This window comes from Nonomuraea sp. NPDC059007, assembly GCF_042740555.1.
Classification (GTDB): Bacteria; Actinomycetota; Actinomycetes; order Streptosporangiales; family Streptosporangiaceae; genus Nonomuraea.
The window spans coordinates 1-207,577 of the sequence record NZ_JBHYJD010000018.1 but is presented as its reverse complement, the minus strand read 5'-3'; the positions used below and the strand labels follow the sequence as shown (position 1 = coordinate 207,577).

The following is a 207,577-nucleotide window of genomic DNA, read 5'->3' as shown; positions in this document are numbered from 1 at the left end:
CCTGAGGGCCCGCGCCGCGCCTGCGTTTCACGTGATGGTCTGGGGGTTTTTCGGGGAGTTCGTCAGTCGCGCACGGCTACCGAGGCGCCGCACCTCTCGCCCTCGCACGTGCCCGGCCAGCGCGTGGCCACCTTGCCGTTGCCGAGTTCGCCGCGCTTGACCTGGACGCGCACGCGGATCTCGCGGGTGGCTCCGGGTTCGAGCGTGCCCTTCCAGGTGAGGGCGGAGCGCGTACGGGAGTCGGGACGAGGGTTGATCGCCCGCACCTTCGCGTCGTCGAGCACGTCGTCCAGGCGCATCGACAGGTGGTAGGGAAGGGCCGTCTGGCCGCTGTTGTGGATGCGCGTGGTGAACGTCAGGCGCTCTCCCTTGCCGACGCGGTTGGGGGCCGTGTGGGAGACGCGTACCTGTCCGGGGGTCAGGAGGTCGATGCGGTGGTCCTCCACCTCACCGGTGGCCGCCCAGCCGGTGGGCACGCTCACCTCGGCGGCCGCCTCGGCCAGGCGCAGGCGCAGCCACGACGGGCCCGGCTTGGCGTCGTGCGGCGGCGCCCAGGTCAGGACCGCGCGCGCGGAGCCGGCCGGCAGCACGGCCGAGGCCCGCTCGGACGGCTGGAAGCGGCCGTCGCGGTCGAAGTCCACCCATCCGGAAAGCACGCCCGACGACGCGGTCCGCACGGGCACCGTGAGCTGGAGGCGGCTGTCCTGCCTGGCCTCCAGGCGTCCTGCCGAGGCGTCGTCCTGGTCCTCGTCGAGCCGGCGCGGCGTGAAGCTCACCGTGCCCGGCCGGTCGGACGTGGCAGAGGCGCCGATCGACTGGTCGGAGATGGAGTGGGAGGCGGCGCCGTACGAGGGAGGGGCGTCGGAGTCGTCCTGCTCGAAGGTGACGCGGAAGACTCCCCACATGAACGGGTCGCCGGCGGGCAGCGTCCGGCGGACGTTACGCGCGCGCACGTCGACGGTGAACGAGGAGACCATGCCGTTGACCTGCGCGGTGCCGCACATGTAGACGACGCCGCAGGTGGTCTCGCGCTGGCGGCCGCCGGCGTTCGGCACGATGGCCTGCTGGTCGACCTCGAAGCCGGGGAAGCCCGCGATCTTGCTGAACGTCGGCCGGGACGGGGTGCCGCCCGACAGGCGCAGCCCGGTCCAGTACTCCTCCCGGTTGCCCGCGGAATCCACCGTCGCGCCGCCGGTGCCCGCGACGTGCAGGCGCGGGTTGCGCACCGGGCTGGAGAACCTGAACGTCAGGGTGACGACGTCACTCCAGCCGTTCGGCCGGACCGCGAACCCCTCGTAGAGGTCGCTGATTCCGGCGGCGGCCTTGGCGTTGACCGGGTCCAGGTACTCGTCGGGCGGGGCGCCCGGGTCGGCGCGCAGGGTCTCGGCCTTGGCCACCCGCGTGCCGTACGCCATCTTCTTCTCGACCGTCATGATGATGCCCGACGGTGCGACGCCGCGGGCGCTCCCGGCCGTGTTCGCCATCGTCCAGGTGTTGCGCTTGCCCTTCGACGCAACCCCTGTCCCGTGGCTCGTCGAGGGTCTTTCCTGATCTACGGCAAGTGCCCCCGGGGAGCCCAGCGTGCTGATTAGCATCGCCGCCATGACGTTGACCACCGCGACACGCCGCAATCCACCCCATACGGAAACCACACTTATTACCCTTCCGTCCTCGACGCAGGTTCTGTACTTTCGCGCGCTCTTGCGGAGGCAGACCAAGGAGGCACTACTGCGGATCAGCAGAGAAAGTGAGCTCCGATATCAGCTGGCCTCGCTGAGGCGCGATCAGCGCCGCCAGTACGGCGGATCGCCCTGACGAATCCTGCCAGCGCGGAACACGTGGAGAACCGGCCGAAAGCATATCCAGATCAAAAACATCTTCAGTTCCCGGCGATGCGCCACACATATCCAGAAATGCCCACATATCGACGGCAGCGGGTGACGGCGGTGCTCTGCCCCCGTACATGAGCCTTTACACCGGGCTCGGGCGGGCACCGCGGGCCGCTTTTCAGACCGGCCAAGCTATCGAGCCGGTCGCGCCCATTCCACTACGCTTGGTTGCCGTGTCGGGGTATTACCAACCCTTGAAGGCCGTGGTCTATTGCCGTGGGGCCGCCATGAGAAATCCCAGGAATCGCCCCGCCATTCACCGGCCCCCTTCCCCGCCGCTGTCCTAACCCCGCTCTCTCCCCATAGCCGCGCGCCCCCGCCCAGGCACCCCCTCCATGCGGGCTCCGCCTCGTGATTGATCGCGTGGAGCCGGGCTCGCCGCGTGACCCTGCCGGGTACTCCGCCGCATGCCTTGCGAGTCCCCCGGCGTGTGCGGGCGGCCAGGTGGTGCGGGTGGCCGGGCGGCCCATCCGGCGGGGTTGGGTTCTGGGGGTTCAGGGGGTGGGGGCTGGGGGTTGTCTGGTGGCGTAGTCGTGGCGCCATTGTTCGGCGGCTTCGATCATGGCCTCGCCCACGTGGCCGAAGAACTGGCCGATGTCCTGGAGGCGGGTGCCGGCCGGGGTGGTGTCGCCCAGGACCTGGGCGCCGTCCCGGGCGAAGTCGGCCAGCAGGATGTTCTGGCGGGCGCTGGCCGTCCAGCCGCGGAACCAGGCGTCGGCGTCGATGACGTAGCGGTCGCGCCGCCGGCGGGGGTCGCGTTCGCGGCGGATGAGCTCCTGCTGCTCCAGTTCGCCCACGGCCTTGGAGATGGACGCGGGGCTCACCTGGAGACGCTGGACCAGTTCCGCGGCGGTCAGGCTGCCGCTGTCGGTGACGTACAGGCACGTGAGGACCCTGGCGGTCATCCGGGGCAGGCCCGTGGCGACCATGATGCCGGTGAACCGCTCCTCCAGGTCGTGCACGGCCTGGGGGTCACGGCCGGGGGTGGCCCTGTCCGCCACGCGCGCGGGAGGGGGCGGGGTGGGCTTGCTGCGGCGGGCGCGGCCCTGGGTGGCGCGCTGGGCCTGGGCCGCTCGGTAGCCGGACGGGCCGCCGTTGCGGGCCACCTCCCTGGTGACGGTGGAGATGGGGCGGTCCAGCAGGCCCGCGATCTCCGTGTACGTGTGTCCCTTCGCCAGGCCGTCGGCGATCGTCTGCCGGTCCTCCTGGGTCAGCCTGCCTCCGGGCATCGGTCCCGCCTTTCGTGTCCTGTCCGCCTGCCGTCCCCCATTCTTGCGTTCGACTTCACTCCATTGCAAGCCAGTCGCACCCGTTCTTGCATTTAGCTTCAGTCTCATTGCAAGATACTTCACCATCTAGCTGTATAGTCTCCGGATCTAACAGTTCTTGTGTTGACGAAACATCAAACGCAAGATAGCTTTCAGTTATTCGCAAAATGGTGAACGGAGCCCCTCATGACTTCCTTCCTCGCCCCCGTGCGCACCTGGCACCGTCCGTTGCTGGTGTGCGCGGCGCTCATGCTCGGCCTGATGCTGGTCGCCGGCGTGGGGCTCGTGGTGGACGACCGGACCCTGCTGAACGAGTCGGTGTGGATCAAGCCGCTCAAGTTCGGCTTCGCCTTCGCCCTGTACGCCCTCACGCTGGCCTGGCTGTCCACCAAGCTGACCAGGGGCAGGCGGCTCGGCCGGTGGGTGGGCACCGTGTTCGCGGTGACCTCGGTCGTGGAGGTCGGCGCGATCACGGTCCAGGCGGCACGCGGCACCTTCAGCCACTTCAACGCCGACCTGACCGATCCGGTCACCGCGGCGCTGGTGCCGATCCTCACCTACGGCGTCATGATCATTCTGATCGCGCAGCTGGTCCTCGGGGTCGTCGTGCTGATCCAGCGCACCGGCGGCGCGGCACTGAACCGGGCCATCCGCACCGGGCTGGCGCTGGCCACCTTCGGCATGGTCCTGCCCATCTACTGGCTCGTCGCCCAGGTCACCCCCCGTACGGTCACCGACGCCAACGGCAGGCAGGTGCCCATGTACCAGGGCCACGGCATCGGCGACCCCGACGGCAACGGCATGTTCCTCACCGGCTGGAGCGTGACCGGCGGCGACTTCCGGGTGCCCCACTTCTTCGCGCTGCACGGCATCCAGGTGCTCCTCCTGCTCGCCGCGGCGCTGGCCGCGCTGGCCGCCAAGCGGGCCTGGCTGCGCCCCGAGAAGGTCCGCGCCCGGCTCGTCGGCAGCGCCGCCCTCGGCTACACGGGGCTGGTCGCGGTGGTGACCTGGCAGGCGGTACGCGGCCAGTCCCTGATCCACCCGGACGCCTCCACCCTCCTCGCCCTGGCCGCGGTGCTGCTGATCGCCGCGCTGGCCGCCGCGGGGTCGGTCGTGGCCGGCCGGCGGGCGTTCAGCTGACCCGCTGCCCGTCTCTGGGCACGGCGAACGCCCCCACCAGAGCGACCACCGCCGCACCCGCCCCGAGCACGAAGGCCAGGCCGAAGCCCGCCTCGGCGGGTATGCCGGTGGCGGGGTCGAGGCGGGCGGCCAGGATCGACAGCCCGGCCTGACTGCCCAGCGTCTCCCCCAGGGTCCTGGCCAGAGTGCTGATGCCCGTGGACACCCCGGTCTCGCCCGGGGCGACCGCCCGGACGATCAGGCTGGTCATGGCGGTGAACGCGAGCCCGTACCCGACTCCCATGACGGCACTGGCGGCCATGAGCTGCCAGGGCTCGCGGTGCCACAGGGCCAGCGCGGCGACGGACAGCGCCATGACGAGAGCGCCGCCGATGATCACGGCACGGGGCGGCAGGACCCGCTCCAGTGCCCCGGCGGCCGGGCCGGCGACGAGGAAGGCCAGCGCGGTGGGCAGCAGGTACAGGCCGGCCTGGGCGGTGGTGCCGCCGAAGCCGTACCCCGTCTCGACGGGCAGCGTCACCAGTTGGGGAACCACGACGAAGACCACCACGCTGGAGAAGCCGACCGCCAGGGCGATCAGCGACGGCGCCAGCACCACCCGGCGGCGCAGCAGCGCCATGTCGACGAACGGCCGCGGGTGGCGGGACTCGTACCGGATCCATCCGGCGGCGCCGGCCACGGCGAACGCGAGCAGCGGTGTGACGCGCCAGGACAGCCAGCCGTCGTCGGCGGCGTAGGTGACCGACAGCAGCAGGGCCACGACCGAGGCGGCGAACAGCAGGACCCCGACGACGTCGAGCGCGCCGCCGAGGCGGAGGTCGGAGCCGGGGATGACCAGCCGCGCGGCCACCGTGGCGACGAGCATCGCCGCCCCGGCGCCGAGCAGCCAGCGGTGCGAGAAGGCGTCGGCCAGGCCGCCGCCGACCAGGTAGCCGATGAGCCCGCCCGCGGTGGCCACGCCGCCGATCGTGCCGATGGCGACACCGACGGAGCGCGCCGGCAGAACCTCGCGGGCCAAGCCGTACGCCAGCGGGTAGATCCCGGCTCCCACACCGAGCAGGAGCTGACCGGCGATCATCACCGGCAGGCCCGGGGCCAGGCCGGACACAAGGGCGCCGGCGGCCATGACGGCGAAGGTCCAGGTGACCACGCGCCGCTTGCCGTACATGTCGCCCAGCCGCCCGGCGACCGGGGTCGCGATCGAGGCGGCGAGGAGGAAGCCGGTGAACAGCCACGCGGCGGCGGACGGCGAGGCGCCGAGATCGGCCTGGAAGCGGACGAGGCCGGGCACGATGGCCGAGCCGAGCGTCGTGTAGATCAGTACCCCGGCCAGCAGAACGAGTAGCGTCGGCATACGAAGGCCTCCTGTATGAACGTTTATGCACTACGATGAAGAGGTCACCCAGGAATCTGAGGAGAGTCCGTGCCGCCTCGCTCGCGCGCCACCGTCGCGACGCCCGCCAAGAAGCCGCCCGCGGAGCGCATCCTGGCCGCCGCGGAGGAGCTGTTCTTCACCCAGGGCTTCAAGGGCACGAGCGTCAGGGACATCACGGCGGCCAGCGGCCTGACGCCCGCCGCGCTCTACAACCACTTCCCCTCCAAGGAAGAGGTCCTGTTCACGCTGGTCAGCCGGGCGACGGACGAGGGTGAGCGGATGCTCAACGACGCGGTCGCCGCCGCGGCGGCCGATCCGGAGAGCCAGCTGAGGGCGCTGGCGTACGCCTCGGCCCTCTTTCACGCCCGCCACCGCGCCTCGGCCATGATCGCCACGTTCGAGTACGTCCATCTGCCCGAGGCCCAGCGGGCGGTCATCGTCGAGCGCCGCCGCGGCCTGCGGACCCGGCTGGAGCGCACGCTGGAGCACGGCGTTCGCTCGGGGGTCTTCGAGCTGCCCGCCATGCGCGGTGACGCGACCAAGCTCACCGCCACGGCGATCGTCAACCTGGTCCTGCGGGCGACCGAGTTCTTCGGCCCGTTCCCGGCGGTCAAGGACGAGGAGCTGGCCGGGCTCCACGCCGACCTGGCCTGCCGGATGGTGCTGGCGCGCTAGGCGCGTACCCAGCCGCCGTCGACGAAGAGGGCCTGGCCCGTCACGTAACGGGCCTCGTCCGAGGCCAGCCAGCAGACCGCGTTCGCGATCTCCTCCGGCCGGCCCATCCTGGCGATCGGCTGGGTGGCCGTCTGTTTGGCGGCGATCTCCCGCAGGTTGCCGTGGTCGGCCATCTCGGTGTCGACGAAGCCGGGGCAGACGGCGTTCGCGCGGATGCCGCTGCGGCCGAGTTCGACGGCGAGCGCCCTGGTCAGCGAGAGCAGGCCACCCTTGGAGGCGTCGTAGGCGATCTGCCCGAAGAAGCCGATCACGGCCACGGAGCAGATGTTGACGATCGCGCCCGTGCCCGAGCGCGCGAGGTGGTCGAGCGCCGCCTGGCTGAGCACAAACGGGGCGCGCAGGTTGACCGCGAGCACCCGGTCCCAGTCCTCCAGCGTGTAGTCGCGGATCTTGGCGCGCGCGCCGGTGGCCGCGTTGTTGACCAGGATGTCGAGGCCGCCGAGGCGTTCGGCCGCCTGCGCGACGACGGCCCTGGCCGCGCCGGCGTCGGAGACGTCGGCCTCCTGGACGATCCCCTTCCCGCCGTCGCGCTCGATCCGCGCGAGCGTCGCCCGCGCGCCCTCGGCGTCGAGGTCGCACAGGGCGACCCGCGCGCCTTCCGCCGCCATCCGGGTGGCGATGGCGGCGCCGATGCCGCGCGCCGCTCCCGTGACCAATGCGGTACGGCCGGCCAGAGTCATGCCCCGCCTCCTTCCATGATCGGCTCCTCCTGGTGGCGCAATCGCCATTCGCTGCGCCCGCGGCGCCGGTAGTCGGTGGTGAACCAGCGCGGCACGTTGTGGGTGGCGCCGCCGTCCACGAGCTGCGCGGTCCCGGTGACGAAGGAGCTGTCGTCCCCGGCGAGGAACGCGACCGCGGCGGCCACGTCCTCGGGGCGCCCGACCCGGCCGAGCGGCGTCTGCGACTCGATGAGCCGGTCCATGCCCTGGTCCAGCAGGTTCTTGGTCATCGCGGTGGCCGTGACCCCCGGCATCACCGCGTTGACCCGCACACCGTGGGCGCCGAGCTCGCCGGCCATGACCTGGACCAGCATGTTGAGCGCGGCCTTGGTGGCGCAGTAGGCGGAGAACAGGGCGGCGGGGGCGACCGCGCCGTTGGAGGAGTTGACGATGATCGATCCGCCGCGGCCTCCCTCGGCCATGTGCCTGGCGGCGGTCTGGCACACCAGGAAGGTGCCGGTCAGGTTGACGGCGACGTGCCGGTTCCAGGTGTCCAGGGGCAGGTCGATGAAGGCGTCGACGCGGCCCCAGCCGGCGTTGGCGAAGCAGACGTCGAGTCTGCCGTGCGCTTCCACCGTCTCGGCGAAGACCCGCTCGACCTGCTCGGGGTCGGTCTGGTCCATCGTGGCCGCCCGCACGCCGAGTCCTTCGCCGCGCAGGCCCGCGGCCACGCGTTCCGCCGCCGCGCCGTCCCGGTCGGCGACGACGACCGCGGCTCCTTGCCCGGCGAGCTTGCGCGCGGTGGCGGCGCCGATCCCGCCGGCGCCGCCGGTGATCAGCGCGACCCGGTCGCGCAGTGGGGTGTGCATAAGCGTCTCCATGAATAATCGTTCATACTTGCTTGAGGCGGGTGCGGCGGACTTTGAGCCCGGCGGCCTCGCGGTCCCAGGTGTCGGGCGTGACGCCCTCGCGGCGCAGGCGCCGCTTCTCGATCTTGCTGGTGGGGGTCTTGGGCAGCTCGCCCAGCACGCGCACGTACCGGGGCACCATGAAGTGCGGAAGCCGTTCCAGGAGAAACTCCAGGAGGTCGCGCGGGTCGAGACGCGCGCCGTCGACGGGCGCCACGGCGGCGAGCACGTCGTCCTCCCCGTCACCGCTCGGCACCGCGACGGCCGCGGCCTCCCGGACCGCCGGATGGCGCAGGATCTCCGCCTCGACCTCGCTGGAGGAGATGTTCTCCCCGCGCCGCCTGATCGCGTCCTTGATCCGGTCGACGAAGAAGTAGTCGCCGTGTTCGTCCCTGCGGAAGGCGTCGCCGGTGTGGAACCAGCCGTTGCGCCAGGCCGCCGCCGTCGCCTCGGGGGCGCCGAGGTAGCCGCTGGTCATCGCCCAGGGCAGGTCGGTGCGGATGACGAGCTCGCCGATCTCCCCCTGGGGGACCTCCTGGTCGTGGTCGTCGACCACGCGTACCTGGACGCCCGGCCGGGGCCGGCCGCAGCTGCCCGGGGTGGCCGGGTTGAGCTCGGAGACGAGCGGCACGCTCACCTCGGTCATGTTGAACACCGTGAGGATGTCGCAGCCGAAGCGGCGGGCGAACTCCCCCGCGTTGTCCGTGAGCGGAACCAGGTAGACCAGCCGGAGCGTGGTGTCGCGCTCGCCCGGCCGGGGCGGTTGCTTGAGCAGGAACGTCGCCATGACGCCGAGGAGCGTGCAGCAGGTGGCGCCGGTGCGCTCGATGACGTCCCAGAACGCGCTCGTGTCGAAGGACTCGATCAGCACCACGGACGCGCCCACGATCAGCGCGCCCGCGATGTCCTGCAGCCCGCCGCCGTGGAAGATCGGCAGGCTGGTGAGGCAGCGGTCGTCGGCCGACAGGTGTTCCTCGACGGCGGTGACGGTGGCCCACAGGTGCACGTAGGAGGAGATCACGCCCTTGGAGGGGCCGGTGGTGCCCGAGGTGAAGATCACCGCGTATGGGTCCCACGGCTGGGCCGGGCACTCCTCGGGCTCGTCAAGCTCCTCGGGATGCAGTACGGCGACGCCGTGCGCACCAACCCCTGGCAGCGGCGCGCACGGGCCGCCGGCCACGACGACGTGCTCCACCCCGGGCAGGTCGAGGCCGGCCAGCCGGTCGGCCAGGTCCGCGTGCACGACGACGACCTTCGGCCGGACGAGCGTGAGCACGTGCGCCAGGATGTCGCCTCGGTAGGCGGTGTTGACGGGGACGAACACGGCGCCGAGCTGGTTGGCGCCGAACCACACGCGCAGGATCTCCGGCCCGTTGGGCAGCCACACGAGCACGTGGTCGCCCGCGGTCACCCCCAGGGAGCGCAGGCCGCTCGCGGCGGAGAGCGTCTCGTCCCAGGCGTCGCCGTACGTCCACGCCGTCCCGTCGGCGAAGGCGACGAAGGGCCGGTCGGGTTCCTGGCGTGCCCGATCCCGCAGAAGCAGCGGAAGCACGCACTGTTCGCGGGGTGGGAGCTTCGCTGTCATCGCTCTCCCTGAACGGTGGCAAATGTATGAACGTTTGTATAGCATGCTGCCATTCAGACAGACAATACCTGGCCAAATAACCCTCAGTTAGTCATGTACGATCGTTCATATTGAGGAGTCCCGGATGATCGAGAAGACCGCTGACGCCGTCGTGGTCGGCGGCGGCCTGTCCGGCCTCACCGCCGCCTACCGGCTGGCCTCCGGCGGCGTGGACACGGTCGTCCTGGAGGCGGGCGAGCGCGTCGGCGGCCGTGTGTGGAACATCCCCCTCGCCGGTGACAAGGCCACCGAGGCCGGCGCCATGTACGTGTGCGCGAGCCAGCGGGAGATCCTCACCCTCGCGGCCGAGCTGGGCGTCGAGCTCTTCCCCTCCTTCAAGGACGGCATCGGCGTCGCCCACCTCGGGGGCCGCCGCTTCGAGTACGCGAACGGCCTGCCCGACCTGCCCCAGGACGCGGTCCGCGAGTACGCCGGCGCGCTCAAGGCCATGGAGCGCATCGATCACGACGACCCGCGCCTCGATGCCATCGACCTCGCCGCCTGGCGGGACGAGCGGATCCACGACCCGCTGGCCAGGCAGTTGTTCGACTGCTCGGTCTCCGCGTGGTTCGCCGCGCCGCCGGACGAGATCTCCTTCGCCTACGCGCTGCACGCCACCGCCACCTGCGGGGGGATCCGGCCGATGCTGCGCGACCAGGACTCCGTGCTGAGGTTCGCCGCCGGGTCGCAGGCGCTGCCTGACGCGCTGGCGGCGTACCTGGGCGAGCGGGTGTGTCTCGGCGAGCCGGTCCGCGAGGTCGAGCGGGACGGGAGCGGCGTCGTGGTCGGCACGCCCGGCCTGCGCGTGCGGGCCCGCCGGGTGATCATGGCGATCGGGCCGGCCGCGACCGGGCCCGTCTCCTTCCGTCCCGGGCTGCCGCCCGCGCGTACGGCGCTGGCCGAAGGCTGGGTGCGGGGGCCGCTGATCAAGACCAACGTGGTCTACGACGAGCCGTTCTGGCGGAAGCACGGGCTCTCGGGCTCCGGGTTCACCGATCTGGGCGCGGCGCCCGGCTTCCTGGACGCCTCGCCGCCGGACGGCTCACCCGGGGTGCTCGCGCTCACCGCCTTCACCTTCTCCGAGCGGCATTTCCGCGGCAACCCGCCGGCCTTCTCCACCGACCATCAGGTACGGCGCGCCGCCACCCTGGAAGCCCTGGCCGCCTGCCTGGGTCCCGAGGCGGCCCGGCCGGTGGCGTACCTGGAGACCGACTGGCGGCGGCAGCCGTACGTCTTCGGCTGTCAGGGCGGGTTGCGGCCCGGCGCGCTCACCGCGGCGGGACCCGCGCCGCACGCGCCCGCCGGCGGCCTGCACTGGGCCGGGACGGAGAGCGCCGACCGGTGGACGGGCTGGATGAACGGCGCGGTCCAGGCGGGCGAGCGCTGCGCCCGCGAGGTCCTCGACCGGCTCTGAGGAGAGATCATGACCGAGATCCAGCCGTTCGGCGACGACCCGTCGGGCTACCGCGAGGTGCCCTTCGCCAGGAACCTCGCGGTGTCCTTCCCCATCGACACCGCGGGTTTCCTGCGCTTTTCCGAGGACGGGCAGTTGCTCGACTGGACGCTCACCTACGACGAGACGTTGTATGTCATCGAGGGCGAGCTGACCGTGACCGAGGGCGGGCGGGCCGTGCGGGTCGCCGCGGGGTCCGCGTGCTTCATCGGCGCGGGCGCGACGGTCGGCTATCAGGCGACCGCGGGCACCCGCGCCTTCTTCGTGATCCGTCCGCGAGTCATCCGTCCGCGGCCGTGAGACGCTCGCGCCTGACCCGGATGCCGGCCGCCTCGCGATCCCAGGTGTCCGCGGTGACCCCGGCGGCGCGCAACACGTGCTTGCGCACCTTGTTCGTCGGCGTCTTGGGCAGCTCGGCCACCACGCGGACATAGCGCGGCACCATGTAGTGCGGCATGTGCTCCACGCAGAAGGCCACGAACCCGGCGGGATCGACCGTCTGGCCGGGGACCGGCGCCACGACCACGAGCACCTCGTCCTCGCCGTGCTCGCTCGGCACCGCGACGGCGGCCACCTCCCTGACTCCGGGGTACGCGGCGGCGCCGGTCTCCAGCTCGAAGGAGGAGATGTTCTCGCCCCGGCGGCGGATGGCGTCCTTGACCCGGTCGACGAAGAAGTACTCGCCGTCCGGCTCACGGCGGAAGGCGTCGCCGGTGTGGAACCAGCCGTTGCGCCAGGCCGCCGCGCTCGCATCGGGCATCGCGTGGTAGCCGTGGTTCATGGCCCAGGGCGCGGCCGTCCTGACGATCATCTCGCCGGTCTCGCCGTCGGGCACCTCCCGGTCGTGGGCGTCCACCAGCCGCACCTCCACGCCGGCGCGCACCCGGCCGCAGGCCCCCGCCCTGTCCGGGTTGCGCTCCGACAGCAGCGGCGTGCTGACCTCGGTCATGTTGAACAGCGTGTAGACGTCGACGCCGAAACGCCGGGCGAAGGCTTGGGCGTTCTCCCCGAGCGGCACCATGCAGACGGTACGCAGCGGGTGGTCCCGGTCGTCCGGTCCCGGCTCGCGTGCGGCCAGGAACGAGGTCATGGCGCCCAGCAGCGTGCAGGCGGTGGTGCCGGTACGCCGGACCAGCTCCCAGAACGAGGGGGTGTCGAAGCCGTCCACCACCGCCACCGAGGCGCCGACGTACAGAGCCAGGGCGACGCCGATCGTGCCGCCGCCGTGGAAGAGCGGCAACTGGACCAGGTACCGGTCCCCCGCGCCGATGACGCCGGCCGAGGCGGCCACCGCCGTCGTCCACAGGTGCGCGTACGAGCACAGCACGCCCTTGCTCGCCCCGGTCGTGCCGGAGGTGTAGAGCACGCCGTAGGTGTCCCAGGGCCGCGGCGTGTACGTCGAGACCCGGCGCGGGGCGGCGGGGAGGTCACCGACCGGCACCGTGTCGAGGCCGGTGACCTCGGGCGCGGCGTGACCGGGGACCAGCACGGTACGCAGCGCCGCCGTCTCCACCGAGGCCAGCCTGGGCGCCAGGGTGGGATGGACGACCGCGAGCCGGGCGCCGGAGTTGGCCAGCACGTGCTCCAGGAACCTGCCGCGCAGGGCGGTGTTGACCGGCACGTACACGGCGCCGAGCTCGTTGAGCCCGAACCAGGTGCGCAGGGCGTCCGGCCCGTTGGGCAGCCAGGAGACGACGAGGTCGCCGGGCCGTACGCCGTGCTCGTGCAGGACCTCGGCCATGGCCAGGGTCTCGTGGAGCACCCGCGCGCCCGTCCACTCCTCGCCGTCCTGGAAGACGGCGAAGACCTCGCCGGGACGCTCCTCGGCGCGGCGGCGCAGCACCAAAGGCACCACGCACTCCGCGGCCTCCGGGGTGGTGGTGAAGGCGGTGCTCATGCCGCCGCCCCCAGCACGCGGGTGGCGTTGGTGTAAAGCCAGCGGCGCACGGTGCCCTCGTCGAGCGGCAGCGCGCGTACCTCGTCGGCCAGTTCGCCCGCGGACATCTCGTGCACCCAGCCGACGCTGCCGAACAGGACCTTGTTCCTGATCGTGGCCCGGCCGTGGGCCAGCAGCGGCTCCCAGCCGGAGCCCGGGGCCGCCATGTGCAGCGGCCGGTGGGTGGAGAACTCCAGGTAGACGTTGGGATGGCGCTGGCAGAGCGCGACCATCTCCATCATCCAGGGCCAGCCGCCGTGACCGGCGACGATCACCAGGTCCGGATGGGCCCGCGCGATCGCGTCCAGTTGCCGCCACGCGCAGTGGTCCACGGGCACCCGGGGCGAGAGGTTGTGCCCGGCGTGGATCCAGACCGGCACGCCCAGGCGCTCGGCCTCGGCGTAGACCGCCCGGCTGGCGGCCGAGAGCGGGTCGGCGACGTCGGTGAAGTGCGTCACCGACACCCCGCCCATGCCGAGGTCGCCGACGCACCGGCGCATCTCCTTGAGCGCCGCCTGCTCGTCGCGCAGGCTCAGCCCCGCCCAGGCGCGCAGCCGGTCCGGGTGGCGGCGGGCGAAGGCGGCCGCCCGGTCGTTGAGCAGCCCGCCCGAACGCAGCGGCGTCATGCCGCCGTGGATCACCTGCAGCGCCACCCCACCGGCGGCCAGGTCCTCCACGTACCGGTCGATGTCCACGTCCAGCCGGCCCGTGGACAGCAGCAGCCGCACCACCTCGTCCGGTCCGCGCCCCAGCGCCTTCTGGTACGCCGCGTGCTCGACCCCCGCCAGCCCGCAGAACCGCCGCCCGAACAGCCGCAGGTAGTTCGGGCAGTCGGCGGCGAACCAGCTCAGGTACGACTCCCACGACTCGGCGTCGAGCACGACCCCGGCCATGTCGATGACCGCGTTGTCACTCACTGGGCAGGCCCCTCAAGGATGGTGATGAGGCAGACGCATTCGCCGGGATCGCCGCCGATGTTCTGGGTGAGCGCGAGCCTGCGCCCGTTGTCGATCTGCCGTTCCCCGGCTTCGCCACGCAGCTGCAGCCAGCTCTCGAAGATCATCCTGATGCCGGAGGCGCCGAGCGGGTGCCCGAACGCCTTCAGCCCGCCGTCCGGGTTGACCGGCAGCGCGCCGTCGCGGTCGAAGACCCCGCCCACCATGTCCTTCCAGGCGGTGCCGCGGGCGGAGAAGCCCAGGTCCTCCATCAGGACGATCTCGGTGATGGTGAAGCAGTCGTGCACCTCGGCGAAGGACAGCTCCGCCCGCGGGTCACGGATGCCCGCCTGCGCGTACGCGCTGCGCGCGGCGGCCACCGCCTCGGGGAAGGAGGAGAAGTCGTGGCCGGGGTCCATGGCGCCGGTACCCTGGCCGGCCGCCAGGGCCAGCGCCTTCACCAGGACGGGCTTGTCGGTGTAGCGGCGCGCGTCCTCGGTTCTGGTGATCACGACGGCGGCGGCGCCGTCGGCCAGCCCGCCGCAGTCGAGCAGGCTCAGCTTCCCGGCCAGCAGCGGCTGCCGGTCGATCACCTCCTTGGGGATCTCCCGCTGGAAGTAGGCGCGGGGGTTGAGCGCGCCGTTGCGGTGGTTCTTCCACGCGACGTGGGTCATGGCCGCGCGCAGGTCGGCGTCGGCCACGCCGTGGCGCTGCGCGTAGCCGGTGGCCAGGTAGCCGAAGGTGCCGGGGGGCGTGTGCGGCACCGCCGTACCGTCGTCGAAGAACTCGAAGAACGGGATGCCGGCCTGTCCCGAGTCCATGACCTTCTCCACGCCGATCGCCATGACCACGTCGTACGCGCCGGCGGCCACGGCGTAGCAGGCGTTGCGGAAGGCGTCGGCGCCGGTGGCGCAGAAGTTCTCGACCCGGGTGACGGGCTTGTTGTCCAGCTTGAGCGGCTTGGACAGCGCGGTGCCCGCGTGCCCGGAGCCGAACGTGCCCAGCCAGAACGCGTCCACGTCGGCCAGGTCGATGCCCGCCGACGCGGCGGCCTCGTTGGCGGCGGCGATGAGCAGGTCGTCGGCCCCGGCGTCGCGGCGCTCGCCGAAACGTGTGCATCCGGCACCCACCACGGCCACTCTGCCGGTGATTCCTCTGTCGGCCATCAGTACTGCTCCCCTCGTTCCGGGCGGGCCTTCCAGTAGTAGTTGTGCACGCCGTCGCGGCTGTGTGTCCTGCGTACGGCCATGCGCACCCGCAGCCCGGTCCGCGCGCTGTCCGGCACCGTGTCGGTGAACTCGCACTGCAGCCGGCCGCCGCCGTCGAAGTCGACGGTTCCGTAGACCAGCGGCGGGTTCGGCGACCAGGCCAGCCGGTCCACGGTGGCGATCGAGACGGTGGCGGGCATGCCGGCCACCGGGTCGGGCCGCATCTGGTCGAGCGCGCGGCAGGAGCCGCACACGCGCTGGGGCGGCAGGTGGCGGGTGTCGCAGGCGAGGCAGCGCGAGCCGACGAGGCCGAGCTTCCACGCGCCGATCCGCCGGGCGGCGGGGGCGGCGAGCTGGGGCGGCAGCGGGCGGCGCATGGGCTCGCGCGGCAGGAATCCGCGCCAGGTGGCGTAGGTGGCGTAGCTCAGGTCGTCGCTGGAGTGCTCGATCTGGGCGGCCGTCGGCCAGGCGCTGCGCCGCCGGGCGAGCAGGTCGGTGGTGCGGAACAGGAGCGCGTCGGCGCCTTCCGTCAGGACCACGAGCGCGATCACCTCGCCCGGTCCGGCCCGGTCCAGGATCGCGGCCAGGCGCAGCGCGAGGTGGGCGGTGCCGGTCTCACCGACCGAGTCGAGCAGGTCGTCGGCCGCCGCCCGCTCCTCGACGCCGGCGGCGGCGCGGACCGCGGCGGCGATCCGCCTGCTCGCACCGGTGACGACGAGGTGGTCGACGTCGGCCGCGGTCAAGCCGGCGGACTTCAGCGCCTCCTCCAGCACCAGCCGCCCGGCGGGCACGTGGACCTCCTCGACGAAGCGGTCCTCCCAGTGGCGGGAGTGCCGCTCGCCGGGCTCGCGCCAGCGGCTCAGGAACTCCTCGGTCCTGGCCGCGTCGCCGATCCACTCCGCCACGACCTCGCCATCTGTACCCACGACGAGCGCCGCGGCGCCGTCGCCGCCGTCGCGTTCGTCGGCGCCGCCGGGCAGGCCGGCGCGGATGTCGGACAGGACGACGAGCGTGGGCGGGCCCGCGTGCAGTCCGGCCCGCAGGGCGCCGACGCCGGAGCGCACCGCGCCGCACATGTCGACCGCGGGCACGGCGGAATCGAGCGACAGCACCGCGTGTACGGCGGCGGCGTTGGACCTGTCCAGATACACCGGGTCCGCGGTGGCGAAGTAGAGACCCCGCACCGCCTCCGGCCCCGGCAGGCCGTGCAACGCCACCCTGGCCGCCTCCGCGCCCATGGTGGTGGTGTCCTCGTCGTAGGAGGCGACCGTCCTGGAGCCGGTCGCCGGCCTGGTGCCGAGCGCCTCCCCGATGCGCGAGCGGCGGATCCGGTGCGCAGGGAGGTAGCCCCCGTACGCCATGATTCCAGCCAAGATTGAACTCCTTGCTCTATGAACGTTCATTCATATTAAGCATTTGGAGCCGGGTTGGCCAGGGGCAGGCCCAGAAGAGCCGCCGCGTTGTCGTGCAGCCAGGCCCGCTCGTGCCGCTCCTCCAGGCCCAGCCCGCGCACGGCGGCGATCGAGCGCTCCTGGGTGGAGGCGTGGGTCCAGGCCGCGCTGCCGAACACCACCCGGCGGCGCAGCGCCCCCCGCAGATGGAACAGCAGCGGCTCCCACCCGGAGCCGGGGACCGCCATCGCCCGCGGGTCGTGCCCCGAGGTGTCGAGATAGACGTTGGGCTGGCGCATCATCACCGCCACCAGCTCTCCCACGTACGGCCAGCCGCCGTGCCCGGCCACGACCGGCATCTCCGGGTAGCGCCCGGCGACCAGGTCCAGCTCGGCCGGGGTGGTCATCGGGCTGGTGCGCGACAGGTTCAGCCCGCAGTGCAGCCACAGCGGCAGCCCCAGGCCGGCGACGTGCCGGTAGACCAGGTGACTCGCGGGGTCGTCGGCGGGCACGCCCGCGGCGAAGGGCAGCATGACCACCCCGCGCATGCCGAGCGCCACGCACCGGTCGATCTCGGCGACCGCCGCGGCGGGGTCACGCGCGTCGACGCCGCACCAGCCGCTCAGCAGGTCCGGATGCCGGGCGGCGCGCTCGGCCACCCGGTCGTTCACGCTCTCGCCGCCGGGCAGGCGGTAGGGGGAGCCGTGCAGAACCTGGTGGCGGACGCCGGCGGCGCGCAGCCGTTCCACGTGGGCGCCGGGGTCGACGGCCAGCCCGTCCGCCAGCGCGGCGAGGGCCGGCCCGGGGTCGCGGGCGAGCTGTTCGCGGGTGCGCGCGGGGTCGAGGCCGGCCACCACGCTCATGGCGCCCGCCAGGAACTCCAGGAAGTGCGGCGCGTCCGCCGACAGCCCGCGCAGCAGCGCCAGCCATGAGCCGGAGTCGTGGACGCCGTCACAGATGTCGATGACCGGCTGCTCTGTATGAACACTCATTTATATGATGGTGGCAGAAAGGGGCCGACATGGACAGACGGATCTCGGGACGGCTCGTGCACGCCTGCCTCGCCGGCGCCCGCCGCCGCGGCCTCGACGTCGGCCGGGCGCTCGCCCGCTCGGACATCGAGCCGGAGGCCCGCACGGTCACCACGCGGCAGTACGCCCGCCTGGTCCGGCACCTCTGGACCGCCCTCGACGACGAGTTGCTCGGGTTCGGCCCGGCCCCGAGCCGGCTCGGCACCTTCGCGACCATGGCGGCGCTCGCCGTGCACGGCCACGACCTGCGCACCGCGCTGCTGCGCGGGGCCGCCTTCTACGACCTGTTCGCCATCGGGGTGACGATCAGGCTGGTGGAGAGCGGGCCGGAGGCGCGGCTGGAGTTCACGCTGACCGGGTTCCCCCAGCCCGCCGATCACCTGGTCGAGCTCGTGCTGGGGGCGTGGCATCGGTTCGCGAGCTGGCTGGTAGGGGGCGGGCTGGAGCTGCGGCGGGCGGAGTTTCCGCATGGGCGGCCGCCGTACGTGCTGGAGTACGACGCCTTCTACGGGTGCGGGTGCCTGTTCGGGCGGGCGCGGCCCGCGATCGGGTTCGACCGGGCGGCGCTCGACCGGCCGGTGCTGCGCGACGAGGCGGCGCTGACGCCGTTCCTGCGGCGCTACCCGGCCGAGCTGGTCGAGCGCGGGGACTACTCGGGCGACGTCGCCGGGCAGGTCAGGAGGGTGCTCGCCGAGGGCGGTCCTGACCTGGCCTCGACCGCCGCCCGGCTGGCCGTCAGCCCCGCCGGCCTACGGCACCGCCTGCGCGCCGAAGGCACCTCCTACCAGCGCGTACGCGACCGGTTCAGGCGGGACGCCGCGGTGTCCGCGCTGGCCCGCGGCGACCTGTCCATCGAGGAGCTGAGCAGGCGGCTCGGGTTCTCGGAGCCGAGCGCGTTCCACCGCGCGTTCAAACGCTGGACCGGCACCACCCCGCGCGCCTACCGGCCATAAGACCGCTGGGACACCAGGGTCAGGGATCGCGGACGGCAGGGTCATTGGCCGGATCCGCCGCCGTTCCTAGCGTCGGGACCGTGGAAGCCCTCATCTTCGACGCCGTGCGCACGCCGCGCGGCCTCAGCAAACGCGGCGCGCTGCGCGGCATCCGCCCCGTCGACCTCGCCGCGCAGGTCCTGCGCGCCCTGGCCGACCGCAACCACCTGGACGGCCCGCAGGTCGACGACGTCATCCTCGGCTGTGTCAGCCCCGTCGGCGAGCAGGGCAGCGACATCGCCCGCATCGCCGCCCTCGTGGCCGGGCTCGACCTCGACACCCCCGGCGTACAGATCGACCGGTTCTGCGGATCGGGCCTGGAGGCGGTGAACCTGGCGGCCATGAAGGTCCGGTCGGGGTTCGAGGACCTGGTGGTGGCGGGCGGCGTGGAGTCGATGTCCCGCGTGCCCATGGGCTCGACCGGCGGCGCCTGGATGGACGATCCCGAGACGGCGCTGCGTACCGGGTACGTGCCGCAGGGCGTGGCCATCGACCTGCTGGCGACGCTGGAGGGCTACACCCGCGAGGAGGTGGACGCCTACGCGCTGTTGTCACAGCGCCGTGCCACGCGGGCCAGGGACAAGGGGTACTTCGACCGCTCGCTCGTCGCGGTGACCGGTGCCGACGGCCTCGCCGTACTGGATCATGACGATGCGATCAGGCCCCGGACCACGATGGAGGGGCTGGCCGGGTTGTCGCCGAGCTTCGCCCAGGCGGGCGAGACGTTCGACGCGGTCGCCATCGGCCGCTACCCCCAGGTCGAGCGGGTCGAGCACATCCACACCGCGGGAAACTCCTCCCAGATCGTGGACGGCGCCGCCGCCATGCTGATCGGCGGCGCGGCCGCGGGCGAACGGCTGGGCCTCACGCCACGCGCCAGGATCGTCGCGACCGCCGTGGTCGGCACCGAGCCGACGCTGATGTTCACCGGCCCGGTCCCCGCCACCCAAAAGGCGCTGGCCAGGGCCGGTCTCACGCTCGACGACATCGACCTCTTCGAGGTCAACGAGGCGTTCGCGGCCGTGGTGCTCAAGTACGCCCGCGACCTGGACCTCTCCCCCGACCGGATCAACGTCAACGGCGGCGCGATCGCGCTCGGGCACCCGCTCGGCGCCACCGGCTGCATCATCCTCGGCACCCTGCTGGACGAGCTGGAGCGCCGGAACCTGAGGCGCGGCCTGGCCACCCTGTGCGTGGGCGCCGGCATGGGCATCGCCACGATCATCGAGAGGGACGTGTGATGGCGATCGGCTACCACCGCGACGACGACGGCATCGTCACGCTCACGCTCGACCGGCACGACCGCCCGGTCAACACGCTCGACGCCGCCTTCGGCACCGCCCTGGCCGCCGCGCTCGACCGCCTGGAGTCGGAGCGCGAGCACGTCACCGGCGTCATCGTCGCCTCGGCGAAGTCCACCTTCGCCGTCGGCGCCGACCTCGACCAGGTCCACGCCCTCACCCCCGCGGACGCGGCCGGGTTCGCCGGGCAGCTCGACCGGACCAAGGACGCCTTCCGCAGGCTGGAGCGCCTCGGCCGGCCCGTGGTGGCCGCGATCGGCGGCACCGCGCTCGGCGGCGGGCTGGAACTGGCCCTCGCCTGCCACCACCGCCTCTGCGCCGACGACCCGGCGATCCGCCTCGGCCTGCCCGAGGTCACGTTCGGGCTGCTGCCCGGCGGTGGCGGGGTGGTGCGGGCCGTCCGGCTGCTGGGCCCCGCCGCCGCCCTGCCCCTGCTCATGGAGGGAGAACGGCTGCCGCCCCACCGGGCGCTCGACGCCGGGCTCGTGGACCGGCTCGTCCCGGCCCGCGAACTGATCGGGGAGGCCCGCTCGTGGATCGCCGCCCACCCCGAAGCCACGCAGCCGTGGGACGACCCCGCGCACGCGGCCCCCGCCGCTCCCCCGCGCTTCTTCGAGACCGCCGCCGCCCGCCTGTACGCCAGGACCCACGGCACCCTGCCCGCCCAGGAGCGGATCCTGGCCTGCGTGGCGGAGGCCGTCCGGGTGGACGTCGACACCGCCCTGCGTACCGAGACCCGGCACCTGGTCGCGCTCGCCACCGGCCAGGTGGCCAAGAACCTGATCGGCTGCCACTGGTACGCCCGCAACGAGGTCACCAGGCGGGCCCGGTCCACCGGCGGGGTCCGGCGGCTCGGCGTGATCGGCGCCGGGATGATGGGCGCCGGGATCGCGGCGGTCGCCGCCGCCGCGGGCATCGAGGTGGTGCTCACCGACGTGAGCGCGGAGGCGACCGAGCGCGGGCACGACGAGGTCGTACGCCGGCTGCGGCGGCAGGTCGCCCAGGGCAGGATGAGCGCCGCCGCCTGCGGCACGGCCGTCGACCACCTCGCCGGGCCCGGCACCGAGATCGCCGGGTGCGACCTCGTGGTCGAGGCCGTCTTCGAGGACCGCGCGCTCAAACGCCGCGTGCTGGCCGGAGCCGAGGACGGCACCGCGGTGCTCGCCTCGAACACCTCCACGCTGCCGATCACCGGGCTGGCCGAGGGCCTGCGGGCCCCCGGTGACCTGGTGGGCCTGCACTTCATCTCGCCGGTGGAGCGCGTACCCCTGCTGGAGGTCGTGCGCGGCGAGCGGACCGGGGACGCCGCGCTCGCGCTGGCCTTCGCCTTCGCCCGGCAGATCGGCAAGACGCCGATCCTCGTCAACGACGGTCCCGGTTTCTACACTTCGCGGGTGTTCGTCTCCTACACCGCCGAGGGCGCGGCCATGCTCGCGGAGGGCGTTCCGGCGGCGCTCGTGGAGAACGCCGCCCGCCGGGCGGGCATGGCCGTGGGCCCGCTGGCCGTCAGCGACGAGGTCGCCCTGGCCACCATGCTCAGGGTGCGCCGCCAGAACGAGGCGGACGCGGCGGCCGACGGCCGCGAGCTGGGCCACGCGACCGCCTACGGCGTCTTCACCTGGATGGTCGAGGAGATGAACCGGCCTGGCCGGGCCGGGGGCGGCGGCTTCTACGACTACCCCGATCGGGCGCGCAAGCGCCTGTGGCCGGGGCTGGCCGAGCGCTTCGGCGGCGACCGGCCGATCCCCGAGCGGGATGTGCGCGAGCGGCTGCTGTTCGCGCAGGCGCTGGAGAGCGTGCGCGCCCTGGAGGACGGAATCCTGACCTCCACCGCCGACGCGAACGTCGGCAGCGTGCTCGGCCTCGCCTTCGCGCCGTGGTCGGGCGGCACACTCCAGTTCGTCAACCAGTACGGCCCGCGCGCCTTCACCGAACGCGCCGACCGGCTGGCCGACGCCTATGGCGAGCACCTGCGCCCGCCGTCCCTGCTACGGGGTCGGACCGAGCCCTTCTGACAGGACGGGCAGCTCCAGCCGCGACGGATACAGCACGCTGTGGTGCACGGTCTGGTGGGCGACCACCCCGGCGGCGTCGGAGCCGACCGGCTCGCCGGTGTTCATGTTGCGGTCGTAGGCGGGGAAGTCGCTGCTGGTGATCTCCAGGCGGACGCGGTGCCCGGCCGGGAATCGCCACGCGGTGTGGCCGAGGCCGATGGTGTACTCCTCGACCGTTCCCGGCTCCAGGAGTTGCTCGATGTCCGGTCCGTGCCGGTGGCGGGCGCGTTGCACGCCACCGGCCGCGGCCAGCGCGCGGCCGTCGGGGAAGACGTCGACGAGCTTGGCGGTGAAGTCGGTGTCGCGGGCCGACGACGCCGCGAACAGCCGTACCGACACCTGGCCCGCCACGTCGAGCGGTTCGTCCAGGACGGGCGAGGTGTAGCACAGCACGTCGGGGCGCTCCTCCAGCCGGGAGCGGTCGAGCGGGCCCGGCACCAGCCGGCCCAGGTTGACGACCCGGCCGCCGCGGGTGGGGACGGGGTCGTCCGGGTCGTAGGCGTAGTGGTCGGGGTGCTCGTCCGCCGGAGGCTGGGCGCCCAGGCGGCCGTCGTCCGCCAGGTACAGCGTCCTGAGCTCGCCCGGCGGCGGCCACCGGTCCGCGTCGCGCCACTCGTCGGCGCCCATGAGGAAGTACCGCACGGCGGGCGCCGCGGACGGGGCGCCCCGCACGTGTTCGTCGAAGAAGGCCAGGTGCTGGGCGGACAGGCCGAGCACCGTGGCGTCGCCGCGGGCGGAGAAGCTGACCTCGCCCTGGCAGTAGCCGAGCCGGCCGTCGTGCGACCAGGGGCCCACGATGAGCCGGTGCCGGTCGCCGTGGATCGCGCGCAGGCGCAGGAAGCTCTCGATGGTGGAGTCGCAGTGGTTGTCGAACCAGCCGGTGACGCTCAGGGCGGGCACCTCGACGGCCTCGTAGGCGAACGACTCGGCGATGCCCGGCGTGCCGTACGCCAGCATCTTCCCCACGTCGAGCGGGAAGCCCGGCACCGCGGCGAACTGCGGCAGGTCCTTCAGCGGCAGCGTGCGCAGGGCGGCGGCCGGGTCGGTGGCGAACTCCCACAGCTCGTAGGCGGCGCCGGGGTCGGCGGGACGCCCGGCGGCCCGCTCGCGCTCCAGCCAGTCCATGGCCATGAACGCCAGCCACGCCATGACCTCGTTGACCCGCATGACGCCGCCGGCGGCGCGGTCGAGTTCGGCACTGCTGGTCATCCCGGGCGCGATCGCGCGCAGGTGCGGCGGGCGTTCGGCGGCGCCGAGCAGTTGCACGATCCCGAGGTAGGAGGCCCCGGCCATGACGACGTTGCCGTCGCACCACGGCTGCGCCGCGGCCCATTCGACGCTGTCGTGGGTGTCGCGGGCCTCCTGCTCGGCCATGAAGATCGTCCACTCGCCGTCGGAGCCCGCCCGGCCGCGCGTGTCCTGCACGACGCAGGCGTAGTCGCCCTGCACGCACTCCAGCGGGCGCAGGAAGTCGTTGTTGGTCCCCGTCCGTCCGTACGGCGTGCGGATCAGCACGGCGGGGCGGCGGCGCCCGTCGTCCGGCATCCAGACGTCGCCGCGCAGCACGACGCCGTCGCGCATGGGCATCTCCGCATCGCGCACGATGGTGATCGGGGCCTTCACAGCACGGCCTTGTAGACGGCCTCGACCAGCGACTTGACCCGGAAGTCGCCGCCTTCCAGCAGCTCGGAGCCGCGGTTGGGCACGTAGCCGAACCCCAGCCCGCGCTCGGGATCGGCGAAGGCGAACGAGCCGGTGGCGCCGCTGCCGCCGAACAGGCCCTTGAGGTGCTCGGGCGCGGGCCAGAAGGGCCCGCCGGGAACGAGGAAGCCGAGCCCCCAGGCGGTGCGGACCTTGAGCAGCTCGTCGATGCCGTCCGACTCCGGGGTACGGATCTTGTCGAGCAGCCAGGGCGAGAAGAGCCGGACGCCGTCGACCTCGCCGATCATGGCGGCGAAGTAGCGGGCCAGGGAGTGGGCGGAGGCGACGCCGTCCATGGAGGGGCTCTCCACCTGGTAGGTGCGGGGGTTGTTGGAGTCGTCCCACTCCTGGGTGACGCTGCCGTAGAAGGCACGGAAGCTCAGGGTGTCCGGGTCGCCGAGCGCCTGGACGAAGTCCGCCATCTCCGGCACCTGCATGCCGAGCTGGACGGACTGCTCGTCCGGCAGGACCATCTTGGCCAGCCGGGGCAGCGCGGCGTCGGGCACGCGGACGTAGCAGTCGAGGCCGAGCGGGCCGGTGATCTCCGCTTCGAGGAACGCGCTCAGCGTCATCCCGGACACGCGGCGGACGATCTCCCCTGCGAGGTGGCCGATGGTGACGCCGTGGTAGCCGTGCCGGGTGCCGGGCGGCCATTCCGGGGCGGCCGCGGCGAGGGTCTCGGTGATCGGGGTCCAGTCGCGCAGGTCCTCCCAGGTGACCGGGCGCATGTGCATGCTGGGCAGGCCGGCGCGGTGGGCGAGCAGGGTGCGGACGGTGATGCCGCTCTTGCCGTTCTGGGCGAACTCGGGCCAGTAGCGGGTCACCGGCGCCTCCAGGTCCACCTCCCCACGTTCGACCAGCCGCAGCAGCGCGCCCGACGCGAACGTCTTGCAGGTGGAGGCGATGGCGGCCAGCGTGTCCCGTTCCCAGGGGCGGTGGGTGGCGGGGTCGGCCTCGCCGCCCCACAGGTCGACGACGGGGCGGCCGTGCCGGTAGACGGCGAGCCCGGCGCCGACCTCGCCGCTGTCGGTGAAGTTGCGCTCGAACGCCTCGCGGACGGCCTCGAAACCGGGGGCGGCGGTGCCTTGGACATGGGTCATGGCGGATTCCTTCCACGTCTCTACCGACCGGTCGGTCGATACAACGACAATATCGACCGACCGGTCGGGCGGCAACTGTCGGGGTCGCCGGGCGGCCTGCCTACCCAGCGCGTTCGAGCAGGGCCCGCACCTCGTCCGCCTCGGGCACGCCGAGCTCGCCGTACAGGTCAAGGGCCAGCCGCCCGTGCTCGCGGGCCTGGCCGGAGTGCCCCAGCGTGAGGTGGGCGCGGGCCAGGCCGTCGTGCGCGCGGGCCTGCTCAGGCCGGTTGCGGGAGGCGTCGGCCAGCGCGAGCGCCGCCGCGTGCTCCTCGACCGCCCGTGCGGGATCGTCGGCCGCCTCGGCCAGCCCGTTGAGCGCGGTCGCCTCGTCGGTGATGTTGCCCAGCTTGCGGTAGAGCGCGGCGGCCTCCTGGTGCCGGGTGCGCGCCTGGTCGAGCAGGCCCTGGTGGCGCGCGACGACGCCGAGGTGGTTGAGCACCAGCGCCTCGCCGCCCGGGTTGCCGATCTTGCGGTGCAGCGCCAGCGCCACGTCGAGGTGCCTGCGGGCCTCCTCCTGGCGCCCGGCCCGGTCGAGGACGAGGGCGAGGTAGCCGAGGACGTGGGCCTCTCCCCACGTGTCCGCGCCGATGCGGGTCAGGTCAAGCGCCCGCTTGAGGTACTGCTCCGCCTGCTCGTCCTGGCGCCTGCGCTGGGCGACGTTGCCCAGGGTCAGCAGGGCCCGCGCCTCCTCGTGCGGCTGCTCGCACGCCTCCAGCGCCTGGTTCGCGTGCGCCTCCGCCTGCTCGTAGCGGCCGAGGCGCCAGTACGTCCAGGACAGGTCGGTCAGCGCCTGCGCCTCGAAGCCGTGGCTGCCGAGCTTGCGACTGCGCCGCAGGACCAGGTCGTGCAGGGTCAGGGCGTCGTCGTGGTGCGCCTGCCGGTCGAGGTACGGCCGCAGCGCCAGGCCCATGAACCCGAGGCAGACCTCCGGGCCGTGCAACGCGGTCACGATGATGTTGGAGCGCTCGGCGTCGAGCCAGGTGAGCGCCTCATCGGCGTCGCGGATGGGCGGAATCGGGGACTGCGGCTGCGGGATGCCCTCGCGCTGCACGATGCTGTCGGGGAAGAGCCGGTCCATCGCCGCCCGCGAGCGGTGCAGGTAGTAGACGAGCAATTGCAGGATCGCGCCGTCGTCGGCGCCGAGCGAGCGGGCGTGCTCGCGCAGCAGGTCGTGGAAGGTGTACCTGCCGGGTTCGAGCTGCAGGAGCATGTGGGCGTCCAGCAGGCTTTCGAGCAGTTCCTCCGCCTCGTCCTCGGGAATCCCGGCCAGGGCGGCGGCGCCGTTCGGGTCGATGTCGCGGCCGGGGACCAGCCCGAGCAGGCGGAACATCCGCTGCTCGTCCTCGTGGAGCTGCTCGTAGGAGATGCTGAACGCGGCCGACACCCCGTCCAGCAGCCGTCGCTGGTCGCGCAGTTTGCCGGCCAGGTAGGCGACCGTCCAGCGCTGGCGGTGCTGCAGGCGGGCCGCCGAGATCCGGATGGCGAGCGGCAGGTATCCGCACAGCTCCAGCACCTCGCGGACCGCGTCGGGTTCGTCCCGCGCGCGGTCGCCGACGATCCGGCCGAACAGCTCGACGGCGTCGCGCTCGCCCAGGACCTCGACGGACAGGGCGCGGGCGCCGTCCAGGCCGACCAGTCGCCGCCTGCTGGTGACCAGGACGAGGGTGTCTGAGCCGCCGGGCAGCAGGGGGCGTACCTGGTCGGCGTCGAGGGCGTTGTCCAGGACGACGAGCACCCGGCGGCCGGCCAGCTCGGCCCGCCACAGGGCGCTGCGCTCGGCCGGGGTCGCCGGGATCTGGTCGACGGGCACGCCAAGCTGGCGCAGCAGGGCCTCCAGCGCGGCGGCGGAGTCGACCGGCGTACTGCCGGCCGTGTGGGCCTGCAGATCGAGGAAGAGCTGGCCGTCCGGGTAGCGGCCGGTCAGCTGGTGCGCCACGTGTACGGCGAGCGCGGTCTTGCCGATCCCGGCCATGCCGTCGATCGTGACGAGCGCCGCCTCCTGCTCGTCGGCGAGCCGTTCCAGCTCAGCGGTACGTCCGGAGAAATCCGGAATGTCGTAAGGCAGGAAGGTCCGCCGCGGCGGCGCGGCCGGTGCCGGCGGCTGGACGGGTTCGGCGGCCTCGGCCAGGCGCAGCGAAGGATCGTCGTTCAGCACCGCCCGCTCCAGCTCGGCGAACGCGTGCCCGGGGTCCAGCCCCTGCTCGTCGGCCAGCGCCGTACGGTAGGCGCGCGCCGCGGCCAGGGCGTCGGCCTGCCGGCCCGAGCGGTGCAGGGCCAGGACCAGGTGGCCGTTCAGCTTCTCCCTGATCGGGTTGGCGGTGACCTGGGCGGCCAGGTCGTCGAGCAGTTCCGCGTGGCGACCGGCGGCCAGTTCGGTCTCGGCCAGGCGTTCGTAGGCGGTCAATCGCCGGTCGTTCCAGAGGTCGCGGGCTCCGGCGACATAGTGCGCGTGCACGTCCTCCAGGGCTTCGCCGTTCCACAGCTTCAGCGCCCCGCGCAGGTCGCCGAGCGTCACCAGTTCGGTGAACTCCTGCGCGTCCACCTGGCCCTGCGCCGGGTTCACGACGTAGCCGCCGGCGCGGGTCTCCAGCAGGTCGCCGTCGCCCGCGCCGCGCAGCGCCTTGCGGATCGCGGTGATCGAGGCGTGGACCTGTGAGCGGGCGGTGTCGGGCTGGTCGTAGCCCCACATCGCCTCGATCAGCCGGTCGATGCTGATGACCCGTCCGGCATTCAGCAGAAGGTAGGCCAGCACCGCGCGATGACGCGGGGCGATGCCCGCGAGCGGACCCCCGTCGACGATCACCTGGACCGGCCCGAGAAGCGTAAACCGCACCATTGTCACCCCATCGTCGACGCATAGCGAATGTATCAACTCGGGCGACCAATCTGTTCTCACAGCAACAACGACGAAAGAGGACAAAATGGAAGCCCGGATGAAGAACCCCGCGACGATCATTCCCGCCGCGATGAAGCCGATCATGGAGCTGATGAAGGCCGCGCAGTCGCAGGGCCTGCCCCAGGAACTGCTGGAGATGATCCACCTGCGCGTCAGCCAGGTCAACGGGTGCAGCTTCTGCGTCGACGCCGGCCTCAAGAACCTGCGCAAGCTCGGCGAGAGCGACGACCGCATCGGCCTGGTCGCCGCCTGGCGCGAGGCCCCGTACTACACCGACTCCGAGCGCGCCGCGCTGGCGCTGGCCGAGGCCGCCACCCGGCTGGCCGACCGCCCCGATTCCGTCTCCGACGAGATCTGGAACGACGCCGCCGACCACTTCGACGAGCAGCAGCTCGCCGCGATCCTGCTCATGATCGCCACGACGAACCTCTTCAACCGCCTCAACGCCCCGATCCGCCAGGTCGCCGGCACCTGGTAAAACCCCGTTCGGAGCTCACCATGGACGTCGCCGCGGTCATCGGCACCGGCCACGCCTGCGGGCGCCTGGCGCTCAAGGTCCTCTGACTCACGCCATGGCCGAGAGGTACCCGCTCGACTTGCGGATCCACCAGGAGTACAGGACGCTCATCGGCCCGCCGGGCATCTTCCTGCCCGGCCGGTTGGCGATCTCGTCACCGGCCAGCCTGGCGGGCAGGCGCAGTTGCCTGGACCGGGTCCGCTCGTAGCCCCGCAGGTCACCGAGCGAGCGGGTCAGCAGCCAGGCGTCTTCGATCGCCTGGTTCGTGCCCTGGGCGAGGCTGGGGGGCATCGTGTGGGCCGAGTCGCCCAGAAGCGTGGTGGGCCCGCGCCCCCAGACCGCCGGCACCTTGTGCCGCCAGTGCGGGAACGCCTCCATCTCGGTCACCGACGACAGCACCTCGGGGACCAGGCCCTTCCACTCGCCGAAGACCTCCTTGAGCCGGCCGATCGGGTCGACCTCGTCCAGCCAGAGCGGACGGCCGGGCCCTGTGCGCAGCTCGAACCAGTTCAGCACCCTGCCGGGTCCCGCCGGGGTCAGGCCCATCATGCCCTCCTTGCCGGTGATGACCAGGGAGCGCCCGGTGTCGACCAGTTCCAGGGGTACGTCGGCGAAGGTCTGCCAGGTGACCCATTCGGTACGCCGGGCCGGATCCTCCTTCCCCAGCGCGCGCCGTACCGCGGAGTTGCGGCCGTCGGCGCCGATCAGGACGTCGCCGCGGACCGTGCTCCCGTCGGCCAGCGTGACCTCGGCCCGGTCGGGGTCGACCCCCACGACCTCGCTTCCGTAGCGGACCGGCACCCCTTCGACCAGGCGTTCGACCAGGTCCCGGCGGGCGATGTGCACGCTGGGAGCGCCGTAATCGCGTTCGGGACGCAAGAGGTCGATCTTCATCAGCGGTACGCCCTCCGGCGACCATCCCTCCAGCACCGTCAGCCGGCTGCCCAGGTCGGTCGGGTCCGCCCCGAGCTCGCGCAGGATACGGATCGAACCCGGCCACAACGTGACGGAGCCGCCCTTCGTCCGCAGCTCCGGCGCCCGCTCAAGGATCTCCACGTCGTGTCCGGCGGCCGCGAGCGAGCGCGCCGCGACCAATCCACCCGGTCCCGCGCCTATGATGATGATTCTGATACGCATAGTATCTGATACTAGGAGTCTCACTTATGGCGCGCAAGCCCGATCCGGAAGTCGACGTCCGCATCAAGCAGGCGGCGACCACTCTGATCTTCACGAAGGGCCTGGACTTCACCATGGACGAGGTGGCCGAGGCCGCCTCCGTGGGCAGGGCGAGCGTGTTCCGCCGCTACGCCACCAAACGGGACCTTCTGCTGGCCGCGCTCGGCTCGGCCATGGACGCCAAGGTGGCGATGCCCGACACCGGATCGTTCGCCGGTGACCTGCGCGTGGTCGTCACCGAGACGATGGAGGCCTGGAAGGCCATGGGCCACACCGCCAGGCAGATGTACGGCGAGGCCGGCCGCGACCCCGCCGTGGCCGAGATCCTGCGCGAGGCGATGCGGTCGAGGATGGCCCGCTCATGGGAGATCTACGACAACGCCCTCGCCCGCGGCGAGGTTCGCGAGGACGCCGACCTGTGGCTGCTGAGCGACATGTTCGTCGGCGTGGTCGTCTACCGGGGCCTGCTGGAGAAGGAGCTGCCCACCGTGGAGGCCGTCGTCGAGGCCCTGCTGCACGGCTTCGCCCCCCGCTGACCCGCTCAGCAGACTCCGGGCAGCGAGCAGACCTTTGCGGCCATCTTCCTGGCGTCCTTGGTCAGCCCGCCCGGGTTGTAGGAGCCGTCGGAGGTCGTGTAGATCATCAGGGCGCTGCCCCTGCGCGCGACGACGCCGGTGATCGTCTCGTTCACGCTGCCGTCCTGCCAGGTCTGGTAGCCCATTCCGATCGACTCGTCGCCCGCCTTGGCCGGGCTCGTCCGCCACCGGATCCTGAGAGCGGGGGAGGCCGGGTCCCCCTTGCGCGCGCACCGCTTGACCTCGGCGCGCAGCTGGGCGAACGCGGCGTGGGCGGCGCGCGAGCTCTTGTACAGGACGAGTTGTTCTGACGCGCCGCTCGGGGCGCTGGTCCAGAGCGTGATCGTGCGGGCCGCCAGGCGGCCGCGGTCGGCGGCGCGCCGGTGGACGCACGGGTTCAGCTCCAGCGGCCTGGTGAGCTTGTCGCTGATCTTGTAGCCCTGCTCGTAGGCCTCTTCCGGAGTCTGGGTCTTGCGCGCGGCGGGCTCGCTGAGCAGGAAGTTCCTCGGGATCTCGGTCGCCGGTGAAAGGGCCAGCACCAAGGAGAGCGTCACAGTGATCATGCGGGGTTGGACTCCGCCGTGAAGCCTTTGGTTCGCCTCACCGCTTGGCGCACAGGGTGTTCTCGACCAGCCGGTCCATGGCCTTCAGCCGTCCGGAGGGGGTGATCACCTCGCTGAGCACCCTTGTCTCCATCCCATACCGTGGGAGGAATGCGCGGAAAGATCGAAGCAGCACTGGAAAAGACGTACGGCACGGCCCAGCCGTGGGAAGAGCTGGCCGGAGGCGCCATCCGCGGGTACGCGGTCGACCTCCCGCGCCCCCACTGGCACCTGATCACCATCGGGACGGGCCGGCACGGCTACGAGCTCAGCCTCCGCGTGGCCCGCGGCCCGGCGGACGCCGCCCCGCCCGACTGGTGCGTCAGCATCCTGCTCGACCTGCGCGAACAGCCTCTGGCCCCCGGCCACCTCACGCGCATGAACCCGAGAGGATCACTGACGGCGCTGGCCCTGACCGTGGACCCCGAGTTCGACGTCCTGGACACGCTCACGTTCCTGCAGGTCGCCGCGCTCACCGAGGCCGAGTACGAGCGGGCGCGGACAGGTCACGTCATCCCGACCCTGTGGCGGATCGGCCAGGACGTGCCCCTGCACATCATCGACCCCGCTCAGCGATGACTCAGCACGTTGATCACCCGGCCGTTGGGGTCACGCACGAAGAACCGCCGCACGCCCCAGTCCTCGTCCCGCAGGTCGTGCACGATCTCGGCGCCACTCGCCCGCACGGCCGCGTACGCCGCGTCGACGTCGTCCACCTCGACGCTCACCTCCGGCGTGACCGGGGCGGTCTTGTCACTGGTCATGAAGCTGATCTGCGCCGCCGGGGCGGACGGCGAGGCCAGCGTCACGATCCACCCGTGGTCCATGACCTCCTCGAACCCCAACAGCCCGTAGAACTCCCGGCTCTCCCGCACGGCCTCCGACTGGATGACGGGCATGACGCGGCGAACGGACATCGAAACTCCAAATCTGTAGGGAAGGTCTTCCCCGAAGGGCGGTGCCCCGGCCGGAGGACCCCCAACCGCTCCCCGGCGATCAACTGACGCGCGGCCCCAGGTGTATGCCGCCGCTGGCGTCCACCACCTGGCCGGTCACCCAGCGCGCCGCGTCGGAGGCGAGGAATCCCACCACGTCGGCCACGTCCTCGGCCCTGCCCACCCGGTCCAGCGCCGTGTGGCTCGCGAAGTAGGCCGACGCCTCCGGGGTGAAGAGCGAGGCGTTGGCGCTGGTCCGGGTGGCGCCCGGGGCGACGACGTTCACCGTGATGCCGCGGCTGCCGAGCGCCTGGGCCAGGGAGAGGCTCATGGTCTCCAGCGCGCCCTTGGTCATGGCGAAGGAGGTCTGCGTGGGATAGGCCATGCGGGTGGCGACGGTCGAGATGCCGATGATCCGCCCGCCGTTCCGCATGAGGGGCAGGAGCCGCTGGATGAGGAAGTACGGGGCTTTGACGTTGACCGCGAACAACCGGTCGAACTGCTCGGGGGTGTCCGTCTCGATCGGCCCGGCGGGCGGCGCGGCGGCGTTGTTGACCAGGATGTCCAGCTCGCGCTCCGCCAGCGCGTCGGCCAGTTCGCCCACCCCGGCCATGGTGGCGAGGTCGGCCCGCACCGCGAAGGCACGCTCGCCGATCCCGTCGACGGTCTCGGCCACCTCGGCCTCACTGGTGCTGTAGTGCACGGCGACGCGGGCGCCGTCGGCGGCGAGCCGTTCGGCGATGGCCCGGCCGATGCCGCGCGAGGCTCCGGTCACCAGCGCGGTCTTGCCGATCAGTCGTGTCATCGGATCCTCCGGAAATGTTAGTGACTACCACTTTGGTACTGTCTACCACATGACAAGCCTGCGCGACCGGCGCCGTATCGAGACGAGACAGGCGATCCAGGCGCACGCCATCCGCCTCTTCCTCGACCAGGGCTACGACGCGACGACCGTGACCGGTGTGGCCGAGGCGGCGGGCGTCTCCGCGATGACCGTGTACCGGCACTTCGCCACCAAAGAGGACCTGGTGCTGTACGACGACTACGACCAGGTGACCGCCGCGACCGTCGCCGCCCGGCCGGAGACCGAGTCGCTCCACGAGCGGATCGGCCTGGCCCTCGTCGAGATGGCCGCCACTGCGATCGCGGCCGAGAAGGCCATGCTGCTGGCCCGGCTGAGCCTGATGATCTCCGTCCCGGCGCTGCGCGCCCACCACCTGGACAGTCAGTACGCCACCCAGTCCGCGATCGTCACCGCGCTCTGCGGCCCGTCTCCGGACCCCGCCGAGGAGTTCCGCGTACGCGCCACCGCCGGGGCCTGCCTGGGCGCCACCCACGTGGCCCTGGTGCGCTGGGCCGAGAGCGACGGCCACGCCGACCTGCCCGGACTGATGCGCCAGGCCCTGGGTTTCGCCTTCGAAAGGTGAGGTAAAGTGCGAGTACCGAGGACAAATCGAGCGTCGGCACTCAGGTCGGCGTCGCCCCCGGCGATTCGCCACCGGCCCGTTTGCGCGGGCCCGGACAGGTCAGGCGACGAACATGACGCCGACACCACAACCGCTCCACCCCGTCCTGCGGCTCAGCCTCGACCCCGCGCCCGGCCGAAGAGCCGTCGTGGACGGAGCCTGGTGGCCGCGCTCCCGCGACGCCGCCGTGGAGTTGCCCGGCCTCATCACCGCCGTCGACCAACGGCTGGGGCGCACGACGTTGCTGGTCGGCCTGTACCCGGGCGCGTGGAGGCAGATCCCGGACCGGATCCCGGCACCCGGGCGGCACGTCCGCGTCGGCCGCTTCCGCGACGCGGACCCACACGTGGTCGTGCTGTTCTTCGCCGCCGTCGAACCGGTGGCCCTGCTGCTCATCCCGCCGGACACCGCCGCCGGGCCCGCCGAGAGCGCCCTGATGCGCGCCGCCCGGCACACCGCCGACCTGACCGCCGACGATCTCCTCGCCCTCACGTGCCTGCCGACCGCGGTGTGATCCCGCATCGGCTTCTCCGAAAGGAGACCCTTCATGGCCGTCATGTCCGGTATCGCCGTTCCGCCGGCACCGACCCGTTCTGCGACGCCTCCGGCCTGGCCGTCCTGGTCGGGATCCAGCACCGCGCCAGGCCGCTGGGCATCACGGTGGCGCTGACCGCGCCCCGTCCGTTCATGTCCCGGCTCCTGCGCATGACCGGCCTGGACCGTAGCCTGCCGGTCATGACCTGACCCGGGTACGGCTCAGCAGGGCGTGAAGAAGACCCGCAGCGTGCCGTTCAGGGTTCCCCACTGACCCGCGGGCTGGTTGCAGCCGAACCAGCGCTGCCCGATGACCTGTTCCCCGCTGTAGTAGGTGAAGACGATGAGGTTGTCGCCCCCCGGCGGAGGAGGAGGAATGGCGTGCGCCGGGGTCGAGCCGAGCGCGAGCACGCCGGCGGCCAATACCGCCGCTAAAACCCCTCGCCTGATCTTCATGAAGTTCCTCCCGGGCTTTCCCTGTGGATGATCCGACATCAAGGTAACCCGGCCGGTGGCATTTTCAGCGGGTCCATTCGGTGCGGAATTCAGTTTCCGGCGGCGGCGGGCTCGTCCGGACGCGCTTCATTCCGGTTCCTTCAGCGGGAAGTTCGACCGTCAGATGGATGACGGTGCCTTCATCGCCGGTGGTGATGTCGACGCTGCTGACCAGATGATGGATCAGCCACAGTCCGCGGCCGCCCAGCGCGTCGGGACTGATCCGGGAGACGTTCAGCCCGTCGAGCGGAATGCCGGGGCCGCGGTCGGAAATCGTGCAGTGCACGTGACCGTCGCTGCGCCACAACTGGATCTCGCCGTGATTGCCGGCGTGCTTCACCACGTTGGCGACGCTCTCGTGTACGGCCAGCACGAACTCGAGCAACCGGGCGCCGTTGAGGCCGAGGGATTCGGCGTGCTCGGCCGTCGCGTGCCGGATCATGTGCAAGGAGGAGCCGGCGAAACGATCCGCCAGCAGGAATGGCTTGCCGTGCTCGGGGAGCGGCGATTTCGCTGCGGTCATCACAGACCCTCACCGTTTCACCAAGTGATGAGACAGTTCGCCCGCCGGGGTCTGGGGCGGTTCACATTCTCTCCGCCATAGTGGCGGTCTTACAGTCGCTCGCAGGTGAATTATCCGGCCTGACTGACCGACGGTCAAGGTCGCGATTACCGGATGGGTCCGCTTGCCGCCAAGAGGTGTAATCTACTTGGAGACTCGAAGTAAGATCTCTTCTTTTCTGATCTTCCGTGTCGTCTGGACCTCGCGCACGTCGGATGCCGGTCGGGGCGACCGGCTCCGCGTTGCCGCCTGGGATAGTGGAAGATCATTCATGGACGCACTGACGCTGACGACCCGAGAGCGGGACGGCACGGCCACGGTCAGCGTGGCCGGCGAAATCGACATCGCCACCATCGGGCAGTTGCGCCGGTACGTGCTGGAGATCGTGGCCCGGGGCGTGCGCCGGGTGGTGCTGGACATGACGAAGGTGTCGTTCATCGACGCGGCCGGACTGGGCGCGATGGTGGGGCTGGCGACCGTGGCCGCGCAGGGAGGCGTGTCGCTGGGGCTGGGCGAGGTCTCCGCGGCGGTGACACGGCTCGTGGAGCTGACCGGCCTTGGCGACCGCTTCGCCGTACGGGCTGGGTGACCGTCCTGGACGCGGCGGGCGCACTGCCCGACCAGCGCGGGGCGCTGTCCGACGTGTCTTTCGTCGTACGGCGGGCGGCCGCGCACCGGCCCGGCCGCCCGAAGCGGAGCCGCCGGTCGTCCGGGGCGCTCATGCGGGTTCCTTCGGCGATGACTACGACGTCATCGCCTTCGTGGGGCCCTGGCGGAACGGGGGGCTTCACCCGCTGACGACGTCCACGACCCAGGTGACGCCGAACCGGTCCGTCAGCATCCCGTAGAGGGGCGCCCACTGCGCGGGGCCGAGCGGCTGCTGGACGGTCGCGCCGTCGGAGAGCTTCTCCCAGTACGCGGCGACCTCCTCGGCGGTGTCACCGCGGAGCGAGACGAAGAACGCGTTCTCCCCCTGGTTCCAGGGCAGGCGCGACGGGACGTCGTATGCCATGACGCGAAAGCCGCTGTCGGCGGCCACCTGGCCCCACATCACCTGGTCGGCCTCGGCGGGGTTCTGGACGTTTCCCGCGTCCTTGTACGTGATCGCCACCATCTGGCCGCCGAAGACGGACTGGTAGAAGGTGAGCGCCGCCTGGGCGTCGCCGCGGAAGTTCAGGTGGGTCACAGAATTGACGGACATGATCGGCTCCTTGCTTGTCGGTTCCTTGGTGCGACCCACTCTCGCAAGGGAAGCGGCCAGGATGTGGCCGCTTCTTGGGCCGGTTCTCGGGCCGCTTCTCAGGCCGATCCGAAAGGTGCGCCGGGGGCGAAGGCCGCGCGGGTGAAGTTCTCGCCGATTCTGCGGTGCCCTGCCGGGTCGGGGTGGACCTCGTCGGGCAGCGGGAGTTCGGCGTAGTCCTTCTCGCCGTAGAGGTCGCGGCCGTCGAGGTAGTGCAGGTTCGGGTCGTCGGCCGCCCGCCGTTCGATGATCTGGGCGAGTACGTCGCGGATGACGTTGAGCGTCAGCCGCCCGGCGGCGCGGTCGGCCGGATCGCCCGTGGCCCTGAAGCGCAACGTCCCCGTGGAGAAGTCGGGCGCCAGCGGGCCGGGGGTGTCTTCCTGGACCGGGCACAGGATCGCGGACACGACCAGCAGCGGCGTGGCCGGATGCCCCTCGCGGATGGTGTCGAGGAAGCCGTGGACCGCCGGGATGAAGGCGCGCAGGCGCATGGCGTCGGTGTTGACGAGGTTGATGCCGATCTTGACGCTGACCAGGTCCGCCGGGGTGTCCCGCATCGTGCGGGCGGTGAACGGGTCCAGCAGCGCGCTGCCGCCGAACCCCAGGTTGACCAGGTCCACCCCACCCTGGGCGGCGGCCAGGGCGGGCCAGATGCCGGTCGGGTGGGCGGCGTTCGAGCCGTGGCTGATGGAACTGCCGTGGTGCAGCCACACCCTGCGACCGCTGGCGGGCGCCGGCTCGACCGGGGCGTCGGTGCGCAGGGCGATCAGCTCGGTGGGCTCCGTGTGCGGAAGCCAGATTTCGACGCTCTTGTCGCCCGCGGGCAGTTCGGGGAACCGGGCGGTGCCGGGTGGGCCCTGGTGTAGCTCGGCGGTGCCGGTGGCCATGTCGATCATGCGGACGTTGCCGCCGGTCACCGTGGCCTGGGCGGTGAGGTGGCCGTCGACGAGCAGGTCGTAGACGCCGTCGGCCGGGGCCGGCAAGCCGCGGTAGGCCCGCTTGGTGGGGAGTGTGTCCAGTTCGACGGTGGTGGCGCGGGTGCGGAAGGCCAGCCGTACGCCGGATGGCTGGGCTTCGGCGACGGCGAGCTGGTCGTCGGGGATCTGCCGGCGTGCCCAGGCGGGCAGGCGGTGCGGCAGCAGTCCGTGCGCGGTGCGTTCGACGTCGATCGCGCCGCGCAGGAGGTCCGCGGTGATGGGTGTGCTGATCATGACTCCACCTGTGGATCAGGTTGCGAGGGTCCAAGCTAGGACTATTATGCATCTACCTAGTCATCCTAGGCAACCGGATGTGAGCAGGGGCAGTGAGGTGCAATTCCGGTTGCCTTTACTTGTCAATACTCGGCGGAGCCAGAAACGGGCGACAAGAAAGGCCGTAACGGATTACGGGCACGCCGCACCAAGCGGAAAGTGCCTGTTCAGCGAGCTTTGGGCGCTTTTGGACCGATACAGCATCTGTTGTCGATGAATTTCCAAGTATTTCCGCACATATTGACGCCCTTTTAGATCTCACGTCAGATGCAGGAAGCTCCGTCTTCCTCCCTTCCTGATCGATCACCGCGGAGCGACGCCAGAGATCTCTGGGGAGATCTCGCACACCCCCCGGCGGCCGACGTACCCCCAGCCGCGGCCGCTCACCCAGAAGGAGCACCGCGTGAAACGCAAACTCGCGTTAGCGCTCGTCGCGAGCACCACCAGCCTGCTCGTGGCGATGTCGGCCTCGATCGCCTCGGGCCAGACCGCCCTGGCGGCAGAGACCGCCGCACCTCCGGACCCGGCCACCGCGGCCGTCCAGGCGGCCGACCGCCTGGTGGAGTCCGAGCCCGGCGTTCTGCGCGCCTCACCCAAGGACGCCTTCGTGCGCCAGGGCGTGACCGCCGGTCAGAACGGACTCAACTACGTCTCCTACGCCCGTACCCACGCCGGTCTGCCGGTGCGCGGCGGTGACTTCGTCGTCGTGACCGACTCCACGGGCGGCGTGCTGAGCACGTCCATCGCGCAGACCCAGCCGCTGGAGGTCGCCACCAAGCCGGCCATCGGCGCCGACCGGGCGGCCGACGTCGCGCGCGCCCTGGTTCCCGAGGTCGCCTCGGTCTCCGCGCCGCAGCTCAGCGTCTTCGCCGAGGGTGCGGGACGCCTGGCGTACGAGGTGCGGGTCGACGGCACCGACAAGGGACGCGAGACGAAGCTGCACGTGTTCGTCGACGCCGTGAACGGCCAGGTCATCGAGAAGTCCGACCTGGTCATGGACGGCACCGGCAACAGCTACTACAACGGCAACCCGGTCACCATCGGCACCTCCGGCTCGGGCTCCAGCTTCTCGATGACGGACCCGGTCCGTACGGGCATCAGGTGCGGCGGCCAGGACGGCGCGGCGTACACCGGGACCGACGACAACTGGGGCAACGGCTCCGGCACGAACCTGGAGACCGCCTGCGTGGACGTGCTGTTCGGGGCGGGCAAGGAATGGGACATGCTCAGCCAGTGGCTGGGCCGTAACGGCATCAACGGCACCGGCGGCGGCTTCCCCGCACGCGTCGGGCTCAACGCCGTCAACGCCTTCTGGAACGGCAGCTACACGAGCTTCGGCCGCTCCCAGGACAGCCAGCGCCAGGTCACCCCGATGGACGTCGTCGCGCACGAGTACGGCCACGCCATCTTCCAGAACACCCCCGGCGGCTCGACCGGCAGCAACGAGAAGGGCGGCCTCAACGAGTCGACCGGTGACATCTTCGGCGCGCTGACCGAGGCGTTCGCCAACCTGCCCGCCAACCTCGACCCGCCCGACTACAGCGTGGGCGAAGAGGTCAACCTGACCGGCAGCGGCCCGATCCGCTACATGCACCAGCCGTCGCTGATCTCCGGCCACCCCAACTGCTACTCCTCCTCGGTGCCGAACCTGCCGGTGCACACGGCCGCCGGCGTCCAGAACCACTGGTTCTACCTGCTGGCCGAGGGCACCAACCCGACCAACGGCCAGCCGCAGAGCCCGACCTGCAACTCCACCACCCTGACCGGGATAGGCCCGCGCAAGGCCGGCCAGATCTTCATGGCCACGCTGCTGCGCAAGACCGCGACGTGGACCCACTCGCTGGCCCGCAAGGCCTCGCTGGAAGCCGCGATCCAGTCGTTCCCCGGCTCCTGCGCCGAGTTCGACGCCACCAAGGCCGCGTGGCTGGCCGTGAGCGTACCGGCCGCGGCGGGTGAGCCGGCCTCGTGCCAGGGCGGCGGCCCCGGCTTCTCGATGGAGCTGAATCCGACGTCGGCCACCGTACAACCTGGTCAGACGACCACTACGACCGTGAGCACGACGACCACCACGCCACCCGCGCAGACGGTCACCTTCTCGGTCTCCGGACTGCCCGCCGGCGTGACGGCGACGTTCAGCCCGTCGAGCGTGACCTCGGGCGGCTCATCGACGATGACGATCAACGTGGCGACGGGCACCCCGAGCGCCACCCACAACCTCATCGTCACCGGTGACGGCACCTCGATGGACCGCACCGCCCCGTTCACCCTGAACGTGGGCACGGTCAGCAACGTGGTCTTCAACGACACGTTCGAGACCTCGCTCGGCTGGACCACGAACGCCTCCGGCACCGACACCGCCACGTCCGGCGCCTGGGAGCGGGGTGACCCGGCGGCCACGAGCTCCGGCGTCACACTGCAGCTCGGCACCACCGTCAGCGGCGTCAACGACCTGGTGACCGGCCGCCTGGCCGGCAGCGGGGCGGGTACGCACGACGTCGACGGCGGGGCCACGAGCATCCGCTCGCCGGAGATCGCGCTGCCGTCCGGGACGCTCACGATGACGCTGTCGTGGTACCTGGCGCATCTCAGCAACGCGAGCAGCGCCGACTACTTCCGCGTCCGCGTGGTGTCCGGCTCGACGAACACCGTCGTGCTGCAGCAGCTCGGCTCGGCCGCCAACCGGGCCGGCGCCTGGCAGTCCGCGACGATCAACCTGTCCTCGTTCGCGGGGCAGACCGTCCGGCTGCTGGTCGAGACGGCCGACGCGGGTACGGCCAGCCTGATCGAGGCGGGCGTGGACGACGTGAAGATCACACGTTCCTGACCGCCATCCCGTAAGGGGGTCCCGGCGCCCAGCGGGCGCCGGGACCTCTAGCCTCGTGCGGGAAGGGCCGTGGCGATGAAGTCGAGGACGCGCTGGAGCCCGTCCCTGAACTGGTCGTCACGGCTCAGGTGCGGGTGCCGCGCCTCCATCACGATCTTGGTGAAGATCGGGTACTCCCCGCTCTTCACCAGCCCTTCGATGTACGGGTAGTTCCGCGTCATCCACTCCGACTCGCTGAGCCCGCTGCGGCGGACCTCCTTGGCCGAGCTGATCTCCTCGCGGACCGTGCCCTCGATGTAGCTGTTCAGCATGGCCATGAGGCCGAGGTTCTCGTCGATGGAGACGAAGGGGTCGAGCACTCCCATCATCCGTTCGATCAGGAGCAACTGGTTGGGGCCGAAGCTGGGAAGTGACCGCTGCACGGCGCCGATCCAGGGGTGCCTCAGCCACATGGCCCGCAGCCCGTCGGCGTAGCGGGTCAGGTCGGCCCGCCAGTCGCCCGAAGGCATGCCCGTGACGTCGACCTCGCCCTGCATCCGGTCGGCCATGAGCTCGACCAGGTTGTCGCGGCTCGGGACGTACCGGTAGAGCGACATCGCGCCGGCGCCGATCTCGGCGGCGATCCGCCGCATGGTGGCGGCCTCCAGCCCCTCGGTGTCGGCGACCCGGATGGCCGCGTCGGTGATCTGCGCGCGGCTGTAGCCCGGCTTCGGCCCGCGGGCCGGGCGCTCGGGCAGCATCCAGATGTTCACGTACTCGGCGTCGGTCACCGCTCCACCCTTCCCTACTTGCGTACATGGTACCCAGTAATTTACTCTGGCCGCCATAACCGCGTACAACGTACCCAGTGGAGGGGTCATGGCTGATCCGATCGTGGTCGCCGAAGGGCTGCACAAGTCCTTCGGCGACACCCATGCGCTGCGGGGGCTGGACCTGAGCGTCCCGAAAGGAACGGTCTGCGGCGTGCTCGGCCCCAACGGCGCCGGGAAGACAACCGCGGTACGCATCCTGGCGACCCTGTCCGACCCCGACGCCGGCCACGCCCGCATCGCCGGATACGACGTCGTCCGCGAGGCCGGCAGGGTACGCGCCAAGATCGGGCTCGCGGGCCAGTACGCCGCCGTGGACGAGAAGCTCACCGGCCGCGGCAACCTGCGCATGTTCGGCCGCCTCTCCCACCTGTCCCGGGCCGAGGCGCACCGGCGGGCCGACGAGCTGCTCGACCGCTTCGGCCTGATGGACGCCGCCGACCGGCAGGTCACCGGCTACTCCGGCGGCATGCGCCGCCGCCTCGACCTGATCACCAGCCTTATCCTGCGTCCCGAGGTGCTCTTCCTGGACGAGCCGACCACCGGCCTCGACCCGCGCAGCCGCGGCGAGATCTGGGAGAGCATCCGCGAGCTGGTGGCGGACGGCACGACGGTGCTGCTCACCACCCAGTACCTGGACGAGGCCGACCAGCTTGCCGACGACATCGCCGTCGTCGACCACGGAAAGGTGATCGCCACCGGCACGCCCGACGAGCTGAAGGCCACGATCGGCGACCGCCTCGACGTCACCCTCGAAGACCCCGCCGCGACGCCTGAGGCGGCGACCGTCCTGAACACGCTGGCCGGCACCGAGCCCACCACGGCCGACGGCCGGCTCACCGTCGCCCTGCCCGCCACCGGCCCGCGCCTCGCCGACATCGTGCGCGGGCTCGACCACGCCGGAGTCGCCGCCGCCGACGTGAGCCTGCGCCGCCCCACCCTCGACGAGGTGTTCCTGCGCCTCACCGACCGCAAGGAGACCGTCCGATGACCGCCCTCACCTCGCCGCTCGGCCGCCTGCGCTGGACGTTCACCGACGGCATGACCCTGATCGGCCGCGAACTGGGACGGCTGCGCAACAACCCCGGCGAACTCGTCGTGGCGCTGATCTTCCCGGCCGTCATGGTGGTGCTGTTCGGGTACGTCTTCGGCAGCGCGATCCAGGTGCCGAACGGCGGTGACTACCGCGAATACCTCATGCCCGGCCTGTTCGCGATGGTGACCTTCTCCGCGGTGATGGGGGTCATGACGCGCATGGCCGGCGACGCCTCCCGCGGCGTGATGGACCGCTTCCGCTCCATGCCGATGGCGCGCCTGGCGGTGCCGTTCGGGCAGACCGGCGCCGACCTGCTGATCGGCCTGCTGATGCTGGCCATCATGGTGGGCGCCGGCCTGCTGGTGGGCTGGCAGCCGCACAACGGCCTGATCCCCACGGCCCAGGCGTTCCTGCTGATGATCGTGCTGCGGTACGCGCTGAGCTGGGCGGGCGTCTACGTGGGCCTGGCGGTGAAGAACGAGCGGATCGCCGACGCGATGGTGCCGCTGTTCCTGCCGTTCACGATGTTGTCCAACGCGTTCGTCCCGACCGGCGGCATGCCCGCCTGGCTGCGCTTCCTGGCCGACTGGAACCCGGTCAGCGCCCTCACCGCCGCCTCCAGGCAACTGTTCGGCAACCCGGGCGCCCCGTCCGGCGACGTGGCCTGGCCGCTGGCGCATCCAGTGGCCACGGTCCTGCTCTGGTCGGCGGCGCTGCTGGTGGTGTTCGTCCCGCTGTCGCTGCGCGCGTACTCACGCTGGGGGCGGTGACGCGTGATGATCAAAGAACGCGTGATGGTCGAAGAAGCGGACCGCGATACGGCGGTGCGCCGCGTGCAGGAGGCGTACGCCCAAGGGCACCTCACCCACCAGGAGATGAACGAACGCCTGCACCGGGCGCTCACCGCCGAGACCCCCGGCGAGCTCGCGGCCGTGCTGCCGGAGGGCGAGGAGCCGGCGGGCACGATCACCGCCGCCGGCGGGCTCATCCTGCGGCGCGGCGCCTGGCGGGTGCCCAGAACGCTCAAGGTGGAGTCCGCGCTGGCGCGGGTGCGCCTGGACCTGTCGCGCGCGGTCATCGACCATCCCGTGATCGACATCGAGCTGCGGCTCGGCACCGGCGCGGCCGTGATCACGGTCCCCCGCGACGCGACCGTGGACCTCGACGGCCTGACCGCCGGTTGGAAGGACCCCCGCTACAAGGCCGGGCGGCACGGCACGGCCGGACCGACGATCCGTATCTCGGGCGCCATGGGACTCGGACGCCTGACGATCCGCCACGCCCGCCGCTGAACCCATCGGCCAAGGGTGCGGGCAGGTTCTTGGCCGATCGGACAAGGTTCGGCGCCATCTCTTCACGCACTGTTGACCCCATGGACAATTCGTGGGGCTCGGTGCGCATCCACCGCGACCCGTACGGCACGCCGCTACTCGACGCCACCAGCGAGCCCGCCGCCTACTTCGGCCTCGGCTACGCCCAGGCCCAGGACGACCTGCCGGGCGTGCTGCGCCAGTACCGGCTGGTCCGCGGCGAGCTCGGTGAGCCGGAGCGCGATGCCAACCAGCGCCGCTGGCAGGTGCTCGAAGAGGCCAGGCGCGGGTTCGACAGCCTCCCGGCCGGCCTGCGCGAGTGCTATGTGGCGTTCGTCGCCGGGATCGCGGCGTGGATGGACGAGCACCCGGCCGAGGTGCCCGCGTGGGCGCCGCCGCTGGAGCCCGCGCTGCCGATCGGCGTCAACCGCACGGTGATGTTGTACTGGATCATCGTCGACGCCGTCACGGCGCTGCGCGCGGCGGGCATCACCCCGGCTGCCCCGGCCTCCGAGCTGGACCTCGCCCTGGTCCCGCCCGGCTCCAACGCCTGGGTGCTCAGGCCGTGGCGGACAGCCGGCGGGGAGACGATCCTGGTCAGCGACCCGCACCTGCCCTTCGGCGGCGCCTTCGAGATGTACGAGGCCGTCGTCAAGGGCGGCGACCTGCACTACACCGGGTTCGGCTTCCTGGGCGCGATGCTGCCGCCGCTCGCCCACAACGGCGACGTGGCCTGGGGCCTGACGACCGGCGGGCCGCGCGTGTCCGACGCCTACCGCATCGAGGTGGACGGCGACGTCTACCGCTACGACGGCGAGACCAGGAAGGTCCTGGAGTACGAGGGTCATGCCCACGTGCTGCACAACGGCGTGATCGCCCCGGTCGTGGCCAGGGACGACGCCGCCGTCTACGTGGTGTGCACGCCGTACATGGGACGGGCCGGGCAGACGGAGCGGCAGTTCATGGCGATGCTGCGGGCCCGTGACACCGGCGAGCTGCGCGCGGCGCTGGACGCCTGCGACTTCCCGCCGCAGAACCTGCTGGCGGCCGACTCCGCGGGCGACTGCTTCTACCTGCGCACCGGCCGGGTGCCCGTGCGCGGCTTCGAGGAGAGGGGCGTGCTGGACGGCAACACCTCGGCGACCGCCTGGCAGGGCATCCGCCCGGCCGCCGAGCTGGTGCAGCTGGCCAACCCCGTGTCCGGATATCTCCAGAACTGCAATACCGCGCCCGACACGGTGGCACCCGACCCGGCGCTGTCTCCGCAGCACTGGCACCGCGACGCCTTCAACGACGAGGCGGGCCGCGACACCAGCAGAGGACGGCGCAGCGTCGAGCTGCTGAGCAGGGCCTACGCCACCGACGTCGAGGAGGTGACCGCGTGGGCGATGGAGGACCGCTGGATGGACACTCCGCTGTGGCAGGCCAAGCTCGCCGATGCCGCGGCGGCCGACCCCGCGCGCGTCGCCGGGTGGCCCGGCGGGCATCGCCTGCTGCTGCGCAGGCTGCTCGGCTTCGACGGGCACGCCGGTCCCGGCTCGGTGGACGCGATGGTCTGGCTGGCCTGGCGCTCGGCGGGTGAAGATCCGCTCGACGCGCTGGAGAAGGTGGCGCCGGCCGTACCGGATGAAACGTATGGTGCGGCGCACGAGCTCGCGCCCGGGGTGCCCGGTCGCGGGGGTGCGCTGCTGGAGCTTGAGGTGCCGCTGCGCGCCACCTACTTCGCCGGCGGGCGGGCCTATGCGGGCGGTCCCTGTCTGCGGATCGTGGCTTTCGGCCCGTACGGCATGCGGTCGTGGAGCGTGTCGATGCCCGGCCAGGCCGAGTTGTACGGCCGCGGCGAGGTCAAGCCGATCGTGTTCGACCCCTCATGAGGCTCTATCCCGTCCTGGCCGTCGGCATGCTGGCGATCACCGACGCCTTCGTCAACCAGGCGCTCAGCGTGCTCGCGCCGGACATGACCAGCTCGCTCGGCGTCTCGGCCGGCGCGCTCGCCACGTTGCTGGCGATCCAGCTGCTGGCCGTCGGAACCGCGCCGTTCCTGATGGCCGCGCTGGTCGGCGGCCGGCCGCGGCGCGCGGTGATCTCCATCGTCACCGGCTTCGTCTGGAGCCTGTCGACGATCGCGATGGCGTACGCGAACAGCGTCTGGATGGTCGGCGTGCTGCTCGTGCTGAGCGGCCTGGCCAACGGCAGCCAGCTCGCGCTGCACTCCCCCCTCCTGGCCGACCTGTACGAACCAGCCGTCCGTGGCCGGGTGCTCGCCCTGTACGGCGCCGCCACCCCCGCCGGGGCGATCCTGAGCCCGCTCACGGTCTCGGCGCTGGCCGGATGGCTGGACCTGGACTGGCGGACCGTGTTCGTGGTGCTCGGCCTGGTGTCGATGCTGGGCTGCCTGTTCGCGCTGCGGCTGCGCGACCCGGGCATCGGCCGGTTCGAGGCCCCGGCGGGCGGCGGCGGGCTGCTGCGGTCCAGGACGTTGCGGCGGGTCTTCGCGTGCTTCGTCGCGTTCGGCATGCTGCTGGTGCCCGCGGCGACGTTCCTGTCGGTCCATCTCAAGGAACGCTGGGGGCTGGAGACCGAGGCGCGCGGGATCTTCACCGCGGTCTGCTCGGCCGCGACGATCGTGGTGCTGGTGACGCTCGGGCGGCGCCTCGACGGGATCTTCAGGTCGGACCCGCGCCGCGTCCCTTACGTGATCGCCGTGCTCCTGGCCTGCTGCGGCGGGGCGTTCGCGCTGGGAATCAACGCCCCGAACGTGGTGTTGTGCCTGATCGCGTTCTTCGTCGGGCTGATGCTGACGCCGCTGATCCTGCCGATGATCACGTTGATCATGGTCTCGGTGACCGCGCCCGCGCAGCGCGGCTACACCGCCAGCTTCTTCGGCATCAGCCTCGCGGTGGGCGGGCTGGCCGGCGCCTGGCTGATCGGGTCCGGCGGCGCCCTGGGGATGGCGATTCCGGCGCTGGTGGCGGGCCTGATCATCGCCTCGGCCGCGCGCACGATCCAGCATGATCTTGTTCCGGTGAAGGAGAATCTCAGTGTCTGACGTCTTCGGCGACTCCAGGTACGCGACGCTGCCGGACGGGCGGCGGCTGCACCACGTGACCCAGGGCTCCGGCGGGCCGGTCGTGGTGTTCGAGTCCGGGCTCGGGGCGACCCGTACCGAGTGGGGGCTGGTGCTGCCCGCCCTGGCCAAGCACACGACGGTGGTGGCCTACGACCGGGCCGGGCTCGGGCGCAGCGACCGCGATCCGGCCCGGCGCGACCTGGAGCGCATGGTGGCCGACCTCGGGCACCTGCTGGATCACCTGGGGGCGGGGCCGTACATTCTGGCCGGTCACAGCCTGGGCGGGCCGATCATCCGCGGCTACGCGGCCGCGCACCCCGAGCGGGTGGCCGCGCTCGTGCTGATCGACCAGGCGGCCGAGGACCTGGACATCTACTACGCGCGGCGCACCAGGGCCGCCGCCCTCGCCCTGCAGTCGGCGCTGATCGTGCTGTCCCGGCTCGGCGTCAAGACCATCACCTCGGAGGTACGCCGCATCCTGCGCCTGTTCCCGGCGGACATGCGGGCAGAGGCGGTGGCCGAGATGACGCGCACGTCGGAGTTGCGGGCCACCCGGGCGGAGTACGAGGCGCTCGCGGAAGGGCTCGCCCGCCTGCGCGACTCCACTCGCCCGCTCCCGCCGGTGCCCGTGACGGCCATCAGCGGCGCGCTGGCCCCGAGCGCGATCGAACGGCGCGTGCGGCCGGACCTGATCGCCAGCCATCAGCGGCTCGTCGCGGCCCTCCCTTACGGCAGGCACGTCGTGGCGGGGAAGTCCGGGCACATGGTCCCGCAGGACGAGCCCGAGCTGGTGATCGAGGAGATCGTCCGCCTCCTGCCGTGAGGTCAGGCGGCCGGGCCGATGGTGACCCGGAGGTGTTTCATCAACGGCTGGTCGCTCTGCGTGCTGTGGTCGGTGATGGAGCACAGGACGTTCATCTCGGGCATGTATCCGGCGCAGCAGCCTTTGGGCAGGTTGTGCCGGACGGCGAGGTAGCCGTGCAGGGAGCGGGTGGTGCCGTCCCTGGCGGTGCTGGTGATGTCGACGGGATCGAACTGGCCGATGCCGCGCTCGCGCATGTCGTCGGCGTTCATGAAGACGAGGGTGCGCAGGTTCTTGATGCCGCGGTAGCGGTCGTTGTCGGAGTAGATCGTCGTGTTCCACTGGTCGTGGGAGCGCATGGTGCCCAGGATCAGCGTGCCGGGCGCGGGGACGACGTCGGGCAGCCGGGCGGTGGAGAACTCGGCCTGGCCCGAAGGCGTGAGGAAGATCAGCTCGCGGGCCGGCTGCTTGATGCGGAAACCCATGGGCAGGCGGACCCGGCGGTTGAAGTCCTCGAATCCGTCCAGGACCTGGGCCATGGTGTCGCGGATGCGGTCGTAGTCCTCGACGTACCAGTCCCAGGGGGTGTCGCTGTGCGGGAGGGCGGCGCGGGCCAGGCCCGCGATGATGGCCGGTTCCGACAGCAGGTGGTGCGAGGCGGGGCGTTTCATCCCCACCGACAGATGCACCATGCTCATCGAGTCCTCGACCGAGGTCTGCTGCACGCCGCTGCGCTGCACGTCCTTCTCGGTGCGGCCCAGGCACGGCAGGATGAGCGCCCGGCGGCCGTGGACGAGGTGGCTGCGGTTCAGCTTGGTGCTCACGTGGACGGTCAGCTCGCACGAGCGCAGCCCGGCGTGGGTGTAGGGGGTGTCGGGCGCGGCCATGGCGAAGTTGCCGCCCATGCCGACGAACACCTTCACCTCGCCGCGGTGCATCGCCTCGATGGTGGTCACCACGTCCAGGCCGTCGGCGCGCGGCGGGTCGATGCCGCACACCCGCGCCAGCCGGTCCAGGAACTCCTTGGGCGGCCGGTGGTCGATGCCGCACGTCCGGTTGCCCTGGACGTTGCTGTGCCCGCGCACCGGCGACGGCCCCGCGCCCTCCCGGCCCAGATTGCCGCGGAGCAGGAGCACGTTGACGATCTCCCTGATGGTGTCGACGCCGTGCTCGTGCTGGGTGACGCCCAGGCACCAGCTGATGATGCTGCGGTCGGCGCCGCGATACACGCGCGCGGCCCTCAGGATGTCGTCGCGGGTGAGGCCGCTCTGCCGTTCGATCTCCTCCCATGGCGTGGCCGCGCACAGGGCCTCGTACTCCGCGAACCCCGTCGTGTGCCGGTCGATGAACTCCTGGTCCACGGCCCCGGGATCGCTCTGCGCCCGCTCCAGCGTCGCCTTGGCGATGCCGCGCATGAGCGCCATGTCGCCGCCGCTGCGTACCTGGAGGTTCAGGGTGCTGGTGCGGGTCGCGCGGAACAACGCCATCTGCGTGAACTCGTGCGGGATGATGGTCCGGGTGGCGCCCGCCTCGATCATCGGGTTGATGTGCACGATCTTGGCGCCGCGGCGGTAGGCCTCCGCGAGGCTGGTGAGCATCCTGGGGGCGTTGGAGGCCGCGTTGACCCCCATGATGAACAGCGCGTCCGCGCTGTCCCAGTCCTTGAGGTCGGCGGTGCCCTTGCCGGTGCCGAGCGAGGCGTGCAGGGCCCGGCCGCTGGCCTCGTGACACATGTTGGAGCAGTCGGGCAGGTTGTTCGTGCCCAGTTCGCGGGCCATGAGCTGGTAGAGGAAGGTGGCCTCGTTGCCCAGCCGTCCCGAGGTGTAGTACGCGGCCTGGTTCGGGTCGTCCAGCTCGTGTACCGTCCGGCCGAACAGCTCGAACGCCTCCTCCCAGCCGATGGGGACGTAGCGGTCGGACGCGGCGTCGTAGGACATCGGCTCGGTCAGCCGCCCCTGGTCCTCCAGCGCGAAGTCGCTCCACCGCGACAGCTCGCTCACCGTGTGGGCGGCGAAGAACTCCCGGCCGACCCGCTTGCCGGTCATCTCCCACGTGACGTGCTTGATCCCGTTCTCGCAGATGTCCAGATGCAGGCCCTGCGTGTCCGGCCACGCGCATCCCGGGCAGTCGAAGCCGCCGTTCTCGTGGTTCATGCGCAGCACGGAACGGGGGCCGTCGACGAACTCGCGCTCGCGCACCACGAACTCGGTCACGGCCTTGGCCGCTCCCCAGCCCGCGGCCGGGTGGTGGTAGGGACGGGACTGCGGCGGCCCCTCTGGCACCGGCCCCACGCTGGGCTCTTCGCTCATTCCACCAGTTAAGCCCAGCGCCCGGTTACTACCCGAAAGTCTGGTTAACTCCATACTTCGTGGACGCGTTTCCCTGGCAGAAATTAGCGGAAACTATGCTTTTCCATCCGGGTGGGCAGTTCTTGGGCTAGGAGGTCGGGCGGGGAATAGGCGTGCAGGACTTCACGGTGCTGCCCGCCTTGGCCAGCCAGGTGCCCAGCCGCCAGGGAGCGGGACCGGCAGGCATCTCCGAGTACTCCAGGACGACCGTCTCACCTGGCCGGATGTGTTCGGGGGAGATCTTGATCTCGTGCAGCGAGAGCACCCGGGTGGCCTGGAACGAGCGCCACTCCTTCTCCTTGCCACGCGTCAAGACCTCGTTCCCGTTGTACGCCGCGTCCACGCTGTCGAACCGGGGCGTCTCCGCGCACCACGTGTCCGTGGGCAGGAACGTCACGTCGGCATTGACACCGGCCGCGCGGAGGTCGGCCTCAAGCGCTTCGGGGTCGCGCAGTTCGTTGACGGCCACCGTGATCGTGCCGTCCGGGTTCGTGGTCACCGCGTAGGCCGGGGTGCCGGTCGCGACGATCAGCGGGGTGGCCACGACCGCTGCCGCGGCCCCCGCCGCGACCAGCAGCCTGGGGGCGGTGAAGCGGCGTCTGGGACGCATGCCGTTCAGCAGCCGCCTCCTGGCTCCGGCGAGATCCTCTTCGGTACCGGGCTGGACCGTCGCCCACATGCTCTTGAGCTCGTTCATGGTCATTCTCCTTGTCCTGGCTGCAACGCTTGGCGGATCTGGGCGCGGGCCCGGTTGAGCCGGGAACCGACGGTGCCCAGCGGGATGGCGAGCGCGTCGGCGATCTCCTGGTAGCTCAGCTCGGCCCAGGCGACCAGCAGCAGCACGTCGCGGTCGACCTGTTTGAGCTTCAGCAGCGCCCGCGCCAGCGGCAGGTTGACGGCCAGCGTGTTGACGCCGTCCTCGACCTGCGTGTTCGCGGTCTGCGCCGGGTGCACGCCGGTGCGGAGGTAGGCGCGGTAGAGGCTGGTCTCGGTACGCCGCCGCTTGCCGATCACGTTGGAGGCGATGCCGTACAGCCAGGGGCGGGCGTCGGGGCGGCCCCGGTCATATGCGCCCCGACGCTGGAAGGCGGCCAGAAAGGTGTCGGCCACGACATCCTCCGCCTCGGCGGGCCCCAGCCGCCTGGTCACATAGCGATGCAGTAACGGTGCGTACCTGTCGAACAGAGCGGCGAAGACCTCCGGCTCGGCCAGCGACCTCTCGATCAGGGACGCGTCATCAACGTGGACGTCTTCGCGGGCGAGTGTCATGCATGTCGGCCTTTCCTGGTGTGGACGGTCACCTGTACTTACCGCGCCAGGCAGAAAAGCTTCATCCCCGGAAGACGCACCCGCACAGGGTCACGAAGTGGCCCTAACGGCGCCCCACCCTCACTGGTTGTCCCCGAACGCTCTTGATCTTTATCAAGACGACAGCGGGTCACGAAGTGGCCCTAACGGCGCCCCACTCTCACTGGTTGTCCCAAAAAAGAACTGTCTCTTAAGCTCTTGAAGCCGCACAAAACACGAGCAGATACGCTGGGCCGCGGAGGACGGTGTGATGTCACATCCTTGGCGGGGCTGGTGCTTACTCCGGCCGGGCCTTCTGCTGTTCGGCGGAACCGTCGGCAGGAACGACCTGCACGCGCACCACGCGGTCCAACTCATCGTCTCCGCGCAGCCCTTCACCATGGGCGACGCCCACGGCGGAGAGCTGACCACGCAGATCGCGATCGTCCCGCCCGACGTCCGGCACACGGTGCGCAAGGGGGCGCACGAAGCCCTGCTCGTCCTCATGGATCCCCGCAGCTCCCCCGGCCGTTCCCTGCTGGCGCGCTTCGACGCGGGGCTGACGGCGTCGGGCTGGGCGCCGACCCTGAAAGATCCGCCGGCCCCGGCCGAGGGCATGCGGCCGCTCATGTTCGCCGAGCCGGCGGCCGGTCATGCTCGCTCGGCCGAGGCGGCGGCCGCGCTGCGGACGGTGGAGGGGTGGACCGGCCACAGTGCGGCCGAGGGCGCCCGCCTCCACCCGGCGGTGGAGGCGGCGATCGCGGTGATCCCCACGCTGCTGCGGCGCGGACCGGTGCGGCTGCGTACGGTGGCGGACGCGGTCCACATGTCGCCGAGCCGGTTGGCGCACCTGTTCGGCGCGCACGTGGGGATCCCGCTGCGACCGTACGTGCGGTGGCTGCGCATGCAACAGGCCATCGGCCTGGTGGCCGGCGGACAGACGCTGACGGCGGCCGCGCACAGCGCCGGCTTCACCGACGGCTCGCACTTCACCCGCGTCTTCCGCGACACCTTCGGCACCACGCCCTCAGAGCTGGCCGCCGCGATCGACTGGCTGCCTTGAAGCTGGTGAACGGTCCCCGTAGACGCTCACCAGCTCGTCAGCGCAGCTCGCGCTTGAGGATCTTGCCGGTGGCCGAGATCGGCAGGGTCTCGCGGAACTCGATGATCCGCGGGTACTTGTAGGCCGCCATGTTCTCCTTGGCCCAGCCGATGAGCTCGTCCCCGCTCGCGGTCGCGCCGGGCGCCAGGATGACGTACGCCTTGACCTCCTCGCCGTGCGAGTCGTGGGGCACGCCGACCACCGCCACCAGCGAGACCGCCGGGTGCGTCATCAGCACCTCCTCCACCTCGCGCGGGTAGACGTTGAACCCGCCCCGGATGATCATGTCCTTGGTGCGGTCGATGATGGAGTAGTAGCCCTCCTCGTCGCGGGTGGCGATGTCGCCGGTGCGGAACCAGCCGTCCCGCATGACCTCCGCGGTCTCCTCGGGCCTGCCGTAGTAGCCCTTCATGATGTTGTGCCCGCGGACGGCGACCTCGCCGGGGCCCTCGCCCTCGATGGGGTTCCACTCGTCGTCCACCAGCCGCATCTCCACACCCCAGATGGGGAAGCCGATGGTGCCGGGCTTGGTGGGGCGGCTGAGCTGGTTGAAGCTGGCCGCCGGGGAGGTCTCCGACAGGCCGTAGCCCTCCAGGATGGGGATGCCGAAGGTGGACTCGAAGTCCTTGAGCACCTCGATCGGCAGGGAGGCGGCCCCGGACACCGCCACCCTCAGCGTCTTGGGCACCTCGTCCCCATCGCTGTGGATCTTCGAGAGCATCGCCCAGTACATGGTCGGCACCCCGGCGAACATGGTCACCTTCTCCCGGCACATGAGCTCCAGCACCGCACCGGGGTCGAAGCGCGGCAGCAGCACCAGGGTGCCGCGCCTGCGCAGGCAGACGTTCATGACCGAGACCTGGCCGAAGGAGTGGAAGAGAGGCAGCACGGCCAGCGAGACGTCGCCGTCGGGGTCGGCGGGGAACATCCCGTCGCTGACCATGGTGTTGATCAGCAGGTTGGCGTGGGTGAGCACGGCGCCCTTGGCCTGGCCGGTGGTGCCGGAGGTGTAGAGGATGGCCGCGGTGTCACCGGGCTCGGTCTGGACCGTCTCGAACTCCGCGGACATGCCGTCCAGCGCCGCCCAGAACGACTCGCCGTGCTCCGACTCGGTGGCCAGGGGCGTCGTGGGCAGCACGATGAACTGCTCGCACCCGTCGGTGGCGTCGAAGGCCTCCCGCCCGCGCGCGCCCATGGGCAGTTCGGGCGTGCCGTCGAAGCAGAACAGTGCCTTGGCGTCGCTGTCGGTCAGGTGGTAGGCGATCTCCCGCGGCCGCAGCAGCAGGTTGAGCGGCACCACGGTCGCCCCGGCCTTGAGGATGCCGAAGTAGACGAAGGGGAAGTAGGGCACGTTCGGGCAGAGCAGCGCGACCTTGTCACCCTTGCCGATCCCCCGAGCGACCAGGAGGTTGGCCACCTGGTTCGCGACAGAGTCCACCATCGAGTACGGCAGGCGCAGGTCCCCGAAGACCAGGGCGGTGCGGTCCGGAACGTGGCGGGCACTGTCTTCCAGAATGATCGACAGATTGAGCATCGCGACCCTTTCCTCGATGCCAAGACACGGAACTTCGTACGGTCCAGAATGCCGCCAGGGCGTGGGAAGCACTTGTACGAACGTGCCGACCTCACCTCTACTTGACATACAAGAGCAAGTACTTGCTATCTTTCGTCAAGTGAGTACGCGCGAGCATGTGGAACTGGCCGGTGAGCTGATCGGGCTGATCGAACGGCGCATCACCGACCCCTTGGAGATCCTGTTCGGCTCCGCCGGCCAGGTGGACCCGATCAGAGCACGGCTGAAGATCGAGGCCGAGGTCTGGGCCGCCCAGCTGATGGGCCCGGACGACGGCCTGGCCGTCCGTACGGCGGCGCGGCTGATCGCCGCCGTCTTCCCCTCCGACGGCCCGTTCGACCCGGCCGACGCGTGGTGGGCCACCGCCTTCGGCAGGGTCGTGGCCAGGCGCGTGGGCCATCCGGGCAAGGAGGCGGTGCCGTTCGCGACCGCCGGAGCCATGCTCGGCATCACCCGGCAGGGAGTCCACGACCTCGTCAAACGCGCCAAGCTCGACCGCCACCCCGACGGCGGGGTCACCACGAAGTCGATCCGCGAACGCCTCGGCCAACCCCAGGAGCGCCATGCCGCACGACGTCACCATCAATGACCACGCCATCCCCCTCGCCTTTCGCGACCACGGCGGGAACGGCCGGCCCGTTCTCCTGCTGCACGGCCTCGGCGGCACCCTCGAAGCCGTGGTGAAGCACCTCGGCCTCGGCAACCCGGCCGTCGTCGGCCACTCGCTGGGCGGGATGCTCGCCGTCCTGTGGGCCAGGCGCCATCCCGAGTGCCCGGGGATCGTCAACCTCGACGGGCTGCGGTCGGCGGAGAACGATCCCGGCAACCACCCCGGCATGGACCCGGCGGCGCCCCGGAGTTCCGCGACACCATCCCTCTGCTGTGCGAGGTGACCTGCCCCGCCCTGGTCGTCATCCCGGCCCAGGACCCGCCCGGGACGGACGGCGGGGAGCTGATGGCGGCGTTCCGCCGTGGCGTGCGCCGCGACCTCGGCGGCCTGCCGGGACACATCCAGGTCAAGGAGCTGAAGGCCGGTCACGGCATGGTGACCGAGCGGCCCGCGGCCGTCGCCGCCCTGGTCACCGAGTGGCTGCGGCCGTAGGTCAGGTGGCGGAGCGGCCGCCCGCGGTGGTGGAGCACTGCCCGATTGCGGGGGTTACGCGAAGTTTCTCCTAAGCTGCCCGGGTGGCGAAACGGGCATGGATTCTGGTCATCGCGGCACTGGCGAGCTTCGCGAGCATCTACGTGGCGGCGGGCTCCTGGCCGGCCGTGGTGGTCTGTGTGGCGCAGCTGGCGTTCGTGCGGTGGCGGCACGGGTGGATCCTGGCCGTGGTCGTGCTGGGCTCGTACGCGGCGGTGCTGGGGTTCGGCACCTCGGTCGGCATCCTCGGCTTCGCCGGCGGCGCGCTGCTGCTGACCAGGCTGCGCCCGCTCACGGTGCTGGTCGTGGGCAGCGCGGCGGTATTGGGCAACGCCGACGGGGCGATCAGCGCGATGCTGATCTCCCTGGTCATCTACGGGCTCACGACGCTGATCAGGCAGGTCGAGGAGATCACCGCGACCCGGCTGGCGCTGGCGATGTCCGCGGCGGCCGAGGAACGGCTGCGCATCGCCGCCGAGCTGAACCAGGGCCTGGGCCGGGCGCTGGCGGCGATCGCGGACGGCGCCCGCGCGGGCGATCCGCAGGCGGAGACGGCACGGGCCTCGCTGGCCGAGGCGCGGGCGGCGGCGGCCGGGTACCGGGCGATGTCCCTGGCGCCGGAGATCACCACGGCCAGGGCGATGCTGTCCTCGGCCGGGATCGCCGTGGAGGTGCGCGTCGGTCACGAGGAGCCGCTGGGTCCGGCGGGCGCGCTGCTGGCGGCGGTGCTGCGTGAGGCGGTCACCGACGTACTGCGTCAGGCCACGGCGAGCCTCTGCGTGATCGAGACCGGCCGGGTCTTCCTGCGCGTGACCAGCGACGGCGCCCGCACCGCCGACGACGCGTTCCTGGACGACCTGCCCGCCCGCGTCGAGAAGGCGGGCGGCAGGCTGGTCACCCGGCTGACCGACGAGGGACGGTTGAGCGTGGAGGCGACCCTGCCCGACCTGGGCGGGCCGCGGGCCGGCAACGACTCGTACCGGATGTCGATGGTGCTGGTCGCCGCCGTCGTGCTCGGCTTCGTGGCGAAGGGGCTGATGCAGACCCCCGCCCACCTGCTCGCCCCGGCCGCCGCGCTCCTGGCCGCGATCGTGGTGCTGCAGCTGACCTCGGTGAAGGGGCGCCACATGGGACGGCTGGCGGTGCTGACCGCGCTGGCCTACCTTCCGATGCCGTTGCTGGGCCGGAGCTGGCTGGGCGTCCTGGGGTTCCTGGCCGGGCCGGTGCTGCTCTCGTTCTCCTGGCGGGTGGCGGTGCCGCTGGCCGGGCTCGTCGCGGCCAGCGCGGCGGTGGCGAGTCACCTGATGGGCCTGCCGGTCCCGGCGCTGGTCAACTACACGCTGAGCACGCTGGTGACCGCCATGGTCCTGTACGGCCTGATCAAGCTCGCCCAGATACTCAAGGAGTCGCGCGACTCCCGCGACGCCCTGGCCCGCGCGGCCGTCGTCGAGGAACGGCTGCGCGCCGCCCGCGACCTGCACGACCTGCTCGGCCACAGCCTGGCCGCCATCCTCATCAAGTGCGAGCTGGCCCGCCGCCTCGGCAACCCGGAGAGCGAGCTGCGCGACATCGCCGAGATGGCCGAGCGCGCCCAGGCCGACCTGCGCTCGGTCTCCGGCGACCACCGCGACCTGCTGCTGCCCGCCGAGGCCGGCAACGCCCGCGCGGTGCTGACCGCCGCCGGAATCGAGGCCACCGTCGAGCTGTCCCACCCGCCGCTGCCTGCCGCCGCCGAGACCGTGCTGAGCACCGTCCTCAGAGAGGCGGTCACGAACGTGCTCCGGCACAGCACCGCCCGCCACTGCACCGTCACCACCACCGCCGACGCCCACCAGGTACGGCTGCGCGTCCGCAACGACGGCGTCAAGGACGGCCCGATCCGCAAGGGCTCGGCCGGGATCGGCAACCTCACCACCCGCCTGGCCGCCCTCGGCGGCACACTGTCCACCACGCGGGAGGACGGCTGGTTCACCCTGGAGGCGGCGCTGCCGTCAGATCCAGCCGGACTCGCCCGCGATGCGGACGGCGTCGGTGCGGTTGCGGGCGTTGAGCTTGGCCACGATCGCCGTCAGGTAGTTGCGGACGGTGCCCGCGGTCAGGTGTAGCCGTTGCGCCACCTCGGTGGCCTCGGCCCCACCGGCGACCAGGCGCAGCACGTCGACCTCGCGCTGGGTGAGCGGGTTGTCGGCCAGGTCCCAGGCGGTCACGGCCAGCGAGGGGTCCAGGACGCGCCCGCCGCCCGCCACGGTGCGGATGGCGGCGGTCAGCTCTTCCGGGGGCGCCGTCTTCAGCAGGAACCCGTCGACCTGGGAGGCCAGGGCGCGGCGCAGGTGGCCGGGCTTGCCGTACCCGGTGAGCATGAGGGTGCGGCAGGAGGGGAGCTTGTCGCGGATCGTGGCGGCGGCGTCCAGGCCGTCGATGGCGCCGGGCATGTCGATGTCGAGCACGGCCACGTCGGGCCGGTGAACGAGCGCGGCGGCGACGGCGGCCTCCCCCGACTCGACCGCTTCGACGATCTCCAGATCGGCCTCGAGCCCGAGCAACGCGACCAGGGCGCCCCTGATGACGTGCTGGTCCTCGGCCAGAAGTACGCGAATCACGGGATCATGTCTACCAGTGTCCGCTTTATGACGAGGTCATGGTGACCCGGTGAGCACGTCTCTGTCCTGCGGCAACGCCCGCCAGCAGGCTTGGACTCATGACAGACGTGGTGCGGTTGGACGCGGTGAGCAAGGTGTACGGGAAAGGCCAGAACGCGGTGGCGGCCCTGCGCGAGGTGTCGGCAGGCATCCCGCGCGGCAGCTTCACCGCGGTGATGGGCCCCTCGGGGTCCGGTAAGAGCACGTTCCTCCACTGCGCGGCGGGCCTGGACGTTCCGTCCTCGGGTTCGGTACGGCTCGGCGGCACGGAACTGGCCGGCATGAGCGAGACCGCCCTGACCGAGTTGCGCCGGGGCCGGGTGGGCTTCGTCTTCCAGGCGTTCAACCTGGTCTCCTCGCTGACCGTGCTGGAGAACATCACGTTGCCGCTGCGCCTGTCCGGTGAGAAGGCCGACGCCGCGTGGCTGGCCGAGATCGTGCGCCGGGTGGGGCTGGAAGGGCGTACCGGTCACCTGCCGGCCCAGTTGTCCGGCGGCCAGCAGCAGCGGGTGGCCATCGCCCGCGCCCTGGTGGTACGGCCCGAGGTGGTCTTCGGCGACGAGCCGACCGGCGCCCTGGACACGATGACCGCCCGTGACGTGCTGGTCCTGCTGCGCGAGGTGGTCTCGGCCCTGGGCCAGACCGTGGTGATGGTCACCCACGACCCGGTCGCCGCCTCCTACGCCGACACCGTCCTGTTCCTGGCCGACGGCCGGATCGCCGACTCGATGACCGCGCCCACCGCCGAGAAGGTGGCCGAGCGCATGACCAGGCTGGGAGCGTGGAAGCGATGATCTCGCTGGCGTGGAAGACCCTCCGGCACCGCAAGGCCGGGTTCGCGGGCGCGTTCGTCGCCCTGTTCTGCGCCGCCGCCCTGGTGACGGCGTGCGGCATGCTGCTGGAGACGGGCCTGCGCGGCGCGCTGGCCCCGGAGCGGTACGCGGGTGCGCCGGTCATCGTGGCCGGTGACCAGTTCGAACGCCGCGTGGTCGAAAAGGGCGATGGCGAGACCAAGGTCAAGGCCAAGGCGCTGGCGGAGCTGCGCTGGATCCCCGAGGAGCTGGCCGCCGACCTCGCCGCCGCGCCCGGCGTGGAGAAGGTCGTAACCGAGGTCACCTTCCCCGCCGGGGACGCGCTGGGCCATGGCTGGGAGTCGGCGGCGCTGACGCCGTTCACGCTGAAGAGCGGTCGCGCGCCGGAGAAGGCGGGCGAGGTCGTCGTGGACGCGAGCTTCCGCGGCGAGAACTTCACCACCGCGGGCAGGACCTACCGCGTCGTCGGCGTGACCCACCAGGCGCTGCCCAGCGGGCGAACCGTCTTCTTCAGCACCGCCGAGGCCCGCCGGCTGGCCGGACGCCCCGGCCTGGTCAGCGCGATCGGCGTGTTCCCGCAGGTCCCGGTCGTGGTCAAGGGCGCGATCGCCTACACCGGCGACGAGCGCGGCGCGGTGGAGTTCCGCGACGGCGACAACGCCCGCATCAAGCTGATCAGCATGGGCGGCGCGATGGGCGGTACCTCGCTGCTGGTGGCGATCCTGGTCGTGGTCGGCACGTTCGCGCTCTCCATCCAGCAGCGCCAACGCGAACTGGCTTTGCTGCGGGCCGTCGCGGCCACTCCCCGGCAGATCCGCCGGATGCTCGGCGGCGAGGCGCTCGCCGTCAGCGCCCTGGCCGGGGTGCTCGGGGCGGGGGCCGGAATCCTGCTCGGGTTCTGGCTGCGCGGGCGGTTCGTGGCCTTGGGCGCGATGCCGGACAACCTGCACCTGGTCCTCAGCCCGTTCCCGATGGCCGCGGCCTTGCTGGCCACCGTCGCGGCGGCGTGGGCGGCGGCGCGCGTCTCGGCCCGCCGTACCGCCAAGATCCGACCGGTCGAGGCGCTGGGCGAGGCGGCGATGGAGAAGCCGGGACTGCCGGTCGGACGTCTGATCGCCGGGCTGGCCGTGCTGGCGGGCAGCGTCGTGCTGACGATCCTGCTGACCACCCTGGACACCGAGGCCGCGGCCAGCCCCGTCACCATGCTCACCGCGCTCGCCTGGACGCTGGCCGTCTCCCTGCTCTCCCCGCTCATCGCCCGCGCCGTCACCGCGCTGCCCCTGCGCGGCCCCGGCGCGGGCGGCTACCTGGCCGCGCGCAACCTGCGGGCCGGCACCAAGCGCATGTCCTCGGTGATCACGCCGCTCACCCTGATGACCGCCATGACCTGCACCATCCTGTTCGTGCAGACCACCCTGGGCGCCGCCGCCCAGGAACAGGCCGTCGCGGGGGTCAAGGCCGAGACCGTGCTCGGCCCCGGCGCCTCCGCCACCGCCGCCCGCGAGGTGCCCGGCGTGCGCGCCGTCACCGAGGTGCTGCGCACCTCCGTCAGAGTCGACCTTGAGCGGTACGGCGCGCAGGCCGTCACCCCGCGAGGGCTCGACCAGACCATGGACCTCGGCGTGGTCGCCGGCTCGATGGCCGCCTTCGGTGAGAGGTCGGTGGCGCTCAGCACCAAGGCGGCCGGCTGGTTCGGCGTCGCGGTCGGCGACCGGCTCGCGCTCACGCTCGGCGACGGCACCCCGGCCGAGCTGACCGTCGCCGCCGTTTACACGCGCGGCATGGGCTTCGGCGAGCTGACGCTGCCGCACGCGCTGGTCGCCAAGCACGTGGACGACCCGCGCGGCACCCTGCTGGTCGCGGGCGGCGACCGGGCCGCGCTGGCCGGGGCGGGCCCGCTCCTGTCCCCCGCCGGGAACTCCTCCTCCGGCGGCGCGGCCGTCAACTACGTGGCCATGGGCCTGATCATCGCCTTCTGCGCCATCGCGGTGGTGAACACGCTGGCCATGTCCACCTCGGCCCGCTCCCGTGAGATGGCGCTCCTGCGCCTGGTCGGGACCACGCGGCGGCAGGTGCTCGGCATGCTGCGCCAGGAGACGGCCGGAGCCGTGCTGGTCTCGGTGGTGCTGGGCACGCTGATCTCGGCGATCACGCTGGCCGCCGCCGGCCTGGGCATGACCGGCTCGCCGATGCCGTCGGTGCCGCCGCTCGGCTACCTGGGCGTGATCGCCGCGGTGGCGGCGCTGGCCCTGGCCGCCACGGCGATCCCGGCCCGGCTGGCGCTCAGGGAGCACCCGGCCGAGGCGATCGGCGGGCGCGAATAGTTCGTCACCCGGCGGGGGCCTGCGCGAGGGACAGGCTGTTGCCGTCGGGGTCGAGGACGTCCACGTGGCGGACCCCGTTGCCGTAGGTCTCCACGGGATCGTGCTCGATCCCGTGGGCGGCCAGCCGGGCCAGGATGTCGTCCAGGTCGGTCACCCCAAACGTGATCATGGTGCCGCCCACTCGCGCCGCGCGTACCTGCCGGTCGTCGAGGACGACCCAGGCGTTCTCACCGACCTGCCACAGGAGCTCCTCGCCGATGATCTCGTCCGCCGGCCGCCCGAAGAACGCCTCGAACCACTTGCGCGACGCTTCCAGGTCGCTCACGCACACGACGCTGTACAGGTCCATCCGACCCGCTCCTTCCGATCGTCTCGACAGTGAGACCCCGCCGGCGGGCGAGACTCATCGCGCCGCGCCCGGCCCGGGGAGCAGGTCGACGTCGCCGGCGTGCATCGGCTCGCCGCAGTGGGCGCAGCGCAGGTCGGCCTGGCTGATCTCGCCGCAGGCGTGGTGCCGGTAGAGCACCGGCGGCCCGGCCTCGCCCGCCAGCCACCGGTCTCCCCACCCGGCCATCACCATGAGCACGTCGACCAGCTCGGTCCCCTTGGCCGTCAGGTGGTACTCGTGGCGTGGCCGCTGGTCGTAGGGGCGGCGTTCGAGGACGCCGTGGGCGACCAGGTGGTTGAGCCGCTCGGTCAGCACCTTGCGCGAGATGCCGAGATCAGCCTGGAGCTGCTCGAACCGGGTGAAGCCCGCCCACACGTCACGCAGGATCAGCGGCGACCACGGCTCTCCGATCACGTCGAGCGTACGCGCGATGGAGCAGGCCATATCCCCGAAGTTGGTGCGTTGCATGACATCAGTCTACCGATTTGAGTTCCCTAAAGGAACTTAAACTGTTAGGGTCTCTTCAAGGAACTCAAGAAGGAGTCGTCACGATGAGCGAGCTCAACCCCGGCGTCCGCCGCGCCTTCGACAGCACCTCCGTCGCCCACCTGGCCACCGTCCTGCCGGACGGCTCGCCCCACACCGTCCCGCTCTGGGTCGCCACCTACGGCGACCGGATCGTCTTCCTCACGGGCCCGAGCTCGCGCAAGGCCCGCAACCTCCACCGCGACCCGCGGGTGGCGCTGTCCATGGCGCCCCTCGACAACCCGTTCGAGCCCGTCATCGTCCGCGGCCGGGTCGTCGAATGGCTCGACGGCGACGCGGCCTGGGAGATCATCGACCAGATCTCGATGAAGTACCTCGGTCAGCCCTACCCCCGGGACGAGGAACGCGTCGTCGGCGTCATCGAGCCCGAGCGGCAGACCGTGGGCGTCGGCTGACGCCTTGATCGCTTGGTGGTGGCTGGATAGGTTGGGGCGCTTTACTGGTTCGCCCCCCAAGGATGGCCATGCGTCGCTACCGCTTCGGCACGATCGCGGCCCTGATCGCGCTCGGCTATCTCGCCGTGATCGCGGCGCTGTGCGCCCTTATGCCGGCCACCCCGCACAACGGTCTCCTGTGGAAAGTCGTCACCCGCGACATGTTCACCGATCGTCTCTTCGCCCCCGGCATCCCGTGGGGACTGACGCTCGCCCTGGTCCTCGTCGGGGCGCTCCAGGCGTGGGCCCTGTGGCAGGTGCTGCGCGGACGGGCCCGCGGCGAGCTGACGGACCGGGGCAGGAAGGTCGGCCTGCTGCGGCTGGCCCTTTACCTCAGCGTCGGCACCGGCCTGCTCGACACTGCCAGCGTCCCGCTGATCATCACGCGGGAGATCTACTGGGTCTGGTCGGTGACGGGGATCTTCTCCAGCCTGGTGCACATAGCCGTCGCGTGGCTGTTCTTCCTGGTGCTCCGTGACACCGCCCCCCGCGGGCTGCGACTGTTCTCGCTGGTCGCCGGGGCCCTCGTCGGTGTGCTCGGCATCGGGCAGCACATCACGGAGGTCCTCGGCCTGGACGTGGTCGCGCAGTACTTCACCCTCGACGGTTTGTCCGGCTACATCTGGCTCGCCTGGGCGGTGTCGATCCTGATCGCCCAGAGCAGGGACCCCCGCTGGAGCACGGCGACCGTCCGGATCGGGATCGCCGCTCAAGTGGTGTCGGTTCTCCAGCCCACCGGATCCATGTCCGTCGTCTCCCTCGGATCCGAATTCCCCTTCACGATGGTGTCCTATTCGCTCCTCTCCGCCGTCGGCGTCCTCGGGCTGGTGTGGGAGGCCAGGACCGCCCACGAGCTGGCCGGCCCCCTGCCGGAGGCAGCCGTTCCGGCACCGGAGCGGTCGGCGGCCAGGCGGTGGCCACTGCCCGCCGTGGCGATCGTGCTTCCGCTGATCCCCGCCGCCGTCAACCTCGCGCAGGGCAGGTACTTCTGGATCGGCCCCCGAGGCACGATCGAGCAGTTCGTCCGGGAGGAGAGCTGGCATGCCCAGACCTGGTTCGGCCTCGACGTCTTCGTCGGTGCCGGCGGCCCCGCTCTGCTGATCCTGGCCGCGGTGCTGCGCCGTACCCGCCGTGCCGTACAGGTGGTGTCGGTGACGCTGGCCGTCGCCGCGGCCGTGGGTCTCGTCAGCGCGCTCACCGCCCGGACGGGGTCGGCGGAGTTCCGCTACGAAGGCCGGCAGATCTACCCGGAGTGGATCTTCGCCCAGGCACTGGACGGAGAGATCTTCTTCGGCATCTCACCGTTGTTCTACAGCGCCGCCCTGCTCGGCTCCGCGCTGCTCCTGCGGTTGCTCTACCCGATCGCGCCCGCCCCGCGCGCCCGCCACCACGTCCTGCTCGCCGGGCTCGCCGCGGTCGTCGCGCTCGGCTTCGTGCCCGCCGCCGACCAGGCGCGCGGCCCGGTCACCACGGCCAAGGTCTGCAACCCGTACCCGGGCACGAGGCTGCCGGACGAGCCGGAACTCACCCCCGACCAGCGCTTCGTGTGCTCCCTCCGGCAGGGAAACGTGATCAAGGTCGGCGCCACCGCGTCCGACGCCGGGGTCCTCGCCTACGCCCGCCGGTTGTGCGACATCTACACCCGCAACGATCCCGAAGAGGTCGCCCGCCTCAAGGCCACGGACGGGCTGCAGCGCGATGACCTCGCCCACCCGCTCGCGGAGATCTGCCCCAGCGCGAACACCGTGGTCAAGGCGGTGGCGGCCGAGCAGGACCGGGAGTTCCAGGAATGGCAGGCCGCGGCGCGGCGCATGTGCGACGCCACCCCGCGCCATCGACCGCTCATCAAAGCCGCCCACGTGACCCGCGTGAAGGAACCCCAGCTGACCGACTACGGGGTCGTCGAGACCTACGAGCCGACAGGGACCGACCAGGACCCGGCCGAGGACGGCCTGCTGGACAAGGCTCAGGACGACGGCCTGGTGGCCTCCCTCCCCGGCCGCCTGATGGTGCTGACCCACTCCGACTTCGACATCTGCGTGACCGTGGAGACCTACACCCGCCGTCCGCCGGTGGAGACCAAGGGCTGGGACCACGTCGCCGAGGTCGGCTACGAGAGCCCCACCGGCGACATCGTGCTCAGGGACGATCTGAGCGGCACCGAGTTCCCCGACCTGTCACTCAACGGCCGCGCCGGCCACTACCGGATCCGCGTGCACTACGACTGGTTCAAGGACAAGGACGGCCAGGAGGGCCAGCGCCTGCTGATCATGGCGTACCCGGGGAAGGGGAAGAAGCCGGTCACCTACCGCGAGCCGCCCAAGCGGTGAACGTGCTCCATGGGGAACGCTTGCCTCGCGCACGGGTTCCGCAAAAGACCCATACGGGGAGGAGTCGATCGCAGAATTCGTCGGCAGAGGAGGGCTGATGACCACGGTCATGAAGGCCGAGTCGGTGGGACCGGTGGATGTCGCCGTCATCACGTTCGGCGGGGAGCAATTCGATCCGGGGGTGGTGTCCGCGATCCGGGAGATCCAGGACAAGGGCACCGTCCGGGTCGTCGACCTCAGCTTCGTCCGCAAGGCGGCCGACGGAACCGTGTCGTCGGCCGAGGTCGCCGACACGGATGTCGCGGAAGACTACGCGGGGCTCGCCGACGAGGAGCTCGACCTCCTCAACGACGAGGACCTGCGCCTGCTGGGCGACGCCCTCGACCCCGGTACGGCCGCGCTGGTCGTCGTCTGGGAGAACACGTGGGCGGCCCAGCTCGGCGCCGCCCTCCGGGCCTCCAGCAGCGAGGTTTCGACGCTGGAGCGCATTCCCCGCCAGGTCGTCCTGGACGCCCTCGCGGCTCTGGAGGATGAGCGATGATGCTCCGACGTCGAGTGGGCAGGCCCGGTCTCATCGGCGCCATGGCGCGTACCGCGGTGATCACCGGTACGGCGACCGCGGTGAGCGGCGGCATCCAGCGCAGGCAGGCCAGGCGCATGGAGGAGCAGGAGGCGGCCTCCGCGGCCCAGGCACAGGCCCAGGCACAGGCACAGGCCCAGGCCCAGGCTCCCGCCACGGACCCGGCCGAGCGGATGCGGCTCCTGCGGGAGCTGGGCCAGATGAAGGCCGACGGGCTGCTCACCGAGGCGGAGTTCGCCGCGGAGAAGGCGCGGATCCTGGCCTCATGAGCCTGTCCAAGAGGGGCGGCCGCCACCGACAATGACATCGGGCCGGCGCTCACAGCCGCCGGGGAAAGGACCGGATGATGCCGCAGAGACCGAGGGTCGTGGTCGTGGGGGCCGGGTTCGCGGGGCTGGGCGCCACGAAGGCGCTGGCCAAGACGGGGGCGCTGGTGACGCTGGTCGAGCGCAACCCGTACGCGACCTTCCAGCCCCTTCTCTACCAGGTCGCCACGGCCGGGCTGGGCGCCTCTGACGTGACCTATCCGATCCGCACCTTCGCCGCCAAATGGCCAAATGTCCGGACCCGTCAGGCCGCCCTGACCAAGGTGCTGCCGGACGAGCGGCGGGTGGAGTTCGAGGACGGCAGCGGCCTGGACTACGACTATCTCGTGCTGGCCACGGGCGTGACCACCAACTGGCTCGGCATCGACGGGGCACAGGACAACGCGCTGCCCATCTACTCGCTGCGCGACGCGGCCGCGCTGCGCGACCGGCTCGGGCGCCTCCTGGAGGACACGGCGCTCGGCCGCCGCAAGAGCACGCACGTCGTGGTGGTGGGAGCGGGCGCGACCGGGGTGGAGATGGCGGGCACGCTGGCCGAGTTGCGCCGCCGTACCCTGCCGCTGACCCATCCCGAGATCAAGCCGGGCCAGACCAGCGTGACGCTGGTGGAGCGGTTCGACCACGTGCTGGCGCCGTACAAGTCACGGCTGCGGAACGCGGCCGCGGCGGCGCTGCGCAAGCGGGGGGTGAAGCTGCGGCTGGGGTGCACGGTGGCGGCCGTCGAGCCGGACGCGGTGGTGCTGAACGACGGCACGCGGCTGCCGAGCGACCTGACCGTGTGGGCGCTCGGCGTGACCGCGCCCACCCAGGTCGCCGACTGGGGCCTGCCGCAGAGCGAGGGCGGCCGGGTCGCGCTCACCGAGGCGCTGAACGTGCCGGAGCACCCGGAGATCTTCGTGGCCGGCGACCTTTCCGGACCGCCCGCCCCGCAGCCGCAGCTCGCCCAGCCGGCGATCCAGATGGGCGAACACGTCGGCAGGCAGATCGCCGCGGCCATGCGGGGCGAGCCGGCCCGGCCGTTCTCCTACGACGACCCGGGGATCATGGCCACCGTGGGCAAGGCCGAGGCCGTGCTGCAACTGCCCAACGGGCTGACCGTGCACGGGCTCCCCGCCTGGCTGGTGTGGATCTTCGTGCACCTGGCGTACCTGCTGGGCGGGCGCAACCGCGCCAGCGTGCTGCTCAACTTCCTCTGGCGGTACGCCGGGCCGCGCCGCACCGCCACCAGCGTCTCCCAGTAGTTCCGCGAAGAATTCGCCGGTGCTGTCACAAGTCCGGGGGCTGCCCTGTCATAGCTGGCGACCGGGTGGCACAGGAGGTGCCCCGGCGGACCTGCGAGGGGGTTTGTGATGAAGGTCGTGGTCATCGGCGGTACCGGACTGATCGGCTCTAAGGTCGTGACCAAGCTGGGAGAGCACGGTCACGAGGCGGTGGCTGCCTCGCCCAACACCGGCGTCAACACGCTCACCGGGGAAGGGCTGGCCGAGGTGCTGGCGGGCGCGCAGGTGGTGGTCGACGTGTCGAACTCGCCGTCCTTCGAGCCCGCCAAGGTGATGGAGTTCTTCGAGACGTCCACGCGGAACCTGCTGGCGGCGGAGGCGGCGGCCGGTGTCGGCCACCATGTCGCGGTCTCGGTCGTGGGCACGGAGCGGATGCCGGAGAACGGCTACTTCGCCGCGAAGATCGCCCAGGAGAAGCTGATCGAGAAGTCGGGGATTCCGTTCTCGCTGGTGCACGCGACACAGTTCTTCGAGTTCGTGCGCAACATCGCCGACACCGCCACCGAGGACGGCAAGGTGCGGATCGCGCCGGTGAGATTCCAGCCCATCGCGGGTGACGAGGTGGCGCAGGCGGTGGGCAGGGCCGCGGTGGGCACGCCGCTGAACGGCCGTACCGAGGTCGCCGGGCCCACGCAGTACCAGATGGACGAGTTCTTCCGTCAGGCGCTGGCCGCCTGGGGCGACCCCCGCGAGGTGGTCACCGACCCGCTGGCGCGCTACTTCGGCAGCGTGCCCGGCGAGCGGACGCTGGTGCCGGGCGACGGGGCCACGCTGGGCACGGTCACGTACCGCGATTGGCTCGCCACCGGCAGGTAGCCGCAGGAAAGGTGATCACGTTGGAATCCACGCCGAGATCGACCGCCTGGCAGTCGGCCCTGACCATGCTGCAGGAGGCGAAGCCGCCGTTCATCCCGCCGGGCGCGCACGCGATGACGGTGGTGATCGAGTACCCGCCCGGCGATCCGGGGACACCGCCGCACCGGCACTCGGGGCCCGCGTTCGGCCTGGTGCTGGAGGGCGAGATGCTGCTGGAGATCGAGGGTGAGCCGGAGCGGGTGGTGCGTGCCGGGGAGGCGTTCTGGGAGCCGGGCGGCGACGTCATCCACTACCAGGACGGCAACAACCGCGACGACGTCCGGGTGCGGTTCACCGTGACGATGTTGTGCGAGCCCGGTAAGCCGATGCTCACCCTCGTGGACGAGGAAGAACTGGCCCGGCGCCAGGACCGCCGCGCCCCGCGCCCGTCCTGAGGACACGCTCGTCGTGATCGTGCGGCTGATCCAGGCGGTCAGCCGCACCTTCGAGCACGGAATAGTCAGTCCCCCTCGTACGGCAGGACCTCGTCGTAGGAGATGACCAGGTGACGCGGCCCCCGCAGGGTCGAGCTGGGGCGGTACGGCGGCGGGTCGGTCACCAGGCGGGGGTTCACCAGGCGCTTGGCGAGCTGGCGGAGCGCGATCTGGGCCTCCAGGCGGGCCAGCGGGGCGCCGAAGCAGTTGTGGATGCCGCCGCCGAAGCCGAGGTGCTGGATGTAGGGGCGGTCCGGGTCGAAGCGGTCGGGGTCGTGCACGTGCGCGGGGTCGCGGCTGCCCGAGGCGAGGGCCAGGATGATGCTCGACCCCTTGGGGATGGTGACGTCCGCCACCGTGATGTCGTCGAGGGCGACGCGCTGGGGCAGGAAGTGCACGGGCGGCTCGAAGCGCAGCAGTTCCTCGACGGCACCGATGACCAGGTCGGGCTCGTCGCGGAGCCGTTCGAGCAGGCCGGGGTTGCGCAGCAGGGTCAGCATGCCGTTGGTGATCAGGTTGACCGTCGTCTCGTGCCCGGCGATCAGCAGCAGCACCGCGGTCGTCATCACCTCGGTCTCCGACATCGAGCCCTCGGGACCGTGGTAGGTGACCAGCCCGGACAGCAGGTCGTGGCGCGGATTCTCGCGGCGCGACTGGGCGAGCTCGCCCAGGTAGCCGGCCAGCGCGAGCCCGGCGGACTGGCGGCGCCTGGTCCGCTCCTCCACGGTGCCCTCGCCGGGGCCGAGGGTCTCGACGATCTCGTCCGCCCAGACGTGGAAGCGGGACTCGTCCTCGCGCGGGACGCCGAGCAGGCGGCAGATGACCGTGACGGGGAACGGGTAGGCGACGTCGTCGACGATGTCGGCCTGGTTCCGGTCCGCGATGCCGTCGATCAGGTCCTTGACGAGCTCGTGCAGTTCCCCGCGCATGCTCTCGACTACGAGCGGGGAGTGCGGCGGCCCGAAGTGGCGCATCGTCAGCCCCCTGAGCCGGTCGTGCTCGGGCGGGTCGACGCGGATGAAGGAGGGCGGCAGCGGTTCGCCGGCCGGCGGGTGGGCCAGGTTCCGGGCGTCGGAGCTGACCCGCGGGTCGTGCAGCAGCGCGACGATGTGCTCGTAGGTGTTGACGACGTAGGCGCCGTCCTCCAGCCGCACCACGGGTGTCCGGCGGAGCTCGGCGTACAGCGTGTACGGGTCCGCCCTGTTGGCGAACTCGTGAATCTCGTCGTAGATGCGTGCCGGCTCCACGGATGTGCCCCCGTCTGGTCGTCGTTACTGGTGCCGGACGAGCGTGACGCGCCGCTCGGCCGGGTCGTGGCCGGTCACGACCACGGTCGCGCCCTCGGCGGGCGCCAGTCGCGGCGGCCCCTCAGCCGGTACGGCCCGCAGCTCGTCGGGCCTGCCGACCATCTGGAAGCCGGGCGGGAACGGCGCCGCCCGCTGGATGAGGTCGCGGTAGAAGTCCAGCCACATCGCCTGGTCGAAGGTGACGGCGGCGGTGATCCTGCCGCGGTAGCCGTACACGGCGACGAAACGGCGTTCCTCCACGGAGCCCTGCGCGATCACGACCTCGTCGGCGATGGTCGGCACGCCGACGGACTTGATGTTGACGCCGAACTGGTTGGACCAGAAGACCGGCAGCGACAGGTGCGGCCAGCGATGCGCCTGGTCGCTGAGCATGTTGTGGGCGGCGATCTCGGCCTGGGCCACGGCGTTGCCCCAGTGTTCGAGCGACATGAACTGGTAGTGGTACACCGGGTGCGGGAAGCGGGCCACGTCACCGGCGACGAACACGTCATCGGTGACCAGGCCGTTGATGTCGACGGCACGGCAGCCGGCGTCGGTGGCCACTCCCCAGGGTCCGGCCGCCAGGCCCGAACCGGCCAGCCATTCGATGTTGCGGACCGCGCCGAGCGCGACCACCGCCATGTCGGCCTCGACCGTGGTGCCGTCCGACAGCCTGGCCCCGCGCACCCGGCCGTCGGCGTCGCCTTCCAGCGCCTCGACCTTGACCCCGCAGCGCAGGTCCACGCCGGCGTCGCGCTGGATGCGGGCGGCGACGTCGCCGATCACCTTGCCGAGCGCGCCGGCGAGCGGCGCGGGGCCCGCCTCCACGACGGTCACCGCCACGTCGAGGTCGCGGCAGACGGAGGCGACCTCCGATCCGGTGAACCCGGCCCCGATGATCAGCACCCGCCGGACGCCCGCGGCCAGCCGTTCCCTGATCCGGTGCGCGTCGTCCAGCGTGCGCAGCACGTGCACCCCGTCGAGGGCGGCCTCCTGCTCGTTCGGCCACGGCCTGGCCCGCACGCCGGTGGCGATCAGCACCTTGTCGAAGCCGATCTGCCTGCCGTCGGCCAGCCGTACCTGCTTGGCGGCCAGGTCCAGGCCGGTCGCGGGGGTGCCGGAGAGAAACTCGACCTCGATCTCGCGCAGGTGCGGCAGCGCGGTGTGCTCGACCGTGATCGTGCCGGTCAGCACCTGTTTGGACAGCGGCGGCCGGTCGTACGGCTCGTACCGCTCGTCGCCGATCAGCGTCAGCCTGCCCTTGAAGCCGTCCCGGCGCAGGACGCCCGCGGCCCTGCCACCGGCCAGGGAGGCGCCGACGATGACGATGTGGCCGTCGCGCTTGAACGCGTCGTCGCCGTGCGAGGTGGCGTAGCTCGGTTCCGGTTCCTTCGTCCGGTGCTGGGTGGCCATCCTGTCGATGTGGATGGCCTGCACCGGACAGGCCGCGGCGGCCTGAAGCACCCGTTCCCGCTGGGCGGCCTCGGGGTCGGGGTCGTACATGAGCGCCTCCTGGCCGTGCATCGTGAACACGGCCGGGGCCATGAACGCGCACTGCCCGTACCCCTGACAGCGCGTGAGGTCCACGACAACTCTCACAGCCACACCCCCGTCGATCCGGTACGGCACACGCCGCCAGGCTGATGTACCCGGCTCTTTCTCCGCGATAAGCGAGGAAAAGTCATGGATTGGGTCAGGAAGCGCGGGCGCGGCAGCAATGAACCTTTGGGCCCTCCGGCGGCAAGAGCCTGTTGACGACACAACGGCGACAGGAGCGTTCATGAGATTAGTCCTGGGAACCCTCGCCACGATCGTGGCCGGATCCCTCCTCGCGGGCGGCGTCGTCGGCGCCGCCCGCGCCGACCCGGCGGCGTCCGGCGTCACCGGCGCGGTGACCCTGCTGACCGGCGACCGGGTGATCCTCACGGCGAACGGCCACCGGGTCGAGCCGGGGCCGGGCAGGAACGTCCGCTTCGACGTCCAGCGCCGCCAAGGACACCTCCACGTCATCCCATGGGACGCCAAACGGCTCCTGGCCGAAGGCCTGCTGGACGCGCGGCTGTTCGACGTCACGCAGCTGCTCACCTGGAGGTACGGCGACGCCGACAAGCCCGAGATCCCGCTGATCATCCAGTCGCCCGCGGGGAAGGCGGCGACGGCGCTCGGCGCGGCCAAGCCACTGGCCGGGCCGGAGCTGGCCGGCATGAGCGTCCCCAAGGCCAGGGCGGGCCAGACCTGGCAGGGCCTGGCCGGCAACGCGCGAACCCTGGCCGCGGCCAGGTCGAAGATCTGGCTCGACGGCAAGCGCCGCTTCACCCTCGACCAGAGCGTCAAGCAGATCGGGGCACCGCAGGCCTGGCAGCAGGGGCTGACCGGAGCCGGTGTCACGGTGGCCGTGCTGGACTCCGGCTACGACGCCACGCACCCCGATCTCAAGGAGGTGGTCACGCAGTCGCGTAACTTCTCCGACGATCCGGACGTCACCGACCGCGTCGGTCACGGCACCCACGTCGCCTCCACAGTGGCGGGGGCCGGTGCGAAGTACCGGGGCGTCGCACCGGGCGCGAAGATCGCGGTGGGCAAGGTCGGATCGGAGTGGATCACCGACTCGGCGCTGCTGGCGGGCATGGAATGGGCCGCGACCGAGGTCAAGGCGAAGATCATCAACCTCAGTGTCGGCGGCGTGGACCACCTGGGCATCGACCCGGTGGAGCAGGCGGTCAACACGCTGTCCGCGCGTACGGGAGCGTTGTTCGTCATCTCCGCCGGCAACGAAGGACCGGTTTCCATCAGCAGTCCGGGCAGCGCCGACGCGGCGCTGACGGTCGGCGCGGTGGACAAGTCCGACCGGATGGCCGGCTTCTCCAGCCGCGGCCCGAGGACGGGCGATCACGCGATCAAACCCGATGTGACCGCTCCTGGCGTCGACATCACGGCGGCCGCCGCGCGGGGCACGGCCGACGGCCCCTACGTCGCCTACTCGGGCACCTCCATGTCGGCGCCGCACGTGGCGGGCGCGGCGGCGATCCTCGCCCAGCGGCATCCGGACTGGACCGGCGAACAGCTCAAGGCCGCGCTCATCGGCAGCGCCGCCCCGCAGCCCGGCGCCACGCACTTCGACCAGGGCGCGGGACGCGTGGACCTGGTCCGCGCGCTCGGCGCCCAGGTCCACGCCGGTCCCGCGAACCTCGGCGCGGCCTTCCGCTGGGACTCCGATGAACGCAGGACGACCAGGGAGCTCACCTACACCAACACCGGCGACGCCCCGGTCACGCTGGATCTCACCACGGAGGGCGAGGTGCTGAGCACCTCGGCGCGACGGGTCGAGGTGCCCGCCAAGGGCACGGCGTCGGTCACCGTGACGATCGACGCGACCGGCAAGGCGCCCGGCGACTATCCGGGCACCGTCACCGCCGGTTCTGGTGACCTCCGGGTGCGTACCATCGCGACCGCGTACGTGGAGCCGGAGTCCTACGACGTGACGGTGCGCGCGCTCGGGACCGACGGCCGGCCGGTCAGCGCGCTGGGAGAGTTCTACAACGACGCGGGCGAGCGCCACCCGCTGTCCCAGGTCGACGGGCCGGGCACCTACCGGCTCCCCGCGGGCGAGTGGAACCTGTACGTCGACGTCTACGAGGAGCCGCACACCATCACGACCACGCACCTGCCGGTGAAGGTCGGCGGCCGCGACATGGAGGTGGTGCTGGACACGCGCAAGGCCAAACCGGTCACGTTCGCCGTGGACGACCCCGCCGCCGTCCCCAGCGGGTTGATCGAGGTCTCGGTGAAACACGGCTCGTGGTGGTTGAGCTGGTTCGCCGCCGGGCCGAACCTGAAGACCCTCGTGCTCGCCTCCAGGCAGCCCGGGTTGACGTACATCGCCAGGACGCACCTCCACGCGCCCGGCCCGGTCCGGTACGACCTGGTCGACGAACGCCACGGCGGCATCCCCGAGGACCCCGCCCACACCGCCAGGACCAAGGACCTCGACAAGGTACGCACGACCTTCCGCGGTGCCGGAGTGGCCGCGACCGGCACTTACTACGCGGCGAACAGCAACGGCGTCATCGCGGACGGATGGCTGACGCCCACCGAGAACGTGGCCCTGCCGGGCACGCTCCTGCAGTACCGGACTCAGGGCTACAAATGGTCCGCCGCGCTGCAGGCCGGAGAGTCCGTGGTCACGGAGGGCGTCAAGCCAGTCCACAACGGCCAGGCCGAAGAAACCTGGAACGTCGCGGTGAGCGGGCCGTCCTTCGCCACCCCGGGAGCCTGGCGGGAGAAGGACACCCTGACCTTCGACGCCGCCCGGCTGTACTCCGACGGGGTGCCCGGCCGGTTCGGCATGGACGGCGCGGCCACCGGAACCGTCACACTCGCCGAGGGCGACCGGGTCATCTCCACGATCGACTACGCCGCGTGCCAGCCGTATCCGTGGGATCCGGCGTCCTGCCGGCTGACCGCCACCCTCCCGCCGGGCGCCGCCACCTACACGCTCACCGCGACGGGCGGGCGGGCGGTGCCGTACTCCACGCTCTCCACGAAGGTCGAGTCGGCGTGGACGTTCCGGTCGGCGAGCACCGCGGCGCGGCAGCCGCTCGCGCTGACCGCGATCCGGTACGCGCCGCGGGGGCTGGACGCGTACAACCGCGCCAAGCCCGGATCGTCCACCCGGCTGCCCCTCTGGATCGAGCGCAACCCCGGGGCGCCCGCGGCGAAGGTGAAGTCGATCCGCCTGTCGATGTCCGCCGACGACGGGGCGACGTGGCGTGACATCCCCGTCAAGGCCGAGGGTCCGGGCTGGAGCGCGCGGGTGCCCAACCCGCGTACGGCGGGCTTCGTGTCCCTGCGCGCGACCTCAGCCGACTCCGCGGGCAACACCGTCACCCAGACCATCCACCGCGCCTACGCGGTCGGGTAGCCGTCGGTGACGCGGTAGCCGACGCCGGGGACGGTGCCGATGACCGGAGGTTCGCCGAGTTTGCGGCGGAGCCTGCCGACCGTGACGGGGACGACGTTGGAGAAGGGGTCGGCGTGCTCGTCCCATGCCTGTTCGAGGAGGTCCTCGGCGGACAGGACGGCCGGGTGCGCGCGCATGAGCGCCTCCAGCACGGCGAACTCCCTGGCCGACAGGTTGAGCGGGCGGCCGTCGCGGGTGGCGGTGTGCCGCAGGGTGTCGAGCTCGATGCCCGCCGCGCGGTACGTCCGGGAGCGGGGGGCGGGCTGGCGGCGGGCCAGGGCACGGATCCTGAGCACGAGTTCGGGGAAGTGGAACGGCTTGGGCAGGTAGTCGTCGGCTCCCAGGCTGAGGCCGCTGACCCGGTCGCCGGGGGCGCCGGCGGCGGTCAGCATGAGCACCATGGCGGGCTGGCCGCCGTCGGCGATCATCCGGCACAGCGTGTCACCGTGCAGGCCGGGCAGGTCGCGGTCGAGGACGACGACCTGGTAAGGGTTGAGGTCGAGCTTGGCGGCCGCCTCCCGCCCGTCGTAGGCGATGTCCACGGCCATGCCCTGGTCACGGAGCCCTTCGGCGATGCCGTCGGCCAGCGCCCTGGAGTCCTCGACGACCAGGATTCTCATGCGTGGTCCTTGGGCAGGGTGATGACCAGGCGCAGGCCGCCTTCGGGGCGGGCGTACAGGCTGAGGGCGCCGTTGTGCGCCTCGGCGATCGCCTTGACGATGGACAATCCGAGGCCGGTGCCGGTCCGCTCGGCGTCCGGGCGGCGGAAGGGCTCGGTCAGCCGGTCGAGGTCTTCCGGGGTGAGGACGGTTCCGGTGTTCTCGACGACGAGGCGGGCCTGCTTGGGGCCGGTCTCGGCGCTGACGCGGATCCAGCCGCCCTGCCGGTTGTGCCGGACCGCGTTGTCCACGACGTTCCCGATCATGCGGGTGAGCAGGGTTTCGCTGCCGGTGACCCAGGCCTGCGGGCAGGGGCGGTGCTCGACGTGGAGCGGCAGGGCGGCGATGGTGCCGGCGTGCCGCTGGAGGGCGGCCGCCGTGAGGGCGCTCAGGGCGACGCGGGACCGGTCGTCGGAGGGGCCCTGCTGGGTGCGGGCGAGGATGAGGAGGCTTTCCAGGAGCGCGTCGACGTGGTCGAGCTCGTTGCGGATCCGGTCGCCGAGGCTGACGAGTTGCGGGGGCAGCGGGCCGGGTTTGGCCATGGCCACGTCCAGCCATACCCGCATGGTGGTCATCGGGGTGCGCAGTTCGTGGGAGGCGCTGGCGGCGAAGCGGCGCTCGGACTCGAACGACCGCTCCAGCCTGGCCAGCAGTTCGTCGATCGTGTCGGCCAGTTCCTTCAGGTCGTCGTCCGGGCCCTGGAGGCTGAGGCGTTCGTGCAGGTTGGTGGCGGAGATGCGGCGCGCGGCGGTGGTGATGGCGCGGATGGGCGCCAGGAACCGTCCCGCCACCAGCCAGCCGAACAGCAGCGAGACCACCGCCATGACGGCCAGGGCGACGCCGGCCAGGGTGAGCAGCTTGCCGAGGTCGGAGCTGTGGGTGGTGACGGCCTGTGTGCCGGGGACGTGGACGGTGGTCGTGGTCTCGCCCTGCCACAGGCCGACCGTCAGGATCAGCAGGACGGCGCCGGAGGCGACGAACAGCCCCCAGTACGACAGCGCCATGCGCATGCGGATGGCGGGCCGTCTTCGCAGGCCGGCCACCGGCGTGCTCTTCACCCTGCCCAGAATGCCGCATTCCACATGACAGCGGCATAACAGGCGGCGTTGGGCCGGTGTCATCCCCTGCGGCGTACAAACGGCGCCATGGACAGAACGACGCTGAGCGCGGAGTGGACCAGGTTCAGGACCGGACGCGGCTGGGTGCTCGGCATGGTGGCCTCGGTACTGGTCACCGTGTCGCTCGGACTCCTGGTCGCCGGGAGCGCCCGCACCACCTGCGTGACCGGAAAAGGCGAGGGCCCCTGCCCCGCGCCTTTGCTGGGACCAGATGGTACGGCGGTGGCGGACAAGTACTACTTCGTCCACCAGCCACTCCAGGGAGACGGCGGCATCACCGCCCGCGTATCGGACCTGACCGGCCAGATCCGGCTGCCGGACGCCGTACCCGGGGTGCGCAACGTCAAGGAAGGGGCGGTGGTGCCGTGGGCGAAAGCCGGACTCCTCATCCGGCCGACCCTCAAGCAGGGCACGCCGTACGCCGCGGTCATGATCACCGGAAGGCACGGCGTGCGGATGCAGCACAACTTCACCCACGACGTGGCGGGCGGCCCCGTCAACGGACCGCGCTGGCTGCGGCTGAGCAGGGCGGGCGACACCATCACGGGCCACGAGTCCGGCGATGGCAGGACGTGGACCGAGGTCGGCACGGTCACGCTGGCAGGGCTGCCGAGGACGGTCGAGATCGGGCTGTTCGCCGCCTCGCCCAGCGCGCTGACGGACATGACCGGCCGCTTCGCCCAGGCCACCGCCACCTTCGACCGGATCGCGCTACGGGGCGTGAACGGTTCGTGGCGCCACGATGACGTCGGCCTCACCATGAAGCCCGACGGCACCCCGCATCACCCGGGGCAGGCCGTAGAGTCGGGCGGCAAGATCATCGTGAGCGGGGGTGGTGACATCGGGCCGGTCGTCATGACCGGCGGCCTGCGCGCCGATCTCACGTTGCTGGGCGGGGTCGCCGGGCTGGTCCTGGTGATCGTGGTGGCGGTCACGTTCTTCACCGCGGACCGGGGCGATCCGCGTGCCAAGGCCGTGGTGATGGGCGCGGTGGCGTTCGTGACCGGGCTGGTGACCTCGGGCGCCGTGGTGCCCGGCGGGCTGGCGCTGATGCGGGCCAATCAGAACCCGGTTCAGCCGATCACCCTGGCCACCGGACTCCAGGTGATCGTCGGCTACGCGGCGCTGGCCGCGGCGGCCGCGGTGCTGGCCCTCGGCCTCGCCGCCCTGGTCAGGCGGGGCATCGTCGCCGTCGGACTGACCGTCGGACTGGTGGTGGCGCCCTATCTTCTGGCGAGCGCGGGGCTGGCGCCGTGGCTGCTGATGATCACTCCTGCCGCCGGGTTCGCGATCACGCAGAGCGTCCCTGTGTTCGCGCACATCGATGTGGACCCGTCGCTGCTCGGCGGGTACTACCCGCTTCCGCCCTGGGCGGGGCTGGCGGTCATCTGCGGATATGCCGCCCTCGTGCTCTGGCTGGCTCACCGATCCTGTCGGTCGGCGGTGATACCTCTGACGCATGCCCACCGTCACCTTTCGCGATGAGACCGCGACCGCAAGGCGTTAGCCGAGTTCGCGCTGCCCGACCTGCCGGAACACGCCGCCCGTCCGAATCTCAACCACCCGGCCGGACACCGGCTTCGGCTGCACCGCGAGACACTCGAACTGCCCGCGGAGTCCCAGCAGGTCATCGTCTTCCTCCCGGCCGACCATCAGACGGCCAGGGCCATCGACCGGCTCAAGGCATCACGACCAATCAATGGGTCGTAACCGATGTTCCTTATTACGATGATCGGATGCTTTCTGCCCCCCTGACCACCGCTGACCCGGCGTTGCCGAATACCAGGCGCCTGGCTTGGCTGGACGCGCTGCGGGGGCTGGCCGCGATGGTCGTGGTGTTCGAGCACGCGCTCGAGCCGCTGTGGCCGGAGGCGCGGCTGCCGATCAAGGCCGTCTTCGATCCCGGCTGGTACGGCGTGCTGGTGTTCTTCCTGGTCAGCGGCTACGTCGTCCCGGCATCGCTGGAGCGCCGGGGCAGCCTGCGGGCCTTCTGGATCTCGCGGTTCTTCCGGTTGTGGCCGCTGTTCACCGTGTGCGTGGCAGGCATGGCACTGCTGGCCGCACTCGGCTGGGACAGCCTGCACACCTGGTGGGGCAGCCGGCCGGTGGCGATGGCCCTGGCGCACGCCGGCATGCTGCAGAACCTCATGTACGTGCCGAACCTGGCCAACGTCCTGTGGACGCTCTCCTTCGAGATGGCCTTCTACCTCCTGCTGACCGCGATGTTCACCCTGGGTGTGCACCGGCACAGCACCGTGACGGCGCTCGCGTTCGCCGCGGTCGCGGTGCTGGGCGCCGGGCTGCTGCCCGTGACGCTGCTGTCGGCCGGTGGGGCGGGCCGCATGCTCACGGTCGTGGTGGTGGTGACCGCCGTCCTGGCCGCCGGGCTGGCCGCGGTGCTGTACGGCGGCAGGTGGGTACGACAGGTGGGCGCCGTGGCCATCGCGGGCACGATCCTCCTGCTGCTGGCGGTCAACCAGAGCTACCCAGGGCCGTGGCAGGGGTTGTTCATCCTGGCGACCATGTTCGCCGGCACCGCGCTGTATCGCGTCGAGGCGGGCCGGCTCTCTCACCGGCACATCGCCTGGGTGGCGCTGATACCGCTGGCCGGGTTGTGGCCGGCGCGGGCCGAGACCGGGCTGCAGGTGGCGATCGTGGCGGCCTGGCTGACGTTCGCCGCCGGGCTGGCACTGCGTCACCGCACGATGCCGTCGTGGCTGACCTGGCTGGGCCTGGTGTCCTACTCGATCTACCTGCTGCACCCGCTGCTGCTGGAGAGCGTGGAGTTCTTCCTGCCGGATCCGCCGGCCGTACCGTTGGTGGTGCGTCTGACCTTGCTGGTGGCGGTGTGCGCGGCGCTGCTCGGCCTGTGCGCGCTGACCTGGCGATGGGTGGAGAAACCGGCGCAACGGCTGGGCAAGCGCCTGATCAACCGTGCCGCCGGGTGAGCCCCATCATGCGATGGACGGCCCGCCCGACGGAGCGGCAGAAGTTCCCGAAGCTGCCCGGCCAGGAGGTTCCGTAGCATCCGATCAGGCGGCGTCAAGGGCTTCGGTGATCTTGCGGGCCATGTCGGCGAGGGTGGGGCTGGGCTCGCCCTCCCCGCTGTGGGCGCCGGCCTCGATGGCGACGAGAACGGTGGTGCGGAAGTTGCCGGCCTCGGCCGGGGCCTGCTCCCTGAGCAGGTTCATGGCCGCCGTCAGGGCGGGAAGCACCTGGTCGGCGAGTTCGGCGACGGTCTTGCCGTACTTCACACCCTTGGGCGCCTTGGTGAGCACGTGCCCGACCGGGCCGGTCGCCGAGGTCAGGGCGAGCGAGCCGTGGGTGCCGACCTTGTGGGCGGAGCCCGCGGCGCCCGCGGCCGACATCAGCGAGACGGCGCCCCACGCGGCGAGACGGAGGGTGTGCTTGTCCTGGTCGGAGAAGGTGATGGACATGGTGTGTGCTCCTTCGAGGTCGAGGCCGGTGAACCCGGCCTGTTCATGTCGCCAACCTTCGCCGACCGCTCTGATACCGGGCCGTCGCCGCCCTGACACAACCGCTGACGCCGGGGATCGACGAACCCGTCACACGGGGTAGGACTTGGTGACGGAGATCCTGGTGTCGCCGAGGAACAGCCAATCCGGCGGCGGGATGAAGCCGGGAAGCGCCCGCATCTCACCGGGGTTCCGGCTGACGTCGGTGACCAGCAGGCGGATCTTGCCGGCCGTGGCCTTGACCGTCAGCGACGCCTCGACTCCCTCCGGCCCGGCGGCCTCGAAGACGAACCCCACCGGATCGGGTGTGACGGCGCGGCCCTCGACGGTCAGCGAGGTCACGGTCGTGGTGGCGCCGTCCACGCGCAGGCCGACCATGGTCGCTCCGCGTGCCGAGTGGATCCGGACGCGCAGGGTTCGCAGGCCCTGCCGGGTGGTGTCTGCGAGCACCCGCAGCGTGGGCGCCGGCAGCGGGGCCGGCTTCGCGGGGCTGAGGAGTTCGGAGCCGCCTGCCCACACTTCCGCCAGTGGATGGGCGGTCGCGGGGGCGCCGCCGTACCGGCGGGCCCATGGGTCGGGCGCCTTGGAGGTCAGCCAGACGGCCTTGCCGGTGTCCGCGTCGAGGCCGTACGCCAGGCTGGTGCGCCGCGGATGTTCCTTGTCGATCGGCTCGGCCAGCAGGCCCGCCGCCACCAGGGCGAGGGAGGCGACCAGCACCGTCAGTGGGATCAGCGGGGTACGCCGCCGCGGCCAGACCATCTCGATCAGCGGCAGCAGGAGGCCGCCGAAGAGGATCATCAGGGGCATGGGCGCGAAGCCCGCGTACCGCAGGCCCATCGGCAGTGTGTTCCACGCGCTGGGCAGCAGGATCAGGGCGCCCGGCACGAGAGCGGCGGCGAGGACGAGGACGCGCCACCGCGGCGGGCAGCGGAGTACGGCCAGCCCGCCCAGCGCCGCGCCCAAGGCGGGCCAGGCGGCGAGGTGCGACGCGCCGGGCGACACGACGCCGAGGACGGCGGCGATCAGGGCCGTCCAGGTCAGCATGCCCAGCGCCAGTTCGGCCGGGCCGACGCGGCGGCGCAGCAGCGCGTACCAGGTGACCAGGATCGTCCCCGCGAGCATCAGCCCGGCGAGCCACAACAGCTCCGGCCGGTACGGCGTCGTGGTGGCCGTTCCGCTGAGTCCGGGCCGGACCATCTTGAGCAGGTCCCAGAAGAAGGCGCCGACGGCCACCGCGGCTCCGATCGGGACCAGGGCGAGCGCGGTGGCGATGAGCGTGCGCCGCGACGTGACAACACCCCGGCGGCGGGCCAGGAAGATCAGCGCCAGTACGGCGAGCAGCGCGACGGCGCCCAGCAGGGTGGCCGCCCAGGCCGGATAGCGGACCAGCAGGCCGGGCGGGACGTTGAAGTAGACCAGGTCGTCCCCGGTGCTCAGCCGTGCCAGGTCGGCGCCGCCGAAGGAGCGGACGAGGGCCAGCGTGTTGTCGCCCATCTGCTGCAACGTCGCCAGATCGACATGCGCGGGGTCGTCGAGAACGCTGTGGTACAGGGTGCCGTCGTTGGCGTAGGCGGAGTCCAGCACGGCCATCCCGCCGGGTTTGAAGGCGGTGAAGTCGGTGTCGTTGTTGAGCAGTTTCATGAGCTCGGCGTAGACGGAGTCGGCGACGGGCATGGGCGCCGCCGAGCCGAACGTGGAGATCAGGCCGGAGTTCGGCTCCGTGCTCCGGAACATCAGCACCGGCCCCTTGGCCCCGCGCGCCTCGTTGTTGAGCACGACGTTCCTGCCTCGCGCGAGGGGGTGGTCCTTGACGAACGCCTCCGACCCCAGGAGCCCGGCCTCTTCGGCGTCGGTGATGAGAAACACGACGTCGTTGCGGAACCGGGTGCCGTCCGCTGTCAGTGCCCTGGCCGTTTCGATGGCGGTCGCCGTGCCGGCTCCGTCGTCGTTGGCGCCCGGTCCCTCGGGGACCGAGTCGTAGTGGGCGGTGACGAGGACGCGGCCGGTGGGGGCGGTCCCGGGGATCACGGCGACGATGTTGAAGACGCGCCCGGCGGTGACGGGGTCGCCCTTTTCGTCCATCGGTGAGACGCCCACCGCCTCGTGCACCTCCGGCCGCAGGCCCAGCCGCCGTAGCTCGCCGACCAGGTAGTCGCGGACGCGGGCGTGCTCCGCCGTACCGACGGGATGGGGTTTGACGGCGAAACGCTCGATCTGGGCGAAGGCCCGCTGCGCGCTGAACTCCCGTCCGGGGGCGCCGGCGGGGCTCACCGAGGTCGGGGTGGTGTCCCAGATCGCGCCGACGGCGATCAGCAGGAGCACGCACAGGGCCATGAGTCCGGCGGCGGGTGAGCGCCGTCCTGCTGTAGTCATCCTTGTCCACTCCTGTGTCAGATTGCCGTGGAGTATTGCAGAAGAAATGCTGCAGCGAAAATTCTGCAATGTGCGGGCGAGAGGTTGTAAGCTCGCGGCGTGGCGAACAGACCGCCGATCCGGCAGCTCAGCGACCCAGGTGCGCTCAAGGCGCTCGGCCATCCGCTGCGACAGCGCATCCTGCAGCACCTCGGCATCAACGGCCCCGCCACGTCCACCACGCTCAGCAGGGCGCTCGGCGAGAACACCGGGACGCTCAGCTACCACCTGCGCCAGCTGGAGCACAACGGGTTCATCGAAGAGATCCCCGAGCGGTCGACCGGCAGGGAACGCTGGTGGCGGCAGATCAGCCGCGACCTGCGCTGGCCCTCGGCGGCCGAGCTGGACGAGGAGTCACAGCAGGTCCTCGACGACATCACCGAGTTCAAGGTCGAGGAGGAGGTGGAACTCGCGCGGCGCTTCTTCCGCGACCATCGGCGGTACGGGGAGTGGGCGAGGGCCTCCCGCGGGCTCACACATCTGAACCCGGAGGAGCTCGACGAGTTCTTCGAGGCGTACATGCAGCTGCTGTCCAGGTACGGCCGCGCGCCGGAGGACGCCTCACCCGGGGCGCGGCCGGTGTTCCTGCGGTTCTTCACGATGCCCGCCACCGAGGACCCACCGGCCTGACGACGTCGACTCTTCGTCTATGAAACGTCTACCGGCCTCCCCCACCATGGCCTCCGTCCAGATCAGAACCGTTGGGGGTCAACGATGAGGCCGATGCGTTTCGGCGTGCTCGGAACTGTTGAGGCGTGGCGGGAGGATGATCGCCTGGATGTGGGGACGCCACGCAACAGGGCGGTTCTCGCCCGGCTCCTGCTGTCGCCCGGGAGGGTCATTCCCGTCGACCAGCTGATAGACGATCTTTGGGAGGGCTGCCCGCCACCGCAGGCGCTGTCCTCGCTGCGGACGTTCATCTGCCGGCTGCGCCGTGTGGTCGAGCCGCCCGCCCGGGAACCCGGCCGGCCGGCCGTGCTGATCACCGAGCCGCGCGGTTACGTGCTGCGTGTGGACGAGGCCGCACTCGACTCGGCCATGTTCGAGCGGCTGCTGCGGCAGGCGAGGGCGGCCGCCGATCCGCGTACCGCCCTCGGTCTGATCGACGAGGCGTTCGGCCTGTGGCGTGGTCCGGCCTACGCCGAGTTCGCGCACACCCTGTGGGCGCGGGGAGAGGTGAGCAGGCTGCAGGAACTCCGTCTCGGGGCGACGGAACACAGACTCGACACCCTGCTCGCCCTGGGCCGGCACGCCGAGGCCGTACCCGAGCTGGAAGCGCACGCGCGCGCCCAGCCCACCCGGGAGGAGGGCTGGCGGCTGCTCGCCCTGGGCCTGTACCGCTCGTCCCGGCAGGGCGACGCCCTCGCCGCGCTGAGTGAGGCGCGTCGCTATCTGGCCGATGAGCTGGGTGTCGACCCGGGTCCTGAGCTGCGCAAGCTAGAAGCGGACATCCTCGCGCAGACCTCCGAGCTCGACCTGCCGCCGGCGCCGGTGGCGGTCAAGAAGCCGGTCGTCCGCCTGCGCTGCCTCGGCCGCGACGATCAGCTCGCCTCCGCCGGAGCGGCCATGGCCGCCGCCGAGTCCGGCACCGGCGGCAGCCTGCTCTTCGACGGCGTCCCGGGCGCCGGCAAGACCCAGCTGCTGAGAGGGGTGGAGGCGCTGGCCGACATGCGCGGATTCCAGACGGCCTGGGCGCAGGCGCACCCGCTTGAGCGCGAGTACGAGTACGGCGTGGCCCGGCAGATCTTCGAGCCGATCCTGTACTGCCTGCCGGCGCAGGAGCGGCGGCACCTGCTCGGCGGGACGGTCGAGCCCGCGGCCGACATCGTCTGGCACAACCGGCCCTCGTCGGGTGGTCCCGACACGCTGCACGCGCTCTACCGGCTCGCCGTACGGCTCGCGGAGCGCGTGCCGCTGCTGATCGCCATCGATGACCTGCAGTGGTGCGACCTCGGCTCGTTGCGCTGGCTGGCCTACCTGGCCAGGCGGGTCGAGCACGTCCCCCTCCTGGTCACCGCGACCAGGGCGACCGGCGTCCCCGCCGGCGACGATCAGCTGCTCGAGTCGCTCTGCTCGATCTTCGGCCTCGTACGCCTGGGTGGCCTGCCCGGCGAGGCGGCGACGGCCCTCGCCACCGAGCTGTTCGGCGCGGAACCGGAGCCCGCGTTCATCGCCTCGTGCCTGCGTGAGACGGGCGGCAACACGCTTCTGCTCACCGAGCACATGAAGGCGCGGGGTGCGGGCAAGCGGTCCACCTCCATCGAGCGGTGGGTGGCCGGCCAACTGCGCCACGCCGGTCCCGGGGCGACCGCGCTGGCCAGGGCGGTCGCGACGCTCGACCACGCGGCCGAGTTCCATGCGGTGGCCGACCTGGCCGGTCTGCCCGACGGCCAGGCGGCCGCCGCCCTGTCGGCGCTGGTCGGCATGGGAATCCTGAGCGACGAGTCCCCGCTGCGGTTCAACCAGCCCGTCGTACGGCAGGCCGTCATCGAAGGCGTGCGGGCCGGTGTCCCGCAGCTTGCCCTCAGTCCTTGACGTGCGGCTCCAGCAGCTTCGACCAGGAGTTGGACAGCTTCTCGTACTCGGTCGGGCACCTCGCGGCCCTCTCCTCCGGCAACCCGTTCTCGCCGACCCAGTCGGCGTAACCCTTGGGGTCGGAGCCGTAGATCCAGCACATGTAGTTGTACGCCCGCTGCTCGTCCATCGAGTGCTCGTCATAGAACGGCAGCGCGGCCCGGTCCTGGTCGCCGGCCGACGCGAAGTAGTAGTTGATCGTCTGGACGCTCGCGGAGTCGTCGCCGTCGCCCTGGGCCATGATGAACGCGGACAACTGGTCGGCCGCGTCGTCCTCCTTGCCGAGGGCGGGGAGGTCGTAGATGTCGATCACGGCGTGGCCGAGTTCGTGGTAGAGCGTGTCGATGAGGTTGGCCCGGCCGTGCTCGTCGTTCTCCTCCTCGGACTCGGCCTTGTCGCGGTACCGGGTGAAGCCGTCGGCCACGAGCTCGTAGCACATCGTGATCTTCTTCTCGTCCGGGCTGTAGTAGGCGTTCACCTGGTCGCACTGCTCACCGGCCAGGGTGACGTCGTGCGGCAGTTTGAGCATCCCGTTGAGGGTGGTGGCGAAGCCTTCGAGCACCTTGCCCGGCTTCAGCAGCTCCAGTCCCTCGGTGGCGGCTTCGGTGTCGGCCTTGCCGTACTCGGCGATGAACTTTCCCGCGGGTTCCTGTGCGGGGGCGGTCTCTTTGGCCACCGCCGGCTCGTCCGTGCCGCCGCAGGCGGACAGCACGGTGGCGAGGAGCAGCGCGCCGGCGCCGATCGTGAACTTGTTCCACTTCATCAAGAATCTCCAGGTCGAAGTCAACCCTTGGATCCTGCAGACACGATCTTGATGGTTGATGGACAGACGGTGTGCCGATGACCGGCGGCTCCGTCAATGTGCCGTCAATGGGAGATCGGCAGACTGCTCCGCCGGGGCCCGGCGAGATCAGGCAGGCGGTCGCAGTGGCGACGTCTCCGGCACTCATCGCACGTACCGCTCGACCGGGTTGAACCCGACATTCCACCTCACGAAGGAAACAACATGTCCTGGTACAAGATCGCCCTGAGCATCTCCGCTCTCACCCTCCTGACCCTGGGGACGGCGTCCTGCGGCTCGGGCGGCAGCGAGACCGCCGCCGTGGCCGACACCAAGGGGTGCAAGGAGATGCAGGCCCTCATGGGGAGCACGGTGACCGAGCTCCAGAAGCGGGCCGGGGACCTGGAGGCGATGAAGCAGCTCTACAGCGACAGCGCGCAGAAGATCAAGGCGCTCGACGTCGACGCGAAGGCCAAGGAGGCCCAGACCGCGGTCGTCTCCCTCTACGAGGAGCTGTCGGGGATCAGCACGCCGGAAGAGGCGGACACGTACACCGACCAGGCCACCGCGACCGTGTCGAAGCTGAACTCCGCCTGCGCGGCCTGAGGGGAAACCATGTTGAGCAGACGAACCATCATCAAGGGCGCGCTCGCCATCGGGGGCACGGCGGCGGCGACCCACGATCCCGGCGACCGCCTCGCGACCAGGCTCACATCAGCGGTGAAGGGCACCGTGCTGTTCCCCCGCGACCCCGGCTTCGCGGCGGAGCACGCCGGATACAACAGCGTCGTCCGGCACGCCCCCCAGGCGGTCGTGGTACCCGCCGACGCCGGCGACGTCCGCGCCGCCGTCCGCCTGGCCGGCGTTCTCGGGCTGCCCGTCGCCGTGCAGGCCACCGGGCACGGCATCAGCGCCGCCGCCGACGGCGGGATTCTGATCAACACCCGGCGGCTGAGCTCGGTGAAGATCAATCCGGCCAGGCGCGTCGCCAAGGTCGCCGCCGGCACCAGGATGCGGACGCTCGTCGAGGCCGCCGCCGCCCACGGCCTGGCGACGATCAACGGCTCCTCGCTCGACGTGGGCGCCGTGGGCTACACGCTGGGCGGCGGTCTCGGCCCCCTCGGCCGCAAGTACGGCTACGCCGCCGACCACGTGCGGGCCATCAACCTGGTCACCCCGGACGGCCGCCCGCTTCGCCTGTCACCGGGCAGGCACGCGGACCTGTTCTGGGCGGTCCGAGGTGGCAAGAGCAACTTCGGGGTCGTCACCGGCATGGAGATCGACCTGGTCAAGGCGGCCACCCTGTACGGCGGCGCGCTCTTCTTCTTCGGAGAGGCGGCCCGGCGGGTGGTCCGCGCCTACCCCGCCTGGGCGGCCAGGCTGCCCGAGGAGATGACGACCACGCTGGCGTTCATGCGCCTGCCCAAGGCGCCCACCGTGCCCCCGCCCCTTCAGGACCGGGTCGCGGTCCGCCTGACCGCCGCCCACCTCGGACGGGCCCAGGAGGCCAGGCGGCTGCTCGCCCCGATGCTGGCCGCCGGGCCGGAGCTCAACACCATGGGCACGCTGCCGTACGGGAAAATCTGGACAATCTCCAATGATCCGCCCGTGGCGCCGCTGCCGGTCTTCGAGCGCACCGGGCTGCTCAGAAAGCTGGACGCCGCCGCCGTGGAGAAGCTGCTGACCCTGGCGGGCCCGGACGCCAAGCTGCCCTTCGGGCTGATCGAGCTCCGGCAGCTCGGCGGCGCGCTCGCCCGTCCGGCCGCGGTGCCCAACGCCGTGGGACACCGGGACGCCGCCGCCCTGCTCTTCATCGCGAACCCGGCACCGGCGGACCAGGCCGGAGCGGTGCGCAGGCTGCAACAGCGGCTGATGGACGGCTTCAAGCCGCACCTCACCGGAGGCATGGCGGCCAACTTCATGAGCGGCGCCGACCTCGCCCCCGAGCAGGTACGCGCGGCCTACACTCCGGCAGATTACAAGCGGCTGACACGGCTCAAGCGGATCCACGACCCGCGCAACCTGTTCCGCGTCAACCACAACATCAGACCGGCATAACCCCGGCGGTTATCTCCCGTCAACCAGGTGTCGACGCACGCCGTCCACTCTCTGCTGTCATGACGTTTCAGTCTCTCCCACCAGAACAGCCACTCCCGGAGCCGGAATCGGCCAAGGGCAGCGTGCTCGAGGTCTTCGAGAAGATCGGGTCGGTCGCCGTGCCGATCGCCGTGGGCATGTACGCCATGCTGTATCTGGGGCTGGCCCAGGTCTACATGGTGTTCGGCATCACCCCCGAGCAGGCGGGCCTGGACCAGGCGACGATCTTCGGCCGGCTCATCGGCACCCTGATCCAGCTCTTCCTGGTGGCCCTGCCCGGAGTGGGGTTGCTCGTCGCGCTGGGCTGGCTGCTCAACCTGGCCACCCGCAGATCGGTCGGCCGGCTGCTGCACAGGCTCCGCGAACAGCCGTGGATCGCGGCCGCGGCGGGCGTTCTCATCTCGCTCGTCGCCTACTACGCCTACTTCGGCACGCTGTGGGAGCTGTCCGGCGGCACTCTCCTGGTGGCCGTTCTCCTTGTCGCCGTCCTCGGGCTCCTGGTGCCGTTTCGCCTGATGCGCCGGCACAACACCGGCCGGGCCGGCATGAAGGTGCTCACCGGTGCGCTGCTCGGCATCGGGCTGGGCCTGATACTGGTCGCCCAGATGGTCCAGGGCGCCGTCGACATCGCCGCCAACGGCAACGGCAACGCCCTGCTGCAGACCGTCGGCTTCCAGAACCAATGGGCCACCGTGGGCGACGGCGACGGCAAGCCGCTGCACAAGGACAACCCGGACGAGAGGTTCCTGCTCCTGGGCGAGAAGGAGGGCGCCTACGTGCTCTACGACTGCGGCAAGCAGGAGACCTTCCGTCGCTCCGTCGAGGGCACCACGCTCGGCCTGATCGAGTTCGACCCGGACTTCTCCGACCCCGAGACCGGCGAGGTCAAGGCCTGCGGGTACGCGCTGGAGGAGGGCGAGACCGGAGAGCAGTAGCCCTTGGGCGGCGTGGATCCGGTGAGCCCCGGCACGGCTCACCGATCCTGCCCGCCGTACCTGCTGCCCGCCTTGCGGGCTTTTCGACGCGGATCACCTGTCAGACAGCCCGTACGGGCAGGCCTGCCGTACAGGCTGACAACACCGAACTCCTACCGGACAGCCCAGCGATCCGGGAGCTTGATTCTCGCCGCACAGAGAATCGCCCCAGCGCTGACCAGGAGTATCGATGAAGCTGCCCGCATCCGCCGCCGGCCTTACAACGGCCGTCCTGCTCGCTCCCCTGACCGGAGCGCCCGGGACGCCGCCGGCACACGCGGCCGACGCCGGGGCTCTTCCCGCTCTGAACATGGAAGCCACCGTCAAGGCGGCCCAGATCGACCCGCGGCGGGCTGACAACACGTTGACCCCGGGCGCCAAGGCCAGTGTGCTCCTCGTCGAGCGGGCGCTGCGCGACCGGCGTCTCCTCGACACGAAGTGGGTTGACGGGTACTTCGGCACCACGACGGTGACCGCCTACGCCAACTACCAGAAGTCTCTCGGCCTCAGCGGTCTCGACGCCAACGGCCTTCCTGGCAAGACGTCGCTCACCAGCCTCGGCGCCGGCCGCTTCAAGGTCACCCGCATCGTCGACCCCGGCCCCCGGGTGTCCTCCGGCGGTTTCGTGGTCAACACCCGTACGCGAAAGATGCTGACCGAGGCCAAGCGGTTGCTCGGGCGCGACCTCAAGCTGGATCAGGGTTCGTACAACCCCGGCGGTGACCCCACGTCCGCGGGCACCCACGACGGCGGGGGCGTCGTGGACATTTCCGTGAAAGGGATGAACGCCGCCACCCGGACCGCGGTCCTGCGCGGGCTGCGTCTGGTGGGTTTCGCCGCGTGGGTGCGCAGTCCCCAGCAGGATGACTGGCCGTGGCACATCCACGCCGTGGCCATCAGTGACACCGCTCTCTCCGGCCAGGCCCAGGGCCAGGTCGGCGATTACTACCTCGGTCTGAACGGCCTCGCCGGCCGTGGTCCTGACGACGGCCCGAAGGTGACCATCCGCACCTGGGAGGAGTACCAGCGCCGGTGACTCCGCCGAAGCACAGCAACCCCGACACCACGGACAGAAGGAGAACAGCATGACAACGCTCACCAGGTTCCTCGCCGCGGCGACCGCGGCGATGGCGCTCGGCGGAACGGTACTCGCCACCACCGCGGCCCCCGCCTCCGCCGCGAACCGCAACGGCGTCTGCGAAGCCGGCGAATTCTGCTACTACTTCAACAGCAACAACCAGGGGTCGGTCTCCGACTTCACCGGATCGGTCGGCGACTACGCCACCAAACAACCCTCCTGCTTCGACTTCAAGGGACCCGGCGCCGGCAAGGGCAAATGCATCAAGAACTCCGCCGCCTCCGTCTGGAACCGCAGCGCCAAAACCGTCCGCGTCTTCTTCAACAGCGGCCACACCGGCAAATTCCAGGACTTCGCCGCAGGCGCCAGAGGCAACCTGAACCCCACCCTCAAGAACCAGAACGCCTCACACCTGATCGGCCCGTCGTCTTCGACGCCCCGCGCCATCCTGTCGTTCTCCCTGTACGCGGCCAGAGGCCAGATCTCCACTGGCTTTGACGGCTACAAGAACACCCCCGGCCGGCACGAGGGCATCGACATCGTCCGGGGCCTGGGCGCGAACGTCCGCTCCTTGGTGGCCGGTCAGATCATCTACGTCGCGGAGGGGGGCCGCGGCAGCGGCCGGTCGAAACTCTCCACCATCTCCATCTACATGGCCTCGGTGAACAAGACGGTGATCTACCTGCACACCGATCCGCTGAACTCCTTGCGCGCGGGCCAGCAGGTCAGGCGAGGCCAGCTCCTCGGCACGGAGTCCTGGCACGGGGTGTCGAAGAAGTCGTCCGCGCACACCCACGTCGAGATGCGCCCCGGACGCCACCTGCGGGCGGCCAAGAGCGTCAGGGACTGGAAGCTCGAGAACCCGCCCCCCGGCCCGTTCTGGAACTCCCAGGGCTACACCGTCAAGTAGTGAGGATGACGACTGTGCTCACCCGAACCGTACGGCTGCTCTCCGCGATGGCGCTCGGCGGGACCATGCTCGCCGCCACCGCGGCCCCCGCCTCGGCCGCGAACCGCAACGGCGTCTGCGAAGCCGGCGAATTCTGCTACTACTTCAACAGCAACAACCAGGGATCGGTCTCCGACTTCACCGGATCGGTCGGCGACTACGCCACCAAACAACCCTCCTGCTTCGACTTCAAGGGACCCGGCGCCGGCAAGGGCAAATGCATCAAGAACTCCGCCGCCTCCGTCTGGAACCGCAGCGCCAAAACCGTCCGCGTCTTCTTCAACAGCGGCCACACCGGCAAATTCCAGGACTTCGCCGCAGGCGCCAGAGGCAACCTGAACCCCACCCTCAAGAACCAGAACGCCTCACACCGGTTCCTGACGTCCACGCCGCCGGTCACCGGGTGCAAGTCCGACGGCACGGACACCAGGCTGCCCACGACGATCCTCGTGTACCGCAAGTCCATCAATCGCGTGGAACGGGTGGACTTCAAGACGTACGTCAAGAACGTCCTGCCCAACGAGTGGGTGTCGAGCTGGCCCAGGGAGTCGCTGCGGGCCGGGGCGCTGGCCGTGAAGAACTTCGGCTGGTACTGGGCGATGCGCTCGAACCGCAAGACCCCGGGCGGCCAGTGCTTCGACGTCTATGACCACACGTCGAGCCAGGTGTACAAGCCCGGTTCCGCGAAGGCGGCGACGAGCGCCGCGGTGGACGCGACCTGGGGCATCCGGCTGACCCGCGGCGGGAAGATCTTCAAGGCCCAGTACTGCTCGACGACGACGGCGTGCGGCAACTGGGTCACCGGGGACTGGATGTCGCAGAAGGGCTCGCGCGACAAGGCCAAGGCGGGCTGGAACTACGCCAGGATCCTCCGGAGCTACTACACCGGGATCGCCATCGGCTCCTGAGTCCCCCTCCCGGTTCCCCGCCGTGTCCCTTGCGGCGGGGAACTACCGTTTGTTGACGATGATCTGGAAGGTGACCGGGCGGCTTCCGGGGAACACGACCGTGCCGGAAGCGTCCACCATCTTGAACCGCGCGTAGCACAGCCCCGGCTTCATCGGCGTGGTGATGTCGGTCTGGATCTCGACCATCTCACCGGGTTGCGTGTCCTTGATCGGCACGTCGGCGACGGTCCGGCATTGATCGGCTTGCTGGGCGGGTTCGAGGCGCCGCAGTGAATAGCCCTTCCACCGCACGCTCCCGGCGTTCTTGAGCCGCCACACCTTGGTCAGGGTCTCGCCGGTGCCGACGTGCATGCAGTCGGGGAGCGTGACGTCCGCGACGAACACGGCCGCATCGCCCTTGTACAACGGCGAGGCCGGCGGCGGGTTGCTCGACCGCACCGGGCAGCCGGTCGAGGACAGCGCGATCGACGCGCCGGCGGCCGGCGGGTTCGGGCCGGGATCGGCGGGGGTGGAGTCGCGGTCGACCACGACCACCACGAGGACCACCGCCCCCAGCACGACGGCGCCCGCTGCCGCGATCACGGCCGGGCGGGTCAGCCGGAAGCGCCCGGCGCTCCCCCGCACGGAGACCGCCGGCCAGGGCTCCTGCGGCTCGGTGACGGGGCCCGCCGAGGTGTCCGCGCGGGGCTCCACGGCGCTCACGGATCTGACCGCCAGGTTCGCCCTTTCCCAATACGCGCGGTACGCGGCGGGGTCCGCGCCGCACGCCTTGACGAACTCGACAGTGGTCTCCCAGCTCGGGAGCCGGTTGCCCTTGACAGCTTCATGCAACGTCGTGTGGGAGATCGCCCCCGAGCGGCCCGACATTTCCCGAAAAGGTGGGTTGCCGACAGAGTTGCGCAGTTCCCGCAGGGACGCCGCGAAGTCCTCGATCGCCTCCGCACGTGCACGCCTGTCGTCCACCGTGTGAAGCTAACAGCACCCAAGGTCCTCACTCAACCCAATCCGGGTCCTACCCTGATGCCACCCGCGCTTCGATCCCGTCCAGCAGGCTGCGCAGCCCGAGGTCGAACGCCATCGTGGAGGCCTCGGCGGCGCTGCGGCTCAGACCGCCCTCCGTCCAGGCGCGCGCGATGGCGGGATAGCGGCCGACGTCGAAGATCTCCGTCCAGAACGCCTGCCGCGCCGCCCACCAGTCGGGGTCGGACTGGCCGCTGACCCGCTCGGCGTGCGCGTGTTCCGCCTGCGCGCCGGCCGCGGCGTCCACGAAGGTCACGATCGCGTCGGTCGCGGCCGTCGCCTGAACGGCGTCGAGGCCGGTGCCCGACAGCGCGGACAGCAGGTATTCCTGCCGGGCCAGCAGGCCGGGGCCCAAGGGCGGGCGCACGGTCGAGATCTCGCGGAGCCAGGGATGGCGCCCGTGCAGCGCCGAGGCCCGGTGAGCGTACAGCTCCACCTGCGCTCGCCAGCCCTCCGGCCGGGAATCCGTCCCGTACGGCAGCGCCAGCTCGCACCACGTGGCGTCCACCATCAGGTCGATCAGCTCGGCCTTGCCGGGGACATGCGTGTACAGCGACATCGTGCCGGCGCCCAGTTCGGCGGCGACCTTGTCCATGGTCGTGGCCTCAAGCTGGTCGCGGTCGGCCACGGTGACGGCCGCTGTGACGATCTGGTCGAGCGTGATCTTCGGTGGCCGTCCCCGGGCGGGCCGGTCACCGCCCACGGCGGCGCCACGCCACAGCAGCCGCAGTGTCGCGCCGGGATCGCCGCCGCCGCTGCGTTCCATCACATCTCCTCGCGTCCCATTTCCCGTACACGTTACGGTATTGTTTATCCGTAGGCGGTACGGAAATTCGAGAAGGGCTCAGAGGATGCGAGTACTGGTGACCGGCGCGACCGGCAACGTAGGGCGGCTGGTGACGAAGGGGCTGGTCGACGCGGGCGTGGAGGTGCGCGCCCTGACGCGGGATCCGGCCAGGGCCCAGCTGCCCGACGGCACCGAGGTCGTGGCGGGCGACCTCACCCGACCGCGCACGGTGCAACCGGCCATGGCCGGCGTCGACCGGATGTACCTCTTCCCCGAACCCACCACGGCACGAGAGGTGGTCGCGCTGGCGGCGCGAGCGGGGGTGCGGCGCGTGGTGGTGTTGTCGTCAGGCGCGGTGACCGGCGGTTACGACACGACGTTCCACCTGCCCGTGGAGCGGGCGGTCGAGGAGTCGGGCCTGGAGTGGACGCACGTACGGCCGGGCGAGTTCGCGGCGAACAAGCTGTCCCTGTGGGGCCCGTCGATCCGGGCGGAGCGCGTGGTGCGCGACGCCCATCCCGATGCCGGCTGGTTTCCCGTGCACGAGCAGGACATCGCCGACGTGGCGCTCGCGGCGCTGCTGGAAGACGGTCACACCGGCAAGGTCTACGACGTCAACGGGCCGGAGCTGATCAACCTTCGTGACCAGGTGCGCGCCATCGCGGCGGCCATCGGCGAGGAGATCCGCTTCGAGGAGCTCAGCCCGGCCGAGGCCCGGAAGGTGTACCTCGCGCAGGGCGGGTTCGCCGCGGAGGCCGCGGACTTCCTGCTGGGCTTCACCGACTACGCCGGAAACCCGGCCGACCCGGCCGAGGTAGCGGATTTCGATCCGGCGCAGTTCGGCCCGCTGCCCACGGCCGAGGTCGTCACCGGCCGGCCGCCTCGGACCTTCGCGCAGTGGGCCCACGACCATGCCGCCGACTTCCGCGAGCGCGCCGGAAAGAACGCTTGACGGGCTACCGGGTGGCGTTCATGGTCTTGCTGATCCAGTCGGCGTAGGCGGGCACGTTGGTGTAGAGGCCGGGGCCCTGCTCGCAGGAGGGGCTCTTGGCGCCGGGGCCGGAGGTGACGCCGATCAGCTCCCAGCGTCCGCCGCGGCCGCGCTGGATCTGGGGGCCGCCCGAGTCGCCGTTGCAGGCCATGGCCTTGGGCTTCTGGCTGACCGTGCACAGGCGGGTGTCGCCGGCGTAGCCGGTGCCGCACTCGGAGACGGCGCCGCGGCGGGTGTCGAGCTGGCGGAGCTTGCCGGACATCTTCCATTCGGCGGGGTTGGTGCTGAACTCGGTGATGCCGAAGCCCATGATCCGGGTCGGCGTGCCGGGCTTGCCCGCCTGCTTGGCGATCTTGATGGGCTGGACGCCGACCGGCCGGTCCAGGCGTACCAGCGCGAGGTCGTTCTTGTTCGGGGCGTTCTGGGCGTAGCCGGGGTGCAGGAACGCCTGTGCGATCTTGCGGACGGTGCCACCGGACGTGCGCTCGTCGCTGCCGATGCGTACCGTCCCGGCCGGGATCGAGCCGATCTCCATGTCGAGGCAGTGCGCGGCGGTCACGACCCACTGCGGGTCGATGAGGGCCGCGCCGCAGGTGCCGTCCGTCAGGCCCATGAGCGGGGCCGTGGTCGGGATGGTCGCCATGAAGGGGTAGGACTCGGTGGGCTTGGAGCCGTTGATGATCGCTCCGGCGCTCCCGGTGGTGGCCGCGAGGCAGGCCGCGCCGGCCAGCGCGACGACGGCGGAGCGGGAGACGGTGCGGCGGAACGAGGTGGTGCCAGACAAGGACAAAGCCCTTTCATTGGTCGTTTATGACGACTATGAAGCTATATGTCCGGCTTTTTGTGAGTGATCATGCCAGCAGGCCAACCTGCGGTAGGGATGGCCCCACCGGCCAGGCGCCCTTCTAGTCCTCCTCGGCGAGGAAGCGCAGGGAGTCACGGACCGCCTGGGTCAGGATGTGGTCCGGCCCCAGAACCAGTTCGTGGCCGGGGAGCGCCATCTCGAACTGCCGGAGCGCACGTTCGTGATCTCCGATCTGCTCGTAGGCGAACCCCAGGTCGCGCCGGGCTCCGAAGGTCTTCGGATCGTCCTCGCCGAGAAGCCCGGCGAAGCCCTCAACGGCCTCCTCGTACAGCGGAACGGCGCGTTTCAGGTCATCGACGGATTGATACGCGCTCGCGAGATCCTGGCGAGCGTCCAGCGTTTCCGGATGGTCGCGGCCGAACAGCCGGGAACAGTCCGCGAGGACACGCTTGAAGTGGGGGATGGCGCGATAGGGCTGCCTCGCCTGCTCGAAGGCGAGCGCCAGGTCGCGGCGCGCGTCCAGGGTCCTGCGGTGGCCGTCACCCTGCACCCGCTCCCTGGCGGCCAGGACCTCCTCGAACATCCGCAGGGCGCGGTCGAGCCCGCCACTCAGCGAGTAGGCTCCGGCGAGGTCGCCCCGGACGTCCAGCGTGCTCGGGTGGTCGGGGCCCAGCGCGCGTTCCCGGTCCTCCAGCAGTTTCTCCAGCAACGGGACGGCCTTCGCGTAGTCCCTGGCGCTCAGGTAGGCGTCCGCGAGCGCCTCGCGGTTGGCGAGCAGGTCAGGGTGCAGGTCGTCGAGGACCCTTTCGCTGTCCTCCACGACGGCTTCCAGCATGGTCAGCGCGCCGTCCTCGTCCCCGATCCGCGCGAGGACGTCCGCCAGGTTGAAGCGGGCGAGGAGGGTGTCCGGGTGGTCGGTGCCGTGCTCCCGCTCCCGCTCCTCCAGGTTCCTTCGCAGCAGCGCGGCCGCCCGTTCCTCGTCGCCGTCGCGCGAGCAGGCGAGCGCGAGGTTGTTGCGGACCGACAGGGTGTTGCCGTGCGCCGGGCCGAGTACCTCTTCGCACGCCGCGAGGGCCCGCTCGAACAGAGGGATCGACGTCGCCTGGTCGCCCGCGCGGTAGTGAGCGTTGGCCAGGTCGTGGCGGCTCTGGAGCGTGAGCGGGTCGTGCGATCCGAGCAGCCGTTCCCGGTCGGCCAGGAGCCGCTCGAACAGGACCATGGCCTGGGCATGGTCGCCTGCCGCCTGGTAGGCGTACGCGAGGTGGCGGCGGCTCTCGAACGTGAGCGGGTCGTTACGGCCGTGCCTGGCCTTGCGGTCGGCGAGGTTCGATTCGAGCAGCGCGATGGCGTCGCCCAGCTCCCCCGCGTCCTGGCAGGCCACGCCGAGCGCGTCACGGACGTACAGCGTGACCGGATGGACGGCGCCGTAGAGCCGCCGCGCCGACTCCAGCGCACGGTCCAGGAGGGCCACGGCCCGCAGGACGTCGCCCTGCTCGCCGAGGAACACGGACGTGTGCCACAGGAGAAAGGGCAACGCCAGGCCCTCGGCCTCCTTCGGCGTTCTGGACACCAGCGTGGTGATGTGCGGGAGCAGCGCGCGGACCTCCGTCCGGGCCTCCGGGGGACTCGGGTCCGCGGGGAAGGCGAGTTCGAGCAGAATCGCCGCGCGGTCCCTGGCGATGCCGGGCGCCTCTCCCTCGGCCGTCCGGGTGACGTCCTGGACCAGCCGGTGCACGGTCACGTACTCGGAGGTCAGGCTGACCATGTTGTAGGCGTCGAGGCGGCCGAGCGCCTCCTCGACGTCGAGGGGATCGCACAGCGCCCGGGTCGTGTTCCAGCCGTCGCGGTCGCGGCGTTCCCACGGACGCCGCCGCCGGTAGACCGGTTTGGGCTCGGTCAGGGCCCGGAAGACGGTCCGCGGGACGGGTTCCGGGCCGAGCCACGCCAGGATCGCGAGAAGGTCGCCGGGCAGCGGAGAGCGTAAGCCGATCGTGTCGAGGGTCGTCTTCCAGACCTGGGCGATCGTCGCGCGCCCTGCGGAGCCTTCGGCCGTGCTGTCGTGGAGGCGGGCCGGCTGCTCGCCCAGGAGCCGCAGGTACGCCTCGGGAGTGAGACCGGTCTCCTGGAGATAGGCGCCCGCCTGCTCGATCGCCAGCGGAAGCCCGCCGAGATGGGCGACGAGGCCCGCCGCGCCCGGCCAGTCGCCGGCCTGACCCGGCGGGGCGAAGGACAGGAGCAGTTCGAGCGAGGCCGCCTCGCCCAGAACATCCAGGTGAACGGTGTCGGCGCCGAGAGCGTGCCAGCCATGCGCCAGCCGGCTGGTAATGATCATCCGTCCGTCGCCGGCGACCGCGGCGAGATCGCCGAGCACGCCGGGACCCGGAGCGTTGTCGCAGATCAACAACCAGCCGGAGTGGCAGGCCAGCCAGGCCTTCGCCCGGAGCGTGAGCGCCTGCGCGGGCAGCCCGCCGAGCTCCGGCTGGAGCGCGACCGCCAGATCGGCCAGACCCGCCGACACCGTCTCCTCGGTGTCGGACACGATCCACCAGACCATCCGGTAGTGGTCGCGGTACTGCCGCGCGTACCGTGCCGCGAACGTCGACTTTCCGACGCCGCCCATCCCGTGCAGCGCCCGAACCACCACCGGCCTGTCCTCGATCAGCGTCGCGTGCAGGACCTCCAGGTCCTCCGCGCGCCCGACGAACGTGCGCGGTACGGCTGGCACGTTCCCCAGCCCCGGCGGCACCGTGACGCCCTCGACCGGGCGCACCGCCTCGATCCGCGTCACCAGTTGCGTGATGTTCGCGTGGTCGCCGGTCGAGATGATCCCGTAGTTGTCGCTGTGGAGCTCGACCGACCGTTCGCCACGCGGCGCTGGAACCTCGGTCATCGGCGGCCTCCATCGCGCTGGGCGTCCTCCGCAGGACGCTACCCGTTTCCGGCCCGCGCGACAGCGCCTTCCTAAAGCGCGCGCAAGGTGACGATTCCCGTGAGGATCCGGTGGTCGGAGCATACTTTCGTCCCACATGTGGGTGACGGCCGCGCGTCGCCCGAGGACGAAGCGGCCACGTACTCACTGTCGTGCGTGAAGATCATGTCAATCTTCGTTCCGGTACGGCACGGGCCGCCGCCGTCGGCCGCCTGGAGCGTGGTCTCGCCATAACCGGGGCAGGCGGCGGCGTCGGCGTCGTCCACCTCGCGGAAATGGCCGGTGTTGCCGTTGTTGTTCGGGGTGTTCACCTGGGAGGAGTAGAAGCGGTTCATCCGCGCGAAGTCGGGGGCCGCGTTGAAGTCGCCCGCGACGACGACCTGGTCGCCGGCTGCCCGGTAGGCGTCCATCCGCTCGAAGATCGCGGTGAGCTGGGGAAGGCGGAAGGCGTCGACGAAGGTGGAGTGCGTCGTACAGAAGCGCAGGCGCGGCTGCGCACGCAGCGGCGCGCAGAGCAGCTTGCGCGGCTCGTTGCCGTCATCGGGCAGGGTGATCCGGTCGGCCGCGCCGAGCGGCTTCTTGCTGAACAGTCCGATGCCGTAGGCCTTTCCCTGACACGGCCCGCCCGCCCGGCCGGGGATCGTCGCCTCGAACCGGGCGAAGTTCGCCGGATCCGCAGGCCAGCCCGCGGTACGCAACCGCTGGATGAGGGCGTCGAACTGCTGCTGGCACAGCTCGTTGACCGAGGCGAACACCGCCCCGCTGCCGGTGATGGAGGAGACGGCCGCGGGGATGAGCCCGTCGGTGGTGGATCCCTTGTGCATGGTGTTGCCGGCGACGTTCCAGTGCCAGACCCGATAGGAGACCGCGGCCTGCGCCGGAACAGCGGCCAGCGACGTTAACAAGATGGCGGCGACCAGAGCCCAGGACAGCTTTCGCACGATCATCCCTTCTCCGTAGTGATCCACCACCATGTCACGGATCGAGATCGGCCTGCCGGGGATTCAAGGTCGCGTACCCCACCAGCAGGTCCGCCACCTGCTTGGGGCGGCTGAGTGCGACGCAGTGGCCACCCGCGATCTCGTCGGGAACGATGCCCAGGCGGTCGGCGGCCAGCCGGCGCATGAAGCCGGGCGGGAAGAAGCGGTCCTCGGTGCAGAGCACGAACCTCGTCGGCACGTCCGGCCACGCGGCCAACGGCCACGGAGCGGCCGACGCGGTGCTCGACGGGTGCGCGCGCTCCTTGCCCAGCGCCTCCCGCGCCAGCTCCCGCGGTACGTCGTGGTAGAAGCTCACGTACGGATCCGCGTTGCCGGTCAGCCCGCCGTCGAGCTTCGCCTGCTCCTCCACCGCGCCCTGGTAGCCGGTGCCGGCCCACCAGTCGTCCGGCGACTCACCCGGCGACGGGATCATGCCGGCCAGCAGGACCAGCGCGTCCACGGGCAACCGATCGGCGACCAGCGGGGCGGTGAACGCGCCGAAGGAGTGACCCACGACGACCAGGTTCCGCCGGTCACCGACCGCCTCGATCACGAAGTCGGCGTAGTCGGCCAGGGTCTTCGACTCGTCATCGCCCGGAAGGTCGGGAGCCAGCACATCGTGCCCCCGCGCTCGTAGCTCGGCCTCGACCAGATGCCAGGACCACCCGACATCTCCCCCGCCATGAATCAACACGAACGTGCTTGTCATACCGGCAACGCTAGAGCCGGCGGGCCATCACGAAAAGCGATGCTTTCCGATCAACTCAATCGTCAGAAGCGATCAGCACGGCCGGCGATCACGCTCGTCCTGTTCTTGTCGTCGAGCCGGCGGGTGTCGCCGAGGTCGCTTCCCTGCTGGCGGTGGTGGTGTGGTGGGACTGACGGCGAGTGGTTAGGCGATGAGCAGGAGTGCGCCGATCACCAGCATCACCGCCGCGGTGGCGCCGTGGACGCCGTAGGCGGTTGCCTTGGGGCCGTCGCTGCGTAGCACGATCACCGCGTCGCCGGCGGGCATGAAGCTTGCGGCCAGCATGATCCAGCCCAGCAGGTGAGTCGTCCCGCCGATCAGCACGACGAGGATCAAGAGGCCTGCGCCGATGTCGCGCACGGCCTTGACGGACAGCCAGGCTTGGAAGGTGCGGTCCTCGGTCGGCGTGCCGGGGATGCCGAAGCCGGCCGCGGCCTGCGGCGCCCAGAAGAAGCGGGCGCCCATCAAGATGACGCTCGCGCCGATCAGTCCGGCGAGCACGGTGGCGATGGTGCTGAGCATGAGTTGTCCCCTCAATCCGTTCCTAGCGGCGCTAGATATGGTAGCGACTGTATTCCTATCGCGGACACGATGTCTAGCGTTGCTAGGATGGCGCCATGTCCGCCATCAGCAAGCGCCGCGAACGTGAACGCGCCCAACGCCACCAGCTGATCATCACGACCGCCCGCGAACTGGCCGAGGCCGAAGGGTGGGAGGCGGTGACCACACGACGGCTGGCCGATCGTGTCGAGTACAGCCAGCCCGTCCTCTACAGCCACTTCAACGGGAAGGACGCCATCCTGCGCGCCGTTGCCCTCGAAGGCTTCGGTGAGCTCGCGGACCGCCTGCGCCATGCCCGGCTGGCCGCCCCCGAGCCGCCCCGGGCACTGCATGCCGTCTGCCGCGCCTACCTGGAGTTCGCGAGCGAGCAGCCCGCCCTCTACCAGGCCATGTTCGTCCTGCCGACCGACGTGAAGTTCGGTCACGCCGAGACGCCGCCCGCGCTTCGCGCCGGTTTCGAGGAGTTCGTGAACTGCTTCCGCCCGGACAACCCGCGACGGGAGCTGTTCGCCGAGGTCGTCTGGAGCGCCTTGCACGGCATGGCCGCCCTGGCGGAGAGCGGCCGCATCCCCCCGGACGGCCAAGCGGAGCGGCTCGACCTCCTCGTCACCCAGATCGCCGGCAGCTAGCCATGCCATCGCTCATGGCGATTGCCTTGATCGGAAACCATCGCTTTTCGTGATGCGACGGCTCACCTAGCGTCATGGGTATGACGACGTTGGAGCCGGCCCCCGAGCAGCTGTCCAGCCCTCGCGGCACACCCCTGACCGCGCTCGGCTGGGCGGACGTACGCACGCTTGTGGCCGGAGCGGGCGACTACCTGCTCGCCACCACCGACCCGGACGGGCGGCCACACGTGGTGCCGGTGCTGGCCGTATGGCTTGAGGGAACGGTCTGTTTCGTCACCTTCCGGCAGTCCCGCAAGGCCCACAACCTCGTGCGGAACAGCGGCTGCGCGATCACGGTGCCCGGTCCTGATGTCGACGTGGTTCTCGAAGGCACCGCCCGTCGCGTGCGGGACGCGGCCCGGCTGCGAGAGGTCGCGGAGCTGTTTCCGCCCAAGTATCCGTGGTGGCATCCGTTCGTCAGAGAGGGCGAGTTCTACGATCCGGCCGACACCGCCCTCAGCGATCCCCGGCACGTCTACGCGATGGAGCCGGAGCGGGTGTTCGCCTTCGGCAAGGAGAACGGGTTCAGCGCCACCCGCTGGCGCCACGAAAGGAAGCACACCCATGGCAACGATGACCGATGACGAATGGCGATCGTTCGTCACAGCGGGCACAAGGCTCGCCCACGTAGCCCTCACCCGCGCCGACGGGCGGCCCCACGTCACCCCGGTCTGCTTCGTCCTCGACGGCGACGAGCTCGCCTTCGCCCTTTCCCCCGGGAGCGTCAAAGGGAAAAGTCTGGCGCGTGACCGGCGCGTCGCGGTCTGCGTCAGCGACGATCGGCAACCGTACAGCTTCGTGTCCATCGAAGGGCAGGCACGAACCTCCGCCGAACCAGAGCAGCTCAGACGCGTGGCGATGGGTATCGCCGGCCGCTACTACCCCGATCAGCCCGCGGAGGGCGTGGCCGAATCCTTCGTGCAGGAAGGTTTCACCGCGGTTCGCATCAGCATCACCAACGTCATCGCCCGATCCGGCCTCGGCTGAAAGTTTGGGAACACGCCGGAGACGGCGATGCCGCCTTCGGCGTGTTCGCGTGCCTAGTGCCGGTCCTTCGAGTCGGGGGTGATCGCGTCCTTGACGTTCTTGGCCGCGTCCTTGACCTTCTCGCCGGCCTGCTTGAGCTTGCCCTTGCTCTGCTCGGCCCGCCCCTCGGCCTCAAGGCGCTCGTCGTCGGTCGCGCGGCCGAGGCCTTCCTTGACCTTGCCGCCGAGTTCCTCGGCCTTGTTGCCGATCTTGTCGTCCAGACCCATGTCGGTCCCCCTCGGTCTCGTCGTCTCGTACCTCTCCCCTGACCGCAGGATCGGGACGCAAACCCGGCGCGGACCCGCCGGTCGAGGCGCCGTACCCCTGAGTCGACGTGGACCCCTCACGCGTCGTCCGGCAGCGGTTCGCCGGTCTCCAGCAGCGTCTTCAGGCTCGCGATCACGTTCGGCCAGCCGTGGCTGACCATCTCGGCCAGGCTCGATCCGGGCTCGAAGCCGTCGTGCACGACGGTGAGCTTCACGACCGGCCCGTTCTCCTCGATTGTGAAGGTGACCTTCGAGCGGGCCTCGCCGGACAGCCGGGCGAGCACGTCCTCGTCCCAGCCGAAGCGCTTGGCGAGCTCCGGGGTGACGGCGTGCCAGGTGTAGGAGAGCCGGCTGTAGGGTTCGGCGGCCAGCACGACCTGCTCCGGGTCGCTGATGAGCACGCCGTGGTTGTCCCAGGTCATCGGCGAGCCGGCGGACCAGTCCGTGGTGAACTCCGTGGCCCAGTAGCGGCGGGTGAAGGCCGGCTCGGTCAGCGCCTGCCAGAGCTTCTGCGGGGTGGTGCGGATGTAGGTGGTGTAGACGAAGGTCGGCGCGTCCATCGGGGTCTCCTCCAGGGCGAGTTTCAGGTCCGCCAGGGCTTGGACCCTGGGCTGGTCGTAGCGGCTGATCCACCGGTGGGCGATCTCGTGCACGGGCGCGGCGTTGAGGTAGTGCAGCTTCTCCCTGCCCCGCCGTACGGTGGTGACGAGCCCGGCCTCCTCCAGCACCGCCAGGTGCTTGCTGACGGACTGTCTGGCCATGTCGAGCCCGGCGCACAGCTCGCGTAGCGTCTGCCCGTTGCGGGCGTTGAGCGAGTCGAGCAGCGCGCGCCGGCTCGGGTCGGCCAGCGCCTTGAACACCTCGTCCATGCCGCCCTCGCCTCGTCGATATGCAGCCGTTTAGCTGCCTTTAAGTTAGGCAGCCATCTGGCTGCCTGTCAAGGCGTGCCATCAGCCGATCACCAGCGGCTCGTAGTCGCAGTCGTAGCCGAAGTAGCGAGGCCCGGCCAGCTCCAGCCCCTCGGGCGTGCGCCAGCGCGGGTCGCAGGGCGCGCCGATGACGGTGACGCGCAGGCCGTAGCGCAGGGCCTCGGTCGTGACCGGTTCGCCGGACTCGGTGTCCAGGACGCAGATCAGGTCGGGGGTGGTGGCCACGGTCGTGCCGTCGCGACGGGCCAGCAGATGCTCGTTCTGGAAGCTGAGCTCCAGCACGCCGTACGACGACTCCAGGCGCGCCGCGCCGCGGGCGAACCCCCCGGTGGTGCGGCGCTCGACGTCGACGACCTTGCCCGCGAACAGCTCCGTCCCGCCCAGTACCTCCAGTGCGGCCCCGACCGGCGAGGTGTGCGCCTCGCGCGCCAGCCGTACGGCACGGCCCAGATCCTCGGCCAGCGTCAGCGTGGCGGGCACGAGACCGTCGCGCAACTGCGACCCGCGCAGCACGGTGTCGGCGGAGGAGAGCTGGCACCCCATCCGTACGCACGCCGCCCTGGCGATCTTCTCCGCCCAGTGGTTGGAGACCGCCTCCAGCACGAGGGTGTTGCCCTTGTCGTCGGCCAGCGCCATAGGCGTGTTGCTCACTCCGATGAGCGTGGGCAGGACCATCTGCGCCTCGGGGAAGGCGCGGCCCATGGCGTCGCCGTCGACCAGGGGCAACCCCGCCTGAGCCGCCGCGGCGATGGGGGTCATCGAGTTCATCCCGCCGACCTCGATGGGCACGATGTGCGTGGCGGGCCGGCCGATCACGGCCTCCAGGGCGCGCAGGACGGCCAGTTCCTCGGTCCCCGCGGGCAGCTTCTCCAGCATCACCGTCGGCGCGCCCATGGTGGAGATGGGCACGACGGTGGCGTCGGCGGGCACCTCCTCGATCGAGTACAGGGGCACCGGCCCGTGCCTGCGGATCGCCTCGCGGGCGAACAGCTTGCCCACGTACGGATCGCCGCCGCCCCCTGTGCCGAGAATGCCGGCTCCCCTGGCCAGGTCGTCGAGCATGTCCACGGTGATCTCACGCATTGATCTTCTCCAGGTCCAGGTCACCGACGGCTTTCACGCGGACGCGGGTGGCGTCGCCGGGCAGGTAGGCGAGCGGGAGTTCCTCCACGTCCACGATCCGCACGCTGCCCGTGCGCGCGCCCGCCCGCTCCGCGCGGGCGGTGGCCTCGTCCTTGGCTTCCGCCAGTACGGCCTCGCGCGGCCCGGAGAACACCCGATCCACCTCCCCTCCCACCTGGGCGATGGCGGCGCCGACGGCGTTGGCCACCTCGAAGTGGTCGGGTCGCCGCACGTCGGCGAAGCCGGGCAGGGTGTCGATGAGGATGCTGCCGCCGCCCACCAGGACGACGGGCAGCGGGGCGGGCGAGGTACGCATCCGGTCGACGGCTTCGGCCACCCGCGCCTCGATGTCCTTGAGCGGTCCCGCGCAGGACACCTCCGACACGCGTCCCGGGTCCCCGATCGCCGCCCGGCCGGCGGCCACGGCCAGGTCGGTGGCGGTCAGCGTGGATCCGCCGAACACCAGCGCCTGCTCGGTGAGCCGGTAGCCGACGCTGCGCGGCCCCGCCGTACCGTCTGCGGCGATGACCGAACCGCCACCGATGCCGATGGACAGCACGTCGGGGATGCGGAAGTTGGTCCGTACCTCGGCGACCAGCGCCTCCCCCGCGGCCTCGCGGGGGAATCCCCCGGCCAGGATGCCGACGTCGGTGGTGGTCCCGCCGATGTCGACCACCGCGCAGTCGCTCAGACCGGACAGGTACGCCGCGCCGCGCATGGAGTTGGTCGGCCCGGAGGCGAACGTGAGCACCGGATACCTGCTCGCGTGCCCGACGTCCATCAGCGTGCCGTCGTTCTGCGACAGGAACAGGGGCGCGTCGATGCCCGCCACCCGCAGCGCCTGCCCGAACGCCTCGACGGTGCGTACGGCCAGCCGGCTCAGCGCGGCGTTGACGATGGTGGCGTTCTCCCTGGCCAGCAGCCCGACGCGGCCGATCTCGCTGGAGACCGACAGGTGGACGCCGGGGCCGAGTTCGGCGGCCAGGATCTCGGCGGCCCTGACCTCGGAGCCGGCGCTGACCGGCGAGAACACCGAGGAGATCGCGACCGACCGCAGCCCGCGGCGGCGGATGTCGGCGGCCACCTTCCTCAGCTCGCCGGGGTCGAGCTCGGAGATGGGGGTGCCGTCGTACTCGTGGCCGCCGTGGCACAGGTACGTCGCGCCTTCGACGACCTCGCGCAGCCGTTCCGGCCAGTCGACCAGCGGCGGCAACGCGGCGGTGGCGGGCAGGCCGAGCCGGACGGCGGCGACCGGCTCCAGCCGGGCCGCCTCGACCAGCGCGTTGACGAAGTGGGTGGTGCCGATCATCACGGCGGACACCTCGGTGGCACCGAGCCCGGCCAGCGCCGCGGCGACGCCGCCGGTGACATCCTGCGTGGTGGGCGACTTGACGGTGGCCAGGACCCGGCCGTCGTCGTCGATGAGGGCTGCGTCGGTGTTGGTACCGCCGACGTCGATGCCGATGCGCATGAGGAGGGGAACTTTCTGGTCTATGGGGTGGGGACGAGTTGCTGCTCGCGGCTGCCGCGTACGAGGCCGAGCTTTCCCGCGACGATGTAGAGCACCCCGGCCAGGATCAGCGAGGTGAGTGCCGGGATGCCGGGCCACTGGTAGTGCTCGCTGAGCCAGCCGGTCAGCGCGGACACCACCCAGATGACCAGCGTGGCCGGAACCCAGGTGGGCTCCGTCTCCGGCAGCGTGCCCTGCTCGCGGGAGGCGTCCAGGACGGGCCGCCAGCGTCTGACGACGAAGTACTCCGCCACCATGATCCCGGCGATCGGCGGGGTGACGACGCCGAGGATCAGCAGGAAGTCGGTGAAACGTTCCAAGATCCCGGCCGCCGCCAGCAGGCTGCCCACCACGCCGACGCCGACGGTGACCGCGACCCGGTTCAGCTTCAGCCCGATGGTCGACTCGACCGCGTTGAGCAGGCCGAGCACGGCGGAGTACAGGTTCCAGTTATTGATCTTCACGGTGGCGGAGATCAGCACGATGACCCCGATCACGCCGGAGGACGCGGTGATGATCGCGATCACGTCCGAGGACTTGACCGCGTACGCCAGCAGCACGCCCGCCAGGCCCAGGACGTACTCGCCCAGGGAGATGCCGACGAGCGTCTGCTTGACCACGTCACCAGTGCTGCGGTTGAACCTGGTCATGTCGGGTGTGGTGACCGCGCCGACGATGTAGGAGCCGGCGACGATGGTGGCGCCGGTCGCGATCGTCATGGGCTCGCCGAAGGGCGTCGACGCCACCAGCGTCCCGAGGTCGTGCCGTGACAGCTCCACCCAGATCGCCCAGCCCGCCAGGCCGAGGAACGCGGGCACGGTGATGAACGCCGTCATCCCCATCGCCCTGAACCCCTTGATCACCAGCAGCGTCACCCCGAGCCCCGCGACCAGCGCCCAGAGCCAGAAGGGCAGCCACGGCATGATCGCGTGCAGGCCGGCGGCGAACACGCCCGTCTGCACCCCGAACCAGCCGAACAGGCTCAACGTGATGATCACGCCGATGATCGTGGACCCGTACCGGCCGAACCCGGTCCAGCGGGCCAGCAGCGAGGTGGACATGCCCTCGCGCATGCCGGCGATGCCGACGAAGATGCAGACGACCTCAAGGATCACGGAACCGAGCGTGAACGCCCAGAACGCGTCCCAGAAGGACAGGCCGGCGCCGAGGGTGGCGCCCAGCAAAAACTGCGTCAGGTCCGACAGTTGCCCGAACCGCTGTACCGCGACGTTGAACCAGGAGTAGCGGGCGCGCTTGGGCACTCGCTCGAGGGGATAGTCCTCGTCGATCATCGATCTTGCCTCTCTGCGGGGGGTGTTTCACCAGCGCGACGGCGGACCTGCCGCTCTCGCGCGGAGTTTGACGAAGGTGCCGGGCAGATAGTCCAGCGGCGTGTCGTCGGCGTGGATGATCACCGTCTGCCGGGGATCGGCCCCGGCCAGGACGGCGACCGCCCTGGCCTCTTCCATGACGGCGTCCATGGCGGCGGGCAGCGCCGCGCGATCCGGGAGCCGGATGATCCGCTCGTAGTGGCCGCCGACCGGGCTGACGGCCGCGCCGATCGCACCGGCCGCCAGCCCGTGCTCGGGATGAATGCCCTGGTGTACGGCCTGCGCCCCGCCACCGACGACGACCAGCGGCAGCCGGTCGGCACCCGGTTGCAGGCGATCCACGGCCTCGGCCAGTTCGGCGTCGTCGACGGGTCTGGCCACCCGGATCAGCCCGGGGATGCGGAAGCCGACCGGGACCCCGCCGATGTTCGCGCCGCCCACGGCCTCCTCGGGGAAGCCGCCGGCCAGCACGCCGACCCTGACCCTGCGGGCGCCGACGTCGGCGACCACGGCGTCTTCCAGACCGGTCAGCGCGCCGGCGCCGCGCAGTACGCTGGCCGGTCCGCTGCCCAGGCTGAGTCCGGGGTGGCGGGACATGTGCTCCAGGCTCATCAGCGTGCCGTCCCCGCGGGTGACGAAGACGGCGGCGCCCGGGCAGAGCGTGGCCAGGCCGTCGGCCACCGACTGGGCGAACCCGGACAGGGCGGCATCCAGGATGGTGGCGTTCTCGCGTTCCAGGAGGCCGAGTGAGCCCAGGTCGGCGGACAGGGCGATGGGCAGGTTGCCCACCTCGGCCCTGATCAGCTCGGCCGCCTCGTGCTCCTGCTCGGCGTCGAGAGGCGAGAACAGGCCGACGACGGCGAACGCCTCGGCGGTGCCCGCCATGGCGGCGGCGAAACGGCTGACGGCGGCCCGGTCGAGGGGCGTCCAGTCGTCGCGTTCCAGCCCGCCGCCGCCGTCCACGATCTCCGCGCCGGCGTTGACCGCGGTACGGAGGTCGTCCGGCCAGCCGAACAGGGGGCGTACGGCCCTGGCGGAGTCACCGCTGATCCGCACCACGGCGACCCTGCGCAGCTCGCGCCGCCTGGTGACCGAGGTGGCGCTGCCGCGCAGGCCCACGGCCACCTGGGTGAGGTCGGTGGCCTCAAGCCTTTCGAGCGCCGACCTGACGTTGTCCACGGGCTTGTCGGGTTGCGAGGGGACCTTCACCGTCGCCAGGACCCGGCCGTCGTCGTCGAGGAGTGCGGCGTCGGTGTTGGTCGGTCCGACGTCCACCCCGGCCTTCATGACGCCTCCCCTGTACCCGCCCGGCAGGGGAATCCGGGCGGGTTCGGAGGGGGCGGAGGGGGACTTTGGAGGCCGGTGAGACCGAAGGCTTCGGGACCGGCCAGGCGCAGGCCCTCGGTGGTGTACCAGATCGGGTCGCACAGCAGGCGCACGACGCCGACGCGCAGGCCGTAACGCACCTGCTGGACCTGCAGCACCTCGCCGGTCCGGGTGTCGATGAGGGCGATGACATCGGGCACGCACGCCAGCGGGCGCCCGTCCTCCAGCACGGCGAGGAACTCGCTGCCCGCCTCCAGGCGGACCATCCTGCCCTGGTCGGCGCCGAGCCCCTCGACGATGATCCCGTCCGCCGCCTCGGCGATCTTGCCGGTGATCAGCGGCGCGGGCAGTTCGGTTCCCAGGTGGACCGCGCGGCTGACCGAGCCGAGCGCGGTGGCGGTGGCGACCTGGCGTCCGCGCAGGACGTACTCGGTGCTGGCCACCTGCCCGCCGAACGCCTCCAGCGACGAGCGCACCAGCCGCTCCAGCCAGCGCCCGGTGACGTGCTCGATGACGAGGGTTCTGCCGCGCTCGTCGCACACCACGGCCGGGGTCGGGGCGATGCCGCGTAGTTGCATCACCGTCTGGTTCATGCCGGGGAACGCGCGGCTCATGCCGTCGGCGTCGACCAGGGGCAGGCCCAGGCGGGCCGCCCAGGCGACGGCCATGCAGCCGTTGGCGCCGCCGATCTCGCTGGCCATGAGTGCGCCCACGCGCGTGCCGTACAGCGCCTCGACCTTGTCGCGCAGGTGCACGGGCTCTTCGGTCCCGGTGACCCGTTCCAGCATGACGGCCGACGAGCCCGCCGTACCCGCCGGCATGACCAGCAGGTCGGGGTCGAGGTCGCCCGCCTGGACCACGTGTACCGGACCGTGATCCTCCAGCGCCTGCATGGCGGCGACGCGGGCGATCGCGACGGTCCCGCCCCCTCCGGAGCCGAGCACGGCGCAACCACGCGCGAACGCGGGGAGCGTGTCGGTGTCGATGTCCACTCGCTCAGGCTACGAACGCGCAGACAAAGGGTGGGTGTGCTGAAAGCATCATTATGTGTGATCTGTGTGCTAATGGCACACTTGCAGGATGAGCGTGCGGTTGATCGAGAGCCTGGGGGAGGTGGTCAGGCAGCCACCGGGCTCGGTGCTCGTCCTCACCAGGGCTGTCTCGGCGCAGGCCGTGGGATACCGGCTTGAGGTGGCGTTGCGTGACGCGGCCGCGGCCGGGGCGGTGGCCCTGGTGCTCACCGCGCCCACCACCGTCAGCCACAGCGCGTGGGCCCTGGCCGAGCGGGTGAGCGTCGAGCTCCTCGACCCGCGCACCTCGGGCGCCTCGGGCGCCAGCCCGCTCGGCGCCGTGGTCGCGACCGCGTTTCGCGAAAGTCACGGGGATCTGGCCGGACTGATGGTGGCCGTTCAGAGCGCGCTCGCCGGAGACGCCGCCGACTCGCTGGCCAGGGCGGCACGGGCGGTCGAGGGCATCGCCGGGGCCGGCGGCGTACCGGAACGGATCGCCGAGGAGGTCAGCGCCGCGATGGGAGTCACCGTAGACCCCGACTTCACCACCGCCGGCGGCCCGGGTGGACATCGGGCCGACGCCACCGAGATCGTGCTCCGCCTCGCCGCACTGGCCGCCGCCGCGGGCGCCGTCGACGAACTGCCCGCCCGTTCACGTGCCCATCTGCTGACCGAACTGCTCGTCGCCCCCGAGAAGCAGGCCCAGGAACTGGTTCCGCGGGCCAGGGCCCTCGGGCTGCCGATCGACGACTGGCACGTGATCCTGCGGTTCGAGCCGGTGATGGACGAGGGGCCCGACCGCTATGCCGTACTCGACACCCTCGCCTCCCGCGCCACCCGGGCCGTGCGCGAGCTCGCCGGCCCCTCGTGGAACGCCGCCCTTGCGGGCGACGCGCTCGTGGTCGTCCGTACGGTCCCCCGCGACCAGGGCAGCATGGGCCTACGGCAGGCGGTACGCGAGGCCGGAGCCCTCCTGGAACGGGTCCGCCCCGCCGGAACCAAGGTGCGATGCGGGGTTTCCACCTGCCACGAGGGAGTCCTAGGCCTGCGTACCTGCGCCTCCGAGGCCCGGACGGCACTACGCAGGGACAAGACGGAACCACTGGCCACGTACGACCTGTCCGGCCTGGACCGGATGCTGGAGGAGTGGTACTCCTCCGACACCGCCCAGCAGGCGGTCAGGGACCTGCTGCAGCCGCTCCTCGACCTGCCCGGCGGCCAGCCCAAACGGCTGATCACGATCCTGCGCGCCTACCTGGACCACCACGGCTCCCCCGCCAAGGCGGCAGAAGAGGTGAACCTCCACAGAAACGCCGTCAGCCGCAACATCCGCCGCATAGAGACGCTGCTGAAGGCCGACCTGAACAACCCGCAACAACGCCTCGCCCTCCAACTCGCCTGCCGCGCCGCCCAGATCTAACCCATCGGCCTGACCGGCAAGACTGCGACCGCATCCATCTCCGCGGCCCTGGGACGGTAGACACTTCTGAAGCCCCGGCCAGGGCGGGGGCCCTTTCTGGAGCGAGGCTCTCGCCGTCCGGTGTGGTCTGGAGCTCGTGCTAGAACGGTTTGTTCGCGGCGGTCATGATCTGGTGGGCGCTCAAGCAGTCGCCGCAGGCCTTGGCCAGGCGGATCGGGGAGGGGCCCAGAGCCGATGCCGTCGCCTCGTGCACCTGACCCCGACACACCCCGGCAAAGGCGAACCCTCCCATCGGGGCGGCCCACCGCTCGGAAACGACAGCACCAGCATGTCTGGGACCGTAAGCGCGCCCACGTCCGGGATCGTAAGACCCAAGAAGCGGTTCTACCGGAACTCGTCCGCGTCTACTCCGGACAGCTCAAGCGGTGATTATTCTCGTCGGAGCGTCTAGTTTGTTGCAGTTTCACCGGCATTGATGTCCTTTGATGCGGTACAGAAACCCGCCTTGAAGATGTGGCCTTCACATTGGATTGCCACCGAGCAATCGCCCAGTAGGGCATGGCCAGGATGAATGGCAGGAGGGGCATTCGTAAGAACCACCGCCGAACCCCTGGCCGGGGAAATGCAGGGTGCGTAGTTCCTGGACCAGTCCCTCAGGAGCCGGCAAGGAGCGAACCCTTCCCTGCAGGACCAGGAACGTGACCGCTCCCCCTGCCGCGAACAGCCCTCCGACCAGGGACCGGCTGATCCCCTGTACGCCGCACTGCTGCGCCAGCGCCGCATCGATCCCACCGTCGGTCAGGCCCGACAGCAGCCCCAGGCTTGCCACGAACGACGGCCCGCAACTGAAGTCGGAGCCGAATACGGAGATGGACACGGGAATGATGAAGAAAGCGAGCCCGATGACCGCTCCGATGATGAGCGCGCTCCACTCCCAGCTGAGACTCCTGACGGAGGCCATGGGCGTAGTCCTTTCCCTTGTGCTTCGTGGTCGAGACCAGTTTTCCGCACGCTCAATTCCAGCTCAATGGGAACGGTTTCCCACGCCATTCATTCACAGGCGAACGAAGAAAAGACGTCCGCCAGTACGTCCTGTTCGGCGGCGAGCTGGGTGCCGAGAAGGAGATGAACGGTGCGCAGCCCGCCGGGAGACTGGTCTGAGCCACCGGCCGCGAGGACGAGGTGGCGGAAATCGCGGCCGTCGACGGTGACGGTCGCCTCGCGTACGGCCGCCGTATCGTCCGGGGTGAGCGGTCTGATGATGGAGTGGGCATTCAGGTCGAGTAGCGCCTGCTCGGCCACCTCGCCCAGCGGAACGTCCGCAGGCAGCCGCTCACCGAACACCACGACGCTCGGCCGGTAACCCGACCGCTCGGGGCCGGAGAAGGCGATCAGCGCGCCGGGCGGCTCGACCGCCGTCCAGCCGTCCGGCACGCTGATCCAGAAGGGCCTCAGACCGGGGGACGCCTCGTTGGGCCAGGGCACGGTGACCGTCATCCGAGCACCTTGGTCATCTTGACGAGGTCGCCAGGAGCGTCGCGGATCGACTTGGCGGCGTTGAGAGGCGCCTCGGCGATCTTGGCCACGTCGATCTCGAGGCCGCCCTTGAGTTTGGCACCCGGTCCGAACGCCAATCCCGCGGCACCCTGCACCTTGAACTTGCCGTCCTGGAAGCTGGCCCCGCCTTTGAGGGAGGCGCCGAACCCGAGTTGGCCCTCGACACCCGCGCTGGGCTTGACGCCGCCTACGTCCACGGCGATGTCGGCACCCCCCTTGAAGCCGGTGAAGGCTCCGCCTTCCAGCCCGGCACGGAAGCCGTCACGGTCCACGCTGAATTCGCCGTTCGCCGACACCTCACCGCCCGCGGCGCGCACGGAGAGGTTCCCGCTGAGGTCGGCGGGGCCAAGTTTGCGACGGAGACGCGCGTCTGCGCTGAGCGCGTACGCCTCCGCGTGGGCGCCGCCGGCGAGGCCATAACGGCTGCCGATGCGGCCCAGGCCGCCGAACACCTCGAACGCCCGACGCCCCAGCGCATACTCTGCGTCGAGTTCGCCGAGAGCGCCCTTCACCCGGGTCCTGTCAGCCAGTAGCGCCTCGTCCTTGCCGTATTTGCCGTACAGGAGGGAGGCCAGCGGCGAGCCGGGCGCGAGACCGTTGCGCTTGAGACGGCGCAACTCCTGGGGCGTGAGGCCGAGGCCGTCCGCGGTGAGTTTCCGCGTACGCATGTCCTTCGACTTGAGCACGTCGTGGAGGCGCGGTCCCAGCAGGACTTCGCCTGGCGGCGCGGGCGTCCCGCCCACCACGGCGGCGCCCTGGCAGGTCACCGCCAGTGCCCTGACGGCGCGAGCCCGATCGCGAGCGGCCTCCTCGTGGCGGCGCTGTGCCCGGCGTACGTCCTGCTCGGCCTCATCGACCTCGTGCCGGACCTGGGCCAGCGCGACCGGATCCACCGGCTCCGGCAGGGCGGCCAGGCGTCGCCGTGCCTCGGCGAGCCGCCGTTCGGCCCGTTCGAGCCGGTCGCGGGCTTGTTGCTCCTCCTCGATGGGGGCGACGGTGCCGCGTAGGGCGTCGGCGACCTCCTCGTGGGCGGACCGCGCCGTGACGAAGGCGGTCTGCAGTCCTTCCAGGGTTGTCAGGAAGCGGCTCGCGCACGGGCCGACGAATGCTCCGGCGGTGAGGCCGGCGGTGGCGGTACGCAGGGTCGTCACGGTGCCGTGCAGACCCCGCGCCCGGTTCCCGTTCTCCTCCGAGGCGCTGAGCAGCACGCCGGGAACAGCCGATTCGCCCATACGATCAGCCGCCCGCGATCCGGAACGCGAGCGCCGTCAGATCGGCCTGGCGCGCCGTCAGCCGGACGACCTCCTCAAGCCTTCCGAGGTGATCGGACCAGCGGGCCGCGAACTCGTTGAGCGCGGCGTCGGCCGCCCCGTCGCCGGTCGCCGGCCGCCTGTAGCGCGTCGTGGGCAGGCCGGCCGCGGCACCGCTGAGCTGACTTCCGATGGTGGTGAGCGCGGCCGGCTGGGCCGCGATTCGCTGTGTGGTCATGGACGCACGCTAGAAGCGCGCCGGGCGCCGCGAAATGGGAAGTGGTCCCCATCGCGGGCGCAACGCGGCCGCCACCTTCCGTCTGAACGACAGCGCCGTACGCGCCTGGGCACGCGCCTCATCGGCCAGGGCCCAGGCACGCTCGCCCTCCGCGTGGCTGACGTCAGCGGCGGCGTACATGGCCTCGTTGACCAACCCCGCCAGGTCGCCGGTGGCCTGTGCCGCGTCGGGGAACCGAATCGCGGCGAGCCTGGCCGCCTCTCCCGTGGTGGTCGCGGTGCTCAGGAGCAGCCCCGCGTCGGCATAGCCGGCGAGCATCTCCCGCCAGGCCGCAGCCACCCTTCGCTGCGGATCCGCGGTACGTCGTCTGCGGCCGCGCGCGAACCACTTGAGCATCGGTACGGCGACGGGGACCGTCATGAGCAGGCCGGACAACGCCAGCAATAGCCAGGGCCAGATCGGGGTGTCAGGGTTCGGCGGAAGCGGATCGGCGGAAGCGTCCCTGGCCGGATCCCGCTTCTGCTGATCGTCATCGGCCGGCGGCGGGAATTCCTCGTCGGGCGATCTCTCGGCTCTCCCCTTGCTCTCCTTGCGTGGTGTTGGATCGAAGGCCACCCAACCGGCCTGGGTGAACCGCACCTCCGCCCAGGCGTCCACGTCCCGCTCGGTGATCCGGTACTGGTTCTTCCGTCCCTTGCCCGGGCGGAAGCCCACGACCACGCGCACGTCGTAGCCGAGTGAGCGCGCCAGCACCGCGAACGCGGAGGCGTACTGCTCTGCCGTGCCCGTCCTGGTCTCCGCCATCAACCGGCGGATATGCCAGTTGCCGTGGCCGCTCGGCGGCCTCGGCCCCGTGTGCTCGGTGTACACGCCTTTCGCGAAGTGGTCGGCGAGGCGGCGCAGCGCCTCGTAGCCGGACCCGTCGCCGGTGATCTTCTTCGCCGCGTCCGCGAACTGGCCGGCCGCCGCGTCCCGCTCCGGCTTCACGATCGGTGTGTCCGCCGCCAGCGCGGCCGGATCGACGGCCGGCACCAGACTGTGTACGACGTAGTCGCGCGGCAACGGCCGGTCGGCGGGGCTGACGAGGTCGCCGGTGTCCGGATCCACGCCGAGCCCCGCGACCGACACCCGCGCCGGCCGCCCGCTGGACACCAGCAGGCCCAGGTCACCGGCTTCGGCGACGTGCACCTCATCCTTGACGACACGGCCTGCCGTATCGGGTCCGGGGAGCCGGGTGCCCGCCCGCCAGAACGTTCCCGAGGTGGTCCAGTAGATGCCATCGAACGCCGACAGCGTGGCGTATCGCAGGTGCGTGACAGGGCGATCGGTGGTGACCGTCAGGCGCACTCGCGTCCGTCCCGCGTGGAGGGCGGGGAACTGGGACAGCGGGCTGGCCGCCTGACGGGGTTCGACCGGTTGAGGCAGCAGGTCGCGAGCGTCCATCGGGCGTGATGCAGGGGGAAGCGCCTGCGGCAGGAACAGGCTCGTCGCCGAACCGGTCGCCACAAGGATCACGGTCGCCGCCACGAGCGCGAAGCGCGGACGGCGTCGGGCCGGCTCGCCCCGCCGGCTGCCGTCACGGCGCGACCAGGCGCCGAACAGCAGCAGCACGGCGATGATCAGCGCCGCGCCGGGTCCCAGCCAGGCTGCCGCCCCCGCCCCTGCTGACACCGACAGCCCTGCGGCGGTGCCGAGCAGGGCGACAGGCAGCGCCCACGCCACGGACCTGCCGCGCAGGATCGGTTCTGCCGCCGCGAGAGCGGCCAGCCCGGCCAGCAGCGCCACCGTGGCCAGCTCCGCGCCATGGGGTTCGAGCGGCGAGATCGAGGTGAGCAGCCGGTGCGGCCCGCTGAGCACGTTCGACGGGATCACGACGGCCAGGTACGCGGCCAGCACGACGACACCGGCCGTCAACCGGGTAACCGGCTGCAACCATGTCGCCAGGGCGGTCACCAGGCAGGTCACGGCCACCGCCAGCGCCGCGCCGACGGTGGGCGGCAGGTAGCGGGGATCGGTGAGCGCCTCGGCCGAGGTCCTCCCGAACGCCCCCGCGAACGCCACGACGGGAAGCAGTCCCACGACGAACGCCAGCAGGCAACCTCCCATCGTGAAGGCGACCGGCCTGCCCAGGCGCGGCGAGGCGGATCCCGCGGCCTCGGCACTCTCCGGCGACGTGGTCATGCCCGCCCACCCGCCAGACGCCCGATGGCCTGCACGGCACCACCCGCGTCGGCCGCGCTCACCAGGGTCACCGCTCCCCTGCGCACCACCCCGGGAGCCGCGGCGGCGGGGTCCAGTCGCACGATCAGCAGGAGCGAGAACCTGGGTGCCTCGGCGGCGAACCGGGCCACGATCGCCGGATCCGTACCGGTGACCAGCACGAGTTGTCCCCCGGTCGCGGCGCGGCGGACGGGCGCCTGCACGGCGGACACGCCGAGTCCCTCACTGCGACGAGCCGCAGCGAGCCGGTCGAGCGGGCCGCGGGCGCCCAACCGAGCCAGCTCGACCGAGTCCTCGCCCGCCACCGTCAACACGATGCGCGCGTGCGCGAACACGATCGAGGCGCACACCTCGACCGCTTCCTCGAAGGCGGCCTCGTCCAGAACCTCAGCGCGGGTGTCCAGGACGACCGTTGCGGCGGGCTCGCCGGCGTCCACCCGCTCCTGAACCAGCAGGGTTCCGGTACGGGCCGCTGAGCGCCAGTGGATGAGGCGTGGATCGTCTCCTGGCTGGTATTCGCGCAGACCGTCGAAGATGCTGGTGCCATGAGGGGTGTGCCCGCCGGACTGCCCGTCGACGTCCGGACGCGTGCCCAGGGGAAGCGCGTTCAGCGGGTGGACGCGAGGGTGCACCCAGATGGCGGACGCGGCGACGGCCGTGTGGCGGCGGACCGCGAGCCCGAGCGGATCGCGTCGTTCGAGCGTGAGAGGACCATGGCCGAGCAGGCCACGCCGGTGCGTGGGCACGGTGTACTCGGCGCCGGCCGCTCCCCCGCGGGCCGGGGGCGTGATCGCCACCCTGACCCGTTCTGCGCCGATCCGGTCCGTGGTCTCGGTCCATCCTAAGGGCGGCCTGCCCTCGTTCCGCACCGAAATCATGCAGGTGACGCCCGTTCCCACGGAGATCCGGTCGCCGGCTACGGTCCGGGCCGCCGCGAGCCGGTCCGGTACGCACATCATGACCACGGCCACCACCACCAGCGCAGGTGCCGCCGCGCCCATCGCCGCCAGTTGCGGGTAGCCGCCCAACAGCCCGGCGGCCAGCACCACGGCCCCGCCCGTGAGCACGGCCGTGCCCGTGCCCGTCAGGACAGGCGGCCGAGCGCTCACCGCGCCCCTGCCGGCAACGGCACCACGACGCTGGACATGATCTCGTTCACCACGGCCGTCGTGGTGAGGCCATCGATCTCGGCCTGAGGGGTGAGCACCAGGCGATGGGCGATCACCGCTTGCGCGACCGCCTTCACGTCGTCCGGGGTCACGTATCCGCGTCCTTCCCCTGCCGCTGAGGCCTGGGCCGTGCGTACGAGGGCCAGGCTGCCGCGCGGGCTCATGCCGAGCTGCAGGTGCGGGGTGGCACGGGTGGCCTCGGCTATGCGGGCGACATACTCGGCGACGGCTTCGCTGATGTAGACGCGGCTGACGTACTCGATCATCCAGCGGATCTGGTCGATCTTGGCCACCGGCTTCAGCTCGGGCGAGGTCCCGGTACGCGCCCTGTCCATGATGAGATCGCGTTCGGCCACGAGATCGGGGTATCCGACCGCGATGCGCAACAGGAACCGGTCGAGCTGCGCCTCGGGCAGCCGGTAGGTGCCCTGCAAATCGACGGGGTTCTGGGTGGCGACCACGAGGAAGGGGGTGGGCACCTGACGGGGCCGACCGTCCACCGTGACCTGCCGCTCCTCCATGACCTCCAGCAACGCCGACTGTGTCTTGGGAGAGGCGCGATTGATCTCGTCCGCCACGACGATGTGCGCGAAAGCGGGGCCCGGCCGGAAGTCGAACGTGCTGGTCTTCTGGTCGTAGACGGTGGTGCCCGTGATGTCGGACGGCAGCAGGTCGGGCGTGAACTGGATCCGGTGCCAGCTCGCGTCGATCGAGGCGGCGATGGCCTTGGCCAGCGTGGTCTTGCCCACGCCCGGCACGTCTTCCACGAGGAGATGCCCGCCGGCGAAAAGGCATGTCAAAGCCATCCGTACCGCGTGCGGCTTGCCGGACAGCGCACGTTCGACGTTGGATCGGAGCGCGGCGTGGGCCGCGGCGAAGTAGGCCCCGGGCTCGGCATCGGTAGTGGCGGGCAAGATACTTCCTTCCTCTTACGGCTTGGTCGTGGAGTCGCGGCCGTCGGCCATCCGGCAGGCCGGCTTCGCCGCAGGCGGCGGTGTCTCGTCGTTGAGCACGAGCACCTCGACCGTGTAGCAGTGCCACGCGCCGGGATTGAGCTTGCGCTCGACGTACGGCGGCGCCTGGTTCGCACGCAGCCAGACGATCTCCCGCGTGCTGGTGACGCGGTAGGCCTGGAAACCTGACATCGACGAGGCGTCGTCGAAATCGACCTTGATCCGTCCGCGGGCCGGGCTCGTGACGGTCACGGGGATGGAGTGAAAGCGGGACGTGGGTTTGGGCTTGGGGGCTGCCGGCTCGGCCGGGGGCAGGCCGTACCAGATGCCGCCGACCGTGGACGCCAGCAGCGCCGTGACCAGGCCCGCGACGACAGGCCACCGTCTACGGCGGCGCGGGGGCGGCTCGGCGGGTGCTTCGGGGATGGCCGCCGTCGGACCACTGGTCGTGAGCGTCTCGGGGGCGACGGCACCAGCCGGGGGCGCGGGAAGGGCCTGAGGGGTGGGGAGGGCCTGGGGCAGGGCGGGCAGAGAGGGCAGCGGAGGCGGCGCGTCAGGTGGCAGCCCGTCGGCGCCGCCGAACAAGCGGGCCAGGTCGTTCGCCGAAGGCCGCCGATCGGGCTCTTTGGCCAGGCAGGCCGCGATGACGTGCCAGTGGTCGCCGTCGATCTCGGGGGGCCGGGCCGGACGGTCGTTGAGATGGGCCTGTAACAGTGCGGCCGACGTGTCGTGTGTGAACGGCCGCCGCCCGGCGAGTAACTCGTAGGCCATCACTCCCAGTGCGTACACGTCCACGGCCGAGGTCGGGGGACGGCCCAGCGCGACCTCAGGCGCCAGGTACGCGTGCGTGCCGACGAAGGTTTCGTGCTTGGTGATGTTCTGCCCGTCGGCGACGTGGGCCACGCCGAAGTCGGTCAGTTGCCCCCAGGGGGCGCCGCCGCGCCAGGTGACCAGCACGTTCTCGGGTTTGACGTCGCGGTGCACGACGCCCGCCGCGTGAATGGCCGCCAGCGCCTGAGCCACGTGGCCGAGCAGGGTGACGGACTTCTCGCGGTCGAAGGCGCCGCGGGCGAGGGCATCGCGCAGGTTCTCGCCGGACACCAGCGCCATGACAATGGCCAGCATGCCGCCGCCGGAGATGATGTCGTGAACTGGGACGACGTGCGGGTGGTCGATCGACGTCAGCACCATGCCCTCGCGGACGAAGCGGGCGACGGCGGCGCGGTCGGAGGCGTACTCCTGCCTGAGCACCTTGATGGCGACGAGATCACCGCCGGGGCCGCGGCGGCCCTGCCACACCTGGCCCATGGCGCCCTGGCCAATGAGCTTCTCCTTGACGTACTCGCTGCGCAGCGGCATGGGCTCGGGCAACGGAGAACCTGACGGAGGCAGGGTGGGCAGCTTGGCCGGATCTCTGTCCAAGGTGGTCGTGTCCTCAAAGGAAGCCGAGACGTGCCCCTGGGGCACAGCGGTCGTACTATAACCAGCCGGACTCATCGGACAGTCGCCAATTCATCTAGTGGAACGTGAATTGGTATACGTCTCCCAGGCAACACCAGGATCCCTCGTCCAGCGGGCCACAGACCGCGGGGCGCCGGCAGCTTGAGGTCGAACAACTCCCCGTCCACCGGTGAGGCCGGGGCGAGCAGCAGCCCGGTACGCGCCCGTCGCACCGTGGCGAGCCACCCTCGGTAGCGCTGAAGCTGCAAGTCGTCGGTGGTCCCCGCGGCCACGAGCACGTTCCCGGTGTCCCGTGCGGTCCTGGCCAGGTCCTCAAGCGCCATGGCGCCGCGGCCGTCGCCGATCAGCTCCGCGTCGTCCACGAGCACCGCGCAGGGGCCGGGGAGCGTCGCCAGCACCTCGTCGAGGCTGTCCGGCTCGGCCGCGCCGGACAGCACGGCGGCCACACCGGGAAGTCCCGCCAGCTCACACAGCGGCGAGGTACGTGGACACACCAGCACGAGCGGCCGCATGGCGATCGAGCGGGCCACGGCCAGCAGCGCACCGCTGCGCCCGGTCCGGGGCGGCCCCGCGACCAGGAAGCGATTCCCCAGAGCGGCCAGGTCCACATCCACGGGGGCCAGCTGATCACCGCCGGCGCCGAGCGTGCACACGGCAGGCCCGGAAGGGCGAGCGGCGACGCGAAGCCGTTCCAGCTCGTCGGACCTGATCGACTCCGGCAAAGGATCGACGGTACGCGGCAGGGTCTCGGCGGGGAGGCCGTCGGCGCTCCTGAACGGCCCCTGAGAAGGCAGCGCGATCTGCGTCTCGACCATGCCAGGGATGATGATCGTTCGTCCTTCCGGCATGGAGGCAGGCAGGTGGCGGGGGGTCACTCCGTACACGGCGGTGTCGTCGGGATCGGCGTGGCGCAGCACCAGGCGGGTCGCGACCGCGCCGGACAGCCGTTGAGTGAACCCGGAACGATCGCCGGCGATCACCACGCCGACGCCGACGGAAGGCCCGTGCCGTAGCAGCCCGTCGAACAGGTCCGTCAGCCGCCCGGCGTCGGTGTCGGCGTGGCGGGCGAGGAAGGCCTCGTAACGGTCCATGATGAGCAGCAGGTACGGCGGCGCGCCCGCACCCCCTTCGGCGAGGGAGCGCTGGCGCCGCCCGATCTCGGCGGTCAGCAAGGCGAGCACCCTCTCGGTCCGGTCGGTGTCCTCGCCGTCCACGTAGGCGCCGCAGTGCGGCAGCTCGCCCAGCTCCGCCAGCGCTCTGTTGCCCTGGTCGAGGACGTACAGGTGCAGCTCGGCGGGGCTGTTGCGGCGCGCCAGGCCGAGCGCCAGGGTACGCAACGCCGTCGACCGGCCGCTCCTGGCCATGCCCGCGATCAGCACGGTCCCGCAGGCCCGTACGTCCAGGACGTACGGCACCTGCACCTGGCGGTCCGGATGGTCGGCCAGCCCGATCGGCACGACCATGGGCCCGTCATCTGGAGACGGCGGCAGCTCGTCCGCGGCGACCAGGGCGGGCAGCGGGGGCAACCAGGGAGAGGCGGGCACCGTGGCGCCGGAGCGTCGCGCGGCCTCCTTGACGGTGGCGACGAGCACCTTGAGATCGGTCTCCTTCCCTTCTCCTTCGTCGTTCCGCGCGGCATCGGCGGGCGCACATCCCAGCGTGGCGACGTCCCTGGGGGTGACCGTCACCTCACGGTCGGCGGACGCCGCACGTGGCCCGCCGACGCGGGCGGCCTGGAACAGCGCCAGGTCGGAGTGACCCGCCCGCAGATATGCCCGGCCGGGGTGGTGGCGGGAGAGTCTGGCCGCGTCCGGCACGTCGATCACGTCGCCGCTGTCGGCGGCGCTGGTGACGCGGAGGCAGATCCGCAGGTTGAGGTTGGCCCGAAGGTCCGCGCTCACCGCCCCGGCAGGCCGCTGGGTGGCGAGTACGACGTGCACGCCGAGGCTGCGGCCGCGCATCCCGATGCCGGCGACGCCGGTCACGAACTCGGGCACCTCCTCCACGAGTGACGCGAACTCGTCGATGAGAATGACCAGCCGCGGCAACGGCCGGCGGCAGACCGCCCAGTAGTCCTCGATGTCTTTGGCCCCGGCCTCGGCCAGCAGCTCTTCTCTGCGGCGCAGCTCGGCTCCGAGCGAGTCCAAGGCCCGGGTGACCAGGTGCCCGTCCAGGTCTGTGATCATGCCGGCGCAATGCGGCAGGTCCCGGCACTCGGCGAAGGCGCTTCCGCCCTTGTAGTCGACGAGCACCATGGACAGCCACTCGGGCGAGTTCGACACCGCCAGGCTCGCGATCAAAGTCTGCAGGAGCTCCGACTTGCCCGCGCCGCTGGTGCCCGCGATCAACATGTGCGGCCCGTCGCGCTTGAGGTCGACGGTCACCATACCTTCGGCGTTCGTGCCGAGCGTCACCTCACTGCCGCGACCCGCCGTCCAGCCTCGCTCTATCGCCTCTGCGGACGGATCGGCGCCGAGTCCGAGCAGGTCGAGCAGGCGTACGGAGTCGGGCAGGTCGGCTTGGGCGCCCCAGCGCGCACCGAGTACGCGGATCGGTGCGAGGGCGTGTCCCAGCCGGTCGGCGTCGTCGGTTGTGAGGCGGTCGAGCAGGACGGAGTCCGCCGCCAGGTCGTGCCCGCGCACCTGGGCACGGGTGCCGGAACGTCCGGTGACGACGACCGTCGTACGGCATTCGTCGGGGAGGTGGTTCTCCTCGGTGTCCAAGCAGATGGCGTACACACCTGACTCGGGGCCCTCCACGAACAGTTCGGTCAGCCCTGGCACGGAGCGCAGGCGGCGGGCCCCGTCGGCCAGCACGACGAGACGGCGGCCGGCGGGCGCGCTCGCCCGCAGCGTGGCCCGCTGCTCGGCCTGCCGGCCAGCGATGACGCGGCGGAGCTCAGCCACCCGGGCGGCAGCCTGGTCGGCGCCGACGGCGATCATGCGGCGGCAGGCGAGCTCATGCGTGTGCGGCAACGCGTGCGGCAGCCAGGTGGCCCACTCCCACGCGGCGGCCTCGTCGGCGCCGGTGATGATCACCAGACCGACGTCGTGCGGGGCGTGGAGCGTGGCCAGATGGGCGAGCACCGCCCGGGCCAGGGGTAGGAGTTGCTCCCGAGGGCCGGCGAGGCCGAGCACGCCCGCTTCCTCCAGGGAGACGGCGACGGGCACGTACTCGATCACCGGGACCTCCGGCTCCTGTTCGCCGTCGGCACCGGTGAACGTGACCGCTACCGGTCGCGCCGCCAGGCCGACCCGCAGCCGGAGGAAGTCGGGATCGGCCGGGCGGCGTTCGTAGAGCCTGCTGGTGGGCGCGGCGGCGATTCTGAGCAGGCGGCACGGGTCGGGGAGGGCCTCGCGCGCGGCCCGCCCCTGCTCGGTGGCGGCCGTGGAGAGGGCATCGCCGAGTTCGGCCAGCTTCCGGTCGTGTTCGGCGGTGGCCGTCCGATGCTCGCTGCGGCCACCGCGCCGGTCGCTGATCAGGTTCGCGACCACCAGGACCGGCGAGAGAGCGGCGAACACCAGGAAATAGGCGGCGCCGGGAAAGACGAGATACGCGACGCCCGCGAGCACCAGCGGAAGCAGGATCGCGATCAGAGGGAAGCGCACGGCGCGAGGAGGCTGGGGGCGGCGTGGCACGGTGAGGCGGAGCGGTGCGCTTCTGGCCGGGAGCCGGGGCGGGCGGTTGAACAGAACCCAGCCGTCCTCCCGTACCGGTTGCAGCGGGGCGTCCGCAGGGTCGACGGCCCTGATGGTGAGGACCGTCTCGCCCATGCCGAACAGCTCGCCCGGCGCGACCTGCGCGCACGTGCCCAACCGGAAACCCCGCCAGGCGACGCCGTTGCGCGAGCCGGCATCGGTCAGTTCGGCCGAGGCGTCGTCTCCCAGAGTCACGGTCGCGTGGTGGCGGCTGATCTCGGGGTCCGCGAGCACCAGCGCGTTGTCCGCGGATCTGCCGACCGTCGTAACGGTCCCCGGACGCAGCGGGGCCGTGCCGGCGCCGCCGGCGCCGCCGACCACCGCCACCTCCAGACCGTCTCCCACAAGCTCTTCGGCGCCCGTCTCATTGGTCGCGGTCAAGGCCGCGCCGACGGGGAGACAAGCGCGGGCGAGCGTGACCGGCTCCGGAAGCTCGTGCCCGCCGGCCCGATGGAGGCGGGCGCCGGCCCTCAGCCCCAGAGCGGCGGCGAGGTCGCCGATCGTGGCCTGCGCTGCCGCCTGCAGCACGAGCGAGGTATCCCGCCCGTCCGCCCTGAAGCGAATCTCCCTTTCCATCACGCTCAGTCCCGTCCGGTCTCTCAGCTACCGGCCTGTTCCAGCGCGTCCGCCCTGCGGCGGATCTCGGTCGCCGCCTCCTGCAGGGCCGCGGACAGCCTCCTGAGGGTCGGCTCGTACTCGCCGCTCCACGAGGTACGGAACCGGTCGGCGGCACCGCCGCGCCAGTACGTGCCGGCCAGTTCGTTGCTCAGCTCGCGCAGGAGGGTGTCCACGGTGCCCGCCTGCCGCTGGAAGCTGCTGTTGAGCGCGTGGAGCTGGGGAATCTCGCCGCCGATGATGGTCATGACCTCTCCTCGGTTCGTGGGGGTTATGAGCACCGAGGCTAGGAGCGCCGCCGTGGACGGCGGAATGGGAATGGGTCCCTATCGACGCAGCAGCAGGAGGTCGTCGCGGGTGATCAGGCGGCGGCTGATCGCGAACTCGGCCAGGTTGGCGAGCGCGTTGTGTCCCATCAGATTCGGTACGCCGGCTGACGTCAGCCGGGTTCGCAGGTACTCGATCCGCTTGACCAGGGTCGTACGCCGCCAGCCGAGCCGGGCGGCGGCCGAGGCATAGTCCTTGGGATAGGGGTCGTACCGTGGCGGCTCCTCCAGATAGCCGCGGAACAGCGCCACCATCGCCAGCCTGTCCTGGTCGTTGACCATGACCTCGTCGCCGATCGCGGTCGGCAGGGTGTCGCTCGGCATGGGCAGGATCTCAAGGACTTCGACCGGCGCGGGAGGCGGGGTCAGCAGCAGGTCGTGTGCCCGCCTCGTCCCGTCGACCAGGATCTTCGTGGGCTCCTCGATCGCCCGCCGCCTTCCTGGCGCGAGGACGCTGCGCAGGCCCAGCTCGTCCGCGAGGGTCAGCTTGCACGCGCTCGATCGGTTGGTCAGCCACCAGGTGTCCTTCTCGCTGCCGACGCTTCCCGCGATCCGCGAGATGCCCAGGTCCTCAGGGTCGAGACAGATCGTGCATTCCCGGTCGCGGCCGAAAGTGAGCTGCTGGCCTTGGGCCACCTCCACGACCTGGCCACCACTCTCCACGCGCATCGGGGCCATACCGCTTCTCCTCATTGTGGTTCGGATTGGGGAGCCATCCCTATGCCGATTCCCCCCGGCAATGCGGCGAATAGCCCTATTCTCGGACCTCCCCCGGCTCCACCGCAGGAGGATGCTCATGTCCGGCTCCCCCAAGCCGTCCCCACTGGTCCGGCGCGTCTCAGCGGAGCGGCTCCGTCGGTTCTCCACCCGCACCACGCTCAACCGCGTCCTGCTCGGCGCCGTCGTCGTGGCGCTGATCGTGGGATTGGGCTTCGGCACCGGCTACACGACCTCCAAGGCCGCGTTCGGCGACGGCATCGCCTTCCTGGCCAAGGGCGACACCGCCGCGCGGATCAACGCCCTGAGCAACGAGGTCGACGCCCGCAGCGCCGAGAAGCTGGCGAAGGACGATGAGAAGCTGGAGGTCGTCCAGGTACGGCCGGACTCGCTCTGGGTCGTCAACCACGACACCGGCACGGTGACGCCGCTGGCCACCGACACGCTGAAGGCCGGCGACCCGATCGAGAAGGGCGCCTCCTCGAAGGACCGGCTCAAGCTCGTCACCGGCGGCGGGCAGACGTACCTGCTGGACTCTGGCACCGGCAGGCTGGAGAAACTGGACGGGTCACGGGGCAAGCCGGCTCCCGTAGAGGTGCCGCCGGTGACGGACGCGGTGGCCGACTCCGACGGCAAGGTCTGGGCGTACACCGCGAAGACGGACGAGCTGCTGGAGATCGTCGACGGCGCGTTGAAGGACCGTCAGCTGGTGGGCGGCTCCGGCGCGGCCGTCACCCTCACCATGGCGTCCAACCTGCCGGTCCTCTACTCCAGCAACACCGGCAAGGCCTCCATGTACGACACGGACGGCCTGCGCCGGGTTCTGGAGCTGGGCGCGAGCCACGGCTTGGTCTCCCAGCCGAGCACGACCTCCAGTGTGGTCGCCGTCGTGATGCCGGAGAGCGGGACGCTCGTCACGGGCGACTTCCAGAGCCGGCGGGTCGACAGCGTGACCCTGAACGGGCGCGCCCGCGCCGAGTTCGACCGGCCCGTCGTCCACCAGGGCAAGGTGTACGTCCCGGACCACTCCGAGCGCCAGGTGGTGATCGTTGAGGTGTCCGGTGGCAAGGTCAAGGTGGAGCCTGTGCCGAAGGGGCCCGGCAGATTCCAGATCACCGCTCGTGACGACCGGGTGTGGGTCAACGACCAGAGAAGTCCCATCACGCTGTCGTTCGACGTGAACGGCAAGCGTTCCGAGATCGACGCCGGCGACGCCGACGGAGCCGAGGACAAGCCGCTGCCGACCCCGAAGCCGACCCCAAGCTCACCTCCGACGCGGGCCGTGCTACCCCCCGTGACCACGGAGACCGGCCAGCCGCGCAAGCCGCAGTCGAAGGTCGTCGTGCCGTCACAGACCCCGAAACCCAGCATGGTCACCGTGCCTGTTCTGACCGACATGCAGTACGAGAAGGCGTGTGAGCTGATCGAACCGGAGCTGCGCTGCGTCAAGCTGCCCAGGGCGGAGAGCAAGGCGGAAACGGGCGTCGTCCTGGACAGCTCGCCGCAGGCAGGTGCACGGGTTCCGCAGGGCAGCGCGGTCAAGGTCTACTATCGCGGGCCGCTCACCGTGCCCGACGTCACGGGCGTCCCTGCCGACAAGGCGTGCGAGTCCCTCGTGGAGACCGGGCTGCGGTGTGACAGGAAGCCCGCGACGGAACCGGCGGCGGCGAAGGACCAGGTAAACGTGGTGCAGAGCCAGAGCCCCGCCGCGGGGTCACCTGTCAGCACCGGCGCCGAGGTCACCGTCGTGTTCCCCGACAAGGTGAAGGTCGGTACATACACCGGCCTGCCGGTCGCACAGGCCTGTGCCGCCCTGGAGCAAGCCGGCCTGGTGTGCAAGCGGCAGGAGACTGGTCCCGGCGTCCCCACCGAGGAGGTCATGTCGCAGACCCCCGCACCGGGGACCGGCCTGGCGCCGGGCTCCGAGGTGACCCTTGCCTACCTGGGCCCGCCCGTCGTGCCGGACGTGATGAACAAGACGCCCGAGGAGGCGTGCGCCGCGATCCGGGCCGTCCATCTGGAGTGCGCCCCGAACCCCGGAGCGCCAACCCTCGAGGTGAACAAGGTCTTGCGACAAGACCCCGCCGCCGGCGCCCGCCACCGCGCAGGCACCGCCGTGAGCATCCTGTACGGCGGCACCGCACCGGTACCACTGAACCGCTTCAAGGCCCCCAGCCCCAAGCGCGGCAACGATCTGTCGCCCGGTGGCGGCGGACCGGCCGGGTGGAGCCCGCAGTCCACGATAGGACGGGTCTATCTGGCCGAGGCGGCAGGCAAGGTCGAAGGCCTGCACGTCATCAACCGATTCCGCTGCGCGAACGCCTGCGGCGAAGAGGGCCACTACTACTTCACGGCCAACTCCTCGGGACCGTCCGGATATACCGCGGAGGGCCCGGCGTTCGCGTGCTTCGCCAGCCCCGTGCCCGGTACTGTGCCGCTGCGGGCGCTGTTCCACACGAAGGTCGTCACGTGGGCGTGGGCCCCTGAGGGCAGCGCCGAGCTCAGCGCGTTCACGCAGGGCGGGTTCGGATCCCCTCACGACTTCCCGGTCTGTCATGTGTGGCCTCGGCCCTAGATTTCCTGCCGCGCTGAGAGGCGGCCGGGCGACGGCATATCCGGCGAAGGCCACGAACAGTCCGCCGGTGCGGTCGCCCGGCGGCGCCGTCACCCCCTGGATCAGGGAGAACACGCTCACCATGGGTGGGTGCGCCAGGCCAGCGGCGCCACCTGAGCCACGATCAGCGCGGGCCGGAGGAGACCGTCGTCGGTGCTGTAGTCGGCCCAGACCAGCACGTCGAAGACGATCAACGTGCACACGAGCAGCAGGTCGGCCGCGCGCGGATGCCTGCCCAGCCACCGCCGGAACGTAGCGCTGGGTCCGTCATGGGAGGCACCAGCACCGACTTCGGTGGCGTATCCAAAGACACCCGGCCGTGTCCACCTCCTCCTGCAGCCTGTCCCCAGGATCGCCCTCACGACTGAATTCCCACGTCAGATCCACTTCTAGGGTCGAACCGACGTGAGAAAGGGCCGATCCCATGAAGAAAGACGTCGACCACGATCCTGGCCGCGGCGGCGACCGCAAGGCCGTCGTGCAGCGCCACCTGGACGAGCTGAACGTGGACGGCCCGCTCGGGTACCGCGGGTGTGGGGCAAGAAGGCGCCGATGCCGAGCACCTGCTGTCCAGCCTGTCCGCTAGCCTTCCGGCGCCCGCCCCGCCCTCAGCCCACCACGCCATCAAGGAACACCATGCTCATCCAAGCCGTCTCACTCACCCTCAGCCTCGCCCTGGCGCCGCTCGCCGTCACCTCCGAGCGCGGCGCGCTGAGGCCGCTGGTGGAGCTATCTCTGGAGAGGGTACGGCTGGCCGGCAAGGTCGCCGCGGCCAAATGGGGCACCACCCAGCCGATCGACGACCCCGCCCGTGAAAGGCAGGTGCTCGACGACGTCGCCGCCAGATCCACCACCCTCGGCCTCGACCCCGCCGTAACCACCCGGATCTTCCGCGACCAGATCGAGGCCAGCAAACTCGTCCAGCGCGCCCTGCACGCCCGCTGGCGGTCCCACCCAGGTGAACAACCCACCGACCGCCCCGACCTGGCCAAGGAGGTCCGCCCCCACCTCGACCGGATCACCGGCGAACTGCTGCTGGCCATCAAGGGCAGCGAACGCATCCGCGAGCGCCCTTCCTGCCGGCGCAAGCTGAACAGAACCACGACGAAGGTCATCGACGACCAGGACCCCGGCACGCTGCGCACCCGTGGCCTCACCCGCGCCCTGGCCACCTTCTGCGAACGCCGGCCGATAGGTCCAAACGTCCGGGTGGCACACGCACCGAACGGTCAGATCGCCGGAGGTGACACATCCGCTCACCCGGGCGCCGATCTGCGGCGGGCCCGGTCGAAGCATCCATCGTTCGGCTGATGGTGTGGCCGTCAGGTCGATGCCGCGGCTCAACCTATCGAGTGGCCGCCGGAGCGATCCGTACCGGCGCCTCCCCCGGCATTCTCGTCGTGTCCGGGAAGGAACGAGTGCGGAGGAGGCGGGCAGATGCCGGTCATCGAGGTAGGCAACCTGCACAAACGGTATCGGGGCAAGGTCGCGGTGGAGGACGTGTCGTTCACCGTGGAGAAGGGTGAGATCTTCGGCATTCTCGGCCCCAACGGGGCGGGCAAGACCACCACCGTGGAATGCGTGGAGGGGTTGCGCAGGCCGGACGGCGGCACGGTCCGCGTGCTCGGGCTGGACCCGCAGCGTGACAACGACCGGCTGCGTAGCAGCGTGGGCGTGCAACTGCAGGAGAGCGAGTTGCCCGAGCGGCTGAAGGTCTGGGAGGCACTGGACCTGTACGCCTCCTTCTACCGCGACCCGGTGAAACCGGCGAAACTGCTCGGGGACTGGGGACTCACCGACAAGCGGAACACTCCGTTCGGGAAGCTGTCGGGCGGTCAGAAACAGCGGCTGTTCATCGCGCTGGCGCTGATCGGCAATCCGGAGATCGCGGTGCTCGACGAGCTCACCACCGGGCTCGACCCGCAGGCGCGCCGGGGCGCGTGGGACCTGATCGAGGAGATCCGGGAGCGCGGGGTCACCGTCATCCTGGTCACCCATTTCATGGAGGAGGCCGAACGGCTCTGCGACCGGATCGCGGTGTTCTGCGACGGCAGGATCGCCGCGCTGGACAGCCCGGCCGGCCTGGTGGCGAAGGTGGAGGCTGAGCAGCGCGTCCGGTTCCGCCCCTCGGTGGCGCTGCCGGACGGGCTGCTCAGCGATCTTCCCGAGGTGACCGACGTGCGTACGGCGGGCGATCAAGTAGTCGTGGCCGGCAACGGCCAGGTGCTCCAGGCCGTCGTCTCCACGCTGGCCCGCCACCGGATCATGGCCGCTGACCTGCGTGTGGAGCAGGCCACCCTGGAAGACGCGTTCGTCACGCTGACCGGCCGCAAGTTCGAGGTCTGAGAGGTGGCACGGATGCGCGCACTGCGGAAACTGACCGTCACCGAGTTCAAGCTTTTCGTCAGGGCACCGGAATCGGTGTTCTTCGTGCCGGGCCTGCCGTTGTTGCTGGTGGTGGTGTTCGGCGTCATCCTGAACCCGGCCGGCACCCCGGAGGCGATGCGGAGCTCGTTGCTCAACTACTTCCCCGCCATGGTGCTGGTGCTGACCCTGGCCATCATGTCCATCCTGATCATGCCGTCCACCCTGGCCGGCTACCGGGAGAAGGGCATCCTGCGCCGGCTGGCCACCACACCGACGAAACCGGCGATGGTGCTGGTCGCCCAGCTGATCGTCAGCGGTGGCATGGCGCTTGCGACGCTGCTGCTGGTCACGCTGACAGGCAACCTGACGTTCGGCTGGACGATGCCGAAGAACGTCACGGGAGTCGTGGTGGCGTTCGTGCTCGGCGTGCTGGCGCTGCTGGCGCTCGGGCTGTTCGTGGCCTCGATCGCGCGAACCGGCAACGCGGCCACCGGCATCGGGCTGTTCGTCTTCTTCCCCAGCCTGTTTCTCAGCGGAGTGGCCATGCCGACCGAAGCCATGCCTCCCGGCATCGCCCGGATCAGCGAGTACACCCCGCTCGGAGCGACCATGCAGGGGCTGCGGGACGCGTGGAGCGGAGACTTTCCCGCAGCGAGCCACTTGATCACCCTGGCCGTCCTCACCGTGGCGTTCGGCATGATCGCAGTCAAGCTGTTCCGATGGGAGTAGACAGGGGAGCCCGATGAGACCAGACCGCTTCGTCCGGCTCGTCAGCCGGGGCACGGCCACCGACCTCCGGGATCGGTGGCTGTTCCCGGCGCTGGGCGCTGCCGGGCTGGTCGTGTCCGTGGTGTTCGACCTGCTCACCGCGCCGGTCGACGGCCGGCGTACGGCGGGCACGCTGGGCCTGGCCGCGCTGGCACTGGGCTGGCTCTCCCTTTCGGCGTGGCTGCTGCCCAACCGTGCCGCGCGCCCCCGGCTGGTACTGGTCTTCTACGCCGGGCTGCTGGCCATCAGCACGCTTCTGGTGATCAGGAGCCCGGCGTTCTTCGCGTTCTCCTGGATCGGCTACCCCTACGCGTTCGCGATGTTCTCCGCGCACGCGATCCTGATCGCGGTGACGGTGACGGCGATCGGCCAGTACGCCACCCTGCTCGCCGTCGGCGTACCGGATGACGTCCTGGTCTACATCCTGCCGATCGGGATCTTCGTACCGGTGGTGGTGGCAGGCTGGATCGCCACGGTCGAGGACAGCAGAAAACAGCAGGCCAACCGGCAGCTCGAATCCGCGCTCGCGGAGAACGCCGGTCTGCAGGACCTGCTGGTCGTACAAGCGCACGAGGCCGGCCAGATGGAGGAACGGCAGCGGCTGGCCGGCGAGATCCACGACACCCTCGCCCAAGGTCTGACCGGCATCGTCACCCACGTACGGGCGGCGCAGCAGTCCGCGGGAGAACCCGAGCGGTGGCGCTTCCACCTCGGCCGAGTCGAGTCACTGGCCGCCGACAGCCTCACCGAAGCCCGCCGCTCGGTGCAGGCGCTGCGTCCCGGCCAGCTGGAGAACTCCCACCTGCCCGAGGCGGTGTCCGGCATGGCCCGGCGCTGGTCGGAGTCTCATGATGTGCCGATCACGGTGGAGGTCACCGGGGACCCCGTGCCGCTGCGGACCGCCATCGAGATCACCCTGTTCCGGGCCGCGCAGGAGGCGCTCACCAACGTGGCCAAGCACGCGCGGGCGACCCGGGTAGGGCTCACCCTGTCCTACCTGGGTGAGGTGGTGCTGCTCGACGTGCGTGACGACGGCGTCGGCTTCGATCCCGGCGCGGTACGCCAACCCGGCTTCGGGTTGGAGGCCATGCGCCGGCGGCTGCATGCTGTGGGTGGCAGCCTGGAGGTGGAAAGCATGACCGGAGACGGCACCGCGATCAGCGCGAGCGTCCCGCAAGCAGCCGCGGAGGACCGGCCATGACCGCCGGCGGCCCGATCCGGCTGCTGATCGTGGACGACCATCCCATCGTACGGGAGGGCCTGCACGCGGCGTTCAGCAAGCAGCCGGACTTCACCGTGGTCGGCGAAGCAGGCGACGGTGAAGAGGCCATCGAGCGGATCGCCACGTTGCGGCCGGACGTCGTGCTGATGGACCTGCGCATGCCGAAAATGGACGGCGTCACCGCCATCCGGCACCTGCTCAAGGGCGACCGCCGGTTGCCGATCCTGGTGCTCACCACGTTCGACTCCGACGCCGACGTACTGCCGGCCGTGGAGGCGGGCGCGGTCGGCTACCTGCTCAAGGACGCACCGACCGCGGAGTTGCTCGACGCGGTACGCGCCGCGGCCGAAGGCAAGTCGGTACTGTCGCCGTCCCTGGTCAGCAGGCTGATGAAGCAGATCCGCAGACCGGTGCCAGGTCCGCTGAGCAGGCGCGAACTGGAGGTGCTCAAACTGGTCGCGGACGGCGCGTCCAACCGGGAGGCGGCAAGCAGGCTGTTCATCAGCGAGGCCAGCATCAAGACCCATCTGGTGCACATCTTCAACAAGCTCGGCGTACGCGACCGAGCCGGCGCGGTCGGCGAGGCCTACCGCCGCGACCTATTCGACTAACCACCACCAGCCTGGAACGCCATGTCTGCGTACTCGCTCAACCTGGTTTGAGCGTGTACTCAGCTTCTACCCGTGGGCCGTTGCATGATTGCAGCTCATGCGCCGTTGGTGCCCTGTGACGCGGTACACGATCGGCCGTTGAAGGATTTAGGGAGTACCACCGGGCCGCCTAACGGTGAAACGAAGCTGCAGGTCAGGAGATGTGACACAGGTTCTGGCACCGCACAGGGTGTTTCGACAGGCATCGAGTATCTGGTCAGTCGGTAAGATCACTCCTCGTGAATTCCTTTACGATTCCGTCCAAGCGCCCGTTGTGAGGCAGGAGTGGGCAGGCGATCGAACCATTAATTGCTTGCACTAGGAAGTCTACGAGTCCTGCGCTGTGCATCCACAATGAAGATCCGTCTGTAACGGCAACGCGCCATTCGTCGGGGTGGCCGATCGTAACCCACAACCCAATGTCGCCATTCTGAGTTGTTCCCCACGGGAAAATCCCACCGGGATCGGGGTAGTGGAGAAAGGTACGTTCCTCCAGCACCTCGTTATCGCCGTCGACCACCGCAACAGTTTCATCGTCCGGTGGCGCTAGATCAGTGAGCACGCTCAGGACCTTTGCCCGCATCGAACGCTCGACGCCTATGCCTGGATTGGGGACGTTCAGCTTAAGGAATTCATCGAATTCTAGCGTGACATAGCGGCTCATGAGTTGCTTGTAGTCGGATGGAAGGCCGAGGTTGAGGTCGGCTTCTACAGAAGTCCATTGAACCGACGGTGCACTCCGCGTCGGAGGCCCGATGAGAGCCTCCAGATCAGCAAGTGATGCCATCTGTCACCGTCAAGGCGAGGTTACTGTGAACACATTTACCCATCCACTCTACCCGTTAGGCGGAACCAATCCGGTAGTGCCGCCCTCGTTGTACTTAACGTCGGCTGAGTAGTCGACGACCGCCGTAGCCGTCACGGCATCGGCACCGCTCAGCGCGCTACCAAGCCGGGCGTCGACACGGCCTAAGAGGCGAGCCAACGGCTCTAAGCCGAGATCCCACAGCGAGGTCTCCCGACTCATCGAGGTCGTTGACCTCTATAGGGGCCTCCCTACTCATGACCTGGACGAACCCCGCCACCACCCGATTCGGCTTTCCCAGCATGAAGGCGGCAGGACCCGGGATGGACCCTGCGGACATCAGCCCTGGCTACTCGACCAGCAGGCCCCCAACAGGCTTTAGAGATAATCGCGCCAGAACGGCACGGTGGCTTGAGGCGCCCAGTCGTCGGGATGCTCGGGCCGAGGTTCTTCGAACTCCTGGTTAATGTAGTCGAGCAGGTCGGCACCGTAATAGATGATGTCGCAGCCCCACATCGACAAGACCGGGTGGCCGAAGGTTCCGTGGCCTGCGGGCAAGAACCTGTGCGCATACACCGGAACCATTGCCGGCACCCCAGCCAGCCGCGACCTCGCCACGTCGACGGCCGCTTCGCCGGAATCCGGCCGTTCGCCCCAGGCGGGATGCCAGTGCCCACGCTGGACGTCCTGGAGCAGACAGTCGACCGGCCAGTTGAGGTGCCGACGGAGTTCGCCGGGTTCACCGTTGCGCCAGTCCGGCCATGGCCTTTCCCACGCATAGCTGGTGTCTGGTTTCTCTTCCCGCGGTTCGTGGACGGGCAGCCCGGCTGCGAGGAAGGCCCGGTGGTCGTCGGCGAACTCGATTCCGTATTCGTGCTCGATACGAGCGAACTCCGCTTCGGTCAGGCCTGCCTCGACCACACAGCAGTCGAGTTGGACAAGGCGATGCGCGGCCTGTCTTCCGAGCCGAGCTCCTCCTTCGCTGATCACGTTCGAACCGTATCGGGGTTGGCCCCGCAGGTCGGCAATTCTTGCTCCGCCGTAGGTGAGGGGACGATCACCGCGTGCGTGACCGGCAATGTCGCGGGCCGTCGGATCTGCTGGTCAGCGGTCAGGTGCGGACCTACGAAGCGGCGCTCACACCGCAGCCGGTCAAGGAGGTTACGAACCCTCGAACGTGACGACGACCTTGCCTGCTGAACGGCCCTGTTCCTGGTATCGGATCGCGTCCGGGATCCGCTCGAACGGGTAGCCGCGATCGATCACCGGAGTGATCTGGCCGGATTCGAGCAGGGTGGTCAGCGTGGTCAGGTTGCGGTGGTTGTCGGTGCAGCGGACCACGTCGGCCACCGCGACCCGCTGGGAGACGAACGGCCCGGCGAGCATCGTGGTGAGCATCCGGCCCGCGGGGCTGAGCCAGCGGCCGCCCGGGCCCCCGACCAGCACGTGCGCGCCCTTGGGGGTCAGGGCGCGGCGGCAGGCGGCGGTGGAGGGACCGCCGGCGATGTCCAGCAGGAGGTCGTAGCGCTGGCGGCGCTGGGTGAAGTCCTCACGGGTACGGTCGATGACCTCCTCGGCGCCGAGTGAGGCGACCATGGCGAGGTTGCGGGGACCGCAGACGGCCGTGACCTTCGCGCCGAGCGCCCTGGCGATCTGGACGGCGAAGGTTCCGACGCCGCCGGAGGCTCCGTTGACGAGGACGTTCTGGCCGGGGTAGCAGTCGCGTAGGGCGATCAGGGCGGTGTTGGCCGCCATGGGGACCGCGGCGGCCTGGGAGAAGGAGAGGTTGCGGGGTTTGGGGACCAGTTCGCCGGCGGGCACGCAGGTGTACTCGCCGAAGCCGCCCTGCTTGGGCATGGCGTAGACCTCGTCGCCCGGCTGGAAGGCGGTGACGCCCTCGCCGACCGACTCGACCGTGCCGGCGACGTCGGCGCCGAGGATGGAGATCTTCGGGCGGCGCAGGCCGGGGCCGCCGCCCATCAGTCGGGCGATGTACGGCTGGCCGCGCATCAGGTGCCAGTCGTAGGGCTGGACCGAGGTGGCGTGCACCTTGACCAGGACTTCGCCGGCAGCGGGTTCGGGCTTCTGGATCCGGGTGAGACGCAACTCGTCGGCTGAGCCGTACGAGCGCAGGAGGAATGCTCTCATCACACTCGTCAGCGTAAGAACGGCGCCCGCGCCGCTCATCAGCCGAAAGTACGCCTGATTGGCGGCCGATGGGACGTCTCCAAGGGAGCCTCAGGCGCGATGTCCGGCGCGGCTCGGCTCGCCACGATCGATGGCATGAGGAGTCGTACCATCCCGGCCGCGCTGCTGGCGCTCAGTGCCGTTCCGATCGTCGCGGGCGCGATCCGCGTGACCGAGCTGTCCGTGGGAGTGGCGATCACGCCGGACAACGCGCGCTTCTTCGCCGCACCGCTTCCGGTGAGCCTGCACATAGCGGGCGCGACCGTCTATACCGTCGTCGGCGCCTTCCAGTTCGCGCCCGGTCTGCGGCGCAGCCGTCCCGGCTGGCATCGCGCCGCTGGGCGGGTGCTGGTGCCCGCGGGGCTGGTCGCGGCGCTCGCCGGGGTGTGGATGACGCTGTTCAGCCCGCTGCCCGAGACCGACGGCACGCTACTGGGCGTCTTCCGCGTGATCTTCGGTACGGCCATGGCCGCCTCGCTGGCCCTCGGTCTGCTCGCGATCCGGCGCCGTGACATCGCCGCCCACCGGGCCTGGATGATGCGCGCCTACGCGATCGCCCTGGGCGCGGGCACGCAGGCGTTCACGCTGCTGCCGTGGTTTCTGATCGCCGGCACGCCTGGACAACTTCCCAAGGCGTTGCTGATGGCCGCGGGCTGGCTGATCAATCTGGCGGTCGCCGAGTGGATCATCCACAGGTCCTAGACGCGGTTCGTCTCGTAGGCCCACATGGCGATCTCGACGCGGTTGCGGGCGCCGAGCTTGGCCATGAGGCTGGCGATGTGCGACTTGACCGTGCTGAGCGAAATGTGCAGCTCGTCGGCGATCTCGCCGTTGGTACGTCCGCGCGCCACGGTCAGCAAGATCTGCTCCTCTCGCTCGGTCAGCGTCTCGATCGGCCGTACGGGAGGAGAGGCGGGCCCGGTGCGGGAGAAGGCGCCGAGCAGCCGCGCGGTGACGCTGGGCGCGATGAGCGCGTCGCCGCTGGCAGCGGCGTGGACGGCCTGCGAGAGCAGGGCCGCGCCCGCGTTCTTGAGCAGGAAGCCCTTGGCGCCGGCGCGCAGCGCGGCGTAGACGTACTCGTCCAGGTCGAAGGTGGTGATGACGACCACGGCCAGCGGGTCGGCGACGTCGGGCCCGGCCAGGGAGCGGGTGGCCTGGATGCCGTCCAGGCCGGGCATGCGGATGTCGAACAGGCAGACGTCGGGACGCAGCCGGCGGGCCAGCTCGACCGCCCGCCTGCCGTCGCCCGCCTGGCCGATGACCTCGATGCCGGGCTGGGCGTCGAGGATCATGGTGAGGCCGGTGAGGACGATCTCCTGGTCGTCGGCGACGAGCACCCGCACGCTCACGACCGCCTCCCCGCCCGGGGCAGGACGGCGGTGACCGTCCACCCGTGCTCGGGGCCGGGACCGGCCTGGCAGGTGCCGCCGAGCAGCTCGGCACGTTCGATCATGCCGATGATGCCGTAGCCGGAGCCGGGCCTGGGGGCCGCCGGGGGTGAGCCGTCGTCGGTCACGCTCAGCCGTACGCACTCCTCCTCCGCGCTGACGCTCACCTCGATCAGGCCGACGTGGCGCGCGTGCCGCCTGGCGTTGGTGACTGCCTCCTGCGCCAGGCGGTAGAGCGCCGCCCCGACCGGCGTCGGCAGTTCGCCGAGGTCGCCGGGGAGATTCACCTTCACAGCCGGTACGGCGGAGCCCCGCGTGGCCAGCTCCGCGAGATCGGCGACCCCGCGTCCGGGCGCCAGTTCGGGCGGCTGGTTCTGCCGCAGCACGCGAACCATGCTGTTCATCTCGGCCAGCGCCCGAGCCGCCTCCTCCTCGATCACCTTCAGAGCGTCGGTCGCCGCGTCGGGCCGCGACGCGGAGGTGGCCAGCCCGGCCTGCGCGCGGATCGCCATGGCCGAGACGTGATGGGCCACGGTGTCGTGCAGGTCGCGGGCGAGCTGGGCGCGTTCGAGCAGCTTGACCTGGTCCAGCTCACGCGAGCGGGCTCTGGCCCGGTAGCGCAGGGCGATGCCGAGCGTGGTGGCCGCCGACATCACGGCGAACGAGCCGACCACATCGGAAGGCTCCATGCGGCCGAAGGCGGTCGAAAGCCCGATCGCCGTGATCATGGCGGCCAGTCCGATCGCGATCTCGCGCCCCGATCCCCATCGGGCCAGCGCGTAGACGAGGATCAGCAGGTAGGCCAGGGAGTAGGCCTCCGAGGGCACGCCACCGGTCAGCAGCGGCGCGACTGCCGTGGCGGCGAAGACGATCAGGAGCATGCGCAGCGGATGCGTCCGTCGCCACAGCAGCGTGGGCAGCAGGACGAGGGTGAGCGCCACGGCGACGACCCGGTGGGGCAGGTCGGGGCGGAGGAAGCCTTCGAGCAGCGCGACCGGCACGAGCACGCCCACGAGCACCCAGTCACGCGGCACTCGCGCGGGCGGATCGGGGGGACGCGGTTCATTCCACAGGGAACGAATAACGGCGTGCACGGCCTTATGGTACGACTTGCCCGCTCAGCCGAGATCCCCGTGCCTCTCATGACTCGTCGCGTGGTGCTTGATCTGCTTGTGCCGGCTCGTCTGCCGCATCTGACCTTGACCCGGGTGCCTGCCAAGGTAATGGTCTTATGGCGCTCCGACCGCCAGGGGAGGGCATCCGCGTGCCGCATGATGATCGGCCGCGTCCCTTCGTTCGGCGTACCTGATCGTCACGAACACAGGCGGCCGGGCGACGACGAGGCGCGTGTTGTGAGGTGGACCAGGCGTTGATTGCCGCCCCGGTACGTGTGAGGGTGGTCAGCGACGGAGGGGGTCGAGCGATGAGATCGTTCACGGGCAAGATGGCCGTCGTCACCGGAGGCGGCGCCGGGATGGGACGCGAACTGGTCGTTCAGCTGGCCGCCGAAGGCTGTTCGGTCGCCGCGTGCGACGTGGACGAGGCCGGGCTGGCCGTCACCGCCGAGCGAGCCGCCAAGGCCGCACCCGGCGGCGGCGATGTGCGGGTCACCACCCACCACTGCGACGTGTCGGACGAGGCTCAGGTGGCGAGGTTGCGCGACGAGGTGGTCGAGCGGCATCGGACCGGCCACATCAACCTGCTGTTCAACAACGCCGGCATCGGCGGCGGCAACAGCTTCGTCACCAGCCCGCGAGCCGAGTGGGAGCGTACGTTCGGCGTGTGCTGGGGCGGGGTGTACAACTGCACGCGTGCGTTCATGCCGCTCCTGATCGCCAGTGATGAGGGGTGCCTGGTCAACACCAGCAGCGTCAACGGGTTCTGGGCGGCCGGTCCCGGTCTGCCGATGAGCGCGTACAGTGCCGCCAAGTTCGCCGTGAAGGGCTTCTCCGAGGCGATGCTGACGGACCTGCGGATCAACGCGCCGCACGTGCGGGTCGCGCTGGTGATGCCGGGGCACGTCGGCACGGAGATCGTGATCAACTCCCGCCGGATCCACGGCCACTCCGAGCCTGACGACATGACCGCCGAGGAACTCGCGGACGCCCGCGTGCTCGCCGCCGCCGTCTCGGGCGTTCCCGCCGACCGGTTGAGTGCTGAGGAGGTTCGGGCTGCGGTCAAGAGCATGGGTGAGTGGTTTCGCGACACCGCGCCGCTGTCGGCCGCCGACGCCGCGACCGTCATCCTTGATGGCGTACGCGCCGGCACGTGGCGCATCCTGGTCGGAGACGACGCCCACGCACTCGACGCGGCGATGCGTGCCGACCCGCTGGACCTGTACCGGCCCGACAGCCCGACCCTGACGGCCGCGTTCCCCGACATGTACCGTCACGAGGAGTGACTCGGATCCGGCACGCTGAGGGGCCCGATACCGACTGACGACCGGCTCGGCTCGGCATGCGGGTCAGCGAGGCGACCGAGAAATCTGTTCATGGACCTCAGCCACCGCGTCATGCCAGGCCCGCACATGGTTTGAGCTGGCGTTTCTTCGGGTTGGTCATACCTGACACTGAAGGCGTCACGACTATCGGCGAAGTAGCCACCGAGAGGATCCCCATGCCGTTCGTCCGGATCACGTTGAGTACGGACCGTCCTGAACCGATGCGCGCAGCCGTTGCCGAAGGCGTGCGCAGCGCGCTCGTCAGCGCCATCGGCGTTCCCCCGGACGATCGGTTCCAGATCGTCGACGCGCAACCGGCCACCGCCTTCCACGTAGACCGCCACTTCCTCGACGGTGATCGGCGCGATCCAGTGGTGGTGGAGATCACGCTCACCCGCGGGCGGACCCAGGACATGAAACTCGCGCTCTACCAGGCGATCGTGGCCAACCTGTCCGAAGTCGGCGTGCGACCGGACGATGTGCTGATCATGCTGCAGGAGTCCGGGCGGGAGGACTGGTCCTTGGGCGGCGGGAAGATGCAGCTGCTCGACGAGGACCTGATCCGCAAGTACGGCTGGTCACCACCGGAGGCGTGATCCCGACTTTGTGGGTGCCGACCATCCAGCCGGCAGGGTCTACAGTGTCGGCCACGGCCACTACGTGATCTTCGGATGCCTTGACAGTGTCACCGGAGTACTAATCGGTGATCACTCGCGTTCCCACGGACTCCGGCCATTCATCGACCTGCGGCAGGGTGGCCCACCTCTCGTCGGTCATGGTGACGGTGAGCCTGGCCGTCGGCCACTCGGCGGCGAGCATCGCTCGCGCTTGGTGCGGCGGGAGGCCGTCCAGGTCGATGCCCGGCACGTAGGTGATCGTGTAATCAGCCAGGTAGGTATCGGCGATCCGCTCCAGCAGGTCCCACGGGTCGCTGATGCCGAGGCGTTCGGCGTCGGCGGACAGGGCCAGGGCCAGGGCGCTCTCCCGGTCCCCTTCATCCCAGCCCTGAGCCAGCAGGTCCAGCACGTGGGACGCGGAGTGCAGGGCCAGCCCCCGCCGGCCGGGCGGCATGCGGAACGAGAGCTCGACCTGCCTGCCGTTCTGCCGGGCCCCGACCGGCTCGGCCTTGAGGTGATTCAGCCCCATCGCGTGCGTCAGTCTGCCTCCGCGCCGCCTGCCGTTCGGCACGAGACGCGCGATGGACCTGATGTGAGCGCCGACACTGACACCGCGGCCGTGCGCGTCCAGGCGCGCCAAGGTGTGCGGGGGGACGAACGAGCCGTCCTCGTCGCCGAGTTCCGTCGTGACGCGTACCGCCCGGCCGATCCAGTCCGCGGGCACGTCCTTGATGTCGTGAACCGGGTCTCCCGTCGTATAGGCGCTCGGCGAGTAGGCGGGTATCTCGAGTAATTCGGGACCCGTTTTGAGCAGATCTCCCCAGGCGGCGCGCGGCAGATACAGGAACGCCTCGCTCGGGTCGTCGCTCGCCGGGCCGCTCTCGCCGGGCCGGATCGGCGGGCAGTCGTCGAGATCGTAGAGGTCTTCGTAGGCATAGCTTTCCCAGGTGTCGCCCACGCGCACATGCTCAAGCCACGCCGGGTGGCTGACCTCGATGTGCAGTATCGCGGTAGGGAATTCCCCCTCGGTCTCGTCGCTCACGCGGACCGAAGTGATGAAACCGCGGGCGAAGCGCCGCTGCCATTCCTCGTCCATGGTGTCCTCGAACGACACTTCCTGGGAGAAAGGACTTTCGCGCTCGGAAAAGCAACTGGCTGCCTCCTCAAGGAGCATGATCGCGAAGTTCTCGTACTCTATGGCCGCCGGCTGATCATCCACCGAGACGAGACGCAGCGAAACAGTGGTGCCTTGGCACGCCATCACCGTGACGTCGGAGACTTTGGAGCTCATGCCCGTTTGCTCTTGTACACAATGCTGACCAGGCGCGTCCCTGGCCTGCCGGCGGCCAGGCCGTAGCACAAACGCGGTTGGCCGCCCGCGATCTGGATGGCCATGCCCTCGGGCTCGCGGTGGTCGAGAGACTTGGCCGCTGCGGTGAAACGCCGCTCGACCTTCTGGCCGGTGAGCAGGCTCACGCTGGTGAGGTGCGTGTTGCCGGGTGCCGGGTTGGCGCGACCGTAGGCGTCACCGTCCAGGAGGTAGATGTGGTCCTGGTACAGGGTGTAACCCTGGAAGGTGCCCAGTCCCGGCGGCTGCTCGGCCTGACTCAGTGCGACAGGGCGGCCGGCTTTGAGCGTGTCCAGGTTGTAGACGGTGAAGCGGACGGCGCCGCTGAGTCGGTAGCGCATGACCAGCCGGTTGGTGGACGGGTCGATGGCACAGGTGGTGCTGGTCGCCCCGGGGACGGGCGCGTACTTCGTGACGTTCGGTGATCTCGTGGTCAGGGTTCGTCCGCTGACGAACGGGAACCGGGCGATCTTGCGGCCCCAGGCGTTCTGGCGGTCGCTGGCGCCGTCGGTCTCGGTCCACAGGTAGGCCGCCGAACCGACCGGCTCGACGGCGATCTGCACGCCGTGTCCGAAGCCCATCAGGTACATGTGGCCGAGGAGCGCGCCGTTCAGGCTGAGCTTGCTGATGCACAGGTCTCCAGCCCTGGCCGAACCCGTGCCATTCCTCACCTGGGCTGTGTAGATGTGGCCGTTGCGGTTGTCGAAGGCCAGCGACTGCAGGACCGTCTGGTCTTTGAGCGGCTTGCGCCAGATGAGCCCCTCAGGCGGACCGGTCAGATCGAACCGTCGGCCGGCAGCCTGCGCCTGTGATGTGCCGGTTAACCCAGCCAGGGCACTCGCACCGGCCGCCAGCAGAACTCGCCGGCTCATCGACGGTTTTCCTGCGAAGGGGAGGACCATTTCATTGCCTCGCTGATCTAGATAGGCGACATCGCAGCGAAGCTAATGCGCACCTCGCCGCAAGGCCAGGCGAAATGCCCGATCTGGCAATTAGTTGCCCTTTTCGCGCAGAAGGTGGACCGAGCTGTATTGTCGTGGCGGCAGGGCCGTGTGACCTCGTCGCCGTTGCCCTCAAAGAAATGCACCGCCGCGAGGTGGCGGCGAGAAAAGTCCGGGGTTCGCCGACGCGTCGGGTCATGATTTCGTTGCTCTCCGCGGAGGGCGCGTCCGCGCTGACGGCTTTCGACGCAGCAATGGGGTACGGCGGGCCGGATGTGTCAATTGACCGGCGAGCAGGGCAGCGAGGCATTTCGCCGGCCATATTGCCGTCGACGAGACCCATTCTCAACCGACAGAAGGCACTTCAAATTGAATGTCCAGTATGGCATCAACATGCCATCCTTCCAACCAAGCACGGTTTCGCCTTGACCAACAGTAAAAACACAATATAGCTTCATGAATGCCTCTCCAGGGTCGTCCGATATTCCAATGAACTCTAGTGCGATCTATTCATGCAGAAACTCGAATAGCCCACACCGTAAATCGGCGACCCGATGACCTCTTCCGTGTAATGAAGGGAATTTGTGCACATGAAAAGCAAGCTCACTCTCATCGTTGGTACTCTGTCGCTCAGCGTCGTCGGCTTCGCCGGGTTCGGCTCTCCGGCTCAAGCGGCCGGCGGCTTCGCCGATCGACCTGCTGGCGATATCGCCATCGAAGTCGTCGACAGCACGTCCGCCGCGGTTGACAGAGCCACGTGCACAGATCGTTTCTGTCTGTTCGAGCACGACGACTTCACCGGAAGCCCGTACATCAAGATTTCGCTGCCCGCGCCCGGCAGGTGCGCTGGGAACCTCCCGGGCGCCTACAACAACTGGGCGAGCTCCATGAAGAATGAGTACGACCGGAGCGTGTGGCTCTACGACCGCGCGAACTGTGCCGGGACGCCCGGCTACACCGCACGAGCCAACAGCCAGGACAAGGACCTGAGCAACAACGGCTTCGACAACAAGGCAACCTCGCTGGCCAGCTGAGTCTGGGTTCGGTCGCAGACGACCACGCTCACACACGCGAAGGCAGGAGATGAAGACACCGGTCCGGCGATGGAGCACGACCCTGGCGCTCATCGCCGGAGCGGTCTGCGCGTGCTCGACGACACCAGCGAGCACGCAGGCGCGACATCCGCAGGAGGTTGTCGCTCCCGAAGCCGGCGCGCAGGCGCAGCGGCTCAGGCTTCCCTTCGATGCCTACAACTTCAGCCCGGCCGAGGTCATGACCCTGGACGTCGCTGAGGATCTCCTCGTCCGCGACTGTATGCACGCTCTCGGCCGGTCCTGGCAGGCGTTGCCGGGACCGGCCGAGAAGGAGAGCGCCCCACCGCACCGACGTCGCTACGGTGTCATCGAGCCACGGATAGCGGACGTCTTCGGCTATCACGCGCCCCCCGACCGGCCTGCCGTGATCGCACGTAAGACAAACGACCTGGCACGGACCACGGAGAGTCCTCCGAACGTGCGCGAGGCCGCCAAACGATGCCTTGGCCAAGCACGCACCCGGATGAGCGCCGGAGCGCCCCAAGCCGACGCCGCCTTTTTCAACAGGACTATTTTCGCGACCTTCGACGCCTCCCAGCGCGACGTGAAGGTGACCCAGGCGTTCCGGACCTGGAGCACGTGCATGGCAGGCGAGGGCTTCCACTACCCGGACCCTCTCGCGGCGGTCACCGACAAGCGCTGGTCAACGGCAAACCCCTCCGCGCGGGAGATCCGGGCAGCTCAGACAGACGTGAGGTGCAAGGAGAGAACCGGTCTCGTGTCCATCTGGGCAGAAGCCGAAACCCGCATCCAGAACGCCGCCATACGCGCCCACCCGAAGGAGTTCCAAGCGTTGAGGGCTGTCAAGATGCGGCAGTTGGAGACCGCTCGCCAGATCATCGCGCGTACCTGAGCGCAACGGTCTGGGTAGAAGGAGCTCGCTCGCGGGTGGGCGGCAACATCCACCTGATGGGTCAGACCCAGCCGTGCTGTTTGGCGATCACGGCGGCCTGCACACGGTTGGCCGCTTGGAGCTTGGTGAGCAAGGCCGCCACGTGCCGACGGTAGGTACGCACGCCGATCCCCAGCTCGCGGGCGGCGACTTCGTCCTTGACCATGGTCGTCATCAGACGCAGGATCTGCAGCTGCTGCGGAGAAAGGACAGGCGGGCCCGCCGTGTTGAGATCGCCGGCTTGCCCCCAGGCCCACTCGAAGAGGTCTACCAGCGTGGCCACCACCCCCGCCTGGCGGATGATGAGCGCTCCGACCCCGTCGGTGTTCGGCACCGTCGGTACGAACGCCACCGAGCGATCCAAGATGACCATCTGCTGGATCGTCTCGTCGGTCACACGGTGCCGGTCCCCAGCCTCATGCAGTCGCCGGCAGTAGTCGGCCGCCGCAGGATTGTCGAGAACTCTTCGCGGCACGATGGTCCGCCAGCTCACCCCCGTCCTCAATCGGTCGAGTAGATACGGGAGTCGTTCGCGCGGGACATTCCGCCGTCCGGGATGAACGGCCAGCACCTCATGCGCATCGCGCGAAAAGGTCCAGAGCAGTTCGTTGACCCGGCCTACATCGTCAATTCGTTCGAAGGGGCGTGCGGAATCTATCTGTCTGCGCTGGATCTCGTTGTCCTTTCTCTCTGGGGCATGGCCACGGCGCCTCTTGACATTCAACAAGCCACGGCAGTTTCGAGCGTGGCCACGCGCAGGGAAATGCACCCCTTAACAGGATTGGACGACGATGCCGCCAAAGTGACCCTCGCACGCCCAGTAGCGCACACCGTCGATCAGAACAAGACCGTCGACCATGACCTGTTCACATTCAGTCTCGTCATCGGCGTGGATCGCCCGGAAACCGAGGCTAAGAAGACCGCGACTAAAATCCGCATCGCCCATGCTGATCGGGCGTCCAGCCAGGTCAGTCGCCCGGCTGATACAGGCTTGACACAACGCCCTCGGGTAACGAGGCGACTGCTGCACAGGGTTGCCATCATGAGGGCACTTGTTCCTTGACTTTCGGTGTGCTCGTTGGCGGCCCACCGCGACTCCAATCCGGAGGCTCGCAGAAATATGATCAAGGATCTACAGGACCGCTGGCCCAGGGTTCAGGAAACACGCCCCGTACCTCAGTACCCGCGCCACCGGAATCGGCCGTTCTCGCCTACTTCGGCGCCCGTGATGCCGGGCCGGCCGACGCCGCCATTGTCTTTCCGCCCCCTTCCGGCAGGGCGGGCCGGTTACTGGCTCAGGCCGAGTTCGGAAAGTCGGATGCCGGTGCTTTCGCCGTTCCTGTTTACCCAGTACGTCATCTGCGGGAGCTCCGCACCCAGTGCCCGCATGGCTCCGGCCACGAGGCGGGCGGCTTCGTCGAAGTCCGGGGAGGAGATCGGGAAGTCGCGGTGGTAGTTGGAGCGTTCGGGTGCCGTGTTCGCCGGGCTCGGCGGTGTCCAGCCCAGCTCGGTCATCGCTTGCATCACGTCCGGTTGGTGCCCGGCTGGGCATTCGAGGCTGAGCACGAGGGCGGACAGTTTGATGAAGCAGGTGGGTATTTCCGTGGGCTCCCGTTCCCCGTTCGTCTCCTCGATGAGCAGGGTCAGTGGATAGTGGTCTCCGAGAAGCCGGGTGTCGTGGACGAGGGTGGCGAGGGTCTCGGCAAGGCGTTCGCTCAGGTTCTTCCAGGTGGCGCGTGCCTGCCGGCTTCGGCGGAGTAGGCCGTCGATCGCGTCGGTGTTGACGAGCCGGTACCAGGAGGGGGAGGGCGTGACGAGACCACGGTATTCGCCGTGTTCATAGTCCTCCGTCACCAGAAGCTGGAAGTAGACCCAGCCGGTGCCGTCTGCCGGGTACGAGGCGAACGAGAGCATCGGTGTCGTGTCCGGGCGGCGCCAGCGCAGCCAAGGTCCGGGCCCTCCTAGCCAGGGTGCCGGCCCGAGGATCTCCTCGGCGATGTGTCGTGCCTGGCGAAACACCTCTGTGGCCTCGGCGTGGCTCAGGTCGACGGCCAGCGGGATGCTGAGCGCACAGTCGAGCCCCGCGTCAGGGTAGGCGGAGCCTTGGCCTGTCGGTAGCCCTGTCGAGAACAGGATTCGTGATCCTGCGCCTTCGGCACGCCGCTGCCACCCTTGTTCGGTGAGCACGCGATCGATGTCGGCAGGTTGCCATTCCCCCACGTCGATCGCTGACATCTGGTGAATCACGTGATGTAACTGGTCATCGGTCAGCCGAGAGGTGGTGAACATCGTGCGTGTTGTTTCCTTTCTTCCAGAAACCGGCTTCGGCCTCGACGCCTCAGACGGTCAGTCGCGCGGTTGGTCGGCGGGCTGGCGGGTGTCGCGCCTGGACTTGAGCGGGCTGGCCACCGTGGTGACGGCGAGGACGGCGACGATGACGGCCGGCGATATCCAGTTGTTGACCTTCAGGAACCCAGATGACGTGTTCGCCGCCGTTGATGAACGGCAGCTCGTTCCCGTGCAACGCGTGCAGCACGAGTTGCACGCCGATGACGGCCAGGCCGTAGGTGATTCTCCACGAGGCCGCCGAGGAGGAAGTACAGCTGTCCGAGGCCCATCAGGGCGAACGCGTTGGGGCCGTCGCGCTTGACGGTGGCGAGCACGCCGAACTGCTGCTCCCCCAGGAGTTGTTCCAGTTCCCGCGTGGTCAGGATGCGCGAGGCCGGACCCGATTGCTCACTCATGTGTACCTTTTCGATCCAACTGTGCTCCACATACGGATCATCTCCACGGCACTAGACTGACTACTGGTTAGCAATATAGCGAACAAACTGACCGAGGGTAGGTGAGCTTCATGACATCTCAGCGGATCCTGGACGCCGCCAGCGATCTGTTCGCCGCCCGCGGCTACCGCGCCACCTCCATGCAGGCCATCGCCGACCGGGTCGGCATCACCAAGGCCGCCCTCTACTACCACTTCGACTCCAAGGACGAGATCCTTCGCCACGTCACGCTGCCGCTGCTGGACGAGCTGGAGCGGGTGCTGGCCGAGGCCGAGTCGGGGGGCGGCGGCACGGACGAGGTGCGGTGGCGGGCGATCGAGGGCTACGTCGACGTCCACCTGCGGCACCGCAGCACGCTCACCATGCTGGTCAAGGACATGACGCTGCTGGTGCAGGCTCCGGTGGCCGAGCGCTTTCGCGCCGCGATCGCCCTGGCCAACGAGCTGGTGGCCGGTCCCGGGAGCGACCTGGCACAGCGGGTGCGCGCCTCCCAGGTGGTCGCCGGGCTGGCCGACCCCGTGGTGCTCTTCCGCGACGAACCCGCCGAGCGGCTGCGCGGCCTCATCCTCGACGGAGCTCGGGCACTCCTCGGCGAACCGGGCCCGCCCAGGCGGCGCGGCCGCGCCCGGGGACGGAACGGCGGGCGCCCCGCCGCGCTCACCCAGGAGCAGCTGGAGCAGGCGCGTTCCCTGTACGCCGACGGTCGCGCCGTCGAGGAGATAGCGGCCCGCTTCGGCGTCTCCCGCGCCACCGTCTATCGCCGTCTCGAAATCTAACTATTTTGAGAATTAGTTTTTGAGAAGAGTCCCGCGCAGGCGGACTTCACAGGGCGACACGGGCCGCGTGGCGCAGAATCCTGGAATAGCACAGCTCCGGCACGTCCACCGCGACCGAGTGTGCGCCTGCCGAAGATCCCGTCCGGCCAGGTCATGGCCTTGCGAAGCCCCGGGGTGTGTAGGCGCTCCTCACTCGTCTGTGGAGGAGCACCGGTGCGGCATGATGATCGTTCGTGCTCTTCGTCTGCCCTATCTGACCGTCACGACGCCTTCGCAACGCTACGGCCACTGCCGATGAGTGATCGTGACAAGGACGTCGAGATTCTCGCTCTACGCCACCAGGTCATGGTCTTGGAGCGGCGGTTGGGCGCCGATGTTCGGGTGAGATTCTCCCCCGAAGACCGCCTCTTCCTGGCGGCACTCCTGACCTCGCTTCCCCGCGCAGTCTTATGTCGGCTCCGGCTTGTCGTCCACCCGGACACCATCCTGCGCTGGCACCGCGAGATCGTGAAACAGCGGCACGACCGGACCTGCCGGCCGAAGCGGCGTGGGCGCCCACCCACGGTCCGCTCCATTCGCATGCTCGTGCTGCGTTTCGGTCCGGGAGAATCCGTCCTGGGGATATCGACGGGTGCACGGCGAGCTCACCACGCTCGGCCTCAAGGTCGCGCCATCCACGCTCTGGGAGATCCTCCAGCAAGAAGGCATCGATCCAGCACTCTCGCGAGCCTCCACCACCTGGGCCGACTTCCTGCGCTCACAAGCCGACACGCTCCTGGCCTGCGACTTCATCGAAACCGTCACCCTTACCGGGCAGCGCCAGTACATCCTGGCCGTCATCGAGCACGCCACCAGACGCATCCGCGTGCTCGGCACCACCGCCCATCCAACCGCGGCCTGGGTCACCCAGGCGATGAGGAATCTCGTCATGGATCTGGAGGATGCCGGCCGCCGGGCACGGTTCCTGATTCGAGACCGGGACGGAAAGTTCCCCGCGCTCGTGGACGAGATTCTTGCCGAAACCGGTATCCAGACCCCGTGCTCACCGGCATCCGGATGCCGCGCATGAACTCCATCATGGAACGGTGGGTGCAGACCTGCCGCCGCGAACTCCTGGACCGCTGCCTGATCTGGAACGAACACCATCTACGCCACGCCCTGGCCGAGTACGAGACGTTCTACAACGAGCATCGCGCTCACCAGGCCCTTGGCCAGGCCGCACCACTTCGCGCCGCCCCGGACCCGATCACCGAACTCGCGCGCATTGATCTGAACATCCGCCGACACGACCGGCTCAGCGGCATCCTCCACGAATACTGACATGCCGCTTGACCTGCGCGGATGTAGTTTTCGGCAGGCGCAATGGCGGCCGCGGCGGCATCGGCGCGCTGCTGCAGGTCGCCGAGGCTGGCCAGGCGGCGGCCGACCTCGCGGATCCGGTCGGCGTGCTCGGCGATGAACACCTGCTCTGCGTGCTGGGCGGCACGGTGGTCGCGGGTGGCGGCGACCCGGTCGCGGGTGGTGTCGGCGTGCCCCATCGGGCCGCCGCGCAGCGACTCGATCACATACCCCTCGCCCTCCTGCAGGTCCTCACGCAACTGGCGGATGACCAGCAGCGCGGCCAGACCACGCTCGACGTCGACGTGGTCGTGGACCGACAGGTAGGCGTCGACCAGCAGCCGGTTCAGCGCCTCGGCGACCTCGCCGAGCGGCCGGCCGCGGAAGCCCTCGCCGTACAAGGACGCCTACGAGTACCACGGCGGCTTCTTCGACACCAGCCCCGTCATCCTGGAAGTGCCCTACGACGACGACTGGTACCTCGTCGTCGACAGCTACAGCGGGAAGGTCAAAGTCTGGGTCAGCCAGCTCTTCGACTGAGCCCGCCACGCTCTATCGTGAAACGCGCGTTTTGGTGTGCGTTCTGGAGTTAGCCCTTTGGGGGCGTGTCAGTACTCTCATGACATTTAGGTTCCTCGCCGCCGCCCGGCATGAGCTGGCCAGCTATCCCGACGGCGTCATCGCCCACCTGGTCACCGAGGGCGTCGAACTGTCACCCTCAGCTGGTGGCGGCCCGCGCCCTCGTAGGGAGAGGCCGCCTGAGCGCCAACCGGATGATGCTGCCTTACGGCCAGTTGCCGGCGATGAAAAGACCGCCGAGACGGCCGCTGGATGCCGATGGATCCGCCGCGCAGGCCTCGCCGCGCGGCGGGTTGGTCAGGTCCGGACCGTCATGCCTTGCTGACGGGTGGGAACCCTTTGGCTGCCGGGCACGGGGTCAGTTGAGGTAGATGTTGGGTGGTTGCGGGTTGTTCTGCAGGTCCCGCTTGTTGCCGTTGGGTCCCCACAGCGCGTGGACGCCGCTGATGTGGGATTGGGTAGCGGTGCCGTACTGGCTGAAGACGATCCAGTTCACCGGCTTGAAGTACACGTGGCTGGCGTCGGGGGTGGTGAGTGAGCCGGTGTAGCGGTAGTAGCTGCGATTTCCCGGCGGGGGCAGCAGAGCTTGGAGGTTGACGGCGTAGACGTTCTTGGTGGTGCCTACGGTGCTGGGCGGCTCGTGCAGGAGGTGGTCGTGTTCCGACCATCCGGTGTCGCCGGCGTTCAGCAGCACGGCTAACACGACGTAGCCGACAGCCGGCCCGTCGAGTTCGTGGACCAGGTGAACCTCCAGCGGGGAGAAGGCTGCCTGGGAGGCGAACTTGTGCTCGGCCAGGCCGTGGTAGTGCACATTCTTCAGGGTGTAGGTCTGGTTGTTGAAGACCACGTGCGAAGGGGTGGAGCCGATCGGTGTCATGGGGGTGAACCTGATGTCGTCGTGGTCGCTGGGAGCTCCGCCCGTGGGGTCCTTGTCATCGAGGGAGACGGTTCCGTCGATGCTGGCGGCGTAGACGATGCTCACGGCGGGCGTGCCGTCGGGACAGGCGATCGAGGCGGTGCGTTATGACAAACCGAACCTATGCGCTCAAGATGACTATTCAAGAAGGTTTACTATGAGATTTACGACCAAAACGTAAACGGTCGTTTATATCGGAATTCATTTGCCAATTCGACCGCCAGGCGACCGAGAATTGTTCCCTGGCTTATCCCTCGGGTTACGGGGCCGGGCGGGCGGCGGCGGTGCTCCTGCACCCGGCCCTCGCCGGCGGCGACCGCCGATGACGGGGTTGAGGAACGCCGGGGCAGAGAATGGCGCTACCGGCGAGCAACCGACTGATGAGCTGGGGCGCGATTCCGCTCCATGGGGGTGGGTTTCGGCTGTGGACAGTGACACCAGACATGAGGCCGCATTCAGGTACCCACCGAGCACGGAGCGCGAACCTGCGCGCATGACCGGCGGTTACCGCTCAGAGTCTTTGTACTGTCTGATCTGACCTTGTTACCGGCGGGTAGCGCCACTCTCTGCCCCGGCGTTCCTCAACCCCGGAGACGCCGGGGAACCTGCGCCCGCTGCGCGATGCCGCGGCCGAAGGCGACGAACAGGACTGACCGCGATAGGGGTCCGGCGCCCTCACGCGGACGGTGGCGTTGCTGGGCCGGCCGTTCAGCGATGGTTGTCGCGGGCCTCGTTCTTGTCCGCGGCGGACTGAATCCGGGCGGCAGCGTCAACCGAGCACTCATTGCTCCTCGTCGTCCCTGTCCTCTCGACGATCCTCGCCGGTGCGGCAGCTGATCCGGCGGCGGATCAGCGCCAGTGAGCTTGCCAGCCCCAAAACGGCCACCGCTAGCTCGATCAGCGACGTGATGAGGTCCAAAGTTCTCCTCCAAGCGGATTCCGCGGAGGGCGATCTGTCGCCGCCCCGTCAGATACGAGGAGACGTCATCGGGCAGTGTCCGTGAAAGATCGCCGGCCAGTTCCGGCCCAGACGGGGACCGTCCGCTTGTCTGTCCACTGATGACGATCTAAAGTGGCGGACGATCCCGGACAATATCGGACACCCCTGGTGGAGGGCATGGACGGAGTCAAGCGGCCGCCCGGCGGCGATCCTGATGATCCGCGGCCCGTGAGGAATCGTCAGGATCTAGCACGGGCGCTCAAGGCGCTCCAGGCGCGAAGTGGCATGTCGCTGCGGAACGTGCAGGACCAGACCCGGTCGCAGCGGGATCCGCTCAAGCGCAGCACGGTTTCGGAGATGCTGAATGCCCAGCGCTTGATCCCCAAACGGATGGTGCTGGCGCTTGTGGGGGTGCTCGGAGTCACCTCCACCGATGACCTGTCGGCGTGGGAGGCCGCCTATGAGCGTGTTGCCATGGCGGAGGCTCTCGCCGGTAGCCAGCCGAGCCCGGACCAGGCACCGCCCCCGTCTCCCCTTCTGGCCGTGGTGCTACAAGCCGTAAGCCCTAAGCGCTTTCCAAATCTCATCGACGACCTGCTGAAAGCCGACCGGCTTGAGGACGCGCTACAACTCCTCCGGATACGAGCCGCCGACCACAATGATGTCGCCCGCCAGCTGAACGAGCTCCTAGCTGAGTACGACCGTGAGGAGGAACTGCACACCCGGGCTGAGGCCGGCGACCGCGACGCTGCCAGGAAGCTGGCCGGTTGGCAGATCACCGTCGGCCGGCCGGACGAGGCGCGGCAAGTTCTACGCTCGATCGCAGACCGCGAAGGCCGGGACCTGGAGGAGATGTTCATCGACGTACTCCTCCACGACCTAGGTCAGCCATCCGCCGTCGCTGACCTGGCGGCTGCCGGCAACACTTACGCACTCGTGCAGCTGGCTCGATGGCTGCAGCAGGATGGAAGCTGGCAGAAGGGCATAGAACTGCTGCGCCCGCATGCGGAAACAGGCAACTTGGAGGCTGCCACGGAACTCGTCGAGCTGCTGTATCGCGCCGGGCAGGCGCCAGATCTCCGAGGCATGGCCGCCGCTGGAAACAGCCGCGCCCACCAACGGTGGGTGGACCTGCTGGTCGACCGCCAGCGTGAGGCGGAACTCCGCGTCCTGGCCGAAGACGGAGATGCCTACGCCACCGAGCGGCTAGTCCACCAGCTCAGTGACGCCAGCCGGGTCAACGAGGCCATCGACCTTTTACTGCCCATCGCCAAGATCGGAGATGAGTACGCGATCAAGTGGCTGGCACGGCTATACCGAGACGCTCGCGGCGCAGAGCGAATCGTGCAAGACCTGCTGCCTGTCGCGAAGGAGGGAAACCGCGCGGCGGCTGCACTCGTCGCTGAATTGATGGAGGAAAACGACCCCGTCGGGGCGGCGCGGCTCCGGCTCAGCCACGGCCTGGATGAATAGGACTGGCCTTTCTTGCAGGTGCTCCAGTACGAATTGGCGGCGGCGCCGGGCAAGGCCGGTAATCCGCGCTGGCCCCGGGTTTGCCGCCCGCCATGGCCTGGATCCCGCTTCCCTGGCGCAGCGGGAGGCCGAAGCGCTTGATCCCGCCGAGCTGCGCCAACTCATCATGGCCACGATCACCCCGCTGGATCGACGAGCAGGCATGGCAGCGCTCCATCGACGCCGAACAGCGCGACAGCACCCGGTGTGCTCGGTGATCACTATGGTGACCCCCACGACAAATACCGATCCAAGAATCACGACCTCAAACGATCCAAGTCACACATCGGGCTGTTCACCGCCCGCCCCGCACCGCAACCATCCCCCTCGCCCACGCCACGGCCGCGGTCCGTGCTCAGACTGCTGGGGGTGTCGATGCGATCGCAGCGCGGGTTCTGGGAACGAGCAAGAACCTATTCGACGACCCGATATCGAAGCAGCAGAGCGCCTCTGTTGAATACTGTTGAGTCCACGAGCTGCAGCGCGAGGTCGTCAGTGACGTCTTCGAAGAGCCGGGGGCCGGCGCCGACCACTGCGGGTGATACCGCAAGCAGGTATTCGTCGATGAGGCCTGGGGTCATGGCCAGCGGCGCCAGCGTGCTCGGCCCGCACGACATGAGGATGTCCTTTCCGGGGCGCTGCTTGAGCGCGGCGAGCTCGGCGGCGATGTCGCCTCCGATGATCAGGCGGTCTGCGTCGGACTCAAGCGTGTTTGAGAACACGACCTTGGTCAGCCGGTGTTGGAGCCTGCCGAACTCGCGATCGGCCGAGGTCACGGTGTCCATGCCGGTGGGCGTCTCTCCAGCGGCGACCTGGTCCCACCACGGCACGATCGCCTCGTAGAACTTCCTGCTGAGCACCCAGGTGTCGGCCTGGCGGAAGTGTTCGTTCAAACGGGCCGTCTCCTGCTCGCCCCACGGAAACGGCTCCCAGAACGTGCCGTCAGCCTTCGAGGTGCAGTTGTTCAGTGTGGTCTGCAGGTGAAAGACGAGCTTTCTCACGGTGACATCTCTCCTATCTGTACGCTCACCAGGCCCGCGCGGTGAGCCTCGTAGGTAAAGACTTCTGCGGGCGCATGAAGTCATCGCTTGGCCGGTGACCTTTAAAGACCCACAGGTCAACACGTGGCCCGGTCAGGATGATCGAGGGGCCGGGATGCGGCGGTCGGGCAGCAGGTCCGCGAGCGCGGTGCGGATGGCGGCGCGGTTGACGCCGTGGGCGCGGGCGAGGGCGGCGATCGAGGCGCCCTCTTCGGTGTAGGCCGTCCGGACGTCGTCGCGGTCGGTGCCGGTGAGGGCAGGTGGGCGGCCGCGGTAGCGGCCTTCGGCTTCGGCGGCGGCGACGCCTTCGACGGTGAGTTCGTTCTGGATGTCGCGTTGGAACTGGCCGACGGCGGTGATGACGTTGATCAGCAGGTCGGTGGTGGCGTCGTTGGCGGCGAGGTCGTGGAAGTTCGACAGCGGGCCGGACAGCACGCGCAGGATGACGCCACGGGCTTGGCACCAGGCGCGGACGTTGTAGATGTCAACCAGGTCGCGGCAGAGCCGGAACAGCTCCGACACCGTGAGCGTGTCGCCGGGGTGCGCGGCGGCGGCGACTTGTCCGAACGCGGGCCGATCCAGCGCCGGGACCTTCGAGGTGGTGGCAGGGTCCTCGAACAGCCGCACACCGTCGGCGGGCCGGAATCCCTCGGCGACGCCCTCGGTCCGCACGAGAAGGCCGGCCTCGGTGAGGATGTGGCGCTGGCGGAGGAGGGACTGGGTCGCGGTCGAGACGCGGGAGTAGACGATCTGCACCGGGGCTCTCCTCGGGATGGGGCGGAGCCCGATCTTCCTGTCGGGAAATCCTGTCGTCAATTCGAGCGCCTAATCGGCCGCCGGACGTCATGGTTCGTCGCCCGATGTCCGGTTTTTCGGTGACCTCGGGGGGTGCGCTGGGTGCCTGTCGGGAAACCTTTCTAATCCCGACACTGCAGAGGGTGCTGGCAGCACGACCGAGACTCTGTCCCAGTGGTTGGGGACACAACCGGTCGATCAGGGTGCCGGGATCCTCACCCCTTGACAGGCCTGACCCACGTGCGAAGGTCAAGAAGATGCCTCGCCCTCGGCGGCCGCAGTGGAACGGAGTTCCGCGATGCCCCTTCTCACCGTCACCGACGCCTCCTTCGACACCGAGGTTGTCAACGCGGGAAAGCCGGTGCTGGCCTACTTCTGGGCCGAATGGGCCGGGCCGTGCAAGCTGATGACGCCCATCTTGGAGAAGTTGTCGGCCGACTACGCAGGTAGGCTCACCATGGCAGCCCTCAACATCGACCAGAACCCGGCCACGCTGCCCCGCTTCCGGGAAGAAGCCATTCCCACCATGCTGCTGTTCAAGAACGGCAGCGTCGCAGGCAAGAGGATCGGTGCGCACAGCGAGGGCCAGATGCGGGAGTTCCTCGACGCCCTCGTGTGACTGGCTGCGCACGCCTGATCGCGCAATCCCCGCTGGCTGTGGGTGACGGGTGGCCGAACGCCCTGCGCCCGACACACCGTCAGCCTGCCCGCAGGGAACCCGCCCCCGGCCTGCCCTGTCGATCGGAATCACCTGCCTACCAGGCCTCGGGAATGAGACCGCCCGAAATGGTTCTCCGTGCCTAGCCCGCCCGTTCGCCCGACCAGCAGCAGAGGAAGCCGTCCTGTGATCAGACCCGTGATCAGACCTGTGCTCGCCGCCCTCACCGTCCTGGCCGCCACCTGCGCGCTGCTGATACCCGCGCTTCCGGCCCAGGCCGCGCCTGGTGATCTGGTGTGCCTGCCGCCCACCAGCTCGACAGTCACCTACACCCCCGCGCTGACCACCACCCCGCAGACCGTCACCATCAAGACCACCAACCTGTTCGGTCCCTGCACCTCCACCTCGAACCCGACGATCACCTCCGGCACCTTCACCGGCAGCTACCTCGTGCCGAACCGCAGCTGCCTCACCCTGGCCGGCTCGGGCACCTCCACCTCCACCATCACCTGGAACACCGGCCAGACCAGCACACTGAGCCTGAACTACACCACCACGATCGCCGGAGCCGTCTACACCTCCATCATCACCGGCGTGGTGAGCAGCGGCCTGTTCGCCGGTGACAGCGTGGTCAGCAACCAGACCGGCCCGGCCACCGACGTCCTGCTGTGCACCGCCGGACTGGGCACCGTCTCCAGCATCTACACCGTCGGCACCATCACCTTCGCCTGACCGCCCCTGATCATCACTCACCGATGGACGCCACATGACCTGGTGCCACATCCGCGCCACATCGGCGCCAACAAGAACGTCTACACCGACGCCACCGAGTTCATGACTGCCGAGTCGGCGCGTCCACCCAAACGATCCAGGCTCCCGCAACCACGAGCGCGATCATTGGCCCGCCGGGAGCGCGGATCCCCCAGAGCCACACGCGCGAGGAAAGAGTGGTGAGGATGAAACGCCAGGCGGCGTGGGTCCCGCTCCTGAACAGCGTGATCGGCCCCTGGCTCAGCCCACGACGGGCGCCCGAGCCGATCACGGCGCTGGAGGAACAGGCCGCACGCATGGAGAAGACTGGCCGGCGCGTGGACCCATCCTTCCTGGACGGCATGGCCGTCCTGTGGCATGCCTTCGCCACCGCTGATCACCTGTCACCCATCGGCCGACTGGCCTTGCGCAGGGACATCATCCGGAGATTGACGATGCGCTTGCGAACCACCAACCTCGGCGTGAGCCCCGGCGCACCCGCGCCTGCGCTGATACAACGGCCGATCTTCGTCGTCGGCCTGCCGCGCACCGGCACCACCCTGGTGCACCGCAGGCTGGCCGCTGCCCCCGGCCTGCGTGCGCCGCTGCTGTACGAACTGCTCGACCCCCGGCGGCCAGGCACGGCCGAAAGAGGGCCGCGCCTGGCGCACCAGCCTGGTCGTCGCCACCTCCCGTGCCCTGGCGCCGGCCACCAGCGTGATGCACCCGCTGGCGGCGCGCCAACCCGAGGAATACAGCTTCCTGCTCCCGCACGGACTCTTCCATTACGCCCGGGCCAGAGTGCCCGAATACCTGCGATGGCTCGATGCCAGGGCCGAGGACGACCTCGTCGAGGACTACCACTACCTCGGCCACCAGCTGCAGCTCATGCAGGACGCCGAGGCCCCCGCCCGCTGGGTGCTCAAATGCCCATCCCACCTGTGGTCGCTGAGTGCGCTCCTGCGCGCTTTCCCGGACGCGACGCTGGTGTGGGTGCATCGTTCCCCCGAGGTCACGCTCCCGTCCTGGTGCAGCCTGACCGAGGCGACCCTGCGCATGCACACCGATCGCGTCAGCCTGCCCCTGGTGGGGCAAGACTGGCTGCGGCTGTGGTCCCAGGCAGTCTCCAGGGCCATGCGCGCTCGTGATGCCGTCTATCCCGCGAGGTTCATCGACGCCTCCTACGCCGAGCTCACGGCCGATCCCGACCAGAGTGCCGCACGCATCCTGGCCCGCGTGGGCGAGGAGCACGGTCCCGTTGCACCTGCTGGAGGCGGGAAACCTTCCGCTCACCGCTACGATCTGTAGCGCTACGGCCCGCGGATGAACTCCGTCATGGAGCGGTGGGTGCAGACCTGCCGCCGCGAACTCCTGGACCGCTGCCTGATCTGGAACGAACACCATCTACGCCACGCCCTGGCCGAGTACGAGACGTTCTACAACGAACACCGCGCCCATCAGGCCCTCGACCAAGCGGCTCCACTCCGCGCCACCCCCGAACCAATCACTGAACCCGCGCGCATCATCGCCCTGAACATCCACCGACACGACCGGCTCGGTGGAATCCTCCACGAATACTCACACGCCGCCGTCTTCGGGGGGAGAAACGTGATGTCAGTGGCCGAGGATGTCGACGGCCAAGTGCCGACCACGCTAGGTGATCGTCAGGCTGTGGTGGGGGATTTGGCCGGTGACCGGCCGGTGCGTCGCCCGATTCGGGAGCTGATGGATGACCAGCTGCTGGATGAGTTGCTGGCCCGCTCCCGGGACGAGGCCGGAGGGCTGCGGCTGACCGGCGAGGGCAGCATGCTCGGCGAGCTGGTCAAGGCGGTGCTGGAACGGGCTCTGGAAGCCGAGCTGAGTGCCCACCTGGGCTACACCAAGCATGACTTCGACGGGTACGGGTCGGGCAACTCCCGCAACGGCAAGATCCGCAAGACGGTGCAGACCGGGGTCGGCCCGGTTCAGCTGGCGGTCCCGCGGGATCGAGCTGGTTCGTTTGAACCGGTGCTGATACCCAAGCGGGCCGGCCGGGTCTGCGGTGGCCTGGACGACATGGTCATCAGCTTGTACGCGCATGGCATGAGCGTGCGCGACATCGTGCACCACCTGGAGCAGGTGTACGGCACCCGGATGTCGGCCGAGACGATCTCGCGGATCACCGAGCAGGTGATGGAGGAGGTCAAAGCCTGGCAACGCCGCCCGCTCGACCCCATCTACGCGGTGGTGTTCCTGGATGCGATCGTGGTCAAGGTCAGAGACCAGCATGTGTGCAGAACAAGCCCGCCTACATCGCGGTCGGCATCGATACCGACGGCGATAAGCACGTGCTGGGCATCTGGATCGCCAAGACTCCCGATGGCGCCGGCGCGGCCGGGGAGGGCGCCGGCTTCTGGCGCACGGTGGTCAACGACCTGCGCACGCGTGGCGTTCACGACGTCATCATCGCCTGTTGTGACGGCTTGAGCGGCTTTGAGGAGGCCATCCATGCCGCCTTCCCGCACACCACGGTCCAGGCCTGCATCGTCCACTTGATCCGCAACAGCCTGCGGCCGGTGCCGCGCAAAGACCGTGCCGCGGTCGCCGCCGAGCTGAAGACGATCTACACCGCGCCCAACGCCGAGGCCGCCTCCGACGCCCTGGCCGCCTTCGCCACCGGCTCGTGGGGAGCGCGCTATCCGCAGACGGCCAAGGTCTGGCAGAACGCCTGGGACCAGGTGATTCCGTTCCTGGCCTTCAGCCCGCCGGTGCGCAGGCTGCTCTACACCACCAACACCATCGAGTCGCTGAACTACCAGCTACGCAAGGTCACCAAGGCCCGCGGCCACTTCCCGACCGACGACGCCGTCGTCAAACTCCTGTGGCTGGCCATCATCAACATCGAGGACAAGAGAGCCCGCGAACGAGCCGCCAACAACGCCGATGACAACAGCCGCAGCGGCTACCCCGGCAGGCTCGTCGAGGGACAGCGGACCCACGGCTGGATCGAGGCCCTCAACGAGCTCGAGCAGGCATACCCAGGCCGTATCCGGTAAAGCAACCAAGACCAACCACAAGATCAACTTTACACGCGACGAGTTACAAGCTCGCTTGACCTGCGCGGACGTAGTTTTCGGAAGGAGCACTGTTGCCTCGTTCGGTGTTGCACAGGCGTCCGCACGTGGGGCAGGGGGCGTTGGCGCCGTGTGCTGGTCGCATCATGTGCGGGTCTATGGGCTGGTCTGCGTCGAGGGAGATGGGGGTGAGGTGGTCGGCTTCGCCTGCGCCGTCGTGTCCGCAGATGTGGCACACGGTGCCGTACATCTCGAACATCTGCTTGCGTGCTGTGCGGTAGGGGCGTCCTGTCCTGTGCTTGAGGTTGCGCATAGTCACCGCCTCATCTAGCTCTCCGAGCGGTTACGAGGCGAGTAGGTCGAAGTGGAAGCCGACCAGCAGCAACACGAAGCTGCCGACACGCCACCAACGTTCAGTCTTTGGGTCCTCTATGATGCTCGCGACGCGTGCGAAGATCTTGTCGCTGACGCCGGACAGCACCAGCGCGGCAGCGCACACGATCACGATGACACCGGCTTCCAGGAAGAACGGTCCCCAGAACGTCCACGTCGCGATGACGGTACTCACCAGTCCCATGAAGACCCCCACCAGAGCCCACGTGGATGTAGCGACGAACTGTTGGGCGCGCCGCGTTGTGCGCAGCCGCTCGCTGAAGCGTCGTAGGACATCGGGACCGAGCAAGTCCAGGATGGCGGTAAGCCCTCCTGTGAAGGCGAGCACCTTGCCGATACGAGACCACCAGAGGATCGGCAGTCCGAGGACGCAATGGCCTGTCAAGCTGCGACCCTCGAACCATATGCCCCATGCCTCGAATAAGCCGAGATCCGCCATGGGTTGAGCGTAGAAGTGGCAGGTGATCCACGTAAGGCCGTTGGCAGGACTGGACATGCGTGAGGCCCACCGCTCGGGGGACGGTGGGCCTCACTCCTGTGCCGCGCGGCACGCCCCAGGCTGTGCGCGGCTGGCACTGTGAGTGCCGAAAATCCATCCGCCCATGCTGAGCTGCAGCTTCTCCTGTATTGATCACTCATGGTTGAGCATGCGCTCAAGTCCTGTTGAGCGCATGCTCAACAGGAGACGCGGGGTTGTCGCGTCATTGCAGGTCAGGCGCTACGTGTGAGTTTCGAAGCGCTACAGGCTCGAAAGGCCAGTCAGCGCGACCGGCGCACCACACCTCGTTCCGCGCGCTCGCTGACGCCCAAGGGAACAGACGGGAGCAGAACGCGGCAACCGCGACGACCATGCTCCGCCTGACCGGAGGCGGCTTTACGCGCGCTTGGGCGGGCCTGGGATCAGGCTGGAGACGGGTCGCCCCCGACCCCCTCTTTCATGACCTTCCCTTGCGCTTCCGGCAGGTCTGGCTTGACCTGCGGGCTCCGGGGGCCACGCGCACATGCCTACCGTGGGTTCGCCCGCGTGCCGGACGCGTGCCGAAGAGCACTGTGCGAGCACTGACTCGGCCATTTTCGACCGTCAGAAGAAGATCGAAAATCGAGAAACCCCAGGTCAGACGCGATTTCTGAAGGTAGGGCGCCCGGGGCTCGAACCCGGAACCTACGGATTAAAAGACGACAGATTCGATGCCCGGTAGCGTCAATCTGTATTTCAATGTACCGCTCTAGCCGCCAATGTCGCCCTTGAAAATGTCCAAGAATATCGGCCAGTGTTCGGGGGTGCCGATGGCCGAAGAGCACGCGACGAGCACGCGACACGGGGCCCGGCACGTTATTGCGCGCTCTTGACTATCCGCACGATTGGCGAACGCGCCGTGGCAAAGGTGAAAACCTGGAAGATCCTGGACCGGGTCCGCTGCTGCCCCCACCGCATCACCATGCTCGTGCAGGCCATCCTCGCCCTAGGCAAGATCGAGAGCTGCTACCACTCAGGATGAAAATGGCTCAGTCTTTTGCGTACCATACGGCTCTGCTGCTACCGCTGGCCCTCGTCAGTGGGCGCATTCCAGTTGCCATCGCCGATGATCTCGTTCCATCGCGGCCGCCATGACGGGACGCGGACATCCGGAACGAAGCAGGGCGTCGGCGTCACGTCGTTGTCGGCGAGGAGACGCACCACCTGTTCCCACGGGCCACTGCCGATCATCTCGACGGCGCATTGCCGGCATTCACCTCGACGGCTACATCGATTACCGGCCCCTCCTGCGAGCACCTGTCGCAGGTGGTTGAAGGCGTCGAGTGGCGAATCCGTCCGGGCGAGATACCAGGTGCCTCTGCGGGCATGGGGGCCGAGGCCGGCGACGATATCGATCTGCTGGGGCAGGTAGAGCCGCTGTTCATAAAAGCGGAGGACGAACAGCCGATCCAGCACGTCGACCTCGTCTCCGTCAGGTCGCTCACGCTCGTACCAGGCGATGGCCTCCTCCCGGGTGCCTGGTCCCCACAGCAGGTCTTGTGGGAGGTGCGAGGTTTCGTACCGGGCATCGAAGTAGTTCAGCTCGTCATCGTGCGCGGCGGCGAGTACGACAACGTGAAGTTCGTTGTCCGGCTCGGCCGCGGCGGCTTTGGCGTTCTCGGCTGGGCCTGTCGAACTCAAGCGCTCGTCCTTGCTCCACGCGAGGACGAGCGGCTCGCGGCGGATGGGCGCCGGATACAATCGCCCGCCGGGTGTCGGGACACCCCACAGCCGGTTGATCGTCTCGGCCAGGTCTCTGATTGCGCGCGCAGCATTGACGGGCGTCGTGATGTGGTCGCCTGCCTCGTGCGCAACGAAGTTTCGGAACTTGCGGAACAGCGGCTCCATATGGCGGGTGCGTTGCCCGTTGAGCAGGTCCTCGGCGCGTGCCCACGTCATCAGGGCGTCCAGCATGCCATCGAACGCGATCGCCCGGCCGTTGCGGAGCCGCAGTTTGGGTGTCGAACGGCCCCTGCGTCGCTGGAATTGGCCGCGGACCTCATCAAACGTCGTCACAGCCTCCTGGCGGTCGACGCCTTCATCAACGACGGTGATCGCACCGCCGTAGAACTCGAGGAAGCGTGCCCGCACGGCGAATTCAAGCGTGAGGTATGCCTGGTCATGAGCTGCTGTGAACAAACTGTAGCTGAGAACCCCGTAGCTGAACGTCACGCGGACCTGGTCGAAGCGGGTCCGGACACGCTCGCAGACCTGGGGCACGAGATCGGAATAGCCGACGGTCTCCTGCTGGAAAGCCGCTGCGTCCTCGGGACGCATTCGTCCTCCGAAGCTCCACGGCGAGAATCGCAGCGAGCGCTCGTCCGGCTGCTGCAACTTCTCGAATGGCGTGATCTCCACGGCGGGTCTCCACTCGTAGAAGGGAAAGCCTTCCAGGCTACGGCCCCCGCACTTTGAGCGCGAGGACTTCGGCAGAGGCAGAGCCGCTTCTTTGGCGACGATCAGCGCGATAACGACGATGAGTTTCTCGGCAACTCGGCCGGAGCCTGCCACCTCTCCGCTCAAAGGACATTGCGCCTGCCGAGAACTGCATCCGGCCTGGTCATCGTCGTACGACGGCTTAGTCTGGTGATGCGAGCTGGGCTGTCCCCAGTAGATGGAGCCAGGTGCGGCATGATGATCGGCCATGCTCCTTCGTCTCATAAGTTGAGTACCCCCGTGGTCGCGCAATTCGGTTGCGTATGGTGGCGGCCTGGTGTCATGTAGTGATATGCGTCGGTGGGCCAAGCTGAACGAGCGCCAGATGGCGACCCTGCGCCGGATCGCGGAGGGTGATCCGGTCACCGCCATAGACAGTGATTTGACTCGTACCGTGTACGCACTCCGGGACAGGGGATTAGTTTCAACCCCCCGGACAAACGGCGTCTGGATCGCTGAGGTAACCGAGGCAGGTCGCTTCTACCTCGAGCACGGCTACCATCGGGGCACCATGGCTCCGAGATCTCCCACCGTGAGTTCCAAGAGCGGAAAACGATCTGCCAACGTGAGGCCGCAATCACCTCACGCTTTGGCGGCTGAACTGATCAAGCGCTTGCAGGACGAAGGTGGGACGCTGCATGTCCGTGACCCGGACGAGGCCACCAGGGCGCTTCATCGACGGGCCTTGGACGCGGCCAGGCGCCACGGATTGATCCCCGAAGGCTTTCGCCTCCTGCATACCGGTCGTGACCGCGGAGATCTCATCCTCCGGCTGGAGGATGCCGCACATCCCGACGAGACGGACTGGAACCGCATTCGACTGAGCGCCCGTGACCTGATCACCGAACGTGACGAGCTTGCGGACTGGCTTCGAGAAGATCGTCGTTCCATCGACGTCACCGACGCGATGATCGGCCGCGCCCTGGAAGTGATACGCGCCCTAGCAGACGACCTGCTGAAACACGGCCATAGCCTTGGCATATCCAGGCGAGGGAAACCACGCGGCCTCCACGCGTACGCGCGTGGGCACCAGTACGCGCTGAACATCAGAGAGGAACTCGACCGCGTTCCTCACGTGTACACCGAAGAGGAACTCCGGAGCCGAAAGCTCTACACCTGGCAGCGGGTCACGCCCGAGTACGACGAGGTCCCTTCAGGCCGGCTCAGGCTCGAGCTAGGGGAAGGGCGCGGTCTGCAGTGCTGGGCGGACGACAAGCGGTCACGTCTGGAGGACAAGCTACGAGCGGCCGTCCAAGAGATTGCGCGGCGCGCTGAGGCCGACCAGCAGGCGCGCCTGGAGCGAGAGAAGGCTGAGCGGGAACACGCTGAGAAGTGGCGACGCCAGGAGGAGGAACGGCACCAACGCGAGGCGGAGCGGCAAGCAGCGCGCGATAAGGAACGTGCGCAGGCCGCCAACCAGGCAAGAGAGGAGCACAGGCGGCGAGTCTTCGGCCAGGCGATAGAGGGATGGGCCTGCGCCGCGGCGATCCGCGAATTCTGCGGGGAGCTGGAAACACTTGCGGCAACCCTGCCTGCACAGGAGGCAACGCTTACGCAGTGGGTGACATGGGCGCGAGCACAAGCAGATCACATGGATCCCCTGCACACGCCGAGCGTACTGACCGAGGCGAACTTCGACATCGAACCAACGCCGGAGGCCCTGCATCGCTACCTACGGGAGGCAAGTAGTCGAGGCGAACGAGAATCACGACCGGAAGAACCCACCGGCGTCAGGTACGACGATCTCTATCCATCAGCATGGCGATGGGGACGCCCAGGTCGCTTTCAATGGTGGCGGCGGTAGCCGTAGCCCCGCGCTTGCGCAGTGCCTCGACCGCCCGGTCCAGGAGCTTGCCGAGCCGTACAACTTCGTTGCGTAAGGCGATCAGCTCATCGAACCGCTCAACGGCTTCCTGCCCGCACCACTGCCGCACCAAGGCGTGCACAGGTTCCCGCTCGCGCAGCCGTACTTTGCGTTCCTCGCGGGTGTCCTCCCAGGATTGCCGGTAAGGATACCCGTAGAGGTTCTCCGAACGCAGTTCTGCTTCTTCCCGGTGGATCGCTTCTATGATCCCTTCGGATAATGTCGTGGCGATCGTCGGCATCAGTCGCCGTGCTGCTCGCCAAGGGCTGATCAGCGTCCCATGGCGATCATGGAAGGTGAGAGGGTCGTCGGCTAGTTCTTCGACGGTGAGTCCCAGACGATCAGCTACCCCAGCAGGCTTGTCGATCCGCAGGACCCCCGTCTCGGCTTTGCTTCGTCCGAGGATCACCCGTCGGCCAAGCCCACAGACCTTTACGACGAGCAACGCGGCTTCGTACTCCACCGTGTCGCCGGCAGCAGACGATACGTCTCTGACGGCCACAAGGCGCCGCTCGTCACTGAGCCGCGGTTCGATGTCGGTCCAGCGGTCGAGCAGAGAGGTGTAGGAGACCCATTCCTGTAGCCCGGCGTCGTCGCCGTCCAGCCGGCGGATCTTGATCGAGTCGTCGCTATCCCGAATCTTCACGATCGTGACGCGGTGCACGGGATCGGCCAGCGCCCTCGGCCGCTCGCGATAGGCCCACTCTTCCCCAATCTCCATGACTGACATTAACCCGGTGGTGTGACCGTGTGGATACTTCACGTGACATCCGCCGGATAGGCGCTGAGCTGGAATCCTCCGCGCCTGCCTGTTCATGGTCTGGGATCAACCGTGCGTAGCAGGCTGAGTAGTCCTTCGATGGTCCCGTACTGATCATGAGAGAGCGGGTCTGGGGTGAAGTGCATCAGGTCGTTGCGGATCTCTCGGACTTTGTCCAGGTGTGCAAGGAATAGTTGGTGATCGAGCTGCCACTGCAGAAGAGACCAACGTTGTGGGTCCTTGAGAAGGAAGATGTAGTCACCGAAGGTGAGATCGGCGGCTCGGTGCACCTTTGATTTGCGGTGTGGTTGTACGGCGTCTCTGAGGTCGTCCACGGTGAAGACTTCGTCGGTGAGGCGCCGGAGCCTGTTCTCGGCTTCTTCGATGAGGACGAAGGGACGGGCGAGGCTCCCGAACTGGCCGGTGAGGTCGGCGGCGGTGAGGATACCGGTAACGTGCAGGCGATCGGCGTCGCGCACGAAGATGAAGCCGTCGGCGTAGATGGCCTCGATCTGATCGAGCAGAAGCGCGTCATGGTCCACGACCCGGGCCGACGCAATAGCGGCTTGGAGGGAGGGCTGGTGCGCAGCGATGTGAGCGCGACCGATGGACTCCCAGCTGATCGCTCCGTGGTAGGTGCCGTCGGGGTCGATCACAGCGATCTGGGAGAACCGGCGTTGCACCATCAGAGTTTTGGCGTAGGTCAGGGTGACCGTGCTGGGTACGGAGACTAGCGGCGTGGGAAGGCTGCCCAGACGTAGGCTCATATGCTCGGGTTCTGAGACGTCCTCGGTGTTGGTGGTGTCGTCGACGGTGGTGGCGCCGGACGCGGGTTCGGTGCCGAGGGGGATGAGGGCGATTTCGTCGCTGACCGAGCCTTCGGTGAAGGGCGGGCGGGTGGTCAGCCCTTTGTTGGCCAGATCGGCTTTGACGGTGGCGATGACGGGGCCGGTACGCCGCCGTTGACCCCAGTGCTCCAGCAGACTGCGGATGGTCATCTGGCGTGGACTGGCGAGGTCGCGAGAGGCCGCGTCTTCGAGGAGTTCGTCTGCGCTGGTGACTTCTTCCTCGCCTGCCAAGCCGGGATCGACGCCGGTGTCGGCGATGTCGGCGATCCGGCCGGCGGCGTTGTTGCGCGTCAGGCCGCAGACGGTGAGCAACGAGCTCAGACTGGCGCGCAGGTCAGGTCGGATGGCTGTTAAGGGCACGTCCCAGCGGAGCCAGTCGACTGTGCGCACTTGTTGGAAGTCTTCCGGCTCGTGCGCTCGGTACTCATAGGGGCCGGTGACTTTGCCGATGGCGATGTGGCCGGCGGGCGATTTCAGGGGCATGACCACCAGGTCCCCGGCACGGATCTCGGTGGTGAATCGCCAGAGCTGCCCAGTCCAGTTGGAGATAACGTTCGGAGCCGCCGTGGGGAATGCCAGGCGTAGAGCCTCGGCCAGCTGTTCTCGATTCGGGTGGCGGCTGAGGTCTCCTGCCTCATGCCAACCCACGATAGCCAGCCCCTCTTGCAGCGCCCGCGCTTCGCGTTGCCCTTCCCGGCCACCGCGAATCATCCACGCTCGTGGCTCAGCAACCGGCCGGACGTCTTCGTACATACATCGTCCTTTCTCGACCTGAACATGTGGAACCTGCCAGACGTATGACGATGAAACAAGGGGCAAGGCAGATTGTCCTGAATTGTTAGCTTTAGTTGCTCAACGGACGAGCAGACGCTTGGGGGTTGATACGGGAAACATAGATCTAGCGCTACAGTATCCGCAGTAGCACGCTGAAAGCCCATTTGCCATCGAAGCTAGCCTCCGAATCGGAGCTCTCATCGCCACGCTTATCGCAACCGCTTCCCGGTTACTACCGGGAGCGATTCTGAATCGCTCAGTTGTCCTCTTCTTCGGGGTCGGAAGCTACGAGTCGCCTGGTGGCCAGTCGTTTGGGGGGAGTCATCTCACGCCATGCCGCTTTGGCGAGGGCATCCAAGGTGCGATTCTCCGCGGTCGCCAGCTTCGCCCGCTCATGAAGCGGTCCGGCAACGCGCCCGAACGCCTCTCGCGCCGCTTGATCAGGCCATCGGACAGTTTGCTGCTCAAAAATCCTCCTGCTGAGCTCACGCGCCTGCCTCCCTTGAGCTGTCAGCACAAGCTCAGCAGCTCTGGCCCGCAGATCGTGCAGGAGCCACACGCGATCAGACTCGTAGAACGGATTGACCGCGAGCATGCCGCGGCTGGGAATCACGGGGACAAGGGTCTCGACAATCTGTACCCCGCTGGGTGTCGAGGCGATCAGCAGGGACCCCGGTTGAACGATGTGCTCCGATGACGCAGTGATCACACGGGCAACCTGGTCCAGATGGGGGAAGGCACTCTGCAGGACCTCGGCCGATGTGACCCAGCCCACCCCTGGTGACTGGCCATCTTGTGTCGGGCGCGCCAAGCCGCTGCTCACTCTCGCTACGTTGGCAAGGGGCGTACGGCCCCAGGGGAGATCTGTAGCGGGTATCTCGGCGAAGTAGGCGTCGGCCAGCTTCACCGCGCACTCCGCGATCCGCTCGTTGATGGCCTTCTTCCCGTCGATGACATTCAGCAGGCTCTGAATGCGGACGCGATCAGCCGTCGGCGGGATGGGTACGGGGAGATCTCTGAGTGCTGTCACGCTGAGTGAAGCCCGAGCTGTACCCGCGGAATGTTCGAGGCACCACGCCCGTGCGGCAGGACTTCTCAACCAAAAGGACACCCAAGAGCCGATGCTGTCGCGGCGCCCCTCTTCGGTGCAGGTGACGACGCCCACGGAGCGAGCTGCGTTCCAGTCGTGTTCTTCCGGTGTGACGACGGCGGCATCGCCGACCCGGCCGACCAGGACGATCACAACGTCCCCGGCGTGGAGCCATGACCGGGTGCACGCCGCGTGTTCCTCCTGGCTGATGGAGGCAGGCTGGTGAACGCGGATGCGCCCGTCGTTGATGTGCCCTGCCTGCAGCAGCGGAACTCCGCCCTGCAGGTTCGATCCGGCACGGTCGACGCCGTAGGTGATCGATGCGACACCCGGCAGAGTGCCGAATCGATACCAGGCGCATCCCCGCTCGTCCACAACCCTTCTGTCCATGTCAGCGTCCGCTCAGCCCTTCTCCAGGAGTTCGCGTAGCCGCCGTTCGAGCTGGGTGGCCTCGTCGAAATGCCCGTACAACTCACGCGTCAGCGCCTCGATCTCCGTGGACCGGGACGTGGGTGCGGCGGGTTTGACGTAGCGAGTCGGCAGTAGATCGTGGTTCCGGGCGGCTATCTCCTCCACTGTGACGGAACGACACCAACCTTCCTGGTCCTCATACGCCTCGGCACCGATCCCACGCCAGGCCGACACCGTACGAAGGATCCGGTCCGCTCCGGCCCGGGACAGCACGTGCTGCCTGCCGGCGCCGCGTTCGGCCGTACGACCGGCATCGATGAACAAGACGTGTCCCTGGCGAGGATGACTTCCCCAACGCGGGTTCGCGCTCTTGTCCTTGCTCAGCAGCCAGATACACGCAGATGTCTTGGTGTGTCGGAAGATCTTGCTGGGCAGCGCCACGATCGCGGCCACCACGTCGTCCTCCAGCAACCGCTGACGAATGAGCCGTTCACCGACACGTGAGCCGGTCGCCGCGCCGGCGGCGAGCAACACGCCTGCTCGTCCCGTGGCGTTGAGTGCTTCCAAGACGCGCTGCAGCCAGGCGAAGTTGGCGTTCCCCTTGGGCGGAGGACCATAAGCCCACGCATGGTTGCGGAGCTTGTCGTTGTAGTCCCAGTTGGGCATGTTGAACGGCGGATTGGCGAGCACTACGTCGAATGAGGAAGGCGTGATGCCGTTGTGCAAGGAGTCCACTGGGCCAGGGCCGATGTCCGCATCGAGGCCGTGTAGGACCAAGCGCATCGTGGCAATGTGGCGGGCTTCGTTATTGACGTCCAGGCCATGCAACGCAGGGGGGTAGCCTGCGCTGGACCCTGCTGCCACATACTGTGCCGCTGCGACGAGGAATCCTCCCGATCCACACACCGGATCGAGGACCCGATCCGTTTCCAGCGGCGCGAGCATGCGTGCCATGAGTTCAGCGATCGCGCGGGCTGTGTAGTACTCGCCGCGTACTCCATACCGGGTGGAGAACCGCTCCAAACAGTCCTCGAACAGCTCATGAGACTCGTCCACCGGATCCTGTGCCGCTCGAATATTGAGTTACGTGGCCTGAGCTGCGGTTAAGCGGCGTGGTGGTATTCGTTGATCATGCCGGTGGCGACGGGTTTTCGGCGAACGGCTCGAAGGTCATTGAGGTCGGTCACGTCGCGGGCGGGCTGTGTCGCGATGTCCGGGGGCCGTTGGTGTCGGGACTGGTGCGGCCGGTGTCCGTTGTAGTGGATCAGATACTCGCGGAGCACGAGTGCCAGGTGGCGCTCGTTGAGGATCAGGATCCGGTCCAGGAGTTCGCGGCGTAGGGTTCCGATGACGCGCTCGCAGATGGCGTTCATTCTCGGTGTCCGCGGCAGTGTGGTGATCTCCCGCAGCCCTTCGGCTGTGAAGACTTCCCGGAATGCGGAGGTGAAGAGCGGGTCGCGGTCGTGGATCAAGAACCGTAGCCCGGCGATGCGGTCGCCTAAGTCCATGACCAGGTTGCGGGCCTGCTGAGCCGTCCGTGCTCCGGTCGGGTGCGCGGCTACTCCGGCCAGGTGCAGTCGCCGGGTGCCGTGCTCGATGAAGACCAGCACATACAGCCGTTTGAGCAGCACGGTCTCGACCACCAGGAAGTCACACGCGATGATCGCATGGGCCTGAGTGGTCAGGAACTGCCGCCAGGTCGGGCCGGCCCGACGGGGCGCCGGATCGATACCGGCGGCGTGCAGGATCTCCCACACCGTGGAGGCGGCGATCGGGTAGCCCAGGCGCGCCAACTCGCCTTGGATTCTTCTATGTCCCCAGGTCGGGTTCTCCCGTGCCATCCGCACGATCAGTGTCTTGAGCGGTCGGTGGGTGCCGGGTCGTCCCGGGCGTCACCTGTCGGTGAAGGTCCATTTACGTGCCACGAGGTTGCGGTGCCAGCGCAAGATCGTCGCTGGGGTGATCGAGAAGACTTCCGGCCACCGGCGGCGGTGGATCAGCCGCGACAACGCTGCAAGCCAGAGCCGGTCGGCGTGACCCCACCGCGGCCGGCCGCCGAGCTGACGGCGGAGCACTTGGTTCTCGTGACGGAGCACCAGCAGCTCAACATCCTTCGACAGATCAGAGCGGACCAGTACCGTCAGTAGGCTTAACAAGTCCCTCACCAACCGGTAGGCAAGCGATAACAACACCTCGAGATGGTCGCAGCCGCCGCTCTGATCGCGCAGCAAAACACGATCTCACAGCACGAAACCGTATTTCCGAGCGGGACACCGTGCTCACATACGCCGACGAGATTGGCTCGGCGGAGTTCTCCGCGAGTACTCACATGCCGCTGGAACTGCAGGATGAAGTTTTCGGCAGGCGCAGGGAGGAGCAGGCCTTATCGGCCAGCACGCGGGCCGCTGACCATCATGCCGCAGGCGTCTCCCTCTCCTGAGGACTCGTAGCTCGCGCCCACCACATGGAGCCCCACATAGCCACGAGCTGGGCGGATGAGGTTCTCGCTACGCCCAGGTTCACGAAGGGCGGAGGCGAGCCGGGCCGAGCAGTTCCTCCTCGCATCCCGGCACCTTGTCCAGCTCGAACCGCTGGCCGGCTCTGCCGAGATGCGTGAAGACGATGTCGTAGCACCTGACCTCGTATCCGTTGCTGCTGAAGATGACGGCTCCTGCCGGCACGGTGACGACCGTGGAGATGATGAGAGAGTCCTGGCCTTGCCGTTTGTGACCGAGAACCCGGGCTCCTTTGACGTCCCGCCATGAGTTTCCCTGGGGATCCGCCATGAGTCGTCGGCTAACCTGTTCGGCGTACTTCTCCAGTACTTCCTCGGAGTTCTTTTCGACCTGGGATTCCAAGATGGCGCCGTATACGAGGCGCGGAAGGAATAAAATGCCAAGGACGACGAGCAAGAATATGAATAGTGCCAACAAATAGGGCCTATTGCGCCGCTCGCTCTTCACCCGTCGCCCCTGACATGAGTTCACCGCAGTCTGCAGCTAGCGTATACAGTCACCTACCAGCCGGTGTAGTTGACCGCCGGGCTCGCGAGATGCTCCTGGAGAACCTGCGTGTAGGCCACGACGCCCTTTGTGTTCGGATGCATGGACGTCCGACTTGCGCATCGCACGCCGTCGTTGAGGAGGCAGTCAGGTAGATCGCCGAAGTCGCCACCGCCGGTATCTGCGAAGGTGACGGGGATGATCCAGGGGTCGTCGTCACAGGCGCCGTGGATCCCGAACTTCGAGATCGGGTTGGCGAAGGATACCTCTCGGCCTGCCGCCTTCAGAGTAGCGGTCATCGATGATCCCTGTGTGGCCATGTAGTCCGACAGCCTGTTCAGCATGTCCTTTTCTGGCGCGCTGAAGTTGATTGTGGAGGAGCAGGACTGGAGGGGGTCGCTTGCCGTCTGGCCATCAAAGATTCGAGGGTACCCCATCAAGACTATCTTGGCTTTCTTGCCGCGAGAGGGCAGGGAGTTCTTGACGTCGGTATCTATGCGTTCCAGCGTGTCCTTCACGTTGTAGGGAACAAATCCGGTCCCGTCGGGGTCACGCAAATAGTTGTTCACCGATCCAGCGATATCAGTTCTCAACTTTTGTTCATAGTCGTCGCCCTGGCAGGCCCACAGGTAACAGTCTTGTACGACCTTGGGGAAGCCTGCGTCGTTTCCACCGATGGACAGTGTGACGAGTGTCGTGTTCTCGTCAAGATACCCGGCCTCTAGCTGGCTGATCTCGCGGAATCTGCCATCTGCATAGTCGCGGAACCTACTCCATTCGTAAGAGGTGGACTGCCAGGAGGGCGATGAATGCTTCACGCTGATCGTTGTGGCGCCGGAGCAGGCCACGAAATGGAAGTCCAGTTTCGGGTCGAGGCTGTCTGCCATTTCGCCGATAGTTCTAGTTTCTCCAGGAAGGACGGTCTTCCTGATCCAGGAATCGTTGCTTCTGCGGCAAGCGTTCCAGGCATTCGTCTTGTAGGAGACGTTGGTTTCCTTAGCGTAGTTGCCGACGCCTTCACCTGAAGCGTAAGAATCTCCCATGCCGACGACGAAGTGCTTGGGCTTTTTGGCCAGCACCTGGAACGCGATGGCATCGAAGGCTACTGCCGCGGTGCCGTGCCCCTCCTGGTTCAGGTTGGTCAGGGAGACCTTCGGCGTTCCGCCGAACTCGAAGACACCCAGGCTCTGCCAGCTGTTGTCCAAGCGGCCCTGGGATAGGTATCGCGTCTGTCGCTTGCCGTTGCCGAGATCGACGATATACGGGGCTTGTTGGGTCTCGGCTCGTCGCTTGGGGACATGCACGATCACCCGTGCCCAGCTGTTGATTGGCTGGTTGAGTTCCCAGGTGCCGGTCACCTTCATGGCGGCGCCGTTGTGCTGGGGGCTGCGGGAGTAGGCCCACCACAAGTGGCCGCCGAAGCCGTTGCCGAGTTGCTGGAAGTCCGCTCGCCCCGGTACATCCGTGCCGACCTGTTCGAATTCGAAGGACAACGTCCCTGAGTTCGTCCATCCGGAGTTCTGGCAGTTCCCGCGGATTGCCGGCACAGTCCTGGGCACATCATCGACGATCAGCATGTTCGTCGTATCACCGGACACCGGAGGTAGCCCTGGTGTCAGGCACGGCGTCCATTGGTCGGTTGGTTCGGCGCGCTCTATGCTGGCGTAGCTCGCGTCGTAGCGGAGATAGGCTTCGTTGCCGCATTCGTCCGGGCAGGTCTTCCATGTTTTTGGCGAGTGCCACCAGCATTTTCGATCGGCTCTGGTGCAGTTGATTTGCGGGGCAATCTCGCACTCGTTGTCGGCAGTGCAGAAAGCGTTCACGTCCACGATGTCCGGCAAGACCGGCACGATGCTGGTGCGGTGTTGTGCCGCGTTCCACCAGGCGTAGTTGTAGCCGCCCTCGGTGACCCATTGGCCGGTGGCAGCGTTGTAGTAGGTCTTGGCGATGGGCCAGGCCGACCAGCCGAGCACTTTTTCCTGGTAGGGCCAGCGTTGAGGGTGTGCGGCGTCGGAGTAGGAGTTATTGTGCAGGAATGGGCGACGGCCAACTGGGTAGTCGGGGTTCTTGGGGTTATTGGTCCAGCCGACGCCCCATGCGCCGCCGTTCGCGCTCGCTTGCGCCTTGGGGTAGTACCCGGAGTTGTACGCCCAGATGGCGAAGTACCAGTTTTCGATCTTGGCGGGATCGCCGTTGTTGATTCTCATGACGCCGCCGGTGTCAGCGTGGATCTGATTCCATTTCTCGGCGAGCGTGGTGAGGCCGACGGCGATGTTCGTCGCATAGTCGAGGGCGATCCTGCGCTGGGTTTCCGGATCCCACAGCCACTCGCCGGGCCTGGCGTGCCCCTGCCGTCGCATGTGATCGGTCTGCTGGGTGATGCCGTAGCCGCAGTCGGCTTCATCGAAGCGGATGTCCCAGTCATTGGTGGGGTCGGCATCGTAGACCTGAACGCCGTAATAGTTGCCCACGAGAGGATTGCCGGTCTCCCCTGGGAGTACGTCTCGTTGGGCCTGCCACAGGTTGGACTCCTGCGCGAGGATGCCGAACATCACCGAGACGGGGATCCGACCGCCGCCGGCCAGGTCGGGTGCGGGGAAGAGGTCTTGTGGGTTCCACTGCGGAACTCCGGAACCTTTCCAGTCGCTCTGGCGCCACACCTGCAGCCGGTCCTTGAACACCAGTTGGTCGACCGCCCACTCGACCTGACGCCAGTGCGGCTGGTACACCTGTGTCTTCGGGTCGTTGCGGGGAACGGAGCAGCTGTAGTTCAGATCGACGGTCCCGGACGAGGCCGCGGCGGCGCCTGCTCTCGTAGCCACCTCTACCCGTGCCTGAGTCAGCTTCGGGTTCTCTGCCCTGCCGGAAGCCCGCGTGCTCGCACGGGCGGGATCAACCGCAAAGGCGAGCGGCGATCGCGTCCCAGGCACCTCCGCCTTAATGTCGATGAGTTCGGGGCTCTCCCTCTCACGCACGACACCGGGATAGTCGGTAGTCGCCTGGTCGCTCTGCTGTTCGCGCTTCAGTCCTCGGTGTGCGATGCTTTCGATCAGCAGCCTTCCTTCAGAGGAGACCGCTTCCGCTGTCGGCGGACCGCCCAGCACGGACACGCGCGCAGGTAGGTCCCCCACCTGGCGGGCTTGACCGGTGACGAATACCCGGCCATCGGCGCCGGCGTGCAGCGCCAGATCTCCGAGGCGTCCGAACGCGAAGGTCCGTACCGAGCCCTGGCGGTAGTGCTTGACGCGGGCTTCGTCCGCGCCTCCTTCCCAATCCATGAACGCGATGCCGCCGTCGACCGTCGCACGCAAGGCGACGGGTACCGAATCGGCCTTGGCAAGCGTCTTGAGTTTGCCTGACGGCTCGACCTTCACCAGCCGGTTACCGGCCGCCGCGACGATACCGTCGGCGGTGGCCACGGCAGAGGTCACCTGCCCTTGAACGACGATCGCTCGCGCGATCGACTTCGAGCCGGCGTCGACGGTGAACACCCTGGTCGTCTTGCGCTCGTCGGTGGTGCCCTGAGTGAAGGCGACCTTGTTGCCCGCGCCGCACCCAGGGTTGTAGTAGGCAAGGCTGACCTGGTCCTTCAGCTTTGTAACCTCACCGCTTTTCACATCGATGACGGCGGCGAAGGCACCTCGGCTGAACAGCCACGCGCGGTTGGTGAAATGCCGCGGAGCATAGACCGCGATGACCTGGTTGCCCGAGGTCGTCAGGCATGCGTTGCCCACCCATTGATCCGTGTTCATGCCCGGCTCACTGAGCGTCGCGATCGTACGCCAAGAGTAGCCTTCGCTGGATTTAGCTGCCAGGACGTGGAATCCATCCGCGTCACCCGTAGCGGTGATTGCCAGGTCATTCGACCTTTCCCATCCCTCGGCCAGGACCTTGTCGCGTTGCGATGGCTCAACCGATGAACTTTCCTTCGGCAATTGTGGTGTAGCCAGCGTCTGGGCCTGTGCGGCTGCTGCGCCGCTTACGCCGGGAATGGTTTGGGGCAGGGACAGCGCAGTGGTCATGAGGGCTACGGATAACAGGGTGTAACGTGCACGCTTCAAAGACTCTACGCTCCTCGGGTGACGTCGTGCAGCGAAGCACGGTGACTGAGGCACGATTCAATGGATGGGCGGGAGCGGCCATGCCGGAGCTCCGGCAGCCGTCAGGGTATGCAGGACTACGAGACACTGTCTCCCGTGGCACGTTCACGACGCTAGATTGTCGCGTTCAGCGCATGCCGGTGCCAGCGGGAAAGACATTCAGTGGTCGACAAGTGAGGGGCACATGGTTTCCTGAGCGGGCAGATCCCACTCCCGCACACCCAGGTGATGCCCGACTACCCGACGAGAATCCGATACCAGGCAATAGCAAGCCTGTGAGCCGCAAGATCAGCCCTCCGATACGGTTCGACCCTATCTTCCAGGCGCGCAGGTCATCTTGATCACTGCGAAGGCCCCCACAATAGGAACACATTGGACCAACCTCGACAAGAGGCAAAAATCTCCTTGATTCCCCCTTGCTTCACGTGGCGGGCCTGAGTCATGATCGCAAGAAGCGATCTATATCACCATGCCCGTCAGGGCATTTCGACGCGTCCACTGCCGAGCTTCATGAAGTTCGCACACCTATCCGACGACCTGGTCAAGGGCGAGTCGTCCTCCTACAGCTACAGAGTGATCAGGCAACGCCTGTATGAGACCGATCAAGCAGGCTGCACAGAAGGAGATGTGATTGAATTAATCGCGCCCTTAGCACTATCAAGCTCGAACTTGTCGTAATCCGCCAAGCAGTGATGGCCCGAATTCCATCTGCCCAACGGCTATTTCGACTCAGAATCAATAACAGCGGCAAGGTCCTCGACAGAAGAGACTCCCACCTGGCCCCGGCAGCTATGGCGAATGCAGCCAGCCTAGGCACTAGTCGTGGGTAGAGAACATTTCACCTCCCAAGAGAACTGATACGAAGACGCTTACGTTGAGCTACGAGGGAAGCGGACAATAACGTGAGTACATGGCGCTCATCAATATCTTGCCAAGCTCATTGCGCTAATGCATCATCCAAAAATCCGGGCCCAGGGGCGCTGAACGGCCCTCAGAAGCCACTACAAAACCAGGAGATAAGATGACGGGAAACGCTCTAAAAAAAATGCTAGCAACGTCGGCGGCTGCGTTTCTCGCAGTCACAATTAGTCAAGCCACCTCTGCGTCGCCGGCCTGGGCCAATCCGTTTGCAGACGGCTGGTGCACAATCATAGCGTCAGGAGTGGGCGAGGCATGTATTTGGCGACTTCCCAATTTCGTCGCGGAACAGGCCGACTACGAAGTAGGAGACCCCGACTTCACCGACGACGTAATGTGGCGCTGGTCATCTAATACCTACATCCCTACGAACGTTATCGCAGACAACAAAGCAAGCGCAGTGCGAAATCTCGGCGAATCATGCACAGCAAGCTTCTCTCAATTCACGAACGGTGGCGGCTTAACGTATTACTGGGCCCCCATGACCGAGACGGGCGATCTCAGCGTTGTCGACTTCGATAACAAGCCGAGCTCTGTTCGCTTCCATTGCCCCTAAATCTCATAATTACGGAGAAACGATGCTCGATCTCAATACTGGTCCGCAACGCCGCGTTATTCTTACAATAAGTGCTCTTGCGTTAGCATCCACGAGCGCATGTGCGCCAGGAGGAGCACCTGAAACCTTCACGGCCCAGGTTCGCGAAACGATTCAGGTCGACCCTGTCACCCGGCCCTACCCCCTGGATCCGCACAGACCTACTCCTCAGCAGGAACAGGAACTCAGCGCTGCAATAAGGAATTCAATCGCCAGATGCATGAACACGTACGGGTTCACTCGCTACACAAGAGTCTCCGTCAATCCACCAGCAAAACTGGACCTGGCGCAAAATCGACGATACCTCTACATCGGAAGAGATCGTGTGGCCCAGCACGGCTACAAGCTCACACCTGAAGAGCTTTCCGCCGGCCCAGCCAACGGAGGTCCTAGAGATTCTGCCGGCGCACCGTCCGCAGACGAGCAAATCGTGTTCTACGGCAAGGGGCCGTCATCCTACAATGGTCTTCAGGTTCCCGATGGCGGGTGCTACGGACAAGCACGACGTGAGGTTATGATCCTCGAATCACCCTCCGATGATGAGCTTATTCGCCGCATCGAAGGTCAGGCCTACAATCTTGCTGGTCAGAGCCCTGTTGTCATCCAGGCGGCGCAGAAATGGGTTTCCTGCATGGCACAGAAGGGTTATAGCTACCGAAGCCCCGAGGATGCGTGGGAGGATCCACGCTGGCGTACTCGGCCCAACGATGGTCCGTCCAAAGAAGAAATCGCGACGGCACTGGCTGACATGTCATGCAAGGACTCGACCAATTACATCGCCGCATGGTATGAAGCCGAGAGTGAGCAACAGCGAGCTCTCATCTCAAAGCACACAAAGGACCTCGCGACATTTCGAGAGACGCTGAATCGCAGGCTCGCCAACGCGGCAAAGATCAACCACAATTGATCTAACCCGCCCCATGATCGCCGTTGACCTCACCTGCGGTGCCAAAACCGCATCGCAGCACCTGATCTGCGGCATCCTGTCGGGTATGCAGCCCGGCGGTACCCGCCCACACTGACCCCCTTTCATCCTCCGCCGGGGCTTGCTGGTCACAGCATGATCGCGGGTTGAGGGTTCGTCCTGGGTAGCAGAGAAGCTCCTGGTAAACGGATTGATCACCACGATCAACGCCCGCTACAACCAGGAGCTTCTGCGTGTTGTTCTCCCGTGCTGCCGTCGATTTGTCGCGTTCAACGCTGCACTACGTGGCCGGACTGATCCGCCACCATCGCCGGCGGATCGGATCGACTTGGCTTTGGCTGAACCCCGGTCAGCAGACCCTGCTCATGCTGGTCTACCTCCGTAAGGACGAAACGTTCGCCGCGAGATCGGCGTGGGTTTCGGGGACGACCGCTTGGCGGTATGTGGAAGAGACCGTGACGCTGCTGTCGGCCCGCTCCCCTAGGCTGCGCTCACAGCCAATGCGGACGGTCAGCGGTATACCCATGATGACGACCACTCAGCGCAGGTGAGGCCCACACCAGCCAGCCGGCCGGATCGGCCAGGACCTGCGCGTTTACCCCGTGACGCCGATGCTTACCGGAGTAGTACGGTCGTTCGTCGGCCAGCCGGTCAATCGGGATCAGCGTGCCGTCCAGGATGGCGTAGGCCAGCCGACCGGCGCGTAAGGCGGCGGCGTGGACGTCGTCGGCGAGCATGGCGAGCAGGTCGATCGCCTCGCGGACGTAGCGCCAGGCGGTGCTCGTGCCGATGTCGAAGCCTGCGGCCAGACGCGCGTAGGTGTCGCCGTTGCGCAGGTGGGCCAGGACCAGCAGAGCTTGCCGGAACGCATCCAGGCGCCGCCATCGGGTAAGACAGCAACGAGGCTCTCCGGTAGAGGCATCGGATCTTGGTCGACTGCTGTCTTACCGGGAGCCTCTTCCCATGCCAACCCGTCCCGGCGCCACCCCTGCCGACCAGCGCGATCAGGTTGGGAAAGCCTCATTACAGATGAGGAGGGATGAGCATGAGCGAGCCGGTGGTGTACAAGCGGTGTGGCTGCTCAGCTCGGGACAGGGCGTGCCCCGACTTGGCTGACGAAGGTCACGGTTCGTGGTAGTTCGCGATTCAGGTGCTGGGCCCGAGCGGACGTAGGGAGCGGGTGCGGCGGGGCGGCTTCCATACTGCGGAGCACGCCACGCAAGCTGCCCGCGAACTTGCTGCCGCCGATGGTCCTGGTGTGGTGAGCGCAGCGTGCACCATGGCGCGATGGCTGCGCCACTGGCTGACCTGTGCCGCTCGAATATTGAGTTACGTAGCCTGAGCTGCGGTTAAGCGGCGTGGTGGTATTCGCTGATCATGCCTGCGACGACGGGTCTTCGGCGGATAGATCGCGGATTGTTGAGTTCGGTCGTGTCTCGGGTGGACTGCGTTGCGGTGTCGGGGGGCCGTTGGTGCCGGGACTGGTGCGGCCGGTGCCCGTTGTAGTGGATCAGGTACTCCCGAAGTACCAGGGCCAGATGGCGTTCACCGAGGATCAGGATCCGGTCCAACAGTTCACGGCGCAGGGTGCCGATGACCCGCTCGCAGATGGCGTTCATCCTCGGCGTCCACGGCAGAGTGGTGATGAACCGAAGCCCTTCGGCTGTGAAGACCTCCCGAAAGGCGACAGTGAAGAGCGGGTCCCGATCGTGGATCACGAACCGCAGCCTCGTGATGCGCTCTCCCTGGTCCATCACCAGGTTGCGGGCTTGCTGCACCGTCCACGTCCCGGTCGGATGCGCGCTCACCCCACCCAGATACAGCCGCCGGGTACCGTGCTCGATGAAGACCAGCACGTACAACCGTTTGAGCAGGATCGTCTCGACCACCACCAAGTCGCACGCGATGATCGCGTGGGCTTGAGCTGTCAGGAACTGCCGCCAACTCGGCCCGGCCCGGAGGGGCGCCGGATCGATCCCGGCGGCGTGCAGGATCTCCCACACCGTGGAAGCCGCGATCGTGTACCCCAGGCGAGCCAACTCGCCCTGGATTCGGCGATGCCCCCAGGTAGGATTCTCCCGCGCCATCCGCACCATCAGCGCCTTGACCGGCCGGCGGGTGCCAGGCCGACCCGGGCGCCGCCTGTCGGTGAAGGTCCACTTCCGCGCCGCGAGGTTGCGGTGCCAGCGCAAGATCGTCGCTGGAGTTACCGGGAACACCTCGGCCCACCGGCGGCGCTGGATCAGTCGAGACAATGCCGCGAACCAGAGCCGGTCGGCACGACCCCATCGCGGCCGACCACCGAGCTGACGCCGGAGCACCTGGTTCTCGTGACGGAGCACCAGCAGCTCAGCCTCTCTGGACGCGTCAGAGCGGACCAGCACCGGCACAAGCCCGCATAAGCACCGAACCACCCGGTAGATCAGCGACAACAGCACCCCGCGATGGTGACAGCCGCCGAACTGATCGCGCAGCAGAATCCCAGCTCAGAGCCCGAAACCATATTTTCGAGCGGGACAGGCTAGGCAGGCGTGGGGGTCGATGAGCGGCACGCGCGGGCATGGTCACAGCCGAACACCCGACCCACCAGCAGATACAGAAGACGGAACAGCACGAGAGCCGAGCCTAGGGGACTAGGTCAGACCCCCGCCATCATTTCCTGCACCAAACAAGGTCAGGCGAAGCAGGTACTCACCTGCTCTGCGTGATAACCACCACCGCAACGTTTTGCGGGGCGAATCGCTGACGAACCGACCGGACGACGTCCCCCATCTGGGGATCCTGCATGTCGTCCCATATGTAGTCGCCCATGGCATTGATGGACACCTCCAGCTCCGCGTTGCCAGAGAGCCGCATCGCCTCCCATTTGGGCAGGTCGCTGCCGGTTGTGTGCCAGCCTTTGCTTCTGAGCCTATCAGCGACCCGAGTGACGACGGGTCCGGTAGCGCTTCCCATGTCGACGAAGAGCACGTCGCTAACGGTCTCAGTCCCGTCCCATGACTCCCGAGAGATCGTTTCGGCCACTACGCTCCCGAGCGTGCGCATGTCAGCGCTCACGCTTTTGTCGACATGCTCAGTTCTCATAAGAAAGCCCGGAGCACAGGCCACGAGCAGAGCCAGGGCCAGGAACGTAGCGGCAGCCCTGCCGGACCTCCTGGTGAGGCTTGCAGCATGTTTACCTTGCATTCCGGTTCACCCATTCCCAATATTCTTCTGCAGCCTGCCAGCCCCATCCTTGCATGAACCTCAAGCGCTTCATCGCGGACTCTCGGTTTTTTGCGTTGGACAGGTGTATCGGATTGTAACCGCTGTCATGCCATCTTCTGAATCGTTCGGGGTTGCCGGTGCACCCACAGTAGGCGAGCGTCGCTTCCCAGTCGGTGAGCGATCTGGATTGACCGGTCCTGGGATCCTTGACGCTGTATTTCGTCTTGACATAGCGCAAGTTGGCGGCGGCGAGATGGATTGCCATCCATGGTTTATTAATCAGAAGGTTGGCAATCTTCTTCGCTTCCTTTTTTTTGTTGGCGTCCTTGTATTCTCGCTTGTATACATCGGGGTAATATAGCTCCAACAGCGCGCGTGCCTTGTACACCTCCAACTGGGTGATGCCAAGCGAAGCGTCCCAGCCTTCTGCGTAGAAGTACGCCCAGGCTCCCGGTCCCGACTTCGGCTCTGCGCTGTCGTTTTCGTATATCAGCACCGCTATCAGCGCGTTCAGGTCGATGCCGTGCTCATCGGCCGCGTGCTTGATGGCCTTGTAATGCTGGAGAAGATCCTTGTAGTAGGTGAAGTACTGATAGTCCGAACAGCCCTTTGCACCCTTCGCGCACTTGGCATGCGTCGCCGCCCCCCGGCCGGCCGTGCCACCGCCTGACCTGGAGCGAGCCTTTTCTTCCTTTGTATAGCGGTCCCACAGATCCTTCATCACAAAATCTTCAACACCGTCATAAGCCATCTCTATGAAGGCGCCCCGGATCTTCTTCGGAGCTTTCCAGAAGCCCTTCGGAACCGCCGCCCCGTTGGGGAGATGACCCAGTTGCTTCATTTGCGCTTGGGTCATTACCGTGATGCCGCGCAGCTCGAAGCTTCCGCACGTATTCATGGCCGGGCCAGTACACGCTATGGGGCCACCGTCACCGAGGCCGCCTCTACCGAGGATTATGCCGGTCCCGTCGTAGTCTCCGCATCGTTGAATGGGGCTGGGGATGCTGCAGGGATCTCCAGTAAAGCCCCCGCCGCCATACTCCAGGCCAGTGGATTCGGTTGCATGTCCGGTGGGGTCGATACCGGTGAGAGGAGAGGCGTTGGCGTAGGTGTAGCGGTTGGCTTGAACCGAGGGGTTGGGGTTGAGGGTGGCGGTGTCCCGGCTGGTGAAGGTGCCGGTGCCAGGCTGGTACCAACGGGCATGCATGTTGCTCTTGCCGGTATCGGGGTCGGTGTACTCGCTCTGGTAGCCGAGGTTCGCCTTGGTCCCGGTCTGCGCTGTGACGGTACCGAAGGGATCGTAGGCGGTGCTGGTAGCCAAGGCGGCGCTGGTGAACGTGGCGACCACGTCGCGGTGCAGGTCAGTAAAGGCACCTGCAGCCGGGCTGGCGCCCTCTTGTAGGCCGAGCAGGTCGCCGAAAGCGTCGCGACCGTACTTGGCCTGGATGCCGCCGCTCGTATCGGCGATGGCGGCCAGGTCGTTGCCGAGGCCGGAGTAGGCGAAGGTCTGCTTGGCGGTGCCGCGGATGCGGGAGCTGACGCGGTTCAGGGCGTCGTAGCTGTAGAGGCTGTCGCCGTCGGCGATGAGGCGGTCGAAGGCGTCGTAGGTCAGCTGGGTGGTGGTGCCATTCTTGGTTTCGGTGGCCAGGGTGCCGCGCGCCGTGTAGCTGTAGGCGGTGCCGTCGCCGGTGGTGAGGCGGTTGCGTTCGTCGTAGGTGAACGTCTTGGTGCCGGCTTTGGTGCGGTTGCCGGAGGCGTCCCAGCCGTAGTCGGTCTTGGCTCCGCTGGGGGCGGTCCAGGAGGTGAGGCGGCCGGCGTGGTCGTAGGTGTAGGTGTTGGTGCCTGCTCCGGCGGTGCCTGCGGTGGTCTTGGTGGTGAGGTTGTCGTCCTTGTCCCACCCGTAGCTGATCTTCGCCAGCTGCGTACCGGCGCCGTTCTTCAGCGTCTGCGTTTCGAGGCGGTCGACGGCGTCGTAGGTGAAAGTTTGGGAGTCGGCGGCGGCGCCGGTGCTGGTCTTGCCGGTCAGCGTCTTCAGGCGGCTGGCCTTGTCGTAGCCGTAGGTGAGGGTGCGGCCGGTGGCCGGGTCGACCGCAGTGGCGAGCCGGCCGACGTTGTCCCAGGTGAAGGTGGCGGCCCCAGCGGAGTCGACGCGCTGGGAGGGGTTGCCAAGCTCGTTGTAGGTGTAGCTAGTCTGCTGGACCGTGCCCTTCTTCACGCTCAGAGGGAGGCCGCGGTCGTTGTAGTCGACGCTTAGGTCGCCGATCGCGGTGGCTCGACCCGTCAGGTCGTAGCTGAAGGTGCGCTCCGCTGTGGCGGCGCCGCCGCCTGCGCCGGTTTCGGCGGTGAGACGGTTCAGGTGGTCGAAGGTGCGGTCGATGCGGACCCCGCCGGGCAGCAGCGACGCGGTCGGGTTTCCGGCCTGGTCGTAGGAACTGGTCCAGGTACGGTGGGCCAGGTTCGGGTGCGCGGCAGTGGACGGCTCGGTCACGCTCTCGGCCAGGCCCAAGCTGTTGTAGCTGGTCCAGGTGGCATTGCCGCGGCCATCGGTCAGCCGGGTCCGAGCACCGGACGCGTCGTAGCCGAACGACGTCGTGATCGACTCAGTCGTCGAGACCGGCTCGATCAGCGAGGTAACCCGGCTGAGGGCGTCGTAGGTCTGTTTGGTGACATAGCCCTCGGGCGAGGTCGCAGACGTCGGGTTTCCCGCTGCATCGAAGGCGATGCTGGCAGAGCGAACCACTGCACCGGTACCGTTCAGATCCTTGACGCCGATCTGGCGGCCAGCCAGGTCGTACTCGGCGACCGTAGCGTTGCCCTCACCGTCGGTTGTCTTGACCATGCGTCCGGCCAGGTCGTAGGTCAGCAGCGTCTTGTTCAACGCCGGATCAGTCTGGGTGGTGACCTCCCCGGCCGCATTCACCAGGAAGCCGGTGGTCCGGTTGCCCGGCGCGATCTGCTTGGTCAGCACACCCGCGTCGTTGTACTCCAACTTTGTCGTGTACGCGGCGACAGTCGGTTTGCGCTCCACCTGAGTGGTGGTGATGGTTCGGCCCAGGTCGTCGTAGGTCGCCTCGGTCCGCGCCCCGGTCGGGTCGACCGTTGCCAGTTTCTCCCCGGCCAGGTCGTATTCGATGACGCTCTGCCCGGCTGGCTGACCGGCGGGTGCGGGGTCGGTGATGCGCACCTCGCGGCCGAGCTGATCGTAGTCGATGGAGCGGACATTGCCCCGCGGGTCCGTGGTCTTGATTAGCTGCCCGGCCACGTCGTATGCACGAGTGGTGGTGGGGGTGACGGCCGCACCGCCGGGGGGCGTGTAGGACGATGCGATCTGGCTGATCAGGCGACCCGCCTTGTCGAAGACCGAGCTCGTCGTACGGCCTTCGGGATCGGTGGTGTGCGTCTGAGTTCCATATGTGTCGTAACCGATCCGGGTGGTCGGCTTCGCGGAAGTGCTGATACCAGCCTTTTCAACTGCCACCTGTGGTCCGACAGCGTCGGCGAGGCGTCCGAGCGCGTCGTAGCGCATGGTGGTGGTGAAGTCCGCTGCCGTGGCGCCGGGGACGTTGCCGCGCGGGTCAGTGACTGCGGTGGCCAGGCCGCGGTCGTCGTAGGCGATAGTGGAGATGAGGTCCTGGGTGCCGTTCTCGACGGTTTCCCGGGTGGGCTGGTTGAGCTTGTTGTAGGCGCGTTCGGTGCTTTCGATCCGCGCGGTTCCGGCTGCGGTGCGGGTGGTCTTGAGGGTGTTGCCGTTGGCGTCGTAGGTGAAGGCGGTGACCCGCTCCAGTGCTGCGGGGTCGACGACCTGGGTGGTCAGGCGGCTCGCGGCGTCGTAGTCGAAGACGGCGGTGGTGATGCCGCCGCCCGTGACCTGCTTGATCAGGCTGCCGACCGGGTCGTACTCACGGGCCTCCAGCACCACGTCACGGGGGGTGGTCGAGCCGTTCAGCTTGGCGGCGTCGGCGATGGACTGCGACGGCCGATTGTCGTCCCAGTAGGTGTAGGTGGTCTTGCGGTTCATCGCGTCCACCCGGGCGGCCAGCCGACCGCCCGGATCGTAGGACAGCGTCTCCAGGACCACGTTCTGGGCGGGCTTGGGGTTGACCGGGCTTCCGGTCCAGTCCTGCAGCGTCCGCGAGATCAGCTCGGCGCGCTTGCTGTAGCCGTTGACGCTCACCGTGCCGCGCGCGTCGGTGACCGTCGCCGGTTGACCGAGCGCATTCCAGGTCTGGCGGACGATGCCACCCTCCGGCCCGGTGATCGTCTCCGTCTTGCCGTGTGCGTTGTAGCTGTAGACGGTCTCGCGGGCGCTATCGCCTCCGGTCAGGTCGGCGATCGTGTCGCTGAGCTTGTTGCCGTCCGCGTCATATACGAGAGTGGTGCGTTTGGTGTGGGTGACCCCGGTGATCTCGTTCTTCACCCCGGACTCGGTCTGCGTCAGCGGTCGTCCGAGCCGGTCATAGGTGAACGTGTTCGTGACGCCGTCAGGGTGAGCCTGGGACACCTCAGTCTTTGAACTCAGGCGACCGAGGCTGTCGTTGCCGAGCTTGGTGACCATTCCCAGAGGGCTGGTCTGCTCGGCCAGATCGCCGTCCTTGGTGTAGCGGTAGATCCAGGTGCTGTTCCGCGCGTCGGTTTGCGAGGCGATCAGACCGGGTGGAGTGGTGCCGCCGCCGATCGCGGCTTCGGTGCCGTCGGTGTAGGCGATCGTCGCCGAGCGGCCGTTCGGGAAGTCTGCGGTGGCGGGGGTGGTCTGTCTGGTCTGCTCGCCGTAAGTGTTGTAGGTCCGGGTGGTGGCGAAGGTGTTGTCGGTCTCGCTGGCGGAGCGGCCGTCGCGGTGGGCGAGCATGCGGTCGTTGCGGGGGTCGAACGGATCGCTGGCGTTGAGGTAGTACGACCAGTGTTCGACCGCGCATTCGGTGCTGGTGCGGCAGTACCAGCGGGCGATCACGTTGCCGCGCGCGTCGTGGTAGCGGCGGGTGTCGATGTTGTTGCGGTCGGTGGTGGTTTGGAGGTATCCGGCCTGGTCGTAGTTGTACCAGGTGGTGTGCCCGAGCTGGTCGACCTCGCCGACCGGACGGTAGCCGCGCCAGGCGTCGTAGTAGAACTTCAACGTCTCAGTGGCCGGGTCGGTGACCGTCACCGTGGACTCGCCGGACTGCACCTCGACGACCAGCGGGCCGACCTTCCAGGTGCCGCCGTTGCTGTCGGTGTGGGTGGCCAGCCGGTCGGTGACCGGGTCGTATGTGTTGGCCGCCCACGTCCGCCCGGACGGCAGCTTGACGCCGGTCAGCTGGTGCGCGCCGCCTACGCGGGCGGCGAAGTGGTCGGCGATCTCCGCCTCGGTCAGCGGCTGGCCGTACAGGGCGACCTCGTCGATCGCACCCTGCAGCGGGAAGGCCTGCTTGGTGGCCGGGCCCGCCGGGGAAACGGCGGGGTCGACCACGCCGTTGCCGATGCTGGCGAACTGCCGCCACGCCGTCACCGTGCCGGTGGTGGTGCCCACTCGCTGGCCGTCCAGGTACAGGGCCTGATCAACACCGGAGACGGTGAGGACCGCGTGATGCCAGGCGTTGTCGTTGACCGGCGCGGCCGATGTGATGGGGTTGCTGACCGTACCCAGTGCGCCGCGCAGCTTGCCGTCGGTGCCGACATACAGCATCGGCCCATGCGCCGCCCCGTTCGTCTCCTGCGTACCGGCCGCAGCGAGGACACCGGAACCGGCGGTCTTGAACCACAGCTCCACCGACACCTGGTCACCCAGGTGCGGCACGATGTTGCCCGGCAGCTTCACCACCGACCCGATGGTGAACTTCGCGGCGGTGTCCGGCGTGGCCGCCAGCGCGCCCGGCTCGCCCAACGTCACCGACTGGTAGGTGGCTTCGCGCTCGGCATGCGTCTGATCCGCTGCGACCGTACCCGTGGCCTCGCCCAGCCGCCAGTAGGCGAACGGATCGGCATCCAGCACCCGGCTGCGATACTGCGAGCCGCTTCCGTAGGTGTACTCCGCGCAGTTCGGCGCCGCCGCCGGCGTGCACACCCGAGTCAGCCGTCCGGCCTCGTAGGTGTAGGTCCACTTCAACGGCGCGCCATCAACCGGATCGGTGGCCACCTCCGCCACCCGGCCCCCGGACCAGGTGAAGGTCAGCGAACGGCCGCCGGTGGCCGTCACCTTGGCGAGCAGGCCGTCCGGACCGTAGGAAAGGTCCTGCTGGCGGCCCCGGCTGTCGATCAGCCGGCGCAGACGGCCCAGGTCATCGAAGATGTACTTGGTGGCCGTCTTGTCCATCAGATGCCACCACGTCGCCGCGCCCCCGGCCGGGCACGACACCCCCGGCGGCGCATAACACAACGCCGGGACCCGTACCAGGCTGGCCTGCATCCCCGGCGGCGGCTGGAACGTCCCGGTACCGCCGAAGTCAGCAAACCGCGCCTGGCGTCCGTCGGCCGCGGTGAACACCGCTGACGCCCGGCCGCCGCGTTCCTCAGCGAGGATCTTCATGTCCCAGCTGGTGGACCAACCGGCGCCGAACATGCCGCTCATGCGCGGGTCCATGCTGTTGTAGGTGCGCTGCACCTCCAACGGCAGCCCGGCCGTTGGCACTGACACATCCGTCACCGTGGTGGTGTAGTTGCCGGTACGAGGGTCGAACTCACGCCCGCCCGGCCCCTGGGTGGCCAGTCCGGAGGTGACCGTCGGCTGCCGCACGCCCGTGGTGAACGTCAACGTGGGCGAGGTGGCGGTCACCATCGCCGTGTCGCGGACGGTGACCCGCCACCAGTACTGCTTACCCCACACCAGCTTGCCCGCTGGCACGGTCCACGCGTTCTTGTTCCCGGCCAGGTACCCCGGGTTCGTGCAGGTCGCGCCCGACATCGTCTCCACAGCGCACAGCTCGAACTGATATGACAACGCCGACGCCCCCTGCGCCCACGCCCGCAATGCCGGCCGCAACGAGTCCACCAACATGCCCGACTGCGGATACACATCCACCAACGTCATCGACATGACGGCTGCCCGCGCGTCGGCCGCCTCCGCCCGCGCCGCCCCCGGCGGTAACTTATCCGCCGCAGGAGGTGGGGTGTTCAGCTGTCCGGGGTCGGCACGCTTCTCCAGCGGCACCGCATCCTGAGGCACCTGCGGGTTCGCCCGCCACCCCGCGCCAGGATCCCCCGCCGCCGAAGTCGTGGTCGCCGTACGAGACGTCAACGGCGATAAGCCCGCAGCGCTACCGCGTAACTGAACCGGAGTTTCACTTGTCCCGGCATAAGAAACAGATTCCGCCGCCGTATTCGCAATAGCTTGCCTGGCTTCCATGCCTAACAAGCCTGGCAGAGCCATCACCGCCAGACCGGCTACAGCCCAGCGGGATCGAATCCACGACGAATACCGGCGCATGCGCAGTCACACTCCGAACTCAACAATGAACGGGCGTCTAAGTGGGACGACAACGACACCCTGCCCCACCCAGAGCGACCACGCTCGTACACCCGATGGTTCAGAGTCATAGCAGGCAGGCGCAGCGTAACCCGCGGACGATCACCAAACAAGACCGGATCACAGACGAGGTGGACACGCAGCGTAACCTCCGCGAAGCCTCAGCGAGAACTGCGGCACTAAGCCGCATATCCTTTGCATTCATCCGGCAGCCACGCACAAACCAGGAACGCTTGAGTTGTTATGGCGCAGGCAGCGCCATTCTTTCCTCATCGCAATCACCAGACTCGTCAGCTCGGTGAAGATCATCCACAGCCGGGCTCGCCCGGCCGACACGATCCGCCTCCTGCGCAGTCACCAGCGGAGCCAGCACCTGCATAAGCCCGACGCCGCCGGTTGGGTATTCACTCGCGAGGATGGCCAGCCGATACGACCGGACTATTTGACCTACCGGTTCCGGTACCTGGTGGCAGCCGGCGGGCTGCCTCCAGAGCGGCTGCACAATCTGCGGCACAGCGCTACCTTTAGAGCGTTGGCCGCGCGCGTGGACCTGCGTACGGTCCAGGGCCAACTCGGGCACGCCAACATCGTGCTGACCCCCGACATATACACCTCGGTGCTGCCTGAACTACATCACGACCGGCCGAGGCAACGGCACGCCTGGTAATGACCACAGCGCGAAGAACAGGCTGCGGGCTACGGAAGCGGACGATTCAACTCCGGCGTCGCCCCGTAAACCGGCCGCCACGCCGAGCGCTCTGCCGGAAAGCTCTCGCGGTGTCTGTTTGCCCCAGACGTGACCCGGGCATGACCCATCTCTTGATTCTTTGATCAAGAGGTGTGCGAATCTGCAGGTCAGGGTGGTAGGGCGCCCGGGGCTCGAACCCGGAACCTACGGATTAAAAGACAGATTCAATGCCGGCTCATGTTTCAGCGTACTCATTTATGCCACTCTGTCGAATTTCATCGCATCTGAAATGTCGGAAAATGTCGGTCGGTGCCCGTGGGTGCCGATGGCCGAAGAGCACGCGACGAGCACGCGGCACGGGATGCGGTGTGCCATGGCATGCTCTTGACTGTTCGATTTGTCCTGACTTCGGCGGGCGCAGGGGCCGGAGGGCGCTGTTTGCCTCTTCTTGCCAGAGGCTGATGGCATTTACCTCGGGTTGCTGCTCGGGCGGGTTCGCCGGGGCCAGCTGGCGACGCCCGAACCGCGTCAAGACTCGCGGCCAAGGCTTGAGCTGTACTCATTTGGCACTGGGGGCTGATCCGCTGAGCATCCGCCCAAAACTAGTTGAGTGGATGCTCAGAACAGGGCGACCTTGGTTGGGATAGCCCAGCTCAACCAGCATGGACGAATTTTCGGTAGGCGCAGAGCCAGTGGAACCTCTGTGACATGGATAGCCTCCACTTGCCAATGGGCCAGGAGGTAATCACGTGCAAGCAACTTGCATATGGCAATACGCGGGCTGAAAGTGCTCTCAGCGCCCCTTTCTAAGGCGCTCAAGGTATTGCCGGACCACACCGCGCCAAGTCTTGGCATGCCTCGACGGGCTTCTTGATCCCATGTTCGAGGTGGTGGCGATGGTTCCTGCTTCCCAAGAATCCCCATTCCCCGAGATCTACTCCGACGACGAGTGGCTCACATACGTCGGGGAGGGACGAAGCCTGGTCGAACAAGAGCTGCGAATCCAGTTCGCGCTCGGCGACATAACACTTCGCATGGTGTCCGCCGACAAAGGCCCAGGCGGCGGCGATCGCGGCGTGTTCAGGGTCCTCAGCCGCTACGCCGATGAGATCGGGCTTCCTTACAGCACTCTCGTCGGCTACCGACATATGTCCCTCGCCTGGCCGCCGGAAAAGAGAAATCCGGCTGTCTCCTTCTCCATCCACCGTGCACTTGACGCTCACCCAGACCGGTGGACGCTGATCTTCGAGCCACCCGAGGGGATCGTCGAGTGGACTCTCGATGCGGCGTTGCGGTTCGCGGAGCGAAGGCCGAAAACACCGGAGTCCATAGAGGAGAAGGTGGATCGCGCGCAGACGCTGCTCCGTGATGAAGAATCCGCCATAGCGGCCGTTGCGATGCTTGTCCAGCGGCCTCAGGTAGCCGAGCGAGTCATCGCTGACCCGCAGGTTCGACGGTCGCTCCTTGGTGACGACGACAATGCGGCTACCGCCGTAGCTGAAGTCGTCCAGCGCCCTGCTGTCGCCAGACGCCTGATGGCGGATTCAGATGTTAGACAGTCCCTGCTCCATGACGACAACAACGCGGCCGCCGCGGTGTCGGAGGCGATTCAGCGGCCGGAGGTTGCCGAACGCGTCATGGACGACGTCCGCAGCAGGCAGTCTCTGTATCGCGCCAACATGAGCCGGTACAGCGCATCTAGCGGCGATCGGCCCTTGCGTCCATCGAAGCGCTCGGAATCTCTGGTCGATGGGACCCGGACCTCCAGAGAGGTCTTGGAGGTTCTCGGCCTTGGGACGGCCTTCGTGACCGGCATGCACGACCTGATCCCTACGCTTCACGTCGTCGAATACGGCGAGCAGGCCCGGCGGGCCATCAGTGAAAACCACCGGAAGGTCAGAGCAACGGTCGACTGGTGCGACACCGTCATCGCGACCGGTGACACGTCCATGGACGATCAACTCGCCCGGTTGCTGAACGGGGGCGGGACGTCATGACCACCGAGCGACTGATCCGATCATCATCGGTACTCGACCGCGCAAATACGATCTTCGATTTGGTCGAGAGCCAGGGTGAGGCCGGCGCCTTCACGGGTTTCCTGCTGGACAATCTCCTGTGCAGCCGCAGCCAACTCGCTCGCGGGCACGTTGCGGTACGGGACATCGTTGCTAAGGCCCGAGGGAAGGCCTACATCCGCTACGAGGGCGCCTACTTGGTGACCCAGGACCCCGACCGCTGCTGCGGATACATCGCCGCAAAAGTGAAGAGCGTCCATACCGAGTTGGACCGCCTCTTGTCGTGCGCCATCTCTCCCTTCGGAGACGCCGTCACCCAGTACGCAGTCCTCGCCTACTACCGGCGAGAGATCGACCACATGCTCCAGAACGCCAAGGACATGGAGCAGCTGGGATATCCCGTACGAAATCTCCCCGTCAGGTAGGAACATTGAGCGGCGGTCGTCTCGCTGACCCCATCGAGATAGCCGGCCATCGGGGCCACCGCCAAGCATGCTCGTCGGTCTCGTCAAGAACGCCGGGATCATGGAGCTCCGGTATGAGGTTGCATGACGGCATGGCACAGGGGCCAGCTTCCCACCTTCCTGCAAAGCTGACCGGGTACCTAGTTCAGCTCCCGGTGGACACCGGGAGCTGAACTCCTGCGTGTGTGGTCAAGGATCGGCTTCTGGACACGTCGAGACCGACTGTGGGCTTGGATCAAGAAAGTCAGCCCGCTCTACACTTTCCGCAGATGATTGCATCGCGGATCGCACGGCCACTTCAGAGGAGCGTTCTTTCCTTGCCTTTCCCTTCCGGTGACATGGTCGCCACCGTCGGCACGCACCTGCACTTCCAGAGACTGGAGCGGTTGCTGCATGAACGCCACCTCGAGCTGGGCGACCGAGTCCACCTCAACTCCACCGGATCCCAGCTGTACCTGATGGTCAAACTGCCAGGAGGCCGAGGGGTCGTGCTGAGCCAGTCAAGGCTCGGCCACGCCTTCGTGTGGCTGATCGTCGATCCGGTGCTGGGGAGTGAGCCTTCAATCTGGCCGCTGGACACATCCAGCGAGGTACTCGTCGACGCCATTCACGCCCACGCTACTGCCCACCTCGCCGGAGTGCCGGTGGCGTCGCCTTGGCGCTGGCACGAAAGTGAATCGTCGGACATGACCGAGCTCGCCGACCTTCTGTCCGAACGGGGAGTACACGTCCAACGGGTGGCGGTTGGGAACCGATACTTCGCTTACGGACCGCGCTACGAGCCCAAGCTCCACATCGCAGACGGGCGCGAAGGAGCCTACGTCGAGGCCAGGTTCTCCGACATCTTCGTCCGGGTGTCCATCAAGGCCAGCGTCGGCTGGCTGGTCGACATGTATGACCCGGAGCGTGAAGCCTGGACGCGCGTCGATCTCGGCGATTCTCTAGGGCGCAGGAAACTCCCGACACCGGGCATGCCGCGCGCCGACGTCCCTGTGAGCCGGATCGCCGACCTAATCTGCGACGGGCCGAAGGCGTGGGTTGAGAGCGGCGCTCCCTGGGAGACGACCAAGCCGTCGCGAGCATCCGTCGAGACGTGGCCCGACATAGAGGAATCTCCGTTCCTCACCGAGTCGGCCCCACGGCCGGCAGGCGCAAGGGAACACCTGGACGCCGTTGTGGAGCAGCTCACGACCTTCGGCTTCGGAGACATCCGCGAAGGCGAACCGCACAGCCTGATTCACTCCGACACCTATCACGTGGATTGGAGCGGCCGGACGAAGGACCTGTCGACGTCCGAGATCCAGCGGCTGAACGGCCTGGCCGCAGCGGCTGGCGAAGACCTGCCGAAGAGGCTGATCGTGATCACCAATGGCAGGATCAGCGGACCAGCAGCGGAGTTCGCGGACAAGGCCAAAGCATTCGTGTACGGCCTCAACACCGCGACGGGCAGGCTCAACCCCCTGAACTCACGCGCTCGTGACCTGCTGCCGCCCCTCACTGAGCCGAGCAGATTCATCCTGGAATAGCTTGTGCCCTTCAGATGATGACGTCGCGAGGGGCTATGACCCTTGCCAGCACCGCAAACGGTCGAGAGCGGTCGGCAGGCTGCCGTCGCCCGAGCAGTCCTCACGCCAGATGATCGTGACCAACCCGACGGTTTCAACAAAGTCGGATAGGTCGCCTCGCCGGTGCTTCGGGTGACAACGGTGTGGCGTTCGTGAAAATCTTGGGATATGTCGCCGATCCCCCACGAGCGCGCTCATCGCCCCCAGCTAGAGAAGATCACCGAGCTCGCGTCGCGGGTCAGAGCGGGGAAGATCAGGCTTCCGAAATTCCAGCGGCAGTTCGTGTGGAAGGGCCACCAGGTCCTCGATCTCCTCGACTCGATCTCACGGAACTACCCGATCGGGAGCCTGTTGCTCTGGGACAGCGAGCTGCGGCTGGCGAGCGACCACGACATCGCGGGCATCGAGATCGACCAGGTGCCGCACCGTGAACGTACTGCCTACCTGCTCGACGGTTGCCAGCGTCTGTCGACTATCTGCGGGGCGCTGTACTGGGAGCCGAAGGGCGATCCGAAGAGCCTCTGGAACCTGGTCTACGACTTCGAGGAGCAGCGTTTCACGCACCGCAAGGACTTCGACGAGCCGCCCGCGCACCAGATTCCGCTGAGGCTGCTTGCCCAGCCCTACCAGTACGCCAAGTGGGCTTCGAAACGGCTTCCTGAGGAGTTCGAGGAGGCGGCGGGGCAGCTTTTCGACAACTTCGCGAACTACGAGACCTCGGTCGTGACGCTGAAGACGGCCTCGATCACTGAGGTCGGCCGGATTTTCGAACGGGTCAACACGCGCGGGACACCGCTGACGGCGGTCCAGGTCATCCGGGCGGTGACCTGGCGCAGCGACTTCGATCTCCTCGACGCGATCGACGGCGTCCGCGACGTGCTCGCAGCCAAGCACTACGGCCTGATCGACCAGATGCTGCTCCTCCGCGCGATCTCGGCGGCGGCCGGGCTCGGGTTCGCCAAGTCCGACATGGAGCAGCTGCCGTCCGTGGGCCATGAGCGTCTCCTGGCGGCCATCGAGGAGACCGAGAACGCCGCGAAGAAGGCCGTGGACTTCCTCACCACTGAGATCGGCACTCCGACGGCTGCCGCGCTTCCCCACGCCAACCAGCTCGCTGTCGTCATCGAGATCTTCCGGCAGATCCCGAGGCCGAACGGCAAGCAGTTCGCCCAGCTCCGCAGTTGGTTCTGGCGGACGGCCCTCGGCGGCTACTACGAGGGCTGGAATCCCCGGAAGATGGCGGCAGACTTCGCGGCGGTGACGGCGTTCGCGAAGGGCGAGACCAAGGGCATCGAGGTGGACGTCCCGCCGCCCAGCACGCGGCTGTGGGGGGGCAAGTACGATCGTGGCACCGCGCCGCAGAAGACATTCGCGCTCATGCTCGCGGCACGAGGCCCCGTCGACCTGATCACCGGGGCGGCCATCGACGTGGGGAAGACCCTGGCCGGGGACAACTACCTGCAGTTCCACCACTTCTTTCCCAAAGCGGCCCTCCTACGCGACGGCATCAGGTTCGAGCAGGCCAACGTCCTCGCGAACATCGTCATGCTGACCGCGATCAGCAACCAGAAGTTCTCCGACCTGCCGCCGTCCGCCTACCTGAAGGCCGAAATCGACTTCAGTGACGAACGGACGATCCGCGAACGGCTCGACACCTGCCTCGTCTCCGCGCCCGCTTTCGACGCGGCCATGCGCGGCGACTACAAGGCGTTCCTCGCCGCCCGGTCGGAGACCCTGCTGGAGTGGGCGAGGGACCTCATCCAGCGCGGCCTGGCGACGGAGGCCGCGCCCGCGGAGCTCGACGAGGAGAGCCAGCGGCTCGCGAACGAGGTCGAGGTCGTGGACGAGGACACCGACGACTGAGGTCCGGGCGGCGGCGTTCTGTCGGTGACGGATGGTCTCCTGGTGGCGGGAGGTGTGTCCGATGCGCGTCACTGATCTGCCCGAGGCCGACCGGCCCAGGGAACGGTTGCTCGAGCACGGCCCTCGCGCGCTTGCCGACCGGGAGCTGCTGGCGCTGGTGCTGGGTGAGGGTCGTCCCGGTATGGACGTCATCGAGCTGGCGTCCCGGCTGCTCGCCGACCATGGCGGGCTGGCTGCGGTGGCTGTGGCCGATCCGGGCGCGCTCCAGCGGTCGGCGGGGATCGGTCTGGCCAGGGCGGCCCGGCTGGCGGCGGTGTTCGAGCTGGCGCGGCGCGCGGCCAGGCCGCCGCGCCTCGGCCGGATCACGGCCACCGAGGACATAGCGGTCACCGCCGCACCGCTGCTGCGTGGTCTCCGGCATGAGAGGGCGGTCGTGGTCGTCTGCGACACCGGTGGCCGGATCCTGAAGACGGCGACGCTCACCGAGGGCACGGCGGATCGCACCCCGATCCCGGTCCGCGACGTTCTGAGCCTGGTCCTCTCGTTGGGCGGCGCCCGTTTCGCGGTGGCGCACAACCATCCGAGCGGCCGGACGGAACCGAGCGAGGCGGACATCCGGGTGACCGCCCGCCTCCGCGACGCCGCGACCACGGTCGGGCTCCGCCTGCTCGACCACGTCATTGTCACCGAGACTTCGTGGGCTAGGATCGCGTGACCATCGCACCGGTGCCGGGCCGACCGGTGAGGACGGCTCGCACGAGCCCATCCGGTCGGCGGCCTCGACGAGCCAGTCGAGCGACCCTGGCAGATAGATCACCCGGTGCCCGTGGCGCGCCCATACCGAGCCCACGCGCGGGAGTACCGCCCGTAGCGCGAGTCCGTCACTTGGGTGAAGTTCAACGGAAGGATTGCGAGCGACTCGCGAGGTCGCAGACCCCTGGAGTGGCGAACGAGCAGCCACAGCACCGGTTCCGGCGGCGAATGCGTCGAGCTCGCCTCCCTCCGGCACCACATCCTGATCCGTGACTCCAAGAACCCCAGCGGGCGACCCCTGAACGTCACGGACACAGACTTCCATACGCTCTTTCGAGCGATCCGCGCCTACCGACCTCGACAACGATCCGGGCGAGGCCGGGCAGACCTCGCCCACGCTCACAATTGCCCACTGAACGCCGCATTCAATAGCGACGGTCGCAGAGCCTTCACGAGCTCGGGACCCTTGCTCGTGCCCAAGCCGACCGCTAGCGCATCGAGGTGCCGACCGATGCGCTGCTGCTCGGTCAGCGATGGCAGCAGGATTCGTTGGACCTCGAAGTTCTTGATTCCGAGCGTCTTGTTACGGCCTGCCGAACCGGGTGACGACCGGCGGATCACTTCCAGCCCAGCTGACGAAGTGAAGTAGTGGCGCAGATATGAGGCGTCGGCCCGCTCGATGTCGACGAGGTAGGTCATGAACCGATGGCTCCCGATGTAGCCTCGCTCGGCATCTCCTGCGAGGGCGATGGCGCCTTCCCACGCGAAGACGCTGCTGAACAAGAGATCCCCGGGCTTGATCGCGAAGACGCGTTTTCCGCCCAGCTCGGCACCGGTCACGGGTTCTTTGTGGAAGATCCCTCGCCCGAACGACCTGATACCGATCTCCCGGTACGTGTCATTCTCAGCCACATCAACCTGACGGCGCCTCAGCCTGATGACCTCGCCCACAGCCCACTCGTCCGGGTCGTTGGCGAGTGAGTCCGCGATCAGTGATTCTTTGAATGCCGCCTGCAGCTTAGAGCGCTGCTCCTGGAGCTGCTCAACCCGCGAGCGATTCGCTGTGGCGGCGTCGAGGCGGGCGGCGATGCGGCGCTGCTCCTCCAGGTCTGGCAAGGGGACTGGGGTGGACATGAGGGTGGCAGGGGTGGTGCGTTTGCGGCGCACCATGGAGCCGCGCGGGGTGAGGCGGTCCCAGAGCGTGGGCCAGTTGACGAGGTGGGAGATGTAGCGGAGATCGGCTTCCGACTCGATGATGTCGAAGACCGGGTATTCCGGGGAGACGTGCGCTCCGGAGAACTCTTCGGGGACTACGGTCAATGCGCCTTCCCAGGCGTTGAGTTTGCTCATCGCGAGTTGACCGGTGCTGAGACGGCTGAGCGCCTTGTAGGCGGTTTCGTTGCCGGTGATGGTCGGGCGTTTGATCAGGCCCTTGCCGAAGCTGTAGATGCCTGCGATGCGGTATTCGTCGTCGGCATTCACAGAGACTGAGCAGTGCGCGAGCGTGATGGCCTCACCGAGGGGGCGTTCCGGAAGCGCCATCAGCGGGCCTCCACGTCTTTCTGGAGAGAGGTGAGAAGGCTGAGGATCTCCTGCTCGGTTTCGATCAGCTCGGCAAGGAGTTCGGTTGGCGACCGGTGTGACAGGTCGTCGGTGGTGTTCGGGTTGGTGAGGTCGAGGTTGAAGCCGGAGGCGAGGAGGTCGGCGATCGGAACGCGCCAGGTGTGATCGTTCTCGGTGCGGTCGGCGCGGTCCGGGCCGCCCCACCATGCGGCGGAGGACTCGAATTCCTCGTAGCGCATGGGCTTGGTCTTGGCGTAGCCGCGGCTGCCCTCGGGTGGGGTGATCTCGTAGAACCAGGTTTCCTTGGTGGGGCCGGTCTTGTCGAAGAAGAGGAGGTTGGCGGGGATCTGGGTGTAGGGCGCGAAGACGCCTTGGGGGAGGCGGACGACGGTGTGGAGGTCGCACTCCTCGAGGAGCTGTTTGCGGATCTTGGCGCCGATGCCCTCGCCGAAGAGGGCGCCGTTGGGGAGGACGATGGCGCATCGGCCGTCGGGCTTCAGTTTCTTGATGACGGCGTGGAGGAAGAGCCAGGCCGTTTCGCGGGTCTGGTAGCCGGAGGGGAAGTTCTTGGCGATCGAGTCCTCTTCTTCGCCGCCGAAGGGCGGGTTGGTGAGGATGACGTCGACCTGGGAGCCGGGGCCCTTCTCGTCGATCATCACGCGGAGGGAGTTGGCGTGGAGGACCTTCGGGGAGGGGATGCCGTGCAGGGTCAGGTTCATCATGCAGAGCAGGAACGGCAGGGGCTTCTTCTCGATGCCGCGGATGTTGTTGAACAGCTGCTGTTGGAGGACCTTGCTGGTGGCCTGTGGGAACAGTTCGGTGTAGGCCTCGACGAGGAAGCCGCCGGTGCCGCACGCCGGGTCCATGATCGACTCGCCAAGTTTGAGGAAGGTCTGCTCGACCATGAAGCGGATGACGGGGCGCGGAGTGTAAAACTCGCCGGAGTCGCCCGCAGCGTCGCGCATCTGCTTGAGCAGGTCCTCGTACAGGAACGCCATCGTGTGGATGTCGTCGCTGCTGTTGAAGTCTATGCCGCGGATCTGGTTGACCAGGTCGCGAAATAGGTAACCCGACAGCATCCGGTTTTGGACGCCGGCGAATACCTGCCCGAGGACGTTTCGCGGGTCACCAGGCACGTCACTGCGCATGCTCGCGAGCTCCGGCAGCAGCTTGCCATTGACGAACGCCAGCAGGTCCGCGCCGGTGAACGTCTCGTCGTCGGCCCAGGCCCGCCACTGGTACTCCGGTTTGATGATCGGGTCTTCGCCGAACACCTCGCGTTCGGCCTCCAGCGCGTCGAAGGAGCGCAGGAACAGCAGCCAGGACAGCAGGGGCAGGCGGTCCAAGTCGCCGTTGAGGCCTGCGTCCTTGCGCATGATGTCGCGGGCCGACTTAATGACGGCCGACAGACGGGCGCGAGAGGTCGTGTCCTGCTTCTTTGCGGGTGGGGCCATGGTCGTCAGAGATCCTTGTTCGTCGGCTGGATGTTCAGATCGATGAGGGTGCGGGCGAGGGTAGTCACGCGGAAGCCGTCGCGGTGTTCGACGTCGGCGGAGGACAGGTCGGCGCGGTGGGTGAGTACGGCGGGGTCCCGCTGGCGGAATCCGGGAGGAACCGTCATGTGCACGACGGCCGGGTCGACCGGTGCGAAACCGTGGACGCTCAGGGCTGTCTCGTGGGAGAAGACCGCGCGGTCCAGGCTCCACAGGGACCAGCGGACCAGATGGTCCAGGTCGCTCGACGGGAGGTCGGCGTACTCGCGGAAGCGGTACAGGCCCCGGTCGATGCGCGTCCAGTTGCCCCGGCGGACGTGGAAGTACTGCGACTGGTAGGAGTAGCCGTCGAGCAGCGCCTGGGCCGCAGTGAAGAAGCCACGCTGACGGGCGGCCCGGCGCCAGAGCCGTGCCCGGGGTTCCTCGTCCCGCTGCCTCACGGCCACTAGATTAGCGCAGACGAAACTTATAGTCACTTTTAGTTTTGTGCACGATGCGAGTATCGCCCTGTTCGCCCCAAAAGAACTCAGGAGGCCTCGTACAGCTGAGTGCGCAGGTGGTCGACGGCGGTGCGCAGTCCGGCGCCGGAGCGGTCGCCGAAGAGTTCCGCGATCTCGACGACCGTGCCGAACTCCTGGTAGGCCGGAGAGTCCATGGACTGGACCTCCAGTTCGCTCTCGTCGTGCGCGGAGTACTGCGCCAGCACGCGGTCGAGGATCGCGCGGGCCTCAGGGGCGAACGACTCCAGGAACTCACGGTGCTGGAGCTTGAAGCGGAGGGCGCGTTCGGAGCGCGACAGCACAGGGAGGTTCCAGCCGAGATAGATCAGCAGGTCGATGGCATCGGCGTCGGGACGGCCCGTCAGCTCACCGAGGTCGGCGGTGCTGATCCCGATGGCCTCCAGGCGCTCCCGCAGCTCCTTGCGGCTCCGGCTGTGCGCCCACTGGGCGAGCAGCTGGTTCGGGGATAGGTCGAGCTCGTGCAGTTTGTCCTTGATGAACTGCTCCAGCCGCACGAGGCGCAGCCGCAGGCCCGCCCCGTCGGTCTCGGTGATGTAGACGGCCGAACCGAGGATGTTCACCTCTACGTCATCGATGTAGAGAGTGCGGCCCTCGGCGCGGATGTCGTCGATCTCCTCGCCGTCGGTGATCATCGGCGGAAGGTCACCGCCGTCGTGGCTTTCATACTCAGCCTCGGGTTCGGCCACCTGGTCGGGGTCCGGGTCGGGCTCGATGTCGAGGTCCTCGGGAAATGTGACGAAGCTGCCGTCCGGGTCTGCCTCGTCGCGGAGCCGCCGGAGGGGCGGGCCATCGAACTTGGGGTCGTAGAACAGGCGGGTCGCGTCCACGAAGTCGATGATGTCGAACGCGAACTTGCCAGTCTCGGGCGACAGGCGGGTGCCGCGGCCGATCGTCTGCTTGAACTCCGGCATCGAGCGGATCACCCGGAACAACACGATGTTGCGGACGGTCGGGATGTCGACGCCCGTCGACAGCATCCGCGACGTCACCGCGATGACCGGGACCTCGGAGGCGTCGTCGCGGAATTCGTCCAGACGCTCTCGGCCGGCCTCGTGGTCGTCTCCGGTGATCCGGCAGACCCACTTGTGGCCGTATCGCTGCGACAGGTCGGCGTTGGCGCGGGTCAGCGCCTCGACCATGCGCATCGCGTGGTCGTTGGTCTGGCAGAACACGATGGTCTTGTGCATGCGGCCGGTCTTATGCAGATACTCCGTCAGGTAGCGGGCTACCTCGTCGGTGCGGTCGAGGATAGCCACGAGCCGCTCGAAGTCCTTCGGCCCGTACAACTCGTCGGGGATCTCCCTGCCGTACATGTCGAGCTGACCTGCGTCCGGCCGCCAGCCATACAGGTCGATGTCGATCCGGACGTTGCGGACCCGGTATGGGGCGAGGAATCCGTCGCGAATGCCCTGGGCGAGGGAGTATTCGTAGATCGCGTCGTCGAAGTAGTGGTAGGTGTCGATGTCCTTACGGCTGATCGGCGTGGCCGTCAGTCCCAGCTGGACGGCGGGCTCGAAGTACTCCAGGATCTCGCGCCACTGCGAGCCCTCCGTTGCGCTGCCGCGATGGCACTCGTCGACGATGATGAGGTCGAAGAAGTGCCGGTCGAACTTCGTGTAGAAGTCCTGCGCCCCGCCGGGCTGTGACAGCGACTGGTACAGCGCGAAGTAGATGTTGCGGCTCTTCTGCACTCTGCCCTGGCCGAGCCGGTGGACGGCCTCGCCGAACATCTCGGAGAAGTAGTCGTCCTTGGGCTGGTCGATGAGGATGTTTCGGTCGGCGAGATACAGGACACGGGGCCGCCGCCCCTTCTCTGGCCAGTTTGCGTTCCACAGTTTCGCGACGATCTGTGCCGAGACCAGGGTCTTGCCCGTGCCGGTGGCCAGCACGAGGAGCAACCGTCGTCGCCCCTTGGCGATGGCCTGGATGGCTCGGTTGATCGCGTTGCGCTGGTAGTAGCGGGGGTCCTTCGGAGTGCCGTCCCAGTTGCGGGTCAGTATGAACGGCGCGGATGCCAAGTCGGCCTGAGTGTCGTCGGTGAGGGATCGGTCATCGCGGTACCGGGCCCAGAGCTGCTCCGGTGTGGGGAACTCCGAGATCTCCGAGATCAGGCCAGTCCGGTAGTCGACCTCGATGGTGCGGGTGCCGTTCGTCGAGTAGGCGAATGGCGCGTCCAGTAGCTCGGCGTAGCGTTTGGCCTGCTCGAAACCCTCAGCGGGATCAATGCGGGAGCGTTTGGCCTCGACGACGGCGAGCGGTAGGCCGTCGGAGTACTCCAGCACGTAATCGGCGATCAGCGGACGTTGCTGATGGTGGCGGCGGGCGGTCGGCTGGATCCGGCCGCGGTTGATCCGGTACTGGCTTTTGACCTGCTCTTCTACATTCCAACCGGTCCGGACGAGAGCGGGCAGGACGAACCGCTTGCACGTCTCGTCCTCGGTGGGGTTGCCGCTACTGAAAGTCACCCCCTATTTCTACCCGCAGGGTGTGACAGTTTCCGGACTATCGATCCCAAACCCCCTTTGAAACGCGGATTGGATCTTCGACAGGTGGCCGGAAGCTAACTCAGACCGGCAGACCTGCCGAATCACCCGACTAAGGCGGCACCACTCCGAGCCGTCGCCGACCCGATCACCGAACCGGCGCGCATCATCGACCTGAAACGTCCGCCGACACGAGCGGCTCGGCGGAATCCTCCACGAAGCCTCACACGCCGCCTGAACTGCACGGACGTAATTTCGGCAGGTGCAGAGTCGGCCGATCGCCTGTGGTTGGCGGCGCTCTCGTCCTTGATGCCCCGGCGCCTATGGTCCTGGCACCCACAGCAACTACGCCCACGAGCACGACGCCAAGGTGCTCTCACTCAACGGCAGGTACAGCACCAACGGCTTCTGGATCCTGCGAAGCGGTGGCCTGGGCTGTACTGGTCGCCTGGCGGCCAGGGCTGCTGATCACGGATAGATGGGCATCGGACTGCGCCTTACCTTCAACGGATGGGGCGCGGTCTTTTCGTCTGCCGAACCCGTCTGGTGCAGAAATGATCCCGAGCGTCGGAAGCGGCGGGTTTTGTCGTACCTGAGCGTTACCCTTGCTGACCATCCGTCAGGGTCTCGCCGGCTGGAAAGAGGCGTGAATGATCATCGCCGCTGTCCTCATCCGCTTCTACCGCTCGTTCAACTTTGACTACCTGCGTAAGGCCGCCGATGGCTTTGCTCCGCAACCGTGGGATGTGCTGGAGTCGGACGACCTGCAGTACCCCTTTGTCCGGGTGCCGCTGGAAGCCAGCGTGACCACCGTGGTCGGCGCCAACGAGTCCGGGAAGAGCCAGATGCTTTCCGCGATCAAATGTGCTCTCACGGGGGCGGGCATCAAGCGGGGCGACTTCTGCCGCTACTCGCAGTTCTTCGCCGTGAACAAGTCGATGGCCTACCCGGACTTCGGACTCGAATTCAGGAACTTGGACAAGGATCAGCTGGTGGCGCTGGCCAAGGTCTGCAAGACCACCCTCGATGAGGGATCGAACTCCTTCATGATGTTCCGCGTCAACGGCGAAGGACCGGAGATCTACCTCTCCCGAAGCACTGGCTGGGAACGGCATGTCGTCCAGGACAAGAAGGCGTTGACCTCGCTTCTGCCTCAGTGGTTCGAGATCGACAGGGATGTGGCGCTGCCGGACAGCGTGCCGCTCAAATACCTCGCCGAAGGAAGACTGTCGGTGGGGACCGGTCCGCGCAAGGCACGCCATTCGTTCCTCAACCTGGTCTTGGAGAACGCCCCGTCGCTATTCGGGGGGTCCGCCGAGCAGACCGCCTCGGCCGCTCCCACGCTGATGAGCGCTTTCGCGTCCGTGAACGTGTCCACGGACGCTCACGATCGCCAGCTCGCTCTGGCCGATGACCTGCTGCTGAAGGTCGCCGGCATCAACCGCGTGTCGTTCCAGGAGTTGCTGAAGGCGGCCGAGGACGGCCGGGACGGGTTCGCCAACGGCATCGTCGAGCAAATGAATCGTGAGCTCGCCGGGAAGCTCAACTTCCCGAAGTGGTGGTCTCAGGACAGCCAGTTTCAGTTGCTGCTCACCCTTCGCGACCAGGATTTGGTCTTCACCATCCGAGACCGCACGGGCACCGAGTATTCGGCCGACGAGCGAAGCAGCGGCCTGAAGTACTTCCTCAGCTACTTCGTGCAATATCTGGCCCACGAACCACCGAAGTCCGGTGTTCCCGAGATTCTGCTCATGGATGAGCCGGACGCGTTCCTGTCGAACACCGGCCAGCAGGACCTGCTCCGCATCTTCGAGGACTTCGCCAGCCCGCAGAAACCGGAACGGCGGCCGGTCCAGGTCGTCTACGTGACACATTCGCCCTTCCTGATCGACAAGAACCACGGCGAGCGTATTCGTGTCCTGGAGAAGGGCGACGGTGACGAGGGGACCCGCGTGGTGCGCAATGCCGCCCGCAACCACTACGAGCCGTTGCGTTCGGCGTTCGGCAGCTTCGTCGCCGAGACGACCTTCATCGGCAACTGCAACCTGGTTCTGGAAGGCATGTCCGATCAGGTCATGCTCGCCGGGATGTCCGCGCGGCTGCGCCGGCTGAAGGCCGCTTCGATGGACCATCTCGACCTCAACACGCTGACGCTCGTCCCGGCGGGCTCCGCGTCGCAGATTCCCTATCTGGTCTATCTGGCTCGGGGACGGGACGTCGACCGGCCTGCGGTGATCGTCCTGCTCGACAGCGACAAGTCCGGCGACCTGGCGGCCAAGGAACTCAAGAAGGGCCCGAACGGCAAGCCGGTGATAGCCGACAGGTTCATCCTGCAGTTGGGTGACCTGTCGGCGGAGGAACTCACGAGCACACTCCCGAAGGGTGTGGTCGCGATCGAGGACCTTGTCCCACTCCCGATCGCGCTCGCCGCGGTGAAACGCTACGCCGACGAGTTCCTGGACCCTCAGGAAGCGGGAGATCTGAAAGGGCTTGTTCCCGAGAGCATCGACTTCGAGGGCTCCTCAGGGACTCACGACGCTCTGGAGCGTGCGGCGGCGGCGAAGGTCAAGGGGTTCCATCTGGACAAGATCGGGTTTGCCCGCAGCGTCATGGACGCAATCGATCATGACGACGACATCCCCGCCGAGGCCACAGCGATCATGGATGTCAACTTCCGGGTCCTCTTCCGTGAGCTCGGCCGTCGGCAGCGGCAGGCGCTACGCGAGATCGCCACCGAGAAGATCAGCGCGAAGATCAAGAGGCTGAAGCGGGGTTTCCTGCTGGATCACCCTTCGGGCGCCACCCACGAACAGGCGACCCTCCTTCTTGAGGACATCGAGGCCGGGCTGGACAACTCGGTCGCCGCCGAAGACCTCAAGAGTCACATCCGAGCGATCCGGCGCGATTTCAAACTTGAGGACGAGCCGAACGAGCCCATCGAGGACTTCAAGGCCTTCCGAGACGCACTGGAGACGCTCGCGTATCAGCAGGTCAACCAGGTCCAGAAACCTTAGGCGTTTCGCTGGCGACCATCCTGCGGGTCCTCATCCTCAGAAGGATGGCCAAGACAGCCGTGAAGGCGACCCAGGCCAGATAGATGCCCTGCAGTCCGAGCCCGAAGGTCAGGCCGAGGATCCAGGACAGCGGGATGAGCACCAGGTAGTCCCCGGCGACGTTCGCGATCATGGCTGAGTGGGCGTCGTCGTGGGTGCGCAGGAAACTGCCGTCCGCCATGGCGAGCGGCATGGGACCAGGCTCAGCAGGGCCAGCGGCACGACCTGCCACGCCAGCGTGACGACCTCGGGGTTAGCGGAGAACAGAGCGAGCAGCATCGTCCCGCCCGCGAGACCAGGGCAGCCGGGACGGCGTAGACGATCAGCAGCAGGCGCGTGCCAGTGCGGCGCCAGTGGTCGGCCTGATCGCGGTCGCTGGCGCCTGCTTCGTGTTCGGCCAGGATGGCGACGGAGGCAGGACCGTGCAGACGGTGAGGAGCAGGTTGTCGACGATGCGGTAGGCGGCCAGTTCGGGATTGCCCATTCGGGCGGCGAATCCGGCGATCAGGGCCTCGTTGAGGTAGCCGACGCCCATGGCGCTCATCTCTGGCCAGCCAATCTTCCGCAGGGTTCCGGCTGTGGGGTCACCGTCTCCGGAGATCCAGGGGAGGCGGCTTCGGGCGTACAGGAGAAGGAAGGCGGTGCCCGCCGTGGTGGCGGCTGGGACGCGCGGCGAGGCTGGCCGTCACGGCGGTGTCGGCGACTGCTAGGACATTGAGGCTGGCTAGGATCATGCCCGACTGCGCACCCGTGCTCGCGCCGAAGCGGTCGCAGTCCACGTACGGTTCCCCGGCTGGAAACCGGGTTGATGAGGCTAACGCAAATCGCACGGTCCGAGACTCACGGTGTAGCCGCTGAGGCCAGAGCCTGTGTGAATTCTTGCACTTTCGGTTGCTGTGGCCACCGGCTACGCAGACGCGTGTCCAAGGGTTTCAGCTCGGCAATGGCATGCTTCGACCCGGCCTGGGCTGCTTCGGCGAGGCCGGCTAGACCGGCGATGGCCGCCGCGTCGGGAGCTTGGTCGGCGGCGTGGGCAGTGCCAAGGCGGGCGAGGTGAACGGCTCGGTCGCGGTGGTGGGTTGCGGGCAATGCGGTGAGTTGCGCCTGCAGGATGGTGATAGCGCGGCTTGGTTGCCCAGCGGATAGGTAGCAGGTGGCGCGCTGCAGTTCGCTGAAATTCGCGTTGTAGAACCTGAGATACAGCGGGCCGTCTGGTACTGGGGCGGCGCTCAGCAGTCGGTCGGCGGTATCAAGGGAGGCGGAGTCAATGACACCCGTTCCAGCGCGGCCTCGAGCTTCGTACAGGTGGGCAACCGCCAGAAGGGTGGAGGGGATCTGCCATGAGGTGTGCTGCGCGGCTTGTGCGAGTTCGATGGCGTGAGGGTAGTCATGATGGTCGAGAGCGAGAGTCGCGGTGCGCAGCATCATGTATGTCGCCATGTTGGTGTCGCCCGTCTCCAGCGCCCAGGTGGTGGCTTTGGCGGACCACCTGCGACATCCATTGGTATCAGCGACCTCTCGGCACAACCACGAGAGATGCTCGGCGATTTCTGCTTGCAGGACGCGCAGTTCGCGCCGTAGATCGGAGCGGGCCTGCTCCCGGCTCGCGGCGATGGACCGCAGCGTCTCGGTCAGGGCGTCGATGTGGGCGGCTGGAGTGAGAAGGTGGTGTCCAGCTTGATGGGCCAGGAGAGTCTGCCGGAAGGCGCCGGTGATGGAGTTCGTTTCGGCGAGCACGGGCGCGAGGGCAGCATCTGGCAGGAGCGCAGCTAGGCCACCCGCCGCGAGCAGCGCGCTGAACCTCCGGCGCGACATAGTCACGGTGATGTTCCCTTCACCGATGGGAGTTCGCAGGGCGACAACCGCATCGTTCTCGCTTTGTCCAGAGTAGTCGGCGATTCCTGATGGCTGTAGTGTCATGAGAACGTCCACGATCACCTCATACGCCACCGTGACAGCTGGCGGTCCGGGGCGATGACGTGGCCCATACAGCAGGTCATCGATCAAGCAGCCATACAAAATGGCCAGGCGACCGAGGTCTTCAAGACACGGGGCTCGCGCTGATGCCGACGTGGCTGCTCCTGGGCCGCCCCAACGTTCCCAGTACGAGATCTGCTTTTCGGTCTTGGGGATCGGCCCTGGCCAGCGCCGGTTGTACTCTTCGGCGACTTGGGCTTGGCTAAGGCCAAGCGCGTGCCGGTAGCTGGTGTGAGCGTTGAGGCCGCATTGGTGCATGATCACGCTGGCGATGTGGCCGGTGGTGGCTCCGCGTTGGCGCAGGCGCGCCGACAGCTCCTTGGCTTGGCGCCGCCTTTCGCCGTGCATTCCTCGCACCTCCGGGTGGATGAGCACACAACCCCAACTCGACCGTAACGCTCACCGAGCTCGGCTGCCCACCCCTTCTGGAGGGGTGAAGACCAATCTCCGCTTCCCCCGCCAGAAGGGGTCGTGGAAGCCGATCACGTGAGGTTTAGTGAGGCGTCCAGGGCCTCCGATGGAAGCCTGATCATCCGGCGGTCAACTCCATGGGGGAAATGCTTGCCTATTCCGAATCACGCCGTCGGCGGTCTGCGCTGCCTTAGAAGCACGGCCGCGTGATGTCCGGGTGCCGCTCCACCGCTCGGAGGTCCGCATGCCCGTGTCAGTTTGTGTGACCAGGACTACTGCGGCGGCGTGCCCGCTCGCCCCAGTCCTGTCCTTCTGCAGCGGCGTGCCCGCTCGCCCCAGTCCTGTCCTTCTGCATCGGTCTGTTGGAGGCGTTGGCCCGAACGCTGGCTGCTGCAGTGGTCGGTGACCCCAGAGCTACTGCCGAGCCGATGAAGGGATAGTTCATGCTTCCTGAGCCCACCCAACTCTCCGACTATCTATCCGCGGCCCCGGTGTCGCGGCACGAACTGTCTATCGGGCTCATCTTCGAGATCGTTCCGGAACGTGGCCCGCGAGAGTCCGCGAGGGACGCACTGACCATCCTTGAGCAGCGGGTCGTCCGCGACCTGAAGGCGCGAGGGCGGGAGGTAGCGGAGCCCGAACGCATGGAGATCCACTATTTCTGCAGACCGGTTGGCCAGTGGATGGCCTGCCTGCCGGATGAGGCTAGTTGGGGTTTCGCCGCGATCCGGGTGAGGACTAGGTGTACTGACCACGGAGGTTAGGTACAGGGGTTGATCGGTTTGGCATAAGGAAGGGCTTCCGGGTTCGGTGTGGATTGCGAGATCTGCACCGTGAA

178 protein-coding genes and 7 pseudogenes are annotated in these 207,577 nt (G+C 68.8%); 87 read left to right on the top strand and 98 right to left on the bottom strand.

Going from position 1 to position 207,577, the window contains the following annotated elements; all coding sequences use genetic code 11:
- Window positions 1-62: 62 nt before the first annotated feature.
- Window positions 63-1,484: a GEVED domain-containing protein gene (locus ACFWY5_RS28965; protein WP_379635594.1), complete on the bottom strand. Its 1,422-nt coding sequence runs from the start codon at window positions 1,482-1,484 to the stop codon at window positions 63-65.
- A gap of 899 nt (window positions 1,485-2,383) precedes the next feature.
- Entirely contained in the window at window positions 2,384-3,118 is a 735-nt protein-coding gene (locus tag ACFWY5_RS28960; protein ID WP_379635591.1) for a MarR family transcriptional regulator, read from the bottom strand.
- A gap of 225 nt (window positions 3,119-3,343) precedes the next feature.
- Between ACFWY5_RS28960 and ACFWY5_RS28955 the strand changes: the two genes are divergently transcribed.
- Entirely contained in the window at window positions 3,344-4,297 is a 954-nt protein-coding gene (locus tag ACFWY5_RS28955; protein WP_379635589.1) for a hypothetical protein, read from the top strand.
- Here the strand turns inward: ACFWY5_RS28955 and ACFWY5_RS28950 are convergent.
- Entirely contained in the window at window positions 4,290-5,651 is a 1,362-nt protein-coding gene (locus tag ACFWY5_RS28950; RefSeq protein WP_379614269.1) for an MFS transporter, read from the bottom strand. The two genes, ACFWY5_RS28955 and ACFWY5_RS28950, sit on opposite strands and share 8 nt — an antisense overlap.
- 69 nt (window positions 5,652-5,720) lie before the next feature.
- Between ACFWY5_RS28950 and ACFWY5_RS28945 the strand changes: the two genes are divergently transcribed.
- The gene (locus tag ACFWY5_RS28945) at window positions 5,721-6,347 is read left to right on the top strand and encodes a TetR/AcrR family transcriptional regulator (RefSeq protein WP_379614271.1); all 627 of its coding nucleotides are present in this window, start codon (window positions 5,721-5,723) and stop codon (window positions 6,345-6,347) included.
- Here ACFWY5_RS28945 and ACFWY5_RS28940 read toward each other — a convergent pair.
- From ACFWY5_RS28940 to ACFWY5_RS28930, 3 genes are read right to left on the bottom strand one after another with little or no spacing between them, the layout of a single operon-like run.
- Window positions 6,344-7,087 carry an SDR family NAD(P)-dependent oxidoreductase gene (locus ACFWY5_RS28940; RefSeq protein WP_379614273.1) on the bottom strand — a complete coding sequence of 248 codons (744 nt, stop codon included), beginning with the start codon at window positions 7,085-7,087 and terminating at the stop codon, window positions 6,344-6,346. The two genes, ACFWY5_RS28945 and ACFWY5_RS28940, sit on opposite strands and share 4 nt — an antisense overlap.
- Window positions 7,084-7,935, bottom strand: coding sequence for an SDR family NAD(P)-dependent oxidoreductase (locus ACFWY5_RS28935; protein ID WP_379635587.1), 852 nt, complete (start codon window positions 7,933-7,935; stop codon window positions 7,084-7,086). The genes ACFWY5_RS28940 and ACFWY5_RS28935 overlap by 4 nt, the downstream gene beginning before the upstream one ends.
- A 22-nt stretch (window positions 7,936-7,957) precedes the next feature.
- Window positions 7,958-9,559 carry an AMP-binding protein gene (locus tag ACFWY5_RS28930; RefSeq protein ID WP_379635585.1) on the bottom strand — a complete coding sequence of 534 codons (1,602 nt, stop codon included), beginning with the start codon at window positions 9,557-9,559 and terminating at the stop codon, window positions 7,958-7,960.
- Between the two features lie 124 nt (window positions 9,560-9,683).
- Between ACFWY5_RS28930 and ACFWY5_RS28925 the strand changes: the two genes are divergently transcribed.
- Both ACFWY5_RS28925 and ACFWY5_RS28920 read left to right on the top strand, forming a co-directional pair.
- On the top strand, window positions 9,684-11,012 hold the full coding sequence (locus ACFWY5_RS28925; protein WP_379635583.1) for a flavin monoamine oxidase family protein: 1,329 nt from the start codon (window positions 9,684-9,686) through the stop codon (window positions 11,010-11,012).
- Window positions 11,013-11,021: 9 nt separating this feature from the next.
- Window positions 11,022-11,351, top strand: coding sequence for a cupin domain-containing protein (locus ACFWY5_RS28920; protein ID WP_379614282.1), 330 nt, complete (start codon window positions 11,022-11,024; stop codon window positions 11,349-11,351).
- On the opposite strand, the gene ACFWY5_RS28915 is transcribed toward ACFWY5_RS28920, so the two are convergent.
- From ACFWY5_RS28915 to ACFWY5_RS28895, 5 genes are read right to left on the bottom strand one after another with little or no spacing between them, the layout of a single operon-like run.
- On the bottom strand, window positions 11,332-12,948 hold the full coding sequence (locus ACFWY5_RS28915; RefSeq protein ID WP_379635581.1) for an AMP-binding protein: 1,617 nt from the start codon (window positions 12,946-12,948) through the stop codon (window positions 11,332-11,334). The genes ACFWY5_RS28920 and ACFWY5_RS28915 overlap by 20 nt on opposite strands.
- Window positions 12,945-13,904: an amidohydrolase family protein gene (locus tag ACFWY5_RS28910; RefSeq protein ID WP_379614286.1), complete on the bottom strand. Its 960-nt coding sequence runs from the start codon at window positions 13,902-13,904 to the stop codon at window positions 12,945-12,947. The genes ACFWY5_RS28915 and ACFWY5_RS28910 overlap by 4 nt, the downstream gene beginning before the upstream one ends.
- On the bottom strand, window positions 13,901-15,088 hold the full coding sequence (locus tag ACFWY5_RS28905) for an acetyl-CoA acetyltransferase (RefSeq protein WP_379614288.1): 1,188 nt from the start codon (window positions 15,086-15,088) through the stop codon (window positions 13,901-13,903). Before ACFWY5_RS28905 ends, ACFWY5_RS28910 begins: the two co-directional genes overlap by 4 nt.
- Window positions 15,088-16,503, bottom strand: a complete 1,416-nt coding sequence (locus ACFWY5_RS28900; RefSeq protein ID WP_379635579.1) for an OB-fold domain-containing protein — start codon at window positions 16,501-16,503, stop codon at window positions 15,088-15,090. Before ACFWY5_RS28900 ends, ACFWY5_RS28905 begins: the two co-directional genes overlap by 1 nt.
- 35 nt (window positions 16,504-16,538) lie before the next feature.
- Window positions 16,539-17,513, bottom strand: a complete 975-nt coding sequence (locus tag ACFWY5_RS28895; RefSeq protein WP_379635577.1) for an amidohydrolase family protein — start codon at window positions 17,511-17,513, stop codon at window positions 16,539-16,541.
- Between the two features lie 29 nt (window positions 17,514-17,542).
- Between ACFWY5_RS28895 and ACFWY5_RS28890 the strand changes: the two genes are divergently transcribed.
- The 3 genes from ACFWY5_RS28890 to ACFWY5_RS28880 all read left to right on the top strand — a co-directional run bounded on the left by ACFWY5_RS28890 (window position 17,543) and on the right by ACFWY5_RS28880 (window position 21,860).
- Window positions 17,543-18,505 (top strand): AraC family transcriptional regulator, encoded by a 963-nt coding sequence (locus ACFWY5_RS28890; protein ID WP_379614294.1) that lies wholly within the window; start codon window positions 17,543-17,545, stop codon window positions 18,503-18,505.
- 80 nt (window positions 18,506-18,585) lie between these two features.
- The gene (locus ACFWY5_RS28885) at window positions 18,586-19,785 is read left to right on the top strand and encodes an acetyl-CoA C-acetyltransferase (protein WP_379635575.1); all 1,200 of its coding nucleotides are present in this window, start codon (window positions 18,586-18,588) and stop codon (window positions 19,783-19,785) included.
- The gene (locus tag ACFWY5_RS28880) at window positions 19,785-21,860 is read left to right on the top strand and encodes a 3-hydroxyacyl-CoA dehydrogenase NAD-binding domain-containing protein (protein WP_379635573.1); all 2,076 of its coding nucleotides are present in this window, start codon (window positions 19,785-19,787) and stop codon (window positions 21,858-21,860) included. The genes ACFWY5_RS28885 and ACFWY5_RS28880 overlap by 1 nt, the downstream gene beginning before the upstream one ends.
- Here the strand turns inward: ACFWY5_RS28880 and ACFWY5_RS28875 are convergent.
- The 3 genes from ACFWY5_RS28875 to ACFWY5_RS28865 form a co-directional block, all read right to left on the bottom strand.
- Entirely contained in the window at window positions 21,834-23,522 is a 1,689-nt protein-coding gene (locus ACFWY5_RS28875; RefSeq protein ID WP_379614300.1) for a CocE/NonD family hydrolase, read from the bottom strand. The genes ACFWY5_RS28880 and ACFWY5_RS28875 overlap by 27 nt on opposite strands.
- Entirely contained in the window at window positions 23,519-24,700 is a 1,182-nt protein-coding gene (locus ACFWY5_RS28870; protein WP_379614302.1) for a serine hydrolase domain-containing protein, read from the bottom strand. Before ACFWY5_RS28870 ends, ACFWY5_RS28875 begins: the two co-directional genes overlap by 4 nt.
- Window positions 24,701-24,800: 100 nt before the next feature.
- The gene (locus ACFWY5_RS28865; protein WP_379635571.1) at window positions 24,801-27,575 is read right to left on the bottom strand and encodes a BTAD domain-containing putative transcriptional regulator; all 2,775 of its coding nucleotides are present in this window, start codon (window positions 27,573-27,575) and stop codon (window positions 24,801-24,803) included.
- Between the two features lie 97 nt (window positions 27,576-27,672).
- On the opposite strand from ACFWY5_RS28865, the gene ACFWY5_RS28860 reads away from it, so the two are divergent.
- Window positions 27,673-28,113: a carboxymuconolactone decarboxylase family protein gene (locus tag ACFWY5_RS28860; protein ID WP_379614306.1), complete on the top strand. Its 441-nt coding sequence runs from the start codon at window positions 27,673-27,675 to the stop codon at window positions 28,111-28,113.
- An 87-nt stretch (window positions 28,114-28,200) separates the two neighbouring features.
- Here ACFWY5_RS28860 and ACFWY5_RS28855 read toward each other — a convergent pair whose 3' ends face one another.
- Complete coding sequence (locus ACFWY5_RS28855; RefSeq protein ID WP_379635569.1) at window positions 28,201-29,289, bottom strand: FAD-dependent oxidoreductase; 1,089 nt, start codon at window positions 29,287-29,289, stop codon at window positions 28,201-28,203.
- 26 nt (window positions 29,290-29,315) lie between these two features.
- Between ACFWY5_RS28855 and ACFWY5_RS28850 the strand changes: the two genes are divergently transcribed.
- Window positions 29,316-29,864 carry a TetR-like C-terminal domain-containing protein gene (locus ACFWY5_RS28850; RefSeq protein WP_379614310.1) on the top strand — a complete coding sequence of 183 codons (549 nt, stop codon included), beginning with the start codon at window positions 29,316-29,318 and terminating at the stop codon, window positions 29,862-29,864.
- 5 nt (window positions 29,865-29,869) lie between these two features.
- Here ACFWY5_RS28850 and ACFWY5_RS28845 read toward each other — a convergent pair whose 3' ends face one another.
- Window positions 29,870-30,466 (bottom strand): hypothetical protein, encoded by a 597-nt coding sequence (locus tag ACFWY5_RS28845; RefSeq protein ID WP_379635568.1) that lies wholly within the window; start codon window positions 30,464-30,466, stop codon window positions 29,870-29,872.
- 150 nt (window positions 30,467-30,616) lie between these two features.
- Between ACFWY5_RS28845 and ACFWY5_RS28840 the strand changes: the two genes are divergently transcribed.
- On the top strand, window positions 30,617-31,084 hold the full coding sequence (locus tag ACFWY5_RS28840) for a hypothetical protein (protein WP_379614314.1): 468 nt from the start codon (window positions 30,617-30,619) through the stop codon (window positions 31,082-31,084).
- Here ACFWY5_RS28840 and ACFWY5_RS28835 read toward each other — a convergent pair.
- Both ACFWY5_RS28835 and ACFWY5_RS28830 read right to left on the bottom strand, forming a co-directional pair.
- Complete coding sequence (locus ACFWY5_RS28835; protein WP_379614316.1) at window positions 31,075-31,422, bottom strand: VOC family protein; 348 nt, start codon at window positions 31,420-31,422, stop codon at window positions 31,075-31,077. The two genes, ACFWY5_RS28840 and ACFWY5_RS28835, sit on opposite strands and share 10 nt — an antisense overlap.
- A 79-nt stretch (window positions 31,423-31,501) precedes the next feature.
- A complete protein-coding gene (locus ACFWY5_RS28830; protein WP_379635566.1) occupies window positions 31,502-32,245 on the bottom strand; it encodes an SDR family oxidoreductase in 744 nt (247 codons plus the stop codon).
- A gap of 49 nt (window positions 32,246-32,294) precedes the next feature.
- Between ACFWY5_RS28830 and ACFWY5_RS28825 the strand changes: the two genes are divergently transcribed.
- From ACFWY5_RS28825 to ACFWY5_RS28815, 3 genes are all read left to right on the top strand, one after another.
- Window positions 32,295-32,867: a TetR/AcrR family transcriptional regulator gene (locus tag ACFWY5_RS28825; RefSeq protein ID WP_379614320.1), complete on the top strand. Its 573-nt coding sequence runs from the start codon at window positions 32,295-32,297 to the stop codon at window positions 32,865-32,867.
- Between the two features lie 112 nt (window positions 32,868-32,979).
- The gene (locus ACFWY5_RS28820) at window positions 32,980-33,420 is read left to right on the top strand and encodes a DUF5994 family protein (RefSeq protein ID WP_379635564.1); all 441 of its coding nucleotides are present in this window, start codon (window positions 32,980-32,982) and stop codon (window positions 33,418-33,420) included.
- Window positions 33,417-33,650: an STAS domain-containing protein gene (locus ACFWY5_RS28815; protein ID WP_379635562.1), complete on the top strand. Its 234-nt coding sequence runs from the start codon at window positions 33,417-33,419 to the stop codon at window positions 33,648-33,650. The genes ACFWY5_RS28820 and ACFWY5_RS28815 overlap by 4 nt, the downstream gene beginning before the upstream one ends.
- Window positions 33,651-33,662: 12 nt before the next feature.
- Here ACFWY5_RS28815 and ACFWY5_RS28810 read toward each other — a convergent pair whose 3' ends face one another.
- Window positions 33,663-33,896 carry a hypothetical protein gene (locus ACFWY5_RS28810; RefSeq protein ID WP_379614326.1) on the bottom strand — a complete coding sequence of 78 codons (234 nt, stop codon included), beginning with the start codon at window positions 33,894-33,896 and terminating at the stop codon, window positions 33,663-33,665.
- A 64-nt stretch (window positions 33,897-33,960) separates the two neighbouring features.
- Window positions 33,961-34,458: an ATP-binding protein gene (locus ACFWY5_RS28805; protein WP_379614346.1), complete on the bottom strand. Its 498-nt coding sequence runs from the start codon at window positions 34,456-34,458 to the stop codon at window positions 33,961-33,963.
- A gap of 310 nt (window positions 34,459-34,768) precedes the next feature.
- On the opposite strand from ACFWY5_RS28805, the gene ACFWY5_RS28800 reads away from it, so the two are divergent.
- Complete coding sequence (locus tag ACFWY5_RS28800; RefSeq protein ID WP_379635560.1) at window positions 34,769-35,086, top strand: STAS domain-containing protein; 318 nt, start codon at window positions 34,769-34,771, stop codon at window positions 35,084-35,086.
- Between the two features lie 198 nt (window positions 35,087-35,284).
- On the opposite strand, the gene ACFWY5_RS28795 is transcribed toward ACFWY5_RS28800, so the two are convergent.
- Together ACFWY5_RS28795 and ACFWY5_RS28790 are read right to left on the bottom strand one after the other, a co-directional pair.
- Window positions 35,285-35,698, bottom strand: a complete 414-nt coding sequence (locus ACFWY5_RS28795) for a VOC family protein (RefSeq protein ID WP_379614330.1) — start codon at window positions 35,696-35,698, stop codon at window positions 35,285-35,287.
- A gap of 98 nt (window positions 35,699-35,796) precedes the next feature.
- Window positions 35,797-36,948: a GDSL-type esterase/lipase family protein gene (locus tag ACFWY5_RS28790; protein ID WP_379635558.1), complete on the bottom strand. Its 1,152-nt coding sequence runs from the start codon at window positions 36,946-36,948 to the stop codon at window positions 35,797-35,799.
- A 442-nt stretch (window positions 36,949-37,390) separates the two neighbouring features.
- Between ACFWY5_RS28790 and ACFWY5_RS28785 the strand changes: the two genes are divergently transcribed.
- Entirely contained in the window at window positions 37,391-39,811 is a 2,421-nt protein-coding gene (locus ACFWY5_RS28785; RefSeq protein WP_379635556.1) for a M4 family metallopeptidase, read from the top strand.
- A gap of 47 nt (window positions 39,812-39,858) precedes the next feature.
- On the opposite strand, the gene ACFWY5_RS28780 is transcribed toward ACFWY5_RS28785, so the two are convergent.
- The gene (locus ACFWY5_RS28780) at window positions 39,859-40,581 is read right to left on the bottom strand and encodes a TetR/AcrR family transcriptional regulator (RefSeq protein WP_379635554.1); all 723 of its coding nucleotides are present in this window, start codon (window positions 40,579-40,581) and stop codon (window positions 39,859-39,861) included.
- 88 nt (window positions 40,582-40,669) lie between these two features.
- On the opposite strand from ACFWY5_RS28780, the gene ACFWY5_RS28775 reads away from it, so the two are divergent.
- The 6 genes from ACFWY5_RS28775 to ACFWY5_RS28750 all read left to right on the top strand — a co-directional run bounded on the left by ACFWY5_RS28775 (window position 40,670) and on the right by ACFWY5_RS28750 (window position 46,859).
- A complete protein-coding gene (locus ACFWY5_RS28775) occupies window positions 40,670-41,611 on the top strand; it encodes an ATP-binding cassette domain-containing protein (RefSeq protein ID WP_379635552.1) in 942 nt (313 codons plus the stop codon).
- Window positions 41,608-42,426: an ABC transporter permease gene (locus ACFWY5_RS28770; protein ID WP_379619154.1), complete on the top strand. Its 819-nt coding sequence runs from the start codon at window positions 41,608-41,610 to the stop codon at window positions 42,424-42,426. Before ACFWY5_RS28775 ends, ACFWY5_RS28770 begins: the two co-directional genes overlap by 4 nt.
- 6 nt (window positions 42,427-42,432) lie before the next feature.
- A complete protein-coding gene (locus ACFWY5_RS28765; RefSeq protein ID WP_379619152.1) occupies window positions 42,433-42,948 on the top strand; it encodes a DUF1707 domain-containing protein in 516 nt (171 codons plus the stop codon).
- 80 nt (window positions 42,949-43,028) lie between these two features.
- Window positions 43,029-44,840, top strand: a complete 1,812-nt coding sequence (locus ACFWY5_RS28760) for a penicillin acylase family protein (protein ID WP_379635550.1) — start codon at window positions 43,029-43,031, stop codon at window positions 44,838-44,840.
- Complete coding sequence (locus ACFWY5_RS28755; RefSeq protein WP_379635548.1) at window positions 44,837-46,015, top strand: MFS transporter; 1,179 nt, start codon at window positions 44,837-44,839, stop codon at window positions 46,013-46,015. Before ACFWY5_RS28760 ends, ACFWY5_RS28755 begins: the two co-directional genes overlap by 4 nt.
- Window positions 46,008-46,859: an alpha/beta fold hydrolase gene (locus tag ACFWY5_RS28750; RefSeq protein WP_379635546.1), complete on the top strand. Its 852-nt coding sequence runs from the start codon at window positions 46,008-46,010 to the stop codon at window positions 46,857-46,859. Before ACFWY5_RS28755 ends, ACFWY5_RS28750 begins: the two co-directional genes overlap by 8 nt.
- 2 nt (window positions 46,860-46,861) lie before the next feature.
- Here ACFWY5_RS28750 and ACFWY5_RS28745 read toward each other — a convergent pair whose 3' ends face one another.
- From ACFWY5_RS28745 to ACFWY5_RS28735, 3 genes are all read right to left on the bottom strand, one after another.
- Entirely contained in the window at window positions 46,862-49,147 is a 2,286-nt protein-coding gene (locus tag ACFWY5_RS28745) for an FdhF/YdeP family oxidoreductase (RefSeq protein ID WP_379635544.1), read from the bottom strand.
- 127 nt (window positions 49,148-49,274) lie between these two features.
- Window positions 49,275-49,883 carry a hypothetical protein gene (locus ACFWY5_RS28740; protein ID WP_379635542.1) on the bottom strand — a complete coding sequence of 203 codons (609 nt, stop codon included), beginning with the start codon at window positions 49,881-49,883 and terminating at the stop codon, window positions 49,275-49,277.
- Between the two features lie 2 nt (window positions 49,884-49,885).
- On the bottom strand, window positions 49,886-50,455 hold the full coding sequence (locus tag ACFWY5_RS28735) for an RNA polymerase sigma factor (protein WP_379619140.1): 570 nt from the start codon (window positions 50,453-50,455) through the stop codon (window positions 49,886-49,888).
- Between the two features lie 289 nt (window positions 50,456-50,744).
- Here ACFWY5_RS28735 and ACFWY5_RS28730 point away from each other — a divergent pair, with 289 nt between their 5' ends.
- On the top strand, window positions 50,745-51,536 hold the full coding sequence (locus ACFWY5_RS28730; RefSeq protein ID WP_379635540.1) for a helix-turn-helix transcriptional regulator: 792 nt from the start codon (window positions 50,745-50,747) through the stop codon (window positions 51,534-51,536).
- 37 nt (window positions 51,537-51,573) lie between these two features.
- Here the strand turns inward: ACFWY5_RS28730 and ACFWY5_RS28725 are convergent, their stop codons facing one another.
- A complete protein-coding gene (locus ACFWY5_RS28725; RefSeq protein WP_379635538.1) occupies window positions 51,574-53,109 on the bottom strand; it encodes a long-chain fatty acid--CoA ligase in 1,536 nt (511 codons plus the stop codon).
- A gap of 139 nt (window positions 53,110-53,248) precedes the next feature.
- Here ACFWY5_RS28725 and ACFWY5_RS28720 point away from each other — a divergent pair, with 139 nt between their 5' ends.
- The 4 genes from ACFWY5_RS28720 to ACFWY5_RS28705 all read left to right on the top strand — a co-directional run bounded on the left by ACFWY5_RS28720 (window position 53,249) and on the right by ACFWY5_RS28705 (window position 56,394).
- Complete coding sequence (locus tag ACFWY5_RS28720; protein ID WP_379619134.1) at window positions 53,249-53,737, top strand: hypothetical protein; 489 nt, start codon at window positions 53,249-53,251, stop codon at window positions 53,735-53,737.
- Window positions 53,712-54,041, top strand: coding sequence for an alpha/beta fold hydrolase (locus ACFWY5_RS28715; protein ID WP_379635536.1), 330 nt, complete (start codon window positions 53,712-53,714; stop codon window positions 54,039-54,041). Before ACFWY5_RS28720 ends, ACFWY5_RS28715 begins: the two co-directional genes overlap by 26 nt.
- On the top strand, window positions 54,038-54,250 hold the full coding sequence (locus ACFWY5_RS28710; RefSeq protein ID WP_379619130.1) for a hypothetical protein: 213 nt from the start codon (window positions 54,038-54,040) through the stop codon (window positions 54,248-54,250). Before ACFWY5_RS28715 ends, ACFWY5_RS28710 begins: the two co-directional genes overlap by 4 nt.
- 83 nt (window positions 54,251-54,333) lie before the next feature.
- A complete protein-coding gene (locus ACFWY5_RS28705) occupies window positions 54,334-56,394 on the top strand; it encodes a histidine kinase (RefSeq protein ID WP_379635534.1) in 2,061 nt (686 codons plus the stop codon).
- Here the strand turns inward: ACFWY5_RS28705 and ACFWY5_RS28700 are convergent.
- Complete coding sequence (locus ACFWY5_RS28700) at window positions 56,281-56,889, bottom strand: DNA-binding response regulator (protein ID WP_379635532.1); 609 nt, start codon at window positions 56,887-56,889, stop codon at window positions 56,281-56,283. The genes ACFWY5_RS28705 and ACFWY5_RS28700 overlap by 114 nt on opposite strands.
- 98 nt (window positions 56,890-56,987) lie before the next feature.
- Between ACFWY5_RS28700 and ACFWY5_RS28695 the strand changes: the two genes are divergently transcribed.
- The gene (locus tag ACFWY5_RS28695; RefSeq protein ID WP_379635530.1) at window positions 56,988-57,722 is read left to right on the top strand and encodes an ABC transporter ATP-binding protein; all 735 of its coding nucleotides are present in this window, start codon (window positions 56,988-56,990) and stop codon (window positions 57,720-57,722) included.
- Complete coding sequence (locus ACFWY5_RS28690; protein WP_379635596.1) at window positions 57,719-60,064, top strand: FtsX-like permease family protein; 2,346 nt, start codon at window positions 57,719-57,721, stop codon at window positions 60,062-60,064. Before ACFWY5_RS28695 ends, ACFWY5_RS28690 begins: the two co-directional genes overlap by 4 nt.
- Before the next feature lie 4 nt (window positions 60,065-60,068).
- On the opposite strand, the gene ACFWY5_RS28685 is transcribed toward ACFWY5_RS28690, so the two are convergent.
- The gene (locus ACFWY5_RS28685; RefSeq protein ID WP_379619122.1) at window positions 60,069-60,413 is read right to left on the bottom strand and encodes a VOC family protein; all 345 of its coding nucleotides are present in this window, start codon (window positions 60,411-60,413) and stop codon (window positions 60,069-60,071) included.
- Window positions 60,414-60,467: 54 nt separating this feature from the next.
- Entirely contained in the window at window positions 60,468-60,920 is a 453-nt protein-coding gene (locus ACFWY5_RS28680) for a winged helix-turn-helix transcriptional regulator (RefSeq protein WP_379635528.1), read from the bottom strand.
- Window positions 60,921-61,003: 83 nt separating this feature from the next.
- Here ACFWY5_RS28680 and ACFWY5_RS28675 point away from each other — a divergent pair, with 83 nt between their 5' ends.
- From ACFWY5_RS28675 to ACFWY5_RS28645, 7 genes are all read left to right on the top strand, one after another.
- Window positions 61,004-61,393: a TIGR03618 family F420-dependent PPOX class oxidoreductase gene (locus ACFWY5_RS28675; protein WP_379635526.1), complete on the top strand. Its 390-nt coding sequence runs from the start codon at window positions 61,004-61,006 to the stop codon at window positions 61,391-61,393.
- A 68-nt stretch (window positions 61,394-61,461) separates the two neighbouring features.
- Window positions 61,462-63,762, top strand: coding sequence for a hypothetical protein (locus ACFWY5_RS28670; protein ID WP_379635524.1), 2,301 nt, complete (start codon window positions 61,462-61,464; stop codon window positions 63,760-63,762).
- 97 nt (window positions 63,763-63,859) lie between these two features.
- Window positions 63,860-64,303 (top strand): DUF6325 family protein, encoded by a 444-nt coding sequence (locus ACFWY5_RS28665; protein WP_379619114.1) that lies wholly within the window; start codon window positions 63,860-63,862, stop codon window positions 64,301-64,303.
- Window positions 64,300-64,611, top strand: a complete 312-nt coding sequence (locus ACFWY5_RS28660) for an SHOCT domain-containing protein (protein ID WP_379635522.1) — start codon at window positions 64,300-64,302, stop codon at window positions 64,609-64,611. The genes ACFWY5_RS28665 and ACFWY5_RS28660 overlap by 4 nt, the downstream gene beginning before the upstream one ends.
- A gap of 74 nt (window positions 64,612-64,685) precedes the next feature.
- On the top strand, window positions 64,686-65,909 hold the full coding sequence (locus ACFWY5_RS28655; protein ID WP_379635520.1) for an NAD(P)/FAD-dependent oxidoreductase: 1,224 nt from the start codon (window positions 64,686-64,688) through the stop codon (window positions 65,907-65,909).
- Between the two features lie 108 nt (window positions 65,910-66,017).
- Entirely contained in the window at window positions 66,018-66,764 is a 747-nt protein-coding gene (locus ACFWY5_RS28650; RefSeq protein ID WP_379635519.1) for an SDR family oxidoreductase, read from the top strand.
- 11 nt (window positions 66,765-66,775) lie between these two features.
- Window positions 66,776-67,198, top strand: a complete 423-nt coding sequence (locus ACFWY5_RS28645) for a cupin domain-containing protein (RefSeq protein WP_379635517.1) — start codon at window positions 66,776-66,778, stop codon at window positions 67,196-67,198.
- A 65-nt stretch (window positions 67,199-67,263) separates the two neighbouring features.
- Here ACFWY5_RS28645 and ACFWY5_RS28640 read toward each other — a convergent pair whose 3' ends face one another.
- Both ACFWY5_RS28640 and ACFWY5_RS28635 read right to left on the bottom strand, forming a co-directional pair.
- The gene (locus tag ACFWY5_RS28640; protein ID WP_379635515.1) at window positions 67,264-68,484 is read right to left on the bottom strand and encodes a cytochrome P450; all 1,221 of its coding nucleotides are present in this window, start codon (window positions 68,482-68,484) and stop codon (window positions 67,264-67,266) included.
- 24 nt (window positions 68,485-68,508) lie between these two features.
- Window positions 68,509-70,122: an FAD-dependent oxidoreductase gene (locus ACFWY5_RS28635; protein ID WP_379635513.1), complete on the bottom strand. Its 1,614-nt coding sequence runs from the start codon at window positions 70,120-70,122 to the stop codon at window positions 68,509-68,511.
- 181 nt (window positions 70,123-70,303) lie between these two features.
- Here ACFWY5_RS28635 and ACFWY5_RS28630 point away from each other — a divergent pair, with 181 nt between their 5' ends.
- On the top strand, window positions 70,304-73,444 hold the full coding sequence (locus ACFWY5_RS28630; protein ID WP_379635511.1) for a S8 family serine peptidase: 3,141 nt from the start codon (window positions 70,304-70,306) through the stop codon (window positions 73,442-73,444).
- Here the strand turns inward: ACFWY5_RS28630 and ACFWY5_RS28625 are convergent.
- Together ACFWY5_RS28625 and ACFWY5_RS28620 are read right to left on the bottom strand one after the other, a co-directional pair.
- Complete coding sequence (locus ACFWY5_RS28625; RefSeq protein ID WP_379635509.1) at window positions 73,429-74,103, bottom strand: response regulator transcription factor; 675 nt, start codon at window positions 74,101-74,103, stop codon at window positions 73,429-73,431. The genes ACFWY5_RS28630 and ACFWY5_RS28625 overlap by 16 nt on opposite strands.
- Complete coding sequence (locus tag ACFWY5_RS28620; protein WP_379635507.1) at window positions 74,100-75,200, bottom strand: sensor histidine kinase; 1,101 nt, start codon at window positions 75,198-75,200, stop codon at window positions 74,100-74,102. The genes ACFWY5_RS28625 and ACFWY5_RS28620 overlap by 4 nt, the downstream gene beginning before the upstream one ends.
- A gap of 87 nt (window positions 75,201-75,287) precedes the next feature.
- On the opposite strand from ACFWY5_RS28620, the gene ACFWY5_RS28615 reads away from it, so the two are divergent.
- Both ACFWY5_RS28615 and ACFWY5_RS28610 read left to right on the top strand, forming a co-directional pair.
- Window positions 75,288-76,745, top strand: coding sequence for a hypothetical protein (locus tag ACFWY5_RS28615; RefSeq protein WP_379635505.1), 1,458 nt, complete (start codon window positions 75,288-75,290; stop codon window positions 76,743-76,745).
- Window positions 76,746-76,996: 251 nt separating this feature from the next.
- A complete protein-coding gene (locus tag ACFWY5_RS28610) occupies window positions 76,997-78,208 on the top strand; it encodes an acyltransferase family protein (RefSeq protein ID WP_379635503.1) in 1,212 nt (403 codons plus the stop codon).
- Between the two features lie 84 nt (window positions 78,209-78,292).
- Here the strand turns inward: ACFWY5_RS28610 and ACFWY5_RS28605 are convergent, their stop codons facing one another.
- Complete coding sequence (locus ACFWY5_RS28605; protein ID WP_379619088.1) at window positions 78,293-78,697, bottom strand: hypothetical protein; 405 nt, start codon at window positions 78,695-78,697, stop codon at window positions 78,293-78,295.
- 129 nt (window positions 78,698-78,826) lie between these two features.
- A complete protein-coding gene (locus ACFWY5_RS28600; RefSeq protein ID WP_379635502.1) occupies window positions 78,827-81,109 on the bottom strand; it encodes a M20/M25/M40 family metallo-hydrolase in 2,283 nt (760 codons plus the stop codon).
- 99 nt (window positions 81,110-81,208) lie between these two features.
- On the opposite strand from ACFWY5_RS28600, the gene ACFWY5_RS28595 reads away from it, so the two are divergent.
- Together ACFWY5_RS28595 and ACFWY5_RS28590 are read left to right on the top strand one after the other, a co-directional pair.
- Complete coding sequence (locus tag ACFWY5_RS28595) at window positions 81,209-81,778, top strand: ArsR/SmtB family transcription factor (RefSeq protein ID WP_379635500.1); 570 nt, start codon at window positions 81,209-81,211, stop codon at window positions 81,776-81,778.
- 93 nt (window positions 81,779-81,871) lie between these two features.
- Complete coding sequence (locus ACFWY5_RS28590) at window positions 81,872-83,683, top strand: BTAD domain-containing putative transcriptional regulator (protein ID WP_379635498.1); 1,812 nt, start codon at window positions 81,872-81,874, stop codon at window positions 83,681-83,683.
- Here ACFWY5_RS28590 and ACFWY5_RS28585 read toward each other — a convergent pair.
- Window positions 83,673-84,485: a DUF4344 domain-containing metallopeptidase gene (locus ACFWY5_RS28585; protein ID WP_379635496.1), complete on the bottom strand. Its 813-nt coding sequence runs from the start codon at window positions 84,483-84,485 to the stop codon at window positions 83,673-83,675. The two genes, ACFWY5_RS28590 and ACFWY5_RS28585, sit on opposite strands and share 11 nt — an antisense overlap.
- A gap of 243 nt (window positions 84,486-84,728) precedes the next feature.
- On the opposite strand from ACFWY5_RS28585, the gene ACFWY5_RS28580 reads away from it, so the two are divergent.
- The 6 genes from ACFWY5_RS28580 to ACFWY5_RS28555 all read left to right on the top strand — a co-directional run bounded on the left by ACFWY5_RS28580 (window position 84,729) and on the right by ACFWY5_RS28555 (window position 90,509).
- Window positions 84,729-85,109: a hypothetical protein gene (locus ACFWY5_RS28580; RefSeq protein WP_379635494.1), complete on the top strand. Its 381-nt coding sequence runs from the start codon at window positions 84,729-84,731 to the stop codon at window positions 85,107-85,109.
- 9 nt (window positions 85,110-85,118) lie between these two features.
- A complete protein-coding gene (locus tag ACFWY5_RS28575) occupies window positions 85,119-86,561 on the top strand; it encodes an FAD-binding oxidoreductase (protein WP_379635492.1) in 1,443 nt (480 codons plus the stop codon).
- A gap of 59 nt (window positions 86,562-86,620) precedes the next feature.
- The gene (locus tag ACFWY5_RS28570; RefSeq protein WP_379635490.1) at window positions 86,621-87,535 is read left to right on the top strand and encodes a hypothetical protein; all 915 of its coding nucleotides are present in this window, start codon (window positions 86,621-86,623) and stop codon (window positions 87,533-87,535) included.
- A 229-nt stretch (window positions 87,536-87,764) separates the two neighbouring features.
- On the top strand, window positions 87,765-88,610 hold the full coding sequence (locus tag ACFWY5_RS28565; RefSeq protein WP_379635488.1) for a peptidoglycan-binding protein: 846 nt from the start codon (window positions 87,765-87,767) through the stop codon (window positions 88,608-88,610).
- 49 nt (window positions 88,611-88,659) lie between these two features.
- The gene (locus tag ACFWY5_RS28560) at window positions 88,660-89,562 is read left to right on the top strand and encodes a peptidase inhibitor family I36 protein (RefSeq protein ID WP_379635486.1); all 903 of its coding nucleotides are present in this window, start codon (window positions 88,660-88,662) and stop codon (window positions 89,560-89,562) included.
- A 5-nt stretch (window positions 89,563-89,567) separates the two neighbouring features.
- On the top strand, window positions 89,568-90,509 hold the full coding sequence (locus ACFWY5_RS28555; RefSeq protein WP_379635484.1) for a SpoIID/LytB domain-containing protein: 942 nt from the start codon (window positions 89,568-89,570) through the stop codon (window positions 90,507-90,509).
- A gap of 42 nt (window positions 90,510-90,551) precedes the next feature.
- Here the strand turns inward: ACFWY5_RS28555 and ACFWY5_RS28550 are convergent, their stop codons facing one another.
- Window positions 90,552-91,472 carry an NBR1-Ig-like domain-containing protein gene (locus ACFWY5_RS28550; protein WP_379635482.1) on the bottom strand — a complete coding sequence of 307 codons (921 nt, stop codon included), beginning with the start codon at window positions 91,470-91,472 and terminating at the stop codon, window positions 90,552-90,554.
- Between the two features lie 49 nt (window positions 91,473-91,521).
- Window positions 91,522-92,295: a TetR/AcrR family transcriptional regulator gene (locus ACFWY5_RS28545; RefSeq protein WP_379619064.1), complete on the bottom strand. Its 774-nt coding sequence runs from the start codon at window positions 92,293-92,295 to the stop codon at window positions 91,522-91,524.
- Between the two features lie 85 nt (window positions 92,296-92,380).
- Here ACFWY5_RS28545 and ACFWY5_RS28540 point away from each other — a divergent pair, with 85 nt between their 5' ends.
- The gene (locus tag ACFWY5_RS28540) at window positions 92,381-93,268 is read left to right on the top strand and encodes an SDR family oxidoreductase (protein ID WP_379635480.1); all 888 of its coding nucleotides are present in this window, start codon (window positions 92,381-92,383) and stop codon (window positions 93,266-93,268) included.
- Window positions 93,269-93,272: 4 nt separating this feature from the next.
- Here the strand turns inward: ACFWY5_RS28540 and ACFWY5_RS28535 are convergent, their stop codons facing one another.
- The 5 genes from ACFWY5_RS28535 to ACFWY5_RS28515 all read right to left on the bottom strand — a co-directional run bounded on the left by ACFWY5_RS28535 (window position 93,273) and on the right by ACFWY5_RS28515 (window position 99,291).
- Entirely contained in the window at window positions 93,273-94,091 is an 819-nt protein-coding gene (locus tag ACFWY5_RS28535) for a S1 family peptidase (RefSeq protein WP_379635478.1), read from the bottom strand.
- A 121-nt stretch (window positions 94,092-94,212) separates the two neighbouring features.
- Window positions 94,213-97,002: a tetratricopeptide repeat protein gene (locus ACFWY5_RS28530; protein WP_379635476.1), complete on the bottom strand. Its 2,790-nt coding sequence runs from the start codon at window positions 97,000-97,002 to the stop codon at window positions 94,213-94,215.
- Between the two features lie 71 nt (window positions 97,003-97,073).
- Window positions 97,074-97,988 carry an endonuclease/exonuclease/phosphatase family protein gene (locus tag ACFWY5_RS28525; protein WP_379635474.1) on the bottom strand — a complete coding sequence of 305 codons (915 nt, stop codon included), beginning with the start codon at window positions 97,986-97,988 and terminating at the stop codon, window positions 97,074-97,076.
- A 28-nt stretch (window positions 97,989-98,016) separates the two neighbouring features.
- A complete protein-coding gene (locus ACFWY5_RS28520) occupies window positions 98,017-98,730 on the bottom strand; it encodes an alpha/beta fold hydrolase (RefSeq protein ID WP_379619053.1) in 714 nt (237 codons plus the stop codon).
- 183 nt (window positions 98,731-98,913) lie between these two features.
- A complete protein-coding gene (locus ACFWY5_RS28515; protein WP_379635472.1) occupies window positions 98,914-99,291 on the bottom strand; it encodes a DUF4267 domain-containing protein in 378 nt (125 codons plus the stop codon).
- Window positions 99,292-99,386: 95 nt separating this feature from the next.
- On the opposite strand from ACFWY5_RS28515, the gene ACFWY5_RS28510 reads away from it, so the two are divergent.
- The 3 genes from ACFWY5_RS28510 (at window position 99,387) to ACFWY5_RS28500 (ending at window position 100,985) form a co-directional block, all read left to right on the top strand.
- Window positions 99,387-99,959, top strand: coding sequence for a TetR/AcrR family transcriptional regulator (locus tag ACFWY5_RS28510; RefSeq protein ID WP_379635470.1), 573 nt, complete (start codon window positions 99,387-99,389; stop codon window positions 99,957-99,959).
- 80 nt (window positions 99,960-100,039) lie between these two features.
- On the top strand, window positions 100,040-100,582 hold the full coding sequence (locus tag ACFWY5_RS28505; RefSeq protein ID WP_379635468.1) for a pyridoxamine 5'-phosphate oxidase family protein: 543 nt from the start codon (window positions 100,040-100,042) through the stop codon (window positions 100,580-100,582).
- Window positions 100,563-100,985 carry a PPOX class F420-dependent oxidoreductase gene (locus ACFWY5_RS28500; RefSeq protein WP_379635466.1) on the top strand — a complete coding sequence of 141 codons (423 nt, stop codon included), beginning with the start codon at window positions 100,563-100,565 and terminating at the stop codon, window positions 100,983-100,985. Before ACFWY5_RS28505 ends, ACFWY5_RS28500 begins: the two co-directional genes overlap by 20 nt.
- 53 nt (window positions 100,986-101,038) lie before the next feature.
- Here the strand turns inward: ACFWY5_RS28500 and ACFWY5_RS28495 are convergent, their stop codons facing one another.
- The 7 genes from ACFWY5_RS28495 to ACFWY5_RS28465 form a co-directional block, all read right to left on the bottom strand.
- Entirely contained in the window at window positions 101,039-101,251 is a 213-nt protein-coding gene (locus tag ACFWY5_RS28495) for a CsbD family protein (RefSeq protein WP_379635464.1), read from the bottom strand.
- A gap of 116 nt (window positions 101,252-101,367) precedes the next feature.
- Window positions 101,368-102,159, bottom strand: coding sequence for an ArsR/SmtB family transcription factor (locus ACFWY5_RS28490; RefSeq protein ID WP_379635462.1), 792 nt, complete (start codon window positions 102,157-102,159; stop codon window positions 101,368-101,370).
- Window positions 102,160-102,240: 81 nt separating this feature from the next.
- On the bottom strand, window positions 102,241-103,302 hold the full coding sequence (locus ACFWY5_RS28485; protein ID WP_379635460.1) for a DUF917 domain-containing protein: 1,062 nt from the start codon (window positions 103,300-103,302) through the stop codon (window positions 102,241-102,243).
- Entirely contained in the window at window positions 103,295-104,812 is a 1,518-nt protein-coding gene (locus ACFWY5_RS28480) for a hydantoinase/oxoprolinase N-terminal domain-containing protein (protein WP_379635458.1), read from the bottom strand. The genes ACFWY5_RS28485 and ACFWY5_RS28480 overlap by 8 nt, the downstream gene beginning before the upstream one ends.
- Window positions 104,813-104,832: 20 nt before the next feature.
- Window positions 104,833-106,143, bottom strand: a complete 1,311-nt coding sequence (locus tag ACFWY5_RS28475) for a purine-cytosine permease family protein (protein ID WP_379619035.1) — start codon at window positions 106,141-106,143, stop codon at window positions 104,833-104,835.
- 27 nt (window positions 106,144-106,170) lie between these two features.
- Entirely contained in the window at window positions 106,171-107,469 is a 1,299-nt protein-coding gene (locus ACFWY5_RS28470; protein ID WP_379619033.1) for a hydantoinase/oxoprolinase N-terminal domain-containing protein, read from the bottom strand.
- A complete protein-coding gene (locus ACFWY5_RS28465) occupies window positions 107,466-108,500 on the bottom strand; it encodes a DUF917 domain-containing protein (protein ID WP_379619031.1) in 1,035 nt (344 codons plus the stop codon). Before ACFWY5_RS28465 ends, ACFWY5_RS28470 begins: the two co-directional genes overlap by 4 nt.
- A gap of 88 nt (window positions 108,501-108,588) precedes the next feature.
- On the opposite strand from ACFWY5_RS28465, the gene ACFWY5_RS28460 reads away from it, so the two are divergent.
- Window positions 108,589-109,938, top strand: coding sequence for a PucR family transcriptional regulator (locus ACFWY5_RS28460; protein ID WP_379635456.1), 1,350 nt, complete (start codon window positions 108,589-108,591; stop codon window positions 109,936-109,938).
- A 520-nt stretch (window positions 109,939-110,458) separates the two neighbouring features.
- On the opposite strand, the gene ACFWY5_RS28455 is transcribed toward ACFWY5_RS28460, so the two are convergent.
- The 11 genes from ACFWY5_RS28455 to ACFWY5_RS28405 all read right to left on the bottom strand — a co-directional run bounded on the left by ACFWY5_RS28455 (window position 110,459) and on the right by ACFWY5_RS28405 (window position 124,103).
- Complete coding sequence (locus ACFWY5_RS28455; RefSeq protein WP_379635454.1) at window positions 110,459-110,899, bottom strand: hypothetical protein; 441 nt, start codon at window positions 110,897-110,899, stop codon at window positions 110,459-110,461.
- 89 nt (window positions 110,900-110,988) lie between these two features.
- Window positions 110,989-111,435, bottom strand: coding sequence for a hypothetical protein (locus ACFWY5_RS28450; protein WP_379619025.1), 447 nt, complete (start codon window positions 111,433-111,435; stop codon window positions 110,989-110,991).
- Entirely contained in the window at window positions 111,432-112,727 is a 1,296-nt protein-coding gene (locus ACFWY5_RS28445) for a hypothetical protein (protein ID WP_379635452.1), read from the bottom strand. The genes ACFWY5_RS28450 and ACFWY5_RS28445 overlap by 4 nt, the downstream gene beginning before the upstream one ends.
- 4 nt (window positions 112,728-112,731) lie before the next feature.
- Entirely contained in the window at window positions 112,732-112,983 is a 252-nt protein-coding gene (locus ACFWY5_RS28440) for a hypothetical protein (protein ID WP_379619021.1), read from the bottom strand.
- Window positions 112,984-112,992: 9 nt separating this feature from the next.
- Entirely contained in the window at window positions 112,993-115,164 is a 2,172-nt protein-coding gene (locus ACFWY5_RS28435) for a transglutaminaseTgpA domain-containing protein (protein WP_379635450.1), read from the bottom strand.
- Entirely contained in the window at window positions 115,161-116,312 is a 1,152-nt protein-coding gene (locus tag ACFWY5_RS28430; protein WP_379635448.1) for a DUF58 domain-containing protein, read from the bottom strand. Before ACFWY5_RS28430 ends, ACFWY5_RS28435 begins: the two co-directional genes overlap by 4 nt.
- The gene (locus ACFWY5_RS28425; protein ID WP_379635447.1) at window positions 116,309-117,286 is read right to left on the bottom strand and encodes an AAA family ATPase; all 978 of its coding nucleotides are present in this window, start codon (window positions 117,284-117,286) and stop codon (window positions 116,309-116,311) included. The genes ACFWY5_RS28430 and ACFWY5_RS28425 overlap by 4 nt, the downstream gene beginning before the upstream one ends.
- A 15-nt stretch (window positions 117,287-117,301) precedes the next feature.
- Window positions 117,302-118,696 (bottom strand): serine/threonine-protein kinase, encoded by a 1,395-nt coding sequence (locus ACFWY5_RS28420; protein WP_379635445.1) that lies wholly within the window; start codon window positions 118,694-118,696, stop codon window positions 117,302-117,304.
- A 122-nt stretch (window positions 118,697-118,818) separates the two neighbouring features.
- A complete protein-coding gene (locus tag ACFWY5_RS28415; RefSeq protein ID WP_379635443.1) occupies window positions 118,819-123,060 on the bottom strand; it encodes an FtsK/SpoIIIE domain-containing protein in 4,242 nt (1,413 codons plus the stop codon).
- Between the two features lie 23 nt (window positions 123,061-123,083).
- A complete protein-coding gene (locus ACFWY5_RS28410; protein WP_379619009.1) occupies window positions 123,084-123,347 on the bottom strand; it encodes a WXG100 family type VII secretion target in 264 nt (87 codons plus the stop codon).
- A 78-nt stretch (window positions 123,348-123,425) separates the two neighbouring features.
- Window positions 123,426-124,103: a hypothetical protein gene (locus ACFWY5_RS28405; RefSeq protein ID WP_379635441.1), complete on the bottom strand. Its 678-nt coding sequence runs from the start codon at window positions 124,101-124,103 to the stop codon at window positions 123,426-123,428.
- A 118-nt stretch (window positions 124,104-124,221) separates the two neighbouring features.
- On the opposite strand from ACFWY5_RS28405, the gene ACFWY5_RS28400 reads away from it, so the two are divergent.
- The gene (locus ACFWY5_RS28400; RefSeq protein ID WP_379635439.1) at window positions 124,222-126,717 is read left to right on the top strand and encodes a PASTA domain-containing protein; all 2,496 of its coding nucleotides are present in this window, start codon (window positions 124,222-124,224) and stop codon (window positions 126,715-126,717) included.
- A gap of 116 nt (window positions 126,718-126,833) precedes the next feature.
- Here ACFWY5_RS28400 and ACFWY5_RS28395 read toward each other — a convergent pair whose 3' ends face one another.
- The gene (locus ACFWY5_RS28395; protein ID WP_379635437.1) at window positions 126,834-126,959 is read right to left on the bottom strand and encodes a hypothetical protein; all 126 of its coding nucleotides are present in this window, start codon (window positions 126,957-126,959) and stop codon (window positions 126,834-126,836) included.
- 433 nt (window positions 126,960-127,392) lie between these two features.
- On the opposite strand from ACFWY5_RS28395, the gene ACFWY5_RS28390 reads away from it, so the two are divergent.
- The 5 genes from ACFWY5_RS28390 (at window position 127,393) to ACFWY5_RS28370 (ending at window position 131,724) form a co-directional block, all read left to right on the top strand.
- Complete coding sequence (locus ACFWY5_RS28390) at window positions 127,393-128,067, top strand: chorismate mutase (protein WP_379635435.1); 675 nt, start codon at window positions 127,393-127,395, stop codon at window positions 128,065-128,067.
- Window positions 128,068-128,193: 126 nt separating this feature from the next.
- Complete coding sequence (locus tag ACFWY5_RS28385) at window positions 128,194-129,102, top strand: ABC transporter ATP-binding protein (protein ID WP_379635433.1); 909 nt, start codon at window positions 128,194-128,196, stop codon at window positions 129,100-129,102.
- Window positions 129,103-129,114: 12 nt separating this feature from the next.
- Entirely contained in the window at window positions 129,115-129,852 is a 738-nt protein-coding gene (locus tag ACFWY5_RS28380) for an ABC transporter permease (RefSeq protein WP_379635431.1), read from the top strand.
- Window positions 129,853-129,865: 13 nt separating this feature from the next.
- The gene (locus ACFWY5_RS28375) at window positions 129,866-131,092 is read left to right on the top strand and encodes a sensor histidine kinase (protein ID WP_379635429.1); all 1,227 of its coding nucleotides are present in this window, start codon (window positions 129,866-129,868) and stop codon (window positions 131,090-131,092) included.
- Window positions 131,089-131,724 (top strand): response regulator, encoded by a 636-nt coding sequence (locus ACFWY5_RS28370; protein ID WP_379635427.1) that lies wholly within the window; start codon window positions 131,089-131,091, stop codon window positions 131,722-131,724. The genes ACFWY5_RS28375 and ACFWY5_RS28370 overlap by 4 nt, the downstream gene beginning before the upstream one ends.
- A gap of 256 nt (window positions 131,725-131,980) precedes the next feature.
- Here ACFWY5_RS28370 and ACFWY5_RS28365 read toward each other — a convergent pair whose 3' ends face one another.
- From ACFWY5_RS28365 to ACFWY5_RS28355, 3 genes are all read right to left on the bottom strand, one after another.
- Window positions 131,981-132,427, bottom strand: a complete 447-nt coding sequence (locus tag ACFWY5_RS28365; protein WP_379635425.1) for a hypothetical protein — start codon at window positions 132,425-132,427, stop codon at window positions 131,981-131,983.
- A 519-nt stretch (window positions 132,428-132,946) separates the two neighbouring features.
- Entirely contained in the window at window positions 132,947-133,558 is a 612-nt protein-coding gene (locus ACFWY5_RS28360) for a hypothetical protein (protein ID WP_379635423.1), read from the bottom strand.
- A gap of 171 nt (window positions 133,559-133,729) precedes the next feature.
- Window positions 133,730-134,716, bottom strand: coding sequence for an NAD(P)-dependent alcohol dehydrogenase (locus ACFWY5_RS28355; RefSeq protein ID WP_379635421.1), 987 nt, complete (start codon window positions 134,714-134,716; stop codon window positions 133,730-133,732).
- Window positions 134,717-134,851: 135 nt separating this feature from the next.
- Between ACFWY5_RS28355 and ACFWY5_RS28350 the strand changes: the two genes are divergently transcribed.
- Complete coding sequence (locus ACFWY5_RS28350; RefSeq protein ID WP_379635419.1) at window positions 134,852-135,457, top strand: DUF2306 domain-containing protein; 606 nt, start codon at window positions 134,852-134,854, stop codon at window positions 135,455-135,457.
- Here the strand turns inward: ACFWY5_RS28350 and ACFWY5_RS28345 are convergent.
- Complete coding sequence (locus ACFWY5_RS28345) at window positions 135,454-136,104, bottom strand: response regulator (protein WP_379635417.1); 651 nt, start codon at window positions 136,102-136,104, stop codon at window positions 135,454-135,456. The two genes, ACFWY5_RS28350 and ACFWY5_RS28345, sit on opposite strands and share 4 nt — an antisense overlap.
- Complete coding sequence (locus ACFWY5_RS28340) at window positions 136,101-137,237, bottom strand: sensor histidine kinase (RefSeq protein WP_379635415.1); 1,137 nt, start codon at window positions 137,235-137,237, stop codon at window positions 136,101-136,103. The genes ACFWY5_RS28345 and ACFWY5_RS28340 overlap by 4 nt, the downstream gene beginning before the upstream one ends.
- Before the next feature lie 329 nt (window positions 137,238-137,566).
- Here ACFWY5_RS28340 and ACFWY5_RS28335 point away from each other — a divergent pair, with 329 nt between their 5' ends.
- Together ACFWY5_RS28335 and ACFWY5_RS28330 are read left to right on the top strand one after the other, a co-directional pair.
- Window positions 137,567-138,544 carry an SDR family NAD(P)-dependent oxidoreductase gene (locus ACFWY5_RS28335; RefSeq protein WP_379635413.1) on the top strand — a complete coding sequence of 326 codons (978 nt, stop codon included), beginning with the start codon at window positions 137,567-137,569 and terminating at the stop codon, window positions 138,542-138,544.
- Between the two features lie 215 nt (window positions 138,545-138,759).
- Window positions 138,760-139,179, top strand: a complete 420-nt coding sequence (locus ACFWY5_RS28330) for a tautomerase family protein (protein WP_379618979.1) — start codon at window positions 138,760-138,762, stop codon at window positions 139,177-139,179.
- Between the two features lie 100 nt (window positions 139,180-139,279).
- Here the strand turns inward: ACFWY5_RS28330 and ACFWY5_RS28325 are convergent, their stop codons facing one another.
- A complete protein-coding gene (locus tag ACFWY5_RS28325; RefSeq protein WP_379635411.1) occupies window positions 139,280-140,491 on the bottom strand; it encodes a hypothetical protein in 1,212 nt (403 codons plus the stop codon).
- On the bottom strand, window positions 140,488-141,450 hold the full coding sequence (locus ACFWY5_RS28320) for a teichoic acid biosynthesis protein C (RefSeq protein ID WP_379635409.1): 963 nt from the start codon (window positions 141,448-141,450) through the stop codon (window positions 140,488-140,490). Before ACFWY5_RS28320 ends, ACFWY5_RS28325 begins: the two co-directional genes overlap by 4 nt.
- Window positions 141,451-142,079: 629 nt before the next feature.
- On the opposite strand from ACFWY5_RS28320, the gene ACFWY5_RS28315 reads away from it, so the two are divergent.
- On the top strand, window positions 142,080-142,523 hold the full coding sequence (locus tag ACFWY5_RS28315; protein WP_379635407.1) for a peptidase inhibitor family I36 protein: 444 nt from the start codon (window positions 142,080-142,082) through the stop codon (window positions 142,521-142,523).
- A 49-nt stretch (window positions 142,524-142,572) separates the two neighbouring features.
- On the top strand, window positions 142,573-143,436 hold the full coding sequence (locus ACFWY5_RS28310; RefSeq protein WP_379635405.1) for a hypothetical protein: 864 nt from the start codon (window positions 142,573-142,575) through the stop codon (window positions 143,434-143,436).
- Window positions 143,437-143,497: 61 nt separating this feature from the next.
- Here the strand turns inward: ACFWY5_RS28310 and ACFWY5_RS28305 are convergent, their stop codons facing one another.
- Entirely contained in the window at window positions 143,498-143,872 is a 375-nt protein-coding gene (locus ACFWY5_RS28305; RefSeq protein WP_379618970.1) for a LuxR C-terminal-related transcriptional regulator, read from the bottom strand.
- A gap of 159 nt (window positions 143,873-144,031) precedes the next feature.
- Here ACFWY5_RS28305 and ACFWY5_RS28300 point away from each other — a divergent pair, with 159 nt between their 5' ends.
- Window positions 144,032-144,538, top strand: coding sequence for a hypothetical protein (locus ACFWY5_RS28300; protein ID WP_379635403.1), 507 nt, complete (start codon window positions 144,032-144,034; stop codon window positions 144,536-144,538).
- Between the two features lie 224 nt (window positions 144,539-144,762).
- Here the strand turns inward: ACFWY5_RS28300 and ACFWY5_RS28295 are convergent, their stop codons facing one another.
- Both ACFWY5_RS28295 and ACFWY5_RS28290 read right to left on the bottom strand, forming a co-directional pair.
- Complete coding sequence (locus tag ACFWY5_RS28295; RefSeq protein ID WP_379635401.1) at window positions 144,763-145,764, bottom strand: hypothetical protein; 1,002 nt, start codon at window positions 145,762-145,764, stop codon at window positions 144,763-144,765.
- 176 nt (window positions 145,765-145,940) lie between these two features.
- Window positions 145,941-146,219 (bottom strand): hypothetical protein, encoded by a 279-nt coding sequence (locus ACFWY5_RS28290; RefSeq protein ID WP_379635400.1) that lies wholly within the window; start codon window positions 146,217-146,219, stop codon window positions 145,941-145,943.
- Window positions 146,220-146,329: 110 nt separating this feature from the next.
- Between ACFWY5_RS28290 and ACFWY5_RS28285 the strand changes: the two genes are divergently transcribed.
- The 3 genes and pseudogenes from ACFWY5_RS28285 to ACFWY5_RS28275 form a co-directional block, all read left to right on the top strand.
- The gene (locus ACFWY5_RS28285) at window positions 146,330-147,034 is read left to right on the top strand and encodes a TetR family transcriptional regulator (RefSeq protein WP_379635396.1); all 705 of its coding nucleotides are present in this window, start codon (window positions 146,330-146,332) and stop codon (window positions 147,032-147,034) included.
- A gap of 631 nt (window positions 147,035-147,665) precedes the next feature.
- Window positions 147,666-148,103, top strand: coding sequence for a hypothetical protein (locus ACFWY5_RS28280; RefSeq protein ID WP_379635394.1), 438 nt, complete (start codon window positions 147,666-147,668; stop codon window positions 148,101-148,103).
- Window positions 148,091-148,198 (top strand): annotated as a pseudogene (locus ACFWY5_RS28275) (hypothetical protein); the annotation flags it as partial. The gene ACFWY5_RS28280 and the pseudogene ACFWY5_RS28275, both read left to right, overlap by 13 nt.
- 32 nt (window positions 148,199-148,230) lie before the next feature.
- Here ACFWY5_RS28275 and ACFWY5_RS28270 read toward each other — a convergent pair.
- Window positions 148,231-148,773, bottom strand: a complete 543-nt coding sequence (locus tag ACFWY5_RS28270) for a hypothetical protein (protein ID WP_379635392.1) — start codon at window positions 148,771-148,773, stop codon at window positions 148,231-148,233.
- A 16-nt stretch (window positions 148,774-148,789) separates the two neighbouring features.
- Here ACFWY5_RS28270 and ACFWY5_RS28265 point away from each other — a divergent pair.
- Window positions 148,790-148,912: pseudogene (locus tag ACFWY5_RS28265) on the top strand (hypothetical protein); the annotation flags it as partial.
- 397 nt (window positions 148,913-149,309) lie between these two features.
- Here ACFWY5_RS28265 and ACFWY5_RS28260 read toward each other — a convergent pair.
- Together ACFWY5_RS28260 and ACFWY5_RS28255 are read right to left on the bottom strand one after the other, a co-directional pair.
- On the bottom strand, window positions 149,310-149,933 hold the full coding sequence (locus ACFWY5_RS28260) for a carbonic anhydrase family protein (RefSeq protein WP_379635390.1): 624 nt from the start codon (window positions 149,931-149,933) through the stop codon (window positions 149,310-149,312).
- Window positions 149,934-150,648: 715 nt separating this feature from the next.
- Window positions 150,649-150,786, bottom strand: coding sequence for a hypothetical protein (locus ACFWY5_RS28255; RefSeq protein ID WP_379635388.1), 138 nt, complete (start codon window positions 150,784-150,786; stop codon window positions 150,649-150,651).
- A 198-nt stretch (window positions 150,787-150,984) separates the two neighbouring features.
- Here ACFWY5_RS28255 and ACFWY5_RS28250 point away from each other — a divergent pair, with 198 nt between their 5' ends.
- Window positions 150,985-152,280, top strand: coding sequence for a hypothetical protein (locus tag ACFWY5_RS28250; RefSeq protein ID WP_379635387.1), 1,296 nt, complete (start codon window positions 150,985-150,987; stop codon window positions 152,278-152,280).
- Between the two features lie 452 nt (window positions 152,281-152,732).
- Here the strand turns inward: ACFWY5_RS28250 and ACFWY5_RS28245 are convergent, their stop codons facing one another.
- Both ACFWY5_RS28245 and ACFWY5_RS28240 read right to left on the bottom strand, forming a co-directional pair.
- Complete coding sequence (locus ACFWY5_RS28245; RefSeq protein WP_379635385.1) at window positions 152,733-153,320, bottom strand: dihydrofolate reductase family protein; 588 nt, start codon at window positions 153,318-153,320, stop codon at window positions 152,733-152,735.
- A gap of 132 nt (window positions 153,321-153,452) precedes the next feature.
- Window positions 153,453-154,115: a recombinase family protein gene (locus ACFWY5_RS28240; RefSeq protein ID WP_379635383.1), complete on the bottom strand. Its 663-nt coding sequence runs from the start codon at window positions 154,113-154,115 to the stop codon at window positions 153,453-153,455.
- 337 nt (window positions 154,116-154,452) lie between these two features.
- Between ACFWY5_RS28240 and ACFWY5_RS28235 the strand changes: the two genes are divergently transcribed.
- The 5 genes and pseudogenes from ACFWY5_RS28235 to ACFWY5_RS28215 all read left to right on the top strand — a co-directional run bounded on the left by ACFWY5_RS28235 (window position 154,453) and on the right by ACFWY5_RS28215 (window position 158,597).
- Window positions 154,453-154,773 carry a thioredoxin family protein gene (locus tag ACFWY5_RS28235; protein ID WP_379635381.1) on the top strand — a complete coding sequence of 107 codons (321 nt, stop codon included), beginning with the start codon at window positions 154,453-154,455 and terminating at the stop codon, window positions 154,771-154,773.
- A gap of 237 nt (window positions 154,774-155,010) precedes the next feature.
- Window positions 155,011-155,544: a hypothetical protein gene (locus ACFWY5_RS28230; protein WP_379635379.1), complete on the top strand. Its 534-nt coding sequence runs from the start codon at window positions 155,011-155,013 to the stop codon at window positions 155,542-155,544.
- A gap of 224 nt (window positions 155,545-155,768) precedes the next feature.
- Window positions 155,769-156,870 (top strand): annotated as a pseudogene (locus tag ACFWY5_RS28225) (sulfotransferase family protein).
- A gap of 15 nt (window positions 156,871-156,885) precedes the next feature.
- Window positions 156,886-157,032 (top strand): annotated as a pseudogene (locus tag ACFWY5_RS28220) (integrase core domain-containing protein); the annotation flags it as partial.
- 255 nt (window positions 157,033-157,287) lie between these two features.
- A pseudogene (locus ACFWY5_RS28215) lies at window positions 157,288-158,597 on the top strand (IS256 family transposase).
- Between the two features lie 361 nt (window positions 158,598-158,958).
- On the opposite strand, the gene ACFWY5_RS28210 reads toward ACFWY5_RS28215, so the two are convergent.
- Window positions 158,959-159,447: a hypothetical protein gene (locus tag ACFWY5_RS28210; protein WP_379635377.1), complete on the bottom strand. Its 489-nt coding sequence runs from the start codon at window positions 159,445-159,447 to the stop codon at window positions 158,959-158,961.
- A 937-nt stretch (window positions 159,448-160,384) separates the two neighbouring features.
- Here ACFWY5_RS28210 and ACFWY5_RS28205 point away from each other — a divergent pair.
- On the top strand, window positions 160,385-160,507 hold the full coding sequence (locus tag ACFWY5_RS28205) for a hypothetical protein (RefSeq protein ID WP_379635375.1): 123 nt from the start codon (window positions 160,385-160,387) through the stop codon (window positions 160,505-160,507).
- 38 nt (window positions 160,508-160,545) lie between these two features.
- On the opposite strand, the gene ACFWY5_RS28200 is transcribed toward ACFWY5_RS28205, so the two are convergent.
- Window positions 160,546-162,171 carry a hypothetical protein gene (locus ACFWY5_RS28200; RefSeq protein WP_379635373.1) on the bottom strand — a complete coding sequence of 542 codons (1,626 nt, stop codon included), beginning with the start codon at window positions 162,169-162,171 and terminating at the stop codon, window positions 160,546-160,548.
- 115 nt (window positions 162,172-162,286) lie between these two features.
- On the opposite strand from ACFWY5_RS28200, the gene ACFWY5_RS28195 reads away from it, so the two are divergent.
- Window positions 162,287-163,765, top strand: a complete 1,479-nt coding sequence (locus ACFWY5_RS28195; protein WP_379635371.1) for a hypothetical protein — start codon at window positions 162,287-162,289, stop codon at window positions 163,763-163,765.
- Here ACFWY5_RS28195 and ACFWY5_RS28190 read toward each other — a convergent pair.
- The 8 genes from ACFWY5_RS28190 to ACFWY5_RS28155 all read right to left on the bottom strand — a co-directional run bounded on the left by ACFWY5_RS28190 (window position 163,692) and on the right by ACFWY5_RS28155 (window position 174,732).
- Window positions 163,692-164,546: a hypothetical protein gene (locus tag ACFWY5_RS28190; protein WP_379635369.1), complete on the bottom strand. Its 855-nt coding sequence runs from the start codon at window positions 164,544-164,546 to the stop codon at window positions 163,692-163,694. The genes ACFWY5_RS28195 and ACFWY5_RS28190 overlap by 74 nt on opposite strands.
- A 92-nt stretch (window positions 164,547-164,638) precedes the next feature.
- Complete coding sequence (locus tag ACFWY5_RS28185) at window positions 164,639-166,186, bottom strand: CBS domain-containing protein (protein ID WP_379635368.1); 1,548 nt, start codon at window positions 166,184-166,186, stop codon at window positions 164,639-164,641.
- Between the two features lie 277 nt (window positions 166,187-166,463).
- A complete protein-coding gene (locus ACFWY5_RS28180; protein WP_379635366.1) occupies window positions 166,464-167,687 on the bottom strand; it encodes a hypothetical protein in 1,224 nt (407 codons plus the stop codon).
- A 12-nt stretch (window positions 167,688-167,699) separates the two neighbouring features.
- Window positions 167,700-168,764 carry a class I SAM-dependent DNA methyltransferase gene (locus ACFWY5_RS28175; protein WP_379635365.1) on the bottom strand — a complete coding sequence of 355 codons (1,065 nt, stop codon included), beginning with the start codon at window positions 168,762-168,764 and terminating at the stop codon, window positions 167,700-167,702.
- 47 nt (window positions 168,765-168,811) lie between these two features.
- The gene (locus ACFWY5_RS28170; RefSeq protein WP_379635363.1) at window positions 168,812-169,549 is read right to left on the bottom strand and encodes an integrase core domain-containing protein; all 738 of its coding nucleotides are present in this window, start codon (window positions 169,547-169,549) and stop codon (window positions 168,812-168,814) included.
- Window positions 169,550-169,600: 51 nt separating this feature from the next.
- A complete protein-coding gene (locus tag ACFWY5_RS28165) occupies window positions 169,601-169,939 on the bottom strand; it encodes a hypothetical protein (protein WP_379635361.1) in 339 nt (112 codons plus the stop codon).
- 288 nt (window positions 169,940-170,227) lie between these two features.
- The gene (locus tag ACFWY5_RS28160) at window positions 170,228-170,671 is read right to left on the bottom strand and encodes a hypothetical protein (protein ID WP_379635359.1); all 444 of its coding nucleotides are present in this window, start codon (window positions 170,669-170,671) and stop codon (window positions 170,228-170,230) included.
- 53 nt (window positions 170,672-170,724) lie between these two features.
- Complete coding sequence (locus ACFWY5_RS28155) at window positions 170,725-174,732, bottom strand: SGNH/GDSL hydrolase family protein (protein ID WP_379635357.1); 4,008 nt, start codon at window positions 174,730-174,732, stop codon at window positions 170,725-170,727.
- 1,574 nt (window positions 174,733-176,306) lie between these two features.
- Here ACFWY5_RS28155 and ACFWY5_RS28150 point away from each other — a divergent pair.
- Together ACFWY5_RS28150 and ACFWY5_RS28145 are read left to right on the top strand one after the other, a co-directional pair.
- Entirely contained in the window at window positions 176,307-177,230 is a 924-nt protein-coding gene (locus ACFWY5_RS28150; protein WP_379635355.1) for a hypothetical protein, read from the top strand.
- A gap of 251 nt (window positions 177,231-177,481) precedes the next feature.
- Window positions 177,482-177,799 (top strand): transposase family protein, encoded by a 318-nt coding sequence (locus ACFWY5_RS28145; RefSeq protein WP_379635353.1) that lies wholly within the window; start codon window positions 177,482-177,484, stop codon window positions 177,797-177,799.
- Here ACFWY5_RS28145 and ACFWY5_RS28140 read toward each other — a convergent pair.
- From ACFWY5_RS28140 to ACFWY5_RS28125, 4 genes and pseudogenes are all read right to left on the bottom strand, one after another.
- Window positions 177,749-178,138 (bottom strand): annotated as a pseudogene (locus tag ACFWY5_RS28140) (transposase family protein); the annotation flags it as partial. The gene ACFWY5_RS28145 and the pseudogene ACFWY5_RS28140 sit on opposite strands and share 51 nt — an antisense overlap.
- 459 nt (window positions 178,139-178,597) lie before the next feature.
- The gene (locus tag ACFWY5_RS28135; protein ID WP_379635352.1) at window positions 178,598-179,686 is read right to left on the bottom strand and encodes an integrase core domain-containing protein; all 1,089 of its coding nucleotides are present in this window, start codon (window positions 179,684-179,686) and stop codon (window positions 178,598-178,600) included.
- Between the two features lie 253 nt (window positions 179,687-179,939).
- The gene (locus tag ACFWY5_RS28130; protein ID WP_379635350.1) at window positions 179,940-180,293 is read right to left on the bottom strand and encodes a hypothetical protein; all 354 of its coding nucleotides are present in this window, start codon (window positions 180,291-180,293) and stop codon (window positions 179,940-179,942) included.
- Between the two features lie 130 nt (window positions 180,294-180,423).
- Complete coding sequence (locus ACFWY5_RS28125; protein WP_379635349.1) at window positions 180,424-187,575, bottom strand: DUF6531 domain-containing protein; 7,152 nt, start codon at window positions 187,573-187,575, stop codon at window positions 180,424-180,426.
- A gap of 613 nt (window positions 187,576-188,188) precedes the next feature.
- Between ACFWY5_RS28125 and ACFWY5_RS28120 the strand changes: the two genes are divergently transcribed.
- The 9 genes and pseudogenes from ACFWY5_RS28120 (at window position 188,189) to ACFWY5_RS28080 (ending at window position 196,729) form a co-directional block, all read left to right on the top strand.
- A complete protein-coding gene (locus ACFWY5_RS28120; protein ID WP_379635347.1) occupies window positions 188,189-188,557 on the top strand; it encodes a tyrosine-type recombinase/integrase in 369 nt (122 codons plus the stop codon).
- A gap of 899 nt (window positions 188,558-189,456) precedes the next feature.
- Window positions 189,457-190,575 (top strand): DUF6192 family protein, encoded by a 1,119-nt coding sequence (locus ACFWY5_RS28115; protein ID WP_379635345.1) that lies wholly within the window; start codon window positions 189,457-189,459, stop codon window positions 190,573-190,575.
- Entirely contained in the window at window positions 190,572-191,018 is a 447-nt protein-coding gene (locus ACFWY5_RS28110; protein ID WP_379635343.1) for a hypothetical protein, read from the top strand. The genes ACFWY5_RS28115 and ACFWY5_RS28110 overlap by 4 nt, the downstream gene beginning before the upstream one ends.
- 377 nt (window positions 191,019-191,395) lie before the next feature.
- Complete coding sequence (locus ACFWY5_RS28105; protein ID WP_379635341.1) at window positions 191,396-192,583, top strand: hypothetical protein; 1,188 nt, start codon at window positions 191,396-191,398, stop codon at window positions 192,581-192,583.
- A 207-nt stretch (window positions 192,584-192,790) separates the two neighbouring features.
- Complete coding sequence (locus ACFWY5_RS28100; RefSeq protein WP_379635339.1) at window positions 192,791-194,485, top strand: DUF262 domain-containing protein; 1,695 nt, start codon at window positions 192,791-192,793, stop codon at window positions 194,483-194,485.
- A gap of 61 nt (window positions 194,486-194,546) precedes the next feature.
- Window positions 194,547-195,200 carry a RadC family protein gene (locus tag ACFWY5_RS28095; protein WP_379635337.1) on the top strand — a complete coding sequence of 218 codons (654 nt, stop codon included), beginning with the start codon at window positions 194,547-194,549 and terminating at the stop codon, window positions 195,198-195,200.
- Between the two features lie 174 nt (window positions 195,201-195,374).
- A pseudogene (locus ACFWY5_RS28090) lies at window positions 195,375-195,572 on the top strand (DUF397 domain-containing protein); the annotation flags it as partial.
- A gap of 371 nt (window positions 195,573-195,943) precedes the next feature.
- A complete protein-coding gene (locus ACFWY5_RS28085; RefSeq protein ID WP_379635335.1) occupies window positions 195,944-196,219 on the top strand; it encodes a hypothetical protein in 276 nt (91 codons plus the stop codon).
- Window positions 196,220-196,456: 237 nt separating this feature from the next.
- Window positions 196,457-196,729: a hypothetical protein gene (locus tag ACFWY5_RS28080; protein ID WP_379635333.1), complete on the top strand. Its 273-nt coding sequence runs from the start codon at window positions 196,457-196,459 to the stop codon at window positions 196,727-196,729.
- A gap of 50 nt (window positions 196,730-196,779) precedes the next feature.
- On the opposite strand, the gene ACFWY5_RS28075 is transcribed toward ACFWY5_RS28080, so the two are convergent.
- The 3 genes from ACFWY5_RS28075 to hsdR all read right to left on the bottom strand — a co-directional run bounded on the left by ACFWY5_RS28075 (window position 196,780) and on the right by hsdR (window position 201,280).
- Entirely contained in the window at window positions 196,780-198,255 is a 1,476-nt protein-coding gene (locus ACFWY5_RS28075) for a class I SAM-dependent DNA methyltransferase (protein WP_379635331.1), read from the bottom strand.
- A gap of 5 nt (window positions 198,256-198,260) precedes the next feature.
- Complete coding sequence (locus tag ACFWY5_RS28070; RefSeq protein WP_379635329.1) at window positions 198,261-198,734, bottom strand: hypothetical protein; 474 nt, start codon at window positions 198,732-198,734, stop codon at window positions 198,261-198,263.
- A gap of 86 nt (window positions 198,735-198,820) precedes the next feature.
- Window positions 198,821-201,280, bottom strand: coding sequence for an EcoAI/FtnUII family type I restriction enzme subunit R (gene hsdR, locus ACFWY5_RS28065; protein ID WP_379635327.1), 2,460 nt, complete (start codon window positions 201,278-201,280; stop codon window positions 198,821-198,823).
- Between the two features lie 668 nt (window positions 201,281-201,948).
- Between hsdR and ACFWY5_RS28060 the strand changes: the two genes are divergently transcribed.
- Complete coding sequence (locus ACFWY5_RS28060) at window positions 201,949-204,312, top strand: ATP-dependent endonuclease (RefSeq protein ID WP_379635325.1); 2,364 nt, start codon at window positions 201,949-201,951, stop codon at window positions 204,310-204,312.
- On the opposite strand, the gene ACFWY5_RS28055 is transcribed toward ACFWY5_RS28060, so the two are convergent.
- The 3 genes from ACFWY5_RS28055 to ACFWY5_RS28045 all read right to left on the bottom strand — a co-directional run bounded on the left by ACFWY5_RS28055 (window position 204,290) and on the right by ACFWY5_RS28045 (window position 206,676).
- The gene (locus ACFWY5_RS28055) at window positions 204,290-204,544 is read right to left on the bottom strand and encodes a hypothetical protein (protein ID WP_379635323.1); all 255 of its coding nucleotides are present in this window, start codon (window positions 204,542-204,544) and stop codon (window positions 204,290-204,292) included. The two genes, ACFWY5_RS28060 and ACFWY5_RS28055, sit on opposite strands and share 23 nt — an antisense overlap.
- 129 nt (window positions 204,545-204,673) lie before the next feature.
- Window positions 204,674-204,895, bottom strand: a complete 222-nt coding sequence (locus ACFWY5_RS28050) for a hypothetical protein (protein WP_379635321.1) — start codon at window positions 204,893-204,895, stop codon at window positions 204,674-204,676.
- Between the two features lie 296 nt (window positions 204,896-205,191).
- A complete protein-coding gene (locus tag ACFWY5_RS28045; protein WP_379635319.1) occupies window positions 205,192-206,676 on the bottom strand; it encodes a hypothetical protein in 1,485 nt (494 codons plus the stop codon).
- Window positions 206,677-207,577 lie beyond the last annotated feature (901 nt).

Coding starts and splice junctions, on each gene's coding strand:
- ACFWY5_RS28965 (WP_379635594.1), bottom strand. CDS start 1,484: ATGGCGAACACGGCCGGGAGCGCCCGCGGCGTCGCACCGTCGGGCATC.
- ACFWY5_RS28960 (WP_379635591.1), bottom strand. CDS start 3,118: ATGCCCGGAGGCAGGCTGACCCAGGAGGACCGGCAGACGATCGCCGAC.
- ACFWY5_RS28955 (WP_379635589.1), top strand. CDS start 3,344: ATGACTTCCTTCCTCGCCCCCGTGCGCACCTGGCACCGTCCGTTGCTG.
- ACFWY5_RS28950 (WP_379614269.1), bottom strand. CDS start 5,651: ATGCCGACGCTACTCGTTCTGCTGGCCGGGGTACTGATCTACACGACG.
- ACFWY5_RS28940 (WP_379614273.1), bottom strand. CDS start 7,087: ATGACTCTGGCCGGCCGTACCGCATTGGTCACGGGAGCGGCGCGCGGC.
- ACFWY5_RS28935 (WP_379635587.1), bottom strand. CDS start 7,935: ATGCACACCCCACTGCGCGACCGGGTCGCGCTGATCACCGGCGGCGCC.
- ACFWY5_RS28930 (WP_379635585.1), bottom strand. CDS start 9,559: ATGACAGCGAAGCTCCCACCCCGCGAACAGTGCGTGCTTCCGCTGCTT.
- ACFWY5_RS28925 (WP_379635583.1), top strand. CDS start 9,684: ATGATCGAGAAGACCGCTGACGCCGTCGTGGTCGGCGGCGGCCTGTCC.
- ACFWY5_RS28920 (WP_379614282.1), top strand. CDS start 11,022: ATGACCGAGATCCAGCCGTTCGGCGACGACCCGTCGGGCTACCGCGAG.
- ACFWY5_RS28915 (WP_379635581.1), bottom strand. CDS start 12,948: ATGAGCACCGCCTTCACCACCACCCCGGAGGCCGCGGAGTGCGTGGTG.
- ACFWY5_RS28905 (WP_379614288.1), bottom strand. CDS start 15,088: ATGGCCGACAGAGGAATCACCGGCAGAGTGGCCGTGGTGGGTGCCGGA.
- ACFWY5_RS28895 (WP_379635577.1), bottom strand. CDS start 17,513: ATGAGTGTTCATACAGAGCAGCCGGTCATCGACATCTGTGACGGCGTC.
- ACFWY5_RS28890 (WP_379614294.1), top strand. CDS start 17,543: ATGGACAGACGGATCTCGGGACGGCTCGTGCACGCCTGCCTCGCCGGC.
- ACFWY5_RS28880 (WP_379635573.1), top strand. CDS start 19,785: ATGGCGATCGGCTACCACCGCGACGACGACGGCATCGTCACGCTCACG.
- ACFWY5_RS28870 (WP_379614302.1), bottom strand. CDS start 24,700: ATGACCCATGTCCAAGGCACCGCCGCCCCCGGTTTCGAGGCCGTCCGC.
- ACFWY5_RS28865 (WP_379635571.1), bottom strand. CDS start 27,575: ATGGTGCGGTTTACGCTTCTCGGGCCGGTCCAGGTGATCGTCGACGGG.
- ACFWY5_RS28860 (WP_379614306.1), top strand. CDS start 27,673: ATGAAGAACCCCGCGACGATCATTCCCGCCGCGATGAAGCCGATCATG.
- ACFWY5_RS28855 (WP_379635569.1), bottom strand. CDS start 29,289: ATGCGTATCAGAATCATCATCATAGGCGCGGGACCGGGTGGATTGGTC.
- ACFWY5_RS28850 (WP_379614310.1), top strand. CDS start 29,316: ATGGCGCGCAAGCCCGATCCGGAAGTCGACGTCCGCATCAAGCAGGCG.
- ACFWY5_RS28845 (WP_379635568.1), bottom strand. CDS start 30,466: ATGATCACTGTGACGCTCTCCTTGGTGCTGGCCCTTTCACCGGCGACC.
- ACFWY5_RS28840 (WP_379614314.1), top strand. CDS start 30,617: ATGCGCGGAAAGATCGAAGCAGCACTGGAAAAGACGTACGGCACGGCC.
- ACFWY5_RS28835 (WP_379614316.1), bottom strand. CDS start 31,422: ATGTCCGTTCGCCGCGTCATGCCCGTCATCCAGTCGGAGGCCGTGCGG.
- ACFWY5_RS28830 (WP_379635566.1), bottom strand. CDS start 32,245: ATGACACGACTGATCGGCAAGACCGCGCTGGTGACCGGAGCCTCGCGC.
- ACFWY5_RS28825 (WP_379614320.1), top strand. CDS start 32,295: ATGACAAGCCTGCGCGACCGGCGCCGTATCGAGACGAGACAGGCGATC.
- ACFWY5_RS28820 (WP_379635564.1), top strand. CDS start 32,980: ATGACGCCGACACCACAACCGCTCCACCCCGTCCTGCGGCTCAGCCTC.
- ACFWY5_RS28810 (WP_379614326.1), bottom strand. CDS start 33,896: ATGAAGATCAGGCGAGGGGTTTTAGCGGCGGTATTGGCCGCCGGCGTG.
- ACFWY5_RS28805 (WP_379614346.1), bottom strand. CDS start 34,458: ATGACCGCAGCGAAATCGCCGCTCCCCGAGCACGGCAAGCCATTCCTG.
- ACFWY5_RS28800 (WP_379635560.1), top strand. CDS start 34,769: ATGGACGCACTGACGCTGACGACCCGAGAGCGGGACGGCACGGCCACG.
- ACFWY5_RS28795 (WP_379614330.1), bottom strand. CDS start 35,698: ATGTCCGTCAATTCTGTGACCCACCTGAACTTCCGCGGCGACGCCCAG.
- ACFWY5_RS28790 (WP_379635558.1), bottom strand. CDS start 36,948: ATGATCAGCACACCCATCACCGCGGACCTCCTGCGCGGCGCGATCGAC.
- ACFWY5_RS28775 (WP_379635552.1), top strand. CDS start 40,670: ATGGCTGATCCGATCGTGGTCGCCGAAGGGCTGCACAAGTCCTTCGGC.
- ACFWY5_RS28770 (WP_379619154.1), top strand. CDS start 41,608: ATGACCGCCCTCACCTCGCCGCTCGGCCGCCTGCGCTGGACGTTCACC.
- ACFWY5_RS28765 (WP_379619152.1), top strand. CDS start 42,433: ATGATCAAAGAACGCGTGATGGTCGAAGAAGCGGACCGCGATACGGCG.
- ACFWY5_RS28760 (WP_379635550.1), top strand. CDS start 43,029: ATGGACAATTCGTGGGGCTCGGTGCGCATCCACCGCGACCCGTACGGC.
- ACFWY5_RS28755 (WP_379635548.1), top strand. CDS start 44,837: ATGAGGCTCTATCCCGTCCTGGCCGTCGGCATGCTGGCGATCACCGAC.
- ACFWY5_RS28745 (WP_379635544.1), bottom strand. CDS start 49,147: ATGAGCGAAGAGCCCAGCGTGGGGCCGGTGCCAGAGGGGCCGCCGCAG.
- ACFWY5_RS28740 (WP_379635542.1), bottom strand. CDS start 49,883: ATGAACGAGCTCAAGAGCATGTGGGCGACGGTCCAGCCCGGTACCGAA.
- ACFWY5_RS28735 (WP_379619140.1), bottom strand. CDS start 50,455: ATGACACTCGCCCGCGAAGACGTCCACGTTGATGACGCGTCCCTGATC.
- ACFWY5_RS28730 (WP_379635540.1), top strand. CDS start 50,745: ATGTCACATCCTTGGCGGGGCTGGTGCTTACTCCGGCCGGGCCTTCTG.
- ACFWY5_RS28725 (WP_379635538.1), bottom strand. CDS start 53,109: ATGCTCAATCTGTCGATCATTCTGGAAGACAGTGCCCGCCACGTTCCG.
- ACFWY5_RS28715 (WP_379635536.1), top strand. CDS start 53,712: ATGCCGCACGACGTCACCATCAATGACCACGCCATCCCCCTCGCCTTT.
- ACFWY5_RS28695 (WP_379635530.1), top strand. CDS start 56,988: ATGACAGACGTGGTGCGGTTGGACGCGGTGAGCAAGGTGTACGGGAAA.
- ACFWY5_RS28690 (WP_379635596.1), top strand. CDS start 57,719: ATGATCTCGCTGGCGTGGAAGACCCTCCGGCACCGCAAGGCCGGGTTC.
- ACFWY5_RS28685 (WP_379619122.1), bottom strand. CDS start 60,413: ATGGACCTGTACAGCGTCGTGTGCGTGAGCGACCTGGAAGCGTCGCGC.
- ACFWY5_RS28680 (WP_379635528.1), bottom strand. CDS start 60,920: ATGCAACGCACCAACTTCGGGGATATGGCCTGCTCCATCGCGCGTACG.
- ACFWY5_RS28675 (WP_379635526.1), top strand. CDS start 61,004: ATGAGCGAGCTCAACCCCGGCGTCCGCCGCGCCTTCGACAGCACCTCC.
- ACFWY5_RS28670 (WP_379635524.1), top strand. CDS start 61,462: ATGCGTCGCTACCGCTTCGGCACGATCGCGGCCCTGATCGCGCTCGGC.
- ACFWY5_RS28665 (WP_379619114.1), top strand. CDS start 63,860: ATGACCACGGTCATGAAGGCCGAGTCGGTGGGACCGGTGGATGTCGCC.
- ACFWY5_RS28660 (WP_379635522.1), top strand. CDS start 64,300: ATGATGCTCCGACGTCGAGTGGGCAGGCCCGGTCTCATCGGCGCCATG.
- ACFWY5_RS28655 (WP_379635520.1), top strand. CDS start 64,686: ATGATGCCGCAGAGACCGAGGGTCGTGGTCGTGGGGGCCGGGTTCGCG.
- ACFWY5_RS28650 (WP_379635519.1), top strand. CDS start 66,018: ATGAAGGTCGTGGTCATCGGCGGTACCGGACTGATCGGCTCTAAGGTC.
- ACFWY5_RS28630 (WP_379635511.1), top strand. CDS start 70,304: ATGAGATTAGTCCTGGGAACCCTCGCCACGATCGTGGCCGGATCCCTC.
- ACFWY5_RS28625 (WP_379635509.1), bottom strand. CDS start 74,103: ATGAGAATCCTGGTCGTCGAGGACTCCAGGGCGCTGGCCGACGGCATC.
- ACFWY5_RS28615 (WP_379635505.1), top strand. CDS start 75,288: ATGGACAGAACGACGCTGAGCGCGGAGTGGACCAGGTTCAGGACCGGA.
- ACFWY5_RS28610 (WP_379635503.1), top strand. CDS start 76,997: ATGCTTTCTGCCCCCCTGACCACCGCTGACCCGGCGTTGCCGAATACC.
- ACFWY5_RS28605 (WP_379619088.1), bottom strand. CDS start 78,697: ATGTCCATCACCTTCTCCGACCAGGACAAGCACACCCTCCGTCTCGCC.
- ACFWY5_RS28600 (WP_379635502.1), bottom strand. CDS start 81,109: ATGACTACAGCAGGACGGCGCTCACCCGCCGCCGGACTCATGGCCCTG.
- ACFWY5_RS28590 (WP_379635498.1), top strand. CDS start 81,872: ATGCGTTTCGGCGTGCTCGGAACTGTTGAGGCGTGGCGGGAGGATGAT.
- ACFWY5_RS28585 (WP_379635496.1), bottom strand. CDS start 84,485: ATGAAGTGGAACAAGTTCACGATCGGCGCCGGCGCGCTGCTCCTCGCC.
- ACFWY5_RS28580 (WP_379635494.1), top strand. CDS start 84,729: ATGTCCTGGTACAAGATCGCCCTGAGCATCTCCGCTCTCACCCTCCTG.
- ACFWY5_RS28575 (WP_379635492.1), top strand. CDS start 85,119: ATGTTGAGCAGACGAACCATCATCAAGGGCGCGCTCGCCATCGGGGGC.
- ACFWY5_RS28570 (WP_379635490.1), top strand. CDS start 86,621: ATGACGTTTCAGTCTCTCCCACCAGAACAGCCACTCCCGGAGCCGGAA.
- ACFWY5_RS28565 (WP_379635488.1), top strand. CDS start 87,765: ATGAAGCTGCCCGCATCCGCCGCCGGCCTTACAACGGCCGTCCTGCTC.
- ACFWY5_RS28560 (WP_379635486.1), top strand. CDS start 88,660: ATGACAACGCTCACCAGGTTCCTCGCCGCGGCGACCGCGGCGATGGCG.
- ACFWY5_RS28555 (WP_379635484.1), top strand. CDS start 89,568: ATGACGACTGTGCTCACCCGAACCGTACGGCTGCTCTCCGCGATGGCG.
- ACFWY5_RS28545 (WP_379619064.1), bottom strand. CDS start 92,295: ATGGAACGCAGCGGCGGCGGCGATCCCGGCGCGACACTGCGGCTGCTG.
- ACFWY5_RS28540 (WP_379635480.1), top strand. CDS start 92,381: ATGCGAGTACTGGTGACCGGCGCGACCGGCAACGTAGGGCGGCTGGTG.
- ACFWY5_RS28530 (WP_379635476.1), bottom strand. CDS start 97,002: ATGACCGAGGTTCCAGCGCCGCGTGGCGAACGGTCGGTCGAGCTCCAC.
- ACFWY5_RS28525 (WP_379635474.1), bottom strand. CDS start 97,988: ATGATCGTGCGAAAGCTGTCCTGGGCTCTGGTCGCCGCCATCTTGTTA.
- ACFWY5_RS28520 (WP_379619053.1), bottom strand. CDS start 98,730: ATGACAAGCACGTTCGTGTTGATTCATGGCGGGGGAGATGTCGGGTGG.
- ACFWY5_RS28515 (WP_379635472.1), bottom strand. CDS start 99,291: ATGCTCAGCACCATCGCCACCGTGCTCGCCGGACTGATCGGCGCGAGC.
- ACFWY5_RS28510 (WP_379635470.1), top strand. CDS start 99,387: ATGTCCGCCATCAGCAAGCGCCGCGAACGTGAACGCGCCCAACGCCAC.
- ACFWY5_RS28505 (WP_379635468.1), top strand. CDS start 100,040: ATGACGACGTTGGAGCCGGCCCCCGAGCAGCTGTCCAGCCCTCGCGGC.
- ACFWY5_RS28500 (WP_379635466.1), top strand. CDS start 100,563: ATGGCAACGATGACCGATGACGAATGGCGATCGTTCGTCACAGCGGGC.
- ACFWY5_RS28495 (WP_379635464.1), bottom strand. CDS start 101,251: ATGGGTCTGGACGACAAGATCGGCAACAAGGCCGAGGAACTCGGCGGC.
- ACFWY5_RS28490 (WP_379635462.1), bottom strand. CDS start 102,159: ATGGACGAGGTGTTCAAGGCGCTGGCCGACCCGAGCCGGCGCGCGCTG.
- ACFWY5_RS28485 (WP_379635460.1), bottom strand. CDS start 103,302: ATGCGTGAGATCACCGTGGACATGCTCGACGACCTGGCCAGGGGAGCC.
- ACFWY5_RS28480 (WP_379635458.1), bottom strand. CDS start 104,812: ATGCGCATCGGCATCGACGTCGGCGGTACCAACACCGACGCAGCCCTC.
- ACFWY5_RS28475 (WP_379619035.1), bottom strand. CDS start 106,143: ATGATCGACGAGGACTATCCCCTCGAGCGAGTGCCCAAGCGCGCCCGC.
- ACFWY5_RS28470 (WP_379619033.1), bottom strand. CDS start 107,469: ATGAAGGCCGGGGTGGACGTCGGACCGACCAACACCGACGCCGCACTC.
- ACFWY5_RS28460 (WP_379635456.1), top strand. CDS start 108,589: ATGAGCGTGCGGTTGATCGAGAGCCTGGGGGAGGTGGTCAGGCAGCCA.
- ACFWY5_RS28455 (WP_379635454.1), bottom strand. CDS start 110,899: ATGGCCTCCGTCAGGAGTCTCAGCTGGGAGTGGAGCGCGCTCATCATC.
- ACFWY5_RS28450 (WP_379619025.1), bottom strand. CDS start 111,435: ATGACGGTCACCGTGCCCTGGCCCAACGAGGCGTCCCCCGGTCTGAGG.
- ACFWY5_RS28445 (WP_379635452.1), bottom strand. CDS start 112,727: ATGGGCGAATCGGCTGTTCCCGGCGTGCTGCTCAGCGCCTCGGAGGAG.
- ACFWY5_RS28440 (WP_379619021.1), bottom strand. CDS start 112,983: ATGACCACACAGCGAATCGCGGCCCAGCCGGCCGCGCTCACCACCATC.
- ACFWY5_RS28435 (WP_379635450.1), bottom strand. CDS start 115,164: ATGACCACGTCGCCGGAGAGTGCCGAGGCCGCGGGATCCGCCTCGCCG.
- ACFWY5_RS28415 (WP_379635443.1), bottom strand. CDS start 123,060: ATGGAAAGGGAGATTCGCTTCAGGGCGGACGGGCGGGATACCTCGCTC.
- ACFWY5_RS28410 (WP_379619009.1), bottom strand. CDS start 123,347: ATGACCATCATCGGCGGCGAGATTCCCCAGCTCCACGCGCTCAACAGC.
- ACFWY5_RS28405 (WP_379635441.1), bottom strand. CDS start 124,103: ATGGCCCCGATGCGCGTGGAGAGTGGTGGCCAGGTCGTGGAGGTGGCC.
- ACFWY5_RS28400 (WP_379635439.1), top strand. CDS start 124,222: ATGTCCGGCTCCCCCAAGCCGTCCCCACTGGTCCGGCGCGTCTCAGCG.
- ACFWY5_RS28390 (WP_379635435.1), top strand. CDS start 127,393: ATGCTCATCCAAGCCGTCTCACTCACCCTCAGCCTCGCCCTGGCGCCG.
- ACFWY5_RS28385 (WP_379635433.1), top strand. CDS start 128,194: ATGCCGGTCATCGAGGTAGGCAACCTGCACAAACGGTATCGGGGCAAG.
- ACFWY5_RS28380 (WP_379635431.1), top strand. CDS start 129,115: ATGCGCGCACTGCGGAAACTGACCGTCACCGAGTTCAAGCTTTTCGTC.
- ACFWY5_RS28375 (WP_379635429.1), top strand. CDS start 129,866: ATGAGACCAGACCGCTTCGTCCGGCTCGTCAGCCGGGGCACGGCCACC.
- ACFWY5_RS28370 (WP_379635427.1), top strand. CDS start 131,089: ATGACCGCCGGCGGCCCGATCCGGCTGCTGATCGTGGACGACCATCCC.
- ACFWY5_RS28365 (WP_379635425.1), bottom strand. CDS start 132,427: ATGAGCCGCTATGTCACGCTAGAATTCGATGAATTCCTTAAGCTGAAC.
- ACFWY5_RS28355 (WP_379635421.1), bottom strand. CDS start 134,716: ATGAGAGCATTCCTCCTGCGCTCGTACGGCTCAGCCGACGAGTTGCGT.
- ACFWY5_RS28350 (WP_379635419.1), top strand. CDS start 134,852: ATGAGGAGTCGTACCATCCCGGCCGCGCTGCTGGCGCTCAGTGCCGTT.
- ACFWY5_RS28335 (WP_379635413.1), top strand. CDS start 137,567: ATGAGATCGTTCACGGGCAAGATGGCCGTCGTCACCGGAGGCGGCGCC.
- ACFWY5_RS28330 (WP_379618979.1), top strand. CDS start 138,760: ATGCCGTTCGTCCGGATCACGTTGAGTACGGACCGTCCTGAACCGATG.
- ACFWY5_RS28325 (WP_379635411.1), bottom strand. CDS start 140,491: ATGAGCTCCAAAGTCTCCGACGTCACGGTGATGGCGTGCCAAGGCACC.
- ACFWY5_RS28320 (WP_379635409.1), bottom strand. CDS start 141,450: ATGGTCCTCCCCTTCGCAGGAAAACCGTCGATGAGCCGGCGAGTTCTG.
- ACFWY5_RS28315 (WP_379635407.1), top strand. CDS start 142,080: ATGAAAAGCAAGCTCACTCTCATCGTTGGTACTCTGTCGCTCAGCGTC.
- ACFWY5_RS28310 (WP_379635405.1), top strand. CDS start 142,573: ATGAAGACACCGGTCCGGCGATGGAGCACGACCCTGGCGCTCATCGCC.
- ACFWY5_RS28300 (WP_379635403.1), top strand. CDS start 144,032: ATGAACGGCCAGCACCTCATGCGCATCGCGCGAAAAGGTCCAGAGCAG.
- ACFWY5_RS28295 (WP_379635401.1), bottom strand. CDS start 145,764: ATGTTCACCACCTCTCGGCTGACCGATGACCAGTTACATCACGTGATT.
- ACFWY5_RS28290 (WP_379635400.1), bottom strand. CDS start 146,219: ATGAGTGAGCAATCGGGTCCGGCCTCGCGCATCCTGACCACGCGGGAA.
- ACFWY5_RS28285 (WP_379635396.1), top strand. CDS start 146,330: ATGACATCTCAGCGGATCCTGGACGCCGCCAGCGATCTGTTCGCCGCC.
- ACFWY5_RS28250 (WP_379635387.1), top strand. CDS start 150,985: ATGGACGGAGTCAAGCGGCCGCCCGGCGGCGATCCTGATGATCCGCGG.
- ACFWY5_RS28235 (WP_379635381.1), top strand. CDS start 154,453: ATGCCCCTTCTCACCGTCACCGACGCCTCCTTCGACACCGAGGTTGTC.
- ACFWY5_RS28210 (WP_379635377.1), bottom strand. CDS start 159,447: ATGGCGGATCTCGGCTTATTCGAGGCATGGGGCATATGGTTCGAGGGT.
- ACFWY5_RS28200 (WP_379635373.1), bottom strand. CDS start 162,171: ATGGCCGATCATCATGCCGCACCTGGCTCCATCTACTGGGGACAGCCC.
- ACFWY5_RS28195 (WP_379635371.1), top strand. CDS start 162,287: ATGGCGACCCTGCGCCGGATCGCGGAGGGTGATCCGGTCACCGCCATA.
- ACFWY5_RS28190 (WP_379635369.1), bottom strand. CDS start 164,546: ATGGAGATTGGGGAAGAGTGGGCCTATCGCGAGCGGCCGAGGGCGCTG.
- ACFWY5_RS28185 (WP_379635368.1), bottom strand. CDS start 166,186: ATGTACGAAGACGTCCGGCCGGTTGCTGAGCCACGAGCGTGGATGATT.
- ACFWY5_RS28180 (WP_379635366.1), bottom strand. CDS start 167,687: ATGGACAGAAGGGTTGTGGACGAGCGGGGATGCGCCTGGTATCGATTC.
- ACFWY5_RS28170 (WP_379635363.1), bottom strand. CDS start 169,549: ATGGCACGGGAGAACCCGACCTGGGGACATAGAAGAATCCAAGGCGAG.
- ACFWY5_RS28155 (WP_379635357.1), bottom strand. CDS start 174,732: ATGACCACTGCGCTGTCCCTGCCCCAAACCATTCCCGGCGTAAGCGGC.
- ACFWY5_RS28150 (WP_379635355.1), top strand. CDS start 176,307: ATGCTCGATCTCAATACTGGTCCGCAACGCCGCGTTATTCTTACAATA.
- ACFWY5_RS28130 (WP_379635350.1), bottom strand. CDS start 180,293: ATGCGCACGCTCGGGAGCGTAGTGGCCGAAACGATCTCTCGGGAGTCA.
- ACFWY5_RS28115 (WP_379635345.1), top strand. CDS start 189,457: ATGTTCGAGGTGGTGGCGATGGTTCCTGCTTCCCAAGAATCCCCATTC.
- ACFWY5_RS28110 (WP_379635343.1), top strand. CDS start 190,572: ATGACCACCGAGCGACTGATCCGATCATCATCGGTACTCGACCGCGCA.
- ACFWY5_RS28105 (WP_379635341.1), top strand. CDS start 191,396: ATGGTCGCCACCGTCGGCACGCACCTGCACTTCCAGAGACTGGAGCGG.
- ACFWY5_RS28100 (WP_379635339.1), top strand. CDS start 192,791: ATGTCGCCGATCCCCCACGAGCGCGCTCATCGCCCCCAGCTAGAGAAG.
- ACFWY5_RS28095 (WP_379635337.1), top strand. CDS start 194,547: ATGCGCGTCACTGATCTGCCCGAGGCCGACCGGCCCAGGGAACGGTTG.
- ACFWY5_RS28085 (WP_379635335.1), top strand. CDS start 195,944: ATGGCTCCCGATGTAGCCTCGCTCGGCATCTCCTGCGAGGGCGATGGC.
- ACFWY5_RS28075 (WP_379635331.1), bottom strand. CDS start 198,255: ATGGCCCCACCCGCAAAGAAGCAGGACACGACCTCTCGCGCCCGTCTG.
- ACFWY5_RS28060 (WP_379635325.1), top strand. CDS start 201,949: ATGATCATCGCCGCTGTCCTCATCCGCTTCTACCGCTCGTTCAACTTT.
- ACFWY5_RS28055 (WP_379635323.1), bottom strand. CDS start 204,544: ATGCCGCTCGCCATGGCGGACGGCAGTTTCCTGCGCACCCACGACGAC.
- ACFWY5_RS28050 (WP_379635321.1), bottom strand. CDS start 204,895: ATGAGCGCCATGGGCGTCGGCTACCTCAACGAGGCCCTGATCGCCGGA.
- ACFWY5_RS28045 (WP_379635319.1), bottom strand. CDS start 206,676: ATGCACGGCGAAAGGCGGCGCCAAGCCAAGGAGCTGTCGGCGCGCCTG.